This window comes from bacterium SCSIO 12827 (genome assembly GCA_024397995.1).
GTDB lineage: Bacteria > Pseudomonadota > Alphaproteobacteria > Rhodospirillales > Casp-alpha2 > UBA1479.
In genome coordinates, this window is the sequence record CP073746.1 from 685,363 (window position 1) to 915,014 (window position 229,652).

The 229,652-nt window shown below is 62.0% G+C and carries 222 protein-coding genes, 1 tRNA gene and 1 pseudogene (2 of these 224 only partly in view); 141 read left to right on the forward strand and 83 right to left on the reverse strand.

All coding sequences use genetic code 11. The annotated features are described in order from the left end of the window. The 4 genes from KFF05_03225 to KFF05_03240 all read right to left on the reverse strand — a co-directional run. A protein-coding gene (locus KFF05_03225; protein ID UTW52402.1) for a carboxymuconolactone decarboxylase family protein crosses the window boundary here: on the reverse strand, positions 1-258 show its start. Its footprint begins 330 nt before the window's first position; the window shows 258 of its 588 coding nt (coding positions 1-258); its start codon is at positions 256-258; its stop codon lies beyond the left edge, outside the window. 26 nt (positions 259-284) lie between these two features. Continuing rightward, positions 285-974: a 2-hydroxychromene-2-carboxylate isomerase gene (locus KFF05_03230; GenBank protein ID UTW52403.1), complete on the reverse strand. Its 690-nt coding sequence runs from the start codon at positions 972-974 to the stop codon at positions 285-287. 7 nt (positions 975-981) lie between these two features. After that, the gene (locus KFF05_03235; GenBank protein ID UTW52404.1) at positions 982-2,703 is read right to left on the reverse strand and encodes a glutamine--tRNA ligase/YqeY domain fusion protein; all 1,722 of its coding nucleotides are present in this window, start codon (positions 2,701-2,703) and stop codon (positions 982-984) included. 87 nt (positions 2,704-2,790) lie between these two features. Beyond that, positions 2,791-5,070 carry a PAS-domain containing protein gene (locus tag KFF05_03240; GenBank protein UTW52405.1) on the reverse strand — a complete coding sequence of 760 codons (2,280 nt, stop codon included), beginning with the start codon at positions 5,068-5,070 and terminating at the stop codon, positions 2,791-2,793. A 102-nt stretch (positions 5,071-5,172) separates the two neighbouring features. On the opposite strand from KFF05_03240, the gene KFF05_03245 reads away from it, so the two are divergent. Then, on the forward strand, positions 5,173-5,607 hold the full coding sequence (locus KFF05_03245) for a YbaN family protein (protein ID UTW52406.1): 435 nt from the start codon (positions 5,173-5,175) through the stop codon (positions 5,605-5,607). 58 nt (positions 5,608-5,665) lie between these two features. On the opposite strand, the gene KFF05_03250 is transcribed toward KFF05_03245, so the two are convergent. Continuing rightward, complete coding sequence (locus tag KFF05_03250; protein UTW52407.1) at positions 5,666-6,448, reverse strand: ATP-binding cassette domain-containing protein; 783 nt, start codon at positions 6,446-6,448, stop codon at positions 5,666-5,668. A 65-nt stretch (positions 6,449-6,513) separates the two neighbouring features. Here KFF05_03250 and KFF05_03255 point away from each other — a divergent pair, with 65 nt between their 5' ends. Further along, the gene (locus KFF05_03255; GenBank protein ID UTW52408.1) at positions 6,514-6,852 is read left to right on the forward strand and encodes a DUF1491 family protein; all 339 of its coding nucleotides are present in this window, start codon (positions 6,514-6,516) and stop codon (positions 6,850-6,852) included. On the opposite strand, the gene KFF05_03260 is transcribed toward KFF05_03255, so the two are convergent. The 5 genes from KFF05_03260 to KFF05_03280 all read right to left on the reverse strand — a co-directional run bounded on the left by KFF05_03260 (position 6,849) and on the right by KFF05_03280 (position 13,725). Continuing rightward, the gene (locus KFF05_03260; GenBank protein UTW52409.1) at positions 6,849-8,426 is read right to left on the reverse strand and encodes a PAS-domain containing protein; all 1,578 of its coding nucleotides are present in this window, start codon (positions 8,424-8,426) and stop codon (positions 6,849-6,851) included. The genes KFF05_03255 and KFF05_03260 overlap by 4 nt on opposite strands. 371 nt (positions 8,427-8,797) lie before the next feature. Then, positions 8,798-9,976 (reverse strand): galactonate dehydratase, encoded by a 1,179-nt coding sequence (gene dgoD / locus KFF05_03265; GenBank protein UTW52410.1) that lies wholly within the window; start codon positions 9,974-9,976, stop codon positions 8,798-8,800. A gap of 85 nt (positions 9,977-10,061) precedes the next feature. Then, entirely contained in the window at positions 10,062-12,422 is a 2,361-nt protein-coding gene (locus KFF05_03270; protein ID UTW52411.1) for a xanthine dehydrogenase family protein molybdopterin-binding subunit, read from the reverse strand. 17 nt (positions 12,423-12,439) lie between these two features. Then, positions 12,440-13,246: a xanthine dehydrogenase family protein subunit M gene (locus KFF05_03275; GenBank protein ID UTW52412.1), complete on the reverse strand. Its 807-nt coding sequence runs from the start codon at positions 13,244-13,246 to the stop codon at positions 12,440-12,442. A gap of 11 nt (positions 13,247-13,257) precedes the next feature. After that, positions 13,258-13,725, reverse strand: a complete 468-nt coding sequence (locus tag KFF05_03280; protein ID UTW52413.1) for a (2Fe-2S)-binding protein — start codon at positions 13,723-13,725, stop codon at positions 13,258-13,260. 132 nt (positions 13,726-13,857) lie between these two features. On the opposite strand from KFF05_03280, the gene KFF05_03285 reads away from it, so the two are divergent. The 6 genes from KFF05_03285 to KFF05_03310 all read left to right on the forward strand — a co-directional run bounded on the left by KFF05_03285 (position 13,858) and on the right by KFF05_03310 (position 18,904). Next, on the forward strand, positions 13,858-14,478 hold the full coding sequence (locus KFF05_03285; GenBank protein UTW52414.1) for a nucleotidyltransferase family protein: 621 nt from the start codon (positions 13,858-13,860) through the stop codon (positions 14,476-14,478). Between the two features lie 87 nt (positions 14,479-14,565). Then, positions 14,566-15,183, forward strand: coding sequence for a carbon monoxide dehydrogenase subunit G (locus KFF05_03290; GenBank protein ID UTW52415.1), 618 nt, complete (start codon positions 14,566-14,568; stop codon positions 15,181-15,183). Between the two features lie 39 nt (positions 15,184-15,222). Beyond that, a complete protein-coding gene (locus tag KFF05_03295; protein ID UTW53562.1) occupies positions 15,223-16,221 on the forward strand; it encodes an XdhC family protein in 999 nt (332 codons plus the stop codon). A 14-nt stretch (positions 16,222-16,235) separates the two neighbouring features. After that, entirely contained in the window at positions 16,236-17,438 is a 1,203-nt protein-coding gene (locus KFF05_03300; GenBank protein ID UTW52416.1) for a cysteine desulfurase, read from the forward strand. After that, positions 17,435-17,872, forward strand: coding sequence for an iron-sulfur cluster assembly scaffold protein (locus tag KFF05_03305; protein ID UTW52417.1), 438 nt, complete (start codon positions 17,435-17,437; stop codon positions 17,870-17,872). The genes KFF05_03300 and KFF05_03305 overlap by 4 nt, the downstream gene beginning before the upstream one ends. A 6-nt stretch (positions 17,873-17,878) precedes the next feature. Further along, a complete protein-coding gene (locus KFF05_03310) occupies positions 17,879-18,904 on the forward strand; it encodes a metal-dependent hydrolase (GenBank protein ID UTW52418.1) in 1,026 nt (341 codons plus the stop codon). Positions 18,905-18,927: 23 nt separating this feature from the next. Here KFF05_03310 and KFF05_03315 read toward each other — a convergent pair whose 3' ends face one another. From KFF05_03315 to KFF05_03360, 10 genes are all read right to left on the reverse strand, one after another. After that, positions 18,928-19,644 (reverse strand): Crp/Fnr family transcriptional regulator, encoded by a 717-nt coding sequence (locus KFF05_03315; protein ID UTW52419.1) that lies wholly within the window; start codon positions 19,642-19,644, stop codon positions 18,928-18,930. 125 nt (positions 19,645-19,769) lie between these two features. Next, the gene (gene ccoS, locus KFF05_03320; GenBank protein ID UTW52420.1) at positions 19,770-19,952 is read right to left on the reverse strand and encodes a cbb3-type cytochrome oxidase assembly protein CcoS; all 183 of its coding nucleotides are present in this window, start codon (positions 19,950-19,952) and stop codon (positions 19,770-19,772) included. Between the two features lie 10 nt (positions 19,953-19,962). Continuing rightward, entirely contained in the window at positions 19,963-22,158 is a 2,196-nt protein-coding gene (cadA, locus tag KFF05_03325; protein ID UTW52421.1) for a cadmium-translocating P-type ATPase, read from the reverse strand. Beyond that, the gene (locus tag KFF05_03330) at positions 22,155-22,667 is read right to left on the reverse strand and encodes a FixH family protein (GenBank protein UTW52422.1); all 513 of its coding nucleotides are present in this window, start codon (positions 22,665-22,667) and stop codon (positions 22,155-22,157) included. The genes cadA and KFF05_03330 overlap by 4 nt, the downstream gene beginning before the upstream one ends. Then, positions 22,667-24,157 carry a cytochrome c oxidase accessory protein CcoG gene (ccoG, locus tag KFF05_03335; protein ID UTW53563.1) on the reverse strand — a complete coding sequence of 497 codons (1,491 nt, stop codon included), beginning with the start codon at positions 24,155-24,157 and terminating at the stop codon, positions 22,667-22,669. Before ccoG ends, KFF05_03330 begins: the two co-directional genes overlap by 1 nt. 87 nt (positions 24,158-24,244) lie before the next feature. After that, positions 24,245-25,117, reverse strand: coding sequence for a cytochrome-c oxidase, cbb3-type subunit III (gene ccoP, locus KFF05_03340; GenBank protein UTW52423.1), 873 nt, complete (start codon positions 25,115-25,117; stop codon positions 24,245-24,247). Positions 25,118-25,119: 2 nt separating this feature from the next. Continuing rightward, positions 25,120-25,284, reverse strand: coding sequence for a cbb3-type cytochrome c oxidase subunit 3 (locus KFF05_03345; protein ID UTW52424.1), 165 nt, complete (start codon positions 25,282-25,284; stop codon positions 25,120-25,122). A 12-nt stretch (positions 25,285-25,296) separates the two neighbouring features. Beyond that, positions 25,297-26,022 (reverse strand): cytochrome-c oxidase, cbb3-type subunit II, encoded by a 726-nt coding sequence (gene ccoO, locus KFF05_03350; protein UTW52425.1) that lies wholly within the window; start codon positions 26,020-26,022, stop codon positions 25,297-25,299. 21 nt (positions 26,023-26,043) lie between these two features. Beyond that, a complete protein-coding gene (gene ccoN / locus KFF05_03355; protein ID UTW52426.1) occupies positions 26,044-27,669 on the reverse strand; it encodes a cytochrome-c oxidase, cbb3-type subunit I in 1,626 nt (541 codons plus the stop codon). 208 nt (positions 27,670-27,877) lie between these two features. Beyond that, positions 27,878-28,375, reverse strand: coding sequence for a phasin family protein (locus KFF05_03360; protein ID UTW52427.1), 498 nt, complete (start codon positions 28,373-28,375; stop codon positions 27,878-27,880). Positions 28,376-28,676: 301 nt separating this feature from the next. On the opposite strand from KFF05_03360, the gene KFF05_03365 reads away from it, so the two are divergent. Beyond that, positions 28,677-29,675 carry a hydroxyacid dehydrogenase gene (locus tag KFF05_03365; GenBank protein UTW52428.1) on the forward strand — a complete coding sequence of 333 codons (999 nt, stop codon included), beginning with the start codon at positions 28,677-28,679 and terminating at the stop codon, positions 29,673-29,675. A gap of 10 nt (positions 29,676-29,685) precedes the next feature. Here KFF05_03365 and KFF05_03370 read toward each other — a convergent pair whose 3' ends face one another. From KFF05_03370 to groES, 6 genes are all read right to left on the reverse strand, one after another. Continuing rightward, on the reverse strand, positions 29,686-30,558 hold the full coding sequence (locus tag KFF05_03370; GenBank protein UTW52429.1) for an alpha/beta hydrolase: 873 nt from the start codon (positions 30,556-30,558) through the stop codon (positions 29,686-29,688). A 29-nt stretch (positions 30,559-30,587) separates the two neighbouring features. Beyond that, on the reverse strand, positions 30,588-31,895 hold the full coding sequence (locus tag KFF05_03375) for a magnesium transporter (GenBank protein ID UTW52430.1): 1,308 nt from the start codon (positions 31,893-31,895) through the stop codon (positions 30,588-30,590). Then, positions 31,892-32,749: a CBS domain-containing protein gene (locus KFF05_03380; protein ID UTW52431.1), complete on the reverse strand. Its 858-nt coding sequence runs from the start codon at positions 32,747-32,749 to the stop codon at positions 31,892-31,894. Before KFF05_03380 ends, KFF05_03375 begins: the two co-directional genes overlap by 4 nt. Continuing rightward, a complete protein-coding gene (locus tag KFF05_03385; protein UTW52432.1) occupies positions 32,742-33,581 on the reverse strand; it encodes a mechanosensitive ion channel in 840 nt (279 codons plus the stop codon). The genes KFF05_03380 and KFF05_03385 overlap by 8 nt, the downstream gene beginning before the upstream one ends. Before the next feature lie 173 nt (positions 33,582-33,754). Next, complete coding sequence (gene groL / locus KFF05_03390) at positions 33,755-35,395, reverse strand: chaperonin GroEL (GenBank protein UTW52433.1); 1,641 nt, start codon at positions 35,393-35,395, stop codon at positions 33,755-33,757. Between the two features lie 69 nt (positions 35,396-35,464). After that, positions 35,465-35,782: a co-chaperone GroES gene (groES, locus tag KFF05_03395; GenBank protein ID UTW52434.1), complete on the reverse strand. Its 318-nt coding sequence runs from the start codon at positions 35,780-35,782 to the stop codon at positions 35,465-35,467. Positions 35,783-36,078: 296 nt separating this feature from the next. Here groES and KFF05_03400 point away from each other — a divergent pair, with 296 nt between their 5' ends. Continuing rightward, positions 36,079-36,339: an usg protein gene (locus tag KFF05_03400; GenBank protein UTW52435.1), complete on the forward strand. Its 261-nt coding sequence runs from the start codon at positions 36,079-36,081 to the stop codon at positions 36,337-36,339. Here the strand turns inward: KFF05_03400 and KFF05_03405 are convergent. Continuing rightward, on the reverse strand, positions 36,336-38,054 hold the full coding sequence (locus KFF05_03405) for an OPT/YSL family transporter (protein ID UTW52436.1): 1,719 nt from the start codon (positions 38,052-38,054) through the stop codon (positions 36,336-36,338). The two genes, KFF05_03400 and KFF05_03405, sit on opposite strands and share 4 nt — an antisense overlap. A 162-nt stretch (positions 38,055-38,216) precedes the next feature. Here KFF05_03405 and KFF05_03410 point away from each other — a divergent pair, with 162 nt between their 5' ends. From KFF05_03410 to KFF05_03445, 8 genes are all read left to right on the forward strand, one after another. Continuing rightward, entirely contained in the window at positions 38,217-38,594 is a 378-nt protein-coding gene (locus tag KFF05_03410; GenBank protein ID UTW52437.1) for a response regulator, read from the forward strand. Further along, positions 38,594-38,863: a hypothetical protein gene (locus KFF05_03415; GenBank protein UTW53794.1), complete on the forward strand. Its 270-nt coding sequence runs from the start codon at positions 38,594-38,596 to the stop codon at positions 38,861-38,863. Before KFF05_03410 ends, KFF05_03415 begins: the two co-directional genes overlap by 1 nt. A gap of 1 nt (position 38,864) precedes the next feature. Further along, positions 38,865-41,612: a GHKL domain-containing protein gene (locus KFF05_03420; protein ID UTW52438.1), complete on the forward strand. Its 2,748-nt coding sequence runs from the start codon at positions 38,865-38,867 to the stop codon at positions 41,610-41,612. A 134-nt stretch (positions 41,613-41,746) separates the two neighbouring features. Continuing rightward, the gene (locus tag KFF05_03425) at positions 41,747-42,184 is read left to right on the forward strand and encodes an Hpt domain-containing protein (protein UTW52439.1); all 438 of its coding nucleotides are present in this window, start codon (positions 41,747-41,749) and stop codon (positions 42,182-42,184) included. 222 nt (positions 42,185-42,406) lie between these two features. Next, positions 42,407-44,071: a DUF2083 domain-containing protein gene (locus KFF05_03430; GenBank protein UTW52440.1), complete on the forward strand. Its 1,665-nt coding sequence runs from the start codon at positions 42,407-42,409 to the stop codon at positions 44,069-44,071. 725 nt (positions 44,072-44,796) lie between these two features. Beyond that, positions 44,797-45,504 (forward strand): ABC transporter permease, encoded by a 708-nt coding sequence (locus KFF05_03435; protein ID UTW52441.1) that lies wholly within the window; start codon positions 44,797-44,799, stop codon positions 45,502-45,504. Next, entirely contained in the window at positions 45,497-46,267 is a 771-nt protein-coding gene (locus KFF05_03440; GenBank protein ID UTW52442.1) for an ATP-binding cassette domain-containing protein, read from the forward strand. Before KFF05_03435 ends, KFF05_03440 begins: the two co-directional genes overlap by 8 nt. 68 nt (positions 46,268-46,335) lie before the next feature. Next, positions 46,336-47,175, forward strand: a complete 840-nt coding sequence (locus tag KFF05_03445) for an extracellular solute-binding protein (protein ID UTW52443.1) — start codon at positions 46,336-46,338, stop codon at positions 47,173-47,175. A gap of 81 nt (positions 47,176-47,256) precedes the next feature. Here KFF05_03445 and KFF05_03450 read toward each other — a convergent pair whose 3' ends face one another. Beyond that, positions 47,257-48,177 (reverse strand): helix-turn-helix transcriptional regulator, encoded by a 921-nt coding sequence (locus tag KFF05_03450; GenBank protein UTW52444.1) that lies wholly within the window; start codon positions 48,175-48,177, stop codon positions 47,257-47,259. A gap of 117 nt (positions 48,178-48,294) precedes the next feature. After that, the gene (locus KFF05_03455) at positions 48,295-48,918 is read right to left on the reverse strand and encodes a trimeric intracellular cation channel family protein (protein UTW52445.1); all 624 of its coding nucleotides are present in this window, start codon (positions 48,916-48,918) and stop codon (positions 48,295-48,297) included. Between the two features lie 224 nt (positions 48,919-49,142). Here KFF05_03455 and KFF05_03460 point away from each other — a divergent pair, with 224 nt between their 5' ends. Continuing rightward, complete coding sequence (locus tag KFF05_03460; protein UTW52446.1) at positions 49,143-49,475, forward strand: hypothetical protein; 333 nt, start codon at positions 49,143-49,145, stop codon at positions 49,473-49,475. 12 nt (positions 49,476-49,487) lie between these two features. Here KFF05_03460 and KFF05_03465 read toward each other — a convergent pair whose 3' ends face one another. The 7 genes from KFF05_03465 to KFF05_03495 all read right to left on the reverse strand — a co-directional run bounded on the left by KFF05_03465 (position 49,488) and on the right by KFF05_03495 (position 57,975). Then, positions 49,488-50,189 (reverse strand): glutathione S-transferase family protein, encoded by a 702-nt coding sequence (locus tag KFF05_03465; protein ID UTW52447.1) that lies wholly within the window; start codon positions 50,187-50,189, stop codon positions 49,488-49,490. A gap of 43 nt (positions 50,190-50,232) precedes the next feature. Continuing rightward, positions 50,233-51,123, reverse strand: a complete 891-nt coding sequence (locus KFF05_03470) for an ABC transporter substrate-binding protein (protein ID UTW52448.1) — start codon at positions 51,121-51,123, stop codon at positions 50,233-50,235. A 101-nt stretch (positions 51,124-51,224) separates the two neighbouring features. Then, positions 51,225-52,721, reverse strand: coding sequence for a PAS domain S-box protein (locus KFF05_03475; protein ID UTW52449.1), 1,497 nt, complete (start codon positions 52,719-52,721; stop codon positions 51,225-51,227). Positions 52,722-52,824: 103 nt separating this feature from the next. After that, a complete protein-coding gene (locus tag KFF05_03480) occupies positions 52,825-54,189 on the reverse strand; it encodes a PAS domain-containing sensor histidine kinase (GenBank protein UTW52450.1) in 1,365 nt (454 codons plus the stop codon). A 122-nt stretch (positions 54,190-54,311) separates the two neighbouring features. Beyond that, positions 54,312-55,181 (reverse strand): hydroxymethylglutaryl-CoA lyase, encoded by an 870-nt coding sequence (locus KFF05_03485; protein UTW52451.1) that lies wholly within the window; start codon positions 55,179-55,181, stop codon positions 54,312-54,314. A 20-nt stretch (positions 55,182-55,201) separates the two neighbouring features. Then, positions 55,202-56,812 carry a methylcrotonoyl-CoA carboxylase gene (locus KFF05_03490; protein ID UTW52452.1) on the reverse strand — a complete coding sequence of 537 codons (1,611 nt, stop codon included), beginning with the start codon at positions 56,810-56,812 and terminating at the stop codon, positions 55,202-55,204. Further along, the gene (locus KFF05_03495; protein UTW52453.1) at positions 56,812-57,975 is read right to left on the reverse strand and encodes an isovaleryl-CoA dehydrogenase; all 1,164 of its coding nucleotides are present in this window, start codon (positions 57,973-57,975) and stop codon (positions 56,812-56,814) included. Before KFF05_03495 ends, KFF05_03490 begins: the two co-directional genes overlap by 1 nt. A gap of 170 nt (positions 57,976-58,145) precedes the next feature. On the opposite strand from KFF05_03495, the gene KFF05_03500 reads away from it, so the two are divergent. Beyond that, the gene (locus KFF05_03500) at positions 58,146-58,490 is read left to right on the forward strand and encodes a RidA family protein (protein ID UTW52454.1); all 345 of its coding nucleotides are present in this window, start codon (positions 58,146-58,148) and stop codon (positions 58,488-58,490) included. 13 nt (positions 58,491-58,503) lie between these two features. Here the strand turns inward: KFF05_03500 and KFF05_03505 are convergent, their stop codons facing one another. Then, the gene (locus KFF05_03505) at positions 58,504-58,710 is read right to left on the reverse strand and encodes a hypothetical protein (GenBank protein ID UTW52455.1); all 207 of its coding nucleotides are present in this window, start codon (positions 58,708-58,710) and stop codon (positions 58,504-58,506) included. 167 nt (positions 58,711-58,877) lie between these two features. On the opposite strand from KFF05_03505, the gene KFF05_03510 reads away from it, so the two are divergent. Next, positions 58,878-59,582 (forward strand): Crp/Fnr family transcriptional regulator, encoded by a 705-nt coding sequence (locus tag KFF05_03510; GenBank protein UTW52456.1) that lies wholly within the window; start codon positions 58,878-58,880, stop codon positions 59,580-59,582. Positions 59,583-59,588: 6 nt separating this feature from the next. Here the strand turns inward: KFF05_03510 and KFF05_03515 are convergent, their stop codons facing one another. Further along, on the reverse strand, positions 59,589-60,695 hold the full coding sequence (locus KFF05_03515) for an isocitrate/isopropylmalate dehydrogenase family protein (GenBank protein ID UTW52457.1): 1,107 nt from the start codon (positions 60,693-60,695) through the stop codon (positions 59,589-59,591). A gap of 354 nt (positions 60,696-61,049) precedes the next feature. Here KFF05_03515 and KFF05_03520 point away from each other — a divergent pair, with 354 nt between their 5' ends. Continuing rightward, entirely contained in the window at positions 61,050-63,485 is a 2,436-nt protein-coding gene (locus tag KFF05_03520) for a hypothetical protein (protein UTW52458.1), read from the forward strand. A gap of 93 nt (positions 63,486-63,578) precedes the next feature. Here the strand turns inward: KFF05_03520 and KFF05_03525 are convergent, their stop codons facing one another. Continuing rightward, positions 63,579-64,133 carry a carboxymuconolactone decarboxylase family protein gene (locus KFF05_03525; GenBank protein ID UTW52459.1) on the reverse strand — a complete coding sequence of 185 codons (555 nt, stop codon included), beginning with the start codon at positions 64,131-64,133 and terminating at the stop codon, positions 63,579-63,581. 193 nt (positions 64,134-64,326) lie between these two features. Between KFF05_03525 and KFF05_03530 the strand changes: the two genes are divergently transcribed. The 5 genes from KFF05_03530 (at position 64,327) to KFF05_03550 (ending at position 68,693) form a co-directional block, all read left to right on the forward strand. Then, positions 64,327-64,935, forward strand: coding sequence for a TetR/AcrR family transcriptional regulator (locus KFF05_03530; GenBank protein ID UTW52460.1), 609 nt, complete (start codon positions 64,327-64,329; stop codon positions 64,933-64,935). A 57-nt stretch (positions 64,936-64,992) separates the two neighbouring features. Further along, positions 64,993-65,676 carry a haloacid dehalogenase type II gene (locus tag KFF05_03535; GenBank protein ID UTW52461.1) on the forward strand — a complete coding sequence of 228 codons (684 nt, stop codon included), beginning with the start codon at positions 64,993-64,995 and terminating at the stop codon, positions 65,674-65,676. A gap of 212 nt (positions 65,677-65,888) precedes the next feature. Next, positions 65,889-67,061 (forward strand): nitrite reductase, copper-containing, encoded by a 1,173-nt coding sequence (nirK, locus tag KFF05_03540; GenBank protein ID UTW52462.1) that lies wholly within the window; start codon positions 65,889-65,891, stop codon positions 67,059-67,061. Between the two features lie 58 nt (positions 67,062-67,119). After that, complete coding sequence (locus tag KFF05_03545; GenBank protein ID UTW52463.1) at positions 67,120-67,833, forward strand: c-type cytochrome; 714 nt, start codon at positions 67,120-67,122, stop codon at positions 67,831-67,833. Between the two features lie 23 nt (positions 67,834-67,856). Continuing rightward, entirely contained in the window at positions 67,857-68,693 is an 837-nt protein-coding gene (locus tag KFF05_03550; protein ID UTW52464.1) for an SUMF1/EgtB/PvdO family nonheme iron enzyme, read from the forward strand. 4 nt (positions 68,694-68,697) lie between these two features. Here the strand turns inward: KFF05_03550 and KFF05_03555 are convergent, their stop codons facing one another. Further along, a complete protein-coding gene (locus tag KFF05_03555) occupies positions 68,698-70,191 on the reverse strand; it encodes a M81 family metallopeptidase (protein UTW52465.1) in 1,494 nt (497 codons plus the stop codon). 127 nt (positions 70,192-70,318) lie between these two features. Between KFF05_03555 and KFF05_03560 the strand changes: the two genes are divergently transcribed. Beyond that, positions 70,319-71,161 carry a TauD/TfdA family dioxygenase gene (locus KFF05_03560; GenBank protein ID UTW52466.1) on the forward strand — a complete coding sequence of 281 codons (843 nt, stop codon included), beginning with the start codon at positions 70,319-70,321 and terminating at the stop codon, positions 71,159-71,161. A gap of 26 nt (positions 71,162-71,187) precedes the next feature. Here the strand turns inward: KFF05_03560 and KFF05_03565 are convergent, their stop codons facing one another. The 3 genes from KFF05_03565 to KFF05_03575 all read right to left on the reverse strand — a co-directional run bounded on the left by KFF05_03565 (position 71,188) and on the right by KFF05_03575 (position 75,896). Beyond that, complete coding sequence (locus KFF05_03565; protein ID UTW52467.1) at positions 71,188-73,731, reverse strand: S8 family peptidase; 2,544 nt, start codon at positions 73,729-73,731, stop codon at positions 71,188-71,190. 15 nt (positions 73,732-73,746) lie between these two features. Continuing rightward, complete coding sequence (locus KFF05_03570) at positions 73,747-74,724, reverse strand: ATP-binding protein (GenBank protein UTW52468.1); 978 nt, start codon at positions 74,722-74,724, stop codon at positions 73,747-73,749. 149 nt (positions 74,725-74,873) lie between these two features. Beyond that, entirely contained in the window at positions 74,874-75,896 is a 1,023-nt protein-coding gene (locus KFF05_03575) for a class I SAM-dependent methyltransferase (protein UTW52469.1), read from the reverse strand. A gap of 254 nt (positions 75,897-76,150) precedes the next feature. Between KFF05_03575 and KFF05_03580 the strand changes: the two genes are divergently transcribed. Continuing rightward, complete coding sequence (locus KFF05_03580; protein ID UTW53564.1) at positions 76,151-77,665, forward strand: BCCT family transporter; 1,515 nt, start codon at positions 76,151-76,153, stop codon at positions 77,663-77,665. A gap of 1 nt (position 77,666) precedes the next feature. Here the strand turns inward: KFF05_03580 and aepY are convergent, their stop codons facing one another. Together aepY and aepX are read right to left on the reverse strand one after the other, a co-directional pair. Continuing rightward, positions 77,667-78,839, reverse strand: a complete 1,173-nt coding sequence (aepY, locus tag KFF05_03585) for a phosphonopyruvate decarboxylase (protein UTW52470.1) — start codon at positions 78,837-78,839, stop codon at positions 77,667-77,669. A gap of 186 nt (positions 78,840-79,025) precedes the next feature. Next, positions 79,026-80,702, reverse strand: coding sequence for a phosphoenolpyruvate mutase (gene aepX, locus KFF05_03590; protein ID UTW52471.1), 1,677 nt, complete (start codon positions 80,700-80,702; stop codon positions 79,026-79,028). Between the two features lie 422 nt (positions 80,703-81,124). Between aepX and urtA the strand changes: the two genes are divergently transcribed. The 12 genes and pseudogenes from urtA to ureG all read left to right on the forward strand — a co-directional run bounded on the left by urtA (position 81,125) and on the right by ureG (position 91,917). After that, positions 81,125-82,414, forward strand: coding sequence for an urea ABC transporter substrate-binding protein (urtA, locus tag KFF05_03595; protein UTW52472.1), 1,290 nt, complete (start codon positions 81,125-81,127; stop codon positions 82,412-82,414). Positions 82,415-82,533: 119 nt separating this feature from the next. Beyond that, positions 82,534-84,153, forward strand: a complete 1,620-nt coding sequence (gene urtB, locus KFF05_03600) for an urea ABC transporter permease subunit UrtB (GenBank protein UTW53565.1) — start codon at positions 82,534-82,536, stop codon at positions 84,151-84,153. Next, positions 84,150-85,292, forward strand: a complete 1,143-nt coding sequence (urtC, locus tag KFF05_03605) for an urea ABC transporter permease subunit UrtC (GenBank protein UTW52473.1) — start codon at positions 84,150-84,152, stop codon at positions 85,290-85,292. The genes urtB and urtC overlap by 4 nt, the downstream gene beginning before the upstream one ends. Positions 85,293-85,296: 4 nt before the next feature. Beyond that, positions 85,297-86,043, forward strand: coding sequence for an urea ABC transporter ATP-binding protein UrtD (urtD, locus tag KFF05_03610; protein UTW52474.1), 747 nt, complete (start codon positions 85,297-85,299; stop codon positions 86,041-86,043). Between the two features lie 17 nt (positions 86,044-86,060). Then, positions 86,061-86,603: pseudogene (locus KFF05_03615) on the forward strand (ATP-binding cassette domain-containing protein). A gap of 241 nt (positions 86,604-86,844) precedes the next feature. After that, the gene (locus tag KFF05_03620; GenBank protein ID UTW52475.1) at positions 86,845-87,705 is read left to right on the forward strand and encodes an urease accessory protein UreD; all 861 of its coding nucleotides are present in this window, start codon (positions 86,845-86,847) and stop codon (positions 87,703-87,705) included. Between the two features lie 27 nt (positions 87,706-87,732). Beyond that, positions 87,733-88,035 (forward strand): urease subunit gamma, encoded by a 303-nt coding sequence (locus KFF05_03625; protein ID UTW52476.1) that lies wholly within the window; start codon positions 87,733-87,735, stop codon positions 88,033-88,035. Positions 88,036-88,046: 11 nt separating this feature from the next. Beyond that, positions 88,047-88,367, forward strand: coding sequence for an urease subunit beta (locus KFF05_03630; protein UTW52477.1), 321 nt, complete (start codon positions 88,047-88,049; stop codon positions 88,365-88,367). Continuing rightward, positions 88,367-90,079, forward strand: a complete 1,713-nt coding sequence (gene ureC / locus KFF05_03635; protein ID UTW52478.1) for an urease subunit alpha — start codon at positions 88,367-88,369, stop codon at positions 90,077-90,079. The genes KFF05_03630 and ureC overlap by 1 nt, the downstream gene beginning before the upstream one ends. Before the next feature lie 11 nt (positions 90,080-90,090). Next, positions 90,091-90,594: an urease accessory protein UreE gene (ureE, locus tag KFF05_03640; protein ID UTW52479.1), complete on the forward strand. Its 504-nt coding sequence runs from the start codon at positions 90,091-90,093 to the stop codon at positions 90,592-90,594. Next, on the forward strand, positions 90,587-91,276 hold the full coding sequence (locus KFF05_03645; GenBank protein ID UTW53566.1) for an urease accessory protein UreF: 690 nt from the start codon (positions 90,587-90,589) through the stop codon (positions 91,274-91,276). Before ureE ends, KFF05_03645 begins: the two co-directional genes overlap by 8 nt. Then, positions 91,273-91,917: an urease accessory protein UreG gene (ureG, locus tag KFF05_03650; protein ID UTW52480.1), complete on the forward strand. Its 645-nt coding sequence runs from the start codon at positions 91,273-91,275 to the stop codon at positions 91,915-91,917. The genes KFF05_03645 and ureG overlap by 4 nt, the downstream gene beginning before the upstream one ends. 110 nt (positions 91,918-92,027) lie before the next feature. Here ureG and KFF05_03655 read toward each other — a convergent pair whose 3' ends face one another. The 3 genes from KFF05_03655 to KFF05_03665 form a co-directional block, all read right to left on the reverse strand. After that, the gene (locus KFF05_03655) at positions 92,028-92,432 is read right to left on the reverse strand and encodes a cupin domain-containing protein (GenBank protein ID UTW52481.1); all 405 of its coding nucleotides are present in this window, start codon (positions 92,430-92,432) and stop codon (positions 92,028-92,030) included. Between the two features lie 237 nt (positions 92,433-92,669). Next, the gene (locus KFF05_03660) at positions 92,670-93,251 is read right to left on the reverse strand and encodes a helix-turn-helix transcriptional regulator (GenBank protein UTW52482.1); all 582 of its coding nucleotides are present in this window, start codon (positions 93,249-93,251) and stop codon (positions 92,670-92,672) included. Continuing rightward, the gene (locus KFF05_03665; protein UTW52483.1) at positions 93,235-93,888 is read right to left on the reverse strand and encodes a DJ-1/PfpI family protein; all 654 of its coding nucleotides are present in this window, start codon (positions 93,886-93,888) and stop codon (positions 93,235-93,237) included. The genes KFF05_03660 and KFF05_03665 overlap by 17 nt, the downstream gene beginning before the upstream one ends. Positions 93,889-94,550: 662 nt before the next feature. Here KFF05_03665 and KFF05_03670 point away from each other — a divergent pair. The 10 genes from KFF05_03670 (at position 94,551) to KFF05_03715 (ending at position 106,328) form a co-directional block, all read left to right on the forward strand. Next, on the forward strand, positions 94,551-95,618 hold the full coding sequence (locus KFF05_03670) for a TRAP transporter substrate-binding protein (GenBank protein ID UTW52484.1): 1,068 nt from the start codon (positions 94,551-94,553) through the stop codon (positions 95,616-95,618). 95 nt (positions 95,619-95,713) lie between these two features. Continuing rightward, a complete protein-coding gene (locus KFF05_03675; GenBank protein ID UTW52485.1) occupies positions 95,714-96,265 on the forward strand; it encodes a TRAP transporter small permease subunit in 552 nt (183 codons plus the stop codon). Between the two features lie 58 nt (positions 96,266-96,323). Then, positions 96,324-97,691, forward strand: a complete 1,368-nt coding sequence (locus KFF05_03680; protein ID UTW52486.1) for a TRAP transporter large permease subunit — start codon at positions 96,324-96,326, stop codon at positions 97,689-97,691. Positions 97,692-97,776: 85 nt separating this feature from the next. Beyond that, on the forward strand, positions 97,777-98,175 hold the full coding sequence (locus tag KFF05_03685; protein UTW52487.1) for an SET domain-containing protein: 399 nt from the start codon (positions 97,777-97,779) through the stop codon (positions 98,173-98,175). 164 nt (positions 98,176-98,339) lie between these two features. Then, positions 98,340-98,840 (forward strand): sigma-70 family RNA polymerase sigma factor, encoded by a 501-nt coding sequence (locus KFF05_03690; protein UTW52488.1) that lies wholly within the window; start codon positions 98,340-98,342, stop codon positions 98,838-98,840. A gap of 102 nt (positions 98,841-98,942) precedes the next feature. After that, the gene (locus KFF05_03695; protein ID UTW52489.1) at positions 98,943-99,920 is read left to right on the forward strand and encodes a FecR domain-containing protein; all 978 of its coding nucleotides are present in this window, start codon (positions 98,943-98,945) and stop codon (positions 99,918-99,920) included. A 144-nt stretch (positions 99,921-100,064) separates the two neighbouring features. Further along, the gene (locus KFF05_03700; protein ID UTW52490.1) at positions 100,065-102,611 is read left to right on the forward strand and encodes a TonB-dependent siderophore receptor; all 2,547 of its coding nucleotides are present in this window, start codon (positions 100,065-100,067) and stop codon (positions 102,609-102,611) included. Positions 102,612-102,767: 156 nt separating this feature from the next. Beyond that, entirely contained in the window at positions 102,768-103,976 is a 1,209-nt protein-coding gene (locus KFF05_03705; protein ID UTW52491.1) for a pyridoxal phosphate-dependent aminotransferase, read from the forward strand. 27 nt (positions 103,977-104,003) lie between these two features. Then, complete coding sequence (locus tag KFF05_03710) at positions 104,004-104,663, forward strand: polysaccharide deacetylase family protein (GenBank protein UTW52492.1); 660 nt, start codon at positions 104,004-104,006, stop codon at positions 104,661-104,663. A gap of 96 nt (positions 104,664-104,759) precedes the next feature. Next, positions 104,760-106,328 carry a GNAT family N-acetyltransferase gene (locus tag KFF05_03715; GenBank protein ID UTW52493.1) on the forward strand — a complete coding sequence of 523 codons (1,569 nt, stop codon included), beginning with the start codon at positions 104,760-104,762 and terminating at the stop codon, positions 106,326-106,328. An 18-nt stretch (positions 106,329-106,346) separates the two neighbouring features. Here KFF05_03715 and KFF05_03720 read toward each other — a convergent pair whose 3' ends face one another. The 4 genes from KFF05_03720 to KFF05_03735 form a co-directional block, all read right to left on the reverse strand. Continuing rightward, positions 106,347-107,051: a Sua5/YciO/YrdC/YwlC family protein gene (locus tag KFF05_03720; GenBank protein UTW52494.1), complete on the reverse strand. Its 705-nt coding sequence runs from the start codon at positions 107,049-107,051 to the stop codon at positions 106,347-106,349. 132 nt (positions 107,052-107,183) lie between these two features. Continuing rightward, positions 107,184-107,870 carry an HNH endonuclease gene (locus KFF05_03725; protein ID UTW52495.1) on the reverse strand — a complete coding sequence of 229 codons (687 nt, stop codon included), beginning with the start codon at positions 107,868-107,870 and terminating at the stop codon, positions 107,184-107,186. A gap of 254 nt (positions 107,871-108,124) precedes the next feature. Continuing rightward, a complete protein-coding gene (locus KFF05_03730) occupies positions 108,125-108,703 on the reverse strand; it encodes a hypothetical protein (GenBank protein UTW52496.1) in 579 nt (192 codons plus the stop codon). A 66-nt stretch (positions 108,704-108,769) separates the two neighbouring features. Further along, the gene (locus KFF05_03735; protein ID UTW52497.1) at positions 108,770-109,954 is read right to left on the reverse strand and encodes a peptidoglycan-binding protein; all 1,185 of its coding nucleotides are present in this window, start codon (positions 109,952-109,954) and stop codon (positions 108,770-108,772) included. 459 nt (positions 109,955-110,413) lie between these two features. Between KFF05_03735 and recQ the strand changes: the two genes are divergently transcribed. After that, positions 110,414-112,237, forward strand: coding sequence for a DNA helicase RecQ (recQ, locus tag KFF05_03740; protein UTW52498.1), 1,824 nt, complete (start codon positions 110,414-110,416; stop codon positions 112,235-112,237). A gap of 40 nt (positions 112,238-112,277) precedes the next feature. Here recQ and KFF05_03745 read toward each other — a convergent pair whose 3' ends face one another. Further along, a complete protein-coding gene (locus KFF05_03745; protein ID UTW52499.1) occupies positions 112,278-113,171 on the reverse strand; it encodes a GntR family transcriptional regulator in 894 nt (297 codons plus the stop codon). Positions 113,172-113,371: 200 nt separating this feature from the next. Here KFF05_03745 and KFF05_03750 point away from each other — a divergent pair, with 200 nt between their 5' ends. The 4 genes from KFF05_03750 to KFF05_03765 all read left to right on the forward strand — a co-directional run bounded on the left by KFF05_03750 (position 113,372) and on the right by KFF05_03765 (position 118,555). After that, a complete protein-coding gene (locus KFF05_03750) occupies positions 113,372-114,499 on the forward strand; it encodes an Ldh family oxidoreductase (GenBank protein UTW52500.1) in 1,128 nt (375 codons plus the stop codon). Between the two features lie 40 nt (positions 114,500-114,539). Next, a complete protein-coding gene (locus tag KFF05_03755; protein UTW52501.1) occupies positions 114,540-115,463 on the forward strand; it encodes an SMP-30/gluconolactonase/LRE family protein in 924 nt (307 codons plus the stop codon). Between the two features lie 113 nt (positions 115,464-115,576). Next, positions 115,577-116,584, forward strand: coding sequence for a TAXI family TRAP transporter solute-binding subunit (locus tag KFF05_03760; protein UTW52502.1), 1,008 nt, complete (start codon positions 115,577-115,579; stop codon positions 116,582-116,584). Positions 116,585-116,620: 36 nt separating this feature from the next. After that, the gene (locus KFF05_03765) at positions 116,621-118,555 is read left to right on the forward strand and encodes a TRAP transporter fused permease subunit (GenBank protein UTW52503.1); all 1,935 of its coding nucleotides are present in this window, start codon (positions 116,621-116,623) and stop codon (positions 118,553-118,555) included. Positions 118,556-119,172: 617 nt separating this feature from the next. Here the strand turns inward: KFF05_03765 and KFF05_03770 are convergent. The 6 genes from KFF05_03770 to KFF05_03795 form a co-directional block, all read right to left on the reverse strand. Continuing rightward, positions 119,173-122,295, reverse strand: coding sequence for an efflux RND transporter permease subunit (locus tag KFF05_03770; protein UTW52504.1), 3,123 nt, complete (start codon positions 122,293-122,295; stop codon positions 119,173-119,175). Beyond that, on the reverse strand, positions 122,292-123,620 hold the full coding sequence (locus tag KFF05_03775) for an efflux RND transporter periplasmic adaptor subunit (GenBank protein ID UTW52505.1): 1,329 nt from the start codon (positions 123,618-123,620) through the stop codon (positions 122,292-122,294). Before KFF05_03775 ends, KFF05_03770 begins: the two co-directional genes overlap by 4 nt. A gap of 145 nt (positions 123,621-123,765) precedes the next feature. Continuing rightward, a complete protein-coding gene (locus KFF05_03780; GenBank protein UTW52506.1) occupies positions 123,766-124,164 on the reverse strand; it encodes a FixH family protein in 399 nt (132 codons plus the stop codon). A gap of 555 nt (positions 124,165-124,719) precedes the next feature. Further along, on the reverse strand, positions 124,720-124,983 hold the full coding sequence (locus tag KFF05_03785; GenBank protein ID UTW52507.1) for a thioredoxin family protein: 264 nt from the start codon (positions 124,981-124,983) through the stop codon (positions 124,720-124,722). A 37-nt stretch (positions 124,984-125,020) separates the two neighbouring features. Then, positions 125,021-125,758, reverse strand: coding sequence for a MerC domain-containing protein (locus tag KFF05_03790; protein UTW52508.1), 738 nt, complete (start codon positions 125,756-125,758; stop codon positions 125,021-125,023). 1 nt (position 125,759) lies between these two features. Continuing rightward, positions 125,760-126,170 (reverse strand): heavy metal-responsive transcriptional regulator, encoded by a 411-nt coding sequence (locus KFF05_03795; GenBank protein UTW53567.1) that lies wholly within the window; start codon positions 126,168-126,170, stop codon positions 125,760-125,762. A 102-nt stretch (positions 126,171-126,272) separates the two neighbouring features. Between KFF05_03795 and KFF05_03800 the strand changes: the two genes are divergently transcribed. The 10 genes from KFF05_03800 (at position 126,273) to KFF05_03845 (ending at position 131,878) form a co-directional block, all read left to right on the forward strand. Then, entirely contained in the window at positions 126,273-126,626 is a 354-nt protein-coding gene (locus KFF05_03800; protein ID UTW52509.1) for a hypothetical protein, read from the forward strand. 134 nt (positions 126,627-126,760) lie between these two features. After that, positions 126,761-128,203, forward strand: a complete 1,443-nt coding sequence (locus KFF05_03805; GenBank protein ID UTW52510.1) for a multicopper oxidase family protein — start codon at positions 126,761-126,763, stop codon at positions 128,201-128,203. 79 nt (positions 128,204-128,282) lie between these two features. After that, positions 128,283-128,732, forward strand: a complete 450-nt coding sequence (locus tag KFF05_03810; GenBank protein ID UTW52511.1) for a DUF411 domain-containing protein — start codon at positions 128,283-128,285, stop codon at positions 128,730-128,732. Continuing rightward, entirely contained in the window at positions 128,729-129,178 is a 450-nt protein-coding gene (locus KFF05_03815) for a cytochrome c (GenBank protein ID UTW52512.1), read from the forward strand. Before KFF05_03810 ends, KFF05_03815 begins: the two co-directional genes overlap by 4 nt. Beyond that, positions 129,175-129,318, forward strand: coding sequence for a hypothetical protein (locus KFF05_03820; protein UTW52513.1), 144 nt, complete (start codon positions 129,175-129,177; stop codon positions 129,316-129,318). The genes KFF05_03815 and KFF05_03820 overlap by 4 nt, the downstream gene beginning before the upstream one ends. After that, positions 129,311-129,898: a DsbE family thiol:disulfide interchange protein gene (locus KFF05_03825; GenBank protein ID UTW52514.1), complete on the forward strand. Its 588-nt coding sequence runs from the start codon at positions 129,311-129,313 to the stop codon at positions 129,896-129,898. The genes KFF05_03820 and KFF05_03825 overlap by 8 nt, the downstream gene beginning before the upstream one ends. A gap of 5 nt (positions 129,899-129,903) precedes the next feature. Continuing rightward, positions 129,904-130,455 carry a TlpA family protein disulfide reductase gene (locus KFF05_03830; GenBank protein ID UTW53568.1) on the forward strand — a complete coding sequence of 184 codons (552 nt, stop codon included), beginning with the start codon at positions 129,904-129,906 and terminating at the stop codon, positions 130,453-130,455. Positions 130,456-130,519: 64 nt separating this feature from the next. Beyond that, a complete protein-coding gene (locus tag KFF05_03835) occupies positions 130,520-130,750 on the forward strand; it encodes a hypothetical protein (protein ID UTW53569.1) in 231 nt (76 codons plus the stop codon). A 118-nt stretch (positions 130,751-130,868) separates the two neighbouring features. Beyond that, positions 130,869-131,417 carry an SCO family protein gene (locus KFF05_03840; protein ID UTW53570.1) on the forward strand — a complete coding sequence of 183 codons (549 nt, stop codon included), beginning with the start codon at positions 130,869-130,871 and terminating at the stop codon, positions 131,415-131,417. Then, the gene (locus tag KFF05_03845) at positions 131,414-131,878 is read left to right on the forward strand and encodes a copper chaperone PCu(A)C (GenBank protein UTW52515.1); all 465 of its coding nucleotides are present in this window, start codon (positions 131,414-131,416) and stop codon (positions 131,876-131,878) included. Before KFF05_03840 ends, KFF05_03845 begins: the two co-directional genes overlap by 4 nt. 139 nt (positions 131,879-132,017) lie before the next feature. On the opposite strand, the gene KFF05_03850 is transcribed toward KFF05_03845, so the two are convergent. Continuing rightward, positions 132,018-132,644 carry a cation transporter gene (locus KFF05_03850; GenBank protein UTW52516.1) on the reverse strand — a complete coding sequence of 209 codons (627 nt, stop codon included), beginning with the start codon at positions 132,642-132,644 and terminating at the stop codon, positions 132,018-132,020. Between the two features lie 114 nt (positions 132,645-132,758). On the opposite strand from KFF05_03850, the gene KFF05_03855 reads away from it, so the two are divergent. Beyond that, on the forward strand, positions 132,759-133,196 hold the full coding sequence (locus tag KFF05_03855; GenBank protein UTW52517.1) for a helix-turn-helix domain-containing protein: 438 nt from the start codon (positions 132,759-132,761) through the stop codon (positions 133,194-133,196). Between the two features lie 219 nt (positions 133,197-133,415). On the opposite strand, the gene KFF05_03860 is transcribed toward KFF05_03855, so the two are convergent. Further along, positions 133,416-134,801 (reverse strand): HAMP domain-containing protein, encoded by a 1,386-nt coding sequence (locus tag KFF05_03860; protein UTW52518.1) that lies wholly within the window; start codon positions 134,799-134,801, stop codon positions 133,416-133,418. A gap of 4 nt (positions 134,802-134,805) precedes the next feature. Then, complete coding sequence (locus KFF05_03865) at positions 134,806-135,525, reverse strand: response regulator (protein ID UTW53571.1); 720 nt, start codon at positions 135,523-135,525, stop codon at positions 134,806-134,808. A 279-nt stretch (positions 135,526-135,804) separates the two neighbouring features. On the opposite strand from KFF05_03865, the gene KFF05_03870 reads away from it, so the two are divergent. From KFF05_03870 to KFF05_03900, 7 genes are all read left to right on the forward strand, one after another. Further along, positions 135,805-136,938 (forward strand): porin, encoded by a 1,134-nt coding sequence (locus KFF05_03870; GenBank protein ID UTW52519.1) that lies wholly within the window; start codon positions 135,805-135,807, stop codon positions 136,936-136,938. 241 nt (positions 136,939-137,179) lie between these two features. Then, positions 137,180-137,479, forward strand: a complete 300-nt coding sequence (locus KFF05_03875; GenBank protein ID UTW52520.1) for a hypothetical protein — start codon at positions 137,180-137,182, stop codon at positions 137,477-137,479. 256 nt (positions 137,480-137,735) lie between these two features. After that, entirely contained in the window at positions 137,736-138,083 is a 348-nt protein-coding gene (locus tag KFF05_03880; protein UTW52521.1) for a hypothetical protein, read from the forward strand. An 81-nt stretch (positions 138,084-138,164) separates the two neighbouring features. After that, a complete protein-coding gene (locus tag KFF05_03885; protein UTW52522.1) occupies positions 138,165-139,385 on the forward strand; it encodes a TolC family protein in 1,221 nt (406 codons plus the stop codon). Continuing rightward, entirely contained in the window at positions 139,382-140,662 is a 1,281-nt protein-coding gene (locus KFF05_03890; GenBank protein UTW52523.1) for an efflux RND transporter periplasmic adaptor subunit, read from the forward strand. The genes KFF05_03885 and KFF05_03890 overlap by 4 nt, the downstream gene beginning before the upstream one ends. A gap of 19 nt (positions 140,663-140,681) precedes the next feature. Further along, entirely contained in the window at positions 140,682-143,879 is a 3,198-nt protein-coding gene (locus tag KFF05_03895) for an efflux RND transporter permease subunit (protein ID UTW52524.1), read from the forward strand. After that, positions 143,879-144,316, forward strand: coding sequence for a hypothetical protein (locus tag KFF05_03900; protein UTW52525.1), 438 nt, complete (start codon positions 143,879-143,881; stop codon positions 144,314-144,316). Before KFF05_03895 ends, KFF05_03900 begins: the two co-directional genes overlap by 1 nt. Before the next feature lie 454 nt (positions 144,317-144,770). On the opposite strand, the gene KFF05_03905 is transcribed toward KFF05_03900, so the two are convergent. The 3 genes from KFF05_03905 to KFF05_03915 form a co-directional block, all read right to left on the reverse strand. Next, positions 144,771-145,343, reverse strand: a complete 573-nt coding sequence (locus KFF05_03905) for a hypothetical protein (protein UTW52526.1) — start codon at positions 145,341-145,343, stop codon at positions 144,771-144,773. A 512-nt stretch (positions 145,344-145,855) separates the two neighbouring features. Then, entirely contained in the window at positions 145,856-150,451 is a 4,596-nt protein-coding gene (locus KFF05_03910; GenBank protein ID UTW52527.1) for an ATP-binding protein, read from the reverse strand. 414 nt (positions 150,452-150,865) lie between these two features. Continuing rightward, positions 150,866-151,102, reverse strand: coding sequence for a helix-turn-helix transcriptional regulator (locus KFF05_03915; GenBank protein UTW52528.1), 237 nt, complete (start codon positions 151,100-151,102; stop codon positions 150,866-150,868). 105 nt (positions 151,103-151,207) lie between these two features. Here KFF05_03915 and KFF05_03920 point away from each other — a divergent pair, with 105 nt between their 5' ends. The 7 genes from KFF05_03920 (at position 151,208) to KFF05_03950 (ending at position 157,710) form a co-directional block, all read left to right on the forward strand. Continuing rightward, the gene (locus KFF05_03920) at positions 151,208-151,684 is read left to right on the forward strand and encodes a hypothetical protein (GenBank protein ID UTW52529.1); all 477 of its coding nucleotides are present in this window, start codon (positions 151,208-151,210) and stop codon (positions 151,682-151,684) included. A gap of 288 nt (positions 151,685-151,972) precedes the next feature. Continuing rightward, the gene (locus KFF05_03925) at positions 151,973-153,280 is read left to right on the forward strand and encodes a ParB N-terminal domain-containing protein (protein UTW52530.1); all 1,308 of its coding nucleotides are present in this window, start codon (positions 151,973-151,975) and stop codon (positions 153,278-153,280) included. Further along, a complete protein-coding gene (locus KFF05_03930; GenBank protein UTW52531.1) occupies positions 153,273-153,659 on the forward strand; it encodes a hypothetical protein in 387 nt (128 codons plus the stop codon). Before KFF05_03925 ends, KFF05_03930 begins: the two co-directional genes overlap by 8 nt. 4 nt (positions 153,660-153,663) lie before the next feature. Then, positions 153,664-155,208, forward strand: coding sequence for a phage terminase large subunit (gene terL, locus KFF05_03935; protein ID UTW52532.1), 1,545 nt, complete (start codon positions 153,664-153,666; stop codon positions 155,206-155,208). 258 nt (positions 155,209-155,466) lie between these two features. Then, a complete protein-coding gene (locus KFF05_03940) occupies positions 155,467-155,721 on the forward strand; it encodes a DUF3489 domain-containing protein (GenBank protein ID UTW52533.1) in 255 nt (84 codons plus the stop codon). Then, positions 155,715-156,149, forward strand: coding sequence for a DUF2924 domain-containing protein (locus KFF05_03945; GenBank protein UTW52534.1), 435 nt, complete (start codon positions 155,715-155,717; stop codon positions 156,147-156,149). The genes KFF05_03940 and KFF05_03945 overlap by 7 nt, the downstream gene beginning before the upstream one ends. Then, positions 156,139-157,710 carry a recombinase family protein gene (locus KFF05_03950; protein ID UTW52535.1) on the forward strand — a complete coding sequence of 524 codons (1,572 nt, stop codon included), beginning with the start codon at positions 156,139-156,141 and terminating at the stop codon, positions 157,708-157,710. Before KFF05_03945 ends, KFF05_03950 begins: the two co-directional genes overlap by 11 nt. A 187-nt stretch (positions 157,711-157,897) precedes the next feature. Here the strand turns inward: KFF05_03950 and KFF05_03955 are convergent, their stop codons facing one another. Both KFF05_03955 and KFF05_03960 read right to left on the reverse strand, forming a co-directional pair. Further along, positions 157,898-158,932, reverse strand: coding sequence for a hypothetical protein (locus KFF05_03955; protein ID UTW52536.1), 1,035 nt, complete (start codon positions 158,930-158,932; stop codon positions 157,898-157,900). A 212-nt stretch (positions 158,933-159,144) separates the two neighbouring features. Further along, positions 159,145-159,234, reverse strand: a tRNA-Ser gene (locus KFF05_03960). Positions 159,235-159,576: 342 nt separating this feature from the next. On the opposite strand from KFF05_03960, the gene rplU reads away from it, so the two are divergent. From rplU to KFF05_04085, 25 genes are all read left to right on the forward strand, one after another. Next, positions 159,577-160,083, forward strand: coding sequence for a 50S ribosomal protein L21 (gene rplU / locus KFF05_03965; GenBank protein ID UTW52537.1), 507 nt, complete (start codon positions 159,577-159,579; stop codon positions 160,081-160,083). A gap of 13 nt (positions 160,084-160,096) precedes the next feature. Next, positions 160,097-160,354, forward strand: a complete 258-nt coding sequence (gene rpmA, locus KFF05_03970) for a 50S ribosomal protein L27 (GenBank protein UTW52538.1) — start codon at positions 160,097-160,099, stop codon at positions 160,352-160,354. Between the two features lie 94 nt (positions 160,355-160,448). Then, positions 160,449-161,504 carry a GTPase ObgE gene (obgE, locus tag KFF05_03975; GenBank protein UTW52539.1) on the forward strand — a complete coding sequence of 352 codons (1,056 nt, stop codon included), beginning with the start codon at positions 160,449-160,451 and terminating at the stop codon, positions 161,502-161,504. After that, positions 161,501-162,628 carry a glutamate 5-kinase gene (locus KFF05_03980; GenBank protein UTW52540.1) on the forward strand — a complete coding sequence of 376 codons (1,128 nt, stop codon included), beginning with the start codon at positions 161,501-161,503 and terminating at the stop codon, positions 162,626-162,628. The genes obgE and KFF05_03980 overlap by 4 nt, the downstream gene beginning before the upstream one ends. A 41-nt stretch (positions 162,629-162,669) precedes the next feature. Further along, positions 162,670-163,941, forward strand: a complete 1,272-nt coding sequence (locus KFF05_03985; protein ID UTW52541.1) for a glutamate-5-semialdehyde dehydrogenase — start codon at positions 162,670-162,672, stop codon at positions 163,939-163,941. Positions 163,942-163,965: 24 nt separating this feature from the next. Further along, positions 163,966-164,583 (forward strand): nicotinate-nucleotide adenylyltransferase, encoded by a 618-nt coding sequence (locus KFF05_03990; protein UTW53572.1) that lies wholly within the window; start codon positions 163,966-163,968, stop codon positions 164,581-164,583. A gap of 75 nt (positions 164,584-164,658) precedes the next feature. Further along, positions 164,659-165,018 carry a ribosome silencing factor gene (rsfS, locus tag KFF05_03995; GenBank protein UTW52542.1) on the forward strand — a complete coding sequence of 120 codons (360 nt, stop codon included), beginning with the start codon at positions 164,659-164,661 and terminating at the stop codon, positions 165,016-165,018. A 165-nt stretch (positions 165,019-165,183) separates the two neighbouring features. Continuing rightward, on the forward strand, positions 165,184-165,642 hold the full coding sequence (gene rlmH, locus KFF05_04000; protein UTW52543.1) for a 23S rRNA (pseudouridine(1915)-N(3))-methyltransferase RlmH: 459 nt from the start codon (positions 165,184-165,186) through the stop codon (positions 165,640-165,642). A 154-nt stretch (positions 165,643-165,796) separates the two neighbouring features. Further along, on the forward strand, positions 165,797-167,374 hold the full coding sequence (gene gpmI, locus KFF05_04005; GenBank protein UTW52544.1) for a 2,3-bisphosphoglycerate-independent phosphoglycerate mutase: 1,578 nt from the start codon (positions 165,797-165,799) through the stop codon (positions 167,372-167,374). Positions 167,375-167,443: 69 nt separating this feature from the next. Continuing rightward, entirely contained in the window at positions 167,444-168,661 is a 1,218-nt protein-coding gene (locus tag KFF05_04010; GenBank protein ID UTW52545.1) for a peptidoglycan DD-metalloendopeptidase family protein, read from the forward strand. Between the two features lie 8 nt (positions 168,662-168,669). Continuing rightward, complete coding sequence (locus tag KFF05_04015; GenBank protein ID UTW52546.1) at positions 168,670-170,049, forward strand: S41 family peptidase; 1,380 nt, start codon at positions 168,670-168,672, stop codon at positions 170,047-170,049. A 136-nt stretch (positions 170,050-170,185) separates the two neighbouring features. Next, complete coding sequence (locus KFF05_04020; protein UTW52547.1) at positions 170,186-171,643, forward strand: divergent polysaccharide deacetylase family protein; 1,458 nt, start codon at positions 170,186-170,188, stop codon at positions 171,641-171,643. Positions 171,644-171,687: 44 nt separating this feature from the next. Beyond that, positions 171,688-172,203 carry an RNA pyrophosphohydrolase gene (locus KFF05_04025; protein ID UTW52548.1) on the forward strand — a complete coding sequence of 172 codons (516 nt, stop codon included), beginning with the start codon at positions 171,688-171,690 and terminating at the stop codon, positions 172,201-172,203. Beyond that, positions 172,200-173,177 (forward strand): calcium/sodium antiporter, encoded by a 978-nt coding sequence (locus tag KFF05_04030; protein ID UTW52549.1) that lies wholly within the window; start codon positions 172,200-172,202, stop codon positions 173,175-173,177. The genes KFF05_04025 and KFF05_04030 overlap by 4 nt, the downstream gene beginning before the upstream one ends. A 7-nt stretch (positions 173,178-173,184) precedes the next feature. Beyond that, positions 173,185-173,961: an SDR family oxidoreductase gene (locus KFF05_04035; protein ID UTW52550.1), complete on the forward strand. Its 777-nt coding sequence runs from the start codon at positions 173,185-173,187 to the stop codon at positions 173,959-173,961. A 30-nt stretch (positions 173,962-173,991) separates the two neighbouring features. Beyond that, positions 173,992-174,411 carry a dihydroneopterin aldolase gene (locus tag KFF05_04040; protein UTW52551.1) on the forward strand — a complete coding sequence of 140 codons (420 nt, stop codon included), beginning with the start codon at positions 173,992-173,994 and terminating at the stop codon, positions 174,409-174,411. Positions 174,412-174,844: 433 nt separating this feature from the next. Further along, positions 174,845-176,740 (forward strand): excinuclease ABC subunit UvrC, encoded by a 1,896-nt coding sequence (gene uvrC / locus KFF05_04045; protein ID UTW53573.1) that lies wholly within the window; start codon positions 174,845-174,847, stop codon positions 176,738-176,740. A gap of 105 nt (positions 176,741-176,845) precedes the next feature. Next, entirely contained in the window at positions 176,846-177,463 is a 618-nt protein-coding gene (gene pgsA / locus KFF05_04050) for a CDP-diacylglycerol--glycerol-3-phosphate 3-phosphatidyltransferase (protein ID UTW52552.1), read from the forward strand. An 85-nt stretch (positions 177,464-177,548) separates the two neighbouring features. Next, complete coding sequence (gene mobB / locus KFF05_04055) at positions 177,549-178,094, forward strand: molybdopterin-guanine dinucleotide biosynthesis protein B (protein ID UTW52553.1); 546 nt, start codon at positions 177,549-177,551, stop codon at positions 178,092-178,094. After that, positions 178,081-179,346, forward strand: a complete 1,266-nt coding sequence (locus KFF05_04060; protein UTW52554.1) for a molybdopterin molybdotransferase MoeA — start codon at positions 178,081-178,083, stop codon at positions 179,344-179,346. The genes mobB and KFF05_04060 overlap by 14 nt, the downstream gene beginning before the upstream one ends. Further along, positions 179,347-179,610 carry a molybdopterin converting factor subunit 1 gene (moaD, locus tag KFF05_04065; protein UTW52555.1) on the forward strand — a complete coding sequence of 88 codons (264 nt, stop codon included), beginning with the start codon at positions 179,347-179,349 and terminating at the stop codon, positions 179,608-179,610. Positions 179,611-179,627: 17 nt separating this feature from the next. Beyond that, complete coding sequence (locus KFF05_04070; protein ID UTW52556.1) at positions 179,628-180,098, forward strand: molybdenum cofactor biosynthesis protein MoaE; 471 nt, start codon at positions 179,628-179,630, stop codon at positions 180,096-180,098. Beyond that, positions 180,095-180,802: an HAD family hydrolase gene (locus KFF05_04075; GenBank protein ID UTW52557.1), complete on the forward strand. Its 708-nt coding sequence runs from the start codon at positions 180,095-180,097 to the stop codon at positions 180,800-180,802. The genes KFF05_04070 and KFF05_04075 overlap by 4 nt, the downstream gene beginning before the upstream one ends. After that, positions 180,799-181,629 carry a TIGR00730 family Rossman fold protein gene (locus KFF05_04080; GenBank protein ID UTW52558.1) on the forward strand — a complete coding sequence of 277 codons (831 nt, stop codon included), beginning with the start codon at positions 180,799-180,801 and terminating at the stop codon, positions 181,627-181,629. Before KFF05_04075 ends, KFF05_04080 begins: the two co-directional genes overlap by 4 nt. Positions 181,630-181,767: 138 nt before the next feature. Then, positions 181,768-183,516, forward strand: a complete 1,749-nt coding sequence (locus tag KFF05_04085) for a DUF3365 domain-containing protein (protein ID UTW52559.1) — start codon at positions 181,768-181,770, stop codon at positions 183,514-183,516. 110 nt (positions 183,517-183,626) lie between these two features. Here KFF05_04085 and KFF05_04090 read toward each other — a convergent pair whose 3' ends face one another. Beyond that, a complete protein-coding gene (locus KFF05_04090; GenBank protein ID UTW52560.1) occupies positions 183,627-184,526 on the reverse strand; it encodes a branched-chain amino acid aminotransferase in 900 nt (299 codons plus the stop codon). A 143-nt stretch (positions 184,527-184,669) separates the two neighbouring features. Here KFF05_04090 and KFF05_04095 point away from each other — a divergent pair, with 143 nt between their 5' ends. From KFF05_04095 to KFF05_04115, 5 genes are all read left to right on the forward strand, one after another. Further along, positions 184,670-185,182, forward strand: a complete 513-nt coding sequence (locus KFF05_04095; protein ID UTW52561.1) for a MarR family transcriptional regulator — start codon at positions 184,670-184,672, stop codon at positions 185,180-185,182. 71 nt (positions 185,183-185,253) lie between these two features. Continuing rightward, a complete protein-coding gene (locus KFF05_04100) occupies positions 185,254-185,958 on the forward strand; it encodes a response regulator transcription factor (GenBank protein ID UTW52562.1) in 705 nt (234 codons plus the stop codon). 10 nt (positions 185,959-185,968) lie between these two features. Continuing rightward, entirely contained in the window at positions 185,969-187,288 is a 1,320-nt protein-coding gene (locus KFF05_04105) for a HAMP domain-containing protein (protein UTW52563.1), read from the forward strand. A 140-nt stretch (positions 187,289-187,428) separates the two neighbouring features. After that, positions 187,429-188,088: a response regulator transcription factor gene (locus tag KFF05_04110; protein ID UTW52564.1), complete on the forward strand. Its 660-nt coding sequence runs from the start codon at positions 187,429-187,431 to the stop codon at positions 188,086-188,088. A 199-nt stretch (positions 188,089-188,287) separates the two neighbouring features. Next, complete coding sequence (locus KFF05_04115) at positions 188,288-190,765, forward strand: PAS domain S-box protein (GenBank protein UTW52565.1); 2,478 nt, start codon at positions 188,288-188,290, stop codon at positions 190,763-190,765. A gap of 16 nt (positions 190,766-190,781) precedes the next feature. Here KFF05_04115 and KFF05_04120 read toward each other — a convergent pair whose 3' ends face one another. From KFF05_04120 to KFF05_04145, 6 genes are all read right to left on the reverse strand, one after another. Beyond that, complete coding sequence (locus KFF05_04120; protein ID UTW52566.1) at positions 190,782-191,135, reverse strand: tRNA-binding protein; 354 nt, start codon at positions 191,133-191,135, stop codon at positions 190,782-190,784. Positions 191,136-191,253: 118 nt separating this feature from the next. Continuing rightward, entirely contained in the window at positions 191,254-191,751 is a 498-nt protein-coding gene (locus KFF05_04125; protein ID UTW52567.1) for a phasin family protein, read from the reverse strand. A gap of 142 nt (positions 191,752-191,893) precedes the next feature. Further along, a complete protein-coding gene (locus KFF05_04130; GenBank protein ID UTW52568.1) occupies positions 191,894-192,574 on the reverse strand; it encodes a hypothetical protein in 681 nt (226 codons plus the stop codon). Positions 192,575-192,646: 72 nt separating this feature from the next. Next, positions 192,647-193,498 (reverse strand): pyrroline-5-carboxylate reductase, encoded by an 852-nt coding sequence (locus tag KFF05_04135; protein UTW52569.1) that lies wholly within the window; start codon positions 193,496-193,498, stop codon positions 192,647-192,649. Between the two features lie 31 nt (positions 193,499-193,529). After that, positions 193,530-194,033 carry a YbjN domain-containing protein gene (locus KFF05_04140; GenBank protein ID UTW52570.1) on the reverse strand — a complete coding sequence of 168 codons (504 nt, stop codon included), beginning with the start codon at positions 194,031-194,033 and terminating at the stop codon, positions 193,530-193,532. Positions 194,034-194,320: 287 nt separating this feature from the next. Next, on the reverse strand, positions 194,321-194,656 hold the full coding sequence (locus tag KFF05_04145) for an accessory factor UbiK family protein (GenBank protein UTW52571.1): 336 nt from the start codon (positions 194,654-194,656) through the stop codon (positions 194,321-194,323). A gap of 128 nt (positions 194,657-194,784) precedes the next feature. Between KFF05_04145 and rfaD the strand changes: the two genes are divergently transcribed. From rfaD to KFF05_04260, 23 genes are all read left to right on the forward strand, one after another. Beyond that, positions 194,785-195,771 (forward strand): ADP-glyceromanno-heptose 6-epimerase, encoded by a 987-nt coding sequence (rfaD, locus tag KFF05_04150; GenBank protein ID UTW52572.1) that lies wholly within the window; start codon positions 194,785-194,787, stop codon positions 195,769-195,771. Positions 195,772-195,799: 28 nt separating this feature from the next. After that, positions 195,800-196,660 carry a prolipoprotein diacylglyceryl transferase gene (locus tag KFF05_04155; protein UTW53574.1) on the forward strand — a complete coding sequence of 287 codons (861 nt, stop codon included), beginning with the start codon at positions 195,800-195,802 and terminating at the stop codon, positions 196,658-196,660. Continuing rightward, entirely contained in the window at positions 196,657-197,748 is a 1,092-nt protein-coding gene (locus KFF05_04160) for an SAM-dependent methyltransferase (GenBank protein UTW52573.1), read from the forward strand. The genes KFF05_04155 and KFF05_04160 overlap by 4 nt, the downstream gene beginning before the upstream one ends. Before the next feature lie 55 nt (positions 197,749-197,803). Further along, positions 197,804-198,592: a peptidoglycan editing factor PgeF gene (pgeF, locus tag KFF05_04165; protein ID UTW52574.1), complete on the forward strand. Its 789-nt coding sequence runs from the start codon at positions 197,804-197,806 to the stop codon at positions 198,590-198,592. A gap of 95 nt (positions 198,593-198,687) precedes the next feature. After that, on the forward strand, positions 198,688-200,373 hold the full coding sequence (locus KFF05_04170; GenBank protein ID UTW52575.1) for a hypothetical protein: 1,686 nt from the start codon (positions 198,688-198,690) through the stop codon (positions 200,371-200,373). Positions 200,374-200,543: 170 nt separating this feature from the next. Continuing rightward, positions 200,544-201,476: a ribose-phosphate pyrophosphokinase gene (locus tag KFF05_04175; protein UTW52576.1), complete on the forward strand. Its 933-nt coding sequence runs from the start codon at positions 200,544-200,546 to the stop codon at positions 201,474-201,476. A gap of 117 nt (positions 201,477-201,593) precedes the next feature. Beyond that, positions 201,594-202,358: an SDR family oxidoreductase gene (locus KFF05_04180; GenBank protein UTW52577.1), complete on the forward strand. Its 765-nt coding sequence runs from the start codon at positions 201,594-201,596 to the stop codon at positions 202,356-202,358. Positions 202,359-202,372: 14 nt separating this feature from the next. Further along, positions 202,373-202,954 (forward strand): manganese efflux pump, encoded by a 582-nt coding sequence (locus KFF05_04185; GenBank protein UTW52578.1) that lies wholly within the window; start codon positions 202,373-202,375, stop codon positions 202,952-202,954. 123 nt (positions 202,955-203,077) lie between these two features. Beyond that, entirely contained in the window at positions 203,078-204,166 is a 1,089-nt protein-coding gene (locus KFF05_04190; GenBank protein UTW52579.1) for a putative zinc-binding metallopeptidase, read from the forward strand. A gap of 74 nt (positions 204,167-204,240) precedes the next feature. Next, positions 204,241-205,092, forward strand: coding sequence for a hypothetical protein (locus tag KFF05_04195; GenBank protein UTW52580.1), 852 nt, complete (start codon positions 204,241-204,243; stop codon positions 205,090-205,092). Between the two features lie 156 nt (positions 205,093-205,248). After that, positions 205,249-205,908 carry a 50S ribosomal protein L25/general stress protein Ctc gene (locus KFF05_04200; GenBank protein UTW52581.1) on the forward strand — a complete coding sequence of 220 codons (660 nt, stop codon included), beginning with the start codon at positions 205,249-205,251 and terminating at the stop codon, positions 205,906-205,908. A 36-nt stretch (positions 205,909-205,944) separates the two neighbouring features. Beyond that, entirely contained in the window at positions 205,945-206,574 is a 630-nt protein-coding gene (gene pth / locus KFF05_04205) for an aminoacyl-tRNA hydrolase (protein UTW52582.1), read from the forward strand. A gap of 1 nt (position 206,575) precedes the next feature. Next, on the forward strand, positions 206,576-207,676 hold the full coding sequence (gene ychF, locus KFF05_04210) for a redox-regulated ATPase YchF (protein UTW52583.1): 1,101 nt from the start codon (positions 206,576-206,578) through the stop codon (positions 207,674-207,676). 99 nt (positions 207,677-207,775) lie between these two features. Next, positions 207,776-209,101, forward strand: a complete 1,326-nt coding sequence (locus tag KFF05_04215) for a serine protease (GenBank protein UTW52584.1) — start codon at positions 207,776-207,778, stop codon at positions 209,099-209,101. A gap of 88 nt (positions 209,102-209,189) precedes the next feature. After that, positions 209,190-209,864 carry a dienelactone hydrolase family protein gene (locus KFF05_04220; GenBank protein UTW52585.1) on the forward strand — a complete coding sequence of 225 codons (675 nt, stop codon included), beginning with the start codon at positions 209,190-209,192 and terminating at the stop codon, positions 209,862-209,864. A 6-nt stretch (positions 209,865-209,870) separates the two neighbouring features. Next, positions 209,871-210,752 carry an S-methyl-5'-thioadenosine phosphorylase gene (locus KFF05_04225; protein UTW52586.1) on the forward strand — a complete coding sequence of 294 codons (882 nt, stop codon included), beginning with the start codon at positions 209,871-209,873 and terminating at the stop codon, positions 210,750-210,752. Between the two features lie 23 nt (positions 210,753-210,775). Continuing rightward, positions 210,776-211,390, forward strand: coding sequence for a DUF1330 domain-containing protein (locus tag KFF05_04230; protein UTW52587.1), 615 nt, complete (start codon positions 210,776-210,778; stop codon positions 211,388-211,390). A 12-nt stretch (positions 211,391-211,402) separates the two neighbouring features. Next, on the forward strand, positions 211,403-212,497 hold the full coding sequence (gene mtnA, locus KFF05_04235; GenBank protein UTW52588.1) for an S-methyl-5-thioribose-1-phosphate isomerase: 1,095 nt from the start codon (positions 211,403-211,405) through the stop codon (positions 212,495-212,497). Between the two features lie 4 nt (positions 212,498-212,501). Continuing rightward, entirely contained in the window at positions 212,502-213,041 is a 540-nt protein-coding gene (locus KFF05_04240) for a hypothetical protein (protein ID UTW52589.1), read from the forward strand. Positions 213,042-213,059: 18 nt separating this feature from the next. Further along, positions 213,060-213,683 (forward strand): glutathione S-transferase family protein, encoded by a 624-nt coding sequence (locus KFF05_04245; protein ID UTW52590.1) that lies wholly within the window; start codon positions 213,060-213,062, stop codon positions 213,681-213,683. Positions 213,684-213,709: 26 nt separating this feature from the next. Then, positions 213,710-214,699, forward strand: a complete 990-nt coding sequence (locus KFF05_04250) for an NAD-dependent epimerase/dehydratase family protein (protein UTW52591.1) — start codon at positions 213,710-213,712, stop codon at positions 214,697-214,699. Positions 214,700-214,741: 42 nt separating this feature from the next. Beyond that, positions 214,742-215,230 (forward strand): hypothetical protein, encoded by a 489-nt coding sequence (locus KFF05_04255; protein UTW52592.1) that lies wholly within the window; start codon positions 214,742-214,744, stop codon positions 215,228-215,230. Positions 215,231-215,356: 126 nt separating this feature from the next. Continuing rightward, on the forward strand, positions 215,357-215,527 hold the full coding sequence (locus KFF05_04260; GenBank protein UTW52593.1) for a hypothetical protein: 171 nt from the start codon (positions 215,357-215,359) through the stop codon (positions 215,525-215,527). A 12-nt stretch (positions 215,528-215,539) separates the two neighbouring features. Here KFF05_04260 and KFF05_04265 read toward each other — a convergent pair whose 3' ends face one another. The 3 genes from KFF05_04265 to petA are packed head-to-tail and all read right to left on the reverse strand — an operon-like array spanning position 215,540 to position 218,231. Then, a complete protein-coding gene (locus tag KFF05_04265; GenBank protein ID UTW53575.1) occupies positions 215,540-216,379 on the reverse strand; it encodes a cytochrome c1 in 840 nt (279 codons plus the stop codon). 8 nt (positions 216,380-216,387) lie between these two features. Continuing rightward, entirely contained in the window at positions 216,388-217,665 is a 1,278-nt protein-coding gene (locus tag KFF05_04270; protein UTW52594.1) for a cytochrome b/b6, read from the reverse strand. Between the two features lie 11 nt (positions 217,666-217,676). After that, entirely contained in the window at positions 217,677-218,231 is a 555-nt protein-coding gene (gene petA / locus KFF05_04275; GenBank protein ID UTW52595.1) for a ubiquinol-cytochrome c reductase iron-sulfur subunit, read from the reverse strand. Positions 218,232-218,507: 276 nt separating this feature from the next. Here petA and KFF05_04280 point away from each other — a divergent pair, with 276 nt between their 5' ends. The 4 genes from KFF05_04280 (at position 218,508) to KFF05_04295 (ending at position 221,288) form a co-directional block, all read left to right on the forward strand. After that, on the forward strand, positions 218,508-218,987 hold the full coding sequence (locus KFF05_04280) for a tRNA (cytidine(34)-2'-O)-methyltransferase (GenBank protein UTW52596.1): 480 nt from the start codon (positions 218,508-218,510) through the stop codon (positions 218,985-218,987). Continuing rightward, positions 218,984-219,895, forward strand: a complete 912-nt coding sequence (gene hemF / locus KFF05_04285) for an oxygen-dependent coproporphyrinogen oxidase (GenBank protein ID UTW52597.1) — start codon at positions 218,984-218,986, stop codon at positions 219,893-219,895. Before KFF05_04280 ends, hemF begins: the two co-directional genes overlap by 4 nt. 165 nt (positions 219,896-220,060) lie before the next feature. Continuing rightward, on the forward strand, positions 220,061-220,873 hold the full coding sequence (locus tag KFF05_04290; GenBank protein UTW52598.1) for a hypothetical protein: 813 nt from the start codon (positions 220,061-220,063) through the stop codon (positions 220,871-220,873). Between the two features lie 61 nt (positions 220,874-220,934). Continuing rightward, on the forward strand, positions 220,935-221,288 hold the full coding sequence (locus KFF05_04295; GenBank protein UTW52599.1) for a DMT family protein: 354 nt from the start codon (positions 220,935-220,937) through the stop codon (positions 221,286-221,288). Between the two features lie 205 nt (positions 221,289-221,493). Here KFF05_04295 and flgG read toward each other — a convergent pair whose 3' ends face one another. Beyond that, a complete protein-coding gene (gene flgG / locus KFF05_04300) occupies positions 221,494-222,273 on the reverse strand; it encodes a flagellar basal-body rod protein FlgG (GenBank protein ID UTW52600.1) in 780 nt (259 codons plus the stop codon). A 310-nt stretch (positions 222,274-222,583) separates the two neighbouring features. Here flgG and KFF05_04305 point away from each other — a divergent pair, with 310 nt between their 5' ends. Then, positions 222,584-223,582: an NADPH:quinone reductase gene (locus KFF05_04305; GenBank protein ID UTW52601.1), complete on the forward strand. Its 999-nt coding sequence runs from the start codon at positions 222,584-222,586 to the stop codon at positions 223,580-223,582. Continuing rightward, complete coding sequence (locus tag KFF05_04310; protein UTW52602.1) at positions 223,582-223,968, forward strand: RidA family protein; 387 nt, start codon at positions 223,582-223,584, stop codon at positions 223,966-223,968. Before KFF05_04305 ends, KFF05_04310 begins: the two co-directional genes overlap by 1 nt. A gap of 26 nt (positions 223,969-223,994) precedes the next feature. Here KFF05_04310 and KFF05_04315 read toward each other — a convergent pair whose 3' ends face one another. From KFF05_04315 to KFF05_04325, 3 genes are read right to left on the reverse strand one after another with little or no spacing between them, the layout of a single operon-like run. Then, complete coding sequence (locus KFF05_04315) at positions 223,995-224,699, reverse strand: pirin family protein (GenBank protein ID UTW52603.1); 705 nt, start codon at positions 224,697-224,699, stop codon at positions 223,995-223,997. 20 nt (positions 224,700-224,719) lie between these two features. Beyond that, positions 224,720-225,694 (reverse strand): glutathione S-transferase family protein, encoded by a 975-nt coding sequence (locus KFF05_04320; GenBank protein UTW52604.1) that lies wholly within the window; start codon positions 225,692-225,694, stop codon positions 224,720-224,722. Positions 225,695-225,727: 33 nt separating this feature from the next. Then, positions 225,728-226,324: an NAD(P)H-dependent oxidoreductase gene (locus KFF05_04325; protein ID UTW52605.1), complete on the reverse strand. Its 597-nt coding sequence runs from the start codon at positions 226,322-226,324 to the stop codon at positions 225,728-225,730. 153 nt (positions 226,325-226,477) lie between these two features. On the opposite strand from KFF05_04325, the gene KFF05_04330 reads away from it, so the two are divergent. Next, the gene (locus KFF05_04330) at positions 226,478-227,389 is read left to right on the forward strand and encodes a LysR family transcriptional regulator (GenBank protein UTW52606.1); all 912 of its coding nucleotides are present in this window, start codon (positions 226,478-226,480) and stop codon (positions 227,387-227,389) included. 15 nt (positions 227,390-227,404) lie between these two features. Here KFF05_04330 and KFF05_04335 read toward each other — a convergent pair whose 3' ends face one another. Both KFF05_04335 and KFF05_04340 read right to left on the reverse strand, forming a co-directional pair. After that, entirely contained in the window at positions 227,405-229,018 is a 1,614-nt protein-coding gene (locus tag KFF05_04335; protein UTW52607.1) for a thiamine pyrophosphate-binding protein, read from the reverse strand. 107 nt (positions 229,019-229,125) lie between these two features. Next, a protein-coding gene (locus KFF05_04340) for a TauD/TfdA family dioxygenase (protein UTW52608.1) crosses the window boundary here: on the reverse strand, positions 229,126-229,652 show its 3' portion. It continues 310 nt past the right edge of the window; 527 of the gene's 837 nt are visible here — the last part of the coding sequence; its start codon lies off the right edge, out of view; it ends in the stop codon at positions 229,126-229,128.

Genomic DNA, 229,652 nt, shown 5'->3' on the forward strand with positions numbered 1-229,652 from the left:
CACGGCGCAGATGGCGAGTTCGCGCAGGTCGCCCGGCAATACCGATTCAAAGCGCAGCAGCCCGGCCAGGGTCTGCGCCGCGTCGCCGATCTTGGGCGTGTACAGATAAGCGTTGAACGGGCCGATCAGGCCGCCGTCCTGGTCCATGAAATCCATGGCGTTGCGGCCCTTGGACCGGGGGCCGGAGGTGATCTTGCCGAACAGGTCGAGCTGTTCCGGTTTCATGGAGTCCTTGGTGACGGCGGGCAGGCGGCGCATGGCGGATGTTCCTTGTGGTTGGTGGTCTATGCTTGTTTGATTTTTTCTTCGGGCCGGCGGCGGCGCGCCCCGACCTGGCAATCATCGGCGGCCTGCATGACGGGCTCGGCGAACATGTCCGGATTGTCCAGCCAGTCGAGCATCCAGTCCCCGGCGTCGAAGCCCCAGAACAGGCGCCAGCCGTTCTCGGCGGTGGCGTCCTCGATGGCGAAGGTCGGCACGCCGTAAACGCCCTTGGCCACGGCGGCGTCCGTATTTTTCTTCAATGCCTGCTTGGCGGCCTGGTCGTCCAGCTCCGGGCCCGGCGCAGGGCCGAGTGAGGCCTTCAGGTCGGCGAACACCTCGGGGTCGGCGACGTCGAGGCCCTGTCCCCAGATGGTATCGAAGATTTTTTCAACGTCCGGGGCGTTGCCCCCCCGCGCCAGGGTCAGGCGCAGGGTCGCCAGCGGATTGTAAGGATGGGTCGGCGGGGTGCGGAACGGCAGCCCCATGCGCCCGGCCTGCCAGGTGCAGAATTTGTAGGTCGCGATGCGCTTTTGCGGGATTTCCGCCGGGCCCAACTGGCCCCAAGCGTTCAGAAGGCCCGCGAACAGCACCGGCTCCAGGGTGATGTCCAGACGCTCCGTAAAGCGGTCCATCTGATGGAACTGCAGATAGGCGTAAGGCGAGATGTAATCGAAATACCAATGGGCCTTCGGCTTCGCGGGCGTGTTCATCGGTGGTCTATCCCTGTTTCTTTACCTTGGCCCAGGTGTCGCGCAGCGTCATCGTGCGGTTGAACACGGGCGCATCCGCCGTGCCGTCCTTGTCGGCGCAGAAATAGCCCAGGCGTTCGAACTGCAATGTCTTGCCGACCGGCCAGCCGGCCAGTGACGGCTCCAGCATGGCGTCCTCGATCACCTCAAGGGAGTCGGGGTTGAGGTCGTCCAGATAATCGCGGCCGCCGGAACCGGGGGCTTCTTCCCGGAACAGGTGATCGTAGAGCCGGACCTGGGCCTTCACCGCATGGGTTGCGGACACCCAATGCAGGGTGCCCTTGACCTTTCGCCCGTCCGGCGCGTCGCCGCCTCGGGTCGCGGGATCGTAGGTCGCGCGGATTTCGACGATGTTGCCCTGGGCGTCCTTGATGACGTCCGTGCAGGTGATGAAAAAGGCATAGCGCAGGCGCACTTCGCGGCCGGGCCCTAAGCGGAAGAACTTCTTGGGCGGGTCCTCCATGAAGTCGTCTTGTTCGATATAGATTTCCCGGGTGAACGGCACGGTATGGCCGCCGCCGTCCGGGTCTTCCGGGTTGTTGATGGCGTCCAGGTTGTCGACCTCACCCTCGGGGAAGTTCTCGATCACCACCTTGAGGGGGCGCAGCACCGCCATCCGGCGTTCCGCCGACTTGTTCAGATGCTCGCGCACGCAATGTTCCAGCAGCGAGAATTCGACTTGGCTGTCCTGCTTGGTGATGCCCAGGCGGGAAATGAAATCACGGATGGTTTCCGGCGGGATGCCGCGCCGGCGCAGGCCGGTCAGGGTCGGCATGCGGGGGTCGTCCCATCCCGATACGTGGCCGTCGGCGACCAGTTGCGTCAGGCGCCGCTTGGACAGCACGGTGTAACCCAGGTTGAGGCGCGCGAATTCGTACTGGCGCGGGCGCGACGGCACCGGCAGGTTCTCGATCAGCCAGTCGTAGAGCGGGCGGTGATCCTCGAACTCCAACGTACAAAGCGAATGAGTCACCTGTTCCAGGGCGTCCGACTGGCCATGGGCATAGTCATAGGTCGGATAGATGCACCAGGCATCGCCCGTGCGCGGATGGGGTTTCTTGACGATGCGATAGATGACCGGATCACGCATGTTCATGTTGCCGTGGCCCATGTCGATCTTGGCGCGCAGCACCTTGGCGCCGTCGGCGAATTCGCCCGCCCGCATGCGGCGGAACTGATCCAGGCTTTCATCCACGGGCCGGTCGCGCCAGGGGCTTGGTTTGCCCGGCTGGGTCAGGGTGCCGCGGTATTCGCGGATTTCGTCGGCCGACAGTTCATCCACATAGGCCCGGCCGTTTTCGATCAGATGTTCGGCCCATTGGTAGAGCTGTTCAAAATAGTCCGAGGCATGGAACAGGTTGTCGCCCCAATCAAAGCCGAGCCAGCGCACGTCAGCCATGATGGCGTCGATGAATTCCTGTTCTTCCTTGGCCGGGTTGGTGTCGTCGAAGCGCAGATTGCACACGCCGCCGAATTCCTGGGCGACGCCGAAATTCAGGCAGATTGACTTGGCATGGCCGATGTGCAGATAACCGTTGGGTTCCGGCGGAAACCGCGTGACCACGCCTTGGGCCCGCCCCTCCGCCAGGTCGTCGCGGATGATGTCACGGATGAAATCGCGGGGGCCGTCCGCGTCCGGTTCGGCGGAAGTTTTGCCGTCAACGGCCGCAGGGGGCGTGGGGTCGGTCATGGATGGAATTGCTCCGGTTCAGAAAAATGGGCAGCCCCGTGTTCTGCCAAAAAAACGCCGCCGCGCCAAGGAGTATACGTCCGCAGCCTAGGCCGGGTCCGGGATGGAAAACGCGACCTCGGTGCCCTTTCCGACCTCGCTGTCGATGGTCAATTCGCCCCCGTGCAGTTCGACCAGGGAGCGCGCGATGGCCAGGCCCAGGCCCGTGCCGTCGGCGGTGGCATAGGCGCTCGATTGGCCCCGTTCGAAGGCGCGGGTGATGTTTTTCAGGTTTTCCTTGGGAATGCCCTTGCCCGTGTCGGCGACGCTGAAGGTGGTCCGGTCCCCGGTCCGGCGGGCGCTCAGGACGATTTTTCCTTCCGGCGGTGTGAACTTCAAGGCATTGGACAACAGGTTCAGGATCACCTGTTTCAAGGCCCGGCGGTCGGCCTTGATGGGGCGCATCTCCGGGTCCAGGTTTACGCCGACGGTCGCGCCGTTGGCGACCCGCGCAGTTGCCGCCTTGGTACATTCGGCAAAGAAAGGCGCAAGGCGGATTGATTCGCGGCGGATCGCGCGCTGGCCGGCCTCGATGGTGGAAATGTCCAGCAGGTCATTGACCAGATCCAGCAGATACGTGCCGCTGTCGCGGATGTCCTTGGCGTATTCGACGTATTTGGGATGGCCGACGGGGCCCAGAAGCTGCTGCTTGATGATCTCGGAGAACCCCAGGACCGCGTTCAAGGGGGTGCGCAGGTCATGGCTGACGTTGGCAAGAAAGGCGGATTTCGCCCGGTTGGCGTCCTCGGCCACCTCCAGGGCTTCCAGGCGTTCGGTCTCCGCCTTGATACGGGCGCCGACGTCGCGGATGACGGCGATGAACCCGATGATGTCGTCGTTTTGGGCGCGCAGGGATGAGGCCACGGTCTCGCCGGGAAAGACCTCTCCGTTCTTGTGCCTGTAGGGGATGATACAGGGGTCCAGAATGGTATCCCCCGCCGCCTCGATGCGGGCGCAGCCGTCCCGTTTGTACACGTCTTCGTTTTCATAAAGAAATTCCGCCGTGCGGCCGATGACGTCGTCGACCTCGAAGCCGAACATCCGGGTAAACGCCGGATTGCACATGCTGATACGACGGTCCGCATCGACCAGGATCATGGCGTCGGGAACATCGCGGAACACGGTTTCCAGCAATGCCTTCTGCGAGTGAAGTTCCTCGGCCGTGCGAATCTGTTCGGTCGTGTCGCGGAAACTGATGACGCGGCCGATGATGGTGTCGCCCAGGTACTGCGGGCGGGTGTAGCGCTCGATGATCCGGCCATCCTTTAGTTCCAGGATAGAGTGGAACTCATGGCTCGGGTCCGCATAAAGCCGCTCCACATCGGCAATGAAGGCCTCTGGCTGTTCCGCAAGGTCGGCGACCCAGTCGCGCACCTTCCAGGCGTCTCGTGAGGCGATCAAGTCGTCGGGCACGGCGAACATTTCAACGAAACGCTGGTTGAATGCCTGAATGCGGCGGTCCATGGCCGTCACCAGAATGCCGTCGGCGGTCGCGTCCAGGGTCGCCTGCAGCAACGAGACGTTGGCCTTTAATGCCGTTTCGGCGGCATTCTCGCTGGTGACGTCACGCCCGACGCCACGGTAGCCAAGGAAATCCCCTTCAGGCCCGAACACCGGCTTTCCGCTGATCGAAATGTGGCGAATGTCGGCGCCGGGCGGGCGGATGTCATAGCGGAAGTCCTGGAACGGGCGGTGCGCTTCCAGATCGTCCAGGTGGTCACGCCATTTCCGGGCATTGATGTTCTCGGGCGTGACGTCGGTGCGCCGTTTGCCGATGATGGAGGCCATGTCGAACCCCAGCATTTCCCGATTGCGGTCCGAGAAGTAGGAAAACCGCAGGTCCGTGTCCATTTCCCAGAACCAGTCCGAGGCGATCTCGGCGATGTCGCGGAACCGTTGTTCGCTCTGGCGGAGCGCTTCCGCCGCTTGGTGGCGGTCTGTCACGTCGGTGGTGACGGCGATCATACCGCCGTCGGGCAGGGGCGAGCGGCGGATTTCGACGAACCGCCCAGTGCTCAGCTGGCTTTCAGTATTGAAGCGCCGGCCCTGGCGGATCAGATCCAGCATGTTTTCGGTGATTTCGTCCGGGTCGCCGGGTCCGTAATCGCCCCGCAGGGCAAGGAAGCGAAATACATCGGCCATGGGCATGCCGATGCGGATGAAGCCCTCGGGAAATTCGTAGATGTCGTAAAGAATGCGGTTTCCGGCGCGGACCATCAGGTCGGCGCCAATGACCAACACCCCCTGGTCCAGATGGTCCAGACCGGAGAGCAGGGCCGTGTCAGGCGCATCCACGGGGTGCGCTGATTTTTTATCCCTTCCCGTCATCCGAATTCTTCTCCGTCCGGAATTATGTAACAGTACTACGCCAGCGGTGGGAAATCATCTAAGCCATCGGTAGTATAACGGCGACGCGATGTTGCCGCGAAGATGAACCGCCGCCGCTTAACGGGCGCAAAGGAAATCCGCGTGACCAGGGCTGCCAGGAACGCCGTGCTGATCGTTCTCGGCTGGGGCTTCGTCGCCCTGGGCGTGGTCGGCGTCATCCTTCCGGTATTGCCGACGACGCCGTTCATGCTGATCGCGCTGTGGTGTTTCGCGCGCTCCAGCAAACGATTTCACGACTGGCTCTATCATCACCGCCTGTTCGGCCCACCACTGCGCAAGTGGGACCGTTACGGGGTCATTCCGGTTTCGGCCAAGGTTTTCGCCTGCACGGCAATGTCGGCGAGCCTTATCTACATCGTCTTTTTCCGTGATCTGCCGGTTTATCTGGTCGCCCTTACCGCCGCGGTCATGGCCTATGGTGCCTGGTTCATCCTGACCAAGCCGTCGCACGTGCCGACGGACGGGGAATCGGCCTGAGGGGCATTACGCCGCCGGGCGGTTGTTGATCAGGCGACCGCTGCCGGGTGGTTGTTGATCAAGCGACCGCTGCCGGGTCGACGATGGTCGGAATCGGGCCCTCGGCGCGGCTGTGGACGAACTGATCGACGTAAGCATTATCGCTGTCGCGCATGTCCGCTGTCGGCCCGTGCCAGATGATGCGCCCGTCATAGATCATGGTGGCATTCTGGGCCGTGCGCGCCGCACCCCGCATGTCCGAATTGACGGAAATCACCGTCGCCCCGGTCTTGTCCATGACCTCCAGGATCAGGTCGTTGATGACGTTGGACATGATGGGGTCGAGGCCCGCCGTGGGCTCATCAAGCAGCAGCACGTCCGGATCCGCCGCCATGGCGCGCGCGATGCCGACGCGTTTTTGCATGCCGCCGGACAATTCCGACGGAAACAAATCCGCCTCGCCCGGGGGCAGGCCGACCAAGCCCAGTTTCTCGATGGCGCGGTCGCGGGCGTCACGGCGGGTCATGCCGTCCTTCTGCAGCAGGCGGAAGGCGACGTTTTCCCAAACAGGTAATGAATCGAACAATCCCGATTTCTGGAACAGCATCCCGAACCGGCCGTAAAGCGCGCGTTTGTCGGCGCCGTCGAGGGATGACACATCCGTGCCGTCGATGGTGATGCGCCCGCCGTCGGGGGCGTGGACGCCGATCAGCGTCTTCAGCAAGACCGTCTTGCCCGTGCCCGATGGTCCGATGACGACCAGCGACCCGCCCGCCGGCACGCCGAGGTCGATGCCCCGCAGCACCTTGTTGTCGGCGAAGCTTTTGCTGACGTTTTCCAGATTGATGGCCGGACCGGCCATGGGCGCTCTCCCATTTCTAACCTGGGGCGGATAGTATCAACCGCGTTAGGACCAGGGAACGCTAAATGGTCGACGATCGACTTTCATCCGATATCTGGATCATGGCCCATGTGCGCCGCTGCAACGCCGACGGTGTGCCGGCCATGGTGGTGCGCCGAGGCGACGACCGGGCAGGGGCGCTGATCCTGAAGCTGAACCGCCTCGACGGCACCTGCCGGCTGCTGACCCAAGCCACGGACATGGAGGGTAAACGCGGCTGGCTCGAGGCCTTCAAGGGTGAAACCGTGCCGGAGGCCGAGGCCGACGACTACATCCAGCGCGCGATCAAGCGCGACCCGGACCTATGGGTGGTCGAGATCGAGCACAAGGACGGCTGGCATCCGTTCGAAGGAAAAAAGCTTTAGTCCTTGGGTTGTGGTGCGACCGCCCCCGTAATGGACACGGTCGTTCCATGCCCCGGTCGGCTGTTGAACGTAAGGTCGACACCGTTCAAGTCGCACAGGATATTGACGATATGGAGCCCGAGACCAAGGCCGTCATGAGCAATCTGGTGTCCCTCGCGGATTTGAAAGAACGGGCGCTGGATGTTTTCGATATGTTGCGGCTCGATGCCGGGACCATTGTCGGACACGGCAATCCGGAACGTATCTTCATCGGTGTCGATCTTGATCATGACTTTTTCGTCTGAAGGCGAGAACTTGAGGGCATTGCTGGCGATGTTTGTGACGATGCGTCGAAAGTGTTCGGGGTCGAAGCAGATCGCAGACGGTGCCGCCGAGAAGTCGATGAGGATACGGCTTTTGTCGTTGGGGTCGACGAAAACGACCTCGAAGGTTGCGACGATGCCTGCAATGACCGTTCGAGGATCGAATACTTCTTGCGACGCGACGATTTGACCGTTTTCGATGCTGCTGAGGTCGAGAATTTCTTCGATCATGAATTTTAGGCTGTCCGACGCCTTGAGAATATCATCGATATATTCCTTATACTTGTCCTGCTTCACCTCACCGAAAACACCCATCTGCATGATCTCGGCGTAACCTGAGATAGCGTTCAGGGGGGTTCGGAATTCGTGACTGATGCACGCCAAGAATTCAGACTTTGCCTTGCTGGCCTTTTCGGCGGTGTGCGTCGCGGTTTGTAGTTTCCGGGTGCGTTCGAGGACTTCAAGTTCCAGGCGATTGTTTAGCTCGCGCATCTGCGTTTCCGCTTTCTTGATTGGCGTTACGTCCTGATGCCAGACCACGCGTGCGGGCTCCCCCTTGAAGACGAGATGCCGGGAAGTCAGCATCAACCACATCTCCGTGCCGTCGAACTTTCGGCGGAGAGAGGGGTAATCCCGCACGTCCACATCGCCTTTCTGCAATTCGCGAAATGCAGCAAGGGCATCCGGATCGACCCAAGTCGGGTCGACCGTGTGGGACAGCATGTCGGACTTATCCTTGGCGCCGAACATCTTGACCAGGGCATGGTTTACGAACAGTCGCCGGTCCGTTGACGTCGAAATGATGCCGATGCCCACGGGACTGCGGTCCATGAAATCCTGAAAGATGCGTTCACCTTCCAGGTGGTCCGTAATGTCCGATTGAATGGTGACGTAACCGTAGCCGGGCAACGACTTATGGCGGACGCGGAGCGTCCGTCCGTCGGCCCTGGTGTAGACTTCGTGGCCGACCTTTCGGGCACGGTGAATGGCGGCGATGCGTTGCGTAGTGAGGTCGGCGGGGTCGCCGGGACCGTACCTGCCCGCCTCGGAAAGGAAACGGAGAATGTGAGCCATCGGTCGCCCGGCCCACGTGTACCCACGCGGGAAGCCCCAAAGGTCAAGATAGGCATCGCTGCAGTACAACAGATGATCGTCTTTGCTCCAGATGACGATGGCGTCATCCATGCCGTCGAATACGGCTTCGAGCACCCAAATCGGGACGGGATCGCGCGTTCGCCTTTCATCGATCCCTGTTACGTTGCTGACTTCCATAACGACATCCCTGTCATTGAAAATGAAATGGCGTTGTTTTTTTGTGGGAGGAATTTGCAAGAAACCTTCCGCCTCGAAACCTTGGACGCAATTTCCAGGCCAAAACACTAATGTTTCCGCGCGGCCGGTTGGGGGCGGAAATAAACCATTCAATTTCAGTTTATTAAAAGCGGGGGACACGTCTGAAAAATGTGGGGCGACGGGCCGCCCGTGCTTTCAGGCCGCCTCGCGCAGGGGGATGCGGGGCGGAGTCGTAAATTGAAAAATTCGCTTTTCAGGTTTCGCATTTACGGGACGCGCACCCCGCGGGCGCAGGGGCGGCTGGTCACGCGATGGCGTTTCTGGGCGTCTTGACGGGATCGCCCCGGCGTTTACTGGTCGACGATAAAGCCGTCCGCATGGGGGCGCATGCGCACCTTGCGCGGGAACGGCGGGAACTTCTCGGCCGCCCCGGGGGCAAGCTTCACGCCCAGGCCCGGCGCGGTCGGGATGTCGACGAAGCCGTCCTTGAAGGTCGGCACGTTGGTGACGACGCCCTTGTCGGCCAGTTCGGTGCCCGGCTCGTTGGACGTGCCCTTGTCTTCGAAGCCGACGCCGACCGTGGGATATTCCTGAATGGCGAAGTTGGGGATGGCGGCATCCAGTTGAAGTTCCGCGAACAGGCACACGGGCGACAGCGGGTTGTGCGGGATGACCTGCACGTCGTGGGCCTCGGCCAGGGCGGCGATCTTGCGCGCCCCGGTGATGCCGCCGCACAGACAGGCGGAAATGCGCACGTAATCGACGCCCTCGCGGGTCAACAGCGCTTGAAAATCATAGATCGAATTGAACCGTTCGCCGGTCGCCAGCGGAATGCTGATGCGGTCCTTGACCCGCGCCATGGCGTCGTGGCTGTCGGGGCGGATCGGGTCCTCGTAGAACATGGGGCGCAGGGGGGCGAGTTCCTGGGCGAACACCACGGCTTCGGCCGGGGTCAGGCGGCGGTGGATTTCGATGCACAGGTCAAGGTCCGGGCCGCAGGCCTCGCGCACGGCGGCGACCACGGCGACGGCGTCTTCGATCTTGCGTGCGTGGCTTTTGTAATAGGGCTTGTCGCGGTCTTCATCCAGGAACGGATTGAAATGGCCGATGGCGGTGAAACCCAGTTCCTGCATCTTCTTGCAGTTGGCGACCATCTCGTCCTTGGTTTCAGCCTTCACATGGCCGTAGACGCGGGCCTTGGTGCGGGTCGGCCCGCCCAAAAGCGCATGGATGGGTTGGCCCAGGGCCTGGCCCTTGATGTCCCACAAGGCGATGTCGATGGCGGAAATCGCGCCGCAGATGGCGGCCCCCCGGAAATGGCTGAACCGATGCATGACGTTCCAGTGATGCTCGATCGGCCCGGGATCCTTGCCGATCAGGTAATCGGCGAATTTCTCGACCGCTGTCTGGGCGGCTTCCAGCTGTCCCCAGCTGCCGCATTCTCCCAGGCCGGTGATACCGGCGTCGGTTTCGATCTCGACGAACAGGTACTTGCTGATCAGCTTCGGCGTGATTTTAGTGATCTTCATGGTCGGGTCTTTCAACAGATGATATCGGGCCGCCCCTTGGGGGCGGCCCGACAATCAGGTCAAGGTGCCAATTCAGGCAGGCGGATCAGGCCGCGCCGCCCAGAAGTTTCTTGGGGTCGAACGCGCCCTTGGCCTGGATCGCTTTCCACACTTTCTGCGGCGTCAGCGGCATGTCGATATGGGTGACGCCGTAATCGTTCAGCGCGTCCAGCACCGCATTGACCACCGCAGGGCAGGCGCCGACGCAGCCGGCTTCACCGGCCCCCTTGACGCCGAGCGGGTTCTTCTTGGTCGGCGCACCCTCGTAATAGCCGATCTCCATGTTGGGGATTTCGTCGGCATGGGGCAGGCCGTAATCCATCAGCGAGCCGGTCACCAACTGGCCATTGTCCGGATCGTAGACGATGTCTTCCAGCAGAGCCTGGCCGATGCCCTGGGCGACGCCGCCCATGACCTGGCCGTCGGCCAGCATGGGATTGATGATGGTGCCGAAGTCGTCCATCACCCAATAGCCCAGGAATTCGACCATGCCTGTGTCCGGATCAACCGCCACGGCCGCTGCATGGACGCCGTTGGGGATCGAAATCACGCCCCGTTCGAACACCGACGAATGGTCCAGACAGCCTTCATCCATGCCTTCGGGCAGCTTGTCCTTGTCCATGGAGGCGTCGATCACGTCGTTCATGGACACGGACGATGCGCCCGCCTTGAAGGTGCCGTCCTCGAATTCGACCTCGTTCGTTTCCGACTGCAACAGACGGGCGGCAACGGGCTTGGCCAGTTCGATGATTTCCTGCGCGGCCTGCTGGACGGCGTTGCCGCCGACCTCCATCCCGCGCGATCCGCCATGACCGCCGCCCAAGGGTGTGGCCGTGGTATCGGATTGGCGGAACTTGATGCGATCCATATCGACGCCCAGGTTGGCGGCGAGAATTTGGGCCAGGGAGGTTTCATGCCCCATGCCCGTGGAGGACGTGCCGACGGCAAGGTCGATGGAGCCGTCCTTGTTGAAGGTTACGCCCGCGTGCTCCTTCGGTCCGCCGCCCGTGCATTCCAGATAGGGGGCGACGGCGAAGCCGAATTTCTTGCCGGCCGATTCCGCCTTGGCCCGAAGCGCACCCAGGTCTGCCTTTTCCGCCATCTTGAGGGTTTCCTCGAACAGCAGCGGGAAATCGCCGGAATCCACATCCAGGCCCATGGGGGTCTTGTGCGGCAGCATTTCCTTGGGCATCAAATTCTTGCGCCGCAGTTCGATGGGGTCGAAGCCCAGCGTCCGGGCCGCGTATTCGACGATGCGTTCGGTCTGGAAGGTCGCTTCCGGCCGCCCTGCCCCCCGGTAGGGGTCCATGGGCGCGGTGTTGGTCAGCACGGCCTTGCCCGAATAAAACATGGCCGGGAAGTTGTAGGGCCCACCCTGGGTCCGGGCCGAGCCACCCGTGGGCGTGAACGGCCCCACGGTCCAGGCATAGGCGCCGATGCCGCCGACGGTGGTCGTGCGCAATCCTAAGAACGTGCCGTCCTTGGTCAGCGCCAGTTCCACGCGGGACGACTGGCCCCGGCCGTGGGTATCCGACAGGAAGCTTTCCGAACGCGAATTGATCCACTTCACCGGCCGGCCCAGGCGCTTGGCAGCATAGAGGCACAAGGACGGTTCCGGATAGCCCGAGTTCTTGGCCCCGAAACCGCCGCCCACGTCGGGCGCGATATGGTCAAGCTGGCTTTTGTCGATGTTCAAAACCTCGGCGAAGGTGTCGCGGTTGGCGTGCACGTTCTGCGAGGCGTTCCACAAGGTGTACTTGTCCGCCGCCGCGTCATAGGCGGCGACGCAGCCGCGCGTTTCGATCGGCACGGCGGTGACGCGGTTGTTCAACACGTCGAGGGAGACCACATGGTCGGCCTCGGCAAAGGCCTTGTCCGTACCGGCCTTATCGCCCAGTTCGAAATTCAGGCACAGGTTATTGGGGATGTCGTCCCACAATTGGGGTGCTCCGGGCTTCAGGGCTTCGACCGGATCGATCACGGCGGGCAGTTCCTCGTAATCGACCTCGACCGCGTCCGCCGCCGCCTGGGCCTGGCCCAGGGTTTCGGCGACCACCAGGGCAACCGGCTCACCCACATAGCGTACCCTGTCGATGGCCAGCGCGTGGCGCGGCGGCTCCTTCAGTGGCGTGCCGTCGGCATTGTTTTTCACGCCCGATTTGGTCGGCATGGGCTTGAAGCCCTCGCGCAGCCAGTCGTCGCGGGTGACGACCAGAAGCACGCCGTCCATGGCCATGGCGGCCGAGGTGTCGATGGCGTTGATGACGGCATGGGCATAGGCCGCACGCACTACGACGGCGCGGGTCTGACCATCCAGGTTGATGTCGTCGATATAGCGGCCGTGGCCGGTCAAGAAGCGCTGATCCTCGAACCGCTTGAGGGATTCGCCGATTTTTACGTTGCTCATGTTTCCGTACTCCCCCTTCAGCCTTGCCCGTTGGCTTGATTGACGGCCCGTTTGGCCATGACGCCGATCAGATTGGCGCGGTACTCCGCGTCGGCATGCATGTCGGTCATCAGGTCGTCGGCCGGTACGGTGACGCCGCTCAGGGCGTCGGCTGAGAAATTATTGTTCAAGGCGTCTTCGATTTCCGCAGCACGGAACACGCCGTCCTGGCCTGCCCCCGTAACCGCGACGCGGACACCCGATGCGGTCTTGGCGACGAACACGCCGACCAGGGCATAGCGCGAGGCCGGGTTGGGGAATTTGCCGTAACCGGCCTTTTCCGGAACCGGAAACTTGACCGCCTTGATGATCTCGCCGGGTTCCAGGTTGGTTGCGAACATGCCGTCGAAATAGTCCTCGGCGGACAATTCGCGCTGATCGGTGACCACCGTGGCCCCCAGCCCCATGACGGCGGCGGGGTAGTCGGCGGAAGGATCGTTGTTGGCGAGTGAGCCGCCGATGGTGCCCCGGTTGCGGACCTGGGCGTCGCCGATGCCGCCGGCCAGGACCGTCAGCGCGGGCAGCACGTTCTTGATCTCGGCCGATGCGGCGACGACCGCGTGGCGGGTCATGGCGCCGATGGTCACGAAGCCGCCGGCGACCTCGATCCCCGCAAGGCCGTCGACCTTGTTCAGATCAACCACGTCCGTCGGCATGGCCAGGCCCTGCTTGAGGACCGGGATCAGCGTCTGACCGCCGGCCATATACATGGCGTCGTCGGCATTCGAATGGGTGGCGGCGGCATCGGAAAGCGACGCGGGCCGGGTGTCATTGAAATCTTCCATGTCGTTTCCCCTCAGCCCCGAAGTGCCTTGGCGCCGTCAAGGACGGCGGCGACGATGTTCTGATAACCCGTGCAGCGGCAAATGTTGCCTTCCAGTCCATGGCGCACATCGGCCTCGGTCGGGGTCGGGTTGTCTTTGACCAAGGTCATGGCGCGCATGACCATGCCGGGAGTGCAGAACCCGCACTGCAGACCGTGATGGTCGTTGAAGGCTTTCTGCATGGGGTTCAGCTGACCTTCCGGGGCAAGGCCCTCGATGGTCGTGATTTCGGCGCCGTCGGCCTGGGCCGCCAGCATGGTGCAGCTTTTCACGGCCTGGCCGTTCAGATGCACGGTGCAGGCGCCGCATTGGCTGGTGTCGCAGCCGATGTGGGTGCCCGTCAGTTTCAGGGTTTCGCGGATGAACTCGACAAGCAACGTACGGCCCTCGACGGACTTGGTAACCTGCTCGCCATTTACGGTTAGGGATATTTCTGGCATGGCCCTTTCAAACCCTTGTTCAGGGCTTGTCCTGGATGATTTTTGGATGAATGGCGTCTACGCGCCTGGAATAATTGTATACAAATCATATAACAGGACTCCACCATCAGGAAAACCCGCTAACAGGCCCAGATGCAAGTTACAGATCGAAAAAACGGTGCCGATCCGGCCCCTTCGCGGGTCACGGCCGTCGTGTTGGCGGCGGGGCGGTCGACGCGCATGGCGCCGGTCAACAAGTTGACCGCCGACTATCAGGGGGCGGCACTGGTGCGGCACGCGGCCGCGGCGGCCCTGGCATCCCGCGTGGCGGAGGTGATCGTCGTCGTCGGCCATGAAGCCGAGGCCGTGCGGGAAGTACTTTCCGGAATGGACATACGCATCGTTGCCAATTCGGATTACGCCACGGGCCTTGCGTCTTCGGTCAAGGCCGGGATCGCCGCCGTGGGGCCGGATGCCGCGGGCGCGATCATCCTGCTGGGCGACATGCCGGGGGTTACCGCCGGCGTCGTCAATGCCCTGATCGACGCGTTCGAAAAGACCGGTGGGGGAAAAATCTGCCAACCGCGATATGATGGGCGGCCCGGCAATCCGGTGCTCTGGCCGCGTGCCCTGTTCCCCGAATTCGATGCGCTGTCCGGCGATATCGGCGCCAAGCCACTGTTGGCCCGCCATAAATCCGACGTGTTGGGGGTGGACGTGGCTACCGATGCTATCCATATGGACATCGACGCGCCCGCCGATCTCGGTATCTGATCATTCCCGACATGACTTTTCGAACATATCGAGGCATAAAGAGCCCTCGATATCCCGCAGACAACCCAAGAAGGACGTGAAAGACCCATGGATCTGAAGGACCAACGCCGCATCGCCGCCCCGAGAGAAGCCGTGTTCGCCGCCCTCAATGACCCGGAAATTCTGGCCAAGGCGATCCCGGGCTGTGAAAGCCTGGACAAGGTTTCGGACACGGAATTCGCCGCGGTCGTGACCGCCAAGGTCGGGCCCGTGCGCGCCAAGTTCAACGGCCAAGTCACCCTGTCGGACCTTAACCCGCCGGAAAGCTACACCATCACCGGTGAGGGCAAGGGCGGCGCTGCCGGCTTCGCCAAGGGGGGTGCGGTCATCACCCTGGTCGAGGACGGCGACGGCACCCTGTTGAATTACGAGGTCAAGGCCGACGTCGGCGGCAAGCTGGCGCAACTCGGCGGCCGTCTGATCGAAGGCACCTCCAAGAAGTTGGCCGGCGAGTTCTTTTCGACCTTCGAACAACTGGTCGTCGAAAGCGTCGGCGCTGCGCCCGCCGACGATGCGGCCGCGCAACCAGCCCCCGCCGTGGGTGAGCCGATTGCAGCCCCGTCGGCGTCCGGCCCCGGCAAACGGGTGTGGATCTGGATCGCCGTCGCCGCGGCCGCTGCGGCCGCCGCGGCCTTTGCGCTGTCGTCCACGAATTCGGCCGGCTAAGGATAGAGGTCTCCGGCCATGTCCCTGCCTACGGATCAAATGCTGCCCGCCGATGACGTGTTCGACGCCGCCTTTGCCTGGCGCGACGCCGGCAAGCCCGTGGCGTTGGCGACCGTGGTCTCGACCTGGGGGTCGTCGCCGCGCCCGCCGGGAAGCCATCTTGGTGTCTCGGTCGATGGTGAGATGACGGGATCCGTCTCCGGCGGCTGCATTGAGGGCGCGGTGGTCAAGGAAGCCCTCGACATTCTCAAGGGGGCTCCGGCCCAGGTCCTCGACTTTGGCGTCACCGACCAGCAGGCCTGGGACGTGGGCCTGGCCTGCGGCGGGGCGGTCAAGGTTTTGGTCCGCGATTTCGTGCCCTTGATTCCATTGTACACACAGGCCCGCGCGGCCCTCGCGTCCGGTGAGCCCTCGGCCCTGGTCACCCGCCTGGACAGCGGCGAAACGGTGACGTTGGACGCGGGCGCCCTTCCCGATGCGGTCGCCGAGGCCGCGCGCAAGGCGCTCAAGGACGATAAGTCCCGTGCCTATTCCGGCGACGATGGCGACTGGTTCATCGAGATCGTGGCCCCGCCGCGGCGGCTGATCGTGGTCGGCGCGGTGCATATCGCCCAGGCCCTGGTGCCCATGGCGGCCATGGCCGGGTTCCGGGTTTCGGTTGTCGACCCACGCCGGGCCTATGCCTCCGACGCCCGGTTTCCCGGCGTCGACGTGCGCACGGACTGGCCGGACGAGGCCTTGGAAGACCTGAAGCCCGACAGCCGCACGGCCATCGTCACCCTGACCCATGATCCCAAGTTGGACGATCCGGCCCTGGACAGGGCGCTGCGCTCACCGGCGTTCTATATCGGTTCTCTCGGCAGTTCGCGGACCCAGGCCAAACGGGTTGAGCGTCTGGCCGAAGTCGGGTTCGATGAGGCCGCCATCGCGCGCATCCACGGCCCCGTCGGGCTGCGCATCGGGGCGCAGTCGCCTGCGGAAATCGCCGTCAGCATCCTGGCCGAGATCATCGCCCGGATGCGCAGCACCCCGGATTAGGGCAGGGGCGGCCCATGTTGTCCCTGCGCGATCAGTTTCCCTCTCTGGCCTCGGGTCTGGCCGGGACGTATCTGGATAATGCGGCGATGACCCAGATCGCGACCCCCGTGCTGGCCCGCATGACGTCGTTCGAAACCGGTGGCCGAGCCAACGTGAAGCGCGGTATCTATCCTCTGGCGACGCAGGCGACGGCGGCTTTCGAGGGCGCGCGGGCGGCCCTGGCGCGCTATCTGGGGGCAGAAAACCCGAACGAGGTGGTGTTCACATCCGGGGCCACGGGGGCGATCAATCTTGTCGCCCATGGTTTCGGTGCCGGTTTGACGGCGGGTGATGAAATCATCATCGGCGAGGCCGAACACCATGCCAACATCGTGCCCTGGCAGATGCTGCGTGACCGCGCGGGCGTGATCCTCAAGGTGCTGCCGGTCGACGATGCGGGCTATCCCCGGCTGGATGCCCTGGACGATCTGATGACGGCGCGCACCCGACTGATCACCATCACCCATGCCTCCAACGTGACGGGGGCAGTGACCGATATCGCGGCGATCTGCGACCGGGCCCGCGCCCGGGGTGTGCGGGTGCTGGTCGACGGCGCGCAGATGGCGGCCCATGGACCCGTCGACGTGACCACCCTGGGCTGCGACTTCTATGTCGTCACCGGGCATAAGATGTTCGGGCCGACGGGTGTCGGCGTATTGTGGGCGCGGGCGGAGGTTCAGGAAACCATGACGCCGTTCATGGGGGGCGGCGAAATGATCCGCCGCGTCACCTTCGGCGAAACCACCTACGCCCCGCCGCCCCACCGGTTCGAGGCCGGAACCCCGCCGGTGACCCAGGCCGTTGGCTTGGGCGCGGCGGCGGACATGCTGTTGGGGCTCGACTGGCCGGAAATTCGCGCCCATGAACAGATCCTTTTCGGCATCCTGATGGAACGGCTTGCTGCCCTGGATCGCGTCACGGTCATCGGCCCGGGTGGCAACGCCAGGCGGTTGCCGATCCTGTCCTTCACCGTGGCCGGTGCCCATCCCCACGACATTTGCGAGTTGATGGGGGCCAGGGGGGTCGCCCTGCGCGGCGGCCATCATTGCGCCCAGCCGTTGATGGATCGCTTTGGCGTCGAGGCGACGACCCGGGCCAGCCTGGCGCTGTACAACGTGCAGGGCGATATCGACGCCTTCACGGACGCCCTGGACGAAACATTGAAGGTATTGGCATGAGCGGCGCCGACGGCATCTACGACACGCGGATCAAGGAATTGGCGGCCACGGCCCGGGATCTGGGGCCGGTCGAGCACGCCGATTGCCGGCACGAGGCCGATAATTTCCTCTGCGGCGACCGGGTCGCGGTCGAGGTCGCGCGGGATGGTGAGCGGATCAAGGCGGTCGGCGGCAAGGTGCGCGGCTGTCTTTTGACCCAGGCAGCCGCCGCCCTGGTCGCCCAGGCGGCGCCGGGGCTGAAGGTGGCGGACCTCCGGGGCGGCATCAAACAGGCCGAAGCCCTGATGGCCGACGGCACGCCGGCCACGGGAGCATGGGAAGGACTCAACGCCTTTACGCCGGTCCATGATGCGAAGCACCGCCACGACTGCGTGCTGCTGCCGTTCCAGGCGCTCGCCGCCTGTCTTGACCAGACCGAACCTCGGGACGGCTGATCCCTCATGGACCCGCTCAGTCAGGGCGCCCTCGGCGCGGTCCTTCCGCTTGCCACGCGTCGGCGCACCCAGGCCGCCGTGGCCGGGGGCCTCGGCTTCATCGCCGGGATGATGGCGGACCTGGATGTGCTGATCCGGTCACAGACCGATACCCTGCTGTTCCTGGAATATCACCGCCAGTTCTCCCACTCCCTGATCTTCATCCCCGTGGGCGGGCTGATCGCCGCCCTTCTTCTGTATCGGCCGTTTCGACGATGGCACGGCCTGACGTTCCTTCGGACGTGGATGTACTGCGCCCTGGGATACGGCACCCATGGGTTGCTCGACACGGCAACCTCTTACGGTACCGTGTTGCTGTGGCCATTCAGTGATGAGCGGTTTTCCTGGAGCATCATCTCCATCGTTGATCCCGTGTTCACACTGCCGGTCCTGGCGTTGGCCATCATCGGCGTGGTTCGGCGGAACGGCGTCTGGGGCCGGGCGGCGCTTGTCTGGGCGCTGCTTTATCTGGGGTTTGGCGCGGTTCAGCACCGCAATGCCTTGGCCATGGGGCATGCCCTTGCGGCCGAACGGGGGCATGCGCCGCTGCGGCTTGAGGTCAAACCCAGCTTCGCCAACATCCTGGTGTGGAAGGTGATCTACGAGACCACCGGCCGCTTCCACGTGGATGCCGTGCGCGCCGGCATCGGCCCCACGGTGATGCCGGGCACGTCCGTTCCGCGGCTTGATCCGGCACGAGATTTCCCCTGGCTGCGGGCGGAGTCACGGCAGGCGCGCGATATCGCGCGGTTCGCCCGGTACAGCGACGGTTACGTGGCCCGCGACCCGGTCCGCCCCGACCGCGTGATCGACGTGCGCTATTCCTTCGTGCCGAACGAGATCGCGCCCCTGTGGTCGATCGGCCTTAGGCGCGATGCCGCGCCGAATGCCCATGTCACCTTCGACACACATCGGGAGTCGGTGCGCGCGCGGCTTCCCGACCTGTGGCGGATGATTGCCCAGCCGACGGCAAGGCATGACGCGGCCGATTGATTTTCAATACGTCGACGCGTGGCCTACATCAACGCCCGTTGTTCCAGGCGGCCCCGGTCGGGGATCGCCAGGCCCTTGTCCGTGCGCTGGACGATGTCGTCGTCGCGCAGGCGGCCCAGGATACGAGATACGGTTTCCCTGGACGCGCCGATCATGTTGGCGAAGTTGGTTTGCGTCGGCACCGGGAACACCAAGTAGCGTTCGGGGTCGTTCGGGTCCGGTTCGGCCATGCGGATCAGTTCCATGCAGACCCGCTGTTCGGCACCCAACAGGCTGACGTCGGCCAGCCGTTCGTCGCCCAGGCGGATCACGGCGGCCAATCGTTTGAGCAACGCCATGGCCATGTCCCGGTTGCTGGTGACGAGATCGAGGAACGCCGGGCCGGGCACGGCGCCGACGATGCAGCGTGTAATGGTGCAGACCCAGGCGGAGCGCGGCAGACCGTCGATGGCGGCCAGTTCGCCGAACACGTCGCCGTTCTTCAGCGCGGCATAGGACACGGCGCGCCCGGATTCCGAATAGTTCAGGACATGGGCGGTGCCGGTGATCAGAAAATAGACGCTGGTATATTCCTCGCCCCGCTCGATGATCTTTTCACCGGGCCCGAAGTCCATCCATCGGCATTGCCGTTCCAGGCCGGCCCGCTCCTTCGCGCTTAGACAGTCCAGCAGCGACACGCCGTCCAGGCTTTGCGGCGTCTTGGCAAGATTGCCGGATTTGCTTGGATCACTGCGGCCCATGCGTCCATTCCCCTTTGTTGGGCTGCACGCGGTGACGGTGCCGCCGAAACCTAAGATACGGCGCAAAAGCAAACGGGTTCAACGCAGAAATGGCGGAAACGGGCCTGGTCCGGCGGGATGTCTCGTCAATGGCAGGGCGGATGGATGCCGAACCAGGTGCCGGGTTTGTCCTCGTCATCCATCAGGATGCGCTCGGCAGCGCCGTCCAGATCGTCGAACTGGCCCGACTTCAGCGCCCAGAAAAACGCCCCCAGGCCCAACAGGCCAAGGAACAGGGCGGCGGGGATCAGGTAGATCAGGACATCCATGAGACGGTTCCTACTTTACAAGTTTCAGGCGCAGCGCATTGAGCGTCACCAGGATCGAGGAGGATGACATGGCGACGGCGGCGACCAGGGGCGTCGCGAAACCGGCCACGGCGATCGGCACGGCGATGACGTTGTAGAGCAGGGCCAGGGCGAAGTTCTGCTTCACATGCCGGGTCGCGGCGCGGGCCACGGCGACGGCCTCGGCCACGGGGGCGAGGGAGCGGCCCTGAAACACCATGTCGGCGGCGGTCTGGCTGATGTCGGCGGCGGTTGCGGGTGACAGGGAGGCATGGCCCGCCGCCAGGGCAGGGGCATCGTTCAGGCCGTCGCCGACCATCACCACATGGCGGCCCCCGGCGGCCAGATCCTTGAGGCGCTGGACCTTGGCGGCGGGGGGACACTGGGCCCGCCAATCCTTGATGCCAAACTCACCCGCGACGGTGCGCACGACGTCTTCGCGGTCGCCGGACAGAAGTTCGATGCCCAGCCCCATGGCCCGCAGCCGCGCGATGGTGTCGCGGGCATCGTCACGCAGCCGGTCGGCGAAGACGAAGCGCACGGGCGTGTCGTCGCCGTCGGCCAGCCAGAATTCCGGCCCGGTTGCAGCGCCGGTATCGGACGCCGTGATGTCCGCATGGCACCAGGCCGCGCTGCCCAGGCGGAGCAGGCGGCCGCCGTGATGGGCGGACAAACCGCAGCCCGGCGTTTCCGCGATGTCGGCAAGGTCGATCCGGGCGTTATCGTCCTGGGGGGCGGCCTTGACCAGGGCGCGGGCCAGGGGATGGCGGCTGTGGGCGGCCAGGGCGGCGGCCAGGCGCAGGCTGTGCGGCGGAATATCATCGGCGTTGACCAAAGCCGGTTCGCCCAGGGTCAGGGTGCCGGTCTTGTCGAACACCACATGGTCCACCTGGGCCAGGCGTTCCAGCCCGTCGGCGGCCTTGAGCAGCACGCCGCGCTGGAGAAGGCGGCCGGAAGCGACGACCTGCACCGCCGGCACGGCAAGCCCGAGCGCGCAGGGACAGGTGATGATCAGCACGGCCACGGCGGTCAGCAATGAGCGTTCCCAGTCGCCGGTCGCCAGCCACCATCCGGCGAGGGTGCCGGCGGCCAGGATATGCACGGCCGGGGCATAGATGTGGGCGGCCCGGTCGGCAAGCTTCACGTATTTGGCGCGGCCCTGTTCGGCGGCCTCCATCAGGCGCACGATCTCGGCCAGCAAGGTATCCTCGCCGGCGGCGGTGATACGGACCTCGACCGGGGCGGTCAGGTTCAGCGTTCCGGCATAGACGGCGTCGCCGGGGGCGGCGGCCTGCGGCAGGCTTTCGCCGGTGACCAGGGAGGTATCCATGTCCGTGCGGCCGGTGGCGATCTCGCCGTCGGCGGCCAGCCGCTCACCGGCGGCGACGGCCAGCACCATGCCGGGGACCAGGCTTGTGGTCGCGACGGCGCGTTGCTTGCCGTCCGCGCCGATGACCATGGCTGTCGCGGCACGCAGGCCGAGCAGACGGGTCGCCGCCGACCGTGCCTTGGTCCGCGCCCGGCGGTCCAGGTAACGTCCGATCAGCAGGAAGAACAGCAGCGTCACGGAGGCGTCGAAATAGGCGTGCTCGGCCCCCTTCATGGTCTGCTGCAGGCTCATGCCCGCGGCCAGGATCACCGCCAGCGAGATCGGCACGTCCATGTTCAGCGCCCGGTTGGCAAGTGCGCGCGCGGCGGAGGCGAAGAACGGCATGCCCGCATAGACCACGGCAGGCAAGGCGATCAGCGCCGAGACCCAGTGGAACAGGTCGCGGGTCGCGCCGCCCATGCCGGAGAAATGCCCTGACCACACGGACACCGACAGCAGCATCACGTTGGCGGCGGCGAACCCGGCCACGGCCATGGCCTTCAAAAGGCGCCTGTCCTCGGCCTCGCCGCCGTCTTCCAGGGCGGCAGGATCGAAGGCGCGGGCGGGAAAGCCCAGGTCGGTGACCGTCTCGGCGATGGCGTCGGGGGTGGTCTGGCCGGGCAGCCAGTCAACCCGCAGGCGCTTGGTCGATAGGTTGACGCGCGACGCGGCGACGCCCGGCATGTTCGCCAGCGTGTTCTCGATCCGCTTGATGCAGCCCGCGCAATGGACGTTCTCGACCATCAGGTGCAGGGTCTCGGGCGAGGCGGATGTGGACTCTGCGGCGGGGACCGGGGTGGCGGCGGTGACCTGGTTCATTTCGTGTCCCCGGCCTGAATCTCGTGGACCATGCGGAAGTTACGGCCATCCGGGGCCCGGGCGGTGACCTCGACCTGCCAACGGCCCAGGGCCGGAAGACGCAACAAGGCGGCGTAGAGGCCCGGGCGGTCCTCGGCCAGTCTGGCGTCCACGGTCAGGCCTTCGCCCAACGGGCGGGTGAGGCGGGCCTGGGCGGCAAGCCCGGCAAGGGGGCCGTCGGGCCCGGCCATGGTCAGGGTCAGCATGCGGGTTCCCTTGGGCGTCGACGGGCCCAAGGCAACGTGGGAACGCCAGCCCATGGCATCCTGGCGGGCGGCGCTTTCCAGGGTCTTGTTGTAGGCGATGCCTTCTTCATAGGCTTTCTGGGTGGTCAGTCCCGGCCAACTGTCGAGCGCGAAATAGACGAAGGTCAGGTTGACGGCGATGATCACGGCGAAAAAGGCGACGATCCAGATCAGCACCATCTTGCCGGTGATCGGCCGCGCGGCGGACGGCAGGGTAATGCTCATTACTGGGGCCCTCGGAACAGGCTGTTGTAGGACGCGGTCTGGCCCGTGTTGATTTCCTTCAATACGAAGCGCAGGTCGGCGGCGTCACCTTTCAGGATACCCGGCGGCACGGTGACCAGCAGGCGGAACGACTGCAGGCGGTCGGGCTTCACGGTGAAGTAGGGGTCGGGGCTGTCGCCCATGTCTTCGGAGCCGACAACCTTCAGCTTGATCCCCGGCAGGCCCGAGGCATGCAGGGTCAGGGTGCGCTGCTCACGCGCCTTGTTGAGAATTTTGAAGGTATAGCCGTTGCGGATGCTGCCGTCCGAAAGCGTCGTGTACAGCGGGTTGCGGTCATGGATCACGTTGATGTCCAGGTCGGACCGGGTCAGCAGCACATAGACCATGCCGAGCCCGATCAGCGCCCAGAGCGCGAAATAGAACAGAGTGCGCGGGCGGAACAGGCGCAGCTTGGTTTCCTTGCCTTCGCGGCGGCGTTCGTCGTTGGCGATGGAATCATAATCGATCAGCCCGCGCGGCCGGCCGATCTTACCCATGACGTCATCACAGGCGTCGATGCATAGCGCGCAGGTGATGCATTCCAACTGCTGGCCGTCGCGGATGTCGATGCCCATGGGGCAGACGACGACGCAGGCCTTGCAATCGATGCAGTCGCCGCGTTTGTCCCAGTCGGCGTTCTTTTCGAACGGTTTGCGCGGTTCGCCCCGGTCCGTGCGGTAGGTGACGGTCAGGCTTTCCTCGTCCATCATCGCCGCCTGGATGCGCGGCCACGGGCACATGTAGGTGCAGACCTGTTCACGCATGAAGCCACCCAGGGTGAAGGTGGTGAAGGTCAGCACCCCGACGGTGGCATAAGCGACCGTGGCGGCCTGGCCGGTGAACAGATCGACCAGCAGCGTCGGCGCGTCGGCGAAATAGAACACCCAGGCGCCGCCGGTACCCATGGCGATGATCAGCCAGATCACGTATTTGGTCAGCCGCTTCGTGGCCTTGGCCGCCGACATCGGCTCCTTATCCAGGCGGATGCGCGCCCCGCGATCCCCTTCGACCAGGCGTTCGACCCAGATGAACAGGTCCGTCCACACGGTCTGCGGGCAGGCATAACCGCACCATGCCCGGCCGACCACGGAGGTAACCAGAAACAGGCCGAGACCCGCCATGATCAGCAGGCCCGCGATGTAATAGAATTCCTGGGGCCAGATCTCGATGAAGAAGAAATAGAACCGCCGGCCCGGAATATCGACCAGTACGGCCTGATCGGGCGCCCCCGGTCCCCGGTCCCAGCGCAGCCAGGGGGTGACGTAATAGATGCCCAGGGTCACGGCCATGACCCACCACTTGAAAGTGCGGAAAAAGCCGTGGGTGCGGCGCGGATGGATCTTCTTGCGCGGCACGTAAAGTGGTGGCCGCGTTTCCTTGCGGTTGACGGCTTCGACGTCGTACTCCCGAATTTCCGGGGCGTCGATGACCGAGTCCAACAGGCTGCCCATGCTGCGCATTTATTTTACCCCAAGGTGTTCCCGTTTCAGGAACCGGCGGCCCCCTCCCCGGGCCGGTGGTGTTTCCTGAAACGCGGTCTACTTGCCGCCTCCCAGCGAGTGGACATAGATGGCCAGTTGCTTGACCGTGGCTTCGTCTAGGTGGCGGCCCCAGGCCGGCATGACGCCGCGGCGGCTGTTGGTGACGGTCTCGACGATGGATTGCTTGTCACCGCCGTAGAGCCAGATGTTGTTGTTCAGCGCGGGGGCGCCGAATTCGGTGCTGCCCTGGCCGTTGTCACCGTGACAGGCGGCGCAGTTGTCGGTGAACAGGGGTTTGCCGCGGGCGGCCGCGGTGGCGTCCGCCGCCTGCCCGGACAGGGACAGAACGTATTCGGCCACGTCGGAAACCTGTGCCTTGGTCAGGATGCCGTCGCGCCCGAAGGCCGGCATCTCCGACTGATGGGCGTTTTCGTCCTCGGTGTTGCGGATGCCGTGGGTGATGGTGCGGAAGATGGCGTCGATGGTGCCGCCCCAGATCCATTCGTCGTCGTTCAGGTTGGGAAAGCCCTTGAACCCCTGGGCGCCCGAACCATGGCACTGCGAACAGTTGACGTTGAACGCCGACCGGCCGCCGGCCAGCGCGAATTCACGCAGGCCCGTGTCGGTGCGGATCTGTTCGAGCGGCGCCTTGCGGATGCGCTCCAGCTGCCCGGCCATGCCCGCCGTCGCCGTCTTGATCTCCTGGGCGACCTCGGCCCGCGAGGAATACCCGATCATGCCCTTGGTATGGCTGGAGACCAGCGGCCAGGCGGGATAAACCACCCAATAGCCGACCGACCACACCACGCAGGCCCAGAACACCCATTGCCACCAGCGCGGCAGGGGATTGTCCAGTTCGCGGATGCCGTCCCATTCGTGGCCGGTCGTCTCGACGCCGGTAAATTCGTCAACATGACGGTGATCAGACATGATCAGTCCTCCTTGAACGGAATCTGGGCGGCGTCCTGGAATTTCTTCTTGGCGCTGGGCCGCAGGGCATAGATCAGAACCCCGGCGAACAGGACCGCGAGGTACACGAGGCCCCAGGTCTGGGCGAACATGGCGACCTGTTCGAAGGCCGTACCGGTGGTTTGCATGGCAACGTCCTCCTAACGGTAGTTGTCTTCGGCCTTGTAGGCCTTGAAGTCGACCATGGTGCCAAGCACCTGGAGATAGGCGATCAGGGCGTCCATTTCCGTGGCCGGTCCCGGCTGTGCGTCGAAGTTGCGGGCCTGGGCGCCGGGATAGCGCTGTTGAAGGGCCTCGACACCGTCACTGTCCGGGTTGACCTGGGCTTCCAGGTCGGCCTTGGCGGCGGCGATCATGGCATCGTCATAGGGCACGCCGACCATCTTGTTGGCGGTCAGGTGGTCTTTGATGTCCTTGTACTTGAGCGCCGTGGTGGCCAGGAACGGATATCCGGGCATCACCGATTCCGGCACCAGAGCGCGCGGGTCGATCAGGTGCGTCATGTGCCATTCGTCGGAATACTTGGCGCCGACCCGCGCCAGATCCGGGCCCGTGCGTTTGGAGCCCCATTGGAACGGGTGGTCGTACATGCTTTCCGCGGCCAGGGAATAATGGCCGTAGCGTTCCACTTCGTCGCGGAACGGACGAACCATCTGGCTGTGGCAGTTATAGCAGCCTTCGCGGATGTAGATGTTGCGCCCGGCCAGTTCCAGCGGGGTGTAGGGGCGCATGCCCTTGACCTTCTCGATGGTGCTTTCCAGGTAGAACAGGGGGGCGATTTCCACCAGCCCGCCGATGGACACGACGATCAGGATCCCGATCAGCATCAGGATCGAGTTCTTTTCGAGCTTTGAATGATCGAACATGAATGTCTCCTTGCCCGGACGTTATTCAGCAGGCGCCGTCGCGGGCGCGGCCGGCGTGGTTTCATAGGGGCGTTCGTCGCGGATGCGCCCCTGCGCGGTCTGGTAGACGTTCCACGCCATGACCAGCCCGCCGATGACGTAAAGCAGTCCGCCCAGGGACCGGATGACGTAGAAGGGATGCATGGCCTCGACCGTTTCCGCGAAGGAGTATTCGAGGAAGCCGAGCGAGTCGTAAGCCCGCCACATCAACCCCTGCATGATCCCCGAGACCCACATGGCGGAGGCGTAGAGCACGATGCCCACGGTCGCGAGCCAGAAATGGGCGGACACGAGACGCAGGGAATAGAGCTTGTCCGCCGCGAACATGCGCGGTGCGAGGAAGTAGATCGCGCCGAACGACACCATGCCGACCCAGCCGAGCGCCCCCGAGTGCACATGACCGATGGTCCAGTCGGTGAAGTGGCTGAGGCCGTTGACGGCCTTGATCGACATCAGTGGGCCTTCGAAGGTCGACATGCCGTAGAACGCGATGGAGATCGCGAGCAGACGCAGGACCGGGTCCGTGCGCAGCTTGTCCCAGGCACCGGACAAGGTCATCAGGCCGTTGATCATGCCGCCCCAGCTGGGCATCCACAGCATGATCGAGAAGGTCATGCCCAGCGTCTGTGCCCAGTCGGGCAGGGCCGTGTAATGCAGGTGGTGCGGGCCGGCCCAGATATAGAGGAAGATCAGTGACCAGAAGTGCACGATCGACAGGCGGTAGGAATAAACCGGCCGTTCGGCCTGTTTCGGCACGTAGTAATACATGATGCCGAGGAAGCCGGCGGTCAGGAAGAAGCCGACGGCGTTATGGCCGTACCACCACTGGGTCAGGGCATCTTGCACGCCGGCGAACAGCACGTAGCTTTTGGTCGACGTCAGGCTGATCGGCACCGCCAGGTTGTTGATGATGTGCAGCATCGCGATGGTCACGATGAACGCCAGATAGAACCAGTTGGCGACGTAGATGTGCGGTTCCTTGCGGCGCCACAGGGTGCCCATGAAGACCAGCAGGTAGACGACCCAGACGATGGTCAGCCACAGATCGACGTACCATTCCGGTTCGGCGTATTCCTTGGATTGGGTGACGCCCAGGATATAGCCCGACGCGGCCATCAGCAGGAACAGCTGATATCCCCAGAATACGAACCACGGCGCCCAACCGCCGGCGAGGCGGGCCTGGCAGGTGCGCTGCACGACATGGAACGAGGTCATCATCAGGACGTTGCCGCCGAAGGCGAAGATCACCGCCGAGGTATGCAGCGGGCGCAGGCGGCCGAAATTGGTCCAGGGCAGATCGAAGTTGAGCACCGGAAAGGCGAGCTGCAACGCGATCACGAGGCCGACCGAGAACCCGACGACGCCCCAGAAGGTCGAGGCGACGACGCCGGCGCGGATCACCCCGTCGTTGTAGTTGACCCCGCCGGGGACGGCCTTGGCCGGGCCACCCATGTCGCCGTCGCGGGCGATGACCCAGAAGATGCCGAGAAACCCGAACACGGCCATCAGCAGGCCGTGGCCGTACATGACGGTGTCGTCGGCACCGGCGGCAAGGGACAGTCCCAGCAGGCCGATCAGGCCCAAGGGCAGGAAAATGAGGAAAGACATGGTTCCGCCTCTATCGGTTGCGCATAACCCGTGCGCGCCGAGCCGAGCCCGGCGGCGCTGTCGCTTCTTCCTCTTTCCTATAGAAATCGCCGGCCCGGCGTCTTGACCTAGGTCAACCGGGGGGGCTGCTGCGCGGATTTTCGGCAAAAAAAGGGCCCCGCGTCGCCGCGGGGCCAATTTTCAGCAAGTGGATTTGGGCGAACTCAGCTTAGACAGGCTTGAACTTGGAAGCCGCTTCGAAGGCCTTGGTCATCTGCGTCTGGATCGGCGCGAACAGATCCTTGGCGACGCCCTGGTAAAGCGCGACCGCTTCCTTGGCCATGGCCTGGGCTTTCTTCTGCTCGGCGGCGATCAGGTCGGCCTGCAGCTTCATCAGCTCGGACGGGTCAGTGATCGACATCGCCTTGAAGATCACGGCGACGCGGTCTTCGGCGAGTTCGGTCGCCTGGGAGCGGGTCAGCTCTTCGATCTTGCTCAGGTTGCCGGCCGCGGCCTTGGTGGCGGCGACGGCGGCTTCGAAATTCTCGCGGTAGGCCGTAACGGCCTGTTCGAACCCTTCGGTGGCCGCGGTACGGGCCTTGTCGGTTTCAGCCTGGGCGGCGGAAGCAATCTTTTCCTGCTGCGCTTTGGCGGTGTTCACCGCTTCCAGGATGGTTTCCCGGACGGGGGCGAAGGGGTCAGTGGTGGTCGTTTTCTTGGTAGCCATTGTCTTAAATCTCCTGTTTCCCGATATGGCGAAAAGGGCTGAAGCGGGCGGCCCGATCATCGGCACCGCCATTCATGTTGCGATGCAACAATGCTAATATGCCCAAGGTTTACAGCATCGTCAAGGGATTTATTGTGCAGTGCACAATTCACCTAAAAAGGCCGCCGCGCATTGCATTCCGCCGCTTTCGCGGCCGTCAGGGGCGAACGTGCCGCTTGATTATCGGCCGCCGCTGGCTCCTAAATGGCGGCCGATGGGGGCATCACAAGAAACGACGATCCTTGGGAGGGATAGATCCGCCATGACCATGAAAGCCGTGCTTTGGCGCCCGATGTACGATCCGGGCGGCCATGATCTTTTACGCGCCGCCGGGATTGAGCTGGTGGTCGTCGACAGCCCCGACGCCGATCAGGTGAAGGCCGCTCTCGGCAATGCCAATGCGCTCTGGGTGCGTACGCCCGAACGGGTGACCGCCGAGATCATGGACGCCGCACCCGGCCTGATCGTGATTTCGACCTCGGGCTTCGGCACCGACAACATCGACATTCCCGCCGCGACCGAGCGCGGCATTCTGGTGGTCAACCATCTGGGCTTCGGGCGCACGCCCGTGGCCGAACATACGGTGATGTTGCTGCTGGCCTGTCTCAAGCAACTGACCTGGGGCGACCGCGCGGCCCGCGACGGCACCGCCTGGTCGCAGCGCCAGGGCTTGCAGGTTTATGAGCTCGAGGGGCGCACGGTCGGCATCGTCGGCCTCGGCTATATCGGCTCGGAACTGGCGAAGAAGCTGCGCCTTGCCTTCAACTGCCGGGTGCTCGCCTACGATCCCTATGTCAACGCGCGGCTGGCCCTGGTCACCGGCGCGGAAATGTGCCCGGACCTGCACGCCATGCTCGGGCAATGCGATGCGCTTGCCATGGCGGCGGAATTGACGGACGAAACCCGCAACATGATCAGCACGGCCGAACTGGCGGCCCTGCCCGAAGGGGCGGTGGTGGTCAACGCGGCGCGGGGGCAATTGATCGATCTCAACGCCTTGGATGGGGCCCTCAAATCCGGGCATATCCGGGCGGCCGGGCTCGACGTCGTGTTCCCCGAACCGCTGCCCGCCGACCATGCGCTGCTCAAAAATCCCAAGGTCATCTTCACGCCGCACACGGCGGGGGTGACCCAGGAAGCCTCGAAGGCGCTGGCCATCTCGGCGGCGGAGCAGATCACCACGGCCCTCAAGGGCGAGATGCCGCCGTTCCCCCTGAATCCGGAGGTCTGGGACAGCCCGCAGTCGCGCCGACCGTCTTAACCAAGCCGGGCTAAAGCCCCATCAGCTTAAGCGCCGCCTTGTGGACGGGGCCGTCCGCATCGGCGAGACGGCGGCCCATCTCGAAATGGTTGAGGCCGGGCAGGTCCTGTTCGGTGACCGTCACGCCCGCCGCCCGCAGGGTGTCGGCGAAGGCGTGGCCTTGGCGGCGGAATTCGGCCAGTTCATTGCCGCCGTAAAACAGGGCGACGGGGGGCAGCCCGGGGCGAATTTGTTTGATCGGGCTGAGGGCCTCGACGGCGGCATCGTCCAGATTCAGGTACTTGTTGCGGTAGGTCAGACGCACCGGCGTCAGATCATAGATACCGCTGGTGATGACGCAGCCTTTGACAAGGTCGCCGGGCATGCGGGGCGAGGCCCAATCGGTCACCAGCATCATCGACGCCAGATGTGATCCCGACGAATGGCCGGCGATGACGATGCGGTCCGCGTCGCCGTTGATGTCGTCGGCATGGGTGTGGGCCCAGGCAACGGCGCGGCGGCATTGCTGGACCATGCCTGCCAGCGTGCCCGCCGGGCAGAGCGTGAATTCGACGAGCACCACGGCGGCCCCGGCAGCGACCAGGGGCGGTGCGATGAAGCTTTCGCTGGATTTGCTGCCCCGGGTCCAGGCGCCGCCGTGGAAAAACACCAGGATCGGCGAACCCGGATTGTTGGCCGGAAAAACGTCCAGGGTTTCGTCGGACGTGACACTGTAGGGAATGTCGAGCCGACAGGCGATTTCCGACCGTGCCTGCGCGCTGGCCTTGGCATCGGCGGCCTTGTAATCGTCGCCGTCGGGCACGACGGAGCGCTGATCGTACTGGCGATCCAGTTCGTCCTGATCATAGTCCAGCCATACCTTGGCGGCGGCGGTCGCGGTCATGAAGATCTCCGGTCTTTTTGAAGTGGTCTTTACAGAAGTCCGGACAGAATAGTCGCGATGCCGAGGAAGGAAAAGAACCCGGCGATGTCGGTGACCGTGGTCAGGATGATCGACGACGCGACCGCCGGGTCCTGGCCCAGCTTGGTCAGCACCACGGGCACGATGGCGCCCGCCAGCCCGGCGGCGACCATGGCCAGCACCATGGACACGGTGATGACCAGAACAAGGCCGAGGGAGCCCGACCAGAAATACACCCCGATGCCGCAGGTCGCGGCGACGGCGATGCCGTTGACCAGGCCCACGTTGGCTTCCTTGAAGGTCACGGCGAACCATTGGCGCGGCGTGATTTCGCGCAGCGCCAATCCGCGCATGGTCACCGCCAGGGCCTGCGCCCCCGCGTTGCCCGATTGTCCGGCGACCACCGGCAGCAGCACGGCCAGGGCCGTGAACTTGGCGATGGTGCCTTCGAACAGGCCGACCACGGCGGCGGCCATGAAGGCGGTCAGCAGGTTGATCTGCAGCCAGGGCAGGCGCTTTCTGACCGCGAACAGGGGTTTGGACAGGGCGCGTTCGTCCTTGGACGCACCGACCATGGTCTGAATGTCGACGGAGGCATCAGCCTGCAGGGCGCCGATCAGGGTGGTGTGCTGGACCACGCCCATCAGTTGGCCGTCGTGGTCGACCACAGGCAGGTCGACCAGGCGATGCTGTTCCAGAAGGTCGGCGACCTCTTCCTGAGGGGTCAGCGGGCTGACATAGGCCAAAACCGGCGTCGCGATATCGGCCAGCTTGGCGGCCGGGTCGGCGACGGCAAGGTCCTGGATGCCGACCTTGCCGGTCAACCGGTTGTCCTCATCGACGAGAAACAAAGAACGCGCCGTCTTGGCCCGCGCGCGGCGCAAGGCGGCCAACGCCTGCTTGGCGGTCATGGTGCTGCGGAACTGCGCGATGTCGGTGATCATCAGGCGCCCGGCGCTGCCTTCGGGAAAGTCGCCCAGGCGTTTCAGGTCGTCGGCGATGGCCGGGTCGAGGGCGGCCAGATAGTGCTCGCGGTCGGCCGGTTTCAGGGCGTTGAACACGCGCAGCGCCTCGCCGGGCCGCAGTTCGCCCAACAAGGCGCAGGCCAGGTCGTCGGGCAGGCGCTTCAACAGCCGCGCCGCCGTTTCCGGCAGCAGCATGCGCCACAAGGGGGCCAGAACGTTGGCCGGCTGCCGGGTCAGGGTGGGGGCGGTTTCCGCCGCCGGCAGGGTCTCGATGCGGCGCGCCGCCTCCCACGGGAAATCCAGCAGGAACCGGCGTTCCAGCTTGACCGTCGCGGCATCCAGATTGCCGCTCATTCCGGTTCTCCGATCGTGCCGGGGGCCGGGTCGCCGATATGCGCCACCGTGCGCAGCATGCCGGCGCAGGCCAGCAGATAGGCGGATATAAGATTGCCCATCAGGGTGTCGGCGCCGTCATGGCTTCGCGTGTGGCGGCCGCGCCGCAGTTCCGCCAGCCCGGCGCCCAGCGCGGCGCGGCTGAGGGCGCCCAGGAAGTTCCCCGTGCGCCCGATCACCGGCAGCGCCAGATAGCTGTTCCACTGCGGATTGCCGAGCACTGAGGCCAGGGTCGCGCGGTTCGACAGCGCCGCCACCGTGCCGTCCATCAGGTCGGCGACCGAAGTCTTGCCGTCGGCGCGCAAAAGGTCGCCGGCCCGAACCGTGCCCAGGAACCGGCCGTCGTCGTCGACCACGAACAGATGGTCCGTGGTCTTGCGTCGGCGGCGCTTCACCAGCTTGGCGATGTCATCCACCGTGCGCGTCGCGGCGACGGAGACGGCGGTCTGATCCATGACCGCGCCGACCGTGCCCACGGGATAGGTCACGGCGATGCGCAGGTCGCGGGCCAGATTGGCCGGCAGGGCGTCGGCGATGGTGCCGCGCACGCCCGGCGCCAGGTTGCGAAAAAAGGTCACCGCATCGACGAAGGGCAGTTCCCGCAGCAGCCCGGCCCCCCGTTCGGCGGGCAGAATTTCCAGGCAGCGCGCGGCGCTGAAGGCCGCCATCTGGCGCAACACCTCGGCGCCGACGCGGGCCGGTACCTGGGCGAACAGGGCCGCCGCGTCCTCGGCCGGCATGTCTTCCAGAACCCGGGCCGCGGCATCGGGCCGGGTATCCATGAAGGCCAGGGTGAGGGGGATCTGGTCAGCCATCGGCGTCCTCGGGGATGGTCAGGACGATGGCGTCGGTCAGAAAGGTGCGCGCGGGGATCAGGGTCCGCCCGCCCTCGGTCGCGATGATGATGGCGGTTGCTGAAATCTCCAGAATTTCGCCGTCGTTGCCGTTCCAGGCGATGCGCTGTCCGGGCAGCAGGTGGCGCCGCGCATGATGGGCGGCGACCAGGTTGGCGACCAGATCGCGGGCCCCCAGGCCGAAGGCCAGGGCCATGGCGCCGAGCACCCCGGCGATCACCGTGGCGGCAATGATCACCAGGATCGTCACGTCGACGCCCAGCTGTTCGACGCCGATGATCACGGCCGCCAGCAGCACCGCCCATTGGGTCAGCGCGCCGATCAGATTGCTTTGCGCGATGTTGGCCGATGCCAGGGCGGCGGCCACGACGTCGCGGATGACCAGGGAAACCAGATAGCCGACCAGGATGATGACGCCGCCGGCCACCAGATGCGGCACGTAGACGACGATGCGGTCCAGCCAGACAGAAAAGGCATCAAGCCCGGCAACCCGTGTCGCCGCCGTGATGAACAGCAGCATGGTGACCCAGAACACCATGCTGGCGGCGATGCGAACGACGCCGGTGGACACCTGGAAACTGGTGAGAAAGCCGGTGCTGGCGACCCGGGTCAAAAGCCGGTTGGCCGTATCGCCCAGGCGGCGCGTGCCAGCGCGCAGCAGACGGGCCACGAACCAGCCCAGGACAACGATCAGGATCGCGCCCAGCAGGGACGGCAGATAGGCGGCCATGGTTTCGAAAAACTCGCTCGACACCTTGCGGATGTCGATGACCCAGGCGGACACTTCTTCCAACGACGCCTCCTTTGCAAAGGGGACTTCTTGGGCCAGGGTGGCTTGTGGTGACTCTAGCAAACCCGCACCTTGTTGTATTCAGCTAGTTTCCCTGAACCGGCGGCGGCGCGCATAAAAAAGGCCGCCGGTCGTTATGACCGGCGGCCAGGGGGCACTTGGGTGTTGACGGAGACTTAGAAGTCCATGCCGCCCATGTCCGGCATGCCGGCGCCCGCACTCGCGTCTTTCTTGGGTTCGGGCTTTTCGGCGACCATGGCTTCCGTGGTGATCAGCAGGCCGGCGACGGAGGACGCGTCCTGCAGCGCCGTGCGCACCACCTTGGTTGGATCGACGATGCCGTTCTTGACCAGGTTCTGGTATTCACCGGTCTGGGCGTTGAAGCCCCAGTTGGTGTCCTTCTGATCCATCAGCTTGCCGGCAACCACGGCGCCGTCGAAGCCGGCGTTTTCCGCGATCTGCCGCACCGGGGCCTGCAGGGCGCGGCGGACGATGTCGATGCCGACCTGCTGGTCGTTGTTTTCCGGTTCCAGCTTCTTGAGTGCGTTGACGGCATAAAGCAGGGCCGTGCCGCCGCCAGCGATGATGCCTTCCTCGACGGCCGCGCGGGTCGCGTGAAGGGCGTCGTCGACGCGGTCCTTCTTCTCCTTCACCTCGACCTCGGTGGCGCCGCCGACCTTGATCACCGCGACACCGCCGGCCAACTTGGCCAGACGTTCCTGCAGCTTCTCGCGGTCGTAGTCCGAGGTGGTGTCCTCGATCTGCGCCCGGATCTGATCGCAGCGGGCTTCGATCTCCTTCTTCGACCCGGCGCCGTCGACGACGGTGGTGTCGTCCTTGGTGATGGACACCTTCTTGGCCGTGCCCAGCATGTCGAGGGTCACGTTCTCCAGCTTGATGCCCAAGTCTTCGGAGATCACCTGGCCCTTGGTCAGGATGGCGATGTCTTCCAGCATGGCCTTGCGGCGGTCACCGAAGCCCGGCGCCTTGACGGCGGCGACCTTCAGGCCACCACGCAGCTTGTTGACGACCAGGGTCGCCAGCGCTTCGCCTTCGATGTCCTCGGCGATGATCAGAAGCGGCTTGCCCGCCTGCACCACCGCCTCCAGGACCGGCAGCATGGCCTGCAGGTTGGACAGTTTCTTCTCGTGGATCAGGATGTAGGGGTTTTCCAACTCGCACGCCATCTTGTCCGTGTTGGTCACGAAATAGGGCGAGGAATAGCCCCGGTCGAACTGCATGCCTTCGACCACGTCCAGTTCCGTTTCCAGGCTCTTGGCCTCTTCCACGGTGATGACGCCTTCGTTGCCGACCCGCTGCATGGCTTCGGCGATGATGTCGCCGATGGACCGGTCGCCGTTGGCGGAAATGGTGCCGACCTGGGCGACTTCCTCGTTGGTCTTGACGGCGTGGGACCGCTTCTTGACGTCGGCGACGACGGCCTCGACGGCCATGTCGACGCCGCGCTTCAGATCCATCGGGTTCATGCCGGCGGCCACGGCCTTCGCACCCTCACGGACGATGGCCTGGGCCAGAACGGTCGCGGTGGTGGTCCCGTCACCGGCCAGGTCGTTGGTCTTGGACGCCACTTCCTTGATCATCTGGGCGCCCATGTTCTCGAACTTGTCGGTCAGTTCGATTTCCTTGGCGACGGTGACGCCGTCCTTGGTGATGCGCGGCGCACCGAAGGACTTGTCGATGACGACGTTACGGCCCTTGGGGCCGAGGGTCACCTTGACGGCGTTGGCCAGGGTATCGACACCCTTGAGAAGACGCGCCCGCGCGTCACCATGAAACTTCACTTCTTTCGCAGCCATTTTCGATCACTCCTTTGAAGAGAGGCAGCTTTCTAATTGCTGATAGATAGATGTCCGGTCAGAACGCCCTTAGGCGGCCTTCTTGGTCTTCGCGGTCTGGGCGCCGTCGATGATGCCCAGGATGTCCGATTCCTTCATGATCAGAAGTTCCTCGCCGTCGAGGGTTACTTCCGTGCCCGACCACTTGCCGAACAGGACCCGGTCACCGGCTTGGACGTCCAGCGGCGTGACCGTGCCGTCCTCGGCCTTGTGGCCCGAGCCGACGGCGATGATCTCGCCCTCCATGGGCTTTTCCTTGGCCGTATCGGGGATGATGATCCCGCCCTTGGTTTTTTCGTCCTGTTCGATGCGGCGGACGAGAACCCGGTCGTGAAGAGGTTTGAACATGCGATGGCTCCTCTTGAACATTCCTTGATTGAGCAAGCAAATGACGGGAGAAAACCCACGGGAATCCGGCATTTTCCCCCGTTTCCGCGAAAAAATTTAGTCGCCGATCCGGGGCCTTCAACCCCTTGCCGGCAAAAAAAATTCACGCCTGCCGCGAATTGGCAGCACTCTCGTACATCGGCTGCTAATGCATTGATTTAACGCATTAATTCTTGACGGCAGGGGATTTCAGAGGAAACAATTCAGACCGTCCAGGGAGGATATGCAAGCCACGCAACCAAGACGGAGGGTCTGACATGTCTTTGGAAGTGCAGCTTTCGGGGTATCGGCTGACCACGGCCGAAATCACCTATCGGCGGCCGGATCATCTTCACCTTCTTCAGGACTACATCTGGCAGGACATGGACATGGCGCCGGACTTTCCCGTGCTGCGCCGGTTCCTGGAATTCTGGGAAAACAATCTGGAGGGCCCGCTGCATTCCGTGCGCGTCGCCTCGGTGGCTTTGGTCAAGCCGGCGGAATTTCGTCTTGTCGGGGGGATGATGCGCCTGCATTAGCCCGCCATGCGGGGAATCGCCAGGCCGACCCCGATCAGGCTTTCCCCGGCGACCAGCCCGGCGGCGACGGCCGTGCCGTAGCGTTCCGTCCACCGGGGGTTGAGGTGTGCGGCAACGGCCGCGACCATAGCCCCCAGGCAGAGCGAGATCGAATTCCACGCCGGAATGACGAAGGCGACACCGGCGGCGGGTGCGCTCGGCAGCCAGCGCGCGATGCGTTCCGGCAGCACACGGTCCGCCACGCCCAGAATCACGCCCAGCACCGCCGCGATGGCCATGGCGGGGGCCGCCCCTTCCGGGATCGCGCCCAGGCCGGCGGCCATGACCTCGGCCACGGCCTTCCAAGTCGCCACGGCGGGGGCCGGCCATTCGGGGGTCATCAGCATGGCGGCGGGGTCGGGGATCAGGATCAGATAGACCGCCGCCCCGGCCAGCGATCCCGTCAGCACGCCCAGCGCCTGCGCGTAGATCTGTAATCGCGGTGCGGCACCGATCAGGGACCCGGTTTTCAAATCATGCATCATGTCGGCGCATTGCCCGGCAGCACCCCCGGTGACGTTGGCGGTCATCAGGTTGGCCGCCATGTCGCCGGGCGTGATGGCGCCATAGGTCAGCTGCGTCACCTTGCCCAGTGCCCCCACGGGCGTGACCCCCGTTTCCCCGGACACGCGGGCGGCGATCACGGCCAGCACGTAGCTGAGCGCCACCGCCAGCACCGAAACCCAGACGGGCAAACCGAACAGGGTCCATCCGGCGATGCAGATCAACGCCGTGACCACGGCCAGCGCCAGGGCGTAACCCCGACCGGTCCGCCCACCCAGGCCGCCCGAGGCTTTCAGCCGTCGGCGCAGACGCAGGACCGAGATCGCGAAGGACGTCAGAGCCGCGACGACCGTGAGCGTCACCCCCGGCCACAGCAGCCAGGCGACCAGTTCGGAAAACCACACCGTGCCGGGCGCCCCCGCCTGGGCCCAGCCCTGATCCAGCACCCAGGGAGCGAGCAGGCCCCAGGATGCGACCGCACCGAGCAGCAGCGACAGCCCCGCGCGCGGGCCGATCAGCGCCCCGAAACCGATCATCAACAGCGACGGGTCGAACGCCAGGCCCAGATTTTTGAAAGTCACGCCCCCGGGCAACGACCCCGGCAGGGCCAGGCGGGGCACCGCCGCCGCCAGATCGACCGCCAGTTTGGCCGCCGCCGACACCCCTGCCGCCGCCAAAAGGGCGCGCAGGCGGGCGCCTTGTTCACGGCCCTTGCCATGGATGCGCTTCAAGGTTTCCGCCGTGGCCAGGCCGGCGGGAAAAGCCAGATTTTCGTGTTCGATCATCTGGCGGCGCAGACCGGCGGCGACAACAACGCCCAGGATCGACACGCAGAATACCCAGAAGGCCAGCACGGGCCATTGCAGGGTTTGCCCGGTCAACAGTGTCAGCGCCGGAATCGGCGCCACCAGCCCGCCCGATACAATGGAGGCCGAGGCAGAGGCTGCCGTTTGGTTGATGTTGTTTTCCTTGATGCCCAAGGGGGCGGTGCCCAGGCTGCGTTCGGCCAGGCGCCAAGCCCCCACGGCCAGCAGCCCGGCAGCGATCGACATGTTGAAGGACCAGCCGATCTTCAGTCCTGAATAGACATTGCAGGGAGTCAGCGCCGCACCCAGGATCAGGCCGGTCAGGACCGCGCGGCGGGTGAATTCGGCGGGGCTTTCCTGTTCCATGCCGTCCAGAATTTGCAGACGGGGTCTTGTCTGTCAAACCGGGCGCAACCGGGATGGCGTCAGAAACCTTGCAGCGACGGCGGATCTACGGGGTATAATCGTACAAAAGCCGGCAACGGCACGCGTGCGTGGATCATGCACCGAAAATAATGGGAGACATTCATGGATCACTCCGTCCTGGTGGTCGAAGACGATGACAACATCGTTCTGTCGCTGAAATTTCTGCTCGAAAAATCGGGGTTCACGACGCGGGTCGTCGGCGACGGAAATGCGGCGCTCGGCGAAATGCGCGCGGCCAAACCGGATGTCGTGCTGCTGGACGTCATGCTGCCGGAACGGGACGGTTTTTCCGTATGCGAGGAAATTCGCGGCAACAGCGCCTGGTCCGATGTTCACGTCATCATGCTGACGGCCAAGGGGCGCGAGGCGGACCGCGAAAAGGGCCTGTCCGCCGGGGCCGACGACTTCATCACCAAACCGTTTTCCACCCGTGACCTGGTCGCCAGGGTCAAGGCCGCGGTCGGGTTGGCCGTGGACTGATGGTGGACGGTCCGGCACGCGATCCCGAGCGGCGCCGGGCGGGTGCTCCGGAGCGGGGAGCAAGCCGGGTCGGCGCCTTTTCCGTCTCCTTATTCCTGATTGCCACGCTGCTGTTTCTGCCGCCCCTGGTGACCCTGGGCGAGGGGCCGGCCGACCTATTCGGGCTGCCGCGGATTTTCGTGATTCTGTTCGCCGTATGGATCGGCGTCGTCGCCATGATCTACCTGATCGCCGAACACGTCGACCGGCCTGCCCCGCGGGACGACTGACGTGCTCGAAGGCTGGGTCATCTTCATCGCGTCGGTGGCTTATCTCGGGCTGCTGTTTGCGATCGCCTTCTGGGGCGACAAGCGGGCGGATGCCGGGCGCTCGATCCTCAACAATCCCTATATCTACGCGCTGTCCATGGCGGTCTATTGCACAAGCTGGACCTTCTACGGCAGCGTCGGCCGGGCCGCGACCTCGGGCCTGGATTTTCTGCCCATCTACCTGGGGCCGACTCTGGTGCTGGTGCTTTGGCCCTTCGTGCTGGAAAAAATGGTCCGCATCTCGGCGGAAAACCGCATCACCTCGATCGCCGATTTCATCGCCTCCCGCTACGGCAAAAGCATCTATCTCGGCGGTCTGGTCACGGTGATCGTGGTGGTCGGCATCCTGCCTTACATCGCCTTGCAGCTTAAGGCCGTGTCGACCAGCTTTACCGTGCTGATTCAATATCCGGAAATCGTCATGCCGCGGCATCTCGGGCGTGTGCCGCTGTTCCAGGACACGGCCTTTTTCGTGGCCCTGATCATGGCCCTGTTCGCCATCCTGTTCGGCACCCGCCACATCGACGCTTCGGAACATCACGAAGGCATGGTGATCGCCGTCGCCTTCGAATCGATCATCAAGTTGCTGGCGTTCCTTGCCGTCGGGTTTTACGTCACCTACGGCGTTTTTGACGGGTTCGGCGACCTGTTCGCCAAGGGCAACGCGGTTCCGGAAATTTCCCATCTGTTCCATCAGGTCGGGGCCGGGGGTTATGCGCAATGGTCGACCCTGCTGGTGCTGTCCATGTTCGCCATTGTCTGCTTGCCGCGTCAGTTCCAGGTGGGGGTGGTCGAAAACGTCAATCCGGACCATGTGCGCAAGGCGGCCTGGCTGTTCCCGCTGTATCTGAACCTGATCAACGTGTTCGTGCTGCCGATCGCCATCGGTGGTTTGCTGCAGTTCCCCGACGGCGGTGTCGATGCGGATACCTTCGTTTTGACGGTGGCCATGGCCAATCAGAACGAGGGCATGGCCCTGTTCGCCTATATCGGTGGGCTGTCTGCGGCGACGGGGATGCTGATCGTCGCGACCATCGCGCTGTCGACCATGGTGTGCAACGACCTGGTGGTGCCGGTGCTGTTGCGCATGCGGTGGTTCCAGACCCGGTTTACCGGCGACCTGTCCGCGTTCCTGCTGTTCGTTCGGCGCAGTGCGATCCTGTTCGTGTTGTTGCTGGCCTATACCTACATGCGGCTGATCGGGGAATCCTATGCCCTGGTGACCATCGGTCTGGTGTCCTTCGCCGCGGCGGCGCAGTTTGCGCCGTCGTTGTTGGGCGGCATTTTCTGGAAGGGCGGCACGCGGGCCGGCGCCATGACTGGCCTTTTGCTGGGCACGGCCATGTGGTTCTACACCCTGGTGCTGCCCTCCTTCGCGCGCTCGGGTTGGGTCGACATAAGCCTGATCGAACTGGGCCCCTTCGGGATCGAATATCTCAAACCTTATGCTCTGTTCGGGCTCAGCGGGATCGATCATCTGTCGCATTCCCTGTTCTGGTCGATGCTGGTCAATATCGGTGGCTTTGTCTGGGTGTCGTTGCTCAGCCGGCCCAGCGACCTGGAACAATTGCAGGCCGGCGAGTTCGTGCAGAAGCTGGACAGCCCAGGTGCGAAACCGGTCACCGTATGGCGCGGCTCGGCCGCGGTCGGTGAACTGAAGGCCGTGCTGCGGCGCTTTTTGGGTGATGACCGGGCGGGGGCGGCACTCGCCGATTTCGCCGCACGTCAGGGCCTCAATCTGGACCCCCGGGCGGAAGCGGCACCGGCGCTCGTGTCCTTCGCCGAACGGCAGTTGGCCGGGGTCATCGGCGCGGCCTCGGCTCAGGCCGTGGTCGCCAGCGTGACCAAGGGCGAGGTCGTCAGCACCGAGGACCTGATGCGTATTCTCGACGAAACGTCACAGGTCATCGAGTATTCCCACGAGCTTGAGGAAAAATCCAAGGCGCTTGAGGAAACAACGGCCGAATTGCGGGCCGCCAACGAGCGGCTCAAGGAACTGGACCGCATGAAGGACAACTTCATCACCACCGTGGGCCACGAGTTCCGCACGCCGTTGACATCAATCCGCGCGGCGGGGGAAATCCTGTCCGACAACCCGGCCCTGCGCGGGCCTGAACGCGACCGTTTCTACAGCGTCGTGGTCGCCGAAACGCAACGGCTGACGCGCCTGATCGACCAGCTTCTTGACCTTTCGAAGATGGAAGCCGGCAATCTAAAATGGAATATGATCGCGCTTGATCTGGGTGCGGTCATGGAGGCCGCCGTGGCCGCGGCATCACCCCTGGCCCAGGCCGAGGGCGTGCGCCTGGAATTGGACCTTTCCGGCGGCCTGCCCCGGGTTCGTGCCGACCGCGACCGGTTGATCCAGGTTCTGGTCAATCTGATTTCCAATGCCGTGAAATTCTGTGATCCGAACGATGGACATATCCGTGTTACCGCCACGGTGGATGGTGGCATGGTTACCGTCGATGTGATCGACAACGGCCCCGGTGTGGCGCCCGGCGAACGGGACCGCATTTTCGAACGTTTCCAGCAGGGCGGGTCGGGCGAAACCCTGACCAACAAGCCGAAGGGAACGGGGTTGGGTCTCGCCATCTGCCGCGAGATCGTGGAACGTTTCGGCGGTAAGGTATGGGTCGAGGCGGCGCCGGGGCAGGGGTCCGTGTTTCGCTTCACGGTGCCGGCATCAAGCACGGACGCGACAGGCTGATCGGTGCCCATGCCGACAACCGCCTAAAGTCCGACTCGATATTGCCAGCGCAACAATTTAACCTGTCAGGCATCGCAAGGACTTACAAACCATCGGATGCTCAGATATCGCCGGTGCAATGCCGGAGTTTACCCATGACAGAAACAGCACCTCCGGATAACGCATATCAGCAGCCTGCAATGCCTGGGTCTTCCAGCCGCCTGCCTGACAATCTGCCGGGGATTGATATCGACGGGTTTCGTGTGATGGTGCGGGGCAACGACGACATAATCCGCAAGCTGCTGAACAAATTTGCCGATACCTATGGCGGCAAGGCGACGGAGATTGCGGCCGATGTGGCGGCGGGCAATTTTCAGCAGGCCATCAGTACCGCACATACATTGAAGGGCGTCAGCGGCAATATTCGGGCGACAGCGGTGTTCGAGGCGGCGAAAGCCCTTGAAGCCGCCTTGAAGGCGGCGCCCGAGGGCCCGGCGATCGAGTCGCTGCTGAACGACCTCGCTGACGCATTGGACCTGGTCATGGCCGGGTTGGAACATGCGCTTGGGCGTTCGCCGAATTCGCCGGCTTAGCCTGTCCGGCCGGTCTTCTCCCCTGGCCCGGCGGATCGTTTGGGGAAAGTGAACAATTCACCAAAATATCCCGGTTTCTCTTGCCATGTCTTGATTCTGGCATCTGAAATCCCGAAGACAGATAGGTGAACATCGGTTAATATGTCGCCAAACCTATACCCGGGCGCCACATCAGACCTGGGACAGGGCAATGATTCGTGGAATCCCATGGGGGGAAACATAATGTCGCGATCGCCAATGTTGGGCGCGCGCCTTCGGCGGCTCCGCAAGGACCGTGGACTGACGCAGGTTAAGCTTGCTGAAATTCTTGGCATCTCGCCCAGCTACCTGAACATGATCGAGCACAACGACCGGCCCTTGACCGTGTCGCTGCTGCTCAAGCTTTCCGAAGCGCTTGGCGTTGATCTGCGGGACTTTTCCGCGGGCGACGAGGTGCGCATCAAAAGCGACCTGGAAGAGGCCCTGTCCGACCCCATGTTCGGCGGCACCCGTCCCTCGGCGGCGGAACTGGACGAATTCGTGACCTCCGTGCCCGACATCTGCCGCTCGTTCCTGCGCCTTTACAGGTCCTACCGCAACAGCCGCGAGGATGTGGAGGCACTGACGGACAAGTTGGCGTCCAGCCCTTATCTGGTGGCCTCCAGCCATTCCGTGCGCACGCTGCTGACCTCGGTCCGCAGCTTCTCGGAAATCCTGCTCGACAACATCGATCTGGCGGCGGCCGAGCGTCAGCAGTTCCTCGGCATCGTGGTCGATGGCACGGAAAAGCTCACCCTTCAGGTCGATGAACTGCTGCGTTTCATCACCGGCGAAAATCTCGACAACCTGCTCGACAGCCGTACGCCGGCGGAAGAGGTCGGCGACTTCACCGAACGTAACGATAATTTCTTCGACGACCTGGACCGTCGGGCGGAGTCGCTCCGCGCCGAAATCGGAATGGAGACCGTGGGCCTGTTCTCGCGTCTGTCCGAGGTGCTGCGGGACCGCTTTGGGATCGAGGTCGAAACCTCGGGCGCCGGTGATGGAAATCGGGGCGGGGCGGTGATGCCCGCCGTGCGCCTGGAACCCGGGCCGGGCGGGACGGGTGGCCGGCTGATCGTGCGCGATGATTTGGCCTTGCCCAGTCTGCGCTTCCACCTGGCGCGCGAAACCGGCCGCCGGGCCGCCGCCGACCTGATCGATACCTGGGTCGGGGAAGCGGAGTTGTCTCCCGCTTCCGAAGATCTTTGCCGGGATTATCTGGCGGAATATTTCGCCGCCGCGGTGCTGATGCCCTATGACGCCTTTCTCGACCGCGCCCGGGCCTATCGCTACGACGTGGAGCGCCTGAGCCAGGCCTTCGGCGTCAGCCTGGAGCAGGCCTGTCGGCGTCTCGCGACCCTGCGCCGCCCGGGCGAAGAAGGCGTGCGTTTCCACTTCCTGCGCATCGACGGTGCGGGCAACGTGTTCCGGCGGGTGCCTGGCTCGGGTCTGCCGATCCCCCGGTTCGCGGGAATCTGCCCGCGCTGGAATGTGCATGCGGCCAGCGGTCGGCCGGGAACTGTCGATGCCCAGGTTCTGCAACTGGCAGACGGCAGTGCCTATCTTTCCGTTGCCTTCGGCCAGCGCCGGCCCGGGTCCGGCTATAACGCGCCAGACGGCAGCTATGCGTTGGCGCTGGGCTGCCGGTTGGAGGATGCGGGTGAGCTGGTCTATTCGGGCGGCCTGGATTTGACGCGCTCGGAAACCTTCCTGCCCGTCGGGGTGACCTGCCGGCTGTGCGAACGGACCGACTGCGCCCAGCGCGCCCATCCGACCCTTATCCATGCGGTCGAGCACGGGCCGTCTGCGTCGGACAAGCCGGCCCTTAAGACGGCCCGCAAGCAGGCCGCGTCGCTTTCCGACTAGACGGCCTGCACCGAACGCCAGATAAAAAAAGCGCGGGCCTTGCGGGCCCGCGCTCGATCACCAGTCTTTGGGACGATATGACCTAGCTTGTCAGGATGCCGATCGCGATCAGAATTGCGAAGACAACCGGCAAGATCAGGAATGCTTTGTTGATTTTGCCCATGACTGCTTCTCCCATTGTGAAATTCATAAATCCGCGCTTATCCGGAAACCGGTAGAACCGTCTTCGGAAAACGCCCGGCAGGTGCCGGATTTCGTGTTGTTAAGTTTACACTCATAATTTAGTTCGGCAATTTAAATACTGATTTTATTATAAAAATCACGTTAATAGATGTGTATAATATTATGTGTTTAAGTGAATTGTGTGAATATAAGAAAGCTTTGTGGATTGTCTGCTGGGCGGGCTCAGTCCATTTTTCGCCGACTGCGACTGTCCTGCGCGCTGTTCCCCAGTGGGCCCGAGGCGCCGCCCTGATCACGCAACGGGTAGTCAACAGCCTGATGCGGCGCTGGGCCGAGAGTAGCTGACTGCGGCCCGTCCTTTTCTTCTCTCAACAACGGTAAAGCAGGCTTACAGGCGGGCCGTTCGGTCCGTCGGGGATGCTTGCGCGCTTTCGGAATTTATGCAAAATTACGTCAAATACGTATAATTATGCATAATTTACGGAATCGCGGGGAAGTCGTCCCACGCGTCCTGGGAATGGGAACGGGCGGACAGCCAGACGATGCAGGATTTCGGCGAGGCCTTCTTCACGGCTTTCTCTTTGCTGTTCAGTTTCGACGCGGACCTGATGGAGGTCATCGGGCTGTCGCTGCGCGTCAGTTTGACGGCGCTGCTGGTGGCGGGACTGATCGGCCTCAGCATCGGCGCTCTGTTGGCCGTAACGCGGTTCCCCGGCCGCGGTGTGGCGCTGGTCGTCGTCAATTCCATGATGGGTCTGCCGCCGGTGGTGGTCGGCTTGATCGTCTACATGCTGCTGTCCAACGCGGGGCCGCTCGGGTTCTTAGGGCTGCTTTATACACCGACGGCCATGATCATCGCCCAGGCGGTGTTGATCCTGCCGATCATCGCCGCCTTGTCGCGCCAAGTGATCGAAGACCTGCACAATGAATACGCCGACCAGTTCCGTTCGTTCTGCGTGCCCACGGGGCGGATGATGGCGGAACTGTTGTGGGATGCGCGCTATTCCCTGCTGACGGTCATGCTGGCCGGGCTTGGCCGCGCCATGGCCGAGGTCGGCGCCGTCATCATCGTCGGCGGCAACATCAACCACCTGACCCGCGTCATGACGACGACCATTGCGCTGGAGACGTCGAAGGGCGATCTCGCCCTGGCGCTCGGCCTGGGCGTCGTGCTGCTGACCATCGCGTTGACCATCAACGCGGCGGTCATGGGGCTGAACGCGACGGCGAAAAGGCAGGCCTATGCGTGATCTGCGCCCCGCCAACGTGGTCGACCTGCGGGGGAAGCAGGACAGCGCCGCCGGCGCGGACCTGTTTCCCGTGACGGTCGAGGACCTGACCTATCAGGCCGGCGGCACGGTGCTGATCAAGGGCGTCGACCTGACCCTGGACGGTGGCGGCGTGACCGTCATTATGGGGCCCAACGGGGCGGGGAAAAGCTTGTTGCTGCGCCTTCTGCACGGGCTGTTGGAACCGTCCGGCGGATGGATTGCCTGGGGCGGCCAGCCGCTCGACGATGCCATCCGCCGTCGTCAGGCCATGGTGTTTCAGCGCGCGGTGATGCTGCGCCGCTCGGTCGCCGCCAACATCGATTTCGTATTGCGCCTGCGCGGCCGGGCCGACCCGGCCCGGCGGCGGGAAATTCTCGAACACGCAGGCTTGGCCGCCCATGCGGATCAGCCGGCGCGGCTGTTGTCCGGCGGCGAACAGCAGCGCCTGGCGCTCGCCCGGGCGCTGGCCACCGAACCGGACGTGCTGTTCATGGACGAGCCGACGTCCAACCTGGACCCGGCGTCGACCCTGGTGATCGAGGACATCACCAAGGCGGCCCGCGACCGGGGCACCAAGATCGTCTTCATCACCCATGACATGGGCCAGGCCCGGCGCCTGGCCGACGACGTGGTGTTCATGCACCGGGGCAAGGTGCTGGAGCACAGCCCGGCGGCGGCGTTTTTCAATCAACCGGCCTCGGCCGAGGCCGGCGACTACATGGCGGGCAAGATCATCCTGTGATCGGACAATCTCAAGGGACACCTAACCCCAATAAACCTCAACCGGAACCAGCAATCAGGGAGTTATCCATGAAAACAATCAAGCGGATCACCTTCGGCGCGGCCGCCCTGGCCCTTGCCGTTGCAGCCTTCCACACGGCCCCGGCCCAGGCCGACGGCAAGTCGATCATCGTGCAGTCGACGACTTCGACCCAGAATTCGGGCCTGTATGACTACATGCTGCCGATCTTCGAAAAGAAGACGGGCATCAAGGTCAACGTGGTTGCCGTCGGCACCGGCCAGGCGATCAAGAACGCCCAGAACTGCGACGGCGACGTGCTGCTGGTCCACGCCAAGCCGGCCGAGGAAAAGTTCGTCAACGCGGGCTTTGGCGTGAAGCGCTCCGACGTCATGTACAACGACTTCATCGTCGTCGGCCCGGCCAACGATCCGGCCAAGGTCGGCGGCATGAAGGATGCGCCCAAGGCCTTCAAGATGATCGCCGACGCCAATGCGATCTTTGCGTCGCGCGGCGATAACTCGGGCACGCATAAGAAAGAGGTTCGCCTGTGGAAGGCGGCCGAGGTTGACATCAAGAAGGCGTCCGGCGAGTGGTACCGCGAAACCGGCAGCGGTATGGGGGCCACCCTCAACGCCGCCGTCGGCATGGGCGCCTATGCCCTGACCGACCGTGCCACCTGGATCAGCTTCAAGAACAAGGGCACCTACAAGATCCAGGTCGAAGGCGACAAGCAGCTGTTCAACCAGTACGGCATCATCCTGGTCAATCCGAAGAAATGCCCCAAGGTGAAACAGGCCGAAGCCCAGGCTTTCATCGATTGGGTGCTGTCCAAGGACGGCCAGGATACCATCGCATCCTACAAGCTGAACGGCCTGCAGCTGTTCTTCCCGAACGGCAAGTCGTCGTAACAGGGCGGACGTTCATATGATTTGGAAAGGGCGGGCCTTCGGGTCCGCCTTTTTCTTTTGGCGGCGCCGAAGTAGGGGCCGTCACGCCCCGACGAAATGCACCTTGCCCAGGCCGGTGATGTCGTATCCGCCCATGGTGTCGGCCTTGAAGCGGAAAGCTTCGGAGCGGCAGAAATCCAGGAAGGCCTGCATCGGCGGCTCGAACCAGGCCTTGCGGTCGACCAGAAGGTCGAAGCGTTCGCGCAGCACCGGCACGAATTCCAGCTTCAGCGGCGCGGCCGAGGCGCGCAGGCCCAGCGTAACTTCGCCCATATGGTCGGCGACGACCTGAGCCGCGTCTGTTTCCGTGCGCGCGGGCTCGGTCATCGTGCAGTCGCCGGGGGCGATCCCGGCCTCAGCCATAAGGTGTTCCAAAAGCGCCTGGGTGCCGGCCTCGGCCTGGCGCGGCACGATCAGGCGGCCGCGCAGGTCGGCGATGGATTTGAACTCGGGGGCGGATGCGGGGTCGACGATCAAGCCCCGTTCGCGCCAGGCGAATTCCACCAGCACACAGGGGGCCGTCGCCGCATGGCGCCGGACCCAGCCGACGTTCCAGGCCGCGTCGTCGTCGCTGCCCCCGGATTCGGGATCGAACATATGCAGGCCGGCGGCCATGCCCTCGGCATTGGCGAACCGTTCCAGCCCGTCGGCGGAACCGTCGAAAAAGGTCGCGAGCCCGCAGCGCGATTGGCGCAGGGCCCAATCCAACAGCGGATCGTGGGAGCCCAGGAACACGCCGGGCCGCACCTTGGCCGGTTGCGGGGCCGCCCCCGTCGCGGCCATGCCCCCGCCGTCGCCGGCCATGCCCCGGGCGACCCAGGCTTCGATCTGGGCGCGGGGAAACAACAGCTTGCCCATGGCGCGGGAACAGGGAATGCGCCCGGTGGCGGCCAGGTCATAGACCTTGCGCTGCTTGATACGCAGAAAATCCGCCAGTTCCTTGGTGGTCATATATTCGGTCATGGAACGGCAGTTTTGCGGAATAAGCCGTTATTTACAAGATGACATAACGGGCAAAAGACGGCGGCGGTCATGACTCAAGCGCGATGGGGCGGGCCGGGTCGGCGATCGTGCGCCCTCCTAATACTCCCGCCCCCGCCGTGGCCGGTAGGTGGGCAGGGACAGCCCCCGGACGATGCCCAGGGCGCGCAGGGCGAAGCCGGCCGTGAAGCCCAGGGCGATGGCCGCATCACGCGGCACGTCGAGCCCGGCAAGGACGACATAGACCGTGGCGGCCAGCGCCGCGCAGGTGGCGTAGACCTCCTTGCGCAGGATCAAGGGCGTTTCCTGGCAGACCACGTCGCGGATCAGGCCGCCGAAGGTCGCGGTCATCATGCCCATGATGATGGCGATCAGTGGGCTGACCCCGGTCTGAAGCGCCAGTTCGGCCCCCATGACGCCATACAGCGCGATGCCCAGGCCGTCTGCCCAGAGCAGCAGGGCATGGCGGCGCTGAATCACATGGGCGGTGAAGAACAGGACCGCCGCGACGGTAAGGCAAATGATGACCGGCTTGGGGTCGGCGATCCAGAACACGTCGCGGCCCAGCAGCAGGTCGCGCAGGGTGCCGCCGCCCACGCCGGTCAGGCAGGCCATCAGGCCGAAGCCGACAAGGTCCATTTCCTTGCGGCTGGCGACCAGCGCGCCCGACGCGGCGAACACGCAAACACCAAGAAGGTCGAGAAGGGGGAGGACGGATTGCATGGCGTGACTGTCGCGGAATTTGCCCGGTCCGGCAAGGGGGGGCGGGAACGGGAGGGCGCGGGTGAGACGTCTTGATTATGTAAAATTGGTGCCACCCAAAACCCGCAACATGCCGTATAGTGATATTTGTCTTATTGACTGCCATGCATCCAAGGATCGTATGTCTCGGTGACAGCCGCTGGACGGATGGATGTTCCGGCAAGGGTGGCGAAAAGGGCCCGACGATGATCGATCCCCTGCTGTACACCTCTCCCCGCCTGTTCACCTTCGAACACGACCGCCATCTGACCAACGCCAGCCACGGCGCCGGATGGGAGTGTGAACGGGGATATCGCGAGTCCGAGGGTGTGTGCGTCGCCGTCAAGGTTCCGGAAAACGCCTACTTCGTCGATTCATCCTATGGCGAGGGCTGGAAATGCGAGCGCGGTTATCGCCTTGAAAACGGCGCCTGCGCCGTCGTGCAGATGCCGCAAAACGCGCACCTCGACCGCACCGGAAACGACTGGGAATGCAACCCGCCCCTGATGCGACAGATGAACATCTGCCTGCAGCCCTGAGAAGGCGGCTTCTTACTCCGCAGCCTGGGCCCCGGTCTTTAATGCCCAGGCGAGCGCCCCCCGGCGTTCCAGGTTCTCATTGAAGGCTTCTGGAAATTCGGGCGGGACGGAGCCGGTCACCGCGTCCGTCGCGAGCAAGGCATCGACCCAGGACGCGACCAGCGGGAAATCGTCCAGCAGCCCCGTCTTCAGGTGTTCCTCGCACAGCATGAAACGCTGGAAGAAGGGGGCGTAGGCGGCGTCGACCAGGCACATGTCGGGGCCGTTGAAGTAGGGGCCGTCGTTGCCCCGTTCCTTGGCGATGGCGGCTTCGAGGCGGCTGACGCGCTGGCGCGCCGTTTCCAGTGCTCCGGCCAGGGCATCCTTGGAATCACAATAGGACAGATTGTTCAGGCCCGGGCCCCAGGCGAAGGTTGGCAGGAAATCGGTCCAGGCCCGGTTCTTGGCCCGCTTGATGGGATCGGCCGGGTGCAGGCGGGGTTCGAACACTTCGTCCAGGTATTCGGCGATGGCGTTGGATTCGAACAGGACCTCTCCGTCGACCTTCAGCACCGGCACCTTGCCGTGAGGCGAGAGGGCCAGGAACCAATCGGGCTTTTCCCGAAGGTTTACGTAGGTGACGTCGAAATCCACGCCCTTGGCGCGCAGCATGATGACGGCCCGCTGCACCCAGGGGCAGGTGACGGCGCTGATCAGGTGGAATGTCTCCGGCATGGCGTCGTCTCCCGGCCCTGGTTGCGTGGTTCGTCGGCTATCCTCAATCGGTCTCGGGCGGCAGGCAGCACACCGCCTCGTAGGGATAGCGTTCCTTCAGCGTGCCGAAGTGTTCGAACACGTCCTGAGTCACTGCATAGGCTTCCTTGGTGATCTCGACATGGGGCGTCCAGCAGCCGAGTTTTTGATAGGTCGCGATGCAGTCGGCCAGCACGTCCTCGTCGATTTCGGGGAAATAGGAGCTTTCCGCCTTGGCGATCTCGATGGCCGGGGTTTCGTTCATGTAGATGCGGGTTTTCTTGTAGGCGCGCATGAAGGCCTTGGCCGTGTCCGTCGCCAGCCATTCCGGCGTGGCGCACAGGCTGGAGAATCCGTTGGGGCCGATCTGCGGGCCGACCTGGGCGACGACATGGCCGATGCCGTCTTTTTCCAGCTGCTGCGGGAACGGGCCTTGCTGCTGCACATAGTCGCCAAGGCCGTCGCGGAAGGCCTTGTCGATATCGGCGGCGCCGCCCGGGGTGATCAGATTGATTTTCGAGAAATCGATGCCCGCCTTGTGACAGGCGTACATGAACATGGCGCGCGGCTGCCCGCCGCCGAAACAGACAAGATCGGCTCCTTCGAGCTTTTTCCAGGTGAAATCTGGGTCTGCTTCGCGCCCGGTGACGAAGAAGCCGTCCATTTCGTTGATCTGGGCAAAATGCTTGACCTTGGGCGTCTCGCCCTTCCCAAGCGTGGTGAAACCCTGGGACAGGGCCGATTGCACCACATCGGCAGAGCCGTCGAGCAGGGCGTCGATTGCCGACTTGCCCGGCGGTGATACGGACCAGTTCGGCTCAAGGCCCTCGGCCTTGAGGAAGCCGCCGGACATGGTGGAAATGAGCGGCGAATAGAACGCCGAGAACAGGGTGAACTGGATGTTGATCTTGGTCATGGTTTCCCCCTTAGGGACTGGAATTCGGTTGGTTGATCTCGTTGGCCAAGCAGCCTAACGGTTCACGCCCGGACGTCAAGGATGGGGGGGGAGGCCGGCGTTCAGGCGGAAACGACGCGCAGCGGCGGCTGATCGCCGCCGTCCGGATTCAGCGGAAACCGCGCCGTGACCAACGTGCCTTCGCCCGGTGTGCTGTCGATGATCAGCGTGCCGCCATGGGCCTCGGTCAGGGATTTGACGATGGACAGGCCCAGCCCTGTGCCGGTCTGCGACAGATGCGGGTTGGAATGGCTGCGGGTGAAGGGTTCGGTGACGGTCGCAAGTGCGCTTTCAGGAATGCCGACGCCCGTATCCTCGACCATGAGTGACAGGGTATCGCCGGTCTGCGTCACGCTGACGCTGACGCGGCCGCTGGGATTCGTGAACTTGATGGCGTTGGACAAGAGATTGAGGGCGACCTGCACCACCGCGCGGCGGTCGGCGGTCAGCGTCGGGATGTCCTGCGCGACATTGACCTCGACGGTGATGGCCTTGTCTTCGGCCATTGTCGCGAAGGTTCCCACGCAGTCCTCGATTACGACGCGCAGATTGACCGGCTCCATGATCAGCAACCGCTTGCCTGCCTCGATGGTCGAGATATCGAGCACATCGTTGACCAGCGCCAGCATCAGTTCGCCGGAATCGCGGATGTTGTCGGCATACCCCTTGTACCGCTTGTCACCCAGCGGCCCGAAGATCTCGTTGCCGAGAAGCTGGCTGAACCCCAGGATCGCGTTGAGTGGGGTGCGGAATTCGTGGCTCATGGTCGCCAGGAACTGGGACTTGGCCCGGTTGGCCTCAATGGCGCTTTCCGTTGCCTCGCGCAGGGACTGCTCGGCCGCCTTGCGCGCCGATATGTCCTGAATGAACGAGACATAGTTGAGAACCTCGCCGTCGTCGCCGCGGATGATCGACGACGACACGCTGCCCCAGACCACATGGCCGTCCTTGTGCAGATAGCGCTTTTCCATGGAGATGACCTCGACCTCGCCGTCTGCCAGACGCTGGCGAAGTTCAAGGCTATGCAGCAGGTCGTCGGGATGGGTCAGAATCTCGTAGGGATTGTCGAGCAGGTCGGCCTGCGAATACCCGACAAGGTCGCAGAAGGCGTCGTTGACGCGCACGCGGGTCGATCCGTCGGGCGCGTGCAGGACCATGCCCACGGCGGCGTTGTCGAACACGCTGCGCAACACGGCGTCTTTGCGCCGGATCTCGTCGACCTCGCGCAGTTCCCGGGGCAGCCAGTGGCGGATCAAAAGAACCAGGACCAAGACCCCGGCGGCGATGTTAACGCCCTTGGGGAACAGCAATAACGATGGATCGCCAAGGACTTCGGCCCAGCTCTCCGGGAACACGCCCAATCGTGAATTGTGGTACGCGCCGAAATAGACGTTTTCAAGCACCGTGCGGAAGGCATCGATCGACAGGATGACCAGCAGCACCGCGATGCCGCCGCCCGCCAGTTTGGACTGACGCAGCTTGACCACATATAGAACGAGGATGACCAGCCATAAAGCGGTCACCACCCAATAGGAAATTGGTGCGAAATACTCCAGCATCAGGTGGTCCGGCTTGATTCTCCCCTAGACGAAGACTCCCACATTTGTCGCCAGGGTTGCAACCTTTGCGGCTGACTCGCGAATTTCAAGGATGATTGCGGGATCATGCGCGGACCGCGCGGTCGGCCGGAAAGCGGACGGTCACGGTCGTGCCCTCGCCCGGTGCGCTGATCAGGGTCAGGCTGCCGCCGTGCAGTTCGACCAGCTGTTTGGAGACGGACAGGCCCAGACCGGTGCCGATATGGCTGCGGTCCGACGATATGCCGGCCTGCCCGAACGGTTCCAGAACCAGGGGGATGTCTTCGGCCGCGATGCCGATGCCCGTATCGGTGAAACTGATGGCGATACGGCCGTCATCCTCGACCCTTGCGGCGACCTCGACCCGTCCGCCCGGAATATTGAATTTCACGGCGTTCGACAACAGGTTCAGGACCACCTGCATGACATATCGGGTGTCGGCGAATAGCCTCGGGGTTCCGGTTTCGCAGGTGCAGGTCAGGGCCAAGGCCTTGGCTTCGGCCTCGGTCTTGAGCATGTGGCAGGCCTGTTCGAGGGTCTCCGGCAGGTCGATTTCGCTTTCATTCAGGGTGACCTGACCGGCTTCGATCTTGGACAGGTCCAACAGATCGTTGATGAGCTGCAACAGGTGTTCGGCCGAGCGTTGGATGTCGCGGGCATATTCCAGATGTTTGTCCGCAGAAATACCGAAATCCTTGCCCAACGACATGACTTGCGAAAACCCGATGATGGAATTCAGCGGCGTGCGCAATTCGTGGCTCATGTTGGCGAGGAATTCCGACTTTGCCCGATTGGCCTGCTCGGCGTCCATCAGCGCATCATTGATGCGCCGTTCCGTCGCCTTCTGTTCCGTGATGTCCGTGGAAAAGGTGCCGATGCCGACGATTGCGCCGTCTTCGCCGATGACCGGAAACTTGGTGCAGAGATGAACATGGTCGCCGTCCTCATGGGGGATGACATGTTCTTCGCTCACCTCCTGCCGTGTTTCCACGGCCCGGCATTCCTGGTCCCGGAATATCTTGGCGAGGTCTTTCGGGAACACGTTGCTGGCATCCAGGCCTTCGGCCTTGGCGGGGTCTAGGCCAAACTGGGTCGTGTATTGTTTGTTCATCAGAAGATAACGGCCGTCCGCATGCTTGAGCGCGACCAGCGCCGGAGCATGGTCGATGAAGGCGCGCAAGGTGCCTTCGCTGCGGCGGTAGGCTTCTTCGGCGGCCTGTTGTTTTTTAAGGATCCAGCCGATGACCCCGGCCGGCACGAACATGGCGACGGCGGCGAAGACGGTGGCCGTCAGTACATGTTCCCAGCGGTCGATGCGTTCCGGATGCGGCGATCCATGGGCGAAGGTCTCGGCGGCATCACCCGCAACCGTGAACTCCCATAGGTATGCGAGCCCGAACACGGCGGCCAGGGTTGCTCCGTACAACGCGAACAGTTGGCGGTTGTTCAACAGCGCCATCCTTCAAGAGCGCCCGCGTTCTTCTGCGCGGGTCGGCGGCCCGTTCCGGGCCAGTTATTAATCGCATATACCGGGATCCGGCTTGGGTCCAGCATATCCGCATGTTCGGGAGGTTACCCGCGATTTTCTTCCCCCAACGCAAGACCCGCGACAAAGGCTTCGGCGGCGGCCAGGCCGGCCCGGTCGATGCCGGTGGCGAAACCGGCGCGGTCCAGGTAATCGACCACGCGGCCCGTCGCCACGTTGCCCTTGGCCCCCGGCGCGTAGGGACAGCCGCCCAACCCGCCGACGGAGGAATCGAAGGTCCTGAGGCCATTTTCCAGGCTGACCGCGATGTTGTCGAGCGCGCGGCCGCCGGTGTCGTGGAAATGACCGGCAAGGTTGGCGGCTTCGGAAATGTTCAGAACCGCGTCTAGCATGGCGGCGACGGCCTCGGGTGCGGCCTTGCCGATGCTGTCGCCGAGGGAGACCTCATAACAGCCAAGGGCGAACAACGCCTCGGTCACGCGGGCGGCGGCCTCCGGCGGCACGGAGCCGGAATAGGGGCAGTCGGTGACGCAGGACACGTATCCCCGCACGGGAATGCCGTCGGCCTTGGCCGCCTCGACCACGGGGCGAAATCGTTCCAGGCTTTCCGCGATGGAACAGTTGATGTTCTTCTGGCTGAAGGCTTCGGACGCGGCGGCGAACACGGCAACCTCGTCGACCCGGGCCGTCTTGGCGGCTTCATAGCCCTTCATATTGGGGGTCAGGGCGGCATAGGTCACGCCGGGCTTGCGGGTGATGGCGGCCATGACTTCGGCGGCGTCGGCCATCTGCGGCACCCATTTGGGAGAGACGAAACTGGTCGCCTCGATCTTCTGGAATCCGGCCGCGGCCAAAAGGTCGATCAGGCGTACCTTGTCGGTTGCCGGGATCAGGCGTTTTTCGTTCTGCAGGCCGTCGCGGGGCCCGACCTCGTAAATGGTGACGGTATCGGCCATGGCGCTCAATCCTCTCGGGCCTACATCCGGAAGATGCCGAAGCCACCCTGCGGCGTCGGGCGATTGAGGGCGATTTTCAGGGAGTGGGCCAGCACCCGGCGGGTTTCCGCCGGGGTGATGATGCCGTCGTCCCACAGCCGCGCGCTGGCGTAGAGGGGATCGGCCTGTTCGTTGAACTGGGCGATGATGGGGGCCTTGAACGCCTGTTCGTCCTCAGCTGACCATTCGCCGCCGTCGCGCTCGATGCCGTCACGCTTGACCGTCGCCAGAACGCCCGCGGCCTGTTCGCCACCCATCACGGCGATGCGCGAGTTGGGCCAGGTCCACAGGAAGCGGGGCGAATAGGCGCGCCCGCACATGCCGTAATTGCCGCCGCCGTAGGATGCGCCGATGAACAGCGTCACCTTGGGCACGCGCGCCGTGGCCACGGCGGTCACCATCTTGGCGCCGTCCTTGGTGATGCCCTCGGCCTCGAACTGGCGGCCGACGATGAAGCCCGAGATGTTCTGCAGGAACACCAGCGGGATGCCCCGCTGGTCGCACAACTCGATGAAATGGGTCGCCTTCAGGGCCGAGGCGGAAAACAAAATGCCGTTATTGGCGACGATGCCCACGGGCACGCCGTCGATATGCGCGAAGGCGCAGACCACGGTTTCGCCGTACAGGCGCTTGAACTCGTCAAACCGTGATCCATCGACGATGCGGGCGATGACCTCGCGCACGTTGTAGGGCAGGCGCGGGTCGGCCGGGATGATGCCGTTGATTTCCTCGGGGTCGTAGGCCGGGTCTTCCGGTGCCGCCAGGGTCACGCCGTGGGTGGCGGGGGCGCGGTTCAGGTGCGACACGGCAGCGCGCGCGATCTCCAACGCATGGCCGTCGTTTTCGGCGTAATGGTCGGCGACGCCCGACTTGCGGCAATGGACGTCGGCGCCGCCCAGGTCTTCCGCCGTTACTTCCTCGCCCGTGGCGGCCTTCACCAACGGCGGGCCGCCCAGGAAGATGGTGCCCTGGCCCTTGACGATGACGCTTTCGTCGCACATGGCGGGCACATAGGCGCCGCCCGCCGTGCAGGACCCCATGACCACGGCGATCTGTGGGATGTTGGCCGCCGACATGTTGGCCTGATTGAAGAAGATGCGCCCGAAATGGTCGCGGTCGGGGAACACTTGATCCTGATTGGGCAGGTTGGCGCCGCCGGAATCCACTAGATAGACGCAGGGCAGGCCGTTCTCCATGGCGATTTCCTGGGCCCGCAGGTGCTTCTTCACGGTCACCGGGTAATAGGTGCCCCCCTTCACCGTGGCGTCGTTGCAGACGATCATGCAGTCGGTGCCCGACACGCGGCCGATCCCGGCGATCATCCCGGCCCCGGGCACCCCGCCGTCGTACATGTTCCAGGCCGCAAGCTGGCCGACCTCCAGGAACGAGGACCCCGGGTCGAGCAGGCCCTTCACCCGGTCGCGGGGCAGCAGCTTGCCACGGGCCAAGTGGCGATCACGGGCCTGGTCGCTGCCGCCTTTTTCCACGGTGGCGCGGGTATCCTCCAGCGCGCGGACCAGAGCGTCCATGCGTTCCTTGTTCTTCTTGAACGCCGGGGTGTTGGTGGCGACCTGGGATTCGAACTTGGGCATTACGCCGTCTCCTGGAACAGTTCGCGGCCGATCAGCATGCGCCGGATTTCCGACGTGCCGGCGCCGATTTCATACAGCTTGGCGTCGCGCAGCAGCCGCCCCGTGGGGCTTTCGTTGATGTAGCCCATGCCGCCCAGCGCCTGCACGGCCTGCAGCGCGACCTGGGTCGCCTTTTCGGCAGCATACAGGATGCAGCCGGCGGCATCTTTTCGCGTTGTGCGGCCCTGGTCGGCGGCCTGGGCCACGGCATAGACATAGGCGCGGCAGGCATTCATGTCCGTGTACATGTCGGCGAGCTTCCCCTGCATCAACTGGAACTCGCCGATGGCCTGGCCGAACTGTTTGCGGTCGTGGACATAGGGCACGACGATATCCAAACAGGCCTGCATGATGCCGACGGGCCCGGCGGCCAGCACCAGGCGTTCATAATCCAGCCCCGACATCAGCACCTTCACGCCGCCGTCGACCGCGCCCAGCACGTTTTCCGCCGGGATTTCACAATCCTCGAACACCAGTTCGCAGGTGTCTGATCCGCGCATGCCCAGCTTGTCCAGTTTCTGCGCGGTCGAGAACCCGACCATGTCCTTTTCAACCAGAAAGGCGGTGATGCCTTTCGACCCCGCATCCGGTTGGGTCGTGGCATAGACGACCAGCACGTCGGCCTGGGGGCCGTTGGTGATCCACATCTTGTTACCGTTGAGGATATATCGGTCGTTGCGCCGCTCCGCCCGAAGCTTCATGCCGACCACGTCGGACCCGGCCCCGGGCTCGCTCATGGCGAGCGCCCCCAGGTGCTCGCCGGTGATCAGCTTGGGCAGGTAACACGCCTTTTGCTCGGGCGTGCCGTTGCGGTTGATCTGGTTGACGCAGAGGTTGGAATGGGCGCCGTAGGACAAGGCGACGGCGGCCGAGGCGCGGGAGATTTCCTCCATCGCAACGCAGTGCGCCAGGTATCCCATGGCCGCCCCGCCGTGGTCTTCATCGGCGGTAATGCCGAGCAGACCCAGCTTGCCAAGTTCAGGCCACAGGTCGCGGGGGAATTCGTTGGTTTCGTCGATCTCGGCCGCGCGCGGCGCGATCTTTTCCTGCGCGAAGCGGAAAACCGTGTGGCGCAGGGCTTCGACCTCGTCGCCCAAGGCAAAGGTCATGCCGGTGGTGAACATTCCGATGTCTCCCAAGAACCTGGGCGCGATTATCCCGGTCCCGGGGGCAGGGCACAAGGGCCGCCGGTTGACGCAAGGGAAGGGGGCATCACTGGAATTTCAATTGCCCCGGGGCGTCTCACGCTCCAAGAATGGGGGACAAAAACAATCCATCGGAGGAGACATCCCACATGACCATCGAATATCTGAACTCGGGCGAAATTCTCAGCCAGGGCACGGCGACGGACACGACCGTCTATCTGTGCGGCCTGACGGGCGGCGACACGTCCAAGGACGTCGCCGGGCAGACCCGCGACGTGCTGGCCAAGATCGACAAATGCCTGGCCCATTACGGCACGGACAAGTCGAAGTTGCTGTCCGCAGTGATCTATCTGGACGACCTGCGCCGCAAACCGGCGATGAACGAGGTGTGGAAGGAATGGCTGGGCGACCTCAAGCGGCCGGCCCGGGCCTGCATCGGGGTGCAGCTTGAAATGGGCACCGAGGTCGAGATCATGGTGACGGCAGCCCGCTGACCGCTCATTTCAATTAATGCAACTGCCTGCCTGCGCGGGAGGCGCTTTGTGCGGCGATGGCGGCGGCAACCTGACGCCAGGTTTCCGCGCCGTCGCTGTCGCCTTCGGATTCCAGTTCGTGGGCGCGGCGGTTGGCTTCCGTCAGGGCGGCCTCACCATAACGCAGGATGAACCGGCGCACGGTTTCGTCGAAGTTTGCGGTACGGGCCCTGTCGGGCATGTTTCCAGTTCCCCCAGAATAGACGCCCCGGCTGGCGGGTGGACTCGATCACCCTATCCGGTTGTGCCGGTCGGGGTGTTGATTCAGATCAATTCCAAGAAACAGAATATGAGCGACACTTCCCCCATTGAGGCGCCGATTTCGGTGTCGAACCTTGGGGAAGTATCATGGATAAGTCGTGTTCCAACTGCGCACACCGTCAGGCCGCCGAATGGTCGGTCCTGGAAGGGGCGAACGTCGCCCAGATGGATGATGCCCGCCGGTCACGCAGCTTTCTGGCCGGCGAAGCCATCTACCACGAAGGCGACGAGGCGACGGGCGTTTATTGCGTATCCTCGGGCTTGGTCGGCATCCGCAAGGTCGATGCGGATGGGGAATCGGTGCTGCTGCGCCTGGTCCGCCCGGGCGAGACCTTCGGTTATCGGTCGCTATTGACCGGCACGCCCCACGGCGTCAGCGCCGAAGTCTTGAAAGAAGGCCGCATCTGCCACGTGCCGGCGGCCACGGTGCACCGCATGGCAGCCGACAGCCCGGCCCTGGTCATGGCCTTTTTCCGCCACCTTGCGCGCGATATGGCCGAGGCCGAGAACAAGGTCATGGAAACGGTCACGGCATCCTGCCGGGTGCGCTTCCTGCGCCTTCTGGTGGCGTTCGGCGGCGAGGCCGATTCCGATGAAGGAACGCGGGTCCGTCTGGAACTTCCCGTGTCGCGTCAGGACATCGCATCCCTGATCGGCGTACGCTCGGAAACCATGTCGCGGGTGATCCGCGCCATCGAGAACGAAGGCCTGGCCCACTTCAAGGGCCGCCATGTGGACATTCCCGACGCCCGCCGTCTGGCTGACGAAAGTTTCGGTTCGCTCGCGGCCTGACGCGGCTTAATCCCCGGAAATCGACGCCATGACCTCGCGGGTCACGGCCTGGGTGCCCATATCGCCGCCGAATTCCATGGGGCGCAGGCGGTTCTGCTCGAACCCTTTCTGCACGGCATCTTCGATCACCGTGGCCGCGTCGGCCAGCCCGTCGTGGCCGCCCATGCGGTCGGCGAGGTAATCCAGCATCAAGGCCCCGGACAGGATCGCCGCCAGGGGATTGGCCTTGTCCTGGCCCATGATGTCGGGCGCCGAGCCGTGGGCCGGTTGGAACAGGGCGTGTTCATCGCCGACCTCGGCGCAGGACGCCATGCCCATGCCGCCGACCAGCCCGCCGGCAAGGTCCGACAGGATGTCGCCGAACATGTTTTCCATGACCAGAACGTCGAAATCCCAGGGCCGGCGGATCAGATCCAGGGCCTGGGCATCGACATAGTTGTAGGAGGTTTCGACGCCGGGAAAGGCGCCCTTACGTTCGTCGAAAATTTTGCGGAAGAAGGCCATGGATCGGAACACATTGGCCTTGTCGACGCAGGTCACCATGCCCTTGCCGCCTTTTGATTTGCGTTTTTCGGCCAGGCGGAAGGCGAAATCGAACAGCTTTTCCGAGGTATGGCGCGTGATGCGCAGAATGTCCTGGACCTCGCTGTCGTTGGCCACGGTCTCGCGCTTGTTGGCGGCGGCGGAATAGAACAGGCCTTCCGTCGATTCCCTGAGGATGATCAGGTCGATCCCCGCTGCGCGCGGGTCGGCCAGGCGCTGCGGCGCGTTGGGATAGGCCTTGACCGGGCGTACGCCTGCGTACAGCTGGAAGCGTTCGCGCAGGCGCAGATGGGGCGAGATTTCCGTACCGTCCGCATGGCGCACCGCCGGTAATCCAATCGCACCCAACAGGATCGCATCGGCCTCGGCCGCGGCGTCTTCGTGCCCGGGTGCGATATCCTGGCCCGTTTCCTTGAAATACCCGGCCCCGGCCTGAAGGTCATTGCAGGCAAGGCGGAAACCGCCCGTGCGCGCCTTGGCCGCGTCGATTACGGCAAGTGTCGCGTCGGTCACGTCGACGCCGATGCCGTCGCCGCGGATCACGGCGATGGTGCAGGTGGTTTCATTCATAATGGTGTTTCCTTCCGTCTTTCCTTGGCCGTATCGCAAAGCCATGCGCCGCGCAACCGCCTATCGCCCTGCCAGGGACATGATCGACCCACAGCACCGGTGCGGTTCGCGACTTGTCGTCACTGAAATCGGGGGGCGTGGCGGTGTTTCCGAGGGCAGGCGACCGGGTATCCGCAAGGGCTTCGCACTGACGGCTTCCAGGAATTGTCTATGACTTTAGGGGGAATTGATTGAGTCGTGAAACTGTAACAATGTGTTCGCAGGTGCCTACAGGAATACACGGCGTGGAGTCATCGCCGGAATGAGGGGAGAGAGGTGCCGCCGGTGATGTCTTGGAAACCACGGTCGATAACCGTGCCTCATCAGAACGCCGAAACATCGGTTTCCATCCCACAGAAGATGTTTGTATCCCACGGTTCCCGCCCATTCGGACCAAGGTTTGTCTCATTGAATGAACTAGGCTTTCTTGCTTCTGCGAGGTTGACCCGTTTGACCCGGCATTTTGCCGCGATCGTCTTGTGGTTAATCTGTGTTTGGATGCCAAGCCCGGCGGTAGGCGACCTCGGACAGGACGTCAGGGCGTTTCGCGTTCTGGCTGTCCATTCCTACAGCCAGCAATACCCTTGGACCGCGCGCCAGCACGAGGGGTTCGTCGCCGCCCTGACCACGGGATTGGATGCCCCGGTCGAGATCAAGACGGAATACCTGGATACCAAGCGCCGGGCGCTGAGTACGGTATACGCCGATGCCTTTGCCGAACATCTGAAAATCAAGTACGGCAACTATGACCCGGATGCGATCTATGTGACCGATGACAGCGGACTGAATTTCGCATTGCGCCACCTGCGCCATGTGTTTCCCGATGCGCCCGTGTTCTTTTCCGGGGTCAATGATTTCTCTCATTTGGAACGGTTGGATGCGGGGAGCGTCACCGGGGTTTTCGAAAAGAAGGAAATCCGCCCGAACCTTGATCTGCTGCACCAGCTTCAGGGCGATGCGGAACAGGTTGTGATCATCGGCGACGGGTCGGCAACCTACCAGGCCATCGAAGTCGAACTGAAAAGGGAACTGCATGGGGCCGCCAGGCCTGCGGTGACGTTCTTGGTGAGCGAGCGGCTTGAGGATATCCTGGACAGTCTGCGAAAGGTGCCCGACCAGCCGGTCATCCTGACGACCTTGGGGGCGATCCGGAATCAGACCGGCGATGTCGCCACGCTGGCGCAGATTGTCGGGGGGATCGTCAATGCCGGCCGCAGGATCGTGATCAGCATGGAGGACGCCTATCTGTTCGACGGCGTCCTCGGCGGCTATGTGACCAGCGGCATTGCTCAGGGACGGATGGCAGCGGGGTTGATGGCGGCCCATCTGGAGGGCGTGCCGATGCGCGAACTCGCCCCGGTAAAGGACAGCCCGAACGAGTATCTGTTCAATGACCAGGTGTTGGACGCGTTGGGCCTGGCACTACCGCGGGAGATTGCACTGCAGGCGCGCCTGATCAATCCGCGCCGGAACTGGGTCGAGAAATACCGCAGCATCATTGTGGTGATCATTGTCGGCCTGACGGTCGCGCTCGTGCTCAGCCTGCTCACCTATCTGTCGATCATGTCCGCGAAGAACCGGCAGTTGGTGGACCGGGACCAGAAGCTGCGCCACAGCGAACAGTTCCGGGCTCGGCAAAGCCGACTTCTTGAGGATGTGGAACGGTTGAGCAGGACCGGCGGCTGGCAATTGGACCTGAGAACCCGACAATTGACCTGGAGCCAGGGAACATACCGCATTCTTGAAGCGCCGATGGACTACAACCCGACGTTCGCAGAAGCGATCGAGTTTTTTGTCCCGGAACATCGCCCCATGCTGGCGGCTGCGGTTGCCGCCGGACGCCGGAGTGGTACCCCGTGGGATCTGGAATTGTCGATCCTGACCGGCAAGGGGACGGCCAAGAACGTTCGTATCGTCGGTGAGGCGGTTTCAGAAGACGGCGTTCCAATCCTGCTGCGGGGGTCGTTTCAGGACATCACGGAACGGAAATTGTTCGAGCAAGCATTGAGAACGGCGCGGGAAGACGCAGAAAAGGCCAATCTTGCCAAATCTCAGTTCCTGGCCGCCATGAGCCATGAATTGCGCACACCCTTGAATGCGATCATCGGCTTCTCCGAACTCATCGCCTTTCAGGATTTTGGCGAGTCCTCCGCGAGCAAGTTCAGGGAATATGCCAAGGATATCCGATTCAGTGGCGAACATCTGCTGTCCCTGATCAACAGCATTCTCGATATCTCGGCCATTGAATCGGGGGGGCGCGGCCTGGACCGGGAAACGTTCAATGCCCTGGAGGCTCTTAACGAATGCATCCACATCTTCTCGGCGGACGCGGCGCGAAAGGACATATCTCTGTCGGTCGACGCGGATGCGGGGTCCGTGGAGATCAATGCCGACCGCCAGGCGATCCGGCAGGTCATCCTGAACCTTCTGTCGAATGCCCTGAAATTCACCCCGTCCGGCGGTAAGATTGACGCCGCTGCGTACGAAGTTGTGGACGCAGTCATTATAAAGATGGTGGATACCGGCTGCGGCATCGCCCAAGGGCACCTTCCCGGCATTACGGAACCCTTCGCGCGGGGCGACCTTGATCCCTACAAGGCGGTCGAGGGATGGGGACTTGGGCTGGCGATCTGTAAGACGTTGATCGAAAAACACGGCGGCCGGATCGAAATCGAGAGCACCGTGGGCCAGGGAACAACCGTTTCGGTGATCCTGCCTAAGCTGGAATGGGAAAAGAAGCTGCGCGCATAAAGGCCGTGCGGACAAAAGCGGTCAGCCGGGGCGTGCCGTCGGAACAGGACGGTCGGGACGGCGGGAAAGCCGCCGCCCCGGGTGTCCAAGGTATCAGGCGGCCTTATGCCATTCGAATGTCTTGAATGCGTCATCAATGGGCGTGTCGGCCAGGTGGTTGGTGTAGTTGGACATCACCTTTTGCGCGACGCCCAGGACGACCTCGAGGATTTGGCGTTTGGTGAACCCGGCATCAAGAAATGTCTGCATCGCGTCGTCGTCAACGACACCGCGGTTGCGGACGACGCTGAGGGTAAACGTGCGCAAGGCTTCCAGGCGCGGATCGGGCAGCGGCGTGTTGTTACGCAGGGCGTCCGTGATGTCGTCGGCGACGCCCATCTTTTTGGCGATGCCGGTATGGGCGGGCACACAATAATGGCACTCGTGTTCCACGTTGATCGCCTGCCAGACGACGGTCAGTTCGTCGTTGTTGAAACTGGAGGCCTGAAACAGGTTGTGGGTCACCTGATAGGCTTCAAGCAGACCGGGAGCTTCGGCCATCACGGCGTGCAGGCCCGGCACCATCCCGAAGGATTTCCGGGATTTGGCGAGTAGCGGCTTGCTTTCCTCGGGAGCAGTGGTTTCGTCATGCAGGTCGAACGTGGCCATTGGGGGGCTCCTGTTATCTGGTTTGGGTGGGCACCAACAAGCGGGTGCGATAAGACGGAACTCATTTGAGTGATTGCTATATATATGCTATTGAGTGATTGCTCAATGAGCAACTTGAGCAATCACTCAAACGTGATCGGCCGTTACGGCCGATCACGCCGGCAAACTTGAAACATCGATTATCTTGAACGTCATGAAACGCGCCCGCCCCTATGATCGTGAGACCGCCCTGGCCGCAGCTGAGACGCTGTTCTGGACAAAGGGTTATCACGCCACCTCGCTCAAGGATCTGGAGGCGGCGTTGCAGATGAAGCCCGGCAGCATCTATGCGGCTTTTTCAAGCAAGGAAGCGCTGTTCTGCCTGGCTTTGGACCGATACTTCGCGCGAATGTCAGAGGAATTCCGCAACGAGATCGACCAGGCCGAGTCCCCGCTCACGGCCCTGTCCGAATATCTGCGGAAGCTCGGTCGATACCCGGCCAGCGACCCGCGCCACCGCGCCTGCATGTTGGTCAAAACGGTTCTTGATGCGACGCCCGAGGAAACGGCGATCGCAGCACATGCCGGGCGCTATCTTGACCAGATCAGGGAGGAGTTCACCCGGATGTTCGAGCGCGCCAAGGCCATGGGCGAACTTCCGGTGGATGCAGATTGCGCACGTCTGGCCCACCGCTATCAAACCTGGATTACGGCGATCAAGATCGAGATGCACCGCGGTGCGGCCCCGGCCGATCTAGTATCCCTCGCCGAAGAGATGGCGGTGGAGCTGGACAATCTGAACCCGTCGCGGTCCGCCGCCTGACCTGTGGCGTCCGACGCGGGGCGCGGTGTGTGACACTGTAAAATAAAGGAGAAAGCCATGTCCCGGGACACGGTATTGTTCGACATCAATGAAACGGTTCTCGACCTGTCGTCGCTGAAACCGGGGTTCGAGGCGGTCTTTCAGGATGCCGGCGTCATTTCCACCTGGTTCGCGATGCTGCTGCAGACGTCGACCGTCTGTGCCCTGACCGGTGTGGAAACGGGCTTTGCCCGTCTTGCGGCGATCACCCTGGATGCCGTCGCCGCGCGCCGCGGGGTCGTGCTTTCCGAGGACCGGCGCACGGACATTCTCAAGGGCTTCGCCGGCCTGAATCCACATCCCGACATCAAGCCGGCATTGGCGCGTCTGCGCGCCGCCGGCTACCGGACCGTCGCGTTCTCCAATTCCTCCCTCGACCTGGTGAGCAGCCAGATTACCAACGCCGGTTTGAACGAGAGTTTCGACGATGTCGTCTCCGTCGAGAAAACGGGCAGCTTCAAGCCCGATCCCAAGGTCTACCGTTACGTGGCGGATCACCTTGGAGGGCCGATACAGGACCTGCGCCTTGTCGCGACCCATGACTGGGATACCCACGGCGCCATGTCCGCCGGCATGCAGGCGGCCTATATCGACCGTTGCGGCGCGCCCTATCATCCGCTGTATCGGCGGCCCGAGGTCTTCGGGACGGACATGAACGATGTCGTGGAGCAGATTATCCGTGCCGACAAGGCGGATGGCTAGGCACCGGGCGCCTTTGCGAAAGGCCGCGTCCACACTATCCGATCGGCCGGCCCGTTGATTTTCCTGTTCCCCTGATTTCCAGGCGTTTGTGTCATCGCGTTATTGACCCAAATCAAGGCGGGGCCTGTTGCGGTGTCCTACCGTCAGGTTGCGACGCAGAAAATTCCATGTCGCGGTCGATGAACAAGTAAATTCCAACGTCGGAGTTGAAAATGGAAAAGACCCCTGGAATTCGGTCCACCGTCTCCCGAAGAAACTTTCTCTCAGGCACTGCGGCTGTCGGCGGTGGGCTGTTGGCCATGGAAATGGCCGGCAATCCCGCCCATGCGGCGGCGCCTAAACCCCCCCAGGCATCCGCCCCCTTGTCGGAGAAACAAATTGCTGCCCTGCCGCGGGTAAAACAGGAAATGGTCGCACCACCGTTTCTGCCCAAGCACGAACAGGTGGCGACCGGCGGCCCGAAGGTTGTCGAGGTTCGGCTGGACATTGAAGAAAAGAAGATGGTGCTGGACGACGAAGGGGCTGAGATCTGGGCGTTGACCTTCAACGGATCCGTTCCCGGCCCGATGATCGTCGTCCATCAGGACGACTATGTGGAGCTGACCCTGGTCAATCCCGAGACCAGCGCCATGGAACACAACATTGATTTCCATGCCTCGACGGGGGCGCTCGGCGGTGGCGGGTTGACCCATGTGTCGCCCGGCGAAGAAGCCGTGCTACGGTTCCGGGCGACGAAGCCCGGGGTGTTCGTCTACCACTGCGCGCCGGGCGGGGCGATGATCCCCTACCACGTTTGCCACGGCATGAACGGCGCGATCATGGTTCTGCCGCGCGACGGCCTCAAGGCCGCTGACGGCACGCCCATCCGCTATGACCGTGCCTACTACATCGGCGAACAGGACTACTACCTGGCCAAGGATGAGCACGACGAATACATAAAATACGAAACGGCCGGCGAAGATTACGCCGATTCATTGCGGGTCATGGCGACCTTGACCCCCAGCCACGTCGTGTTCAACGGCGCCGTCGGCGCCCTGCTCGGCGAAGGCACTCTCAAGGCCAGCGTCGGCGAAACGGTATTGATGGTTCATTCCCAGGCCAACCGGGACACCCGGCCGCACCTGATCGGCGGCCATGGGGATTATGTCTGGTCCACGGGATCGTTCACGGACCCGCCCCAGACGGGCCTGGAAACCTGGTTCATCGCCGGGGGCGCCGCCGGTTGTGCGATCTATACGTTCCGGCAGCCGGGCATCTATGCCTATGTGAACCACAATTTGATCGAGGCCGTTCTCAAAGGCGCGTCGGCGCATTTCGAGGTCGATGGCGAATGGAACGACGACCTGATGAAGCAGGTCCGCAAACCCAGTCAGATCAAATCATAGCGCGTGAACCACACCCCTAACCCCACCTTAATCGGGGGCGCAGGATCAGGAGAGTGTCGTGAAGATTGCACATGCGTTTTCCATCTGGATGGCCTTGGCCATCGGTTTGGCGGCATCGGGCGCCTCGGCGGCGGATGATGTCGAAAACGGCAAGAAGATCGCCAAGAAATGTACGGCCTGCCATACCCTGAACAAGGGCGGTAAAAACCGGCTTGGCCCCAACCTGTTCGGCGTGCTGGGCAAGCCGGCCGGTCACGTCAAGGATTACAAGTATTCCAAGGCGCTGTTGGACTCGGGCATCGTTTGGGACGAAGCCAACTTCATGGCGTTCATCGACAATCCGAAGAAGACGATCAAGGGCACCAAGATGAGCTTTGCCGGGATCAAGAAACCGGCCCAGCGGGCGGAGCTTCTCGCCTATTTCAAGACCCTGACGGACGCATCTGCGCCCAAGGAAACGGCCGGCAACGCCGAGGACGGCTTGGTCGCGGCGAAAAAGCACTGCATCGTCTGTCATTCCTTCGAGAAAGGCGGCCGGGTGGTGTTCGGCCCGACCCTGTTCGACATCTACGGCAAGCCCGCCGCCGCCATCCCGGGGTACGACTATTCGACCGCGATGAAGAATTCCGGGCTGACGTGGAACGATAAGAACCTTCTGGAATTCCTGTCCAACCCCGGGCGGTTCCTGCCCGGGACCACGGCACGGTTCCCCGGTCTCAAAAGCGCTCAGGAAAAGGCCGACATTCTCGCCTATCTGAAAACCCTGAAATAGGGGAGAAGGGTCAAGAGGGCGGCATGCGCAACCGAACGCTCTTCGCTGTCCTCCTGGCCGGGATCGCCGCGGTCGCGTTGATCGTCGCCTGGCCCGCCGTCGGCCCGAAGGCGCCCAAGCGGACCCTGACCCTGGCCGGATTGGAGATGACCAAGGTCGTTCCGGGCCGCTACAACCTGACGATCCTGGTCCCCAATTCCTTCGGCCGGAAGTACCATTCCAAACCGGTGACGATCCGCCGCCCGTTCGAGATCAGCCGGCACGAGATCACCATCGATCAGTGGAACCTGTGCCATGCCGAGGGCGGCTGCCCACGCGAAGCCAAACGGCGTCCCTATCAGACCGGCAGCCATCCGGTGACGCGGGTTTCCTGGCTCGATGCCGTGTTGTTCACGCGCTGGTTGTCGGTCATCACCGGGGAAACCTATCGCCTGCCGACCGAAGAAGAATGGGCCTATGCCGCCTTCGCCGGGAAGGACGTGTCCAAGGACACCATCGAAGATCTGATAACCCAGCGGCAGATGATCCGCACGGCCACGTTCACCACCTTCCGGCCGACCCGCGCGGTCGGCGGCAACGGGGAAAACCCCTGGTCGATCGCCGATATGACGGGGTCCGTCTGGGAATGGACCCTGACCTGCTGGTTTTCCTCGGACGCGGAAAACCGCCGGCCGTGGACGATCGACCAACTCAGCGATCCGGACCTATGCGCCAACCGCGTGGTCCAGGGCGACGAGCGGGCCCATGTGCCGTTCTTCGTCGACAAGGTGTATTCGGGCGGCTGCGGCACCGGCAGCCCGGTCGACCATATCGGCTTCCGCGTCGTCAAAGACACAGGCACGGGCAAGGCGTTGTTCTGATGCCCTAGGGCGTCGGGTCGTTGAGGTTGTCCAGCGGATAGATCGGCCGCCGCACGTTCTTGAAATTCAGCTTGGAATAGTCGGAACCGCAGACCCCCGAGCCCGCGCATTCGATGACCTGTTTCGCCAGGCGCCCGAACCCGGCGCGGTAATGGATGCGGCTTTTCAGCATCAGGAAGGTCTTTTCCTCGGGATCGATGCCGAGCGACGTAAAGCAGGCCGTGTCGTTGGGTTCCTGCTGGCGCGAGATCACGCAGATCTGCACGCGGCCCGTGTCGAGCACGCCCGAGGGGCCCATGTCCATGGTCACGCCGCGCGACGCCGGGCCCTTGTTCTTGTAGATGCCGTCGGTCAGCACCTTGACCCGCCCGGTCACGGTCAGCGGCTTGCCCGTCTCGCCGATGGCCGGCATGTCGACCTTGCCGCCGAGGTCCAGGGTGACCTCGGCCCCGATGCCAGCCTGGGTCATTTTCTGCACGGCGGCCGGATCACAGATCGCGAAGGCCGCGACATCGTCCAGCCCGGCCTCCAAAATCGCGCCCAGTACGGTCATGGTGTCCTGCGTGCCGCCGGAGGACGCGTTGTCGTAATGGTCCAGCAGGACCACGGGGCCCTCGCCCTTTTTGATTTCCTTGGCGCGGGCGATGGAACTTTCCAGGGGTTCGATTTCGTAGACGAAGGCCTTGCGCTCGTTCCAGGCGAAATCCAACAGTTCGTCCCGAAACTTTTCGGCCAGGGCCTTATCCCCGTCCGTGACCACCACGGCGGAAACCCCGGCGTTATGGATATCCGCATGGGGAAAGCCCGTGAACAGGGTCGCGGCCAAGGCCCCTTCCTTTTCGATGCGCCGGGTCATTTCCTGCAGGTCCTTGTTGGGGAAATTGTCCGAGCCCTGGCGCATGACATGCGGCAGCATGGGCCGGTTGCCCCAGGCGACCGTCGGCTGAGCCTCCCCCCGTAGCAGGGCGTAGACGGGCCGCCCGGCGCGCTGCGCGGTCTCATAAAGGTCCGTATGGGGATAGGTCTGATAGCCCGCAAGGCTGGTCACGTTTTCCGCCAGTTCGGGATAAAGATTGGTGTGCATGTCCAGCGCCGCGGCGATGGGCAGGTCGGGGGCGATGGCGCGGATTTGCTTGATCAGGCTGCCCTCGCCGTCTTCCCGGCTGTCGGTGACCATGGCGCCGTGCAGGTCGAGGAACAGGGCGTCACATCCCGCCTTCACGGCGCTCAGGATCCGGTCGGCCATATAGTCGAAGGCATCGTCGGCCACGGGGCCGGACGGCCAGGCGTTGGCGGCAATGGGGATGACGATCTCGGCCCCGGCTTCTTCCGCCAGGTCAATGAAGCCGCCCGTGCCGCTGCCGGTCCCCTTGAAGGCCTTATAGGCCGCGTCGCCTTCATAGGGCATGGGGGTGGAGCGGGCGAAGCGTTCGATCGGCGTCGGCACCGGCGAAAAGGTGTTGGTTTCGTGCTTCATCATGGCAATGACGACGCGCATGGGGTGGTCCTCCGGTGGGGTCGATGGGATGGCTAGCTTAGTTCGGCCCGGCGGATTTTCAATGACGCGTGGCCGAACTCCGCGCTAGCCTTCGGTCAAAGACCTCTTAAGAAACGGAACCATCCAGATGACATACCAACATATTGACGTTCGCCCCATCGCCGGCGCCCTGGGCGCCGAAATCCACGGCGTTGATTTTTCCCAGGACCTGGCCGACGACGTGGTGGCGGAAATTCGCCGCGCCTGGCTCGACCACCTCGTGGTCTTTTTTCGCGGGCAAACCCTCACCCCGGCGCAGCAGCTCGCCGCCGCCATACGGTTCGGCGAGCCCGTGGAATACCCCTTCGTTCAGGGTCTGCCCGACTTCCCGGTCATCACGCCGATCATCAAGTTGCCCCATGAAAAGGTGAATTTCGGCGGTCTGTGGCACACGGACACGACCTATCAGCCGCGCCCGCCCATGGCGACCATGCTCTATGCGCTGGAACTGCCGCCCTATGGCGGCGACACCATGTTCGCCAGCATGTACATGGCCTATGAGACGCTGTCGGATGGGATGAAGGACTTACTGGCGCCGCTGACCGGGGTGTTCCGCTCCGACAAGAAGCGGGTTTCGGACACCCGCGCCGCGCGGGTCGCCGACGCGCCGAAGGAAGACGTCTCCAAGCCCAAGATCGCCGAACATCCGATCATCTGCGTCCATCCGGAAACCGGGCGCAAGGCACTTTATGTCAGCCTCGCCCATACGACCAATTTCAAGGGCTGGACCGAGGCGGAAAGCGCGCCCCTGCTGAACTACCTGTTCGAACACCAGACACAGCCCGAATTCACCTGCCGCTTCCGCTGGGAGCCGGGCTCGATCGCGCTGTGGGACAACCGCTGCGCTCTGCACAACCCGATCAACGACTACCACGGCCACAAACGCGTCCTCCACCGCATCACCTTCGCCGGCGACGCGCCGAAGGGGTAGGCAATTTAATCTCTAAACGTTGCCGATCATGTCTCGACATCAATCTCAATACCAACAGCGTTAGCAATCTCCGTATAGAGATCAATCTCCTCGCTGGCTCGAAGGCTCACGATCAGAGCGTATCGCACTCGACGATCAGCACGTTCCAACTGTGGTTTTTCACGCCACCATCCCCCGACGGGGAAAATGCCTATCGCGTGGCGATTAGCGAGATCAACTGCCGTCCCACGCCAAACGTCAGAATGAATAGACCCTCTATCACGAAGCCGTGGTCCAAGTACCCAGCCTTCATCGTTGCCAGCCCCGGCGATGCGCTCATCTTCTTCCCGCGCAGCAGCATTAACCCTCCGCCGGAATCGAGCGACGCTCTCTTCCGGGCGTTTGACTGAGAAACGCAGGCCATGCCCACTATAGCGATGCCGTTTCGTCCAACCGCGTTCGCCAGGGTTAGGTTCCACGAAATAGCTCAGCGTAATGCGCATCTCCACCGGCGTTTCGCCCCACGCGTTCAGTGTGTCTGTAGGCCAAGGTAAATCGTGGAGCATCATATCGCGGCTGCGTGTCCGCGAACCTTCAAGCTGGTAAGGCTGCAAATCAGATTCTACGACCAGTGTCACGTCACTGTTAAAGCTGCGCAGCGCTCTATAATAGCTTGGCACACCATACCCATACCGACGTAAAACAAGACGCTGATCGGTCTGTTTCGGGTTTGCGGGCAAATGCCCAAGCATCGCCGGCGTCCATTCAGCAGAATGGACAATCAATGCACGGACGGTTTCAGGCCATAAATCCGGCCGCTCGGAAAGAATCTGTGCTGCCAGCCGGGCTACCTGCGCAGTTGCAGCACTGGTATCTCCAGTTGCGGTGAATGCCCGCTCTTCGGGCCGATTGAATGTCGTTAGAAGTGCCAGGTCGCCAACATGGTCACCGTTGCCGGTCGCTGGATCAACGCCGTAATTACCGCCTTCAAAAACGATATCGGGCTTAATCGGCCAATCGTACTCCCAGTTTACCGATGTCCGGCTGGATGGAGAAAGGTCTCCCGCAGGTGCCATTGCCTGCCATCCCGCAAAATCAGGGTGGGTGATAGTAATTTTTTCTGTGACAGCGCCGACAGTAAGCGCATTCCATGATTGCGCTGGGCTCTCTATGGGAGCGGTATCGTTCTGTTGGAGATATTCTGCCGACGGATAGTAAGTAAGTATGTTACCCGCCGAGACGACAATTAGGCGCTCATCCTCGCCATCCCCGTATGCGAGATCATCGAGCTTCGCTGACCAAGAAGAAGGACGACCGCGCCAATGATCCCCTTCACAGGTAACAGCAAGGCAGTAGGCACGCGCTCGTTCCGGCGCTTCGATTTCCGCACGTCCCATGGCGGCAGCCGTGATATATCCATAAAGGTCGGGATCGTTGGCACCGCGATCAGGTAGAATTTTCACGGACTCAAGCCTGTGTCGCAACTCAACGGGATCGTTCCCAAGCAGCATGTCGGTCAGGTCGCCGTAGAGTGCCGTGCCACTCAGCTGCGTGCCGTGGCCGCGCCACTGGACGCCAACGTCTTCTCCATGCCAATCGATATGCCATGCCTGCTGATCCTCTTCCGCCAGGGCAGGTGCAATCAGCGGGTGCCGACGTGTGCTACCACTATCAAGTACACAAACAGCCGGAGCATTATTGCTGGGCGCAATGATCCGGTCAGCTAGTTCTTGCGACCATTCAATCTGCTGCGCGCCGTCCATTTCCATGAAGAAGGAAGGGGTGTCCCGTGCGATTCGCAACTCAGCTATCGCATCGGTATTGGCGATGATGAGACCAACCGTCTCAGGTGTAGCACGCGCTAGAATTACCTCGCGCTCGGGGAAAGTAACAGAATGCTCTTTCGTAGCCACATTAAGCTGATGCGCAGCATGTTCGAAGATAGGTCGGCCATCATGCCGTAGCCATACTTCCCACCAAATTTCCTGGCCCGGTGCCGGGAACATTCCAAGATCATCTGTAAAAAGTGATTCAGCTTCGGCAATCTTTGCTGTTTCCAACGAAGCAACCAGCGCGTCGTTCTTGGGTCGCCGAGATTTTTCGATACGATTTCCGGTTTCATCCAGAATAAAATTTCCTTCTTCATCCTTTTGATATTGAACGCTGTCCTCTTCGCCATAGGCGCGAACCTTGCGTAAATAATGCTCACGCTTTGACTCGGGAACGAAGACGGTTGCTTTGACAATGGTTGGGTCTTCGACGGACGGATGTGCGGCCACCAACTCGATGTGTTCCCGTCCTTGCTTGTTCTCAAGTTTGTCCAATACCGACTGCTGAGATTGCGGAAGTTCAAATTCAAGATAGAAGCCGGGTGTGCCGCCACTAATATCGGGGTCACGATTGGCGATCCGTTGCTCTGCAGCTTCCACAGCCGCCGTGAGCATTTCTTCCAGTTGCCGGGCGTGTTGTTCACGATTCCGCTGAGGAACGGCGCCGCTACCACCGCCACTTTGGGGAGACGTGAAGTCCTCCCGCTCGCCGTTGGCGGGAAGATATATATGTGGCAAACTACGCCGTTCGTCTTCAGCCATTCGCAGCGCTTCCGCTTAACAGTCAGTGGGGCCTTTACGCTCGGCTATCGTTTCCAATAAGTCGGCACGCGTAATTCGGGTGCGGTCGGCGAGGATTGCCCGCTTTGCCGCTTCGTCAGCTGCCCGTGAAATCTCTGCCTGGCTTAATCCAGAGGTTTCTTTGACTGCATCTTTCCAACGCATCCCCCTAGTATCAAAACCAGACAACCTTGTTTTCAAAATGCCTTCGGCAATAGAGGGATTAGGTAGATCGTAATGGATCACGTCATCAAACCGGCGGAACAAAGCCGGATCAAGTAACTCTGGATGGTTAGTTGCGGCGATAATCAGACTTTCGCTGTCATCATTCTCTAGAAACTGAAGGAATGAGTTCAACACCCGTCGGATTTCTCCAACATCGTTGCGTTCAGCCCTGCGGGCTCCGATCGCATCAAACTCGTCGAAGAAATATACCCCCCGTGTCTGGAGCATTGCGTCAAAGACAAGCCTCAACTTGGCGGCAGTTTCACCCATGAACCGGGTAATCAGGGAGTCGAACACGACTGTGAAAAGGGGCAGCGTCAGTTCACCTGCCAGTGCGGCAGCCGTCATGGTCTTTCCTGAGCCGGGCGGGCCAATGAGAAGTATCTTCCTTCTCGGGTGAAGGCCGTGCTCGACAAGCCGATGATGCTGTCGCTGCTCCGTGATGATACGCTTCAGACGACCTTCTAGCGCTGTTGGCAGCACCATGCTGGCGAGACGTGTATCTGAATAGCTGGCTGAGATGAGTGAAGCGAGATCACCCTTCGGCTGGGCAAGCGGCACTGGTCTGCGTGCCCGGCTTTGCTTAAGTGAGCGCGCCTCATCGACTAAGTCTCGGAGCTGTTGGGCAAGATTGCCATGCCCCTGACGAGCCTCATGGGCCGCGACCTGCATAGCCACAGACAAGAACTGCTCATTGTCGCCATCGATATGGCTCCGCAATAGCGCTAGGAGATGTTTTGAGGCCGTCATGATTCCAACCCTCCCTCCCCCGGAGAGACTCTCGCGAGTCATACGTATCTTATATCTATGGGGCTTGAGTGCTGCAAAGTCTACTTACCTACCATTCAGCTAAGGCAATGTCCCCTCAGTGTCATTAGCATAAACGCCGCCCCCGGTGATTACCCCGGCTTGGTGCCGACGATCAGCCGGGTCAGGCCCGGGACCATTTCGTGTTCCTGGATGTCGGTGAAGCCGACCTCTGCCATGCGGGCGGTCAGCCAGCCCGGGGTGACCGAGCGGGCATCGGGCGTGAAGGCCATGTGCTGAAGCTGCCACAGGGCCGCCATGGGCGGGCCCTGGCGGTCGTCGTCGACCATGAAATCATGGACCATGAAGCGGCCGCCGGGGGCCAGGCTGTCGAAGGCGTCGGACACCATGCGCGGCAGCTCGCCGCCCGGAATGCCGGAAAACAGATAGGACATGAGGATCGCGTCCTGCTCCGTCGGCCAGGCGATCTGCAGGGCGTTGCCGGGGATGTAGCGCACCCGGTCGACCATCCCGGCCTCGGTAATGAAGCGCCAGCCCAGTTCGGACACGTTGGGGAAATCGATGATGGTGGCGGTCATCTCCGGATTGGCTTCGAGCAGGCGGATGGTCATGGCCCCCGTGCCGCCGGCGATGTCCAACAATGACTTGGCGCCCTTGAGGTCGACCAGTCGGGCGAGTGTCTTGCCCGGGCCGAGGGAGCCCGCGTGCTGGGCTTCGGAATAAATCGCCGCCTGTTTCGGGTCGGCCATCCAATGCTGATAACTGTCGACCGCGTCCGGATCGAGGGAGCCGTCCATGACCTCGTTCAACTGCTGCAGGAACGGATACATCTGGCGGTCGATCTGATAGCGCAGATAGTCGCCGAAATCGTACTTGGCCCCGCGCGACAGAAACGCCGCCGCCCCCGGCGAGTTGGTATAGATCTCGTCGTCGGAGCGGTCGACCAGGCCGACGCTGGTCAAGGCCGTCATCAAGGTGGTGATGCGGTTGGTGGGAATGCCGGTTTTCTTGGAAATCTCGGCCGAGGTTTTCGGCCCGTCGGCCAGCACCGTGAACACATCCACATGGAGGGCCGCGAACAGCGCCTTCGACGCCATGAAGCCGAAGGCAAGTTGCGATACGTCCTCAGCCGTTTCCACTAGGCGTCCATCCATGGGGTGCCGTCTCCAGTCCTGATTTTGCGTTGATCGTTCCGGGCCAACCTAACACGCGTTTCCGCAATGTCCAAAAAGGGCCCTGGTTTGCCCGCAAAACATAAACTTTCGGCTGGGGGTTCACGAAGGAGGGGTGAATTCGTTAGTCTGCGCAGGTTGGGGGGGTAATTATTTTATTTTTGAAGGAAGTATAATTGGAAGATATTTACGAAACAAAATACGAAACAGGGCAGGATAATATTCAAAAATTCGGCATGGATATTCATCATCCCGTTTTTTGGGTTTCAACTATTTTAGTATTTTTATTTGTTATTGGTACCTTAATCGCACCGGAGCCTGCGAAAATTCTATTCGACGGCGCCAAGGCCTGGATCATTAATTATTTCGACTGGCTGTTCATGGCCGGGGCCAATGTGTTCGTCCTGTTCTGTCTGGCGCTGATTGTGCTGCCGGTTGGGAAAATTCGCCTGGGCGGGCCGGACGCGACGCCGGAATTTTCCTTGATGTCCTGGTTCGCCATGCTGTTTGCCGCGGGCATGGGGATCGGCCTGATGTTCTGGTCCGTGGCGGAACCCACGGCCTATTACACCAATTGGTTCGGCACGCCCTTGGGGGTGGAGCCACGCACGCCTGGCGGCGCCGATGCGGCGCTGAGTGCGACCATGTTCCATTGGGGGCTGCACCCCTGGGCAATCTATGCGGTGGTCGGCCTGTCGCTGGCGTTCTTTACCTATAACAAGGGCCTGCCACTGACGATCCGCTCCGGCTTCTATCCGCTGATCCAGGACCGAACCTGGGGCTGGTTCGGCCATGTGATCGATACCGTCGCCGTGCTGGCGACCCTGTTCGGTTTGGCAACGTCGCTTGGCTTCGGGGCACAGCAGGCGGCGAGCGGGCTGCACTTTCTGTTCGACATCCCGAACACCATCAATGTCCAAATCGCCATCATCTTCGGTGTTACCGCCGTGGCCGTGTTGTCCGTGGTGCGCGGCCTCGACGGCGGGGTGAAGGTTCTGTCGCAGATCAACATGGCCATGGCGGCCTTGCTGCTGGCCTTCGTATTCGTGGTCGGGCCCACGGGCACCATCGTGGGCAATGTCGTTGATACGGGGGTCAGCTACGTCACCACCATCGTGCCGCTCAGCAATTGGATCGGGCGCGAGGACGAAAAATTCTTTCACGGCTGGACCGTGTTCTATTGGGCCTGGTGGATTTCCTGGTCGCCCTTTGTCGGCATGTTCATCGCCCGGGTGTCGCGCGGCCGCACGGTGCGTCAGTTCATCATCGCCGTGCTGCTGGTGCCGACCCTGGTGACGCTGGTGTGGATGGCCGTGTTCGGCGGATCCGCCCTGTATCAGGTCGAAGCTGACATGGGAGAACTGGCCGACGGCCTTGAAGACGTGTCGCTGGCCATGTTCCAGATGCTCGATAACCTGCCGCTGGCATCGGTTACGTCCTTTGTCGCCATCTGTCTGGTGCTGGTGTTCTTCGTCACCTCGTCGGATTCGGGCTCATTGGTGATCGACAGCATCACCGCCGGCGGCAAGCTCGACGTTCCCGTGGTTCAGCGCATTTTCTGGGCCGTGATCGAAGGCGTCGTCGCGGCGGTTCTGCTGTTCGGCGGCGGGGTGGATGCCCTGGGCGCGCTGCAGGCGGCGGCGATCTGTGTCGGGCTGCCGTTCACGGTGATCCTGCTGGCGATGTGCCTGAGCCTCTATCTTGGTCTCCGCCATGAGTTGGCGGGCGAACGGGCGGCGGCGGCGGGTTGAATTAGTCCGCCGTCTTGCGATAGGGGGCGAGGAAATCGCGGAACCGGCGCGCGACCTCAGGCGGGGTCACGGTCGGGCGGCCCAGTTCCTTCATGGACCCGGGTGCGATCTTCACATGGATCAGATGCGGGCCGGGGGTCTTGAGGGCTGCTGTGACCGCCTGCTTAAAGCCGTCCAGGCTGTCGGCTTCCCAGCCGGCGGCATAACCGCAGGCCTGGGCGACACGGGCGAAGCGCACGGCGGGGGCCGTGGTCGGCTGACCACCCGTGGAATCGTAGGTGCCGTTGTCGAACACCATATGGATCAGGTTCGTGGGCGCCATCGACCCGATGGTCGCCATCGACCCCAGCTTCATCAGGGCAGCTCCGTCGCCGTCGAACACGACGATGGGCGAGGTGACGTTGAGCGCCGCGCCCAGGCCCATACCGGCGGCCCCGCCCATGGAGCCGACTTGGTACAGGTGCTGCTTGCGATCTTCGATGGTGAACAGTTCGCGTCCGCATTTACCCGTGGTGGCGATGATGCCGGCGTCGTCCGGCAGGACCTCCAGAACGGCCTCCATGGACCGCATGCGCCCCGGCAGGTCGCCGCCGGTGAACAGATCCGTAACCGGGCCCATGTCGGGGGCGGGCAGGGGCGTGGCGTCCAGGCCGTCGTCCGCCACGCTGCCCTTTTCCATGATGAAGGCGAAGGGCAGGTTTTCGGCGTCCATGTAGCTCTGGGCCACTTTCAGGGCGGGCTCGACGCTTCCTGCCTCCGTCGGGAAGGGCAGATGGGGGATGCGGATGACATCCAGCAGGTCCGGCGTGATCTCGCCCATGACTTCGTGCTGGGGTTCGTCCTTCAATCCCGGTGCCCCTCGCCAGGTGGTCACCACAAGCGACGGGATGCGGAACGGATGGTTGAGCGACGTCAGCGGATTGACCGCGTTGCCCAGCCCTGAGTTCTGGAACATCACCACCGTGCCGCGCCCGGCCAGCCAAGCGCCGGAGGCAATGGCCACGGCCTCGCCCTCGCTGGCGGCCGGCACGTAGTCGAGCCGCACGTTGCCGCCCCCCGCCGTCCCACCGACCAACTTGTTGATCAGGGGGGTGAGGAACGGGCAGGGCACGCCTGTGAAGAAATCGAAGCCCCGCGCGCGCAGCGGGGTCAGGAAGTCGTCGGCGTCGATCATGGCGGGGCTCCGGGGTCAAAAGTCTGAAACCAGTTCCCTCTCCCTTAAGGGAGAGGGCAACGAGGCTCAAGCCCGGAAGGGCTTTAGCCGCAGTGGGTGAGGGGGATTTTGACTAGGGCGCCCCCTCACCCCGGCCCTCTCCCCCGGACCGGGGGAGAGGGGGGATGGATGGTTGTCCTTGATTGTTTAGAGGAACAATTTCGCCTGGTTGAGATCGGCAGCCTGGTCGATGTCCATCCATTGTCCGGCCACGTAGGCGACGGAAATTTCGTGCCCCTTGGCGACCAGGCGGGAAAACAGCGCGGGCAGGCCCGCCTTGGTCTGGCCCTCGGCCAGCATGGCGTCGATTTCCGCGCGCAGGGTTTCTGCTCCCTTTTCCGTGACGCGGGCCAGGCCGACCCATTCGCCCGCGATGCGGTCCTCGGCGATGTCCGGGCCCATGGCGGTCAAGGTTACGGGCGCGTCTTCGTCCATGAAGTCGGCGGCGAAGGGCAGGGAGCATTCGGCGAAATCGCGCACCCAGACCGCTTCGGCATCGTCGCCCTGGTGTTCTTCGCTGCGCACCCGCCATTGGCCGTCGATGACGACGACGATGTCGCCCGTCGTTTCCATCAGCTTGTCGACAAGGTGATGGCGGAACAGGATGTCACCATAGGCGATGACGCAGTCTCCCTGGATCGCGTCCTTGGCGCAGGCCAGGCTGCCGACCTCGCCGGTTTTTTCGTAGAAGTCGTTGTCCACCGTCCGGATGCCCGGCAGGTTGATCATCTGCTTGGCGTAGCCGCGCACCACCGTGATGTCGCGCACACCCGACTGTTTCAAGGCATCGGTCATGCGGGCCAGCAGCGGCCGGCCGCGCACGTCGATCATGCATTTCGGCCGGTCGGCGGTCAGCGCACCCAGGGCCTTGCCGCGGGAGGCCGCCAGGATCACGGCCCCCGGCGCCTTCTTGGCCGGCAGATAGCGGCCTTCAGCCTGGCGCAGTTCGTCGTTGCCCTGCAGTTGGAAAATTTCCGACACGGTCGTGATATGCGGCTCGATCCCGGCAAGGCTTTCCTCGCGTAGGATACGGGCCGTGGTATCGCGCATGGCGGTGATCGCGGCGCGCAGGTTGTGGTTGGCCCAGATGGCCAGCGACACGCCGGCCTTGCGGAACTCATCGGTTGGTGTCGCGTAGTACTTGGTCGGCACGATCACGACCGGCACGCGGTTGTCCCATTGGCGCATGAATTCCATGATTTCGTCCGCCGTCGCCAGCTTGGAGTGGCACAGCACGGCATCGGCCCCGGCTTCGGCATAGGCATGGGCACGGTCGAGCGCCTCGTTCAGCCCGCGCCCGGCGATGAAGGCCTCCAGCCGTGCGACGATGGAGAAGTCAGGGTCGGTCTGGCTGTCCTTGCCCGCCTTGATCTTGCCCGCGAACTCGGCCATGTCGGCCAGCGGCTGGCCCTCGCCGATGAAGGAATTGGTTTTCGGGAACAGCTTGTCCTCGATACAGATGCCGGCGATGCCGCGCTGGCAGAACTTGGTCACCGCGCGGCGCATGTTGTTGAAGTTGCCCCAGCCCGTGTCGCCATCGACCAGGATCGGGATCGACGTGGCGTCGGACATGAATTCCAGAACTTCCAGGACCTGGGTCCAGGAGGCCTCGTTGTTGTCGCGCACGCCCAGCGCCGCCGACATGGACAGGCCGGACGCCCAGATGCCCTTGAACCCGGCTTCCTCGACGATCTTCGCCGACAGGCCGTTATGGGCCTCCATGATGAATTCCAGATCGGGAGAGGTCAGCATCTGGCGCAGCTTGCCGGCCTTGGTCAGGGGTTCGGAATGGGTGGTGCGGGCGTCGCGGTTGGACGTGATCATGATGTCTCCGATGGCAGATAGGGCAATGGCATTTGGAATGGCGTGGAGTACGACCCGATAATTGGGCAAATCTATGGCAGGTATTGATAGAGTCGATACTGAGGCCGGGTTATAACCCGGCCGCCACGAATTTGTCACTCAACAGTTTGTGAAGGCGATCCGGTTTCGGGCATGTGCAAAGGGTGGGGTGGGCCGTTTGGCGGCACGCACTTGTATGGTTATTAATTGTGCAAAATTGCTTTATTGCATAATTAATAAACAATATATGCGCCTTCTTGAGGACGCCCAAGGCAAGGAGATGTTATCTAATCCATTGATATATAATAAATAATTTTATCTTCAGAGGCCTTGTGCGAATTGGCACGGCGCTTGCCATTACCTTGCCGCAACGCAGCAACAATTCCTTATTTGGAGGCCATATAATGAAAACGTATTTCCGGGCGGCAGTGGCGGGCATCGCCCTGGCCGCGGCCGCGATGACGAGCACCGTCGCGCAGGCCGCCGACACCATCAAGGTCGGTATCCTTCATTCTCTGTCTGGCACCATGGCGATCAGCGAAACCACGCTGAAGGACGTCATGCTGATGCTGATCGAGGAGCAGAACAAGAAAGGCGGCCTGCTGGGCAAGAAGCTCGAAGCCGTCGTCGTGGACCCTGCGTCCAACTGGCCGCTGTTCGCCGAAAAGGCGCGCGAGCTGATCGAGGTCAAGAAGGTCGACGTGGTGTTCGGCTGCTGGACCTCCGTGTCGCGCAAGTCCGTTTTGCCGGTGTTCGAGGAACTGAATTCGGTGCTGTTCTATCCGGTCCAGTACGAAGGCGAGGAAAGCCAGAAGAACGTATTCTACACGGGCGCCGCGCCGAACCAGCAGGCGATCCCCGCCGTCGATTACCTGGCCAAGCAGGAAGGCGTGAAGCGCTGGGTCCTGGCCGGGACCGACTATGTCTATCCGCGCACCACCAACAAGATTCTTGAGACCTATCTCAAGGACAAGGGCGTGCCCGCCGAAGACATCATGATCAACTACACGCCGTTCGGTCATTCCGATTGGCAGACGATCGTCGCCGACATCAAGAAGTTCGGTTCCGCCGGCAAGAAGACCGCCGTGGTGTCGACCATCAACGGTGACGCCAACGTGCCGTTCTACAAGGAACTGGCCAACCAGGGCATCAAGGCCGAAGACATTCCGGTCGTCGCATTCTCCGTCGGCGAAGAGGAACTGGCCGGTCTGGATACCGCCCCGCTGGTCGGTCATCTGGCGGCCTGGAACTACTTCATGTCCGCCAACACGCCGGAAAACGCTGCGTTCATCAAGAAGTGGAAGACCTTCATCAAGAACGACAAGCGCGTGACCAACGACCCCATGGAAGCCCATTACATCGGCTTCAACATGTGGGTGAAGGCGGTCGAGATCGCCGGTACGACCAAGTCGGACGAAGTGATCGACAGCATCGTCGGCGTCACCGTGCCGAACCTGACGGGCGGCGTGTCGGCCATGATGCCGAACCACCACATCACCAAGCCGGTGCTGATCGGCGAGATTCAGGCCAACGGCCAGTTCGAAACCGTGTCCTCGACGCCGGGCCTGGTGCCGGGCGACGCCTGGTCCGACTTCCTGCCGGGTTCCAAGGACCTGATCTCCGATTGGCGCAAGCCGATGTCCTGCGGCAACTTCAACGTCAAGACCGGCAAGTGCAGCGGCAAGGGGTCCTGAGTTAGGGCCCGGTCACAGCCGTGACGGATACAGACCACACGGGTGGGCGGGGCAAACGCCCCGCCCCCCACGCCACCAATAATTTCCGCAACCACCACCCTGGCAACGGCGGCAGGTCCATGGCGCGAATACTTCCTTCATTATTGCTTTTCCTGGCCCTGGCCGGGCTGATTCCGGCAGGGCCGGCCCAGGCGGCGGATGAGGCCCTCCAGGCGCAGATCGATGCCCTGGGCACGGGCGGGTTCTCCGACACGGGCAAGCAAATTCAGGCCCTTGCGGCTTCCAGCGACGACCGCGTCGTCCAGGCGCTCGAGGCTCTTCTGGCCGGCGACCTTTATGTCCGGCCCTCCGACAAGAAAGTCTTCATCACCAAAAAGACCGACGGCGGTTTCGCCCTGATCGACCCGCTTTCGGGTCAGGATGCCGGTGCGTCCGACAGCTTCTCGGTCAAGAAGATCCGCGTGAACAACCGCCTGCGGCGCGAACTGAAAGCGGCTCTCGGCGGCCTGACGTTGCTGTCCAAGGACCCCGCGGCGCGCCTCAAGGCGGCGGGTGCGGTATTCAAATCCCAGGACCCGGACATGCTCGCCCCCCTCGAGGCCGCGATCCTCAAGGAGACCGAAGACAAGGTGAGGAAGGCGCTGCAGGGGGCCCGCGCCGCCGTGCAGCTGAAATCCGACGTGCCAGAGGCCGACAAGATCGCGGCCCTCAAGCTGATCGAAGAACGCGGCGACCGTGACGCGCTTTCCGTTGCCCTTGCCGCCGCCGCGCAATCGGAGGGCGCCGTGAAGGCCGCCGCCGAGGCCACGGCAAAATCCATCCGCCAGACCCTGGAACTGTGGGGCGCGGCGCAGAACGTCTGGTACGGCCTGTCGCTGGGCTCGGTCCTGCTGCTGGCCGCCATCGGCCTTGCCATCACCTTCGGCGTCATGGGGGTCATCAACATGGCCCACGGTGAAATGGTGATGATCGGCGCTTACGTGACCTTCATGGTGCAGGAAGTCATCCGCACCTCGATGCCGGAAATGTTCGCCTACTCCCTTTTGATATCGGTGCCGCTCGCCTTTCTGGTCGCGGGCGCCATCGGCATGGCGGTGGAACGCTGCATCATCCGCTTCCTATACGGCCGCCCGCTGGAAACCCTGCTCGCGACCTGGGGCCTTTCGCTGGTCCTGCAGCAGGCCGTGCGCACCATCTTCGGGCCCTCCAACCGCGAGGTCGGCACCCCCGACTACATGGCCGGCGCCTTCGAGATCGGCCACCTGACCATCACCTACAATCGGCTGTGGATCATTGTGTTTTCCCTGGTCGTGCTGTTCGCCCTGATGGCGGTTTTGAAAAAGACCTCCCTCGGCCTGCAGATGCGCGCCGTCACCCAGAACCGCCGCATGGCCGGCGCCATGGGCATCCGCACCAGCTGGGTCGATGCCGTGACCTTCGGGTTGGGTTCCGGGATTGCCGGGATCGCCGGTGTGGCGCTCAGCCAGATCGACAACGTCAGCCCCAACCTGGGCCAGTCCTACATCATCGACAGCTTCATGGTCGTGGTGTTCGGCGGGGTCGGCAACCTGTGGGGCACCCTGGTCGGGGCCATGACGCTGGGCGTCGCAAACAAGTTCCTTGAACCCTATGCGGGGGCGGTGCTGGGCAAGGTCCTGGTCCTCGTGTTCATCATCCTGTTCATCCAGAAACGTCCACGGGGGCTGTTCGCCCTCAAGGGCCGGGCGATCGAGACATGATGACTCTCAAGCTCATTCAAGGCGGCTTCGACCGCCGCACGGCAATCTTCCTGGGGCTGTTGTTCCTGATCGTCATCGGGGTGTCCGTGCTCAGCCTCGGCACCGACGCGGACAGTCCGCTGCATGTCTCGTCCTATTCGGTGGCGCTGCTCGGCAAGTATCTTTGCTATGCCTTGCTGGCGCTCTCGGTGGATCTCGTCTGGGGGTTCTGCGGCGTGCTGTCGCTGGGCCATGCGGCGTTCTTCGCCCTCGGCGGCTACGCCATGGGCATGTACCTGATGCGCCAGATCGGCACCCGCGGTGTTTATGGCGACCCGATCCTGCCCGACTTCATGGTGTTCCTGAACTACAAGGAACTGCCCTGGTTCTGGTACGGCTTCGACCAGTTTTGGTTCGCGGCCTTGATGGTCATCGTGGTGCCCGGGGTGCTGGCCTTCGTATTCGGCTGGTTCGCCTTCCGCTCGCGGGTCACGGGGGTCTATCTCTCGATCATCACCCAGGCCCTGACCTTCGCCCTGATGCTTGCCTTCTTCCGCAACGACATGGGTTTCGGCGGCAACAACGGCCTGACCGATTTCAAGGAAATCCTGGGCTTCGACGTGCAGGCGGATTCAACCCGCGTCGGCCTGCTGGTGGCGTCGGCGGTGGCATTGGCGCTCGGCTTCATCATCTGCAAGGCGCTGGTCAATTCCAAGTTCGGCAAAGTCCTGATCGCCGTGCGCGACGCGGAAAGCCGGACCCGGTTTTTGGGGTATCGGCCCGAGAACTACAAGCTTCTGGTCTGGACCCTGTCGGCCTGCATGGCGGGGGTCGCGGGCGCGCTTTACGTGCCCCAGGTCGGCATCATCAACCCGTCGGAATTCACGCCCGCCAATTCCATCGAGGTCGTGATCTGGGTCGCCGTCGGCGGCCGGGGGACCCTGGTGGGGGCGACGGTGGGGGCGATCATCGTCAACTTCGGCAAGACCCTGTTCACGGGCATCCTGCCGGAATTCTGGCTGTTCGCGCTGGGCGGGCTGTTCATCGCCGTGACCCTGTTCCTGCCCAAGGGCATCGTCGGCACCTATGACGACTGGAAGGCCAAGCGCCGCGCGTCCAAGGATGCCGCCGCCGCACCCCAGCCGCAGGAAGGGGATTGAGCGCATGTCGTTGAAAAGCTCGATCCTTTATCTGGAAAACGTCAACGTCTCGTTCGATGGCTTCCGGGCGCTGCGTGACCTGTCGCTGACGGTAAAGCCCGGCGAAATGCGCGCCATCATCGGCCCCAACGGGGCCGGCAAGACCACGATGATGGACGTCATCACCGGCAAGACGAAGCCCGACAACGGCCGCGTGCTGTTCGACGAGACCGTGAACCTGACCCGCATGGACGAGGCCGAGATTGCGTCCCTCGGCATCGGTCGCAAGTTCCAGAAACCGACCGTGTTCGAGAACCACACGGTCTGGGACAACCTTGTCCTGGCGCTGAAATCCGGGCGGCGGGCCTGGGACACCCTGTTCCACATCACGGGCGCCAAGGATAGGAAAGAGATCGAGGATATCCTCGAAATCATCCGCCTGACCCGTGTGAAGGACGAGATTTCCGCCAACCTGTCCCACGGCCAGAAACAGTGGCTGGAGATCGGCATGCTGCTGGCCCAGGACCCCAAGCTTCTTTTGGTGGACGAACCGGTCGCCGGCATGACCGACGCGGAAACGGAAGAAACGGCGCGGCTCTTGCGCGACATCGCCCAGCGCCATTCCGTGGTCGTCGTCGAACACGACATGACTTTCGTGCGCGACCTGGACGTGCAGGTCACCGTGCTGCACGAAGGCTCGGCCATCGCTGAGGGGACGCTCGATTACGTCAGCGCCGACGAGCGCGTCATCGAAGTTTATCTGGGACGCTAGGAAGAGGAAGACGAGAGATGCTTGAAGTCCAAAACGTCGACCTGTTCTACGGCGCCGCCCAAGCCCTTCGCGGCGTCAGCATGAAAGCCGAGGTCGGCAAGGTGACCTGTGTCCTGGGCCGCAACGGCGTCGGCAAGACCAGCCTGCTGCGTGCCATCGTCGGCCACCATCCCATCGCGAACGGCGACATTCTGTGGGACGGGGACTCGGTCAATTCACTGGCGACCTTCGACCGGGCCCGGCGCGGCATCGCCTATGTGCCCCAAGGGCGGGAAATCTTCCCCCTGCTGACCGTGCAGGAAAACCTGGAAACGGGCTATGCCGGCCTGCCGGCCAAGCTGCGGTTCATCCCCGACGAGGTGTTCGAGCTGTTCCCCGTGCTGAAAGACATGCTGAAGCGCCGGGGTGGCGACCTGTCCGGCGGCCAGCAGCAGCAATTGGCGATCGGCCGGGCGCTGGTCACGCGGCCGCGCCTGCTGGTGCTGGACGAGCCGACGGAAGGCATTCAGCCTTCCATCATCAAGGACATCGGCGGCGCCATCAAATTCCTGCGCGACCGGTCGAACAAGCAGGACGAGGCGTCGTCCTTCCGGGTCTACGACACGCCGCCCCGGGAAACCAACGGCGCGACCAACAGGACGGTGAAGGACGCGGTTTCCTACTTGCGCGAGAAGGGGGAAATGGCGATCCTGCTGGTCGAACAGTATTTTGATTTCGCCCACGAATTGGCCGACGCCATCACCGTCATGGACCGGGGCGAGGTCATTGTCGCCGGTGACAAGAGCGAGTTGGACGCGGACGATGTACGACGGCACCTCACCGTCTGACCGGCCCGGCGAGATCATTCCCCTTCAGCGCGCCCGCGGTCGGGCCCGGATCGCGGTCCGGGCCGAAGACGGCATCACGCGCCTGGCGGACCTGTATCAGGACGGCTGCGCCAAAATCCGCCTGCCCAAGGTTTATGGCCCGTTAGCCACTGATCCGGGGGTGGAGGCGGTGCTGCTCAACACGGCGGGCGGCCTCACGGGCGGCGACGTCTATGCGACCGAGGCCCTGGCCGGGCCGGGCACGTCCCTGGTCCTGACCTCCCAGGCCTGCGAGCGGGTCTACCGCGCCACGGGGGATCAGCCGGCGCGGGTCGATACGCGGCTTTCCGCCGATGCCGGGGCGTGCCTGCACTGGCTGCCCCAGGAAACCATTCTGTTCGATGGCGGGCGGCTGGAGCGGACCCTGGATGTAGACCTTAGCGGCGACGCGGCGTTCCTCGCGGTCGAGGCCCTGGTGCTGGGGCGGGTCGCTTCGGGCGAGACGGTTGCCGGCGGGGCGTTCGCCGATTCCTGGCGCATCCGCCGCGACGGAAAATTGATCTTTGCCGACGCGGCGCGGATCGGCGGCGATATCGACGCCGTGGCCGCCGGCCCCGCCGTTCTGGCGGGCAACAAGGCGATGGCGACGGTGGTCCTGGCCGCCCCCGGGGCGGAAGAAAAATTGGTGGACGCGCGGGCGGTGCTGGATGCGCTGGCGACAGCGGGGGCGAGTGCGATGCCGGGCCTGCTGATCTGCCGTCTGGTCGCCGCCGACGACCGGGCGCTTCGGGCCATTCTGGTCCCGCTGCTCAATCTGCTGGCCGGGCGGGCGCTGCCCCGTGTCTGGCACCTCTAGACGTCAAAGAAGATAAAGGGAGGATCCATGAACCTGACACCCAGAGAAAAGGACAAGCTGCTGATTTCCATGGCGGCGATGGTCGCGCGCAAGCGGCTGGAGCGGGGGGTCAAGCTGAACCATCCGGAAGCCATCGCGCTGATTTCCGACTTCGTGGTCGAGGGGGCTCGCGACGGGCGATCCGTCGCCGACCTGATGGAGGCGGGGGCCCATGTCATCACCCGTGATCAGGTCATGGAAGGGATTCCTGAGATGATCCACGACGTGCAGGTTGAAGCGACCTTTCCCGACGGGACCAAGCTGGTCACCGTCCACAACCCGATCCGTTAAGGGAGGATGCCATGATCCCAGGTGAAATCATCGCGGCCCCCGGCAAGATCGAATTGAATGCGGGCCAGCCGACCGTGACCTTGACCGTCGCCAACACGGGCGACCGCCCGGTTCAGGTCGGCAGCCACTATCATTTCTATGAAACCAACAGCGCCTTGGACTTCGATCGGGAGAAGGCGCGCGGCATGCGCCTCGACATCGCATCGGGCACGGCCGTGCGGTTCGAGCCGGGCCAGTCCCGCGACGTGACCCTGGTGCCGCTTCTTGGCGCGCGCAAGGTCTACGGTTTCAATCAAAAGGTCATGGGTGATCTCGACGGGGGAGCGAACTGATGCCGGCAAAGATTAATCGGGCGGCCTATGCGGACATGTTCGGCCCGACCGTGGGCGACCGTGTGCGGCTGGCCGATACGGAGTTGTTCATCGAAGTCGAAAAGGACTTCACCACCTATGGGGAGGAGGTCAAGTTCGGCGGCGGCAAGGTCATCCGCGACGGCATGGGCCAATCCCAGGCGACCCACGCCGAGGGGGCGGTAGACACGGTCATCACCAATGCGCTGATCGTCGACCATTGGGGCATCGTCAAGGCTGATGTGGGGCTCAAGGACGGGCGCATCGTCGCCGTCGGCAAGGCGGGCAATCCGGATACCCAGCCGGGCGTCGACATCGTCATCGGCCCGGGCACGGAAGCCATCGCCGGCGAGGGCAAGATCCTGACCGCAGGCGCCCTCGACGTGCATATCCATTTCATCTGCCCGCAGCAGGTGGACGAGGCCCTGATGTCGGGCGTCACCACCATGCTGGGTGGTGGCACGGGCCCGGCCACGGGCACCAACGCCACGACCTGCACCCCCGGCCCCTGGCACATCGGGCGCATGATCCAGGCGGCGGACGGCCTGCCCATGAACCTTGCCTTCGCGGGCAAGGGCAACGCGGCGCAGCCGGCGGCCCTGATCGAACAGGTCCGGGCCGGGGTCTGTTCCCTGAAACTGCATGAGGACTGGGGCACCACCCCGGGGGCGATCGACTGCTGCCTGTCCGTCGCCGACGACATGGACGTGCAGGTGATGATCCACACGGATACGCTGAACGAGTCCGGCTTTGTCGAGAACACCATCAATGCCTTCAAGGGCCGGACGATCCATGCCTTCCACACGGAAGGGGCGGGCGGCGGCCATGCGCCGGACATCATCAAGGTCTGCGGCGAGATGAACGTGATCCCGTCCTCGACCAACCCGACCCGGCCCTACACGGTGAACACGCTCGAAGAACATCTGGACATGCTGATGGTCTGCCATCACCTGGACAGCAATATCCCCGAAGACGTCGCCTTCGCCGAAAGCCGCATCCGCAAGGAAACCATCGCGGCGGAAGACATCCTGCACGATCTGGGGGCGTTCTCGATCATCGCCTCGGACAGCCAGGCCATGGGCCGGGTGGGTGAGGTGTTGATCCGCACCTGGCAGACCGCCGACAAGATGAAGCGCCAGCGCGGCCGGCTTGCGGGGGAGACGGGAGACAACGACAACCTGCGCGTCAAACGCTACATCGCCAAGTACACGATCAACCCAGCCATCGCCCACGGCCTGTCCAAGCATGTCGGCTCGGTCGAGGTCGGCAAGCGCGCCGACCTGGTGCTGTGGTCGCCCGCCTTCTTCGGCGTGAAGCCGGACATGATCCTGATCGGCGGCACCATCGCGGCGGCGGCCATGGGTGATCCCAACGCCTCCATCCCGACCCCGCAGCCGGTCCACTACCGCCCCATGTTCGGCGCCTTCGGGCGGTCCATGGCGGCGTCCGGCGTGACCTTCGTGTCCAAGGCGGCGCTTGACGACGGCATCGCCCATAACCTGGGCGCAGCCAAGGAACTGCTGGCGGTCGAGAACACGCGCGGCGGCATTTCCAAGAAATCCATGGTCCTGAACGATGCCACGCCCAAGGTCGAGGTCGATCCGGAAACCTATGAGGTGCGGGCCGACGGCGAATTGCTGACCTGCGAGCCGGCGGACGTGCTGCCCATGGCGCAGCGCTACTTCTTATTCTAAGGGAGACGGACATGCTTCGAGCAACGGCGCTCAAGCGGAAAGGGGACTGGTCGGGGGCGGCCGCCGATACGGTGGTGCTGGATTTTGACCATCGCCATCGGCGGCGGCTCGCCATGACGGGCACGGGCGGTCTGGCGTTCCTGCTCGACCTGGCCGAGGCCGAAGCCCTGGCCGACGGTGACGCCCTGATGCTCGACGACGGCCGTCTGGTCGTCGTGACGGCGGCGGCGGAACCCCTGGTCGAGGTCACCTGTGACGATGCCGATCATCTGGTCCGCGTCGCCTGGCATCTGGGCAATCGTCACCTGCCGACGGAATTGCTGGGCGACCGTTTGCGCATCCGCCGCGATCACGTGATTGAGGACATGCTGATTAAGCTGGGAGCGACGGTTACCCATGTGTCGGCGCCCTTCAATCCGGAAGGCGGGGCCTACGGTCATGGCCGCACCCATGGCCATGATCACGGCGATGACCACGACCATCATCACGGGCACGGAAGCCATTCCCATGGATAAGTCCTTGATGAGTTCGGGGGCGCTTTACCGGCTGCTGGCCTGGCTGTCGCCGGGCTATCCCGTGGGCGCCTTCGCCTACAGCCACGGCCTGGAATGGGCGGTGGAAACGGGGACGGTGGCCGACCGGTCGGGGCTGGAACGCTGGCTCCGCGACCTCTTGGCCCATGGCGGGGCCTGGTCCGACGCCGTGCTGTTCGCCCGCGCCCATGACGCCACCACCGCCGGGGATCGGGCCGGGCTGGCGGAGGTCAACGATCTTGCCGTTGCGCTGTGTCCCTCGTCGGAACGGCGGCTGGAAACCACGGCTCAAGGCAACGCCTTTCTGCTTGCCACGCGGGCGAGCTGGCCCTGGGACGACGACGATGCGGCGGTCATCCCCGGCGACTGCGCCTATCCCGTGGCCGTCGCCTGGGCGGCAGCGGGGCATGGGGTGCCACTGGAGGCGGCTCTACACGCCTATGTCCATGCCGTGGCGGCCAATCTGATTTCCGCGGGCGTGCGGTTGATCCCGCTTGGCCAGACCGACGGCCAGCGCGTGCTGGCGGCGTTGGAAGACGCCGTCGCCCGCACAGCCGAGGCCGCCTGGGCGGCGGACCTGTCCGCCCTCGGCGGCTGCGCCTTTCTTTCCGACGTGGCCGCCATGCGCCACGAAACCCAGTACACGAGGCTTTTCAGATCATGACCACATCCCCCCATGGACCCCTCCGCGTCGGCATCGGCGGGCCCGTCGGTTCCGGCAAGACGGCGCTGATGGAACAATTGTGCCGGGCCTTCCGCGACACCCACGACATCTGCGCCATCACCAACGACATCTATACCAAGGAAGACGCCGAGGCCTTGACCCGGCGGGGTGCTCTGGCGCCGGAGCGTATCATGGGCGTGGAAACGGGGGGCTGCCCGCACACGGCGATCCGCGAGGACGCGTCCATCAATCTGGCCGCCGTGGCGGAAATGCGGAAAACCTTTCCGGGCCTGGACCTGATCCTGATTGAATCGGGCGGCGACAACCTGGCGGCCACCTTCTCGCCCGAACTGGCCGACATCACCATCTACGTGATCGACGTCTCGGCCGGCGAGGAAATCCCCCGCAAGGGTGGGCCGGGCATCACCCGTTCGGACCTTCTGGTCATCAACAAGACCGATCTGGCCCCCCATGTCGGCGCCGACTTGGCCGTCATGGACCGCGACGCCAAACGCATGCGGGGTGACCGCCCCTTCGTTTTCACGAACATGAAGGCGGGGGCAGGCGTGACCGAGATCGTGGCGCTTGTGCGGGGGCTGGGCGGCCTGGCCGGCATCGAGGACCGGCAAGCCCAATCATAGGTATCCGCGTTTCAACGCGGCCGGTGGGGTGCGGATGCCTCGAGGAGGCATCCGCCGCCGAACCAGGGGGCGGGCTCGGCATTGCCCCGGGGGGACGATTGACTTGAGCGTCAGTCGAAGCCCTTGGCGTCGTCGTTTTTGTAGAATCCGGCGGTGTTCTGAAACACGTTCGGCTTGCGGTAGACAGCAAGAAGCACGGCGCCTTCATCGCTGTGGGTTTCGTGAAAGGATCCGGGCGTGCGCCAAACGTACTGGCCCGCGCGGCAGATGCCGTCGTGATCGTAAAACGATCCCTCGAGAACGAAGGACTGCTCGATTTCCGGGTGCTTGTGCATGGGCAGGGTCGCGCCCGGCTCCCACTTCAGCAGGCAGGTCATCTCACCCTTCTCACGGTCCTCGTACAGAACCTTGATCTGGATGCCTTCGAACTGGCTGGGGCTCCACTCAATTTTTCCCGGATCGACATAGACGGATCCGCCGGGCGTCGGCTCAACCTTCGATTTTCTTGTGGCCATGATGGGGTCTCCAATTAAAAAGTTTCCAATAAGGAAACATAATAGGTTGAAGGTTTCCCGGTGTAAAGTTGGTATATTTCTAGTTAATATATTGAAATTAAAAGATAATTCATAAAATTAACAAAATTAATCAGATTGCGTGGCCGAAAAAGTTTCCCTATTTTTGGTAATTGTTTCCCCGCCCGAAAGGGCGTGCGTGATGATGCCATCTGGCTCTGGTGACGCGCTAGGGGAGGATTAATCGCTGCGTTTGGGGGAGTAGACGACGACAAGGGCCTTGGCCTCGCCGTTGATCGCCTCGCCGCGATGGCGCAGCGTGGAATCGAAATAGATGCTGTCGCCTGGCTCCAGCACCGTCTGTTCCTGGTCGATGAAGAACCGGACGCGGCCGCTGATGATGAAAATGAATTCCTCGCCCTCGTGCTCGAAACTGATTTCGGCGCCTAATCGTTCGGGGAAGGTGAACAGGAACGGGTCCATGTGTTTGCTGGGCAGGCGATGGGCGAGAGCCTTGTAGTCGTAGCCGAAGGACGTGCCGCCGCGGATCACCGTGTGGCGTTCATTGGCGCGGACAATGCAGTGACGCGGGGACGGGGTGTCTTCGATGGGGCCGTTTCCGAACAGATCGGCGAGATCCGTTCCCAGGGACTGGCAAATCTTGGCCAAGGATCCGATGGGTGGGATCTTCTTCGAGTTCTCGATCTTGGAGAGGTAGCTTTTTGTGAAGCCGGTATGCGCCGCCAATGCCTCAAGGGTCATCTTGCGCGACTTCCTGAGGCTGCGCAGTTTCCCGCCGATTTGATTACTGAGTGACGGCATGGCTTGGATAATATGTCGGTCGTTGCGCTTTGTTCTGCTTCCAGGATTCGCTGTATTCCAGGATGCGCGCGGTTTCATCCGCGACTTCCGGCCCTAGACTGCGTGACAGCAGATGTAGTGTGGCGTCGATGGCCAAGACAACCCCCCCTCCCGTTAGGATCGCGCCGTTATCGACGATCAGCGCGTCTACAACCTTAACGGCCGGGTGTGCGGTCGCCAATAGATTGATCGGCGGTGTCTCGTTGCCCGATATCTCTTTTTTCGTCGTGGCCTGCAGGTTGTCGAGCAGCCCGGTCTTGGCCAGGATCATGGCGCCGGTGCAGACGGAGGCGACGGCTTCCGTGGCGGCGCGCTTTCGGATGAAGTCCGCAACCTCGGGAATCTTGCATTGTTCCGGCCATCCGGGGCCGCCGGAAACAATCAGATAATCCGCCGGCGGGCAGTCGGAAAACCCATAATTGGCCTGAACGACCATGCCGTTGGTCAGGGGAACGGGACCGGCTTCCTGCGCCACCAGGTAGATTTCGATTTCCGGGACGATCCGGCGCGCCATGGACAGTGTCCCGAAAGTGGCGCCCAGGTCGATGGGCTCGACACCGTCATAGATGAAGATTGCAAAGCGTGGAGCGGCGGTCATGGGGCTTCTGTCTTCCGTTTCCTGTTTGGCCTGATGCAAGGCGGCTGCCGGGCTTGATTCGGAGGTGCGAAAAAAGGGTATCCGCCGGAGCGCCCGTGTTGCCGACTGTATTGATTAAATTGCCCTATATGTCAACTTTTTGAGTAGTGAGAGATTTTTAGGAAACTTTTTTCAAGAAGGAGAATTTCAAAAAAGCAACGTAAAATCAATATATTGTATGAATTTAAACAAAAATAAACCCCATTTTTTGGCTTGATTCTTTATGCCTTAGGGTTTCCTGAAAATAAAAAAGTTGACCAACAGGATACTATCAATCAACATTTTCAAAACCAAGAGGACAGAGACGTAAAGACGTTAACTGTGCCGCCGGGAGGCCTAACGAAGGGAGAATAAGATTTGCGCCGAAGGCGCATCGGATGCGGGGATCAACTGTCCACTTCGTCCCGCAGACCAATCATATGCATACTGTGGGGGCGGCATCGCACCGGCACGTTGAAGGCCCATAACGTCTTGGGCTGACACCGGCGGCATTTCAGGGACAGCCCTGCCACCGGTTCTGCTGCTTGCCCCGCAAGTACATACCCACGTGATAACGCCGTCCGGGGGTCGCGCAATGTGGCGCTAGATACCATTGCCAACAACCAGGATAGGATTTCAGAAAAATGAGTCGCTTTCTCAGAACTCTAAAACGTACTGCCGTTGCCGCCGCTGTTGGAGCGCTTGTCGTTTCCGTCAGCACGGCCGGGTTTGCGGATGACAAAAAAGTCCGCCTTAAGGTTCAAAGCTGGTTCCCGACCAAGGTTCCGCACGTCGGCAGCCAAATCAAGGATATCGCCGCCAGCGTCAAGGCGGTCACCGGCGGCAGCGTCAGCATGCAATTGTTCGAGCCGGGCGCGCTCATTCCGCCGGCCGAATGCTTCGATTCCGTATCCAACGGCGCGGTTGACGCGTGCTGGGGAATTTCCGGCTACTACTACGGCAAGAACCCGGCCCTGGCCGTATTCTCGGCCCTACCCTTCGGTCCCCGCTGGCCCGAACTGCTGGCTTATTTCTTTGAAGGCGGCGGCAAGCAGCAGTACGACGAGATCTATGCCCGCAATAATATCAAGGGGCTGATCTGCGGCGGCACCGTGGCCGAGGCGTCCGGCTGGTTCCGCAACGAAATCAAATCCGTCGAGGACTTCAAGGGCATCAAGATGCGGATCTTCGGCCTGGGCGGAAAGGTCATCGAAAAGCTCGGTGGGTCGGCCCAGTTGCTGGCGGCCGGCGATATTTTCCCGGCCCTTGAATTGGGCACCATCGACGCCACGGAGTTCGCCATGCCGGCGGTCGACCTGAAGCTCGGCTTCTATCAGGTCGCCAAGCATTACTATTTCCCCGGCTGGCATCAGCCGGCGACGCTATATGAGGTGATCTTCAACATGGACAAGTGGAAATCCATGTCGAAGACCCAACAGGCGCAGATCGAGGCGACCTGCGGCAACAATATCGGCCGCGCCATCGCGTTCGGCGAAGCAAATCAGTTCGAGGCCATGAAGATCCTGAAATCGAAGGGGGTGACGATCCATCAGTGGTCACCTGAAATCCTCGCCGCCTTCAAGAAGGCCTGGGAAGAAGTGGTCGCCGAGGAATCCGCGAAGTCGCCCGAATTCAAGCAGGCCTATGACACCTATATGGCGTTCCGCAAGGAATACCGGCTGTGGGCGGATAACGGCTACATCAAGGAATAGCCGCCGGTCTCATTTGGGTTTTGCCAACCAGGCGAAACGGGGCGGAGGGATGCACTAATCCCTCCGCTCCGGAACCCGCCTGAAAAGGGGGCGTCGTGCGTCATCTGTTAACTGTCTCGAACATCCTTAAAAGGATCGTCACCGCCATCGGGAACGTCGCGGCCTGGTCCGCGGTCCTGCTGATGGCCGTCATTCTGTTCGATGTCGTGTCCCGGCGGTTCTTTTCCGTCGGGTCCTCCGAATTGCAGGAGCTCGAATGGCACCTGCACACGGTGTTGTTCATGTTCTGCCTGGGCCTGGGTTATGTACGAAACGCCCATGTGCGGATTGACATGGTTTGGGAGAACCTGGGGCCACGAACGAAATGCTGGATCGAGATCATCGGCATTCTGACGTTCATGATGCCGTTCTGCCTGGTCGTCATCTATTACGGCGGTGAACTGACGCATCGTTCCTTCATCAAGGGCGAAGTATCATCCTCGACCACCGGCCTGCCGTACCGCTGGCTCATCAAATCAGCGATCCCGATCGGCATGTCCGTGCTGCTGATGGCCGGGGTCGCGGTGCTGCTGGAAAAGATCCACACACTCTGGACATTTTCTCAAGGCGACGACGACGGCGCCGGACCGGATCTGGCGGAAACCTGATGTTGTCCGCTCTTACCCATACAAATCCCGCACTCATGAAAAACGAACCGAGGGGCCGATGACGTTCGTCGCCGAATACCTGCCTGCGATCATGTTCCTGACCCTGGCGTTGCTGTTGTTCACGGGGTTTCCCGTCGCCTTCATCCGGGGGGGGATATCCCTGGTGTTCGGGTTCATCGGCCATGAACTGGATGTGTTCAATCTGGTCGAGTTCTACAACATCACGGCGCGCATCTGGGGCAGCGTGGCCGAAAAACCGATCCTGGTCGCCATTCCCATGTTCATCTTCATGGGCACGATGCTGGAAAAAAGCGGCGTGGCGACGGAATTGCTTGAATGCTTGCAGGTTTTGCTGCGGCGGGTGCCGGGGGGGCTGGCGATTTCCGTCACGGTCATGGGCACGGTCATGGCGGCGACCACGGGCATCGTCGGTGCCTCGGTGATCATGATGAGCCTTCTCGCTCTGCCGGTGATGTTGGACCGTGGCTACGACAAACGCCTGGCGACGGCGACCATCGCGTCGTCGGGCACGCTCGGCATTCTGATTCCGCCCAGCATCATGCTGGTCATCCTGGCCAACATGCTGGCCGTTTCCGTGGGCACGCTGTTCATCGCGGCCCTGTTGCCGGGGCTGATGCTGGCCGGTCTCTACGTTCTGTTCATCCTGGTCTTGTGTTGGTTCAAGCCCGAACTCGCCCCGTCGATCGGGAGCGACGAAGGGCCCGGGGGGGCCGTGAACCTGACGGTCATGGTCATCAAAAGCTTCCTGCCGCCGGTATTCCTGATGTTCATCGTGCTGGGATCGATCTTCCTGGGCTGGGCGACGCCGACGGAAGCCAGTGGCGTCGGTGCCTTCGGGGCGGTCCTGCTGGCGGCCATGAAAGGCAAGCTGACCTGGGCCACCATGCGCGAGGTGGTCGCCGAATTCTCCATGACCAACGTCATGATCTTCATGATCTTCCTGGGGGCCACGGCGTTCTCTTATGTTTTCCGTTCCCTGGGCGGCGACGACTTGATCGAAAGCGTCTTTACAGCCCTGGATATCGGACCCCATGGCGTCATCTTCATCATGTTGGCGGTGATCTTCCTGCTCGGCTTCTTCTTCGACTGGATCGAGATCATCCTGATCGTCCTGCCCGTGTTCACGCCGATCGTCGAGGGCCTGGATCTGGCGGGGCATGTCAGCGCCGAAGACCTGTTGCCCTGGTTCGCGATCGCCGTCGCGGTCAACCTGCAGACCTCGTACCTGACGCCGCCCTTCGGGATCACGCTGTTTTACATGAAAGGCATCGCCCCGCCGGGGGTGCGTATGGGGCATATCTATGCCGGGATCATCCCCTTTGTCGGATTGCAGTTGATCGGCCTGGCGCTGGTGGTGCTGTTCCCGCAGATCGCCATGTGGCTGCCGCATCTGGTTTATGACTGAGCCGGGGCGGGAAACGCCTGATTGGGTCCACGGCGGGCGATATTCCTGATAAAAGAAGGCGCATCGTTCACCATCGGAAACCGGCATGAAGAAACAATCTAAGAAGTTCAAGGTATTCCGCGCGTCCGCCGGACTTGGGCTGCGCGCCCTTCGGGATTTCAAGAAGTCCGAGGAACTCATCGAGTACACGGGCCCCCGCCTCAGCACCAAGAACGCCGACGCCAAGCCGAACCGTTATCTGTTTCAGCTGAACGACAAGTATTACATCGACGGTTCGCCGCGCTCCAACCTGGCGCGCTACATCAATCATTCCTGCCGGCCGAACGCCAAGGCGTTTGTCAGCCATGATGAAAAGCGCATCACCATCGAGGCGATCCGGCCGATCAGGGAAGGTGAGGAAATCACCTACGATTACGGCAAGGAGTACTTCGAGGAATACATCAAGCCGGTCGGCTGCCGATGTGTGAAATGCGCCGGCTCGTGAAGCCGTCCTGTAAATAGGGCCGTGTCGCAGGGCGTCGTTCCGCCTGAACCGTCAACACGGTTGCGGTGCGGGATCGCATCGCTGTATGTTTATTGCGAATCATTATCATTTAACCGTGGCGGCGCATCGTTGAGCTGGCCGCGAAAGGGACAAGGGTCCCCACCGTGTCGAACGAACAAGCCCTCGCGCTTTACATCGCCCATCGGCAGCGTCTGGTGACCGTCGCCAGCGGCATCGTCGGCGATGCCTGGCGGGCCGAAGACGTGGTGCAGGAGGCCTTCTTGCGGTTCCGCAAGGTGGCGGCCGATCAGATTCCGGATGAACCAGTGGGCTATCTCTATCGCGTGGTGCGGAATCTGGCCCTCGACCGGCGTCGCCGTCAGACGCTAGAGGACCGATACGTCGCGGCCACCGGCATGGACGAGATGTTGCAGGCCGTGCCGGGCAGTGCGCCCACGCCAGAGGACGAGGCGATCGCCCGCGAAGGGTTGCGCAATGTTATGGCGGCCATGGACGAACTGCCGGACCGGGCGCGGCTGATCCTGGAAATGCACCGCATTGGAGGGTTCACGATGAAGGAAATTGCCCAGCACGTGGGAATTTCGGTCTCCATGACCCAAGTGCTGCTGAAGCAGGCCATCGTGCATCTTCAGCGTCGCCTTTGACCGTTCCTTCGTGATCCTGTTGGAAAACTTGTCCGCTCGTGCGTTTACTATATATGGGGGCGGCCTGCCGGACCCCGTTTTGATCCCCATTGCCGGAGCGTCATGACCACGCCAGCCGACACCGACCAAGCGGAGCTTGAGGCCGCTGAATGGCTGATCGTTCTGGCTGAGAGGCCTGACGATGCGGATCTGCGCCGCCGGTTCGAGACTTGGCTCGGCGCCAACGATCTCAACGCGGAAATCTGGGCCCGCACGCGCCGCGCCTATGATTTCGCTGGCCGGGGCGCGGCGCGGACGGCGGATCAGTGGATCGCGCCGGCAGCGGCCGAATTTCCCCATTCCCGGCACATTGCGCGGAAGAAGACAGCCATCGCGGCCGTCGGCCTGGCGCTTGCCGCCTGCCTTGCGATCGCGGTGGTCCCGGATGTTCTGCTGCGGATACAGGCCGATCAGGTCACCGCGACTGGCGAGACGGGAGCCATGCGGCTGGCCGACGGTTCGCACCTGCGCCTGGGGCCCGAAAGCGCCGTCGCGGTGGATTTTTCCCCGGGCGCACGCCGGGTGAAGCTGATCAAGGGGCGGGCGTTCTTCGAGGTCCAGCCCGACCCGGACCGTCCGTTCCGGGTCAGCGCCGGGAAAACCACGGCGACGGTTCTGGGCACGGCTTTCGGTGTCAGCATGGCATCGGGCGGCGCCCGCGTCGCCGTCAGCGAGGGCAGGGTGCGGGTTGAAGATGCGTCGACCGCGCCGCCGACCCACGTGGACCTGACGCCGGGCGACTGGCTCGACGTGACCTGGAACGGCGGTACTCGGCACGGCCGGGCCCATGTCGACGAGATCGCGGCTTGGCGCGGCGGCGAGGTCGTCGCCCGCGACCGCCCGGCGGGCGAGGTGGTGGATGCGCTTCGGCCTTATTTTCGGGGCGCCATCGTCGTGCAAAGCGGCCGCTTCGCCGAACGGCGGGTGTCGGGCATCTATAATCTGACCGACCCGGCGGCGACCCTGGGCGGCTTGGCGTCGTCCCATGGGGCGGTCATGCGCCGAGTTTCGCCCTGGCTTCTGGTCGTCACGGACTGGTAGCCGCCGTCGCAAGCCGGGAGTGCCGGGCGCAGCCGCGCCGTTAGTGCAGGCGGGCGATTTTTTTTCATCCTTTTATTGGAATTCCCGAACGCCCGTCCGTTGGTTCAATAAGGGCGCGAATGCGTTGCATTCGCAAACATGCCCATGCGACCAGCTCTAATGGGGGACCAGCAGATGGACTACCGAGGCATTCCGACGGACCGTTTCACCATAATCCCGCGCAAAAGCGGCCGGCTCACGGGCGTCTGCGCCTGGGCGCTGATGGTCGTGGCGCTGTCCGGCCACGGGGCGGCGGCCCAGCCCGATCCGGCTGTCCAACCGTCTCCCAAGCCGGTGCAATCAGGACAGGTCCGCGCGGAACAGGCCCCTGAAAAAGCCCAGGCGGATGTCCGCGACTTCGACATCCCGGCCCAGCCGCTGGCCGAGGCGTTGATCCTGTTCGGCCGTCAGGCGGGATTGCAGGCGACCGCCGACGCGCCCCTGGTCGCGGGCCTGACCAGTCGTTCGGTTAAGGGAGAAATGACCTGGCGTCAGGCATTGAACGCCATGCTCCAGGGCACGGGCATCACCTTCCGCATGAACGGCGATATGGTGGCGTTGGAGAAACCGGATGCCGGCGGTAGCCGTATAATCTTGGGCACGGTTTCGGTGGAGGGCCGGGGTGGGGCTGTCTCGCCCACGCAAGATCCGGCACAGGGATACAAGGCGGATTTCGCATCGACTGCAACGCGCGTGTCCGTGCCTATCCAGGAAACGCCGTCGTCGATCAATGTCATCACTGAAGATTTGATGAAAGATACGTTTTCACGGTCGCAAGGCGATGCCTTGGAGAGCGTCAGTGGCGTGACGCGAGGCAATCGGCGGTTGGGGAGATCTGAAGACATCGTCATGCGCGGCTTCCGGTATCAATCGGGCGAGACCGTGGGGGCGGTCAAAAGCAACGGCCTGTCCGGGACCAGCCGGTTCGCGCCAGACCCGGCACTCGTCGTACGTTATGAAGTCCTCAAGGGCCCGGCGTCGATCGCCGGTGGAGCGTCGCAGCCGGGCGGCGTCATCAATCGCATCACCAAACGGCCGACGGCCGACGATCTGGCCGAGTTGAGCTTCGAAGGCGGCGCGTTCGATCTGAAGCGTGGCGTCGCTGATCTGGGTGGCACCTTGATAGACGACGACACTCTGCGGGCCCGCATAATCATGGCGGCCGAAGAAGGCGGCGAATACATCGACGAGGTCGATGCCCGTCAGTTCACGTTCTCTCCCTCGCTTGAGGTCGATACTTTCGATGGGTCCGGAAAACTGTTCCTGACGTCCTATTATCAGCGGTTCGACGGCTCCAGTTATTCGGGCGGACCGCTTCTTGCCGACGGTGGCATTCCGGGCAACGCGCCGAGCGTGAACCTCGGCTGTCTGGACAAGGACACCTGCGGGGCGTTCACCGACGTTGTCGAAAAGAACGCCGAGTTCCACTACGACCATGCCTTTCGGGACGATCTCAGCGTATCGGTGAAAGGCCGCTATCTGAAATCAAACATCACTAGTCTGAACCTGACGCCTTTCGGCAACACCAACAATTCGACGACGATCTGGGCCGGTTATTCCAGGCAGAATGCCGAAACGATGGCCACCGAGGCCACCGTGAAAAAGGCCGTCCGAGCGTTCGGACGGACCCATGAATTCGTCGGCGGTTTCGACCTGCTGTCGACGCGAACGACCAACGGCACCAACTGGAAATCTCTCGGCGCGCAAAGCATCCTCAACCCGACGACGTTCTATTCGGCGTCGCGCGCCGATTTCGGCGACCTGACGAACAACGAGACGGAACTCGAACAACAAGCGATCTTCGGCCAAGCCGTGCTCCGCCCTCTCGACCGGGTGACGGTCGTTCTCGGTGGACGACACGACTGGGCGGACGTCAGCCACATCACGTCGACGGCGCATAACGGGGACGACCTCGCGGAATGGACGATGCGCGCCGGAACTTCGGTCAAGGTCATGGACGGGGTGAACGTTTATGGCGGTTATCAGCAATCCTTCGTGCCTAATGCGACGGATGTGGACCTGAGCGAAAACCTGTTGCCGTCGGAAACTGCGCAAAACTACGAAATCGGCGCGAAGTTCGACTTTATGGACGGTCGGATGTCGCTGACGTCGGCGCTGTTCCGGACATACCGACAGAATGTCTCGACTCCAGATCCCGACGCGCCAACCGGGTCCAGCGCCAAGATCGCCACCGGTGAGCAGCGCCACCAAGGGGTCGAATTCGACCTGACAGGCGAAGTCACCCCGGGCTTGCGCCTGAATGCGAACTTCTCCTGGGCGGACATCGAGATCACGAAGAGCAACACGGCCGGTGAGAAAGGTAACGCGCCGTTTCGCACACCGCTTAGTTATTACGGCCGTGTCTTCGCCACATATCAGTTCCAATCGGGCCCCATGGAAGGTTTTGGGTTCGGTGGCGGGGTTTACTTCCATAGCGGCTATAACCTGGATGCGCTGGGAGGTGCCGAGAGCGCCGCCTACCAACGTTTCGACCTTGTTGGGTTTTATCGCGGGTTGGAAAACGTTGAATTCCAAGTCAATGTACGAAACCTGACGAACAATACCTATCTGGAGGCGCCGGGGAACGCCAGTTCCTACAACCAGTTCGGGGCACCTTTAGGGGTCTTTGTCGGCTTGAACGTCCGGCTTTGAGGTCGCGGAGGGCAGAGATTTCTCAACAACACTGCGTCCTGGATGGCTTGGTGTGCCGATAAGTCGCGTGCAGGCTCTTGACGGCATTCTGAAAACGGGGACGATGGGGCCGGGCAAAATCAAGCCCGCAAGAAACGCCAGCCCGCAGGAAACACCATGACCGATCTGGAATTCGCGGCCCGCATGGACCGCATCGAAACCTCGCCCTCCGCCGTGATGACGCAGCGCGCCCGCGAAATGAAGGAAGCGGGGCGGGACATCATCTCTCTGTCCTCGGGCCAGCCCGATTTTCCGACCCCCGACCACGTGATGGAAGCGGCGATCCGGGCCATGCGCGAGGGGCAGACGACCTATACCCCCATCGCCGGGACCAACGCGCTGAAGGACGCCATCATCGCCAAGTTCAAGCGCGAGAACGGCCTGGACTACACGCGCGACCACATCATCGTCGGCAACGGCGCCAAGCAGGTGATCTTCAACGCCTTTACCGCCGGGACCGACGACGGGGACGAGGTCATCCTGCCGGCGCCCTACTACGTGGCCTATATCGACATGATCAAGTTCGTGGGCGGTGTGCCGGTCATCGTGCCCTGCGCGGAAGACCAGGATTTCAAGCTGACGCCGGACCAGTTGCGGGGGGCGATCACGCCGAAGACGCGCTGGCTGCTCCTCAACTCGCCCAACAACCCGACGGGGGCGGTCTATGAAGAGGCCGATCTGCGCGCCCTTGCCGATGTGCTGCTGGAATATCCCCGCGTCGGCATCATCGCCGACGACATCTACGAGCATATCGCCTTCGACGGGTTGAAGTTCGCGACCATCGCCAAGGTGGAGCCCAAGTTGTTCGACCGCACGGTGACCGTCAACGGCGTGTCCAAGGCCTTTGCCATGACCGGCTGGCGCATCGGCTATGCCGGGGCCCATCCGTCCCTGGTCAAGCAGATGATCAAGCTGCAGTCCCTGGTCACCGTGGGCGCGGCCTCGGTCAGTCAGGCTGCCGCCGTGGAAGCCCTCAACGGGCCGCAGGACTATGTCGCCGAACGCTCCAAATCCTTCGAGGAGCGCCGCGATCTGGTCGTTTCCATGCTTAACCAGGCGTCGGGCATTTCCTGCCCCGTGCCCAAGGGCGCGTTCTACGTCTATCCCAACTGCGCCGGGGTGATCGGCAAGACCACGCCGTCGGGTCAGGTCATCGAAAACGATCGGGATTTCGTCATGTATCTGCTGGAATCGGAAGGGGTTGCCACGGTCCACGGCGGGGCCTACGGGGTGTCGCCTTATTTCCGCATTTCCTACGCGGCGGCGATCGAGGAACTGACCCAGGCCTGCGAGCGCATCCAGCGCGCCTGCGCGGCGTTGCGGTAGGGGGGCTTCGTCCGTTAGGCTCTGCCCATGCGCGACGTAACCCTGACCTTCGACAATGGGCCCGAACCCGACGTGACGCCGGGGGTGCTCGATGTGCTGGCGCGGACCGGTGTGCCCGCCAGTTTCTTCGTTCTGGGCCACAAGATCGCCGACCCGGCCCGGCGCAAGCTGGCCGAGCGCGCGGCGGCCGAGGGGCACTGGATCGCCAATCATACCTATAGCCACGAAACCCCTTTGGGGAAGCTGCCGGGCCTCGACGTGCCCGAGGCCGAGATCGGCCGCACCCAAGCCCTGATCGGCGACCTTGCCCATCCCGACAAGTTCTTCCGACCGTTCGGCGGCGGCGGGGCGCTCGGCCCGCATCTGTTGAGCCGCCCGGTCGCGGACTATCTGATCGACGGCCGCTATACCTGCGTGCTGTGGAACGTCATCCCCCGCGACTGGGCGGAGCCGGAAATATGGGTCGAAACGGCGCTGGAGATCATTTCTCCACTTGACCACGCATTGATTGTGGTTCACGACCTGCCCACGGGCGCCATGGCGCATCTGGAGCGCTTCATCGGCCGCGTTCGGGACGCGGGCGGCGCCTTCCGCCAGGACTTTCCAGAGAATTGCGTGCCGCTCCGCCGGGGGCGGATTACGGGCGATTTCGGCGCCTGCGTCACCGAGACGGCCGGTGCCGCCTGAGCCGCAGACCCGGTCGACACGGGACCAGCACACAAAATTGAACCCCGGCGGCATCCCCAAGGAATGCCGCCCATTTGCAAAGTGAAAGAGACGGACATGCCGACCAAAAGTGCGACGAATGAAGCCAAGGCGAAACTTGTCGTGCGCCATGCACGGGCAGCCGACGTGTCGGCGGTCCAGAAGCTGTATAAGAAGGTCTATCCCGGCATGTCCGCCTATTCGACGGACCAGCTGCGCGGCCAGATCAACAATTTCCCGCAAGGCCAGTTCGTCGCCACCTACGAGGACGAGATCGTCGGCTATTGCGCCACCTTCCGCATTGCCGAGGCGATCGCCTTCGCTGCCCATACCTGGTGGCAGATCACCGGCAACGGCTTCGCCTCGCGCCACGATCCGGCCGGGGATTGGCTGTACGGCATGGAGGTCTTCGTCGATCCCGAGTTCCGGGGGCTGCGCATCGGGCAGCGGCTGTATGCGGCGCGCAAGGCGCTGGCGACGGAACTGCATCTGAAGGGAATCGTGTTCGGCGGCCGTATCCCGGGCTATGCCCGGCGGTCCAAGAAGATCGGCTCGCCCCGCGCCTATGTGGACGCGGTGGCGGCCAAGAACCTTCGGGATTCCGTGCTCGGATTCCAGCTTCGCAACGGGTTCGAAATTTATGGTGTGCTGGAAAACTATCTGCCGTCGGATAAGGAATCCGGCGGCCATGCGGCGCATCTGGTGTGGCGCGACCCGAAATACATCGCGCCCGAACCGGTATCGTCGCGCCCAAGCAACCGTTCCGTCGACACGGTCCGCGTCAGCCTGGTTCAGTATCAGCAGCGGCGGGTCAAATCGTTCGAGGAATTCGCCGCCCAGGTGGAATACTTCGTCGATGTGGTCGCCGACTATAAATCCGATTTCGTGGTGTTCCCCGAACTGTTCACCCTGCAATTGCTGTCGATCGAGAACGAACAGATTCCGGCGTCGGAAGCCATTGCCCATCTGACCCGCTATACCGAGCCCCTGAAGGAGCTCTTGAGCGGCCTCGCCGTCAGCTACAACATCAACATCATCGGCGGGTCGCACCCCTCGCGCGAAGAAAACGGCGATATTCGGAACACCTGTTACGTCTGCCTGCGCGACGGCTCCATCCATCGTCAGGACAAGATCCACCCGACGCCCAACGAACGCTACTGGTGGCATATCCAGGGCGGGACGGAGGTCTCGACCATCATGACCGACTGCGGGCCGATCGGCGTCAACATCTGCTACGATTCAGAATTTCCGGAACTGTCCCGCCATCTGGTCGACCAGGGGGCGCAGATTCTGTTCGTGCCGTTCTGCACGGACGAGCGGCAAAGCTACATGCGCGTGCGCTACTGTGGGCAGGCGCGGGCCGTGGAAAACCAGATGTTCGTGGTGCTGGCCGGCAACGTCGGCAACCTGCCCAATGTCGACAACATGGACATCCAATACGCACAAAGCTGCATCCTGACGCCCTGCGACGTCGCCTTCGCCCGTGACGGCATCGCCGCCGACACGACGCCCAACGTGGAAATGGTCGCCTTCGCCGATTTGCGGCTGGACAACCTGAAGACCGCGCGCCATTCCGGCACGGTGCAGAATTTGAAGGACCGGCGTTTTGATCTTTACCGCATCGATTGGCGGGGCGATCACGACTAGGGGCGGTGGCGTTCCGCCTCAGGCGGCGATGCGGCGCCCGAAGCGGTCTTGCACAAAGGCCGTGATTTCGTCGAACCGGCAGCCGGCGCGGACCACCGTGTAATCACGGAAATCGATGATGGTCGACGACAACCCCTGGTCGTTGGCGTCGCGGCAGCGTCCGTGGTCGATCACGATGTCGGCGGCGGCCACCACCTCGGGCTCGATCTCGGCGACCGTGTATTTGGAGCCCGACAGCGACTGATTCGCGCTGGAGCCGAACACCGGTGTGCTGCGGCTGTGGCTCAGTGCGGCCAGGGCGTTGTGCAGCGGCCCCGCGTTCAGCAGCATGTCCATGGTCGGCCCCTTGGTCGAGGTTTCCAGCACAAAGGGTTCGACGCTGTTCAGCAGCGGATGATCCCGCCGGTAGTCCGCGACGATGGAAAACGGCAGGTCGGCGTCTTCGATCAGGGCCTGGCGGATGGCCTGGGCCTCGTCGTCCAGCACGTGCAGATCGGCCGAGGCCGCCGCCCCCCCGAACATCCCCGACGGCTTCTCGAAACTGCGGCGCTTGACCTCGAAGATGCGGCGGATGGCGTCCTCCGTCCGGCCCAGGATGGCATAGGCGACGTTCAGCGGAATGATCGCGATGCCGCCGCGGTCAAGCACATCCATGACGTCGCGGGCTTCCTGTTCGACATCATGGCCGATGGGGTTGTCGGTGGTGGGGGTGGTCGTGGGCATGATCAGGGGCTCGCATGGTCTGGGGTGGACGGGGCGCCAGTCGATCATGCCGGGGATGATGGGACAAATAGAAATATGTGAACGATATATCGGGAAATGAGATCGGGAGGGGAGGTGATCCTAAATGATGGTTCAGGCCTTAAAGCAATTTTCGCGGTGCCAGCTAAGAAAGCGAGGATGCGGCCTATCTGCGGGCCGTAGCGGCGGAGTGGCTTGACCTGTTTTGTTAATGAAGGACTTCACACTGTCGATATCGTTGACCTGTCGGGAAATAAGAATTTCTAAGTCGTCCGTTAGACTGATCAACCCACGGTCAAACATCCAATGCGCGGTGCCTGACAGGGCGATTCCATTGTTGATGATGTCGGGGCCGTCATACTGCACTGGCCGAATGTGCGCCGCGTCGACCTCGGCCCGTCCCCCACCGTTGATGAACTTAAAACCTGTGATCGCACAGCGCGCATCGTAGGCGCGCAGTACGATCTGCCGGAATGTTCTGTCGCGCACAATGCGGCTTGTTAGTTGTTGGAAGCGCTCCCTTTCCGATTCGCCAGTGTAGAGTGTTTGCGCTTCAGCTAATCCGGGTGCGGTCTGTTCTGTCCCAAGGCGTGGCAGGATTTGATCGTTCTGATCTAACCCGTATTCAATGATGCGTAAAAAATCTGCCGGTGAGATCGGCCTGACAGCGGATTGGGTTCGGCCCGATAAGCGGCCATGTTCGTTGAGCAAACCGCGTTCGATTGGGCCGCTGTTATCGCTAAACGGAACCGGGCGGGCGAAGTCGAGGTAGCTTCCCGGCTCGATCACAGCGAGGAACATGTCAGGGGCTTTTGGGTCTGGAATGATCTCTTGAAGGCGTGCAATCGCGAAATAGCCGCGCGTATTGCTCAGCCGGACTGTCGTCGTAGATAGAATCCGGACGCAACATGAAGACGCAATAGCCCATTCCTTGAACCTAGCTGACGTCCGCAATTCTGCCAATGGATGGTCTACAGGCCGTCGGGTTGTTATTTTGCGGGGGTCAAATTTATATTCCTGACAGGGAATTTCCGTAGGGAGTTCAGGGAGGCATCCTACACGCGGATGCCCGTCGGTTCGTCCGGCAGCCGGTCGTTCCACAGCGTATCGTCGTAATACTTGTTGAGTTTGATTGTTGTATTCGGATCAATGAGGACGCCGGGGCCGAGCCCCCGTCGCTTGCTTCCTCCTGCCTGCGACCAGCGGCAGGCATCCAGGCCGAAACGCCGTTTCCCAAGAGCTGTGACCTTGCTCAGGCTGCGGACGATCTGCTCGGCAAGGCGTTTCAGATCGTCGTTCAGGCAGGGGAAGCAGACGGAAATATTACCTTCCGCCATCAGCGGCGGATCGAACGCCCATTTCTTGGTCGGATCGGGCCATTCCCAGGCGGATCGATGAAAATATCCATAGATTGCCGAACCGATGATGGGATAGTCGAAATCGAAATTTCGTGCCCATTCCGCCAACTGGTGCGGCTCGGGGATCGTGAGATACACCTGCCATTCATTTGACGCCGGAATGTTGGGTATCCGGTGCATTTGCGAATTGGCGCGCCCGCCATACTCATAGAATATGATGTCGGGGATGAGCTCGGTTAGCACACGGCTGTAGGCGAGCTCATCCCGCTCCGTCATCACGAAATCCAGCCTTCGAAAGCAAGTGTCGCCGTGTCTCCTGCTCATGCGGCGAGGATACAGGCGTTAGTTGCCTTTGGAACGCTTATTGTACTTTCCCATTTGTACACCTTTGGGAATTAGGATGACGTTAACGTTCTTGCCTGACCGGCGAATTCGGTCGGCGGCATCCAATTCCTTTTGCGTTACCTTCCCTGTCTTTGGGTCCACGTCGACAGTTTGGAAGTGAACCCATTTACCGGATGGGGTCTTAAAGGAGAGGTCAACGAACGTCCCGCCTGACCGACCATCGCCGCCAAACGTTTTGGTGACGCTAGGAATCCAATATTCGGGGCTAAGTCCGCCTTTTTTTCGGTCGGCCCCACCCCCTTCGTGTGTCCAATCGGGGTGAGTCTTTTCGATCCAGGTCTGGATCCTCTCGATCTCAGCTTTCGTTTGGAAATTGCCGCGGCGATCTTCCACGATCATCCCAGATGTCTGCAGGTCTTCGTCCGGCACGGGAAGGATGAAGATCGTCGACTTGGATGTTTCAGGGATCGGCTGAGAAAGATCGGATAGTTCAATGGGCTTGCTCGGGCTTTCTGTCCGGTCCGGAAGTGGCGTGTCGGGCGGCTCATATCTCGGTGGCGGCGGAAATGCCGGGGCGATATCGGTCCGCTCGGGGGCGGTCTGATTCTGACCCTCTTTCGACACTCGTCCCATCAGCGCGCCGGCCGCGCCTGCGGTCGCGGCGCCGGTTGCCGTTCGGGCCGTTTGTCCAAGCAGCGTCCTTGCCGCGAGGCCAATCAGTGGAGGGATCAAGGTGACCGCCGGTGCCATGGTGACTTGGACGCCCTCAGGGGCGGGACGCCTTGGCCTCACCGAGGCTTCGGCACCCGGGCGTGCCGAGAGACTCGTCAGATGACGGTCCAAGGGAGAAGTGGGGTCGGGGGCGGGGCCGAGCAGGGACGTCGTGCTCGTGTCCTGTCGGTTGCTTGGGAACGCGGGTACCGACGCGTTTTCCAGGGCACTGTTCAAGCGTGCCAGCGTCGGCCCGTCCGGCTTCATGACGCCGTCCTCCGTTAGGCCTTCGGCGCGTTGGAACGATTTCACGGCCTCGATCATGGGCCGGTCCGGGTATGGGTCGAAACCGCCGTCGGGTGTCTCCAGATGGCCCAGGCTGGCCAGGGTCTGCTTGGTGATGAGGGTGTCGGCCAGGTCCATGTCATAGGCCTCGCCGATGGTCTTGTTCAGGCGGAAAGGGGGGCGCATGGGCGTCTCCTCGCGCGCCGACGTCGCGGAGGACCGGCGCGGCGATGCTGAGGCCGCGGCGGCGCTCCGGTGCGACAATCGTCATGCGGGACGGGGAGGGCCGACCGGCGGGCCGGTTGCTGGAATTGTGTGGTTGGGAGTCGGGGCGTTGTCCGCTTGAGGGGTTGCCCCACCATCACGGCGGGACCCGGCGGGCGCTCTATGTTGCGACAATGGCGCGGCCTGCGGTCGATGTCAAGTATTTATTCCTATTCCAAGATGGAAAGTGGGCTCACCATTCCTGCCGATGCCGGTCCGGTGAGCCGATTTCCCGAAAAACTCCGACCAATCGCGCGTGCCCCAGGAAAAACACCTGACTTCCCCTGCCCGGGGCGGTATCCCGGGGTGGTGGCGCCGGTTCGCCTGCATCGGGCGGGCCGCCTGCGGACATTTTACGGAACAGCCTTAACGCATATGAACATGGACGCGATCCCCCACCAGGCCCAGGCCGAAGACCTGCTGCATGCCGTGTTCGGGCTGCAGGCGTTCCGCCCGGGGCAGGCGGAGATCGTCGGGCGGTTGTTGGCGCGGCGGAATGCGCTGGTCGTCATGCCGACGGGGGCGGGCAAGTCGCTGTGCTATCAGATCCCGGCCCTGGTGTTCGATGGCCTGACGGTGGTGATCTCGCCCCTGGTCGCCCTCATGGACGATCAGGTCGCGGCCCTGCGCGCCCTTGGCGTCGATGCCGCCTGCATCCATTCCGGGCGCGAGCGCGACGCCAACGTGGCCGATTGGAAACGGGTGCAGGGCGGGGCCTGCAAGCTGCTCTATCTGTCGCCGGAGCGGCTGATGACCGAGCGCATGATCCGCGCCCTGCAGAAGATCGGCCCCGACATGTTCGTGGTCGACGAGGCCCATTGCATTTCCAAATGGGGCATGAACTTCCGCCCGGAATACGAGGCCTTGTCGCACCTCAAGGACGCCTTTCCCGATGCCGTGTTTTCGGCCTTCACCGCCACCGCCGACGAGGCGACCCGCCGCGACATCGCGGCCAAGCTGTTCGCCGGCCGGGGCGAGATCATCGTCCACGGCTTCGACCGGCCCAACCTGCACCTTGCGGTCGAACCGAAGGCCGATTGGCGGCGTCAGCTGTTGGATTTCATCGGCGCGCGGGCGGGGCAATCGGGCATCGTCTATTGCCTGTCCCGCCGCCTGACGGAAGAGGTCAGTGAATTCCTCAACGACAGCGGCCACCGGGCCCTGCCCTATCACGCGGGCCTGTCGGCCGAGGTGCGCCGCGACAACCAGGAAGTCTTCATGGCCGAGGACGGCGTGGTCATGGTCGCCACCATCGCTTTCGGCATGGGCATCGACAAGCCGGATATCCGCTATGTCTTTCACCTCAACCTGCCGGGCAGCATGGAAGCCTATTACCAGGAAATCGGCCGCGCCGGGCGCGACGGCGCGGCGGCGGACGTGAAGCTGATCTACGGTCTGGACGATATCCGCATGCGCCGCCAGTTCATCGACCAGGACGGCGAGGACGACGATCATCGGCGGCGCGAACACAAGCGCCTGGATGCCCTGCTCGCCTATTGCGAGGCGACGACCTGCCGGCGGGTGACGCTGCTGTCCTATTTCGACGAGGCAACGGAACCTTGCGGCAATTGCGACATCTGCCTGGACCCGCCGAAACTGATCGACGCGACGCCCCAGGCGCAGATGCTGTTTTCCGCCGCGCTGCGCACGGGCCAGGCCTTCGGGGCGGCCCATCTGATCGACATTCTAAGGGGGGCGGCGACCCAGAAGATCAAGGACCGCGGCCATGACCAATTGCCGACCTACGGCGTCGGCGCGGCCCATGCCAAGGGCTATTGGCAGAGCTTCATCCGCCAGGCCCTGGCGGGGGGGTATCTCTCGGTCGATATCGACGGCTACGGCAGCCTGAAGCTGACCGAACGGGCCGAGGCGGTGGTGAAAGGCGAGGGCGAGTTCCTGATCCGCGAGCCCGCCCCCGGCAAGGCCGCGACGGCGCGCAGTCGCACCGGGCGCGGGGCCGTGCCTGACCTGCCGGCGGAGCTTGCCGGTCTGCTCGCCAATCTGAAGAAGCTGCGCCAGGAACTGGCCAAAGCGCGCGGCGTGCCGGCCTATGTCGTGTTTTCCGACGCGACGCTCCGTGAAATGTGCCTGAGCCGCCCCGCCACCCTGGAACAGATGGCCGACATCAACGGCGTCGGCCCGAAGAAGCTGGAAGAATACGGCCTGATGTTCCTGGAACGCCTGTCCGCCGGGGCGGAAGCCTAGCGCCGAACCATTATAAGGGGCGGCGGGTGCCGGTGGTGGCTTATGTACTGCCGTAGGTCCGCTGTAGGGGGCCTTTCCGCGCCGCGGCTTCGGTGAGGTGCTGGCGCATGTAGTAGGATGCCGCGACGGGGTCGCCCTGACGCAGTAGGCCGATGAGCTCCAGATGGCCGGAAAACTGATCGTAGACCCGTTTGCGGTCGACGCTGGAGCGGATTTCCAGAAGACGGCGCAGGCGGTTTACCCGGACAAGGGCCTGATGGAAGAAGATGTTTCCCGAAAGCTTGATGATCGCCTCGTGGAAATGCAGGCCGACAAGGACCAGACGGTCGGCCGTTTCGGTTTCGACCAGGCCGTCGAGGTAGCGTTCCTGAATGCGCTGCAATTCGTCCAGAACCTTGAAGTCGAGTTCGAAGGTGGGCTCCAGGAGGGCGGCCGGTTCGATCGCCGCGCGGAAGCGGTAGACCTGCTCAAAGGCTTCCGGCGTGTTGACCACGGGCAGGAGGGTCCAGCCGTAGCCCGGTTTGCGTTCGGCCCAGCCTTCATTGGTCGCGCGGAACAGGGTGCTGGTGATTTCCGACCGTTTGACGTCGTAGTGCTGCAACAGGAATTGTTCCGTCACATCCTGGGATATCCGCCCGGCGACCCAGTCGTCGGCCAGGCGGAAATAGAAATCCGATGCGGATGAGGGTTCCTTGAGATCCTTGATCTTGGCCGGAGGCGGGGTGTCCGCGACGGTGTAGCCGCGGTTCGGCCGGTGTTCGGCGATGCCGCTGTCGGCAAGGATCTTCAAGGCCTTCAGAACGGGCGTGCGCGAGACCCGCAAATCGCTGGCCAGCCATTGGGCGTTCAGCTTGTCCCCCGGCATGAATTCGCCGCCGCGAATTTTGCCCAGAATGTCACGGGCAAGCCGGCCGCTGAGTGTTCGTTCGGCCATGCTGTCGGTTCTCCCCCGGTTGTGCGAATGGCGGTTTCAAATACCCGAAATCATCCTGGGTGAACATAAGGGCCGGTCATCAGCACTTTACAAAATGTTTTTCTTGTGATGAATATGCAAAATAACCCTTGGCAGCGCAGGCTGCCAGTGAAAAAGACCAACAAGCCGGGCGACGCAAGACCCGGTTCGGAGGAGCAGACTTGTCCCATCCCAAAGGTGACGGACCGCGCGGTCCGGCGGAGAAAGAGGGCGCGCAGCGGTTCGCCTGCGATCCCCTGCATGCATTCGTAACGGATGTATTCGTTCATCACGGTCTGGACCGTGAGGATGCCGGTTATTGCGCCGACGTTCTGATCGCCGCCGACGCCCGCGGGGTTTGGTCCCACGGCGTCGCCCGCGTCGGCATGTATTGTGGTCGGCTTAAGGCCGGTGTCGCCAAGGCCCATCCGGACATCAAGATCGATCATGTCGCCGACGCCGCGGCCCTGGTCGATGGCGACGACGGCCTGGGACTTGTCGTCGCCCGCCGCGCCATGGAAGAGGCCATCGAAATTTCCGGCCGCACCGGCATCGCCATGGTCGGGGTCAAGAACAGCGGCCATTTCGGCATGGCCGCCCATTACACGCAGATGGGCACCGATGCCGGCCGGCTGACGTGGCTGTACACCAACGCGTCACCGGCTCTGCCGCCGTGGGGTGGGCGCAGCCAGTTGTTCGGCACCAACCCGTTTTCCTTCGGCGCGCCGACCAAGGCGGGCGAGGCGCCGTTCCTGATCGATATGGCGATGTCCGTGGTCGCGCGCGGCAAGCTGAAATTCGCGGCCCAGCGCGGCGATCCCATCCCCGAGGGCCTGGCGCTGGATAGAGACGGCCGCCCGACAACCGACGGCATGGCGGCGTTCAACGGCGTCGTGCTGCCGTTCGGCGGGGTCAAGGGGGCGGCGATGTCGTGGATGATGGACGTGGTCGGCGGCGTCTTCACCGGGGCCGGTCATGCGGGCTCCATCGCCAATCCGTTCAAGGAATTGGACCGGCCGCAGAACGTGGGTCATCTGATCGTCGTCGCCCGGGCGGACCTGTTCCAGCCGCTGGAGAATTTCTTCGAGGCCATGACGAAAACCACGAACACGGCCAAGAATTCGCCCCGCGCGGAAGGGGTCAACGAGATCTATGCCCCCGGCGAGATCGAGGCCAACAAGGTTGCGGAATCCGCCCGGCAGGGCGTGCCCCTGTCGCCGGACGTGATCGCCGATCTTCAGGACCTGGGCCGCGCGGCGGACGTCGCCTGGCCGTTCGATGATGCCGGACGGACGGTGGCCGCGGAATGACGCGGCCGACCCGAATGGAACAGGGCTAGGAGACCCCACGATGTTCGCAGCGCCACCAGAGCTCAAAACCGAGGTGTTTGCCCGCCTGCCCGAGAAGTATCGGGTCAAGGATCGGATTTCCGAATGGGCTTTCGGCAAGGAAAACCCCAACCTGCATTCGTTTTTCGAAGGGCCCAGCTTCGATCGTGACGGCAACTTGCTGGTCACCGATATCCCGTTCGGGCGGGTGTTCCGCATCACGCCGGACGGTGAATTCGACCTGGTCGCGGAATACGACGGCGAACCGAATGGCATGGCCATCGACGCCGAAGGACAATTGTTCCTGGCCGACCACAAGAACGGCATCGTCAAGGTCGACCCGCGTACGGGCGACGTCACCTACGTGCTCAAGCGTCTGCGCCGCGAGGGCTTCAAGGGGTTGAATGATCTGGTGTTCGACGCCAAGGGCAACCTGTACTTCAACGACCAGGGGCAGACCGGGATGCAGGATCCGACCGGCAAGGTCTATCGCCTGAACCGGGATGACACGGTCGACTGCCTGATCGATACGGTGCCCAGCCCCAACGGCATGACCTTCAGCCCCGACGGCAAGATCCTCTATGTCGCCGTCACCCGGGCCAATCAGGTCTGGCGCCTGCCGATCCACGGCGACGGCAGTTCGACCAAGGCCAGCATCTTCCTGCATATGCAAGGGGGGCACACGGGCCCCGACGGTATCGCCGCGGACGTCGACGGCAACGTTGTCGTCTGTCAGTGCGGCACGGATTCCGTCTGGTTGTTCAGCAAGTTCGGCGAACCCCTTTACCGGATCCGGTCCTGCGCCGGGCATGACCTGACCAATGCCGCCTATGGCGGGCCGGACAACAAGCGCCTTTACATCACCGAAGCCTCGACGGGCCAGATTTTGGTCGCTGACCTGGACGTTCCCGGCCTGCCGACCTACGCGCAGCAGACGGCGGGGTAAGGCCTTCCGGTCTCCACGACAGCCCGCGGCGGAGCCTTCCCGAGTGCCGCCGCGTGCAGCAAACCAAGTCTCGGGGTTCATTCAGGCATCAAATCTTCAAAGGGAGGATAAGCATGCGTTTCCATAAAACTCTGATCGCCGGTGCCGCGGCCCTGGCGGTCACCGCGAGCGGTCTGGCCACGCCGGTCAAGGCCGACGAAATCGTCATCAGCGCCGTTTCCCCGACCAGTGACGACTACGCCTTCGCCGTGGTCTGGTCGAACCTGCTGATCAAGGCCGGCAGCAAGCACAAGATGACCGTGGTCGACAACGGCACGGCCGGCGGCGTGCGCAAGCTGGCCCAAGGCAAGGTCGACATCGCCATGATCGGCGCGCCGCATTTCAAGGATGCGACCCAGAAGGCCGGCAAATTCAAGAAGGACCCGGACGCCCTGGTCGCCAAGTACAAGAAGATGAAGGCCCTGTTCGCCCTTCAGACGGCGGCCGCGCAATATGTCTTCAAGGCCGATCAGAACGTGAAGACCTTCTCTGACTTCAAGGGCAAGAAATTCTCCATCGGCCGTCCCGGCGGCAACGGCGGCCGCGTGACCCAGACCATGCTGAAGGTCCACGGCATCGACATGGAAAAGGAAACGGGCGGCGTCTACATGAAGTACGCACCGGCGCTCGACCAGATGGCCAACGGCTCCATGGACGGCGCCTTCGTGTTCGGCGGCATTCCGCACGCCGCCATCGACAACGCGTCCCGCAAGATGGAACTGAAATTCGCCTCGCCCGAACCGGAGAAGATGGCCGAGTTCCGTAAATCCATCACCAACGGCGAATTCTATGTGCTGAAGCATATCCCCGCCGAAACCATCGAGAAGGCCTATGAGGGCCGGGTCAAGGCGAACGGCGACCAGTATTTCTGGGCTTTTCCCTTCATGTGGGTGGTCCACGACACCATGCCGGAAGAGGTCGCCTACGATCTGACCAAGACCGTTTGGGAAAACGTCGCCGAGGTCAACAAGACCAGCCTGGCGCTGTCACTGATCAAGCGTGAAGTGGCGATCGAAGGCCTGTCGGTGGACCTGCACCCCGGTGCGGCGAAATACTTCAAGGAAATCGGTCTTCTGAAGTAAGACCGACGCGTAATTGGTAGGGCGGGCGAGAGTTTCATGGACAAATCGGTGAACCTGAAAAACCTATTCACGAATGCCTTGGGCGTGCCGGCGGATGCCGGCCCCGTCAAACGCCTGATGCATGTCCTTGGCGCTCTCGCCTGTTCGGCCATTACGGTCTTCATTCTCTACACCACGGCTTTCGGCCAACTGCCGGGGCCGGCGCAATACGCCGTCGTCCTGACCCTGGGGATGACCGCGATCTATTGTTTCTACCCCGGCCCGTCGCAGCAAGTGAACGCGGGATTGGACAGCCTGTTGTCCGTCCTGCTGGTCATCCTGACCGTGGCCAGCGGTCTTTATTACCTGGACCAGTACCAGGAGATCGCTTCTCTGCGGGAAGGCATCCCGACACCCTGGGATCTGACCTGCTACGCCGTCGGCGTGTTTTGCGTGCTCGAAGCGGCGCGCCGGGTCGAAGGCTGGATTTTGATCGGTGTCGTCGCCGCCGCGTTCATCTACATGACCCACGGCGAATACATGCCGGGGCTTCTGCAGCACCGGCCGTTCTGGATTTCCGAGGTCCTGGAATATTCCTACAGTTATCAGGGCATTTTCGGCATCGCGCTCGGCGCCGTCGTCGACGTGGTTTTCGTCTTCGTCATTCTGGGCGTTGCGCTGCGGGTGTCCGGGGCCGGAGACTTCTTCAATTTCATGGCCATGCGCCTGACGCGCGGGCGCAAGTCCGGCCCGGCGCAATGCGCGATCATCGCCTCGGCGATGTTCGGCTCGATCAACGGCTCGGCCCCGGCCAACGTGTCAGCGACGGGGGTGCTGACGATCCCGATGATGCGGCGTGCCGGGTACCGCATGGAATTCGCCGGCGGGGTCGAGGCCAGCGCCTCCTGCGTCGGCCAGATCATGCCGCCGATCATGGGCGTCGGCGCCTTCATCATGTCGGAAATCACCGGCATTCCTTATTCCAAGATCATGCTGGCGGCGCTGGTGCCCGCCTTCCTGTTCATCATCTCGCTGATGATCGCCGTCGCTCTGCAGGCGGAAAAGCACGGCATCGAAAGCCAGGACGAAGAAACCGACACGGCAATGACGCCCGCGCGAAGGGCGCAGGCGGTGACTCTGGTGGCCGGGTTCGCGACCTTGATCGCCCTTTTGTTTCTCGGGTTCTCGCCGACCTTCTGTGGCCTTGCCGCGACCGGCGTGGTGCTGGCCGTGGCGCAGTTGTTCGCGGATACGCGTCTGGACCTTGGTAAGGCCGTTACCTTCATCGTCGACGGCGGGCGCGACGGCATCGCGGTGATGATCGCCTGCGCCGCCATCGGCATCGTCATCGCATCGTTCACTAGCACCGGTTTGGGGATCAAGCTGAACCAGATGATCGTCGCGGTGGGGGGGGACAGCCTGCTGGTCGCGTTGGTCCTGGCGGCGACCTGCTCGATCATCCTGGGGATGGGGTTGCCGACAGCGGCATCCTACCTGATGGTCGTGTTCGTTGCCGGGCCGGCGATCATGAACCTGGGCGTCGAGACGCTGCAGACCCATCTGTTCGTGTTCTACTACGCGGTGTTGTCGGCGATCACGCCGCCGGTGGCGTTGGCCGTGTTCGCCGCCGCAGCGATTGCGAAAGTCAGTCCGTTGAAGTTGGCGGCGCGGGCACTTCGCCTTTCCCTGGTCGCCTTCGTGCTGCCCATCGTCTGGGTCTACCATCCGGAAATCAACCTGCAGGACCTGAACGCGGAAACCTGGCTGCCGACGACCGCCTATATTCTGGCGCTGTTACTGGCGGTGATTGCCGCGACGGCGGGGCAGATCGGGTATTTCAAGGTTAGGCTCGGCTATATCGAGCGTGGGTTGATGTTGGCGGGGGCGGCGGCCATCGTCGCGCACGAAACCCCGGTGATTCTCACGGGTGTCGTGGCTGTCACGGCGTTGCTGGGATTCGCCTGGTTGCGTGGCGCCCGGGCGGCGTCCTGAAGCGCCCTGCCTTACCGGGGATTTAAACCCGCAAACATCAGCGCTGTTGACGTCATCGCGGCGTCTGGGCGCTAGCGCCACACGGCGGCAAATCCGGCAAGGCCCGTCTAGGTCGCCGTTCAGCCCCTTTGAAGTCGATTTCCAGTTCGCCTTGGCGCTGCGTGCCGGCCAGCATCGCGTTTCCAGCACAATCCAGCCACCTCTTGAGGCTTTGGCCTTTGCAATGCTGGGCGGGCGTGTGTGGGCAGATCAGATAACCAAGTGCCCCTTTGTAATTAAAAGGGGGCTTTGGCGGTGGAAACAGTCCCAAGCGAACTGGTCTCGGGCCGCTCCTTAGTTTGATATCCCTGATCTATAGGGAAAATACAGGGAATTTTTCTGGAGATCGCCCATTGCGGTCAAACTGGCTCCCCAGAGATGGCAGGAGACCTGCGGTAGCAAGAGAAATTCCCTAAAAACGATAACAGTGAAAATTCCTGTTTCACCAGGGAAGCCGCCAGCAGGATCAGGTGTCCAATTTCATCAGTCAATGTCGGTAAAATAACTGAAAGCTGACGAACCAAATTTCGAATTTGATTATCCGCTTTTGACCCGGAGCGGACATCGCATTCTTGCGTCTAGATCCTCTCCTTGGCCAACCGAACGCCTTTCACCGCCGCATAGACGGCTGGAATGACCACCAGGGTAAGGAGCGTCGAGGACACCATGCCGCCGATCATCGGCACGGCGATGCGCTGCATGACCTCGGAGCCGGTGCCGTCGCTCCACAGGATCGGCAGCAGGCCGGCCATGATGGCAACCACGGTCATCATCTTGGGCCGGACCCTCTCGACAGCACCTTCCATGATGGCGTCATAGAGGTCGGCCCTCGTCAGCGGCCGACCCTCGACTTCTGCAACCTTGCGGTGGGCCGCTAGCGCGTGATCCAGGTAGATCAGCATGATGACGCCTGTTTCCGCCGCGACACCGGCCAATGCGATAAAGCCGACGGCTACGGCGACGGACAGGTTGAAACCCATCCACCACATGAGCCATAGCCCACCCACAAGGGCAAAGGGCAACGACAGCATGACGATCAAGGTCTCCGTCATGCGCCGGAAGTTCATGTAGAGCAGTAGCACGATGATGAGCAGGGTCAGCGGCACGACGATGGCGAGGCGCTTCTTGGCCCGCTCGTAGTATTCGAACTGGCCGCTCCACACGGCGTAGTACCCGGCCGGGAAGCTGACCCTCTCGGCCACTGCTTTCCGGGCGTCGGCAACATAGCCGCCTAGATCACGTTCACGGGCATCGACGTAGATGTACGCGGCCAGTTGAGCGTTCTCCGTGCGGATCGAGCCGGGCCCCCGGTTGAGCTTTACTTGGGCAACCTGGCCGAGCGGCACGGAGGCACCATTTTTCAACGGCACCAGAACTTCCCGCGCGATGGCCTGCGGGTCGGAACGCAGGTCACGGGGATAGCGGACGGACACGGCGTATCGCTCCCGGCCTTCAACCGTCGTGGTCACCGTCTGGGCGCCCAGCGCAGAGGCGACGACCTGCTGCACGTCACCGATCATCAGGCCATAGCGCGCCAGCTCGCCTCGGTCCGGCACGATATCCATGTAGTATCCGCCGATGATGCGCTCGGCAAAGGCGCTCGACGTGCCGGGAACCGTCTTGATCGCCGCCTCGATCTCCCGCGCCAGGCGCTCGATCACCGCCAAGTCCTGGCCGATCACCTTGACTCCGACGGGCGTGCGAATGCCGGTCGCCAACATGTCGATGCGTGCCTTGATGGGCATGGTCCAGGCGTTGGACACGCCGGGGAACTGTAGAGCCTGGTCCATTTCCTGGATCAGCTTGTCGGAAGTCATGCCGGACCGCCATTCCGACTTTGGCTTCAGGTTGATGACCGTCTCGAACATCTCCGTCGGCGCCGGGTCGGTAGCCGTCGCGGCGCGGCCGGCCTTGCCGAACACGCTGGCGACCTCCGGGAAGGTTTTGATGATGCGATTCTGGAGTTGGAGAAGCTCCGCCGACTTGGTGATCGACAGGCCCGGGAGGGTCGTCGGCATGTACATGATGGTGCCTTCGTCCAGGTTGGGCATGAACTCGGTTCCCAGCTTGGCAGCCGGCCAGTAACTTGCAGCGAGCGCGGCGACCGCGACGGCGATGGTCAGCGTCTTGGCCCTCAGGACAAGGCGGATGACCGGCCGATAAAGCCAGATCAGCAGGCGGTTCAACGGGTTCTTCTTTTCCGGAATGATCCGGCCACGAATGAACAGGATCATCAGTGCGGGCACCACGGTGACCGACAACAGCGCCCCCGCTGCCATGGCGAAGGTCTTGGTCCAGGCCAGCGGTTTGAACAACAGGCCTTCCTGCGCCTCGAGCGCGAAAATGGGCAAGAACGACACGGTGATGATGAGGAGGGAGAAGAACAGCGACGGCCCGACTTCCGATGCCGCCTCGATCATAATCTCCCGTCTGGGTTTGTCCGGTGCGGCGCGCTCCAGATGCTTGTGGGCGTTGTCGATCATCACGATGGCGGCGTCGACCATGGCGCCGATGGCGATGGCGATACCGCCCAGGCTCATGATGTTCGACGAGATGCCCAGCAACCACATGCATATGTAGGCGATCAGGATGCCGAGGGGCAGGGTGACGATGGCGACCAGGGCACTGCGGACATGCAACAGAAAGACGATGCAGACCAGGGCGACGATGATGCTCTCCTCGATCAATGTCGTCTTCAGGGTCTCGATGGCGCTATGGATCAGGTTGGACCGGTCGTAGACCGGCACGATCTCCGTACCTTCGGGTAGGCTGCCGGCGATCTCGGCCAGGCGGTCCTTGACGCTGGCGATGACCGACAGCGCGTTCTGGCCATACCGCTGAACGGCGATACCGGAGACCACCTCGCCCTCGCCGTTCAGTTCCGTGATCCCGCGCCGCTCATCGGGCGCCAGTTCCACACGGGCAATGTCGCGTAGCAGGACCGGCGCACCGGCCTCGGCCTTGAGGACGATCATCTCCAGGTCATCGATGCCGCGCAGATACCCCCGGCCCCGGACCATGAACTCCGTCTCCGCCATCTCGACCACACGGCCACCCACGTCCATGTTCGATTGCCGAATGGCCTCGCGCACGGTATCCAGCGACAGGTTAAAGGCCCGCAGGCGGCGGGGATTAACCACGACGGAGTACTGCTTGACGAAGCCGCCGACGCTCGCCACCTCGGCGATGCCTTCGGCTTTGGCAACCGCGAAGCGGACCTGCCAGTCTTGCGTCGTGCGCAGTTCCGCCAGACTGCGTTTGGCCGCCATCACCGCGTACTGGTAGACCCAGCCAACGCCCGTGGCATCTGGTCCCAGTGTCGGCACGACTCCCGCCGGCAAAGTGCGGGTGGCCGCAGACAGGTACTCCAGCACGCGGGATCGGGCCCAGTAGATGTCGGTCCCTTCCTCGAATATGACGTAGACGAAGGACACGCCAAAGAAGGAGAAGCCGCGGACCACACGGGACTTTGGAACAGAGAGAAGTGCGGTAGACAGCGGGTAGGTGACTTGGTCCTCGATCACCTGAGGCGCCTGGCCGGTGTACTCGGTGTAAACGATGACCTGCGTGTCGGACAGGTCGGGAATGGCGTCCAACGGCACCTTGGTCACGGCGTACAGGCCGACACCGGTCGCCAGAACGGCCGCCATTAGCATCAGAACCAGGTTGTTGGCCGACCATCGGATCAACTTGGCGATCATGGCTTGTTCTCCGCCGGACTCGCAGGTTCGGTTGCTTTGTCGGGAGCCGGTGCGTCCGCCGTGAAACCTGAGAGCGCCGCCTTCAGGTTGCTTTCGGCATCGATTAAGAAAGTAGCCGCGACGACGACCTGGTCACCCGCAGCGACACCCTCGGTGATCTCGACATAATCATCGGCGCGCAAGCCGATCTTAACCGGGCGCGGCTCGAACCGGCCTTCGCCCAAGTCCAGGATGACGACCTGTCGGTTGCCGCTGTCAATCAAAGCGGAACGGGGCACGGTCAGACGTTCATGCCTATCGCCTCCCGTCTCGATCTCGGCCTCGGCAAACATCTCGTGAAGGATGCGATGCTCGGGGTTGGCGACCTCGATCCGCACCTTGCCGGTCCGCGTGGCCATGTCCAGTTCATGCAAGATGAACGTGACGCGGCCCTCGTACACTTGACCGGGAAGGGCACGGAAGGTGACGCGCGCCCGATCGCCCTCGCGCACATGTCCGATGTCTTGTTCTGCTATGTCGGCAATAACCCATACCGGGTCCAGTCCCGCAATACGCATCGCCTCGTCGCCAGCCTTCATCATCATACCGTTGACGGCCTTCTTCGCCATGGCCACACCGGATACCGGCGACGGCCAGTCGATGGACATGACCGGGTCGCCGGACTTGCGCAAGGCTGCTATGACCTTGGGCGGGATCTGTAGGTTCTCCAGGCGTTGCAGGGCGCCTTTCTCATCGCGCCGCCCCGATGACAGGGCGGACGAGCGATAGTCCACCTGCACCCGCACCATTTCGGGGCTGTAGACGCGAAACAGCGGCTCGCCTTTCTTGATGTGGCGGCCGGTCTCATTGACGTAGAGCGCCTCGATGAAGCTGTCGGCCCGCAGCACGACGGAGTAGAGCGTCCGTTCATCGTGTTTGGCGACGGCAGGGGCACGCACGGGACGGACGAGCCGCCGCAGTTCCACAGGCGCCGAGCGCACACCCGAGGTCTGCACCTTGGCCAAGCTGACCTTGACGGTAGCGCCGCTATCCTCCTCACCCTCGTAGACAGGAATGTAGTCCATGCCCATCCAGTCCTTCTTGGGAACCGGCGAAGTGTCGGGCAACCCCATAGGGTTGCGGTAATAGAGGATCTTCTTCGGCCCACCCTCGGCCGCCATCGGTGGCGCCTTCGGCCCGGCTTCGACGAAGTCCGGCTCCTCGTCGTCGTGGACTGGGATGAAGTCGCGGCCGTCGGCGGACTTCTTGGGCTCGGCCGAATACTCCGGCTGACCATCAGGATGCTTCCAATAAAGCACCCTTCCCGCGGTCACGCCCTCAGCCATGGCAGGCGTCGAGACACTCGGGCTGACAGCCAATTGGCGTGGGTCGGGCCATTCTCCTGCACCTAGGCGATATCCCAACACAAGAACCGCGGGCACAGTCCCAAGCAGAACTAAACATACGAGCGACTTTTTCATCTTTAATTCCTCAATTCCTGGCTTGGAACACAACGACGCCCTGCACGGTCTCGGCTTCGCCCTGGACCTTGGCCATCAATCGCAGCGCCCAGCCGCCGGCCATGGTCAGGTCGGCGGTGAAACGATAGACACCCGGCTCGTCACCGGGCACCGCCCGGTGTTCGGCGGTCATCGCCGCCATTTTGTCGGGCCCCATGTCGAGCCGTGTGCGGAATACCACTGCTCCCGGCACCGGCTTGTTGGTTGGTTTGTGGATCAGGCGTACGGCCAGCGCGCTGCCAGCGCCATTCTTCACGTCGACGGCAACGGGTTGGAACTCGTAGTCCGCAGCGCCAGCCAGGGCAGAAGACACCGTCAGAAGGGCGACGTAGCAGGCAAGCGCCGTGCGCCTCAAAAGCGTAGGAATCATGGAACAATCCTTATCGATGAGGGGAAAACCCACCCGCGCGATAACGCGGGCGGTCCGTCATTCGATCAGGATCGTGGAGGAGGAGATGGCAAGCCCATCGATAAATCCGACGGCGGTCCTTGCATCGTCATTGCTTGAATCAGCGGTTCGTTGTCCGGAACGGATTCAACCGTCAGCATCGGGGGATTGAAGGGGGACAGCCAATTAACGGCGCAGGCCTCAGGTTCACAGCCTGCATCAGGCCCACAACAATCCGAAACGGGTCCGTTTTCGGAGGCTTTTACACCGGCACAATGCTCCAAAATCTTAGATGCAGGACCAGCATCCGTATAAGCCGCCTGCTTGTCTTGCATAGCCTGTGCAATGCTCAGCGGCGCCAATGCAATCGCAAGCATAGTCAACACAACAAGCGTGAAACGACATCGGCGCAAGTGGGCTATCTCCTTGCCGGCATATTGCCGCATCGCAAACAACCGTCAAGCATCAAATGGAGATCGCGAATTCACGATTGGGTGTTGCCGACACAATCTTGGGACGGCGGATGAAGCAAATGGATCAACCTGCGCCCACACCTGCTGCCCGCAACGCGGCCTCATCCGGACCGCGCCCAGCGCAACAAGAGGCCAGAACGCCATTCACCACCACGGCGGGAAGTGAGCGCACGCCAAGCTCCTTGGCCTTGGCCGCCACGCCTGCGTCCTTCATGTCGAGGATGGACACCTCGCAATTCGAGCAGGCCATCTTGTTGACCATTTCGATGGTTTCTTCGCACAGGCCGCAGCCGGCGCTGAAGACTTCGATCTTGCGTTTATCAGCCATTGTTTGATCTCCTTTGCTGATTTTCCAAATGACCAGTTCAGCCGGGAGCGCCCACACAAGCAGGACACTCGGCCGCTTGGCCGGATTGATGACTGCGTCGCATCGGCCAGGTGTTCCACAAGGACGCGGCGACAAGCACGCCAAGGCCAGCCCACATGACCGGGTCGCTGTCGAAGCCGAACTTGCCGATCAAGACAATCCCTGCAGCGATAAGACCCAAACCAAATGGCAGGTAGCCGCGCCGGGTCCGCGCGCGGTAGGCCAATGCAAAAACCGCAATGGCAAGGAACGCCCCGGTCAGGGGCAACAGATACGGCGTATAGTCGATGAACCCGATGCCGAAGCTGCTGAACAAACCGGCATACGCCGGCCAGCAGGCGGGGCAGGCAAGTTTCGGCAGCAAAGCGGCACCAATGGATGGGACCATCGCCGCGTTCAAGCGAAAGGCCCCGACGGCCTCACCGGTTTCAGAACCCGGCGTCAGTGCCGCCACAATCTGATCGAGCGGCGGTACGCCGCGCGCTTCGCCTTCCAGCGCATAGATGCGGCAACATGAACCGGCTTCTTCAAGAGGAATGCCTGATACGTCCTCGCCATCGACCAAGATCGTCGGCGAGCCATAGGAACGGACATGATCCGGTGCGCCTGGATCATCGACCTCCCACTCCGACCAGGTAGGGGGCACGCCGGCCGCACCGAACGCCGCGATCAATTGTTTCCGCGCGCCTTCGATATTCGGACAGGTCTTTTCATAGACGAGTTCAACAGCCGGCATGTCAAAGTCCTTTCTCGGCCTCCAGAGCATCGAGGATCGGGCACTCGCTCACCGGTCCTGTGCTGGGGCAAGCCTGTGTCCACGTCGCAAGGATGTCCCGCATCCTCGACAGGACGTCGATTTTGTCCTCGATCTCACTGAGTTTCCCCAGCGCCCGGTCGCGAACATCGCCGCACGATGCCCCCGGATCGGCCTTGAGCGAGAGAAGGTCACCGATATCCCGCAAAGTGAACCCAACATCCTGAGCGCGTTTGATGAACTGGATATGACGGACCACCTCAGGTTCGTATTTCCGGTAGCCGTTCGCATCCCGCTCGGGCGTCTCGATCAGTCCCTGTGTTTCGTAGTAACGCAGGGTTTCGACACTGACACCGCCTTGCCGGGCGACATCTCCGATGTTCAGCATTTCAATATCTCCATCGATTCCTGGCATCCTACCCCCTGTAGTATACTTCAGGGTCAAGGTGGAATTTTGCCTTGATCCGGCCATGATTGATGGCAACACTCCCTACCCATGAGACGCCTGTTGCGATCCCGTCTTTTGATTTTTGCCCTGCTGCTCGCGGTGGGCGTGGGATCCGTCGTTTCCGTTGTCCAGGCTGGGCAAATGCGTGTCGACATGGCCATGGCAGGGGATACCCAAGGGGCCAGCGGCGACAGTTGCACTGCCTGCGGCACCGGTGATGACAGCACAAAGATGTCGGTGGATTGTGCATCAGCCTGTCATCTGTCGGCTGTCGATATGGCCGATGCACTTACGGCCGTTAGCGTGATCGAAAACGGGACTTATCATCTGGATCGCAGGCAATTTGTTCGGTCTTCTGGACCACTTCTCGACCCGTCTCCCCCTAAATCCATTCTCGGTTAGAGCGCTGCCGGCGGAAGCTTCCGTTTCCGCTGAACACCGCTCCTAGGTCCACTTCCTCGATCTGAGGCAGGTGGCATTACGTCGGAACAGGCATCCGCCTGTCCACGCTCATACCCGAGAATGGAAACCACATAATGCAAAACATGTTCTTCGACGGCCTGTCGCGCCGCTCCTTCCTGGCCGCTGCCGGCTCCGTAGCAGGCATGGCCGCCATGCCCGCCTGGGTTGTGTCTGCGTCCCCCGTTCGTCAATTCGATCTGACCGCAGCCCCCGGCGACACCCACTTAATTGACAGTGGCGGGGCCAAAACCAAGGTCTGGTCGTACAACGGCCGCGTGCCCGGCCCGGAAATCCGGGTGCGCCAGGGCGAACGCCTGCGCGTTGCCATGCGCAACGACTTGGCAGAAGAGACGACGGTCCATTGGCATGGACTGCGCGTGCCCCATGCCATGGACGGCGTACCGCACCTGACACAGAAGCCCATCGGGCCCGGCGAAACCTTCGTCTATGAATTCGACGCGCCGGATGCCGGAACCTATTGGTACCACCCCCATCAGCGCAGTTTCGAGCAGGTCGGGCGGGGGCTTTACGGCCCCTTGATCATCGGAGAGCCGAACCCGCCGCAGGTTGATCGTGACGTGACCTGGGTGCTCGACGATTGGCGTCTGCTGAAGGACGCTCAGATCAGCGAAGATTTCGGAAACCGCCATGACATGAGTCATGCCGGCCGTATCGGCAACACGGTCACCGTCAATGGCCGAATCACGGACGTGTTCGAAGCGCACGCGGGTGAGCGCATTCGCCTGCGCCTGATCAATGCGGCCAACGCCCGCATCTTCGGCCTGGAGTTCGAAGGTCATACTCCTTGGATCATCGCCTATGACGGCCAACCCGTCGAACCCCACCAAGTCAGCGGGCGGCTCGACATCGGGCCGGCCATGCGGATCGACCTCATCCTGGATCTTCCCGGCAGTCCGGGTGATGCCTTCGCCGTCAGGGACACCTTCTACCGGCGCCTGCAATACCGATTACTGGACATCGTCTACGGTCCAAGCCGCCTGCGGGAGAAGCCGATGGGCGAGGGCGAGGAGGGCGGCGTCATGGCGTTACCGGCGAACACCATGCCGGAGCCTGACCTGGCAACGGCTCAGCGCCACGAAATCTCCTTCGGTGGCGGCATGATGGGCGGGATGTCCATGGCCAGGATGGGCGGCCGCGAGGTCGGCATGATGGAGATGATGCGGAGCGGCAAGGCCTGGACGGTCAACGGCGTCGTCGCCACGGGCCACATTATGGACCCAATCCTGACGTTGGAGCGGAACCGCTCCTACGTCCTCGCTCTCGACAACCAGACCGCCTGGCATCATCCCATCCATCTGCACGGTCATTCCTTCCGGGTGATCAGCCGAAACGGTCGGCCGACCCGCCACAAGGAATGGCAGGACACGGTGCTGATGGCGCCGCGCGAACAGGTCGAGATCGCCTTCGTCGCCGACAACCCCGGCGGCTGGATGTTCCACTGCCACATCCTGGAACATCAGGCCGGCGGCATGATGGCCGTTATTCAGGTGACCTGAAGCAACCCCATTACCCATACGAGATGACTCCACTTGGACGGACACTCGATCCGATCAATCCCAGGAAAGAAACAAAACCATGATTTCACGAACCTCCTTACCCGGCGCTGTTATGGCAGCTCTAATCACCGCATCCGTTCCTCTATTCGCACAGGCAGCCGACCGGCCTGATGCCACCATCATCAAGAACCCGCAATGCGGATGCTGCGAAAGCTATGCCGACTATCTGCGCCAGAACGGCTTCAAGGTGACGGTCAAGGAATCCCATGACCTGCCCTTGATGAAACGTGAGATGAGCGTGCCTGATGACTTTGCAAGCTGCCACACCATGGTACTCGACAAATACGTGGTCGAGGGCCATGTGCCTGTTTCCGCCATCGACAAGCTGCTGGCCGAACGCCCAGACATTAAGGGGATTTCCTTGCCGGGCATGCCGCAAGGATCACCCGGCATGTCGGGCACCAAGGCCGCTCCTTTCATCGTCTACCAGTTCGGCAAAGGGCCGGCAAAGGTCTTCACGGTCGAATGATGGCGGGTTTGAAAACAGCGACATTCATGCTGGTCGCGGCAGCCGTCGGGGCGGTCTCTCTGCCGGTTGCCGCGCAAGCCCCCGAGGGTCAAAGGTTGGCCCAGGGGCACGAGATCTATCAGACCCATTGCGCCAGTTGTCACGGCAAGAACCTGGAAGGGCAGCCCGAGTGGCAGATCCGCCGGCCGGATGGCCGATTGCCGGCCCCACCGCATGACCGAACGGGCCATACCTGGCATCACCCGGATGACCAGCTCTTTCGAATGACCAAGTTCGGCATCGTCCCGCCCTTGGCACCCAAGGGTTACGAAAGCGACATGCCTGCATTCGGCGACATCCTTACGGACGATGAGATTTGGTCAATCCTCGACTTCATCAAAAGCACCTGGCCGGACCGCTTTCAGCGCCGGCAAAAGGACGTCACCAAGAGGGCGAGACAGCAATGAGCAATATGATGGGAACCGACTGCGTCATGGGTTGGGGAATGATCCTGGTAGGCGCACTGGCGGCCGGACTGGCCTTGTTGGCTGCTGCGGCGTTGATCAAATACCTGTTCACACACGGCGGGAAAAACCGTCATGAGTGAGATATTCCTTGAGGAGAGACGTCCGCGCCGTCCGGTGCTTTGGTTCTGGGCGCCTGTGGTGGTGTTCACGGGGCTGGCGATGGCATTGGGCTGGGGATTGACCCGCGACCCGAAAGTCTTGCCCTCGGCCTTGATCGACAAACCCGTGCCGGAATTCAACCTGCCGCCAGTCAAGGGCCGAACCCTGGGGCTGGCCTCGTCGGACCTAGTTGGCGAGGTGTCGATCGTCAACGTGTTCGCGTCCTGGTGCCTTCCGTGCAAGGCCGAGCATCCGGTTTGGATGGAGCTGCAGGCGCGGAACGCTGTTCCGATCCACGGGCTGAATTACAAGGATACTCCCGACGACGCGTCGGCCTGGCTCAACCGGCTGGGTGATCCATACGCACGAACAGGTGCAGATTTGGATGGTCGTGTCGCCATCGATTGGGGAGTCTACGGCGTGCCGGAAACGTTCATCGTCTCCGCCGATGGACGCGTCGCCTACAAGCACGTGGGCGCCGTAACGCGGGAAATCGTGGGCGAAACGCTCTTGCCGATCATCGACCACCTTCGTCGAAAAACCGAAGGAGAGAAACCATGACCGGGATGACACGCCGCCATACCATCGCCCTGATGGCGGCAGCGCCCTTGGTGTTGCCTTCTTTCGACGCGGGTGCCGCGGGAACGGCGAAGGCCTTTACCTTGCACGATACACCATTGCCAATGCCGGAGGTCGCGTTCGTGTATGAAGACGGCCGGCCCGGGTCTCTCGCGGACTTCCGGGGGAAACATGTGCTGTTGAATGTCTGGGCAACGTGGTGTCCACCTTGCCGCGAGGAGATGCCGACGCTTGACCGCCTGCAGGATCTTCTCGGCGGCGAGGACTTTCATGTCTTGCCGCTTTCGATCGATCGGGCAGGCGTGAAGGTCGTACAGGATTTCTATGCCAAGACCGGCATCAAGCACCTGGAAATCTACATGGATGAGAAAGCGCAGGTCATGCACAGGCTGAAGCTGGGCGGCCTGCCGACGACCTTCCTGATCGGCCCAAATGGAGAGCAATTGGGTGTGCTGGTCGGTCCCGCGGAATGGGATGCGCCGGCGTTGATCGCCCTGTTTCGGGACCAGATAGCAATATCAAAGAGAGAACGGAGATAGAGAAATGAAGGAAGGTCAACAAACATCCCCCGCGGTTTCAACCGCACAACATGCCGTCAACAAGATCTGGCCATTCGTCACAGGGCGCCGTGGCTGGATTTTACTCGGCCTCGCCGCTATTGGCGGCGGCCTGACGATGAACTGGGAAACGGTGGTCGCGCTGGGCCTGGCGCCGCTGCTGCTTGGTGTTCTTCCCTGCGTCGTCATGTGTGCGCTTGGCATGTGCATGAGCGGGGGAGGTGGCGGAAAATGCTCGTCGACGGCTGACGACAAGGGAAAGCCAGACGATGTCTGACGCTTCGACCGATGTGCCGAAAAGAGGCCAACATCTCAGGATCGTGCGGCGAGTGGCATGGGGAGTTGTCGTAGTCGCGGCGATATCGGTGGCAGGTGTTGCCGGTTGGCGAACGTTCATGCCGGAACCGTCTTTGCCCACGGCGCGGCAACTCGGCCAGGCCATGATCAAAAGCAAGTTCACGCTGACCGACCATCGCGGCCGTATAGTCACAGAAAAGAACTTCAAGGGACAATGGCAGCTCGTGTTCTTTGGTTTCACATTTTGTCCTGACGTATGTCCGACCACTCTTTCGGTTATGGCCCAGGTTCTGGATCTCCTGGAAGATGACGCGAAAAGTTTGGCCCCGCTGTTCATCACCGTCGATCCGGAACGCGATACGCCCGAGGTGATGGCTGAATACGTAGAGGCTTTTCATCCAAGGATCGTTGGTCTTACCGGCACGCCTGAACAGATCAAGCAGGCGGCGAAGTCATTCCGGGTCTTCTACGGGAAAACCGAGAAAGCGGACGCGCCGGGCGGTTATGTCATGGGACATTCGGGATACATGTACCTGATGACACCGGAGGGCACATATGACGCCGTATTCTCGGAAAATCTTCATCCGCCGGAGAAAATCTCAGAAGAAATCCGGCAGCGTCTCAGGAATGAAAGAACCCAGCAATGAACCCGTTGAAATTGAGCCTCGTGACCTTTATCGCCGCCGTCATGCTGGTATCGCCGATACGCGCGTTAAATGCGGGAGACGCACAGATCATCATCGAGAAATCCTGGGCGCGGGCATCTATCCTGCAATCGCGGCCGGGCGCCGCCTATTTGACGATCCGCAATACCGGCACGAAACCGGACCGGCTTTTGAAAGTCACTTCACCAGCTGCAGGCATGGTGATGATCCATGAATCCAAACTCGCGGGCGGCGTTGCGCAAATGCAGGAACGCAACGAGGTGATCATTCAACCAGAAGCCGAAGTGATCTTCCGCCCGGGCGGGCTGCACCTCATGCTCATGGATTTGCACGAGAAGCTACGGAAGGGAGAAACGCTGGCTCTGGCTTTGGAGTTCGAGCACGCCGGAATAATCAACGTCACCATGCCGATCCTCGGGCTCGGGGCATCTGGTCCGGAATGATGCAAGTCGCAAACTATTCCGCGAAGGTTCATGCAATGCGATTTACTGACGGATGTTTTCATGGAGTGCAAAACGCTTTGATGCAAAATGGCCAAGCTGTAGTAGGTTTATCGGACTCTCTCCTCTCTCCAATCTGCCTCTACCACGACGAGTATTTCACGGACCATTCAGACCGGGCCTGCAGAATGATCTGCGCGGCCGACCAAAGGAACAGCCCCGCCATGATCGCCGCAACGATTAAGTCGGGCCAGGCTGTATCTGTGAACCAAACGCCTGCCGCCGCCAGCATGACAGCCACGTTGCCGATGGCATCGTTGCGACTGCAGAGCCAGACGGAGCGGACATTCGCATCCCCGTCTTTAAATCGCCTCAACAAGAGGACACTGATAATATTGGCGGCCAGCGCCATGAAACCGATTGCGCCCATGATTGTCGCCGAAGGCATACCCAGAATTAGGACCTGGTAGGCTGTGGAGGCGAATATCCAAAACCCCATAGCCGCAAGGCTGAGCCCTTTCGCGAGCGCTGCCATTGCCCGAATTCTGAGAGACATGCCAATCACGTATAGGCTGATGGCGTAGGTCGCTGTGTCGCCCAGGAAATCCAGCGCATCCGCCTGCAATGCCTTGGACCCGGCAAATGCCCCCGCAGCCATTTCAACGATGAACATCACGCCGTTAATGGCGATGACTGCCCACAGGGCGCGCTTGAAGGCCTTCGATGCACCGTCAAACTTGGCATCCTGGCCGCAACAACTAGCACTCATGTTTCTACTCCGATCAACCGGCAATGGGCGGCGTTTATGGCCATCCGGGGTTTTGATTTCTCCGTTGTCATAATGCTACGATCTACAATGATTGTAGGAGCAAGGTAAAATCGAATGGCGACTGAAAGACTCTCTATTGGAGATTTAGCGAGGCGTGCCGGATGCACGGTCCAGATTATCCGGCACTATGAAAAAGTTGGTCTGTTGCCTGAAGCACGGCGTACCGACGGCAACCGTCGCATTTACTCCGAAGATCAAGCATCTCGGCTGGTTTTCATTCGCCATAGTAGGGAGCTGGGCTTCAGTCTGGACGATATTAGGCAATTGTTGTCGTTCTCTGACCGACCGGACCAATCGTGCGAACAGGTGGACGCTCTGGCTAGAAAGCATCTGGGCAACGTTCAGGAACGGCTTGCACGCCTACGATCAATGGAACGGGAGCTCAAACGCATGATCAGTCAGTGCGGCGGTGGAAATGTGGCAGAATGTCGAATTATCGAGGTTTTGGCCGACCATTCGAAATGTTTGAGTAACAATCATCTAACCCATTAAACGCAAACTTCACGTTTCCTGACCCTTATAACACCGGTCATGTCTGACGCGCATGACACCCTTGCTTGCATAGTTCGTGATCCGCGATAACCAAACTTCGAAACCGTATGTGTTAGGTTTTAAATGATACCGAGCCTTGCGCTAGATACCTATGTCCGCAAGGGGCTTTCGACCGTAGACCGAGTAGAATTGGCTCGAGCAATTGACGGTATTAAGTGATCAGCAGGGGAGGGTTACCGTTGCAGCCAACCCAGAGGGTTCTCGGTTGCACAATGTTACAGTGCCGCCATGATTTTCGATGATCGTTTTAGCCAGGCTTAGGCCAAGTCCCGTGCCTTCTGAGTTTTCGGAACGTGACCGGTCGCAGCGATAAAAAGGTTCGAACACGCGCTCCATTTCTGCATCGGGTATGCCAGGGCCATTGTCCTCAATATGGACGAATATCCGAGTATCGACACGCTCAAGAAACACCCTAACTCTATGCCCATAGCGCAGGCCGTTGTCGATCAAATTACTAAATGCTCGGCGCAGGGCCACCGGTTGCCCATGGACGACGGTTTGTCCTGAAAGCTGCGTGGCTGTTATGTCGTTGCTCATGTCAGACGCGTCGTCGCAAATGGCGTGTATCAAAGCGCCGAGATCGATATCCTGCCGCTCCTCCAAATCAAAAGCCTGCCTTGCCAAGCCCAGAGTTGTTGAGATGATCGTTTCCATCTCGGATACCGAAGACAGCAGCCGCGTCTTCTCTTCGGATGAAGGCAGCGCCTCGCCCCGGAGTTTAATCAGCGACAAAGGCGTCCGGAGATCGTGGGATAATGCACCCATCATTTCCGTTCGGCTCTGGATCATTTTCCTGATCTGATTCTGCATCTCATTGAACGCGGCGGCGACTTCGCGAACTTCTGCAGCACCCTTGTCCGGCATCGGTGGTGCATGAATGTCAGATGCAAATCTCCGAGCAGCGCGGGCAAATACATCCAAGGGCGAGAGCATGCGCCGTACAACCCACATTGAAATTAGAATAATCGAAAAGGTCATAACCCCGACGGTGGTTAATGATGGGCTCCAAAGTTCCGTCGGAAATTCGGGAATCACATATGCGATGTTTAGCCACCCACCACTGTTCAAGGGTACGGACATTCTTACGTTCAGATGGACAGGTAAGCGGTAAACAGTTCGAAGAACATGCAGGAACCATTCGCTGATCGTGTCTCTGTGGAGAGAGGCGGACACCGGTGGTCTTTCGACCATGTTGATTCGTACATTCGCCATTTCATTTGAATGGGCTTCGCGTTTTATGTGCTCCCGAAAAACTTGATCGTAAGGGGAGCGATAAGGTTCATCCGAAAAAATCGGGTCGCCACTCAACGATGCGCGCAGATGGGGTTCATTCAAGGTGTTTACGATATCAAACCGCCAAGCGGTATTTGATGAGGCGACAGTATGTGTGACATGCGCAAAGGTCTGCGCTGTCGTGCGCAAGCTTAGATGAATGAGTGCGTCGAGCCGGTCTCTCGAGTAATGGAACAGCCCGATAAGGTAGGCTGTCGTGAGACCGAGGATAACCATGATGATGGTCTGTGTTGTCAGAGAGCGGATACGCATGCTTTTACTCTCGCGTCACTTCGGATGAGAGAACGTATCCTCCTCCCCAGACGGTTTTGATGATGGTCGGATTTTTTGGATCTTGTTCAATCTTGCGTCTGAGCCTGCTGACTTGTGTGTCGATGCTGCGGTCGAAAGCAACAGAATCACGACCGCGGGCGAGATCCAACAACTGTTCGCGGGAGAGTACGCGGTTCGGACGTTGAACCAACACTTGAAGCAGGCTGAATTCGCCGGTGCTCAACGGTACAATGACGTTGTCAGCCGCGATCAGTTCGCGGCGTTCTACATCCAGGCGCCAGCCGTTGAACTCATAGACCTTACTTGGCTCGTTAGGAGTAGAGGCCGGCTCTCGGTCTAACCTTCTGAGTACGGCTTGTACGCGAGCTATGAGTTCAAGTGTACTGAACGGCTTGGGCAGATAGTCATCCGCACCCATCTTGAGGCCTAAAACGCGGTCGAGTTCCTCGCCTTTAGCGCTGATGATGATTACAGGCGTTGTGGCTTTCGAGCGAAGATCGCGGCAAAGAGTCAATCCATCGTCACCAGGTAACATGACATCGAGAATGATTAAATCTACGCGCTCGTTATCGAGCGCCTTGTTCATTTCTTTGCCATCACCTGCGACGGATACACGGTAGCCTTCTTTTCTCAAGGCCTTGCCCACGAGTTCTCGCATTTCTCGGTTGTCTTCGACGACGAGAATTTTCGGTGTCATTTCCATATTCGTTTCTTCTGCCATCAGGGAAAATTTGTGACTTCAGTGAATGTCTAGATAGAACTGTCAGGCTTCCAGTAACTGGAGGGTCAACAGAATTAGACCCGTCTGTGGAAATATTGTGCGCTTGCGATCTGATGGTCGAAGGAAAGAATGTGACAAAAAGTTTCAGTCCCGGTTTCTGAAACGTTTTGTCACAAAAAATCACAGGCTCGAAAAACTTCAGTGGCATTTCCAAGGCGTACTCCTCCTCTGTTCAACATCTCGAATGAGGAGGCTGTTAAATTGAAGAACTTTACCAAGACTGCTTTGAAATCCTGCACATCGCTCTCCCTTGCGGGTGCTGCTTTGTTTGCGTTTTCTGCTCCAGCAGAAGCAGGGTCGATCAAGAACGGAAATGCGACCGATCTCATCGTTTACGGCCAAGTGAACCGCACTTTTATGGTTTACAATGACGGTGAGGAGACCGGTTATCGCAATATGGATGGCGATGCGGGCTCAACCCGTTTCGGCCTAAAGGCGACGGGCAAGGTCAATGAGTCGGTTTCCGTCGGCGCCCGGTTGGAAGCGGAACTGCAATCCAACGACCCAGCTACAATCAGCCAGGCAACCGAAAGTGACAGCACCAGTGGCTTCACGGAACGCCTTGCCTTCATTTATGTCGACCACAAACAATTCGGCAAACTAACCATGGGGCAGGCTTCCGCGGTATCCGATGGAATGTCCGATGGGTTGGACCTTGGTTATGTGGCTGGTGCGTTTGACGGGGTGGAGACCGGAAGACGAAGCGTCAATGCAGTTTTGTTCCGCGAAGACAACGCTGGTGCCGCTCTTAGCAGCAGAAAGATCGGCAATTTTTTCGGAACGTTCGACCGTGGCCGTCAAGACCAGATCAACTATGTCAGCCCGAACATCAACGGCCTCAAGCTCGAAGCGGGTTTATATGACGCGGGTGATTGGGGAGCGGGTGTTCTCTATGACAACAAATTCGGTGCGTTCAAAGTCCGTGGCCGGGCGTTTTTTGAAAGCCTGACAGGATCGAGCACGAATGAAGGTGCCTGGCAAATTGGCGGTTCCGTGAAGCATGACAGCGGGATTTCATTGACCGGTGTTTATGGTCAGAGTCTTGCAGTGGAAGGAGCGGAGGAGGATACCCGTTGGGCGGCCACCGTCGGCTATACCGCCAATTTGAATGCACTCGGGGCCACCGGGGTTGGTGTGAACGTTTCGGGCAGCCAAGACCGTACGGTTGTCGGCAGTGAAGCAATTGCTGTTGGATTTGGGGTTAATCAACAGATCAAGGCTGCAGGTGCCAACATATATGGCAACGTTGCTTTTTGGGACGTTGATCTGCCTTCGAGTGAAACCCAACTCGACCAGGTCGTGACAATGCTGGTTGGTATGCAGGTCAAATTCTGAATGCCGTACGGCGGGGTGTTCCAATTCTCCGCGATTCACGACAAGCAAATCCAGGAAGCGGTCGTCCTTCGGGGCGGCCGTTTTTCTTTATATCTACTTGCTTCACGATTCTTGTGACGAAATTTGTCAATGCGCGGATCAGAAAACTTCCGTCACAAGAATCCTAGTTTCCGGCAAAGTTGTGAAACAGGTGTGTGGTTTGTTGTGGGTATCAACCAACCACACACAAGGAGACTTTGACATGAACAACTTGACTGACACGATCTTGAAAACCCGCACTCCGTTCTATGCCATGGCGTTCGTGGCCTTGCTTGGTTTTTCCGGTGCCAATGGCGCACAAGCAGCCGAGTATCAGGAAGATTCCTCGATCATCACTGAACCGGCACATGCCCATGGCGAGAGCCATATCCATGACGCCCAGCCGTTGAAGAAGGCGGCAGAGTATCAGGAAGGATCTTCGGTTGTTACTGAGACGGCAAGTTCAGATGGGATGTCCCACATCCATGAAAACGAGTCGTTGGACCAACGTGCAGGAGACTGAGCGTTTATCAAAGCTTTGTGCGAGAGCGGGGGCTGTTACAGGCCCCCGTTTCTGCTGGAAAACCGTTGAAGCAGCCTATGTATGACATCTGGCTGCATGATGCCCTGGGATCTAAATTATCTACCTACCGCAGTAACAAATCTGTGCTGTTTCGATTTTATTGTCTGCGAACGGTTCGGAAGTAGTTTGCATAATCTATCTACTTTGTAGTCGGTTCACGGAAAAATCTTGACCTACCATTGAGGCCGAGCCTTATATGCTCCAGATGATGCAAGTAATTTCCAATTTGCCAGCCAAAAGACTCCTTTTGGTGCTCGTCCTGGTCAGCATTACGGTGCTGAACGCAACAGCCTTTATTGGTGTGTCGGATGAGGGGAATGCTGGCGAATTGGTATTCGCAGCCCACTTAGGTCATCCAGAAACTGAAAACCAGCATGCGGACGAGCATGATGATTCGTGTCATTTTTTGACCCATCACCTTACGTGGTGTGACGGCGATAAAGGCTATGCCACATGGCTGGACAGCGAGGACGCCCCGGAAACCATCTTGGTGAGTAAGGCCGGGTTGGCTTCATTCGGATTTTATCGCCCACCCATAATTTGAGTTTCCATGCATTGCAATTAACTGCGCAGGCCCCAGGGCCGTGCGTTGTCGTTCATTCGTGCCCACATTGGAATCTCAAACATGCTCAATATCAATCGGGTGGCCACAGCGCTTGTGCTTGTGGTTGCAGCCCTGGTGCCAATGCCGTTGACTGCTCAGCAGCCTCAGCCATTAGGCGCCTTCATCGATCAAACGATTAATCTCCACCCGGCAATTCGCGCGGCGGAAAAGAACCTGGCCAAAGCCAAAGCGTCGGCAAATGCTGCGGGGCAATATCCGTACAATCCAGAATTTGAAGCCGGCTACGAAGAAACTGCAGAAAAATCCAGAGAATTTGGCCTGTCTCAGACGATCGACGCCTGGGGCAGACGTGGCGCTGCAGAGGCGCAGGCAATAGCGGAAATCGAGATCGCACGCGCGGAATTTGATCTGGTGCGGACGGATCTGCTCGAAGCCTTGCTCCGAGCATTGGGCGCTAATCGGGAGCAGATCGCCCTCCGGCAGTTGGCGGAAAAGCGACTCAACTTAAGTGATCGGTTTCTTACCTTGATTCGAAAGTTTGCGGCTGCCGGTGATATTGGCAGCGCAGATGTTCTGACGGCTGAAGTCGGGCGTTCTAGTGCCGAACTTCAGGTCGCCGCCGCAAAAGCTGCCGTTGCGAACGCTCAGTCCGAGCTCATTGCCTTGGTGGGTGAGCAAAGAAACGTTTGGCCGGGACCCGTCGAAATTATTGGAAGAGCATTGGATGAGCTTTCCGCTGACGTTGAAAAAACACCCGAGATGATTATGACCCGCGCGACGTTGAACGCGAGTAAAGCGGGTATCCAAGTTGCCGAGAAACTCTGGATGCCGGATCCGACAATTGGCGTGCGGGTTGGAAAGGACGGAGACTCCGATCTTTTCGGGGTTTCCTTTTCCGTTCCCCTTCCTGTCTGGAATCGCGGGTCAGCCGAAAAAATTGCTGCCTCCGAAGACGCGGCAAGCAAAGAGTTCTTGGTGGCGGAAACACGAAGAAGGCTCAACGCACGTCTTGCCACAGCGGTTGTGAATTTGCGTTCCGCAAGTGATGCGGTGGCACATTGGCGGTCAGTTGCTCGGCCGACGATCGCCCGTCAGGAGGCGCTTCTCAAACGTCTTTCGGAGGCGCGTGAAATTGGTGCTCTGGAATACCTGCAACAACTCGACCGCCTCCTGGAGACCGAGGCATTGGGTATCGAACTGGAACAATCTCTTTGGAGCGCATGGATCGATCGCCTGCGCGCCGGCGCCAATCTTCTGGCCTGGATGGAGGAATTGAAATGAAGAACAAGAATTTAATGATCTCGGCCTGTCTTGCTGGGTTGATTTTTTTCACTCCGGCGATGGTCCTCGGCGCTGGTTCCCATGATCACAGTTCTGAAGAGAGCAAGGTGGAGCACCGGAAGCCCGAAAATGCTGCGCCTCCCCCTGCCGCGCAGAAACCGGAAAGGGGGGATCATTCGGGCAAGGAGCCTGATGGAGATCATGCGGAAGGAGAAAAACCGCATGGAAGCAGTGGGCATGAAGAAGAAAAAGAGGAGAAAGGTGTCTCCCTATCAAAGGTCCAACTCCGAGAGGCCGGTGTGGTCGTTCTCCCGCTTCGGCCAGTGCAACTGCCTTCCCAGATCAAAGTCCCTGGCGAGGTGCGTCTAAACCAGTACAAAACCCGTATTGTTACACCGCGGATCACGGCGATGGCACTGAAGCGGGAAGCGGTCATGGGGCAACAGGTCCGAAAAGGCGACGTCCTCGCGACTCTGTTCAGCGTCGAGATGGCCCAGGCCCAAGGCGAATACATTGTCGCTTATGCCGAATGGAAACGGGTCCGTAGCATTGGAGAAAAAATCGTCTCTGAGAAACGCGCGACCGAGGCGCGCGTGACCTTGCAACAAGCAAGGGCCCGTTTGATTGCTTATGGCTTGACGACAGGTCAAATAGCGGCGCTGTCAGACCAAGGCTCTTTGAAAACGCCGGGGCAATTTGACATTCTCGCTGATCAAGATGGCTTGATCGTGGTGGATGACTTTCTGGCCGGACAGGTCATCGAACCAGGTACGCCCATGTACAAGCTAACCGATCCGGAATCGAGATGGGTCGAAGCCAGGATCAGCCCTTCCGAGGCGCGGTTTGTTGAAATAGGTGGTCGGGTCCGCATCGAGACAGGTTCAGCAGATGCCCAAGTGTATGAGGGGCAAATCCTGCAGGTCGAACAACAAGTGGATGAGAAAACCCGAACCTTGGGAGTGCGGATCGAAGTCGTTGACCTGCAGCGACAATTGCGTCCGGGGCAATTTGTCAGGGTTTCTCTAAACGGCGGTGGGCACGAGAGTGTTTTGGCATTGCCGAAAAGGGCCGTGCTGCGCGGTCCCGATGGAGATTGGACGGTATTTCAACAGGTGTCGGCCGAGAGATTCGAGCCGGTGGAGATACGAGTCGTCCGCGAAACTGCCGGAATGGTGGTCTTTGAAGGCGTCCCGGCCGGTGCCAAGGTGGTGACTGAAGGTGCTTTCTTCGTTCAGTCGGAACTCGCGAAGAGCGGGTTCAGCGTTCACAACCACTGATCAGCAGGAAGCCAGAAATATGTTGAATAAGATCATCGACCTTGGGATTCAGGGGCGGCTGCTCGTCGTCCTGGCCCTGTTTGGAATTATGGCCGGAGCTGCAATCCTGCTGCCCCGCCTGAACCTTGATGCATTCCCGGATGTTACAAACGTCCAAGTCTCGATCAATACAGAAGCACGCGGGCTTGCCGCCGAAGAAGTCGAGCAACTCATTACCTACCCGATCGAGGCAGTGATGTACTCGATGCCGGATGTCTCGGAAGTCCGCTCAATCTCGAAATCCGGGCTTTCGGTTGTCACCGTTGTCTTCGCTGAAGGGACCGACATCTATTTTGCGCGCCAGCTTACGTTTGAACGCTTGCAGGCGGCAAAGGAACAAATCCCGGAAGGTATAGGATCGCCTGAAATGGGGCCGAACACGAGCGGCTTGGGGCAGGTGTTTCAATATGTCCTTCGTTCTGAGGCGGAAGACGCTTTCGACGTCACGGCATTGCGTAGTCTGAATGACTGGGTCGTGAAGCTGTTACTCATGCCCGTGGATGGCATCACGGAAGTTTTGTCTTTCGGCGGAGAGGTTCGCCAGTACCAAGTGCAGGTCAATCCCGAAAGGTTGCTGTCCTACGGCCTGCATGTCCGCGAAGTTCAAGAAGCGATTGAAAACAACAATCGTAACGCGGGTGGATGGTTCATGGACCGGGGGCAGGAGCAGCTTGTCATCCGGGGTGTTGGCTGGGTGCGAAGCGAACAAGATGGTCTGCGGGATATCGGCAACATACCACTCAAGGAGGAAGACGGTGTCGTTGTCCGGGTGAAGGACATCGCAAACGTCGCCTTTGGGAATGAGATTCGGCAAGGTGCTGTATCGATGACCGCACGATCCACCGAAGGGGCGCCAGTCCAATACGGGGAAGTTGTCACCGGTATCGTCCTGAAGCGGACGGGGGCGAACACAAAGGCAACCATCGACGGTGTGAAGACGCGGTTGCCGATCATTCAGAATGCCCTTCCCAAGGGCGTTCTGCTGGAACCCATCTATGATCAATCCGATCTGATCACAAAAGCAGTGGAGACGGTTACGCGTGCCTTGGTCGAGGCCTTTGCATTGATCGTCGTGATCTTACTTTTGTTTTTGATGAACCTGCGGGCCTCGCTTTTGGTTCTGGTCTCCGTTCCGGTGTCAATCGGCTTGGCCTTGATGGCCATGGCTTATTGGGGGGTGTCCGCCAATCTGATGTCGCTCGGCGGATTGACGATCGCGATCGGCATGATGGTCGACGGCTCCGTCGTGATGATGGAAAACATCTTCAAGCATCTGACCTCCCATGGCGAGGGGAGTGAACCCCGAACGTTGGGGCAGGAGCCTCATGCCTTGCGCTTAAGGGTTCAAGAGGCCGCCAAAGAAGTCGGCCGGCCGGTTTTCTTCGCCGTCCTCATCATTATCGTGGTGTTCGCGCCGTTGTTCAGCCTTGAAGGGGTAGAAGGAAAACTCTTTCAGCCTATGGCGACTTCAATCGTTTTGGCCATGATGGCATCGCTTGTCGTCGCGCTGATTGTCATTCCTGCTTTGGCGACTTATGCCTTCAGTAAACCGGTCAAACATCGCGACAGCCCTATTTTCAAGCCGATTGAGTCAACTTACAGGTGGGGCCTTGCCAGAGCACTGAACAATCGTATTGCCGTGACTTTGGTGGCGCTTGCGATCTTCCTTGGGTCTCTTGCCACGGTTCCATACTTGGGAACGGAGTTCGTGCCGGAGCTAGAGGAGGGCACTCTCAACGTTCGCGTAACTCTGGGGCCGTCCGTGAGTCTCGATACGTCTCTCGAGGTCGCAAAAAAACTTGAACGAAAACTCATCGACTTCCCGGAAGTTACTTACGTTTCCGCACGCGTCGGTCGGCCGGAACTTGGGGGGGATCCGGAACCCGTTTCCAACATTGAGTTATTGGTCGGGCTCTTGCCTGTAGATCAATGGACGTCCGCCAGTGACCGCAAGGGATTGCAGGCCCTGATGGAGGACAAGATGTCTGTTCACCCTGGTCTCCTGTTTTCTTTCTCACAACCCATCGCAACCCGCGTAGATGAATTGCTTTCGGGCGTAAAAGCCCAGCTGGCGGTGAAACTGTTCGGCCCGGACCTGGATGTCCTGGCCAGAAAGGGACAGGAGATCGAGGCATTCATGAAGACCGTGAACGGCACGCGTGACGTCGCGATGGAACAGGTCGTCGGGGAAGCCCAACTGGTGGTTAGCCCGGATCGGGATCAACTGGCGCGTTACGGTATTCCTGTTAGTCAGGTGATGGACTTGGTTGCCGACGCCATTGGTGGCGTTTCGGCGGGGCAGGTGATCAGCGGGAACGAACGCTACGACATCTACATCCGGTTAGCGCAGGAATTTAGGGACAGTACGGAGGCAATATCTGGTCTTGTCCTCCAAGCGCCCAGTGGCGGGTGGGTTCGCCTTCGGGATGTTGCATCCGTGGAAATCATTAGCGGCCCTCCACAGATTCGAAGGGACGATGTGCAAAGGCGCGTTGTGATCCAGGCGAATGTCGAAGGCCGTGATATGGGGGGGCTTGTCGCCGAACTTGAGAAACGGATCCCGGAGTCCGTCGAACTTCCACCGGGGTATTCTGTGGTGTTCGGTGGACAGTTCGAGAACCAACGCCGCGCACAAGAACGCCTGACTATCGTCGTTCCACTATCTTTGTGCCTGATCTTCTTGTTGCTGTTCTTCGCCTTCGGATCCGTTGGCCAGTCTTTCCTGATCATGGTGAACGTGCCTTTGGCGTTGATCGGTGGAATCTTCTCGTTGTTCCTGACAGGACAATTCCTGTCGGTCCCAGGATCAATTGGGTTTATCGCATTGTTTGGCGTGGCTGTCCTGAATGGTGTGGTGATGGTCAACGCCATCAATCAGAACATCCTTGGGGGTATGAAACCTGACGAGGCCGTGTATCAGGGCGCCTTGTCGCGCCTCCGCCCTGTTCTGATGACGGCATTGATCGCTGCGTTGGGCCTGATCCCGATGTTGCTTTCAACCGGAGTTGGTTCCGAAGTTCAACGGCCCTTGGCGACCGTGGTGGTCGGAGGGCTGCTCAGCTCAACACTCCTGACCTTACTTCTCCTTCCTGCGCTCTACATGTGGTTCTCGCGCGGCATGCTCCGTTATTGGCGGCGCACTCATCAGTCCAACTTTCAAACCTCGGAGGTAATGTGATGCGTAAATTTTATCCTGTGACAGCTGCTGTAATTGGAGCCGTTCTTTTGAGCGGATGTGCCTCCAATAGCCAAGAGATCACAATGAAGGGGGGGCTCTCAATCAAGGTTGAGAATACTGCCAAGACCGAAATCGACATGGTCAAAGTATGGAAAACAGAGGATGGCGACGTCATCCTCACTGGCCGAGTTGTACAGCGTGGGTACGGGCGCTTGATCAGAGGCCATGTCGATGTCGAATTCGTTGGGAGAGGCAAGCAAGTGCCACGAAAATATATCGGCGAAATTGAACGCGCTATTTCGATCACTAAGCACTTCAAGCGAGCAAACTTTGATTCCAATTTAGGAGTCTTGGAATTGGCAGAAGGGAAATTGAACGTGCGTTACCATGAAGAAGCTCACCAACTCGAGCCGATGGAACTGAAGAAGAATACGTGATCGATTTTGAAAACTGAATCTTTTGAAATATCGAGAGGCCTGCATTTCACGGGCCTCTTTTTCTTCTAATGTATTCTAACGTACGTTATGCGATTGCAAGTAACAGAAGGGGAACAAAGAAAGTATATGATAGAATAATTATGTTCTGCAGGGGTTCAGATTTCCGGGCTGATTCCAGTCTAAGTAAAATCACGACCTTTATTTCTTAATCCGGGCGCATTTCTGCGTTGATTTTGCAGCCGCGTCTGTTTTCATAAGTAAACCGTCTGTATTCTGTTGAATATTATTAAAAATGTATCCGCAGGCGAAATCTCCGTCTCGTCTGTCGCGACTAGTGTTATCAAAAACTAGGAGTAAAGTCAGACGTCTGGGCAGTAGGAAGTGGGGCATTGATAGTTGGCGTACCGCAGCGATACCGCGGCCTGGCTGAAGTACGGCCCGTCTAGAAAAGAATTTACAAAAGGTGGTTGCTAACTCCGAACCCGAGCAGTTCCAGGCCAGCGATCAATGAGATTAAATAAGGCAACAAGTATTCAGTGAAATTTGATGTCTGTAGGCTGACTGGAATGAACGCTACGGCGCGATAAAACCAATACCAACCGCGAACCAGGATCTTCTCATCGGATGGGGTGCCTCTTTGCCTAAGCCGCAGTTTGAAGATCAGGCCGTTCGAATCGCGTTGAATGAGGTCTGCGCTTTCATAAACTTCCCGCTGGGGATCGACATATTTCCGATTGACGTACGCATGGCAGCGTTCATTCGCCCACATTTCACAGGCCATCAGGTAGCGCGATATGCCTTCGATTTCGCGGCAGGCGGTATAGTAACGCCAGAGAAGATAGACAAAGGCGATAGAAATTGCCGTGGTGACTATCTCAGGATTTTTTATCTCAATGTGGTTGCCGAAGAGGTTGACATTCTTGATCTCAAGTCCCGCAGCCTCATAGAACGTCGTGATGATCGACACACCGATCAGGTTTCGCCTTTGCCTCCTGAAGAAATCCTGCTTGCCGGTGTCGTTATTCATCTATCGGCACTGGCTCCTAACCTGGAAGTCTTCCCGCGTAGAACGTCCTGACTCGCTCAAGTTGCTTGGGTTTATCCGTTGGCCAACCAGGGGCCTGGTCGAGATACGCACTGGCGTGGTCAAGTGCGTCAGCCAGACTCAGTCCTGCGTTTTGTGCTGCGTCCAGGTATTCGTTGGCTCGTTTCTCATCGAAAGCATGTACGGCAAAGGGGGCGGTCTGGTGAGCGAAACCACCGCCTATGAGTCGAATCCACTCGCTCCTTTCCATCGGGGCGGGTCTCCTATCTAAAATTTCCATTGAACGTCTTTTACGTGTGCGGCGATAAACATTCCATAAATAATAAGGCCGGCGCATTTCACCCCTGATACTCTAGCGTAGGGCAGGATAGCAAAGGTAAGAAGGCTCCGGACTAAGGCCCCCTTTGGGAGACGTTTAGATGTCTCGTTCAGCGCGAGGGCAGCGCCCTTAGAATTCGTGTGAGGGATCAAAGCCGAAGGACACGCCAATGCGCCTAAGTTGTTCTGTCATGTGCATTGAGAATGCTGTCCGTGCCATGAATGCCGTGTTCAAGACTTCGGTCGATGACATCAAGCAACCTGCGCCGTAAATCAGGATTGTTTTCTGATGCTGCGTACTCGGCTTGGATTAGTTCATGGAGATGGTGAAAGTCTCGATATGCCCATTGCGAACTGTCTTTCTCGACTTTTCCACTCATAAGCTTTTCCGCGGCGGCAATCAGATGGTTGGCAATTGGCTTGTCCGTTTTCTTCAGAAACGAAAAAAACCAGAAATCTTCACCATCAAAAGCAGGTGATTCGAGATATGCAGATAAGAGGGTATCTGCGTTTGCGGTTTCTGTCGGGTCGGCATGAGAGAAAACCGAGGATGCTCGCTTTCTTACATCTTCGTCATCATCGCTGAAAAACCGGATCAACAACGCGCATACACGGTCTTGGCATTCGGCGACAGAAATCAGGTGTGCTGCAATCTCAGATGCCATCACACGGTACTGACCGCCCTGTTCGATAAGCGCGTCAGCTTCCTCGCAAAATTCTTCAACTGAAAAACTGGAACGCAAGACATGAAAGGCCGAAACGGCCTGCATCATTTCACTATCAGCTTTGCGAAGTCGGTCGAGCAGGCGCCGCGCTGGTGCCGGAGCGCCATAAAGCAGGTACGGCAGTAACTCAATGCCGTCCCGAGTGATAAGCGGCGTCAATTCGCACGTACTCGGCGGAGGGAGAGAAAAAGCAGATTTCGAATAGGCAGACACAAGCCGCTCGACGAGTTGGCCGCAGTCTTCTCTGTCGTGATTGTAGAGAGGTTTGAGGGGCCCCATTAGGGCGCAGCGAACACTAACGAGCGGTTCATGATCGACTCTTTTATCGATGAAATCTCTGATTTCCTCAGTGCGATCCGGAACATTCCAAAGTACATACTCCAACGCTTCTGTTGCTTCTCCGCGTGCTCCGTTGACGCCGCGAATATGTAACGATTGCCCGTATTCGAGCAGTTCGCGGATCGAAGAAGTCTCTCGCTCAATGCGCTGTTCCTCGGTCTCAGGGTGCTCTTCCGCGTCACCATGTTCGGCATAGAACATAAGAATGGCAAAGATTTCATCTTCTTCCGCCAAAGTGGGATTTCGGGAGATTATCCTGGCGATATCTTCGCCGAATGGACGATCAGTTCGGTCATGAGCGTTTAGAACGGCGGCTCGTGCTAGTTCATTCGTAGTATCTTCGTGCTCAATGACCGCCCACAGAATATTTGACACATAAGTATGGGGAGCAGTTTCTGGAATCCGCTCCATCAACGCTACAAAACGAGGCAAATCCTCCTTTGCGCATTTCTTAAGTACCTGCCCAAGCTCGTGTGGCCCTCCTCCGTCCGGGCCACGGGGGAAATCGCGTTCCTTGTCGTGCTTTTTCATGGCCTTGAGCCAATGGTCATCCGACATACGTTCCGCACTCTCGGTCTTGATAGGAGACCCGACGGAGTAGGCTTCGTTATGCCAGGGCTTTTCCAATGTTGCGTTCGGAAATTTCCGGTCAAGCTGCTGGAACTCGCGGCGCCCTTGCTGCGTCAGGTGTTCTTCCCCAATGGTCTTGAGAACGCACCATTGCTCATAACCCGAATGGTTAAGGAAGTAGATTGCATGGGCGCGGGTATAGTAGCCGTCGTCTTCTCCCTCTTCCCGCAACTTCTTGGAGATTTTAAGAGCGCGCTTATATTCCGGTGCCTGTTTGAAAACTGCGGCTTCGACAAGCGATTTTTCGTCCGCCGATAGGATTGGGTACATGGCGGCGGCGGCATCGGCAAACGACTTCCATTCAGCACTACGCCACCCGGCACGAAAAAGCGCGTCCTCCGCTAATAGGCTCAAGAAGTGATTTTTCAATGCGGGTGGATTGCCAAGGATCGTATGCAAATGGAGGTGTAGATTTACAGTATGGAGGTGGGTGGGCAACCGACCGAGGAACATCGAGGCAAGGTCAGGATCGATCTCCGCGACGGCTCGCAATGCTGTTCTGTACTGGTGCAGAAACTCATCATCTCCGACTAAATGCCCCGAGTAGATAAGAGACTCAAATGTCGAGTCCCACTCTCCGATTTCTTTGCGCTTACGGATTACGTGCAAGGAGTGGACAAATGCGTCTGTTACCGCCTCAAGAAAATCGGCAGGTAATTTTTCGCAGAGCTTTTTGATCGAATGGAGGTCGATCATTTTAATATTGTCGTGTCGGAATGGATGATCGTCGGGGTGTATTTCAAACCAGGTTTCGAAATACGCTTTTAGGAGCGGCGCACCTCTCCCCGAATTCTCCTCAACCCATGTTACCAGGATCATTTCTCTGCGGTGTTCAGATTCCTCAGAGAACATGCCGGGAGGCTTGGATCGTATGAGGTCGACACAGAGCTGTTCGAGATCGGCGTTAGGCTGGGCACGGCGAAAGCTTCCCAACCAACTGAACAGAATTCTTGCGCGTTCAGAATCTCCTCCCCACCAGTCCCGCAACAGTCGCGCGACTTCGGACGGTCGGTCTGACGATACGTTCAGGATAGACCAGAATGCTGAGTTCTTGCGCTGCTCGTTCGAATCATTCAATAGCCCCTGCAACCACCCGTTCATAACATTCAGATCAAACCACCCAGCAGAGCCGAGCACGGCTTTTTCTACCAAATTCGGGAAGGGCGCATCGGGGGTATCGAGTTTGAGGATGATGTCGCGTTCTGCCGGAGTGGGGTCGGAAAGCGTCCCAAGCCATTGAGCAATAGCGAGCTTCACATGGTAGCGAACCTGATTGTCCAACAGAACTTTGGACAGTGTGTCGAGATACCGCTGCGTGTCGTGCTGGCGCATGACTTCTAATATCTGACGACACTGTGTGCGGCGGAAAAGATGCTGCTCAGAAGAAACCAACATCTCGTACAGCGATTTTGACGACCGCGCGAACGCCTGCGCATATGCATAGTCAAAGAAACTCTCGTGAAAGAAGTTGACGTGCTGACGGCTAACGACAATGAGCCCTTCGGAAGAAAGGATGTCTCGTGCTTCGGGAAACGGATCCAGCACGTTCACGGGAGCCTCTAAACGCTGCCGATCACTCATCCATTCCGCAAGCGCTTCCATCACCTGCATCAAAGACCATGGCACATTGCGGTCACGCCGCAGCATTCGTTCCTTCTTTTGAACTAAAGCGCGAAATAGATCGTCGCGGGAAGTGAATGACAGGGATTCTTCCGCCACTTCCAAATATACCGCGAGATTAAGAGGAAGTCGGAGCAGTTCCTTCTGCGCAGGGGTGAAGTGTTCGGGTTTGAAACCCTTCGCCACAACGACTGGAGAAATCTCCGTTTCCCAGTCGAGCAATGGAACGTCAATGCGGTTCTCATGCTGACTGTCACGAAGGCTTTTGATGCGAGGGTCGTTGTCAAAGTCGTAATTTCGGCAAACCAGAACCACTCGGACAGTTCGTAGCGCGTAGAGGCCGTCAAGAAGCTGCAAAAGTGCGTTTCTCACGACGCCGTTTCGACCTGATACTTCGCTTACAGCGTCAACCTGATCGACAATCAAGACAGTGGTTTGATCGGGGGCAATGCCTTTGAGGGTGATTGTTGGCCGTTCGTGTCGATCCAGAATGGCTGCTCCGAAATCCTCGGGCCTCTGACTTGTCAAATGGTGATCGGCACGGAAAGCCAAATGAAGCACATTCGCCTCTGCCAGAAGGTTGATTAGCCGCCGGATCACTCCGGACTTGCCGCTCCCCGCTACGCCGGTGACCAAGGCGACTTTGGGGGCGGCGGAGTCCATAAGCGTTTCGAAGACTTGCTGCGCCTCCTTTCGATCAATGACTTCGCCTCCGGCACCGAAGGGGCTGTAAGTTGCAAGATAGGATTCAGTTTCTTGCCGAAGTTTCTCTTTCAGAGTCGGATCGAGCGTCCAGTCTTTGAATCTGAGATGAGGAATTTCACGCAAATCTTGCCGAAGGCTCTCGGTCGAGAGCTGAACATTGAAGTGCTGTTCCATATAGTCGCGCAAGGCCTCGAAAGCGCTCTGGCCAGTTGCGTCTTCAAAGGCGTATTGAGCCAGCACGCCGATGTGAGACTCAAGCTCGGACATTGATTCCACTTGGAAGAATGAACGCCGGAGCCATTGCCAAGCGGTTGTGCGATCAGTTTCCCATGCGGAGCTGAGATCGGTGAAAGCTCGTGATTGGTCTTGTGATAACCCGCCCTCGAACTCTTCTTGATCGTTGGCAACTTTGGCTTTCTGAGCCAGGATTCGGGCGTCCTTCGCGGGGTCTTCTGACACGAAGTAACAGGTATCCGCTTCTGATGTGGATAGCCTGTCACGAAAGGCATCCAGCACGCCTTCTCGTTCCAATGCGCGGATAGTCCAGTTTCCGTTGGGAGATGTTTTTTTTGTTTGGTGCCATTCAACTGCAGGACCAATGCCAATGGCGAATTCAAAGCCGTCAAATTTATTCGTTATGCCCTCAAAGCGGAGCGAGTCTCGCTCGCCATACAAGACACGGATAAGTTGACGAATTAGCCATTTCGCCTCGTATCTGTTTCCAAGCTTATCCGCTATGCCACCAGCAAACATCGTTCCGTCATCTAATATTGTTTTGGCAGAATGCGTGCAAAATATGCACGAATCGGGCGATTCTACCATGAACGGGACGTAAGGAACTTATGTGATTGAACGCTGGAAGCAGGAAGGGCAGAGGGGGCGCTCCCTTTGGTTGTGTTCCTGAGAGATGGCATCCATCGCTCTGTTCTGCCATGCGCGCTTGACCGATATGCGAGGGTGTAAGGGCGTTGAACTTGGCGGCGGGAGCTTTGACTTCTTTGATGTGCTTCGGAATGGCATTGCCTAGGCATACTTCAGCCCAAAAACCTTTCAGCTTCATGTTCTCTGGTTGATTCGGTTCGCGTAGTGAGAACATTCGGGTGTTGCTCTAGAACTCCCGCTTCCAAAAGGTGGCATCATCACCCCAGAGAAGAATAGAGGCAGATATCAAACGCGTTTAATTAGGTCGATGATAAATGCCTCGCTGGAGGACAAAGACTCCACTACCGCCAAAAACTCGATTACATCCAACCTCCGCTCGCCGTTTTCATATTTGGCGACGAACGACTGAGGTTTTCCGAGTTTGTCTGCAACAGCCTGCTGGGTCAGGCCCGCAGCTTCACGCGCCTCTTTGAGGGCATTGATCAGAGCCTTGTGCCTCTTTGTGTAGAGAGATTTTTCCATTTGCGCCAATCGACTTGAAAGAGGGCGCAAACAGAGCTAATCCCAATGCAGGATTATCCCAAAATCGGATAATATTTGTTTGGAACGGATAGAGGAGAAGCATCGATGTTGAAAGTTTGCGGACTAGCGAGTGTTTGTGCCGCCCTGTCGCTTCAGGCGATTGCCGGAACGAATGTGCAGGGAGAACTCCCCGCATGCACAGATGGAGCGATCAAAGCGAAAGCAGATGAAGCGTTGAACGCTTGGTTTCGAGGGACGGGGATAGAATGGGAGGGAAGTGGCTACAAGGCCCAAATGATGCCAGCCTTGCAGGCGTTCAAAGAAAAGCACCTCGAAAAGAGTGCGGTGCTGTCGGTCAAGGTTGCGGTTTCCAAAGAAATTTCGGCTAAGTTACGGCCCGTTTCAGCTTCCGACGTCAATATCAAATTCTGTGATGCCACTGTTGATGGCATCTGGGTTCAGACAATGTTGATCCAGGATCCTGTCGACCAGAAAAACTGGGGCTTGGTTGTCCAATCGAACGTTAGAAACTTGAAGTTCGTACCGGCTCCCGGGTTTGCTTCCTTAATCTTTTTGAAATAGCCAAAGAGAGTGTTTGTAAGCCTAATGCCTGCCGTGTGGCATAAGATCCAAAGTTAGAAAATGCTTGCGCATCAGGGTGAAATTTTGTCAGTTGGTGGTGGATGGCTTCAAGCTGCCGTTCATTGCTAGCTCATGTTAGCAAGAAGAGAGAGCACTCTCTTCGAATGTTAGATTAAGTCGCTGCACAGCTTCGTGCCTAATACGTCCAGCGTCTCTGAGTTCTCAAAAAGCTAGTCGTTTCAACTCCGCTCACCAAAGCGGTGAGCGCTATTGCTTTGGAGAAATCAGATGAAAACTATTTCTATAGAGTACGCACAAGCTGCAGACTTAATCGCTTTCCAAAACAACAGCCGTGCCCATTCGGATGCGCAAATTGCTCAAGTCGCGGCGAGCATTTCGCAGTTCGGCTTCATAAACCCCATCGTTGTCGACCACGCGAGCGTCGTCGTCGCCGGGCATGCTCGGCTGAGCGCTGCGAAAAAACTTGGGTTGATATCCGTTCCGACGGTTCGGGTGGACCATTTATCGGAGGCGGAAGTTCGCCTTTATCGGATCGCCGATAACAAACTTGCGGAGAACGCGACCTGGGACGAGCGTGCCTTGCGGCTTGAACTTGAATATCTCAGTGAGATCGATATCGATATTTCCCTGTCGGGGTTCGAACTTCCAGAGATCGACGCCCTTCTCGCCGATACAAGCCTTGATGAGGAACGCCCGCCGGAGGCTCTGCCGGCACCTCCGGAAAATCCCGTCGTCCAAGAAGGCGATATCTTTCTGCTGGGGCGTCATCGGATTGTCTGCGGCGATTGCCGCAATTCGGAAACGATGTCGCGTCTGATGGAGGGGGCCACAGCCAGTGTCGTGGTGACGGACCCGCCATTTAATGTGCGCGTGAACGGCCATGTGCTCACAGGGAAAAGCAGCCATGCGGAGTTCGCCATGGCGAGTGGGGAGATGTCGCCGGACGAATTTACGGCCTTTCTTATCGACGGTTTTGCACAGTTCCGAGAGCACAGCGTCGATGGCTCTCTCCATTACTTGTTCATGGATTGGCGGCATGCGGGGGAGATGCTCCAAGCCGGCGATCACGTCTATGACGGCCTTCTCAACATATGTGTTTGGGCAAAGACGAATGCGGGGATGGGGAGTCTCTATCGCAGCCAGCATGAGTTCATTTTCGTCTTCAAGAACGGCAAAGCCTCACACCTGAACAACGTGCAGCTCGGGAAGTTCGGGCGAAACCGAAGTAACGTCTGGGCCTATGCGGGCATGAACACCTTTGGGAAAGAGCGGGACGAAGCGCTGGCGCTGCACCCCACGGTCAAACCGACGGCGATGATCGCCGACGCGATCCTGGATGCCAGCAATCGCGGGGATGTGGTTCTGGACGGCTTTCTTGGGTCCGGCACAACGCTCCTTGCCGCCGAACAAACGGGCCGCGTCGCCTACGGCTGCGAGATCGACCCCCGCTACGTTGAGGTCGCGATTGAGCGCTTTCGGAAGGTTTCAGGCGCACCCGTAAATCACGAGGAAAGCGGAATGGATTTCGACGACCTGAAAGCCGAACGATCTGTCGGGGTTCCCCGCGATGAGTAAGAGCGACTATGTGGTCGGCTACAAGAAACCCCCGACGCATTCGCAATTCAAGCCGCGCCAGTCGGGAAACCCGAAAGGGCGTCCCAAGGGCACCAAGAACCTGGCAACGGATCTGCAGGAGGAACTGACCGCCAAGATTGTCGTCCGGGAGGGGGCGCGGGAGCAGAAAATTTCCAAGCAGCGGGCCCTCGTGAAGACGCTCTTCAACAATGCCCTGAAGGGCGACATCAGGGCGATCAATGCGTTCTTACGGCTAATCGAACGCACGCATTTTGAGGAAGTGACGGAACTGAACAGTCCTGAAATTTCACAGGACGACGAGGCGATTATCGATGCCTTCATTATGCGCCATCAGGCGCGAAATTTGGTTAAGGATTAAAACAATGAGTGATTATTCAAAACAGGAACTTCTGGCTCTATTACGCCTGGACCTTTTGGCTTTCGCACAAAAGGCGTTCCAGACCCTAAATCCAAGTGAGTCCTTCAAGCCAAATTGGCACCACCAGGCCATCGTTTATCAATTGGAGCGATGCCTTCGAGGCGAGTGCAAGCGTTTGCTTATCACGCTGCCGCCCAGAAGTTTGAAGTCGCACCTAGTTTCCGTATGCCTGCCGGCTTTCCTCATGGGCCATAACCCGTCGGTGAAGATAATCACTGCGAGTTATGCGCAGGGCCTGGCAGAAGATTTTTCCGGCAAGACCCGGACCTTGATGCAGGAAGACTGGTATCGGGAGGTATTCCCGGATACGCAGCTCTCATCGACCAAAAACAGCGTAGGGGAGTTTGCGACCGCAAAGATGGGCCTCCGGCTCGCGACATCCGTTCACGGTTCGCTGACCGGGCGCGGCGCGGATTGCATCATCGTGGATGATCCGCATAAAGCGGAAGAGGCGCTGTCGGACGCCTATCGGGAGAGCGCGGTGAGCTGGTTCGAAAACACGCTGCTCTCTCGCCTCAACAATATGAAAGACGGATGCATCATCGTCGTTCAACAGCGCATCCACGAGCATGATTTGGCGGGGCACTTGCTGGCGAAAGGGGGATGGGAACACCTGCGCCTTCAGGCGATTGCGGAGGAGGACCGGAGCGTGCCGTTGGCCGATGGCGTGGAGCATGTCCTCAAAGCCGGCGACGTGCTGCATGAAGCGATTTATGGACTGGAAGCACTCAATGAGCGGCGAGACGCGGTCGGCAGTCACATCTTCTCGGCGCAGTATCAACAAGAGCCGGTCCCCGCGGGTGGACACCTGATCCAAGTATCGCAGTTCAAACGGTATCCCGTCGCCCCATCCAGGCGACCCGGCGATCTGATCGTGCAAAGCTGGGATCTCGCGCAGGGCCGCAAAGAGACGAACGACTATTCCGTCGGGACGACCTGGTTGGTGAGGGAGGCGACCTACTATCTCCTCGACGTAGTGCGGGAGAAAGTCGGATACCGCGATCTGCGAATGCGCATCCTATGGTCCGCGCATAATTTCGATGCCGATTACATTCTCGTTGAAAACGCCAGTGTCGGCGTTTCGATGATCGAGGACGTCAGAGCGTCCGGTCCGTTCAGCGTCATCTCATGTAATCCGCAGGGCGATAAAGTCGCGCGGATGACGCCGGGTACAGCCGAAATCGAGGGTGGGCGTGTGATCTTGCCGCAAGACGCTCTTTGGTTGGCCGATTTCGAGAGAGAGTGCAGCGCCTTTCCATATGGCGTTCACGATGATCAGGTCGATAGTCTTTCGCAGTTTCTGGATTGGGCGAGAGCGCACTCACGCGACCATGTCAGTTTTAACACCCTCGAAAGGGCAATTCGGGAGCTTACTCCGCCGCCTTCGGGGAATATCGGTGGAAAGACGAATGCGGCGTTCTATAGGTCGTTGCAAGGGCCAAACTCCAGAAATCTGGGGCATATCGTCGATATCCCGAAGTTCAGATAGCGGCATTCTCCCAAAGCGGAATTGATCATGAGGGCGCACGATGACGGGTGCCCCCTTCTTGTTTGTCTGAGCGTGAAGCCCTAATCAATGACTGGACTTCCGCTGCCAACAGAGCGGTACTGAGACTTAAGCAGTGAGGGCCGCCAGGGCCCCTGAAACGCCTCCTAACCACCGCCCGCCCGGACCGGTCCTGCGACCGGCCGGGGTCTGGGCGGTGGAAGCCCCCGCATCCCGCGGGGCCCGACAAAGGAGGCGCACATGACCGCCAAGACCAAATCGAAAACTACCAAACCCCAACCGACCAAGCCCGAAACCATCCTGAAGCTCATCAGCCGACCCGCAGGCGCCAGCCTGGGCGCCCTGGAGAAGGCCACGGGATGGCAGCCGCACAGCGTCCGCGCGGCGCTCACCGGCCTGCGCAAGGCAGGCCTTGCCGTTGAGCGCGGCAAGGACGCCAAGGGCGTCACCGTCTACCGCGTCGCCAAGGCGGCGCCGGTGGCGGACGCATGCTGAGCCTGGATGACCTGGACGGCATGACGACGGCGGAACTGCGGGCGGCCTGGGAGGAAGACCTGGGTCGCTCGCCGCCTGCCCGGGCGAGCGCCGGCTGGATGCGGTCGGTGCTCGCCTACCGCATCCAGGAACGGGCGGGCCCGCGCTTGTCAAACGCCACCAAGCGGGAGTTGGAGCGCATCGCCCGGGCCCTCGAGAAGGACCGGGGCCACCAGCCGAAGCCGACGCGCCAGTTGAAGCCGGGCACCAAGCTGCTGAGGGAATGGAACGGCGTCGTCCACGAGGTGCTGGTGCTCGACGACGGCGCCGAATATCGGGGCATCCGGTTCCCCAGCCTCACTGCCGTCGCCCGGGAGATCACGGGGGCCCACTGGTCGGGCCCCCGCTTCTTCGGCCTGAAGACGAGGGGAAAAGCCCATGGCGGGTGAGCGAAAGCTGAACTGCGCCGTCTACACGCGCAAGTCGTCGGAGGAGGGGCTGGAGCAGGAATTTAATTCGTTGGACGCCCAGCGAGAGGCCTGCGAGGCCTACGTCGCCAGCCAGAAGCACGAGGGCTGGCGGCTGCTGAAGGACCGCTACGACGACGGCGGCATCTCTGGCGGCACCATGGAGCGACCGGGCCTGAAACGCCTTCTCGCCGACGTGGCGGCTGGCAAGGTGCAGATCGTCGTTGTCTACAAGGTGGACCGGCTGACCCGCGCGCTCGCCGACTTCGCCAAGATTATCGAGGTCTTCGATGCCCAAGGCGCCTCCTTCGTCTCCGTCACCCAGCAGTTCAACACGACCACTTCCATGGGCCGGCTCACCCTTAACGTGCTGCTCTCCTTCGCCCAGTTCGAGCGCGAGGTCACGGGCGAGCGCATCCGCGACAAGATCGCGGCCTCGAAGCGAAAGGGCATGTGGATGGGCGGCAACCCGCCCCTCGGCTACGACTGCCGGGACCGCAAGCTGGTGATGGTCGAGGCGGAGGCTGAAACGGTCCGCCACATCTTCCGGCGCTATATCGCCCTCGGCAACGTGCGGGCGCTGAAGGCCGACCTGGACGCCGCCGGGATCGTTAGCAAGCTTTGGACATCGGCCGGCGGCCGCCGCGTCGGCGGCCGACCCTTCGCCCGCGGCGCCCTCTATCACCTGCTGCAGAACCGCCTCTACCTGGGCGAGATCGTCCACAAGGGCCAGACCTACCCGGGCCAGCACGCGGCCATCGTTGACCAAGCGCTGTGGGAGGAGGTGCAGGCGAAGCTAGAAGCCAACCGGGTCGAGCGCAAACGTGGCACCAATGCCAGGGACCCCAGCCTGCTTGCCGGCATCCTGTTCGACGAACACGGACGTCGCCTGACGCCGAGCCACGCCAACAAGGGCGGGCGGCGCTATCGCTACTACGTCACCGATCCGCGAGACGACAGCAGCATGCCGGCGATTCGCCTGCCGGCCAAAGAGTTGGAGAACGCCGTGCTTGCCGAACTAAGGCGGCACTTGGGGCAGGAGCGTGAATTGTCAGGCCGTGCTTCCGATGCGGAAGTCGATGCCGTCGAGTTCCTGCGAACGGGCGTCACAAAGGTTGTCCTTGGGAAGGCTGAAATTGAAATCCATCTTCCGGTAGTTGATCAGACGAAGGCGCCTATTCTGACTGTTGAGTACAGTCTGAGACGGCGGGGGGGCGAGGCGAAGTTGGTACTGAGCCCCGATCTTCATCGGCGACAGCCGACGCTGGACCAGGCCCTGATCAAGGTCGTCGCGCGCGCAAATTATTGGAACAAACAGTTGATTGAAGGTCATATGCCTTCGGTATCCGCCATCGCTAAATCGGAAGGTCTGGCGCATACATATGTTCTTCGAATTCTGAAACTTTCCGTCCTGGCGCCGGATATCGTCAGAGCGGTTCTAAGCGGAGTGCATCCGATAAACGTCACCGCCGAGAAGCTGACTCGATTGGCGCATCTTCCAGATTCTTGGGGCGAGCAGAGGCAAATTCTTGAACGCCTCTAATGCCGGTTATTCCCAGCCTGGACGGATATCCGTGCGATTACATTCAGGACAATGAATCGCGTAAGTTCTTTTGCCTTCTTTGCGGCGTTCGCGCGACTCTTCAGGAGAGAGCGTTTCTTCCTCAAATCGATGTCCGCAATTCAGGCAACGATAGCGGACCATTTCTGGCATCGGTGCACTCCGCCTTTCAGTGTTCCAGCCGTTCGATAAACATCTCCCACAAGAATTCGGCTGCCTCTTCCGGGGAGAAACGTTTGTCGTGGTTCCCATACATCCGCATTCCCAGCGGGTTCAGGAACAACTCATGGCCATCATCCTCGACGCGGATCGTTTCGTTGTAGGAGTTGTCCGCGTCGATGCTGAAACTCCCTTCCGCATAACCGATCCCCTCTGAGTACGAACCTTGGGATAACCAAATCTTGCACCGATTCTTGCTCTCGCCGTTCACATATACGTCGCAGGTGAATTTCAACGAGTGGATCGTTTGGATTGTCGCGGCCACTTCCGGATACTGATTGCTGACACTGTTGGCAGCCGTTTCGAAGTAGCGTTTGACGGTGACAAAAGCGTCTCGGAGGAAGTCGTCTCGGTCGCGATCGGTGATCCTCCCTTTTATCTTTGGCACACGTGGGGCCTTGCCGGTCGGCCCGGCTGTTGCCGGGCGAGCGGAATCTGGCGGAGGGTCATCGGCTCGGGAGAGATCGAACAACTCCATGCTTCCGGCGCCTTTCGGTAACTCCTGTAAGCCAGTGGAAACGAACCGGATATTCGAACCACCCATTCCCGAGAGGGTGTGTTTGAAGGATGGCGAGCACCAGATGCGATTTGCCTCGACGATTTGTTCGATGCGGGCGGCGGGGACCATGCCTTGACCGGAAACGCCGGTAACCAGGCCGCCCTCAATCTCAAGCACGACGCTGTTCATATCCAAGCCAATTCGGATATGAACAGGTGAGGGAAAGCCTTCGTTCTCCCAGTCTTCGTTGCGGAAACGGTCGCGGAATCTCAGGGCTTCCTCGGCTATGATCGCCGGCGTGTTGCCGACCACGACAATTCCGTCGCCCCAAGTATTCGCGTAGAGAATTCCATCTATGGAACTCGCCTGCTTGGCCAGCATTTTGACGATGCTGGCAACCTGCGTCTTAAGCATGTCGCCTTTGATTGCGGAGGATCCGACAATGTCGCCATATAAAATGGCGCAGGTTCTCGATTCAGTGGCCATAGCGAGCGGTCCAGAACGGGGTTTGTGCGTCCGTACTGCATCCCGAATGTAACCGTCAAATCGGCCGACAGAGATTTTCGGGCCAGAACTAACCGTCTTATAGGTCGAGAGCACGCCACAACGCGAATCGTAGGGGGATCCTGCTAATAAACCTTTGAATTATAAATATGAATGCGGGAGACGGAAAAACCGGAGGTTTGTCCGGGACTAAATGGCGGAGAGGGAGGGATTCGAACCCTCGGTAGGCTTGCGCCCACAACGGTTTTCGAGACCGCCCCGTTCGACCACTCCGGCACCTCTCCTAAAGCCCTGAAAAGGGATATCTTTTCAGAAGCCCGGCGGCGTCCGCCAAGACGCCACCCGATATGTCGAAACCAAATATGGTCCGGGAACGCCCCTTTATAGCCGCGAATTTTTCCCTGTCCACTGGTTCGTCGCGGGGGATAGGTTGCGCGCCTCGTGGCGGGCGTCGCCGAGACGGCTGCCGGAGGCCGTCGGGGGCGCCGGAATGCCTGCGTTTCCGGGCGTTACGGCCATTGACTTATGGGATTTCACGGCTATAGTGCCGCCCTTCTGCCGATCCATAAGGGGCGGTGGAATTAAAATAACCAAACAAGATCAACAATTAATAGGGTTCTGAAACGATGTACGCGGTTATCAAAACCGGCGGTAAGCAGTATCGAGTGACGTCGGGTGACGTCATTATCGTGGAAAAGCTGCTTGGCGAACCGGGTGAAACGATTGAAGTTGGCCAGGTGATGATGCTGGGCGAAGAGGGCAAGGCCCCCACGTTCGGCACCCCCGTGGTCGAGAAGGCTGCCGTGTTCGCCGAAGTGCTGGAACAGCAGAAGGGCGACAAGGTTCTGATCTTCAAAAAGAAGCGGCGCCACAACTACCGCCGCCTCAAGGGTCATCGGCAGTTCGAGACGGTGTTGCGCATCCTTGACGTGAGCGCCACCGGCACCAAGCCGGCCGCGGCCAAGAAGGCGGCGCCGAAGAAGGCTGACGCCGAACCCGCAGCCGACGCCAAGCCGGCGAAAAAGGAATCCAAGGCGGCCGCCGACAAGGCTGACGCCAAACCGGCCGCGAAAAAGCCCGCGGCCAAGAAGGCCCCCGCCAAGAAAGCCGCCCCCAAAAAGGGCGAGGAATAAGGAGTAGTCACCGATGGCACATAAGAAATCCGGTGGTAGTTCGCGCAACGGCCGCGACTCAGAAGGCCGCCGCCTGGGCTTGAAGAAGTCCGGCGGACAGGCTGTCGAACCCGGCAACATCATCGTGCGTCAGCGCGGCACCAAGTATCACCCCGGCGAAAACGTCGGCATCGGCAAGGATCACACGATCTTCGCCATGGCCGAAGGCCGGGTGAAGTTCGCGACCAAGGCCAAGGGCCGCACCTACATTTCGGTGGAGCCGTCGGTCTGACGGACTGAACGGCCATTCGCGACTTGAAATGCGCGGGGGAATGGCCAGCCATTCCCCCGTTTTTCGTGTCGGATGCAAGGTGTAGGTTCTCGCAATGAAATTCCTCGACGAAGCGAAGGTGTTCGTGAAAAGCGGCGACGGCGGCAGCGGCTGCATGTCGTTCCGGCGCGAGAAATACATCGAATTCGGCGGTCCCGACGGCGGCGACGGCGGGCGTGGCGGCGACGTCATCATCGAATGCGCCGACGGCCTGAACACACTGATCGATTTCCGCTATCAGCAGCATTTCAAGGCCGGGCGCGGCAACCATGGCATGGGCAAGAACCGCACCGGCGCCGGCGGCAAGGATATCACCCTCAAGGTGCCCGTCGGCACGCAGATCCTGGACGACGACAAGGAAACCGTTCTGGCCGACATGACGCGTGTGGGCCAACGCATCGTCCTGCTGAAGGGCGGCGACGGCGGGCTTGGCAACGCGCGGTTCAAGATATCGACCAACCAGGCCCCGCGCAAGACCATTCCCGGCTTTCCCGGAGAGGAACGCTGGATCTGGCTGCGCCTGAAGCTGATCGCCGACGCCGGCCTGGTCGGCCTGCCCAACGCGGGCAAGTCGACCTTCCTGGCGGCATCGTCGCGGGCCAAGCCGAAGATCGCCGATTATCCCTTCACCACCCTGCACCCGAACCTGGGCGTGGTCATGGTCGACCAATGGTCCTTCGTGCTGGCCGACATCCCCGGCCTGATCGAAGGTGCGAGCGAGGGGGCGGGTCTGGGCACGCGCTTCCTCGGCCATGTCGAACGCTGCCGCGTGCTGCTGCATCTGGTCGACGGCACCCAGGAAGATGTCGCGGGGGCCTACAGGCAGGTACGCCACGAAATGAAGGCCTACGGCGGCGGTCTGGCCGACAAGACCGAAATCGTGGCCCTCAACAAATGCGATGCCCTGACCGACGACGAGATCAAGGAACAGCGCAAAAAGCTGGCCCGGGCGGCCAAGTGCAAGATGGCCGACGTGATGCTGGTGTCCGGCGTGTCCGGCAAGGGTGTGCCCGAGGTGCTACGCGCCTTGGTCGCCGAGATCGGCGGCGCACAGGATGCCGAGAAAGCCGCCGAAGCAGGCCCGGCGGAGGAGGAGGCCTGGCGGCCATGACCGGGACTCCCGCCCTGACCGACGGCAAGCGGATCATCATCAAGATCGGCTCGGCCCTGCTGGTCGACAAGGAACGCGGCACCGTCAAGCGCGGCTGGCTGGAAACACTGGCGACGGACATGATGACCCTGCGCGCGCGCGGGCACGAGGTCCTGATCGTATCCTCCGGGGCCATCGCTGTCGGCCGCCGCCATTTGGGCCTGCCCGCACGCGGCAAGTTGAAGTTGGAAGAAAGCCAGGCCGCCGCCGCCGCCGGCATGGTGCGTCTGGCCCATGCCTATCAAGAGGTCCTGGGCGATTACGATGTCACGGTGGCGCAGGTGCTGCTGACCCTGGACGATAGCGAAAACCGCCGCCGGTATCTCAACGCCCGCAACACCATCGACCAGATCATCCGCTTAGGAGCGGTCCCTCTGATCAACGAGAACGATACCGTGGCGACGGACGAAATTCGCTTCGGCGACAACGACCGCCTGGCCGCGCGCGTGGCCGCCATGGTGTCCGCCGACACGCTGGTGCTGCTGTCGTCGTCGGACGGGCTTTATGAAAGCGACCCGACCCAGAACCCCGACGCCGTCCATGTGCCCTTGGTCACCGACGGCATTACACCCGAGATCGAGGCCATGGCCGGCATCAATAAGACCGACGATGGGTCGGGCGGCATGGTGACCAAGCTGGTCGCCGCGCGCATGGCCATGGCCGCCGGCTGTCGCATGGTGATCGCCAACGGCATGGAAGATCATCCGCTCGCCCGCATGGAAGCGGGCGGCCGGGTCACCTGGTTCCTGCCCGACGCCACGCCGTTGACGGCACGCAAGCAATGGATTTCAGGTTCGCTGAAGCCCGGTGGCGCCGTGGTGGTCGATAATGGGGCGGCCCGCGCCCTGGCCCGGGGCAAGAGCCTGCTGCCGGCCGGCGTGGTCAAGGTCGAAGGCCGGTTCGAGCGCGGCGACGCGGTGACCGTGAAAAATCAGGCTGGCGATCCCCTGGGGCGCGGGCTGGTCGCCTATTCGGCGGCCGATGCGCGGCGCATCGCGGGCGCAAAATCGAAGGAAATCGAGACCATCCTGGGCTATCGTGGCCGTGACGAGATGATCCACCGCGACGATCTGGTGTTGGACTGATGCCCGCCAGCCCCCATATCGCTGCTGGTGAGGAGAGGACGATGACGAACGAAACCGACGATATTCCCCGGATGATGGCCGAGATCGGCCGCCGCGCCCGCGCTGCCCAGGCGAAGTTGGCCGTGGCGTCGCGTGCCGCCAAGGACAAGGCCTTGACCGAGGCCGCCGCCAGTCTGCGCCGGCGCCAGAACCACATCCTGTCGGAAAACGCCAAGGACATGGCGGGGGGTGAAGCGAAGGGGCTGACCAAGGCCCTGCTCGATCGTCTGCTGTTGAACGAGGACCGGGTCGAGGCCATGGCCAAGGGCTTGGAAGACATCGCCAAGCTCGACGATCCCGTGGGCACGACGCTCGCCGAATGGGACCGGCCCAACGGTCTGCATATCGAACGCCGGCGCGTGCCGCTGGGTGTGATCGGTGTGATCTATGAATCCCGGCCCAACGTGACGGCGGATGCAGGCGGGCTCTGCCTCAAGGCGGGCAATGCCTCGATCCTGCGCGGCGGCTCGGAAAGCTTTCATTCATCCTCGGCGATCCTGGACAGCCTGCGCGAAGGCCTGAAGGCGGCAGACCTGCCCGAGGACGCGATCCAGACCGTGCCGACCCGCGACCGCGCCGCCGTCGGCGAAATGCTGCGGATGACCGACTATATCGACGTCATCGTGCCGCGCGGCGGCAAGTCCCTGATCGAACGGGTCATCCAGGAAAGCAAGGTGCCCCTGTTCCAGCATCTGGAAGGGCTCTGCCATTCCTACGTGAACAAGGCCGCCGACCCGGCCATGGCCCGCGACGTGGTGGTCAACGCCAAGATGCGCCGCACGGGAATCTGCGGGGCGACGGAAAATATCCTGGTCGACCGTGACGCGGCGGCCGCCCTGCTGCCCGGCATTCTTGACGGCCTGGTTCAGGCCGGCTGTGAAGTGCGCGGTGACGCAGACGTGCAGAAGATGGACGCCCGCGTGGTGCCGGCGACGGATGAAGACTGGGACACGGAATACCTGGACAGCATCGTCGCGGTGAAGCTGGTCGACGATATCGACGATGCTATCCGTTTCATCGGGACCCACGGCTCCGACCATACGGACGCCATCATCACCGGCGATGCGGCGGCGGCGGAAAAATTCATCAACGAGGTCGACAGCGCCATCGTTCTGGTCAATGCCTCGACCCAGTTCGCCGACGGCGGCGAATTCGGCATGGGGGCGGAGATCGGCATTTCCACCGGCAAGCTGCATGCCCGCGGGCCGGTCGGGGTCGAACAGTTGACCAGTTTCAAATACATCGTCCGCGGCGTCGGCCAAGTCCGGCCGTAGCGCCTTCGGGCATCCTCCTCACCCCTGACCCCAGGCGGGCCCTCCTTGAAACGGCATCTTCGGCGCATCGGCATTCTGGGCGGATCTTTCAACCCCGCCCACCAGGGTCACCGGCACATCAGCCTGCAGGCGCTGAAGCGTTTGCGGCTGGACGAGGTGTGGTGGCTGGTCTCGCCGCAGAACCCGTTGAAGCCCCAGGCGGGCATGGCGCCCTTCGAGGCGCGAATCGAAAGTGCGCAAAAAGTCGCTGATCACCCCCGCATCCGGGTCACCGACGTGGAAAAGGGCCTGGGCACCACCTATACGGCGGAAACCCTGGCCAGACTGGTCCGGCGATTCCCAAATCACCGGTTTGTCTGGCTTATGGGGGCCGACAACCTGGCGCAGATCTCCCGCTGGAACCACTGGACACGAATCTTTCAAACCGTGCCCGTTGCGGTTTTCGACCGTCCTACCTATTCTTTAGGGGCGTTGTCGGGCAGGGCAGCGCGCCGGTTCCACCGGGAACGGATCAAGGAATCCCGGGCGGGTCGGCTGGCCGACATGCGTCCTCCGGCGTGGGTCTTCCTTCATACGCCCCTGAACGCGACCTCGGCCACGGCGCTCCGGGCGCGGGGCCTGTTCCGGCGTCCAGGCGGTTAACAAGACCGCCGGCAAGGTTGCCGACGGTTCGTGCAACGAACGAAAAGGAAAAAGGCCATACCAAAAGCGAAACCGATGCCCCTCACCGGCGATGACGTCTTGAAGCTGGTGACCGCATCCCTGGATGACGACAAGGCACTGGACCTTTCCGTCATCGACCTTCACGGCAAGACCGACATCGCGGACCATATGGTCATTGCCAGCGGCACATCCGAGCGCCAGGTGGGCGCCATGGCCGACCACCTTCGGGAAAAACTCAAACAGAACGGGTTGAAGGGCATCAATGTCGAGGGCCTGACGCAGTGCGACTGGGTCCTGATCGACGCCGGTGATGTCATCGTGCACCTGTTCCGCCCCGAAGTGCGGCAGTTCTACGGCCTGGAAAAGCTGTGGTCCGGCGCTCCGGTCCAGGAAGCCAGCGCCGCACCGGCCTGATGTCCTGATGTAAGGTCAGCCGCCAAGACCCGGTTCCCCGGCATAACGCCGGCGGGACCTAGGGAACGACGTATACCCGACGGCAGCCCCGCTTTCGTCACAGGAAAGCGGGCTGTATCAGACGGCCTTGTTCGCACTGCCGTCAAATCACGCTAATCTCTCGCCATGCGCATCACCATCATCGCCGTGGGCCGCCGCAAGAAAGGCCCCGAACAGGACCTGTTCGACCAGTACAAGGCGCGCCTGCCCTGGCCGCTGGATCTCAAGCTGGTCGAGGAGAAAAAGCCGCTTTCCGGCGACGCCCTGAAGGCAAGGGAGGCGGAATTGCTGCTGGCCGCATCCCCCGAAGGCGCCACCTTGGTGGCCCTCGACGAGCGCGGCACCTCGGATTCCAGCCCGAAATTCGCCGAACGCCTAGGTGCCTGGCGCGACGACAGCGTGCGCGATCTGGTGTTCCTGATCGGCGGCGCCGACGGCCTGGCCGCTGACCTGCGCAAACGGGCCGATTTCGTGATGTCGCTTGGCAAGCAGACCTGGCCGCACCAACTGGTCCCGGCCTTGCTGGCCGAACAGCTTTACCGCGGCCATGCGATCCTCACCGGGCATCCCTATCACCGGGTCTGAGGGCCGGTTCCCCCGTGGGGCGGGCCGCGCGCCAAGGCTACCATCCGGCGCGATCCTCTGGTAAAAGACGGCTTGAGGATCGGCGCCGTTGACGGCAGACCGAGAACACCCCATTTCAGCACCCCAATGCCTGTTTATCGTTAAGAAGAGCGCCATGTCCGAAGCGACCAAATCCCCCCGACCCGTCGTCCTGTGCATCCTGGACGGATGGGGCGACCGCGAAGCGGCCCCCGACAACGCCATTTCCCTGGCCAAGACGCCGACCTGGGACCGGCTTGTCGCCGCGTGTCCGCGCGCGCGCCTGGATGCCTCGGCCCAGGAAGTCGGCCTGCCCCAGGGCCAGATGGGTAATTCCGAGGTCGGGCACATGAACCTGGGCGCCGGGCGCGTTGTCATGCAGGATCTGCCGCGCATCGACGCGGCGGTGGCCGACGGCTCGCTGGCGGAAAATCCGGCGCTGACCGCTTTTATCGACAGCCTCAAGAAATCCGGCGGCGCCTGCCATCTGATCGGCCTGCTCAGCCCCGGTGGCGTGCACAGCCATCAGGATCACATGGTCGCCCTGGCCAAGGCCGTGGCCAAGGCGGATGTGCCCGTCGTCGTCCATGCCTTCCTTGATGGCCGCGACACCCAGCCCAAGGGCGCCAAGGGTTATATGGGGCGCTTCCTGACCGACCTTGATACCTGCGACGGCGTGACCGTCGGCACGGTGACCGGGCGTTACTTCGCCATGGACCGGGACAAGCGCTGGGACCGCGTATCCAAGGCCTATGACGTGATGGTCCGGGCCGAAGGCGTGGACACGGCGGACGACCCCGTGCGCGCGATCGAAGAAGCCTATAACATCGGCAAGACCGATGAATTCATGGAACCCTGTGTGATCGGCGATTATGCGGGGATGTCCGACGGTGACGGTCTGCTCTGCGCCAATTTCCGCGCCGACCGGGCGCGGGAAATCCTCGCGGCCCTGGTCGACCCCGGCTTCGACGGGTTCACGCGGGCCAAGACCGTGGATTTCGCGGCGCGCCTGGGCATGGTGGAATATTCCAGTGATCTCAATGCCTTCCTTGCGGCCATGTTTCCTTCGGAAACCCTCTCGGGCATTCTGGGCGAGGTCGTATCGAAGGCCGGGAAGTCCCAATTGCGCATCGCCGAGACGGAAAAATACGCCCATGTGACCTTCTTCCTGAACGGCGGGCGTGAGGACGTGTTCGACGGCGAGGAGCGTATCCTGGTGCCGTCGCCCAAGGTCGCGACCTATGACCTGCAGCCCGAAATGTCGGCGCCCAAGGTGACGGACGAACTGGTCCGGGTGATCGGCGAGGGCAAGTTCGATCTGATCGTGGTCAACTTCGCCAACGGCGACATGGTCGGCCATACGGGTATCCTCGAGGCCGCGATGAAGGCGGCGGAAACCATCGACGCCGCGCTGACCCGCCTGGAAAAGGCGGTGGTCGATGCCGGCGGCGTCATGCTGGTCACCGCCGACCACGGCAATTGCGAGCAGATGGCCGATCCCAAGAACCGCGGCCCCCACACGGCCCATACCCTGAACCTGGTGCCGGCGTTGCTGGTTAACGCCCCCGGCTGGGTCAACGGCCTGCATGACGGACGGCTGGCCGATGTGGCGCCGACGCTGCTGCAACTCATGGGCCTGGAACAGCCGGCGGAAATGACCGGCCGGTCGCTGATCGACGGCAGCGCGGCCGCGGCCCGCGCGGCGGCGGAGTAGGCGGGCCCCTTGGCCCGGCGCCGCCGGTCATCCTTTGGAATAGTGCTGACGGCGGCCTTGGCAGCCCAGATGTCGGCTTCCGCCGTTGTGGCCGACGACAAGCCCGCGGCCGGATCCCTCGACAAGGTCCAGCAGGAAATCAAGAAGGGCCGGGCGGAAAGTGAACGCCTGAAGGGGGCCGCCCAGGCGCTGGAGGCCGACCTCAAGAACTTGCAGCATCGTTTGGTCTCGGCCGCCAAGGTCGTGCAGGACCGGGAACTGCGTGTCATTACCCTGGAGGCCAAGATCGCCGACCTGGTGCGCCAGGAAAAGGAAAAGCTGGCCCAGCTGAGCGCCAACCGCTCACAGCTGGCCGGCGTTCTGGTGGCCTTGCAGAAGATGGTCCAATTCCCGCCCGAGGCCTTGCTGGCCATGCCGTCCAGCCCTGACGACCTGGTCCGCAGCGCCATTCTGCTGCGCGCCGTGGTGCCGGAAATCGACCGCCGCGCGACGCGCATCCGCCTGGATCTGCAATCCCTGGCCGATACCCGGGAAAAAACCGCGGATGAGCGCCTGAACCTGAATTCGGCGGCCCAGGACCTGGACCGTCAACGCGCCGAGATCCGCCAGTTGATGGCCGACCGGCGGCGCCTGCTGGACAAGACCCTGGCCGAGGAACGCCGGGCCGCCGAGCGCGTTGCCCGCCTGGCCGCCAAGGCGGAGAACCTGAAGGACCTGATGGCCCGGCTGGAGGAACAGCGCGCCGCCGACGAACGCCAGGCCGCCCGCGCCGAAGAGGCCGCCAAAAGCGAGGCGACCGCCAAGGAACAAGCCGCCCGTGTGCGTGCCGAAGCCCAGCGCCAAGCCCGTGTTGCCGCCACAGTTTCGCCATCTGTGTCGATCACAAGTCGTCGCGGCCGGTTGCCGTTGCCCGTGATCGGCGACCTGATCGGCCGTTACGGCGAGAGCCTGCCGACAGGGCTTTCGCGCAAGGGCATCGACATCGCGGCCCGCGGCGGCGCCCAGGTGATCGCCACCTATGACGGGAAAATCGCGTTCGCGGGAAAATTCAGAGGTTATGGGCAATTATTGATTATCGATCACGGCGACGGATATCATACCCTGCTGGCCGGGATGGCCCGCATCGACATGGCCGTGGGCCAACACGTTTCCACCGGTGAGCCCGTGGGCCTGATGGGGTCCGAGGGGGGCGACCGGCCCGTTCTCTACGTTGAACTGCGCCGCAAGGGACAACCGATCAATCCCTTGCCGTGGTTGGCGTCACGCAATGACAAGGTAAGCGGATGACACATAGAATGATGAAGGTTGCGGGCATGCGGGCTTTGGCCGGTGCGGCGGTGCTGGGCGGATTGGCGCTTCTCGGCCATCCGGCGGTAGCACAGGAGCCGGCGGCAGCCCCGGCGGCGGACGTCAAGAACTCGGAAGAGACCTACCGCCTGCTCAACCTGTTCGGCGACGTGTTCGAACGCATCCGCTCGCAATACGTGGATCAGCCCACGGACGAGCAGATGATCGAGGCCGCGATCACCGGCATGCTGCAGTCCCTGGACCCCCATTCCAGCTACATGAACGCCCGCACCTTCAAGGAAATGCAGGTCAACACGAGGGGCCAGTTCGGGGGCCTGGGCATCCAGGTGACCATGGAAAACGGCGTGGTGAAGGTGATTTCGCCCATCGACGATACGCCGGCGGCCCGCGCCGGGGTCAAGCCGGGCGACCTGATCACCCATCTCGACAGTGAATCGATCCAGGGTCTGACCCTGTCGCAGGCGGTTGAAAAGATGCGCGGCAAGGTCGGCAGCGACATCAAGCTGACCATCTTCCGTGCCGGTCAGGACCCCTTCGACGTCACGCTGACCCGGGCGATCATCAAGATCACTTCCGTGCGCTCGCGGATGGAAGGCGACGACATCGGCTACATCCGCATCACCTCGTTCAGCGAACAGACCAAGCAAGGCCTGGACAAGGCCATCGAGAAGATCAAGAAGGACTCCGGCGACAAGTTGAAGGGATACGTCCTCGACCTGCGCAACAACCCGGGCGGGCTGTTGGATCAGGCGATTGCCGTGTCCGATACGTTCCTGGACAAGGGCGAGATCGTCTCGACCCGGTCGCGCGATCCTAACGATACGCAACGCTTCAACGCGACCAAGGGTGACCTGACGGAAGGCAAGCCGGTCGTCGTGCTGATCAACGGCGGATCGGCCTCGGCTTCGGAAATCGTCGCCGGCGCGTTGCAGGATCACCGCCGCGCCGTGCTCATGGGTACGCGCTCGTTTGGCAAGGGTTCGGTGCAGACCATCGTGCCGTTGCAGGGCCATCGGGCCATGCGGCTGACCACGGCGCGTTACTATACGCCGTCGGGCGACAGCATCCAGGCCAAGGGCATCCATCCGGATATCGAGGTCAAGCCGTCGCGAATCGAAGAGATCGATAGCCGCCCCGGCCGCCGCGAGGAGAATCTGCGCGGTGCTCTCGACAACGGCGAGCATGAAAAGGACGCCAAGGACGCGGTTCCCGAGGCGAAGTCGGACGCCAAGCCGGAAGCCGGGGAAACGGCGGAAAAAGAGGGAGAAAAGAAGGCCGAGCCGGTTGATTACCAGCTTTTGCGGGCGATCGACCTGTTGCGTGGCGTGGCCCTGTTCTCCGGTGCGTTGACCTCGTCAACCAATTGAGTACCCTGGATTTATTGGGGTGGACTTAAAAACGGCGGCCAAGCCATGCCGATCATGGCGGTCGGCCGCGTCTGCCGGACTGATCCATGGGGGGCATTCCGTGGCGCAAGCCGGCCTTGAGTGAACGGGTGATCCGTTGAAATTACCGTCGATCAAACTGCCGTCGATCAAGATGCCGTCGCTGAAACGCAAAAAGCGTGGCGACGATGATGAGGATGACGAAGAGGAATTCGATCTCGACGAAGTCGAGGACGAGGAAGACGACGACGACGCCTACGACGATGACGACGATGATGAGGAAGAGGGAAGTGCGTGGGAGCGCATGGATCCTCAGCGCAAGATTCTCATTATCTCGGCCCTCACCGGCGGCCTTCTCCTGACCTCCATCTTCGGCGGGGCTGCCTGGTTCCTGCTGGGGTCGTCCGAACCGAAACCTGTCGCCGAGCAGCGGCGCCCCGACGGCTCCATCGCCATTCCGACCGCACAGGCGCCCGGCGGCGGCCTGACGCCCCCCGCTGAAACCGGCGCCGCCCCGGTAGGCGAGGCTACCCCTGCTGCCCCCGGCGCCACAGGTGCCGCCGCACCGGGCGCGACGCCGACGTCTGACCAGGTGGTCGGCGGCATTACCGCTTCGCAGCTCGCCCTGCAGAATGAAGGGACGGGCGGGCTGAGCGTCGCCACCGCGCCCAGCGGCATCGCCCAGGATCCGGATCATGGGCGGGTCATCCCCTTCACCACCGCCGAGGCCTATAAGGGCATCGCCTGGATCGAGGGTGTCGAAGCCCTGGCCCGGGTGCCGGATCTGGCCCTGGTGGAAAAGGGTCCTGATGGCCGCGACATGCCCATCGTCGCGCGCAACGGCACCCGCCCCATGGACGCTTATGCCCGGCCGGTGGCCGATGCGGATGCCAGCATCCCCCAGGTTGCGATCCTGATCCGCGGCATCGGCCTGTCGCGGTCCGCGTCCATTACCGCAATCAAGTCCTTGCCGCCCGAGGTCAGCATGGTGATCTCGCCCTATGCCCGTGACCCCGGCGATTGGGTGATCCGCGCGCGTCTGGCCGGGCACGAGGTGTTCATGGGCCTGCCCATGGAAAGTGCTAATTTCCCCTTCGAGGACGCCGGCCCGCTTGCGCTGAATACCACCAAACAGGTCGAGGAGAACATGCGCACACTTAGGACACTCATGGGGATGGTGCCCGGATACGTCGGCTTTTTGGCGCGCTTCGGGTCCAAGTTCGGCGTTGCCGAGGGGCAACTCAAGCCCGTGTTCGAGGAGATTAAGGGGCGCGGTCTGATGTTCGTTGATTCCGGTGAAAGCGGCAGCGGCGCGATGACGCGGATCGCCGCCGAAATGGCCCTGCCCAAGGCAGTTGTCAATATTCACCTGGACCGAACGCCGACCGAGGGCGAGATCGCATCCAAGCTGCTGCGTCTGGGCGCCTTGGCGCGCAGCCAGTCCGTCGCCGTGGGGATGGGCGATCCCTATCCCCATACGATCCGCGAAGTGAAGAATTGGCTGGCGGCCCAATCACCGACGAAGTTGCGCCTGGTGCCCGTCAGCGCCGTCGCCGACCGTCAGATCATCCAATAGACTGAAACCCCTGGGGCCCCCTATTCAACCGGTGACGATATCCCATGACCGATCCTAATGACGACCCGCGCCCGTATCGGCTTGGTGTCGGTGTCCTGTTGCTGAACGGCGCCAACCGTGTCTGGCTCGGCGAGCGTATCCGCCGCACCGGTCAGCAGATGGATTATCCCTGGCAACTGCCCCAAGGCGGCCTGGACGAAGGCGAGGACCCGCGCGATGCCGTGTTCCGCGAACTGGAAGAGGAAACCGGCACGGCCAAGGCGGAGATCATCGCCGAAACGCCGGACTGGCTGGCCTACGACCTGCCCTTAGACGTCCGTGACCGGGTCTGGAAGGGGCGGTTTCGCGGTCAACGTCAGAAATGGTATGCGCTGCGGTTTTTGGGGGAAGATGGGGATTTCGACCTGAATACCCACCATAAGCCGGAATTTTCCCAGTGGCGCTGGGCGCCCATGGCCGACCTGCCGGCCCTGGTGGTGCCGTTCAAGCGCAGTCTCTACCACGATCTGTTGGCCGCCTTCGGGCATCTCGACGGTGACGTTGGACCCAACCGCCGATGATGTACGTGGAACTGCTGGGCGGGCTCATCATTCTGATGGTTGCGGCCGAGGTTATGATCCGGGGAGCCGTCGGCTTGGCCCGCCTGTTCGGCCTGTCGCCGCTCCTGATCGGGATGACCGTCGTGGCGCTGGGAACCTCGGCGCCGGAATTGGTGGTCTCGCTGGATGCGGCGCTGACCGGAAATGCGGGGATCGCCACGGGCAACATCGTCGGCTCCAACATCGCCAACACGCTTCTGATCGTCGGCGCGGCGGCGGTGATTTCCCCCATGGCGCGGCGCGGTGATCGGCTTTACCGCGACGGTGCGTTGCTGGTTCTGTGCACGGCGCTGTTCGTCATGCTGTGCTGGGGCGATACGCTGGATGTGGCCCAGGGGGGGCTGCTGTTGATCATCTTCCTGGGCTTCATGGGCAGCGCCTATTGGCGCGACATCAATAACCCCAAGGCATCGGCCGAGCGCGTCGGCGAGGTCGAGGAGATCGGCGCCGTTCCCCAAAAGTCCTGGATCGCCTGGGCGGCGACCCTGGGTGGTCTGGCCGGGATCGCCGTCGGTGCCGACCTGATGGTCGGCGGCGGGGTTGCGATCGCGCGCTCCTTCGGCCTGGGTGAAGAGGTCATCGGCCTGACCCTGATCGCCATCGGCACGTCTCTGCCGGAACTGGCGGCATCGGCGGTCGCGGCCCGGCGCGGCCATGCCGATGTGGCCATCGGCAACGTCGTCGGGTCCAACATGTTCAACATGCTGGGCATCGCGGGCGTCGTCTCCATGGCCGCCCCTCTGCCGGTGCCATCGTCGATGCTTGCCTTTGATTTGTGGGTCATGCTGGGGGCGGCGGTCCTGATCGTGCCGGCGATGATCGGCTGGACCGGCGTGTCCCGGACGGGCGGCGTGGCGCTTCTCGTGCTCTACGGCGGCTACCTGGCGGCCCAGGTCGTGGGCCTGCCGACAACCGTCGCCGGCATGCTATTCTGAGGCGGTGATGACCGAGAACGATCCCGCAGCCCTTCCCGAAACTGCCCTGATCACCGGGGCGGCGCACCGCATCGGTCGCGCCATGGCGCTAGACCTGGCGGATGCCGGTTGGCGCGTTGCCGTGCATTACAACGGCTCACGCAGCGCGGCAGAGGCCCTTGTTGCCGAGATCACGGCCAAGGGTGGGCGCGCGGCGGCGGTTCAGGCCGACCTCGCGGACGAGGATGCCACGGGAAACCTGATCCCCGCCGCCATCACCGCCCTGGGCCCGGTGACCCTGCTGGTCAACAATGCGTCCCTGTTCGAACTGGACATGCCGGACACGGTGACCCGGGACAGCTGGGACGCCCATATGGAGATCAACCTGCGCGCTCCCTTCGTGCTGACCCAGGCCTTCGCCGGGCATCTGCCGGACGGGGCCGTGGGCAACGTGGTCAACATCGTCGATCAGCGGGTCATGAACCTGCGCGGTGATTTCACGTCCTATACGCTGTCCAAATACGGGCTGTGGGGCCTGACCCAGATGCTGGCGCGGGCCCTTTCCCCGCAGATCCGGGTCAACGCCATCGGCCCCGGCCCGACCCTGCCGAGCCCCCGCCAGACCGACGATCAGTTCGCCGCGCAATGGCAGGCGACGCCGCTTGGGCGGCCTGTCGATCTTCGGGATATTTGCCGCGCCTTGCGCTTCATCCTTGACGCGCCGGCCTTTACAGGCCAAATCATCGCCCTGGACAGCGGTCAGCACATGGGGGCCGCCTGGGACAATGCGCCCGCGCCCGAATAGGGCGGGCCGGCCAAACCAACCGGGGAACGGATGACCGTCGACCAATACAAGGTTTCGGACACGGCCAAGATCGCCGACGCGCGGTCGCTGATCCGCCATGTCTTCGTGCGTAATCTGGTGCTGATGGCCAACGTCGGCATCCATTCCTTCGAGAAGACGGGGACCCAGCGCATCCGCCTGAACGTCGACCTGGCCGTGCGCGAGACGGAACAACCGCCCGCCGACGAGATCAATCAAGTGGTCTGCTACGAAGAGATCACGGACGGTATCAAGGGCATCGTCGGGCGTGGTCACGTCAATCTGGTCGAAACCCTGGCCGAAGATATCGCGGCCATGTGCCTGGAAGACCCCCGCGTCCGTTCGGCCCGGGTGCGTGTCGAGAAACTGGACATTTTCGAAAACGCGGAGAGCGTCGGCGTCGAGATCGAGCGCTTCAACTCCCGGGCCTGACAGCTATCTGAAAGCCTTCCTCTAAGTGCTTGAAATCGCGGCTTTGTGACTGACTCCGATGGGAGTTGTGCACAGGCCCTCCTGTCGTTTCATATTTGTGTCCAGCCTGTTTCCGAAAATTTTCAATACCTCGGGCGTCTCTATCAGGGGGTTGTTTTCTGTTGTATTTCAATAACTTACATTCGTGCCCAAATATTAGGCAAAGCGGAGGAATCCTGGGATTTTCTGGCTCCGGGCCTGTGCGGGCGGGTTTTTCAACAGGTTTATCCACAAGAGTCGTGGATAGTTGTCCGTCGCGAAATTGATCGGTCGGATATATCTTTCGACATAGTATTGATTCACTTCAGGTTTCTCGCCTGAAGGGCGGTTCAAACGAGGATCATCGGTGACGGTGGGCAAACAAAATCACGACGACGACACGGCGGACACGGACATGCCGGCGGCTTCGATCTCCCGGGGGGCGGAGGTCATCGCCCGCCATCTGAAGACCCTGCCCAACACGCCCGGGGTCTACCGCATGATCGCCGTCGACGGCGCCGTGCTCTACGTCGGCAAGGCGAAGGATTTGAAAAAGCGGGTCGCGGCCTATACGGCGCCGGACCGCCAGCCGACCCGCATCCGCCGCATGATCGCGCTGACCATGGACATGGAGTTCGTGACCACGGCGACCGAGGCGGAGGCCCTGCTGCTTGAATCCAATCTGATCAAGCGCTACGCGCCGCGCTACAACATCCTTTTGCGTGACGACAAATCCTTCCCCTACATCCTGGTCACGGGCGACCACGACTATCCCCAGGTGGTGAAATACCGGGGGGCGAAATCGCGGCCGGGCGACTACTTCGGGCCATTCGCTTCCGTTTGGGCGGTCAATGACGCGCTCAACGTGCTGCAACGGGCATTTCTGCTGCGTTCGTGTTCGGACAACGTCTTTTCCGGGCGCACCAGACCTTGCCTGCTGTATCAGATCAAACGCTGTTCGGCGCCTTGCGTCGGGCGCATTTCCAAGGACGATTACGCCGATCTTGTCGGCCAGGCGCGGGATTTCCTGACCGGTGGCTCCAGGGCCGTGCAGGCCAACCTGTCCAAGCGCATGCAGGCGGCGTCGGACGCGTTGGAGTTCGAATTGGCGGCCCAGTACCGCGACCGCATCCAGGCCATGACCCGCATTCAGGCCCATCAGGATATCAATCTCCGCACCGTCGGCGACGCCGACGTGATCGCCGCCCATCGCCAGAGCGGGCAGACCTGCGTGCAGGTGTTCTTCTTCCGCACGGGCGCCAATTTCGGCAATCGGGCCTATTTCCCCAGCCACGGCCCCGACGACGACATGGGCGACGTACTGGAAGCCTTCCTGGGCCAGTTCTATGCCCGCGCACAGCCGCCCAAAACGGTGATCCTCAGCCATGCCCTGCCCAATCGGGCCTTGGTCGAGGACGCGCTTTCCGTGCGTGCCGAGCGGCGGGTGCAGATCACGGTCCCGACCCGGGGTGAGAAGCGCAAGGTGGTCGACCATGCGCAGAACAACGCGAAAGAGGCATTATCGCGCCGCCAGTCGGAAAGTGCCACGCAGCGCAAATTGTTGAACGGGTTGGCCGATGTATTGGGGCTGGAGGCCGCGCCGGATCGTATTGAGGTCTATGACAACAGCCATGTCGGCGGCACCAAGGCCGTGGGCGGCATGATCGTGGCCGGCCCGGACGGGTTCGAAAAGGGCGCCTACCGCAAGTTCAACATCAAGGGGGCGGCCAATGTACCGGACGCCGACGGCAAGACGGGCGAAGGCTTCGCCCCAGGCGACGATTACGCGATGATGCGGGAAGTCCTGACCCGGCGGTTTTCCCGGGCGCTCAAGGAAGATCCCGAGCGCGCCGAGGGCCAATGGCCCGACCTGATCCTGATCGACGGCGGCAAGGGGCAGCTTGGCATCGCCATGGAGGTTTTCCAGGATCTGGGGATCGAAGACGTCGCCCTGGCGGCCATTGCCAAGGGGCCGGACCGTAATGCCGGGCGCGAACACATCTTCATGCCCGACGGGCGTGAACTGTTGCTGAAACCCCAGGATCCGGTGCTGTATTTCCTGCAGCGCCTGCGTGACGAGGCCCACCGCTTCGCCATCGGCGCCCACCGTGGCCGCAGGGCCAAGGCGATCCACACCTCACGCCTGGATGATGTGCCGGGCATCGGTGCCCAGCGCAAACGCGCCCTGTTGCATCATTTCGGCCATGCCAAGGCGGTGGAGGAGGCGCGACCTGAGGATATCGCCGCCGTCGACGGCATTTCCAAGTCGATGGCGCGTAAAATCTATGACTGGTTTCATCCCGACGACTGATGTGGTTGAATGCGTTCCGCTGGTTGTCGCCCGCATTGGGGTGGGATGATCGGTGCGGGGGCGGTGGTGCCGCATGGAATTCAGCGCCTCGCGATGGAGACGTTCTTGCTGACCCAATTACCCAATCTGTTGACCTTGTCACGCATCGCCGCCATTCCGGTGGTGGTTTGTCTGATGCTGTTTATCGAGGCCCCCTTGGGCAATTGGCTGGCCTTTGCCGTCTATTGCTATGCCTCCATCACCGATTTCTTCGACGGCTATCTGGCCCGTGCCTGGGATCTGCAGTCGTCCCTGGGCCGGTTTCTCGATCCCATCGCCGATAAGCTGCTGATTTCTGCGCTTCTGTTGGCGCTGGTCGGGGTTGATCGCTTCAACGGAATCCATATCCTGCCGGCGGCGGTCATCCTGTGCCGTGAAATCCTGGTTTCGGGCCTGCGCGAATTTCTCGCCTCGGCCCGGGTCGGCCTGCCTGTCTCGACCCTGGCGAAATGGAAAACCACGGTACAGATCCTGGCCCTGGGATTCCTCATCGTCGGCCCGGCGGGCCCCGATTTCGGACCGCTTTCGACAACCGAGGTGGGCGTTTACGGCCTGTGGATCGCAGCCCTTTTGACGCTCGTCACCGGGTTCGACTATCTGATCGCGGGACTGCGCCATATCCGCCGCGCCGATAGCGCCCCGCCAGCCGCGCCGGGCGGCACGCAAGGCGCTGAAAACCGTTGAATTTTGTGTCATTCTAACCAATATCAACGGCCTTCCGGTGGCGCTCGGCCCGGTAGGCAGGAAACATCCAAGGGGAAATGGCGGCATGAAGGTATTCGGCCTGGTCGGATGGAGCGGCAGTGGTAAAACGACCCTGCTGGTGCGTCTGATCCCGGAACTGACGTCGCGGGGGCTCACGGTTTCGACCATGAAGCACACCCACCACAATTTCGACATCGACCAGAAGGGCAAGGATTCCTACGAGCACCGCGCGGCGGGGGCCACGGAAGTCATGCTGACATCGGGCAAGCGCTGGGTCCTGCAACGGGAACTGCGCGACGAGGGTGAGCCCGACATGGACAGCCTGATCCGGCGCATGGCACCGGTCGACCTGGTCCTGATCGAGGGCTTCAAGCGCCATCGCCACGACAAGATGGAAGTGTTCCGCGCCGAAGTGGGGAAGGGACTGATCGCCGCCGATGACGACACTATCGTCGCCGTGGCCTCGGACGGGGCGGTCGCGGGCGTGACCTGCCCGGTCCTCGACATCAACGACGTTAGCGCAATCGCCGATTTCATCATCGCCCATTGCGGCCTGACGGCCTCGGCCGCCCAGGGGCAGCCGGGCAAGGTAAGCCATGGCGCAGCTTAAGGACGATTGTTTCGCCTTCGACGGCGGCCTGATGCCCGTCGATGATGCGCTTGCGATCCTGGCCGGGCGCATTGCCTGCGTCCTCGGCACGGAAGAGGTTCCGCTGCGTCAGGCCCTGGGCCGTATCCTGGCCGAGGATGTGGTTGCCCCCCGCAACGTGCCGCCACATGACAATTCGGCCGTCGATGGCTATGCGGTCTATCATGCGGATTTGAACCCCGACGGTGAGACGCGCCTGCCCGTGGCCGGTCGGATCGCCGCCGGCCATCCGCTAAGCGGACCGGCCGAACGCGGCAAGGCTTATCAAATCTTCACCGGCGCCCCCATGCCGGCGGGCGCCGACGGCGGGCCGGACACGGTCTTCATGGCGGAAGATGCAGAAGCCGTGGGCGATGCCGTCGTCCTGCCCCAGGGCCTGAAGAAGGGATCGAACCGGCGGTTCGCCGGCGAGGACGTGAAGCAGGGGGATGTGATTTTGCGCGCCGGGCAGCGCCTGCGCGCCCAGGAAATCGGCCTGGCGGCCTCGGTCGGGCGGGGCAACCTGGCCGTGCGGAAAAACCTGCGTGCGGCCGTGTTCTCGACCGGGGACGAGGTTCGTGACCCGGCCGATGACGCCCCCGAGGGCTGCATCTTCGACGCCAACCGCTACACGATCATGAGCCTGCTGGACGGGCTCGGCTGTGCCGTCACGGACTTGGGCATTCTGCCCGATAATCCAGAGGCCATCGCCAAGGCCCTGACGGCGGCCGAGGCGGGGCATGATCTGCTGATTACCTCGGGCGGCGTGTCGGCCGGCGAGGAAGACCATGTGAAGGCTGCCGTGGAACGCCGGGGCAGCATCCATTTCTGGCGTCTGGCGATCAAGCCGGGGCGACCCGTGGCCCTGGGCCAGGTCGGCGACACCGCCTTTGTCGGCCTGCCGGGCAACCCGGTCGCGGCCATGGTCACCTTCATGCTGATCGCGCGGCCATTGATCATGATGCTGTCGGGCGCGGCGGAGACGGACGCCCCCCGCTTTGCGGTCAAGGCCGGTTTTCCCTACAAGAAAAAGACCGGGCGGCGGGAATGGGCGCGGGCCAAGCTGGTGCGAAACGGCGGCGGCATGCTGGTCGCGGAAAAACACCATTCGTCGGGGGCGGGTATATTGACCTCCATGGTCGATGCCGACGGCCTGGTCGAATTGCCGGAAGAATTGACCGAACTGAAAGAGGGTGCGACCGTGGATTTCCTGCCGTTCCGTGAGGTGACCTGAATGACCGCGCCCGTAAAACTGCTGTATTTCGCTTGGCTGCGTGAAAAAGCCGGGGTCGGGGAGGAAGACGTCCAGCCGCCGGTGACGGTTACGACCGTGGCTCAGCTTATTGACTGGCTGGAAGCACAGGGCGGCGGCCGCGCCGAGGCCTTCGCCGACCGTAAGGTCGTGCGTGTCGCCGTGAACCAGGAATATGTTAGTCTGAATCATCCCGTGACGGCGGGCGACGAGGTCGCGTTCTTTCCGCCGGTGACGGGCGGCTGACAGGGCAAGGCGAACCCATGATCCGCGTGCAGACCGAAGATTTTGACCTGGGTGCTGAACTGAAGGCGTTGACCGCCGGCAATCACGGCATCGGCGGCCTGTGTTCCTTCGTCGGCCTGGTCCGCGACATGGCGGGCGGTGAGGCGATCGGCGCCATGACCCTCGAACACTACCCCGGCATGACGGAAAAGGAGTTGGCGCGCATCGAGGCCGAGGCCCTGACGCGCTGGCCGCTCGACGCAACCCTGATCATCCATCGTTACGGGCGGCTGGAGCCGGGCGATCAGATCGTTCTGGTCGCCGCCGCGTCGGCCCACCGCGAGGCGGCGTTCGAGGCCTGCCATTTCCTGATCGATTTCCTCAAGACCAAGGCGCCGTTCTGGAAGCTGGAAGGCACGCCCGGCGGCGGCCAATGGGTCGATGCCCGCGATTCCGATGATGCGGCGACCCAGCGCTGGATGCAATCTTCCGGGAAGGCGGCCGAGTGACGACCGGGACGCCCGCCGCCAGTGTCGACCCGCGGGACATCGATGCGGTGTTTTTCGATTTCGACGGCGTGCTGGTCGAATCCAACGAGGTCAAGATCGAAGCCTTCCGCCGCCTGTACGAACCCTTCGGAACCGACGTGGTCGATCAGGTTATCGCCGAACATGTCCGCCACGAAGGAGTGTCGCGGGTGGTTAAGCTGGAACGCTTTCACCGGGAATTTCTCGGCATTGTCTTGGACGAAGACGGTCTTGCCGATCTAGCGCAGACCTATTCCGAGATGGTTGAGGACGTCGTGGTCGCCTGCGAGGCCGTGCCGGGCGCGGTCGAGGCATTGGACACCTGGGCCAAACATTGCCCGCTTTACGTGGTGTCAGGTACACCCCAGGACGAACTGCGCCGCATCGCCCAGCGCCGGGGCTTGGATGGATACTTTGCTACCGTGTTCGGATCGCCCCGCGTCAAGCCGGACATTGTCGGGGACGAGCTTTCGCGGATCGGGGTTCAGGCGGATCGTGTTTTGTTCGTCGGCGATTCCCTGACCGATTATAATTGTGCGGTGGCCGTCGGCACCCGCTTTCTTGGGCGTGTGCCGCCCTGGCGACAAAGCCGGTTCCCGGATGATACCGAGGTCACCCCGGATATGTGGTCCCTGGCTTTGGCCGGAGGGTCGTCGGCCCGGTCGCAGGCGGAGGCCGAGGGATGAGCGCCGCCGACGATCCGGATCGGGTCTACCATCCACCCAAGGCTTATAAGAATGAGCGGTTCCTGAATTCCCAGAGCGCCAGGAGTGTGCGCATCCTGTCGGAATATGTCGAGCCCGCGGCACGCTTCAGCGCCCTCGACGTGGCCGATACGGTGGTTTTTTTCGGCTCGGCCCGTATTCTGCCCCGGGACGAAGCCGAACGCCGCCTGCAGGCGGCCCGCGAACACGGCGGCGACGTTGCCCGTGCCGAAATGGCATTGGAAATGTCGCGGTATTACGAGGATGCCCGCGAACTGGCCCGGCGTCTGACCGAATGGTCGAAGGGGTTGGAAGACAAGCACAAGCGTTTCATCGTGTGTTCCGGCGGCGGGCCGGGGATCATGGAGGCCGCCAACCGGGGCGCCTCGGAAGCCAAGGGCATCAATATCGGGCTGGGCATTTCACTGCCCCACGAACAGCACGCCAACCCCTATATCACCCGCGAACTGGCCTTTGAATTCCACTACTTCTTCATGCGTAAGCTGTGGTTCATGTATCTCGCCAAGGCGCTGATCGTGTTTCCCGGCGGCTTCGGGTCTTTGGATGAACTGTTCGAAACCCTGACCTTGATCCAGACTGGCAAGATCAAGAAGCATATGCCGGTCATCCTTTACGGCCGCGATTTCTGGGACGAGGTGCTGAACCTGGATGCATTGGTGAAGTACGGTACGATCAATGCTGAGGATGTCGACCTGTTGCATGTGGTCGATACGGTCGATGATGCCTTCACCTATATTACCGGTGAATTGTCCAAGAGCCTGGAAGCCCCGAAAGGGCCGGAACTCTAGTATTGAGCTGTTGCGCCGCGTTCTATAACCATCGGCTATATATCAATTTTTAGTCCATCTATCTAAGTTAGCTCATTAATTGGCCGCATCGCCGGGGCCGACGCGCAGATAAACGGCGCTCCAGGAGAATTAGACAGAATGTCAGGTGCCAGCCTTTCACGGCTTAGCATTGTATGGAAGATGTTGGCGCCGACACCGCTTGTCGTGCTGATCAGTCTTGTCGTCGTGCTGTTGATCGTGCCACCCATGGTGCGCACCAATGTCGAGGCCGCCGCCCGCGACGCCGCCCTTGAAACCATCCATCAGTACAAAACCGTACGCGGTATCTACAGCCGCAACGTCGTCAGTAAAGTGCTCGCCCATCCGGAATTTTCCGCGACCGTGGAGCACAGCGACAACATCAACGAAATTCCACCACCTGCGACGTTCATCCTCGATATCAGCGAGGCCCTGTCGAAAGAAGGTATCTCGCTGAAATTTTACAGTCCCTTTCCCTTTGCCAACCGCGCCGACCGCGAACTTGATGCCTTCGGCTCCAAGGCTTGGGAGTTATTGTCAGCCAATCCCGAAGCGGTGATTAGCGAAGAGACGAGCATCGACGGCCATCGTGCCTACCGTGTTGCCGTGGGTGATGTCTTTCGCGAGCAAACCTGTGTGGATTGCCACAACTACCATCCCCTATCGATCCAGAAGGGGTGGAAGTTGGGTGACTTGCGCGGCGTGTTCGAGGTGGTTGTCGATGTCGAGCGCCTGTTGGATACGGGCGACAGGGTCAGCCGCTTCGTCATTCTGGCCTTCGTCGCAAGCGGCTTATTGATTGTTCTGGTCGGCGTGATGATCGGCCGTCCTATCGCACAGCGCCTGAGCGAGATGCGGGGTGCGGTGCAGGCGGTCGCCGATGGGCGATGGGATGTGGATATCCCGGCATCCGGTTCCAACGACGAGATCGGCGCCTTGGGCGGGGCCTTGAAAGTATTTCGCGAGAACGCCAAGCGGCGCGTCGAGTTGGAAGAAGAGCAGCTGGATCTGTACAATCAAATCAAATCGCAGATCGTTCTGTTGACGGATACAAACAAATCCATCGAACGGTTCGTGCCGAACACCTTCCTCAAACTGTTGAATAAAGAAAACGTCATTGACGTCGAACTGGGCGATTACGCGCTGCGTGACATGTCAGTTCTGTTCACGGATATCCGTGATTTCACGACGCTGTCCGAAACGATGACGCCCAACGACAATTTCAGCTTCATCAACAATTACCTCGGCCGCATGGGGCCGATCATCCGCGACCACAAGGGATTCATCGATAAGTACATCGGTGATGCGATCATGGCGTTGTTCGATGAACCGGACAATGCGCTGTCGGCGGCCGTGGACATGCTGCAGCGCCTGGAACGCTATAACCAGGAAGAACGTATCCGCTACGGCCGTGATGCCATCCGTATCGGCATCGGCATCAATACGGGCTCCCTGATGCTCGGCACCATCGGCGAGGAACACCGCATGGACGGCACCGTGATCAGTGATGCGGTCAACCTGGCGGCCCGGGTCGAGGGGTTGACGAAAGAATATGGCGTGCCTTTGATCATCACCGACAACACCCTGAATTCCCTATCGGACCCGGGGCAGTATTTGATCCGACCGTTGGATTCCGTGACGGTCAAAGGCAAGACCAAGCAGGTGGCCGTGTTCGAAGTCCTGGATGGTCTTTCCGATCATGATCGTGCGGCCAAGGAAGCAACCCTTGAAACCTATCTGGCAGCGATCGCGGCGCTAAAGTCGGGGCATCCGGTTCGCGCCCGGAGATTGTTCGAGGAATGCCTCGCCGCCAACCCGAACGATACGCCCGTGCGCCTTCATCTGAGCCGGCTGACGGTCGAGGCCTAGGCGCGCTTTTTTGCTCGATGCCGGGGGCGTGCCTGAACTTTGGCCGCGCGCCGCCGCCGGGGAGGATGATCGGAAGGCATCTTTTCTGTGTCTTCCGCCGTCCCGATGGCCTATTCCGCCGCGGCGCTTTCCGTCTTCTTGCCGACGGTTTTTTCATAGTCCTCGATCAGCCAATGAGTGATCTGGCCCGGCGTGAAGGTCATGTCGTCGATCTGGCCGACGGGTGTTACTTCGGCGGCGGAGCCGGTGAGGAAGATTTCCGTCGCCTTTTTCAGCTCGTCCGGGAAGATCGCCCGCTCAATGACCTCAATCCCCCGGGCCTTGGCCAGGGCGATCACGGTTTGACGGGTGATGCCGTTGAGGAAGCAATCCGGCGTCGGCGTGTGCAGTTTGCCGTCGCCGAAGGAAATGAAGATGTTCGCCCCCGTGGCCTCGGCCACTTGGCCGCGGTAGTCCAGCATCAGGGCATCCTGGCAGCCGTGCGATTCCGCCGTATGCTTGGATAGGGTGCAGATCATATACAGGCCCGCGGCCTTGGCGTGAACCGGCGCACATTCAGGTGCCGGACGACGCCAGGTCGAGGTTTCCAGCTTGATGCCTTTTTCGCGCAATTCCGGCGAAAAGTAGCTGGGCCAATCCCAGGCGGCGATGGCGACGTTGATGCGGTTCTGTTGGGCCGACACACCCATCATTTCCGATCCGCGCCAGGCGACCGGGCGGATGTAGCCGTCGACGATGCCGTTTTTGGTGCAGGCGTCGATGCAGGCCTGGTCGATCTCTTCCACCGTGTAGGGGATTTTGAAGCCCAGGGTTTGCGCGGAATAGAACAACCGTTCCGTATGTTCGCGCAGCTTGAAGATTTGCCCCGAGTACATGCGTTCGCCTTCGAACACACAAGAGCCGTAATGCAGGCCGTGGGTCAGGACATGGACGCGGGCGTCCCGCCAATCGACCCATTCCCCATTGAACCAGATCAGACCGTCGCGGTCGTCGAAGGTAGCAGTTGCCATTGTAATATTCTTTCGTCCATCCGTTTTTCCCAAGAACGATGTTGCGTTTATTATCATTCTCAGGCATATAAGTCAATAACACTGACTTATTTTTGCGGGGTCTTCGATCATATTTTCCGGCGGCCCCGGTGAAGGAAACCGTCATGGATGAACAGGTCCCCTGGGTCCAGCAGCAGGCCGATCCCCTGGCGCCGCGCGATGACGACCTGCGCCACGCCATGGAACTTCTGTTCTTCGCCTACCGTGACTTCACGGGCGAAGCCGACGCCGTTCTGGCCGATTACGACATGGGCCGCGCCCATCACCGGGCGGTCTATTTCATCGGCGCCAACACGGGCATCAGCGTGTCGGAATTGCTGGCGATCCTGAAGATCACCAAACAGTCCCTCAACCGTGTGCTGTCGACCCTGATCGACGAAGGTTATGTCGTGCAGGAAACCGACGACGGCGACCGTCGCCGGAGGCTCATGCATTTGACGCCCAAGGGCCGTGATCTGGAGCAGCTTTTGACCCGCCGCCAGTCGGCGCATATCGCGCGCGCCTACCGCGACGCGGGCCCCGATGCGGTCGAAGGCTTTCGCCGCGTGCTGTTCGGCCTGATCAACGAGGCGGACCGCCATCGCGTGCCTCCCCCTGGGCCCGCGGCCCACGGCTGACGGGCTGCCGCGTCCGGCTTGATCATGATAGGATTTACACCGGCCTTGCGGCGGCTTGAACGCTTGACCGCATGGCACGAGGGAGTGATGCCGTGAATGCCGACCTGCCGCATCTTCTTGTCGTTGACGACGACGGCCGTCTGCGCGACCTGCTGAGCCGCTTTCTGACGGAGAACGGCTTCGTCGTGGTCACCGCCGCCGATGCGGCCCAGGCGCGCAGCCGGCTCAGCCATTTCGATTTCGACGCGGTGATCCTGGACCTCATGATGCCGGGGGAAACGGGTCTGGAATTCGCGCGCGACCTGCGCACCCGGTCGACCATTCCCATCCTGATGCTGACCGCCATGGCGGAGACCGAGGACCGAATCTCGGGCCTGGAGGGCGGCGCCGACGATTATGTGGTTAAGCCGTTCGAACCGCGTGAACTGCTTTTGCGCATTCGCAACATCATGAAGCGCACCCCTCAGGCCCAGGCCCCCGGGGATGATCTTCATCTCGGCGATTTTCTGTTCCGCCGTGACCGGGGCGAGCTGTTGCGGGGGGGGCAGCCGGTGCGCCTGACCGATCTGGAGGCCGGATTGCTGAGCGCGCTTGCCGCGCGTCCGGGCGACGTGCTGACCCGCGACGACCTGATCGCCCGCACGGGGGCGGCCGGCGGCGGGCGTGCCGTCGATGTACAGGTCACCCGTCTTCGCCGTAAGATCGAGCCCGATCCCCGCGATCCCCGCTATCTACAGACTGTGCGGGGCAAGGGCTACGTTCTACGTCCTGATTGAAGACCCGGCCATGCCCCTTCAGACAACCATCAAGAACGCCCTGCCGAAAAGCCTGCTCGGCCGCGCCCTGCTAATCATCGTCACGCCGCTGATCCTGTTGCAGGTGGTGTCGGGGCTGATTTTCTACGAAACCCATTGGGACAAGGTGTCCTACCGTCTGGCGCGCAGCGTCGCCGGCGACGTGGCGGCCATCGTGCAACTGGTGACTGACGACCCCAGTGAGGAAGGCCGCGAGCGCGCCGCCGCCCTGGCCGGCCGCAACATGGACATGTTCGTGACCTTTCTGCCGGGCGCGATCCTGTCCAATAAAGCCGTGCCGCCGACCAACGACCTGGAAGAGGTGCTTGACCGTTCCATGCAGAGTTTCATCGTCAAGCCCTACCGCCTGGATTCGGAAAGTTCCGACCGCAACGTGAGCATCGACGTACAGCTTGCCGACGGCGTGCTGCGCATCACCACCACACGCAAGCGGCTGTTTTCGACCACGGTCTATGTCTTTGTCATCTGGATGATCGGCACGTCGCTGATTCTGTTCGGGGTCGCCACCATCTTCATGCGCAATCAGGTGAAGCCGATCCGCCGCCTGGCCCGTGCCGCCGATAATTTCGGCAAGGGCCGCGACGTATCAAACTTCAAACCCGAAGGCGCGACCGAGGTCCGCCAGGCGGCCCAGGCCTTCATGGCCATGCGTGAACGCATCCAGCGCCAGATCACCCAGCGCACGGACATGCTGTCTGGTGTGTCCCATGACCTGCGCACGCCGTTGACGCGGATGAAGCTGCAATTGGCGATGTTCAAGAACGTCGATGGGGTGGACGACCTATCCGCCGATGTTTCGGAAATGGAACACATGCTGGAAGGCTATCTTGCCTTCGCCCGCGGCGAGGGCACGGAAAAACCGACGCCGACGGATCTGGGCATGCTGTTGGAGGACGTGGTCAGTCAGGTCCGACGCCGTGGCCGGCCCATCGACCTGCACCTGGAAGATCAGTTGAACCTGCCGTTGCGACCCAATGCCTTCAAGCGCTGCGTCACCAATCTGGTGGAGAATGCCGCGCGCTATGGCCAACATGTGTCGGTGCGGGCAGGGCACCGGGGCGACACCATCGAGATCACCGTGGATGACGACGGGCCCGGCATTCCCGAAGACAAACGTGCCGAGGTGTTCCGGCCGTTTTTTCGGCTCGACGATTCCCGAAACCCGGAAACGGGTGGGGTCGGGCTGGGTCTGACCATCGCCCGCGACGTGGTGCGCAGCCACGGCGGCGAAATCCTGTTGTCGGAATCGCCGGCCGGTGGTCTGCGCGGCCGTATCCGCCTGCCCCTATAGGCATATCCGGCGGGACGTCCCCAGCGGATTTCATGGCAATTCCGCCGATGACATCTATAATGGAAAAAGATCACGTAATGGTCCGATAATAGAGGCACCGCGGCCCTGGGAGGGGTCGGCTTGGTGTCTGGGGGGTGTAGGTGACTGATTCCCTTCCGTCAAAAGTTCTGATTGCCGACGATCATGCCCTGTTCCGCAAGGGGCTGGGCTCGCTGTTGGAAATCATCGATCCCGACATCACGGTGGTCGAAGCCGCGAGTTATCCGGAAGCCCTGCGCACGGCCAACGAAACCGACGACCTGGACCTCGCGCTTGTCGATCTGGGCATGCCGGGGATGGAACGGTTCGCGGGCCTGAACGCCCTGATCCGTTCCCTGGACGGCGTGCCGGTGGTGGTCGTGTCCGCCGCCGAAACGTCAGAGGAAATGAGTCTGGCGATGGATTGTGGTGCCCATGGCTACATCCCCAAGACCCTGGACAGTTCCGTGGTGGTCAATGCCGTGCGTCAGGTGATCGCCGGGGAAATCTATCTGCCGCCGACACTGCTCGACTGGGCTCCCGGCGGGGCCAAGACCGAAGGCCCCGGCGGATTGCACCTGACGCCGCGTCAACGTGACGTACTCAACCTCATGGCCGGCGGCAAGTCGAACAAAGAGATCGCCCGCATCCTGGGGCTCGCCGAAGGCACCATCAAGCTGCATGTCACGGGCCTGCTGAAGGTGCTCGACGCGAACAACCGGACCCAGGCGGTTATCAAGGCGGCATCGCTGGGGTTGACACAGGGCCTGGAACAGGACTGACCGCGCCGACAAGGAGGGCGCCATGACGTCCCGCTGTCCCCATACGGGCCTTGGCACCAGAGGCCGGGAAAACAATCATTCTCCGTTGAATGTTCGCCGCCAATCAGGCGCGGCGGCCGTTGCCGTCCCGATATTGATTTCGGCGGCGCCGGCATGGGCGCAATCCGATGCGGTGATGGCCTATCCGGGACCGGCGGTCATGGCCGGGCTGGCGGTCGCAGCAGCGGCGTTCCTTGTCGGGTTGTGGTGGGGGCGCCGACGGCGCGATCCGGCGACCGTGGAAAATCCCGCGGCACGGGTGGAGGAAGCCCCCCCCCGACGCGCGATGACGGCCGCCGAACGTGATGCCGAAACGGATGCCCACTACCGCATCATTTCAGAACTGACCTCGGACGTCGTCTATGCCTATGACGTTGCCCCCGATGGGCGCGTGACGTCGAAATGGCAGGTCGGCGGGATCGACGGCCTAGCCGGGCAGTCCGGGCAAAGCGACGCGCCCCTTGCCTGGCTGACGCAGATTCATCCCGATGATGTGCCGATCCTGGAATCCCGCGATCAGCGCCTGCGCCTTGGCATTCCGTCGACCGACGAATTCCGCTTGCTGTCGGCCGACGGCCGGGTGCGTTGGCTGCGCGTTTATTCACGCCCGGAACGGGGGACTAGCGGCGAGGTCGTGCGCGTGGTCGGCGCCGCCAAGGAGATCACCCAGGACAAGCGCTGGGAAGAGGCGCTGGCCGATTCCGAAAGCAAGCTGCAGGCGACGTCGCGCACGGCCCGCGTCGGTTATTGGGAACATTTCCCGGATGATAACCGCACCGTCTGTTCGCCCGTCCTGTGGCGGATCTGGGGCCTGCGTCCCGGTCGCGCGGGGCCCACGGGGAAGGTCTTTCTGGACATGATCCATCCCGACGACCGCCCGCGCATCGCCGCCGCCTATGAAGATCCCGTGCCCAATTGCCGGCATGAGTACCGGGTTCTTCGGCCCGACGGCTCGGTGCGCTACGTCTTTGAGGATCTTAGCGCCGATTTCGACGAACACGGCCGCGCGCGCCGGCTGTTCGGGGTGACCCAGGACATTACCGAGCGCAAGCGGGCCGAACAGGCGCTGCGCGATTCCGAGCTGCGCTACCACGCCATCGTCGAGGACCAGACGGAGTTGATCCGGCGCTGCACCCCTGACGGGGTTCGGACCTTCGTCAACGAAGCCTATTGCCAATATTACGGCGTGCCCCGTGAACAGCTGATCGGCCGGCCCGTCGGCTCGGAACTGAGCGACAGTGAAGCCGCCTTGCGTCAGGCCATCATTCGCCGGATCGGCCCGAAAAACCCGATCGAGGAGAATCTCCACCGGGTGATCGGGCACGACGGCAAGGTCAGCTGGCAGCAATGGACCGAACGCGCGGTGTTCGACGACGACGGGCGCATGGTGGAAATCCAGGGCGTCGGCCGCGATGTCACGGCCACGAAAGAGGCCGAGGAAATGTTGGCCGAGGCCAAGGACGCCGCCGAACTGGCAAGCGCCGCCAAGTCACGTTTCCTGGCCGCCGCAAGCCATGATCTGCGTCAGCCCCTGCAGGCGCTGGCGATGTTCGTCAACGTGTTGTCGGAACGGGACCTGGACGACAAGGCGAAGCAGCTTATCAACCGCATCAGCGACTGTTCGGACGCCCTGGAACGCCTGCTTGGCTCGTTGCTCGATATTTCCAAACTGGATGCCGGACTGTTCGTGCCGCAGCGGCGCGATTTCAACCTCGGCGCGGTGCTGGAACGCCTGTGTTCGGAAATCCGCCCGTTGGCCGAGGAAAAGGGCCTGCGGCTCAACATGGTGCCGTGCGCGCTTCTGGTCGACAGCGATCCGGGCTTGCTCGACCGTCTGTTGCGCAATCTTTTGACCAATGCGGTGCGACATACGGAAACCGGCAAGATCCTCGTCGGCTGCCGGCGTGCCGGGTCCAATGTGCGTGTCGAAATCTGGGATACGGGCGTCGGCATTCCGGACGATCAACTGGACATGATCTTCGAGGAGTTCCACCAAGTCGGTAATCCGGCGCGCGACCGGCGCGAAGGGCTGGGCCTGGGGCTTGCCATCGTGCAGCGGCTGTCCAATCTGCTCGACCATCCCGTGGATGTGCGGTCGTGGGTGGGCCGGGGGTCGGGGTTCTCCGTCAGCCTACCCTTGGCGGGCGATCATGCGCCTGCGGAAATGACCCTGCCGGCGGATGAGCATCCCGATGTGACGGGGGCCGTGGTGGTCGGCATCGACGATGAGGCCGATATTCGCGACGCGTTGGGGTTGCTGTTAACGGGCTGGGGTTATGACGCCGTGGTCGCCGGCTCGGCGGTCGAGGCGATCGCCAAGCTGGAGCAGGAACGCAAGCAGCCGGAATTGGTCGTCGCCGATTATCGGCTCAAGCTTGGCCATACGGGGGCCGATGCGATTTTAGCCATCCGCCATGTCTGGGGTGGGGATGTGCCGGGGTTCCTTTTGACCGGGGACACGGGCCCGGACCGCCTGCGCGAGGCGGCGGCCAGCGGATTCGAGGTCATGCACAAGCCGATTCAGCCCGAGAAACTGCGCCTGATGGTCGCGGAATCGATCGCCTATGCCCGCCGGATGGCCGCGATCGAGGCGCGTGCCCGGGCGCAGGAAAAGGACGAGATGGAACGCCAGGTCTGACGGGCGGCCGGGAAGATCAGAAAAGCCGTCCGCCGTTGGGAACCTTCAGGTCCGGGTGGATCAGCACGACCTCGCCGTCCGTGTCGGGAAACCCCAGGACCAACACTTCCGACATGAACTTGCCGATCTGCTTTGACGGAAAATTGACGACGCCCGCGACCTGACGCCCGACTAGGCTGTCCGGCGTGTAGTGGCGGGTGATCTGGGCCGAGGTCTTGCGCTCGCCGATGTCCGGGCCGAAATCGACCCACAGTTTGATGGCGGGGCGGCGGGCTTCGGGAAAGGGTTCGGCGCGGACGATCGTCCCGACGCGGATATCCACGGCCAGGAAATCGTCGAAAGTGATCTGCGGGGGCGGGCTTTTGGACATGGAGTGTCTCCTTCGGCCCGGAAATTTATCGCGCTTACCCCGTCATGCAATCAAAAAGGCGGACAACAAAAAAGGCCGCCCTCAGGGGGCGGCCTTCTTCGAAAGACGGAAAAGCCGATTACTTGGCTTTGCTCATCTGACCCTTCATTTCGTCGAAGGCTTCGGCGATGCGGGTGTTGATCACCTTAACGGCGGTGTCGTTGGCTTTGGTGACAACGTCCGTAACCTTCTTGGAATTGGCCAGTGAGGATTCGAAAGCGGCCTTGCACAGGTCCAATTCCTTGGTCACCAGATCCTGCGGGGAAGAAACCTTGCCCAGGGATTCAGCGGCGGTGCTGGCCTGATCGAACGCGGCCTTGAACAGTTCGGCCTGCTTCTGGGCAGCGGCCTGGACGCCTTCGAAGGCGGCCTGGCTGGCCTTGTTCAGGGCTTCAAGGTTCTTGCGCTGGATATCCATAACGGCGTTGACGTCGATGGCTTCCATGGAGCCGCCCTTCATCGCCTTCATGACCTGGTCGGACATCTTGGCGGGGTCGAAATCGGCATAGATCTTGGTGAAGTCGGCAGCCCAGGCGGGGAAGCCATTTTTGTCGAGCTTGAACATATCGGCGTACATTTGGTCGGTCCTCCATTGGAGCGCGAAAGGGAATATGCTTTGTGCGAGTGCGAGGGTTATGCTGCACTGCAACAGTGATGCCTATATGCGGTCGAATGGGGATGTGAGTCAAGACTTATATTGCAGTGCAATAAAATAAAACTCAGGCCGGGGCAGCCTCGGGCCCGTCCCGGCGGGGAGCCCGTTTCGGGCGGACCCGGCCGAGAAACCGCATCGCCGCCTCGGCCCGGCGCAGCCCCTTGTCGAGCGCCGCCATGGTCTTCGCCTGATCGGCGCCGTCATCGCCAAGCCAAACCCGAAAGGCATCGGCATAGACCAAGGCCAAGCCCTTGGCATGCAGCAGTCCGCAGGGGCCGGCAGCGTTGATCCCCGCGGCCGCAAGCACCCGGGTCATGGTCCGCGCCATGCGCGGCAGAAACCGCAGTGCCACCGGGTCACAGAGCGAATCCTTGGCGATCTCGGCCATGGCGGCCCGGTGCGGGGCCAGAGCATCGAATCGTTCCATCAACAGGTCGAACAGGCGGTCGCGGATGCCGACGCCCGCGTCGCCCGAGGCTGCATGCGTGTCGGCGGCGGCCAACATCTGCGCGTCGATGCGGTCCTGGAATGCGTTGACGATGTCGTATTTGGTGGGAAAGGGGATCAGGACATCGGCCAGCGACACCCCGGCGTCGGCGGCGACATCGGCGAGGGACAGGCACCGCCAACCATCGCACGCGATCCGGGCCATGGCGGCGTCGATCACGGCGTCCCGTGGATCGCCGGGGGCGGCGGTCTTCGCCTTTCCTTTGCCGGTTGTCTTGCCTTGGGGCCGTTTGGCCATGGCGGTGCCTCCTTACCTGCGCTTTTTATTATGTAGGAAGGATCGGCGGAAATGCCAGTCGGATCGCCGGGATTACTCCGCCAGTTCGCGGGACCGCCTGGCGGCGGCGGCGACGCAGCCGGTCACCAGATCACCCAGGGGACCATGGGCCGGGTCGTCCTTGTTGGGATCGCCGCCCATCAGGACCGTCAATCCGGCCGCGGTGGTGCCGCCGGGGCTGGTCACGTTGCGGCGCAGGGTATCGGGCGTGTCCGTGGCTGATCGGTGCAGCAGTTCGCCCGCCCCCTCGACCGTTGCCCGAGCCAGGGAATTCGCAAGGTCTTCCGGCAGGCCGGCCTCACGGCCCGCCCGGGCCAGGCATTCGACCAAGTGGAAGACATAGGCCGGGCCGCTGCCGGACAGGCCGGTGACGGCATGCAGCAGGTCTTCGTCCTCGACCCAATGAACTTGGCCGACGGCGGTCAGAAGATCATGGCACAATTTCTGCTGGGCGTCGGTGACGCGGGCATTGGCGCAGGCGACGCTGGCGCCCCGGCCCACAGCGGCCGGAGTATTGGGCATGACGCGGACGATCGCCGCGACCTCGCCCAGGCAATCCTCGAACAAGGCGATCGGCGTGCCGGCGGCGATGGATAGGAACACGGTCGATGGCCCGGCGAACGGAAGGTAGGCCGGGACGACGTCGGCCATGACCTGCGGCTTGACGGCGAACATCACCAGTTCGGGAAGCAAATCCGGGGGCAGGTCGTCCGCCGCGGCGGCGACGGTGACTCCGAGATCGCGGGCCAGGGCCGAGGCGTTGTCGGGATTGGGTTCGACGACGAAGATGTCCGCCGCCGGAATGCCCCGGCTGATCCAGCCGGCCATCAAGGCACCGCCCATCTTGCCGCCGCCGACAACCAACAAGGGACGGGCGGCCGTCATGGCAGGGTTCCTTCGATCCTGTAGGGCGGGATCAGGCTTCGCCGACCGTGTCCACCATGGCGGCGGCCACGGCGTCGTCGGCGGTCCGCCCACCCCAGATCACGTATTGGAAGGCGGGGTAAAAGCGTTCGCATTCGTACAGCGCCGTTTCGACGATGTCTTCCATCTGGCTCATGGTCGGGCCGTTGGCCGCGCGCATGGGCAAGACATGGCGGAACATGGGCAGGCCTTCGTCATCCCACATGCCGAAATGGCCGAGCCAGAGCTTCTCGTTGACCCGGGCCAGAAGCTCGTAGACCGGCGTGCGCCGCTCCTGGGGCACGCGCATGTCGAAGGCACAGGTGAAGTGCATGGCCTCGATCTCGTCGTTCCAGGCGAAATAGAGGCTGTAATCGCACCAGGTTCCCGGCACTTGAACGGCCAGTTCCTGGTCGCTTCGGCGGTCGAAGGTCCAGTCGTTTCCTTCCACGATCTGTTCGATCAGGTCCAAAGGATTGTGTTTATGGGTGTCTACGGCGAATTCGAGTGCAGGCATGGCCGCTGCTCCTTCGTGGCTGGACCGGCGGCGCCCGGGCGGGCGCCTCCAGGCATGTCGCCAAAGGGATCGCCCACAACATCTCGGAGGTTACCGAAATATGGTATCTGTGGCCCCCTTGGATACAAGAGGTAGCCTGCCTTATGGGCGAAAGCCGTGCAAGGGCGGATTGGGACGGTTCTGTGAATATTTGTGGAAGAATCGGGAATCAGAACGGCTTAGACGCAAATGGGCGAAAAAGCGGCTGGCCGCAAGACCCTGAAACGACTCCATATATGGACGGTGCGTCAGGCCTTGGGTTTGCCGGCCGGGGCCTTGCGTGGGGCGGGCTTGGCCGCCGTTTTTTTCGCGGCCGTCCGCGGTTTGGCGGCCCCCTTGCCGGCCATCTGGGCCTCCAGTTTAGCGACTCGGGCTTCCAATTTTTCCTGCGCCGCGCGGGCGTTCTTGGCGACTTCGGCCATGGCGTCGAACTCGTCGCGGGGAACCAGATTGCCGTCGACCAGGAATCGTTCGACCTGCTGGCGGATCATGGCTTCCATTTCGTCCTTCACGCCGGCGAGCGTCGCCACGGCGCCGTTGGCCACCTTGGCCAGGTCGTCGAGGATTCGGTTGGACGTCTGCATGGCGGAACTCCTTGGCTTATGGCGCGTAATCTATAGGTGATATATGGCCCTGTTGGGGGGCTTTCGCAAGCGTGGGCCCGGCCGCGCGCCCGGTTGCTCCCCGGCCCGGCCCGGCCTATAAGCAGCCCATGTATGTGGTCACCGGCGGCGCCGGGTTCATCGGATCGAATATCGTTCACGGGCTGGAGGCCAGGGGCCTGGGCCCGGTGGCAGTCGTCGACCACATCGATTCGAATGAAAAAGCCCGTAACATCGCCAAGCGCCGGGATGTTGAGACAGTCACGCCTGAAGATCTGTCCCGATTCCTCGATGCCAACGCGGGCCGGATTCGCGGCATCATCCATATGGGCGCCATCTCGGCGACCACGGAAACGCGGCTGGTCCGCATCATCAAGAACAACATTATCCTGTCCCGCCGCCTGTGGGATTGGTGCACGGCACAAGGTGTTCCCTACATCTATGCGTCCTCGGCGGCGACCTACGGCGACGGCAACCAAGGGTTCGACGACGATGGCGCGGTTGAGGCGCTCAAGGCGCTTAAGCCGCTCAACATGTATGGCTGGTCCAAGAACCAGTTCGACATCTGGGTCGCCGAACAGATCGCGGCCGGCGCGCCCAGGCCGCCGGGCTGGGCCGGGCTTAAGTTCTTCAACGTGTTCGGGCCCAACGAATACCACAAGGGCCGCATGCAGTCCGTCGCCCGTCAGGTTTACGAGAAGGCGGCCCGGGACGAGGCCTGCACCCTGTTCAAATCCCATAACCCGGATTACCCCGACGGCGGCCAGTTGCGTGATTTCGTCTGGGTCGGCGATTGCGTCGACATGGTGCTGTGGCTGCTTGACCATCCCGAGGCATCGGGTCTGTTCAACTGCGGGGCGGGCAAGGCGCGCAGCTTCGCCGACTTGGCGGCGGCCGTATATCGGGCGCTGGGCAAAGAGCCGATGATCAATTTCGTGCCGACGCCCGAGGACATCCGCGACAAGTATCAATATTTCACGGAAGCCCGCATGGACCGCATCCGCGCCGCCGGCTACGCCCATCCGCAAACGCCGCTGGAGGAAGGGGTGCGCCGCTACGTGCAGGACTTCCTCGCCGCCGGCGACCCTTATCTGTGACGGGCGGCCTGAAATGACCTTTGCGCTTATTCTCCCCGTCCTGGCCTTTCCCGCCATCGATCCGATCATCGTCGAGATCGGCCCCTTCGCCATCCGCTGGTACGCTCTGGCCTATATCTGCGGGCTGATCCTGGGGTGGCGCTACATGCTGCGCATGACCGGGGACCTGCCGACGCGGACCGTTCAGATCACGGATGAACGCGGCAAGACCACGACCGCCCAGGAGCCTGTCGTCAGCCGTCTCGCCGTCGATGACTTTCTGGTCTGGGCAACCATCGGCGTGGTCCTGGGCGGGCGGCTCGGCTACGTGCTGTTCTACAAGCCCGGGTTCTATTTCGATAACCCCCTGAACATCCTGACCGTATGGCAAGGCGGCATGTCGTTCCACGGCGGGCTACTGGGGGTCTGTGTCGCGACCCTTCTGTTCTGCCGCAAGCGGGACATTCCGCTGTTCACCTTCGCCGACATGCTGGGCTGTACGGCGCCCATCGGCTTGTTCTTCGGGCGGATCGCCAATTTCATCAATGGGGAGCTGTTCGGCCGCGCGGCCGACGTGCCCTGGGCCATGGTATTCCCCCACGGTGGCCCCCTGGCCCGCCATCCCAGCCAGATCTACGAAGCCCTGCTTGAAGGCCTTGTGTTGTTCGTCGTGATGGCGGTCCTGTGGCGGCGACCGGGCCTGCGTGCCAAACCCGGTTTTCTCGCCGGCGTGTTCTTCATCGGCTACGGTGCAGCGCGGATCACCGCCGAATTCTTCCGCGAACCGGATGCCTACCTTGGTTTCCTGTTCCAGGGGGCGACCATGGGCCAGCTTTTGTCCCTGCCCATGATCGCCTTCGGCCTGTGGCTGATCTGGCGTGCCAACCGGGCCGGCAAAGCGGACGCATGACGGCCCTGCTGGCGCATCTCCGCCGCCGAATCGCCCTGGAAGGGCCGCTGACCGTCGCCCGTTATATGGAGGAATGCCTGGGCAACCCGGCCCATGGATATTACATGACCCGCGACCCCTTAGGCGTGGCCGGCGATTTCACCACGGCGCCTGAAATCTCCCAGATGTTCGGCGAACTGATCGGCCTGTGGGCCGCCGTGCAATGGCAGGCCATGGGGACACCCGATTCCGTGCATCTGGTGGAACTCGGCCCCGGGCGCGGCACCTTGATGGCGGACGCGCTGCGTGCGGTGGCGACCGTCGCACCTTTTCAGGCAGCCGTGCAGGTGCATTTGGTCGAAACCAGCCCGGTGTTGCGTGAGCGGCAGCGGGAAACCCTGGCCGCGGTCCATCCCGGCGTGACGCCGCAATGGTGGAACGACCTTTCCCAGGTGCCAGCGGGCCCCGCCCTGATCATCGCCAACGAATTTTTCGACGCCTTGCCGATCCGCCAGTTCCTGCGCGGGCCCGACGGGTGGCGCGAACGTCTGGTTACCTGGGATGCGGACGCGGCGGCCCTTGCCTTCGTCCTGTCGGGTGCCCAGGCGACAAGCCCGTTGATCCCGCCGCCCCTCAACCAAGCGCCCGAGGGCAGCCTGATCGAAATCTGCCCCGTCGGTTTGCGCAAGGCGCATACACTGGCGGCGCGGCTGGCGGCCCAGGGCGGGGCGGCGCTGATCGTCGATTACGGCCATGACCGCAGTGCCCCCGGCGACACCCTTCAGGCGGTGAAGGATCATCAATACGCGGATGTATTGATTGATCCGGGCAAGGCGGACCTGACCGCCCACGTTGATTTTCAGCAGCTTGCCCAGACCTGCATTCAGGCAGGCTCCGTGACCTTCGGCCCCGTCGGGCAGGGGGATTTCCTCATTGCCCTCGGCATCGGTGCGCGGGCAGAGGCATTGACCGCCCAAGCCGACGCCCGCCAGAAGGCGGCGATCGACGCAGCCTTCACCCGCCTGACCGGTGCCGACCAAATGGGCCGCCTGTTCCGGGTCCTGGCCGTGCAGCACCCGGGCTTGCCGGCGCCGCCCGGATTTGAATAGGCAGGGTGGGAATCCGTGATTTGAACTGGCCCGTGCGAACAAGGTAAAAGTCCCCATGACCGATTCCCTCGACATCGTCCGCGCGCCCAACCTGGCCGAACAGGCCGGGGTCGCGCATGGCTTCTTCACCCGCCGGGGCGGGGTCTCGAGCGGCATTTACGCCGGGCTGAATTGCGGCCAGGGGTCGAAGGACACCCCGGACCACGTCCAGGAAAACAAACGCCGGGTGATGGCGGCGATGGGGCTGGGGGCGGATGATCTGGCCCTGGTCCATCAGGTGCATTCGCCCGATGTATGGACCGCCGATGCCCCCCGTGACCGCGCCGCCATGGAAAAGGCTGATGCCTTGATCAGCCGTCGCAAGGGCTTGGCGCTGGGCATCCTGACCGCCGATTGCGCGCCCGTGCTGTTCGCCGATGGTGCATCGGGCGTGGTTGCCGCCGCCCATGCGGGCTGGCGCGGGGCAATGTCCGGGGTGCTGGAAAACACGGTCGCGCGGATGGAGGCAGAGGGCGCGCAGCGGGCCGGCATCCATGCTGCCCTCGGTCCCTGCATCCGTCAGGAATCCTACGAGGTCGGCCAGGACATGAAGGATGCTTTCGCCGCTCATCACGCCGACCACGACCGGTATTTCGCCGGCGGCGACCGGCCCGGCCATTACCAGTTCGATCTGGCGGGTTTCATCATGGACCGGCTGGCCGCCCTGGGTCTGGCCAGTACCCATGACGTGGGTCTCGACACTTATGTCGATGCCGACCGGTTCTTCAGCTACCGCCGCGCCACTCACCAGGGCGAGGCCGACTACGGGCGCGAACTCGCCGTGGTCGCGCTGGCCACGGGCTGAGGGCCGGGACCATGCCTTATCTGGCGGTCTTGACCTTGGCGGCGCTCGCGGTGATTCTCGTCACCTGCGTTATTGTTTAGGGGCGCCATCGCCTGATGGCGCGTGAAGCCGAAGGACGGACGGCCTTGCGGGCAACGGTCCAATTCGCAATCTGGGTTCTTGCAGCGGTGGCGCTGACCGTGGCCGCCTGCGCGCCCGTGCCACGCGCCTTCGCCCCGGGCGAGGTGGACAGTGTCGGTACCGCCATCGTGCACGGCACCTTCACCAATGGCATTCAGGTCAATCCGATCGAGGGCACGGCGCCGATCATGTCCAAGATATTGGCGCGGACCACGGTCGATTCCTTCGAACCCTACGGCCTGCCTGCCGGGGTCGCCCCTTTTGATGCCTCGGAATACATTCTTCACGGTCGCGCCCATCACGACAAAAACCCCAACGCCATTCCCTACGTCACCATCCATTGGCAGTTGTCCAACAAGGACGGCCTGCTGCTGGCCGATCTGGAACAGCCCGTCGACGCGACAAGCGGGGAATGGGAATTCGGCACGCCCGAGGTCATCATCCGTGTCGCAGAGGACGTTGCCCATCGGGTCGCCGCCATCCTGGCCGGGATCGCCCCGGCGCAGCCGGAACCGGCCCCGGACAAGGGCATTTTCGTGATGCCGGTCGAAGGAGCCCCCGGTGACGGCGATTTTTCCCTGACCCGTGCCATTGCCGAAGCCCTGAAGGCACGGGGTACACGCCTGACCCGCTACCGTGAGCAGGCGAAATACGTGCTGACTGGATTGATGGAGGTCTCCCCCTCGGTCCAGGGCCGTCAGGGGGTGCGCATCACTTGGCGGCTGTCCCGTCCCGACGGCAAGGAGGTCGGTAAGGCGGAACAGGACAACACCGTGCCGTCGGGCACCTTCGATGAGCAATGGATGCCGACCGCGCGGCTGATCGCCGCCGCCGCCGTCGACGGTATTCACGAGGTCATCGGCGGCTGGGAAGAGCGCGAACGCACCTTGGCCGAGGGGCGCGGCCTGGGCGTGCCGGACAATCTCGACAACCCCGACCTGCCCACCCCCGGCGGTCCCAGACGGGTGATCGCCAAGTTGCAGGACCATCTGGTGCCGCCCGACGCCCCCATCACCCAGGGCGTGCCCCCCGAGCTGACCGCCCAGGAAGAGTTGGAGGCCTCCCGCGCCAGGGTGGCGGCCGAAGACACCCCGCCGGCCCCCGAGGAAAAAAGCGTCCTCGGCCCCGAGGATGCGGCCGGCGAACAGGTCGTCGAGGATACGTTCACACCGCCGACCCTGCGGGCCCATGACCAGGGAGCGGCCAATTCCTTCCTGATCGCCGAGGTCACGGGAGCCCCCGGCAACGGCAACCGCCTGCTGAGCGAGGCGCTGAAGCGCGTATTGCGCGCGCGTGACCAGAACGTCACCGACGACCCGCGCCAGGCGCGGTTCCTGGTGCGGGGCCTGGTTGTCATGTCCGAGCCCAAGGACGGTAAGCAGGACGCCCGCATCGTGTGGTCGGTCGAGACCACGGAGGGCAAGGCGCTGGGAAGTGCAGAGCAGAACAACACGGTTTCGGCGGGCCTGCTCGACGAGAACTGGGGAGAAACGGCGCTTAACGTCGCCATGGGGGCGGTCGTGGGCATTCAGCGGGTTCTTGGGGATAAGGCCCGCCCGTTCGCCCGGCGATTATCCGCCGATGCAGTGCCGCCGCCAGCGCCAAGCGGAGAGACTCTTCCATGGGACCCCGGCGAAGCCATCCCGCCACCCCGTCGATAATGCGATAAGCTGCTGAAATAAAAGGGTTATGAAAGATCGTTTACAGGCAGGGCCGGCGTTGTTAGAGTCCGCGCGCCGAACAGGGGAATAGGCCCTATCGGCGCTCGGCACCGGGCATCTCCAGGGGTGGTTTTGCTCCGCCTTCGGACGCAAAACGAAAGTGCGCAGCCATGAAAATCATTGCCTGCAATTCCAATCGGCCGCTTGCAGAGGCGATTTCCGCCTATCTCAATCTGCCGCTGACCAAAGCTTCGATCCGACGATTCTCCGACATGGAGGTGTTCGTCGAGATCCAGGAAAACGTACGTGGCGAGGATGTCTTCGTCATCCAGTCGACCTCGTTCCCGGCCAACGATAACCTGATGGAGCTGCTGGTCACGCTGGACGCGCTCCGCCGCGGTTCCGCCCGCCGGGTCACCGCCGTCATTCCCTACTTCGGCTACGCCCGTCAGGATCGCAAATCCGGCCCGCGCACGCCGATCTCGGCCAAGCTGGTCGCCAACCTGATTACCGAAGCCGGTGCCGACCGGGTCCTGACCATGGACCTGCACGCCGGGCAGATTCAGGGCTTTTTCGACATCCCGACGGATAACCTTTACGCCGAACCGGTGCTGGCCAAGGACATCCAGGATCGCGAGGACGGTGCCGACCTGGTCATCGTGTCGCCGGACGTGGGCGGCGTGGTGCGCGCCCGCGCCCTCGCCAAACGCCTGGACGGCGACCTTGCGATCATCGACAAGCGCCGCGAACGGGCCGGTGTCAGCGAAGTCATGAACATCATCGGCGACGTCAAGGGCCGCCGCTGCATCCTGGTCGACGACATCGTCGACAGTGCGGGTACGCTCTGCAACGCCGCCGTGGCGCTGATGGAAGAGGGGGCCGAGGCCGTTTCCGCCTATGTCACCCACGGGGTTCTGTCCGGCGGTGCCGTGGCACGCGTGTCGTCCTCGCCCATGGACCGCTTGTGCGTCACCGACAGCATCATGGCGACCGAGGCTGTGCGCGTCGCCCACAACATCGAGCAGTTGACGGTGGCTCCGCTGATCGCCGAGGCCATGCGCCGCATTTCCGAGGAAAGCTCGGTTTCATCCCTGTTTAATTGAGTTAAGGCCCCGACGGGTCTTTTCTCGCCTTCCAATCTCTGACCTAATCGTGGCGGCGCCTCTGACCGGGGTCGTCGCCATTGCCTATGAGACGCATTACGTTAAGGACGACCGATCATGGACCTGCCGAACACCCCCTCGTTTCGTCTTGATGGCCGTACGGCCCTGGTGACCGGGGCTGGCCGGGGCATCGGCCTGGCCGCCGCCGCGGCCCTGGCCGAGGCAGGGGCCCACGTGACCCTTTGCGCGCGCTCCGGCGGTGAGGTCGAGGCCGTCGCCGAAGCCATCCGTGCCCGCGGCCAACAGGCTGAGGCCCTGACCTTGGACGTCACCGACACAGGGCGCATGCAGGCCGAAATCGCGGCGGGGGGGCCGTTCCAGGTTTTGTTCAACAACGCTGGCGGCAACCGCCCGCAGGAGTTGTTGGAGATCACGGAAGAAGATTATGACGCGGTCACGAACCTGAACGTGCGGGCGGCCATCTTCGTCGCTCAGGCGGTGGTGAAGGGATTGGTTGATGCCGGCCTGCCCGGCTCCGTTATCAACGTGTCGTCGCAGATGGGGCTGGTCGGCGGGCCCAAGCGCACGGTCTATTGCGCGACCAAGCATGCCATCGAAGGGGCGACCAAGGCCATGGCCTGGGAACTGGGCGGCCAGGGTATTCGCGTCAACACGATCTGCCCGACCTTCATCGAAACGCCGATGACGGAAGGCTTTCTGGCCGATGCCGACTTCGTCACCTTCGTGAAATCCAAGATCGCCCTGGGCCGTCTGGGGCAGGTCGAAGATCTGATGGGCGCCGTGGTGTTCCTGGCTTCCGACGCATCCAGTCTGATGACCGGGGCGTCCCTGGTCGTCGACGGCGGCTGGACGGCGCAGTAAGCCCGGATAAGATTATGTCTTTTCTTGCCGTCATGACCATCGCCTTCGGGCTGTCGGCCGACGCCGTTGCCGGGTCCCTGGGCCGGGGGGCGTCCGGGCGCTTCCGCACCTTCATACCGGCCGCGCGCATGGGCTTGATGTTCGGCGCCAGTGAGGCGGCGATGACCCTGCTGGGCTTCCTGCTGGCGGCCCGCTTCGCCGACTACGTGACCGAGGCCGATCATTGGATCGCCCTGATCCTGTTGGGCGGGGTCGGCGGGCATATGCTCTACGAGGGCCTGTTCGGGGATGGTGAGAGCGACGACGGGGGCGAGGCATCGTCCCCGCGTGGCAAGCGCAGTATCCTGGGCAACATCGCCACCGTGATCGGCACCAGCATCGACGCCGCCGCTGTCGGGGTCGCGTTGTCGGTCATCGCCGTCGACATCTGGCGGACGGTCGCGGTGATCGGTGTCGTGTCCTTCGCCATGAGCACCCTGGGTCTGCTGATCGGCCCTCGTGTCGGGCGTATGCTGGGCCGTCGCGCGGAAATCGCGGGGGGCGTGATCCTGATCGCTATCGGGGGCTATATTTTCTACACTCATATGACGGGTTAGGCCTCCACAGGTCCTTGTTCCCCATGGCGGGCAGACGTGAACGCTGCTACGCTTGGTGTCGGCGATATGGTGGCGCGGTCGCTTATTTCTTGCGCCAGGGCTTCGGTTGCCGGAGGGCTGGGCATGCAAAAGTTCCAATGTGATTGCGGCAATCGGCTGTTCTTTGAGAATACGCATTGTCTGGCCTGCGGCTGCGAGGTCGGTTGGTGCCCCAGTTGTGCAACGATGACCACCTTGGTGTTCGCCGAACCGGGCCTGCACTGTGGACGTTGCCACACGGACGTGTGGAAATGCGCCAACCGGGTCGAACATGACGTCTGCAACCGCAGCATTCTGGCACCCGCCGATCCCGGCAGCGCCGGCGCGTTGTTGTGTGATTGCTGCCGTTACAATGACACCATTCCGGACCTGGCGGTCGAGGGAAACCTGGAACGCTGGCGTGCTCTGGAACAGGCCAAACGCCGCCTGATCCACGGGCTGGACAGCCTGGGCCTGCTGCACGGTCCCGGCCTGGGCGACCCCGAAGCGGGACTGTCCTTTGATTTCAAGGGAGACAGCGTTGCGTCCGGGAATTTCTGGCGCAAGGTCGGCAAACAGGAAATGGTCTATACGGGCCATGCGGACGGCAAGATCACGATCAACATCCGCGAGGCCGACACCGTCGAGCGGGAGAAGCTTCGGGTCGATCTGGGCGAGGGGCACCGGACCCTGATCGGCCATTTCCGCCATGAAATCGGCCATTACTATTGGGACAAGCTGGTGCAGCCGGATGGCGGGCGGCTGGCCGCGTTCAAGGCGCTGTTCGGCGACCATGAAAACCCGACCTATCAGGACGCCCTCGATCGGCACTACAGCGACGGCCCCCGGCCCGACTGGCAGTCGGCCTTCGTCAGCGCCTATGCGACCATGCATCCCTGGGAGGACTGGGCGGAAACCTTCGCCTTCTACCTGGATATTGTCGACGTCATGGAAACGGCGGCGGCGTCGAACCTGATCGCGGCGCCGGCCCGTGACGATCTCAAGGCCCTGGTTGAAACCTATGTGCGTCTGGGGCTGTTGATGAACGAATTGAACCGCGCTCTCGGCCTGATCGATTTCCTGCCGGAACTGGTGGTGCCCGCCGTCGTCGAAAAGTTGCAGTTCGTGCACGATGTCGTCGTGGCGGCACGGTCTGGGGGCGCGCCTTCCTGTGCGTCTGCATCAGGTGCTTGAGAGAGGGAACTCTCCCATGCCACGGTCAGGCGTTCTGTTATGATTTCGGCCGGTTCATCGGAGGGCCTGCGGCCATGCGGCGCATAGGGCGTATCGGTTTCGGTTTTCTGTGTTTCGTTTCAATTGTTCCCATGGTCGCCGCGACATCGGCGCGGGCGGAGACCTGCGGCACGGTTGTCGCGGTTGCCGCCCACGACGGGACGCAAACCCGTTACAGCCTGGCAGGACCGTCTTCGGGTGCGCGGGCGGCGCTGGTGCTGCTGGCCGGCGGCGGCGGGTTTCTCAACCTTGATGACGACGGCTGCCCGCGGAAGCTGAAGGGCAATTCCCTGATCCGTTCCCGGCCGCTGTTTCACGACGGCGGGATGGTGACGGCTCTGGTCGATGCCCCGGACGACCATCAGGGAAATGAGGAATTGGGCGGTTTCCGCATCGATCCTGCCCATGCGGGGGACATCGGCCGCGTGATCACCGACCTACGCACAAGGACAGGCCTGCCCGTGTGGATCGTCGGCACCAGCCGGGGCGGCATTTCGGCGGCCAATGCGGCGTCGCGGCTTTCGGGCCCGGAAGCCCCCGACGGCGTGGTCATGACCTCGCCCCTGACCTCGGGCAAGATCGGGGCGGCCAAGCCCTGGGTTGCGGACACGGTGTTTTCCGTGCCGCTGGAGAATATCCGCGTGCCGGTCCTGGTGGTGGTTCATGCCGATGACCAATGCGTCCGCACGCCGCCGGGTTTGGCGTCCGACATCACGGACAAGACCAACGGCAGCCGCGAACAGGTGGTGAGGGTGACCGGCGGGCCTGGATCAGATGGGGGCGATAGCCTCGCGGCCTGCAAGGGCCGCTCGCCCCATGGCTTTCTCGATCAGGAGGCCGAGGTTGCCGCCGGGATCGTGCGGTTCGTCCTGGGCGGCGCCTACTAGTGGCCGGCGGGCCGGGAACGGCCTGCTTCCGCCTGTTTACCGCCGGTATTGACCCACGAGACCCGTGGGGCTATGTATGCGCGCCCTCGCGAGAGGGATATTCGCCGCCGGCACCCCTGGAGGCCGGGGCTTTTCAAACTGATACGGAGTTATGCCATGTCTGGTAACACCACCATGACGGCGGAACCCCGCGATCGGGCAGGCAAGGGGGCAGCCCGCGCAACCCGCCGGTCCGGCCGCGTTCCGGCCGTGATCTACGGGGATCACAAGGATCCGATCCTGGTTTCCGTCGAACCCGTCGAACTTATGCGTCATCTGCATAAGCCCGGCTTCTTTTCCATGCTTATGGACCTCAACGTCGCGGGCGATCACCATCGCGTGCTGCCGCGTGACGTGCAGTTCCACCCCGTGACCGACGCGCCGCTGCATGTCGACTTCATGCGCATCGGCAAGGGTACCCGCATTACCGTCATGATCCCGGTCCAAGTTGAAAACGAGGACAAGTGCAAGGGCATCAAGCGCGGCGGCGTGCTGAACCAGGTGCGTCACGAAGTGGAAGTGCGCTGCGATCCGGAAAACATTCCGGACATGATCACCCTGTCCCTGGAAGGTCTGGACATCGGCGATGCGCTGCGCATCTCGGATGCCGGCCTGCCCGCCGACGTCAAGCCGACCATCACCGACCGTGACTTCGTGCTGGTCACCATCGCCGCGCCGACGGTGGTCAAGGATGAAGCCGCCGAAGCCCAGGCCGAGGCCGAAGCCGAAGCCGAAGAGGGCGAGGAAGGCGAAGACGAGGAGGGCGGCGAGGAGTAATCCTCTCGTCCGGATCGGTTCCGGGGAGGGCGTTCCATGCTGCTTCTGGTGGGGCTCGGCAACCCGGGTCCATCCTACCGCGACAACCGGCACAACGTCGGTTTCATGGCCGTGGATGCAATCCATGGCCGCTGGCGGTTGGGCCCATACCGGTCCAAGTTTCACGGAGACCTTGCCGAAGGCACGATTGCCGACGGCAAGGTCCTCGTCCTCAAGCCGCAGACCTATATGAACGAGTCCGGTCGCGCCGTTCAGGCGGTCATGACCTTCTACAAGCTGAAACCCGCTGACCTGGTCGTGTTCCATGACGAACTCGACCTGGCCGCGGGCAAGCTGAGGGTCAAGACCGGCGGCGGCCATGCCGGACACAACGGCCTGCGCAATATTCAGGCCCATATCGGCCCCGATTTCCGCCGCGTGCGCATCGGCGTGGGCCATCCCGGCGACAAGGACAAGGTCGTCGGCCATGTGCTGAAGGATTTCTCGAAAGAGGATCAGGCCTGGCGGGACACGCTGTTGGACGCCGTCGCCGACAATGCGGACCTGCTGCTCTCCGGCGACGACGCCGGGTTCCAGAACCGGGTGGCGCTGGCCCTCAAACCGCCGCGCCCGAAGGCGCCCCGGCAACAGGACGGCGTCGGCCAAGACAAGGAAAAGAAGGACTAACATGGGCTTCAATTGCGGCATCGTCGGCCTGCCCAACGTCGGCAAGTCGACCCTCTTCAACGCCCTGACGGCGACGGCCAAGGCCGAGGCCGCCAATTTCCCGTTCTGCACCATCGAGCCCAATACGGGCCGTGTCGCCGTGCCCGACCCGCGCCTGGACAAGATCGCCGCCATCGGCAAGTCGGCCCAGATCGTGCCGACGCAACTTGAATTCGTCGACATTGCGGGCTTGGTCCGGGGGGCCTCCAAGGGGGAGGGGCTGGGCAACCAGTTCCTCGCCAACATCCGCGAGGTCGAGGCCATCTGCCATGTCCTGCGCTGTTTCGAGGACGGCAACGTGGTGCATGTGGAATCCACCGTCGATCCCGTGCGCGACGCCGAAACCGTGGAAACGGAACTGATGCTGGCCGATTTGGAAAGCCTGGAAAAGCGGGTCGATCCCCTGACCAAGAAGGCGCGCGGCCAGGACAAGGAAGCGGCCAAGCAGCTTGAGATCGTCAACCGCTGCCTGGACCTGCTGCGCGACGGTCAGCCGGCGCGCAAGGTCCAGTTGAAGGACGGCGAGGGCAAGGCCTTCCGCATGCTGCAGCTGTTGACCGCCAAGCCCGTGCTTTACGTGTGCAACGTCGACGAAGGTTCGGCCGCTACGGGCAATGCGTTGTCGGATCGTGTCGCCGAAATGGCGGCGGCCCAGGGGGCGGGCAGTGTGGTGATCTCTGCCGCGATCGAGGCCGAGGTCGCGATGCTCGATGATCCGGCGGACAAGAAGGAATTCCTGGAAAGCCTGGGTTTGGAGGAAACGGGCTTGGCCCGCGTGATCCGCGCCGGTTACGAGCTTTTGGGTCTTCTCACCTATTTCACCGTCGGCCCGAAAGAGGCCCGCGCCTGGACCATCCACAAGGGCACCAAGGCACCGCAGGCGGCGGCGGTGATCCACAAGGATTTCGAACGCGGCTTCATCGCCGCCGAAACCATCGCCTATGACGACTTTGTCGCGCTGGGTGGGGAACAGGCGGCGAAAGACGCCGGCAAGATGCGCCAGGAAGGCCGTGAATACGTCGTCAAGGACGGCGATATCATGTTGTTCCGATTCAACGTGTAATTGTTGTTGGTGGGTTGCTGCACTATTAAATTGTTGAAAATTTAGCCTCGCCCTTTCATTCTGGTCATATCTTGAGGATATGCCGGAGGAGGAAAGGGCATGGTTCCGGAAGCGCCCTCGAAGTTTTCCAAACGTCGCAGTCTGTTATGGGTGGCGATGCTATTGGGGTTGAGCGTGACGGCTTGTGTGCCGGCCCAAAAGAAGGTCGCTCCCGTCCTGTCCGCGATCGATGTGCCGCAGGGTGTGCAGACAAAGCCGGTCGCGTTCACAAGATTGGTCCTCAAGGTTCCGAGAAATGAAGAAATTGGTCGCGTGGGTGTCGGCATGTTCTGCCTTCCCAGTGCGAAGGTACGTGCGCGGCGGGGTCGATATAGCGTCGATTCAGACATGTTCACGGACGTTTTCCGCGATGAATTAGAAGCGGCGAACTATAAGGTTGTCGGTGATCCGGATGCGTTGTTTGCGGACCCGTCACTCGATCAGGCGGAGTATTTCATTGCGGGTTTGATCACGGAGATTGAGGCCAATGCCTGCTTCCCGCTGGCTGGGTTCGGCGATTATGAAAAAGGGACGGCCAGTTCCTACCTGAAGGTCGAATGGCAGCTTTATGAAACCTTGGGGCGCCGGGTTATCTTCAAGACGGAGACCGAGGGGTCCCATGCCCAGGAAGACAGTATCGATGATGCGATGACTGTCTCTCTGGAGGAGTCGTTTGCCGCCGCCCTGCAAAACCTGCTCGCCAACAAGGAATTCCATGGATTGGTCGCCGGATTGGGGGGCGACAAGGAGCGGGAAGGCGTAACGCGGTTTTCAGAATTGGATATCAAGGCGGTACGCATCGGTGAAGAGAAGGCGTTCGATGCTGTCAACATTCGTCCCGGCGTGGTTACGGTCAGAACGCCGACCGGACATGGCAGCGGCTTTTTCATCAGCTCTGATGGATATCTTCTAACCAATCAACACGTCGTCGGCAGCGCGAAGACTGTTCGTGTGATCTTGCACAGTGGGCGCCATGTCCCGGCGGAGGTTTTGCGGACCGACGCGGGGCGTGACATCGCCCTGCTCAAGGTTGGCGAAAAGGGGTTCAGAAGCCTGTCTCTCAGTTTTGTCGAGCCGCCTGTCGGGACGGACGTCCTGGTTTACGGGACGCCCCTTTCCGAAAACCTCGAGGGAACCTTGACCAAGGGCATCCTGAGTGCCTATCGCCAGAAAGAGGACGGGCGCTTCATCCAGAGCGACGTAACCATCCAGCCGGGGAATTCGGGCGGCCCGATGATGGACGGTAAAGGAAACGTCATCGCCATTACGGTTCAGGCGCGCATTCGCGGCCGTGACGGGCTGCCCACGGGGCATAATTTCTTTATTCCGGTCCGCGAAGCTTTTGAAAAGTTGCGGATCAAGGTGCCGACGCGGCCGAACGCCTAACCCCTGAACGATATCCTCTCTTCCTCCCCGGATTTCCCTACGCTAGGTTACCCGCCAAACCTGCAGACCATTCCCCGGGAGGAACATCATGGGACAAGACATCACGCTGACCGCCGGCGACGGCTTCCAATTGCACGGCTACCGTGCCGATCCGGAAGGCACGCCCCGTGGCGGCATCGTCGTTATCATGGAAATTTTCGGCGTCAACGAGCACATCCGCGACCTGTGCGACCGCTTTGCCGAGGTCGGCTATCTGGCCGTCGCGCCCGCCCTTTATGATCGCTTCGAAAAAGGCTTCGAGGTCGGCTACACGCCGGACGACATCGCAAAGGGCCGGGTCATGAAGGACAACGGCAACGCTAATTTCGACAATGTACTGCTGGACGTGGAAGCCGCCCGGAAAGTGGCGGCCGAGGCCGGCAAGGTCGGCATCACCGGCTATTGCTGGGGCGGCGTCGTCACCTGGGCCGCGGCCTGTCGGCTCGATTTCCAGGCCGCCAGCGCCTATTACGGCGGCGGCATCCTGCCCTATGTGGGCGAGCAGCCCAACGGCCCGACCATCCTGCACTTCGGCAAGCTGGATCAGGGTATTCCGCTGACCGACGTCGACCAGATCGCCAAGGCCCATCCCGAATGCCCGGTCTATCTCTATGATGCCGACCACGGCTTCCATTGCGATATGCGGGGCTCGTTCAATCCCCATGCCGCCCAGGTCGCCAGCATCCGTACCTTCCGGCTGTTCGACGAACACCTGGCGGGGTAGGGGCAGATGACGGCACCCGGCACGCCACCGGTCATCGGGGTCATCGGCGGCAGCGGCATCTACGACATCGACGGGCTGGAGAACACCCGCTGGGAGGCCGTCGCCTCGCCCTTCGGCACGCCGTCGGACGCGCTTCTGTTCGGCGACCTGGCGGGACAGAAAATGGTGTTCCTGCCCCGCCACGGGCGCGGCCACCGCATTCCGCCGTCCGAGGTCAACTACCGCGCCAACATCGACGCCCTGAAACGGGCGGGGGTGACGGAAATTCTCTCCGTCTCCGCCTGCGGCTCATTGAAGGAGCACCTTCCGCCCGGCACCTTCGTGATCGCCGATCAGTTCATCGACCGCACCATCGCGCGGGAAAAATCGTTCTTCGGCACGGGCCTGGTCGCCCATGTGGCCTTGGGCCACCCCGTCTGCGGGCGGTTGGGTGACGCGGTCGAGGCCGCCTGCAAGGAAGTGGGTATCGACGCCGTGCGCGGCGGCACCTACCTGGCGATGGAAGGGCCGCAGTTCTCGACCCTGGCCGAAAGCAACCTCTATCGTAGTTGGGGTTGTGACGTGATCGGAATGACCAACATGCCGGAGGCCAAATTGGCCCGCGAGGCGGAGATTTGTTACGCCACCGTCGCCATGGTCACGGATTTCGACTGCTGGCATCCGGACCACGACCACGTGACGGTCGAGGCCATCATCAAGGTGCTGCTGGAAAACGCGGAAAAGGGCCGCACTCTGGTGAAGCAGGTCGCGCCCAAGCTTTCCGGGCGCACGGAGACCTGTTCCCACGGCTGCCACACGGCCCTGGAGCATGCCCTGATCACCGCCCCCGACGCCCGCGATCCTAAGATGATCGAGAAACTGGCCGCCGTCGCTGGCCGGGTTCTTTAATAATACTGAGGAGGAGACGACCCATGCCCAAGGCCTATTGGATGAGCCTGCGGATTCAGATTCACGACGCCGACAAGATGAAGGCCTATGCGGAAAAGGCCGGGCCGGCCATCGCCGCCGGGGGCGGCAAGTTCCTGGCCCGGGGCGGCAAGGTCAAGTCGCTGGAAGGCTATGACCAGGGCCGGGTGGTCATCATCGAGTTCCCCGATTTCGACACCGCGCTCAAGACCTACCATTCCCCGGCCTATGAAGACGCCCATTCCCACATCCTGAATGGTGCTGTGGAACGCGACACCTTCATCGTCGAAGGCATCGAAGACCCGGCCCCCCGGGGCGAGACCGCCGGGCCCGTGGCCTATTGGATCGGCGCCCATATGACCGTCCATGACGCCGACAAGATGGCCGCCTACGTGGCCAAGGCAACCCCGGCGATCCAGGCGGCGGGCGCGCGCGGCCTGGTGCGCGGCGGCCGGGTCCAGACCATGGAAGGCTTTCCGCAGACCCGCATCGCCCTGATCGAACACCTGAACTGGGACGTTGCCGCCGGTTACTACGATTCGCCGCTTTACGTCGAGGCGCGCAAGGCTCTCGACGGCGGCTGCACCCGTGATATCTGCATCACCGAGGCATTGGCTTAAGGCAGGCGCGGCATGAACGTCGACGGCACCCCCTACCGCACGATCTGGCTCGCCGACGACGGCTGGGCGGTCGAAATCATCGACCAGACCCGCCTGCCGTTCGATTTCATCACGCGGCGGCTGGAAAACGTTTCGGACGCGGCGCAATCCATCGCCGATATGTGGGTGCGGGGGGCCCCCCTGATCGGCGCCACGGCGGCCTACGGCATGGCGCTGGCCATGCATGACGACCCGTCGGATGCGGGCCTCGCCAAAGCCTATGACGATCTTCTGGCGACCCGGCCGACGGCGGTCAACCTGCGCTGGGCCTTGGACGAGATGCAGGCCCTGCTGGCCCCGCTTTCGGCCAATCAGCGGGCGGAAGCGGCCTATAAACGTGCCGCCGACATCGCCGACGAGGACGTCGCCATCTGTTCCGCTATCGGTGACCACGGCAAGCCTTTGATCGAGGAAGCCTGGGCGCGCCACGGCAAGTCCAAACCCGTCAACGTGCTGACCCATTGCAACGCGGGCTGGCTCGCCACCGTCGACTGGGGCACGGCGCTCGCTCCCATCTACAAGGCCCATGACGCGGGCGTGGCGGTTCATGTTTGGGTCGATGAAACCCGGCCCCGCAACCAGGGCGCCAGCCTGACGGCCTGGGAATTGGGCCAGCACGGGGTGCCCCATACGGTGATCGCCGACAACGTGGGCGGCCATTTGATGCAGCACGGCCAGGTCGACCTCTGCATCACCGGCACGGACCGCACCACGGCGTCGGGCGACGTGTGCAACAAGATCGGAACCTACCTGAAGGCGCTGGCGGCCCATGACAACGGCGTGCCGTTCTATGTCGCCTTGCCGGGCCCGACCATCGATTGGACGCTCCATGACGGTGTGAAGGACATTCCCATCGAACAGCGCTCCGCCGACGAGGTTACCCGCATGACCGGGCGCACCGACGGCGGTGAGATCGCGACGGTCACCATCACCCCCGACGGCTCTCCCGCCGCCAATTATGCCTTCGACGTGACGCCCCGGCGCCTCGTCACCGGGCTGATCACCGAACGTGGGGTCGCCCGCGCCACGCCCGAGGGGCTGCGGGGCCTTTATCCGGAAAAGGCTTGATCCGGTGCGGGGTCGGGTCATTGCGGCAGCCCTGGTCATCCTGCCCCTGACGGTTCAGATCGGGTACGCGGACCTTGCCGGCGATGCCTACCGTCTGATGCGCTACTGGTACGGAACGATCTGGTCTCAGGATTTCCAGGAAGGTACCGATATTGCCGCCGATCTCACCTGCGACGGCGTTGCAGACCGGGTGTTCGCCTGGCGCGACGGGGTCAATCCGGAAGGGGAGTATTTTCACGTCGCCCTGGTATCCGGTTCCGGCGGCGGTGCCGGGTGGGAACGTCTGCCCGACGTTGTTTCCGGGCTGCTGCCGCTCCGCCTCGACGTCGGCACGGGCGCCCAGTTCGCTCTTTGCGACAATCGCCGGGAACCCTTCGGCGCCGGTTACAGGGCAACCATGGAACCGGTTCCCGAAGGCGCGCGGACCCGGTTCGCCCTGCTGGCTGCCTGCGCCCGTTGGCTGCGTATCGACGACGGCATGTGCGACGCGCTTTGGGTGGGCTATGATCCGGCCCAACAAAAATTCATTCTCGACCGAAACTGACCATATCAAGGAAACATCATGAAGCTCTATTACCGTCCCGGCGCCTGTTCCATGGCCGTTCATCTCCTGCTTGAGGATCTGGGCGTCGACTACGAAGCCATTGCCGTGTCCGACGAGGTTCTGGCGTCCGAGGAATACAAAAAGACCAACCCGCGCAACCAGGTGCCGTCGCTGGCGACGGAGGATGGCCTGCTGACGGAAAGTGTCGCCATCATGCTGTATTTGTCCGACAAGTTCGGCGGCAATCTGACCCCAGCGCGCGGCACGTGGGAGCACGGCCAGATGATGATGATGCTGATGTTCATGGCGTCGCAGGAACACCCGGCCTTCGCCATCAACATGCGGCCCTTCCGCTGGACCGATGATGAAAGCGCCCATGCCGGCATCAAGGCCAAGGCGGAACAGAACTGGCTGGCCTGCCTGACCCGCACCAACGGCTGGGCCGAAGGCCGCCAATGGCTGGTCGGTGACAAGATGACCCTGGCCGATTGCCTGGCCTGGGTGCACGCCCGCTGGGGCCTGCGCTGCACGCCCAAGACGCCGGACGGCTTTCCGGCCCTCTGGGCGCTGGCCAATCGGGTCGACGCCCTTCCCGCCGCCCAGCGGGTGATGGCGCAGGAAGGCATCAAGCCGCTCGCTTAACGCGGGCCGGCGGGGAGGAGACAGACATGAAAGTCGTCATTACCGGGGGGTGCGGCTTCCTCGGCCAGATGATCGCCAAGGCGGTCCTCAAGCGGGGTGAGATGCGCGGCCCCGACGGCAAACCGGCCGAAGTCGATGAAATCCAGCTGTTCGACCAACTGGCGCCCGTGACGCCCTTTTCCTGGGCGGACAAGCGGGTGACCACGGCTGCCGGCGACATTTCCGACAAGGCCACGGTCTCCGCCCTGGTCGACCGCGACGACGTATCCGTGTTCCATCTTGCCTCCGTCGTCTCGGCGGGCGGCGAGAAGGATTTCGACATGGCCATGCGGGTCAACCTCATGGGCGGGCTGAACATCCTGGACGCCGCGCGGGCGAGAGACAGCGCGCCGCGTTTGGTGTTCTCGTCCTCCCTCGCCGTGTTCGGCGGCCCGGACCTGCCGAAAGAGGTCGACGACTGGACCCGACACACTCCGGAAACCACCTACGGCATGACCAAGGCGTTCGGCGAACTGGCGATCAACGATTATACCCGCAAGGGGTTCATCGACGGGCGGACCGTGCGCCTGCCGACCATCGTCATCCGCCCGGGGGTGCCCAACGCGGCGGCCTCGGGCTGGGCGTCCGGCATCTTCCGCGAACCGCTGCAGGGGAAAGAACACGTCCTGCCCGTGCACGACGGCTTCTATATGATGCTGCTGGGCTATCGCTCGGCGGTCGAGGGCTTCCTTGCGGTGCACGAAGCCGACGGGGCGGCTATCGGCACCGACCGCACCGTCTGCCTGCCCAACAAGGCCTATGCCGTGGCGCAGATGATCGACGCCCTGGAACGCGTGGCGACGGAAGAACGCATCAAGCTCGGCCCCATCACCCGCCAGCGCGATGCGGCGGTCGAGGCCATCTGCGGCTCCTGGCCCTTGAAGATGGACAGCGCCAAGGCCAAGGCCCTGGGCTGCCCCGAGGACGCCGACCTGGACAGCGTGATCCGGGGGTTCATTGAGGATTTCTTAAGCTAAGGAAACCACAGAGACGGTGAGGCGGTGAGAAGGTGTTAGAGAATGGCGCGTCGTGAGCCTGCTCCCGTCCGCAGATTTAAGCATCTCTTTGATTTGGAGCCGGATGAACGCATCATCGGGTACCAATGGGCTTATGTTGGCTCGTACATTCGCGGGGTGTTGAGCGGGTTTCGACGCGGATTTTTGCTTCGTTCTGGGGAGCAACTGAGCCATTGCCCAGATAGGTCCGGCCATATCGTTGTCACATCCAAACACATTGGATTTGTCAGTTCCCGTTTGGTCGGGCGAGGCTTGATATTCTTTCCGATTGAGGCGCTGGAGAAAATTGACCTGGAAGGCGGCTTCTTTTCGTGCAGCATGACGTGCTGGGTTTGGAGTCGTGAAATCGAACGGTGGTGGTATCCGAAAGCCGTATTCCCTCCTCATTCCCAGACATTCAGATTTTTTAGCGGCCGGGCTCGGGACAGAACTATTGCAGAGATTGAGCGGATTTCTGGCAAGCCGTTTTCGATCACCGATCAACGAACATGAGCCCACAGAAATGGTCCTGGAAGTTTCTAAGGCCGCAGTACCGGACTGCGTGGTCGGGCGGTTTTTCAAGCTATGGAAACTATAGAGACGGTGAGGCGGTGAGAAGGGGATAATCCCTTATCCGTCATGGCCGGGCTTGACCCGGCCATCCATGCCTTCCTTGGGCCGTTCGTGGATGCCCGGAACAAGTCCGGGCATGACGATCTCTCTCCACAACCTTCTCTCTGCCTCACCGCCTCAGTGGTTCAAAAGAAAAAGGCCCCGGATTTCTCCGGGGCCTTTTTTTATTCGGTTTAGAGCCGGTCGGGCTTAGTGGACGTCCGACCAGATCTTGCGCTTGAGGGCGAACAGCATGCCCGTGAGCACCAGCAGGAACAGCATCACCTTGATGCCGAGGCGCTTGCGCTCCTCCAGCTCCGGTTCCGCCGCCCAGGCCAGGAACGTGGACACGTCATGAGCTTGCTGGGCCACCGTGGCCTTGGTGCCGTCGGAAAACTCGACGCCGTCCTCGACCAGCGGGTTGGCCATGGCGATCACGCCGCCCGGGAAGTACTTGTTGTAGCTTCCGCCATCCGGCACTTCGACGCCCGCGGGGGCCTCGCCGTAGCCGGTCAGCAGCGCATAGACGTAGTCGGCACCGATGGTGAAGCCATCCGGATGCTTCATGGACACCTTGATGATCGAATCGCCGCCCTGCGCACGGGCCTTGGTGATCAGCGACAGGTCCGGCGGTGCCTTGCCGTTGTTGGCAGCGGCGGCGGCCTTGTCGTTGGCGAACGGCGACGGCAGCGGATCGGACGGTGTGCGCTTGCGGGCGAACATGTCCCCGTCGTCGTTGGGGCCGTCCTGGATCTCATACTCGGCGGCAAGAACCTTGGTCTGCGCTTCCGAGAACCCGATGTCCTGCAGATTGCGGAACTTGATCAGGCTCATGGAATGACAGGCCGAGCAGACTTCCTTGTACACCTTGTAGCCGCGTTGAGCCGACGCCCTGTCGTAGGTTCCGAACAGGCCCTTGAAGGACCAGTCCTGGGCCGCCGGCTTGGCAGCGGCACCGGCCGCCTGGGCCGGAGCGGAGGTCAGGGACAGCGCCGCGACGGCACCGGCGGTGAGAACGGCCGCGAAGGCGGTCTTGATGGTTGGTTTCATCATTTTCCTTACTCCGCAGGCTGCGTGACCGAGGCGGAAATGCTTTCCGGCAGGGCCTTGGGCCGTTCGATGACGCCGAGGATGGGCAGGATCACCAGAAGGTGCGCGAAGTAGTAGATCGTCGAGATCTGACCGAGCAGAACCCAGATGCCTTCCGGCGGATGGGCGCCGACCATGCCGAGCACGACCCAGTCGAGCACGAAGATCCAGAAGAACCACTTGTAGATCGGCCGGAACCGGGCCGAACGCACCTTGGAGGTATCCAGCCAGGGCACCAGCGCCAGCAGGATGATCGAGCCGAACATGGCGATGACGCCCGCCAACTTCGCCGTCATCAGCCAGGAAACCGGCCAATACAGGATGAAGTCGTTGGTGAAGGCGCGAAGGATCGCGTAGGACGGCAGGAAGTACCATTCGGGCACGATGTGCGGCGGGGTCGCCAGCGCGTTGGCCGGGATGTAGTTGTCCGCTTCGCCGAAGTAGTTGGGCGCGAAGAACACGAAGAAGCAGAAGATCAGCAGAAACACGCCCATCCCGAACAGGTCTTTGATGGTGAAGTAGGGATGGAAGGGAATGGTGTCCTGCGGGCCCTTTACGTCAACGCCGGTCGGGTTGTTCGACCCGAAGGTATGCAGCGCCCAGATGTGCACGACCACCAGGCCCAGGATCACGAAGGGCAGCAGGTAGTGCAGCGAGAAGAAGCGGTTCAGCGTCGGGTTATCGACCACGAAGCCGCCCCACAGCAGGGTCACGATGCTGTCGCCGACCACCGGAATGGCCGAGAACAGGTTGGTGATGACCGTGGCCCCCCAATAGGACATCTGGCCCCAGGGCAGAACGTAGCCCATGAACGCCGTCGCCATCATGGCGAGCAGGATCAGCACGCCGATGATCCACAGCAGTTCGCGGGGGTTCTTGTAGGACCCGAAGTAGAGGCCGCGGAAGATGTGGATGTAGACGGCGATGAAGAAGAAGCTGGCGCCGTTCATGTGCAGATAACGGATCAGCCAGCCGCCGTTGACGTCGCGCATGACGCGCTCGACGGAATTGAAGGCCAACGTGGTGTGCGGCGTGTAATGCATGGCCAGCACGATGCCCGACACGATCATGATGATCAGCGCCAGACCGGCCAGGGAGCCGAAGTTCCACCAGTAGCTGAGGTTCTTCGGCGCCGGATAGCCGGAGCCCACGGAATGGTCGATGAAGCTGAAGATCGGCATGCGATGCTCGATCCACTTCACGACGCCGTTCTGCATGAATTTGCTTGTCGATTGTTGTTCGCTCATGACGTCCCCCGTTACCCGATCACGACCTGGGTGTCCGACGCGAACGTATAGTTCGGGACAAGCAGGTTTTGCGGCGCCGGGCCCTTGCGGATCCGACCCGAGGTGTCGTAATGCGAGCCGTGGCAGGGGCAGAACCAGCCGCCGAAGTCACCCTTCGGCTCGCCTTCTTTCTGACCCAGCGGAATGCAGCCCAGGTGGGTGCACACGCCGACCATGATCAGCCAGTCGTCCTTTTGGACGCGGTCGGCGTCCTTGGCCGGGTCCGGCAGGGCCGCGGTGTCGTCTTTTTTCGCCTGTTCGATCTCGGCCGCGGTGCGGTTGCGGATGAACACCGGCTTTCCTTGCCAGACGACCGTGATGCTCTGGCCGTCCTTGATGGGCTCCAGATTCACTTCGGTGGTCGCCAGGGCCAGGGTATCGGCCGCCGGGTTGAGGCTGTTAACAAACGGCCACAGGGTCAACGCGGTACCCACCGCGCCGACAGTAGCCGTGGAAACCAGTAGGAAATCGCGGCGCGTCTGCGCGTCGATTTCGGCGGTTGGCGGGGTGCTCGCCGTGTCGCTCATAAGCACTTCCCCTTAAAAGGTGTTTTGATCTTGTGTTCGCCGCCCCGGCTTGATGGGTGTCAAACCTGGACGGCCCCCGAACTCACCGCCAAATCTAAGGGACCGGCGGAAAAGAGGCAACGGCGGGCTGTATATTACCCAACCGTCATGGAATGTGCGGACGCAGGACGCCCGCACGAACCGGCGAGACCTTATGTCCTGAGGGGCCTTCAGGCAAGCGCTAACTGTTGAGAATAGCTTGCAAACCGGGCCTTTCGGGGCCTTCATGGGGCCGTCATGCCCGCACCGGTCGAAATTGCCCTGTATCAACCCGATATCCCGCAGAACACGGGCGCCGTGATGCGCACGGCCGCCTGCCTGGGCACGGCCCTGCATATTATCGAGCCCTGCGGCTTTGTGCTGTCGGATGCCCGCATGCGGCGCTCGGGCATGGACTACCTGGATCACCTGGAAATGCGCCGCCATGCCTCCTGGGCCGCGTTCCGGGAGGCATCGGAAGGCCGCCGCCTGGTGCTGTTGACCACCGCGGCGGCCACGCGGTTGCCGGATTTCCGCTTCCAGGCCGGCGATATGCTGTTGTTCGGGCGCGAAAGCGCGGGCGTGCCGGACGATGTGCATGCCGCGGCCGATGCGCGGGTGCGGATTCCCCTGGTTCCCGGTACACGGTCCTTGAACCTGGCGGCCAGTGCGGCCATGGTTCTGGCGACGGCGCTGGGCCAACTCGGCGCCTATCCCGGAGACCCAGGCACCCCATGAACGACGCAACGCCCCCCGCCCCCGATTACTCGGACGCCCACAAATCCCGCGCCAAGGCCTGGTTCGAGCGCCTGCGTGACGATTTCTGCAAGGCGCTGGAGGATCTCGAGGACGCGGTCACCGGCCCCAACGGCACCAGTGCGCGCCAGCCGGGCCGATTCGCGCGTAAATCCTGGGAACGTCCCGGCGACGTGGCCGGCAGCATGGGCGGCGCCAATGGGGGTGGGGGCGTCATGGCCGTGATGCGGGGCGGGCGGGTGTTCGAAAAGGCGGGGGTCAACGTGTCCACCGTCATGGGCGAATTTTCCGAGGAATTCAGGGCGCGAATCCCGGGTGCTGCCGAAGACCCCCGATTCTGGGCGTCCGGCATTTCCACCGTCATCCATCCCAATTCGCCGCTGGTGCCGGCGGCGCATATGAACACGCGCATGATCGTCACCACCCAGGGCTGGTTCGGCGGCGGCGGCGACCTGACGCCCGTGTTCCCCGATGACGCGGATACGGATCAGTTTCACGGCGCCTTCAAGACGGCCTGTGACGCCCACGATCCGGCCTACTATCCCAAGTTCAAGGAATGGTGCGACCGCTACTTCTTCCTGCCGCACCGGAACGAGGCGCGGGGCGTCGGCGGCATTTTCTACGATCAGCACAACACGGGCGACTGGGACGCCGATTTCGCCTTCACCCAGGACGTCGGCCGGGCCTTCGCCACCGTCTATCCCGAGATCGTGCGCAAGCACATGAACAAGACCTGGACCACGGATGACCGCGAAGCCCAGCGCGTGAAGCGCGGGCGCTATGTGGAATTCAACCTGCTGTACGACCGGGGCACCATCTTCGGCCTGCAGACGGGCGGCAATACCGAGGCGATCCTGATGTCCCTGCCGCCGGACGTCGCCTGGCCGTAGAAGTGATCGGTTGAAAAGCTCTCAAGCCCACAAAGGATGGCGTGGCCGGCTTGCGGGCGTCTTAATACGACCTTTGCTTCGTGTGCTTTCTTTCACGCTACAATTCTTGGTATTGCTTTCGACTGGCTGACCAGAGCCGAGGTCTCTTAATTAGGACTCGTTCAAATGCACCTGTGGATCGGGGGAATCTTAACCGGGGTTGTGCTCGTCGGGTTTATTCATGCCATTTTCCAGAATTTTGAACCGATCAACAGCAGGTGGATGCCCGACGATTGGGAAACCTTATTAGTCGGTATCGTAGCACTGCTGCACTATCAAGCTTATCGCAAAGAACTTGCTGTTAAAGAAAATCGGGCCGCATTAGGAGCCACTGGGCGACTGACAAATGATCTGAGTGACATCACTAAGTATGCAACTAAGGCAATGAAGTTTGCTCAGTTGCTCCATGAGTATATATTGGAAATAAATAATATTCGGGAACTGGAACAAGGGCCTGGAGCATTTAGTTTAGATATTGAGACCTGGGATTTGCGGTTAAGAGAGGCTCGCGTTGCTGCTGACGACATCAGGAAAAAACTTCTCAGAAAAAAAGTGCCACGCCTACCTCAGGAACTAATTGATCGGGTTGCGGACGCGGGGAACCATCTAGGATCAGATAGGGTCATCGACCTGCTGAAAGCATATCAGGTCCAGTATGCAAGGCTCTCAGATTATTTAGAACGAATTAGAAACCCTGAGACTGGCAATACGACGCACATAGTGACGACGCTTAATGCGCTTAGTGCGCTCAGTGATGCCGCGCGGATTCATGTGCTCGCTGAAAAATTATTCGATGAGGCTAGACGTGGTTGGAAGTTTTACAACGATGACGTGACTGCAGAAGAGATCAAAAATTGTCTTCTGATACGTATTGGTTGGGAAGGGACAAATCCCACCACCCAGAAAGACGAAGCTGGGCGCCGTGATTCCCTAGGCTAATAGGGAAACGCAGCCTACTGCGCCCTTCCTTCTTGCCGTCTCTTTCCGCCGAGAGGTCATCATGCCCACCTTCTCCCTCGCCGCCCTCACGCCGATTCTGCTGCTCTGCGTGTCCAACATCTTCATGACGGTCGCCTGGTACGGGCATCTTAAGTTCAAGTCGGAGGCTCTGTGGCTGGTGATCGTCATCAGCTGGGGCATCGCCTTCGTCGAATACTGTTTCGCCGTGCCGGCCAACCGTTATGGCCACGGGATTTATTCGGCGGCGGAATTGAAGACCATCCAAGAGGTCATCAGCCTGACCGTGTTCGCGGGGTTTTCCGTGCTTTATCTGGGGGAAAGCTTTTCCTGGATGCACGCGGCGGGGTTCGCCTGCATCGCCTTCGGCGCGTTCCTCGTGTTCCAGGCAAGCTAGCGCCTTCCGAAACCAATGACGGCGGGAACCCGCTTTCTGGGATTCCCGCCGCCGTTTGGATCGTTCGAAACGAAGCGTTTCGTATATCGGTTTTTTAGGGCCGCCCGAACGGCCTTGTTCTGGTTCCGCGATCTCTGTGTCGCGGTGGTAGTGCCGGCGAGTATGCCGGGGGATGGTTTACCGATGATTAACGCCCTGGCCGGGATTAGCCGGTTTTGGTCGACATCATCTGGTCGGCGGTCTGAATGACCTTGGAGCTCAGCTCATAAGCCCGCATGGCCTTGACCATGTTGGCGATCTCTTCCACCGGGTTGACGTTCGACGATTCCAGGAAGCCCTGCAGGATGGAGCCGAACCCGGCCGTGCCGGGCGTGCCCACCAGAGGGGCGCCAGACGCCGTGGTTTCCTGGAACATGCTGTCGCCGATGGCGTACAGGCCGCCTTCGTTGGGGAAGCGGACCAGGTTGATCTGACCCAGGTTCTGCGGCTGCGGCTGTCCTTCGAAGGAGGCGTAGACCTCGCCGGAATTGTTGATCGTGACCTCGATGGCGCCCGGCGGGATGGCGATGCCGGCACCGACCGTGAGGCCATCATGGGTGACGATCTGCCCGGCCTGATTCAACTGAAAGGCACCGGCGCGGGTATAGGCGGTTTCGCCGTTGGCCAGGGTGACCGGCATGTAGCCGGAACCTTGAATGGCGACATCGAAGGGGTTTCCCGTCTGCGCCAGGTTGCCCTGTTCGACGACCCGGTAGAAGGACGCCGTGTGCACGCCCAGGCCAGCCTTGACGCCGCCCGGCACGATGCCGTTGGCACGCGAATGCTTGGAATTGGGGCGCTTGTTGTCTTCATAAATAAGATCGTTGAACGATGCCCGGCGGCGCTGATAGCCGGTGGTGTTCATGTTCGCCAGGTTGTTGGCGATCACGTCCACGCGCTCCTGCTGCGCCACCATTCCGGTGGCTGCGATATAGAGTGGATTCATTTTTCCCGTTCCTTATACGTTCGCCTTCGCCGGGGTTGACCCCGATCCAGGTGCTGCTGGGGGTGTTTCAATCCCCGTGCCATATGAAGAATTGTTTGTTTTCAACAGATTAAATTAATTTTCCTGGGCCCGGGACGGCAGAAACCGCCCGCAAAGGGGAAATTCTTGCCGGGTCGGGCGGCACTTCAGGGGCGGGAGGGCCGCCGATCGGGCTTGTCATCGCGCGCCCGGCGCGTCACCTTCCGGTCAATCCCTTCCGGCGCCGCAAAGGCCCGGACAATCGATGAGAATTCCCAAGGAGGAGACATCCATGCGCGCCTATTGGTATGACCGCGCCGGCCCGGCGGCGGACGTCCTGCAGTTCGGCGACCTTCCCGACCCGGAACCGGGTCCGGGCGAGGTCCGCGTCCGCATCGCTTATTCCGCCATCAATCCGACGGACGTGAAGCGCCGCGCCTCGGGCCGCGAATTGGCCCAGTTCTCGCCGATCATCCCCAACAACGACGGCTCTGGCGTCATCGACAAGGTCGGCGAAGGGGTCAACAACGCCCGTATCGGCCAGAAGGTCTGGATATTCGGCGCCCAGCATGGCCGCCCCCAAGGCACGGCGGCGGAATACGTGGTCCTGCCGACGCGCCAGGCGATATCGCTTGCGGGCGACGTATCCTTAAGCCAGGGGGCCTGCGCCGGGGTGCCGGTGGTGACGGCCTATCACGCGCTGTTCTGCGACGGCGATCTGTCGCGGAAGACCGTTCTGGTGACCGGCGGCACGGGGCGTGTCGGCGCCTATGCGGTGCAATTGGGCGTGTGGGGCGGGGCCAAGGTGATCACGACCTGCGGGTCCGATGACCATTGCGCCGAGGCGCGCGAATTGGGTGCTGCGGCAGCCCTCAATTACAAGGAGCCGGGCCTGAAGGAGCGCATTCTCGAAGCCGCCGGCGGCCCCGTCGACCGCATTGTCGAGGTCGCTTTCGGGTCCAACACGGACCTGCTGCCGGATATCCTGAAACCCAACGGCACCGTCGCGACCTATGCGTCCGACGCCGTGCCGGAGCCTTCGTTCCCCTTCAACAAGTGGATGGGCGGCAACGTCAACATCCGCATGTTCACGATCTATCAGCTCGACCGCTTGACGCAGGATGAAGTGCTGCAGACGGTCAGCCCGCTGATGTCGCCGGACACCCTGGTCCACCGGATCGGCGAACGCTTCCAGTTCGAGGACATGGTCAAGGCCCATGAAGCGGTAGAGGCAGGCGACGTCCACGGCGTCGCCCAGGTCGTCGTGGCGAAGAATCTGGAGCATCAGTGATGAAGATGATCAACCATCAACCGGCGACCGTGCACAAGCCGTTTTCGGCCTATGCCCTGGCGACCGAGGTTCAGGACGCCACGCGCTGGCTACATATTTCCGGCCAGGTCGGGGCGGACAGCGACGGCAATCCGGTCGAGGGGATCGAAGGCCAGTTGGAAGCGATCTTCTTCAAGCTGGGGGAAATCCTGAAAGAAGCGGAGATGGACCGCACCAACCTGGTCAAGATCACCATCTTCCTGACCCGGGCCGAGGACGCGGGCGTCATGCGCAAGGTGCGTGACCGCTTCATGGCCGGGCATCTTTGCGCGTCGAGCCTGCTGATCGTCGCCGGGCTGTCGTCGCCCAACTGGCTGGCCGAGGTCGAGGCGGTCGCGGCGGCCTAGTTTCCCAGGCCGCCGGACCAAGCTGTTTACGGCACGTCGACGACGACCACTTCGGCGTCGGTATCGGCGCGGATGGTGATGGTATCCACATCCGTCACCGCCGTGCCCGAGCGTTCGGGCGCGGTGACGCCGTTGATGGTGAGGTCGCCCACGGCGGGCACGATATAGGCGCTGCGCCCGGGGGCCAGGGTCAGGGTGGTTTCTTCACCGGCTTTGAGCGTGCCGCCCAGGACGGCGGCGTCCTGATGGATTACCAGGGCGTCCGTCGCTTTGTCCGCTGCGCGGCCCGAGGCCAGAACCTCCAACCTGCCGCCGCGGCTGTCCTTGGGGAACTTGCGGGCGTCCCAACGGGGTGCGATGCCGGTCTTCCGGGGCTCGATCCAGATCTGGAACAGGGTCGTCGGTTCGTCCTCGCGATTGTGCTCCGCATGGCGGATGCCGGTGCCCGCCGACATCACCTGGACGTCGCCCGCTTCGGTGCGGCCGGTGTTGCCCAGGTTGTCCTGATGGGTGATGGCCCCCGTCCGCACATAGGTGATGATTTCCATGTCGCGGTGGCCGTGCGGGTCGAACCCGCGGCCCGGCTGGACCGTGTCGTCGTTCCATACCAGAAGCGGTCCCAGGCCCGTGCGTTTCGGGTCGTAATATCCGGCGAAGGAAAAGTGATAGCGGGCGTTCAGCCAGTCATTGGTGAAACGGCCCAGGTCGTTCAGGGGGGTAACGGATATCATGGCGATGATCCTTTCGTTGATCAGGCGGCCTTCAGGCGGTCGCGCCCATGGGGGGCGTCCAGGTCCTGATCGGGGCCGGCGGGGATGATCCCCGTTGGGTTGATGGTCTTGTGACTGCCGTAGTAGTGGGCCTTGATCGCCGTCATATCGACGGTCCCCTTGATGCCCGGCCATTGGTAAAGCTCGCGCAGGAAGCCGGACAGGTTGGGGTAATCGGCGATGCGGCGGATGTTGCACTTGAAGTGGCCGACATAGACCGGATCGAAGCGCAGCAGGGTGGTGAACAGCCGCCAGTCGGCTTCCGTGATGCGGTCGCCCGTCAGGTAGCGGCTTTCACCCAGCAGGTCCTCGATCCAGTCCAGGCTGTCGAACAGGTCCGTGACGGCTTCGTCGTAAGCGGCCTGTGTCGTCGCGAAACCCGCCCGGTAGACGCCGTTGTTCACCGTCCGGTAGATGCGGTCGTTGACCAGGTCGATCTCGTGCCGCAAGTCATGGGGATAGAAATCCCCCCGCTTGGCGCCGACATCGTCGAAGGCCGAATTGAACATGCGGATGATTTCGGCCGATTCGTTGCTGACGATCGTCTGCGTCTGCTTGTCCCACAGCACGGGCACGGTGACCCGACCGGTAAAGTCCGGTTTGGCCGCGGCATAGACCTGATGCAGGAAACGTGCGCCCAGGATCGGGTCCGCACCGGCGGCGATTTCCCAGCCATTTTCCAGCATCAGGGGCTCGACCACGGTCACCGAGATCATGTCCTCCAGACCCTTGAGGGCGCGGAAGATCATGGTTCGGTGGGCCCAGGGGCAGGCGGCCGCGACATACAGGTGATAGCGCCCGGCTTCCGCCTTGAAGCCGCCGTTGCCGGTCGGCCCGGGGCTACCATCGGCGGTGATCCAGTTGCGGAAGGCCGCGTCCTCGCGCTGGAACCGGCCGCCGGTCGCCTTGGTGTCGTACCATTGGTCGCGCCATTCGCCGTTCACAAGCAATCCCATTGTCTTAACTCCTTGTCCTGCGTCCGCCGGGGCTCAGGCCGCCTGGGCGACCTGGGCGATTTCCGCCTGGGCGGCCTTGATGCCGTCGTCGCCCTTGGCCGTGCCTTCGGCATAGATGAACGAGATGTTCTCAAGCCCGATGAAGTTGAGGGCCCGGCGCAGATAGGGTTCCAGATGGTCCAGATGGTTGAACGGTGTGCCCGGGCCGTAGATCCCGCCGCGCGTGGTTACGACATGGACAGGGCGGTCGGTCACCAGGCCCTTGGGGCCCTGGCCGGTGGGTTCGAACGTGCGGCCGATGCGGGCGACCTGGTCGATCCAGGTCTTCAGCGATGAGGCGATGCCGAAGTTGTGCATGGGAGCCGCGATGACGATGGCGTCGGCGGCGAACAGCTCGTCGATCAGTTCATCCGACAGGGCGAGTTTCTGGTTCTGCTCGGCCGTGCGGTCGGCTTCCGGCGTGTAGAACGCGCCGATGGTCGCCTGGTCCAGGTGCGGCGGCGGGTTGGCGCCCAGATCGCGGACGACGACGTCGGCGTCGCCGGCCAGGGAATGGGCCAATTCCTGCGCCAGGGCGCGGGAGCTGGAACCTTCGAGATTGGGGCTGGAGCTGATGAGAAGAATGCTCATGGATCGGGTCCTTTCGACTGTCTGGTAAGGGCCGGCGGGCCAATGGATTGGGGGGCCGGCGCTGATGACGGGGACCCTACGCCTGAGCGTATTTGTAGACAATTGGCCTAAATGGAATATAATTGTTTCTTAAATTAAACAATAGAGCGGTATATGGATCACCTGACGGGTATGGCCGTTTTCGCCAAGGTGGTGGAAACCGGGACCTTCACCGGCGCGGCGCAGGCCATGGGCCTGTCCAAGGGCGCGGTGAGCAAGCAGATCGCCAAGCTGGAAGACCGTCTGGGTGCGCGTTTGCTCAACCGCACCACCCGGCGGTCCAGCCTGACCGAGGTCGGGGCCGCGTTCTATGAGCGCTGCCGGCGCATCGTCGCCGAGGCGGAGGAGGCGGAATTGGCCGTCACCCGCCTGCATGCGGAACCCCGGGGCACCCTGCGTGTCAATCTGCCCATGTCCTTCGGCATGATCCACATGGCCGATGCCCTGCCGGACTTCATGGCGGCTTATCCGGAAATCAGCCTGGACGTCACCCTCGACGACCGGGTCGTCAACGTGGTCGACGAAGGCTACGACGTGGTCATTCGTATCACCGATCTGCCGGATTCATCCCTGATCGCCCGGCGGATCGCGCCGTTCCGCATCGCGACCTGTGCGTCCTCGGCCTATTGGGATGCCCATGGTCGACCCAAGCATCCGGACGACCTGCGGGGGCACGCCTGTCTGCTCTACAGCTATCTGTCGAACCTGAATGAATGGCGCCACCGGGGGCCGGACGGCCCCTTCGCCGTGCGGGTTGACGGCCCCATGCGCGGTAACAACGGCGACCTGCTGCGCGCCGCCGCCGTGGCCGGCTTGGGGGTCGTGCGCTCGCCGACCTTCATCGTCGGCTGCCATCTGGTGGAAGGGCGGCTGGAACAGGTGCTGGCGGAGTATGAGGACGACGACCGCGGTATCTACGCCGTCTATCCCCATAACCGGCATCTGTCGGCCAAGGTCCGCGCCTTCGTCGATTTCATGGCCAAACGTTTCGCCGACCCGATCTGGCTCGGCATGAACGTCACCTGACCGACGCGACGCCCGTCAGTGCGAGGGGCCGCTGGGGGCCGGCAGGCCTTCAAGTTCCACGTTCACGCAGGCGACCTTGCCGCTGGCCACGGCGCGGTCCAGCGCCGCGTCCAATTCCGCCGGGTCGGTCACGTATTCACCATGTCCGCCAAGCCCGGCCACCGCCAGGTCATAACGGGCATCCGACAGTTCGCAGCCGATCAGGCGGTTGGAGCCGTATTCGCGCAACTGAATCTGATGTTCCGCGTTCCAGCGGTGATCGTTGCCGATCACCACCACATAGGGGGTGCCGGCGCGGGCCGCCGTCTCGAACTCGGCGAAATGAAAACCCACGGTGCCGTCGCCCATCAGCGCGAACACGGTGGCGTCCGGCACGGCCTTCTTGGCCCCGACGCCATAGCCGAGACAACCGCCGATAACGCCGGAAATGCCGTTGATGATGCGTTTGTCGGTCCGCGTCGCGGCCTGAGCCCATTGCCCGAATTCACCGCCGTCGATGATCAGCACGGCATCCTTGGCCTTGTCGATCTGGCGCTGCACGGCGGCGCAGACTTGGGCCGGGGAAATGCCGCCGTTGGCTCCGGGAGCGTCGGGTACGAAGCTGCGCTGGGCGATCTGGTCCTGGGCCTTGGCACGCCAGGCCTGATGGGCCGTGCCGCCGGCCCCTTGGGCGATCAGGGCCTCGGCCGCGTCCCGGGGGTCGGCGGCCAGGGCGGTCACGATACGGTCTTCCAGGTTGCGGTGGGCGCGGTCGCGTTCATCCGCGTCGGCATTGATGCAGATCCACTTGCAGCCAGCATCGAAGATGTTGGTGCCGGCGAAACCCAGGGTGAAATCAATCCGCTTGCCCAGGGTGACGATCAGGTCGGCCTCGGCCATCACGCCCGCGATGCTTCCGAGGGACGGATCCTTCAGGCCGCGCGGGCTTTCCATGACGACCACGGGTGCGTCCAGGGCATCCGCCAGCTTGTCGCGGACACCCGGGCCACGCGCCGTGTTCAAGACCGGCCCGCAGAGGATGATCGGATGCTTGGCGGCGGCGACCGCATCGGCCACGCGCTTGGCGTCTTCGGGCGCAAGCGCCATGGTCTCGCGGGCGAAGGCGTCGGCCGGCGGCACCTTGCCGCCCGTGGCGTCGGCCTCGACCACGTCGAAGGCAAGGGACATGTGGACCGGCCCGGGCCGCCCCGATTTGGCGGTGCGGATCGCCCGGGCGGCGGCGCTGCCCAGGTCGGCAGCCCGCACGGGGCGGATCGACAGCTTGGTCAAGGGGGCCGTCATCGGCACCTGGCGCATTTCCTGAAACGCCCCCCGGCCGTCCTGGGCGACCGGGGAATCGCCGGTCAGCAGCAACACCGGCGTGTCCGATTCCCAAGCCGTGTACAGCCCGCCCATGGCGTTCGCGGCCCCGCCGCCCGCCGTCACCATGGCCACGCCGACGTTACCGGTCAGCTGGGCATAGGCCTCGGCCATGTAGACAGCGGCGGCTTCGTGCCGGGTGTGGATGATCTCGATACCTGCGTCGAAGCAGGCGTCATAGACCGGCATGATCTGGTTGCCGGACAGTGAGAAAATGCGTGTCACGCCGGCGGCCGCCAGCGACTTAACGAGAAGGTCTGCGCCTCGCACGATCGATCCCCTTGAGTGTTAATGCTATGTCACGGCGAGAAGCCGCCTGCGCAGCGGTTGTAGCATTTATGGAAATTTCTGGAACCCCGCCGGTTGGTTGCGGGGCCCTAGACCGGGACTTCGCCTTCCAGGATCACCCGGTGCATGATGCGCCCTTCGGATGCGTCGTAATCCCGATGTGCGATATGCAACGTCGCCCGGTTGTCCCACAGCACAAGGTCGCCTGGCTGCCAGGTATGCCGATAGGTGATGTCGGGAGTGATGGCGCGCGCCAAAAGATCCTGAATGAAGGTACGGCTTTCCGCCGGCTCCATGCCGTCGATGCGTTCCGTCTTGCCGGGGTGGACATAGATCGCTTTTTTCCCGGTTTCCGGATGGGTGCGGATCAGGGGGTGGCGTTGCGGCGCCTTGGCAAGGGCTTGACGGGCGTCTTCTCCGACGCTGCCCGTGTCCTGTTCGATCACGTTGACGGTAATCATCGGGTTCAGTTTGTCGCGTTCTTCCGCCGACAGGCCTTCATAAGCCGCCTGCATGTTGGCGAAGCTGGTGTCGCCGCCCTTGGACGGCAATTTGACCGCGTACAGCATGGTCATCTTGGGCGGGCGGGCGTGGTTGGTGTGGTCCGTGTGCCAGG

Bases quoted from the DNA above. Each gene is read 5' to 3' on its own strand.
- KFF05_03230 (UTW52403.1), bottom strand. From the start codon at position 974: ATGAACACGCCCGCGAAGCCGAAGGCCCATTGGTATTTCGATTACATC.
- KFF05_03235 (UTW52404.1), bottom strand. From the start codon at position 2,703: ATGACCGACCCCACGCCCCCTGCGGCCGTTGACGGCAAAACTTCCGCC.
- KFF05_03240 (UTW52405.1), bottom strand. From the start codon at position 5,070: ATGACGGGAAGGGATAAAAAATCAGCGCACCCCGTGGATGCGCCTGAC.
- KFF05_03245 (UTW52406.1), top strand. From the start codon at position 5,173: ATGAACCGCCGCCGCTTAACGGGCGCAAAGGAAATCCGCGTGACCAGG.
- KFF05_03250 (UTW52407.1), bottom strand. From the start codon at position 6,448: ATGGCCGGTCCGGCCATCAATCTGGAAAACGTCAGCAAAAGCTTCGCC.
- KFF05_03255 (UTW52408.1), top strand. From the start codon at position 6,514: ATGGTCGACGATCGACTTTCATCCGATATCTGGATCATGGCCCATGTG.
- KFF05_03260 (UTW52409.1), bottom strand. From the start codon at position 8,426: ATGGAAGTCAGCAACGTAACAGGGATCGATGAAAGGCGAACGCGCGAT.
- dgoD (UTW52410.1), bottom strand. From the start codon at position 9,976: ATGAAGATCACTAAAATCACGCCGAAGCTGATCAGCAAGTACCTGTTC.
- KFF05_03270 (UTW52411.1), bottom strand. From the start codon at position 12,422: ATGAGCAACGTAAAAATCGGCGAATCCCTCAAGCGGTTCGAGGATCAG.
- KFF05_03275 (UTW52412.1), bottom strand. From the start codon at position 13,246: ATGGAAGATTTCAATGACACCCGGCCCGCGTCGCTTTCCGATGCCGCC.
- KFF05_03280 (UTW52413.1), bottom strand. From the start codon at position 13,725: ATGCCAGAAATATCCCTAACCGTAAATGGCGAGCAGGTTACCAAGTCC.
- KFF05_03285 (UTW52414.1), top strand. From the start codon at position 13,858: ATGCAAGTTACAGATCGAAAAAACGGTGCCGATCCGGCCCCTTCGCGG.
- KFF05_03290 (UTW52415.1), top strand. From the start codon at position 14,566: ATGGATCTGAAGGACCAACGCCGCATCGCCGCCCCGAGAGAAGCCGTG.
- KFF05_03295 (UTW53562.1), top strand. From the start codon at position 15,223: ATGCTGCCCGCCGATGACGTGTTCGACGCCGCCTTTGCCTGGCGCGAC.
- KFF05_03300 (UTW52416.1), top strand. From the start codon at position 16,236: ATGTTGTCCCTGCGCGATCAGTTTCCCTCTCTGGCCTCGGGTCTGGCC.
- KFF05_03305 (UTW52417.1), top strand. From the start codon at position 17,435: ATGAGCGGCGCCGACGGCATCTACGACACGCGGATCAAGGAATTGGCG.
- KFF05_03310 (UTW52418.1), top strand. From the start codon at position 17,879: ATGGACCCGCTCAGTCAGGGCGCCCTCGGCGCGGTCCTTCCGCTTGCC.
- KFF05_03315 (UTW52419.1), bottom strand. From the start codon at position 19,644: ATGGGCCGCAGTGATCCAAGCAAATCCGGCAATCTTGCCAAGACGCCG.
- ccoS (UTW52420.1), bottom strand. From the start codon at position 19,952: ATGGATGTCCTGATCTACCTGATCCCCGCCGCCCTGTTCCTTGGCCTG.
- cadA (UTW52421.1), bottom strand. From the start codon at position 22,158: ATGAACCAGGTCACCGCCGCCACCCCGGTCCCCGCCGCAGAGTCCACA.
- KFF05_03330 (UTW52422.1), bottom strand. From the start codon at position 22,667: ATGAGCATTACCCTGCCGTCCGCCGCGCGGCCGATCACCGGCAAGATG.
- ccoG (UTW53563.1), bottom strand. From the start codon at position 24,157: ATGGGCAGCCTGTTGGACTCGGTCATCGACGCCCCGGAAATTCGGGAG.
- ccoP (UTW52423.1), bottom strand. From the start codon at position 25,117: ATGTCTGATCACCGTCATGTTGACGAATTTACCGGCGTCGAGACGACC.
- KFF05_03345 (UTW52424.1), bottom strand. From the start codon at position 25,284: ATGCAAACCACCGGTACGGCCTTCGAACAGGTCGCCATGTTCGCCCAG.
- ccoO (UTW52425.1), bottom strand. From the start codon at position 26,022: ATGTTCGATCATTCAAAGCTCGAAAAGAACTCGATCCTGATGCTGATC.
- ccoN (UTW52426.1), bottom strand. From the start codon at position 27,669: ATGTCTTTCCTCATTTTCCTGCCCTTGGGCCTGATCGGCCTGCTGGGA.
- KFF05_03360 (UTW52427.1), bottom strand. From the start codon at position 28,375: ATGGCTACCAAGAAAACGACCACCACTGACCCCTTCGCCCCCGTCCGG.
- KFF05_03365 (UTW52428.1), top strand. From the start codon at position 28,677: ATGACCATGAAAGCCGTGCTTTGGCGCCCGATGTACGATCCGGGCGGC.
- KFF05_03370 (UTW52429.1), bottom strand. From the start codon at position 30,558: ATGACCGCGACCGCCGCCGCCAAGGTATGGCTGGACTATGATCAGGAC.
- KFF05_03375 (UTW52430.1), bottom strand. From the start codon at position 31,895: ATGAGCGGCAATCTGGATGCCGCGACGGTCAAGCTGGAACGCCGGTTC.
- KFF05_03380 (UTW52431.1), bottom strand. From the start codon at position 32,749: ATGGCTGACCAGATCCCCCTCACCCTGGCCTTCATGGATACCCGGCCC.
- groL (UTW52433.1), bottom strand. From the start codon at position 35,395: ATGGCTGCGAAAGAAGTGAAGTTTCATGGTGACGCGCGGGCGCGTCTT.
- groES (UTW52434.1), bottom strand. From the start codon at position 35,782: ATGTTCAAACCTCTTCACGACCGGGTTCTCGTCCGCCGCATCGAACAG.
- KFF05_03400 (UTW52435.1), top strand. From the start codon at position 36,079: ATGTCTTTGGAAGTGCAGCTTTCGGGGTATCGGCTGACCACGGCCGAA.
- KFF05_03405 (UTW52436.1), bottom strand. From the start codon at position 38,054: ATGGAACAGGAAAGCCCCGCCGAATTCACCCGCCGCGCGGTCCTGACC.
- KFF05_03410 (UTW52437.1), top strand. From the start codon at position 38,217: ATGGATCACTCCGTCCTGGTGGTCGAAGACGATGACAACATCGTTCTG.
- KFF05_03415 (UTW53794.1), top strand. From the start codon at position 38,594: ATGGTGGACGGTCCGGCACGCGATCCCGAGCGGCGCCGGGCGGGTGCT.
- KFF05_03425 (UTW52439.1), top strand. From the start codon at position 41,747: ATGACAGAAACAGCACCTCCGGATAACGCATATCAGCAGCCTGCAATG.
- KFF05_03430 (UTW52440.1), top strand. From the start codon at position 42,407: ATGTCGCGATCGCCAATGTTGGGCGCGCGCCTTCGGCGGCTCCGCAAG.
- KFF05_03435 (UTW52441.1), top strand. From the start codon at position 44,797: ATGCAGGATTTCGGCGAGGCCTTCTTCACGGCTTTCTCTTTGCTGTTC.
- KFF05_03440 (UTW52442.1), top strand. From the start codon at position 45,497: ATGCGTGATCTGCGCCCCGCCAACGTGGTCGACCTGCGGGGGAAGCAG.
- KFF05_03445 (UTW52443.1), top strand. From the start codon at position 46,336: ATGAAAACAATCAAGCGGATCACCTTCGGCGCGGCCGCCCTGGCCCTT.
- KFF05_03450 (UTW52444.1), bottom strand. From the start codon at position 48,177: ATGACCGAATATATGACCACCAAGGAACTGGCGGATTTTCTGCGTATC.
- KFF05_03455 (UTW52445.1), bottom strand. From the start codon at position 48,918: ATGCAATCCGTCCTCCCCCTTCTCGACCTTCTTGGTGTTTGCGTGTTC.
- KFF05_03460 (UTW52446.1), top strand. From the start codon at position 49,143: ATGATCGATCCCCTGCTGTACACCTCTCCCCGCCTGTTCACCTTCGAA.
- KFF05_03465 (UTW52447.1), bottom strand. From the start codon at position 50,189: ATGCCGGAGACATTCCACCTGATCAGCGCCGTCACCTGCCCCTGGGTG.
- KFF05_03470 (UTW52448.1), bottom strand. From the start codon at position 51,123: ATGACCAAGATCAACATCCAGTTCACCCTGTTCTCGGCGTTCTATTCG.
- KFF05_03475 (UTW52449.1), bottom strand. From the start codon at position 52,721: ATGCTGGAGTATTTCGCACCAATTTCCTATTGGGTGGTGACCGCTTTA.
- KFF05_03485 (UTW52451.1), bottom strand. From the start codon at position 55,181: ATGGCCGATACCGTCACCATTTACGAGGTCGGGCCCCGCGACGGCCTG.
- KFF05_03490 (UTW52452.1), bottom strand. From the start codon at position 56,812: ATGCCCAAGTTCGAATCCCAGGTCGCCACCAACACCCCGGCGTTCAAG.
- KFF05_03495 (UTW52453.1), bottom strand. From the start codon at position 57,975: ATGTTCACCACCGGCATGACCTTTGCCTTGGGCGACGAGGTCGAAGCC.
- KFF05_03500 (UTW52454.1), top strand. From the start codon at position 58,146: ATGACCATCGAATATCTGAACTCGGGCGAAATTCTCAGCCAGGGCACG.
- KFF05_03505 (UTW52455.1), bottom strand. From the start codon at position 58,710: ATGCCCGACAGGGCCCGTACCGCAAACTTCGACGAAACCGTGCGCCGG.
- KFF05_03510 (UTW52456.1), top strand. From the start codon at position 58,878: ATGGATAAGTCGTGTTCCAACTGCGCACACCGTCAGGCCGCCGAATGG.
- KFF05_03515 (UTW52457.1), bottom strand. From the start codon at position 60,695: ATGAATGAAACCACCTGCACCATCGCCGTGATCCGCGGCGACGGCATC.
- KFF05_03525 (UTW52459.1), bottom strand. From the start codon at position 64,133: ATGGCCACGTTCGACCTGCATGACGAAACCACTGCTCCCGAGGAAAGC.
- KFF05_03530 (UTW52460.1), top strand. From the start codon at position 64,327: ATGAAACGCGCCCGCCCCTATGATCGTGAGACCGCCCTGGCCGCAGCT.
- KFF05_03535 (UTW52461.1), top strand. From the start codon at position 64,993: ATGTCCCGGGACACGGTATTGTTCGACATCAATGAAACGGTTCTCGAC.
- nirK (UTW52462.1), top strand. From the start codon at position 65,889: ATGGAAAAGACCCCTGGAATTCGGTCCACCGTCTCCCGAAGAAACTTT.
- KFF05_03550 (UTW52464.1), top strand. From the start codon at position 67,857: ATGCGCAACCGAACGCTCTTCGCTGTCCTCCTGGCCGGGATCGCCGCG.
- KFF05_03555 (UTW52465.1), bottom strand. From the start codon at position 70,191: ATGCGCGTCGTCATTGCCATGATGAAGCACGAAACCAACACCTTTTCG.
- KFF05_03560 (UTW52466.1), top strand. From the start codon at position 70,319: ATGACATACCAACATATTGACGTTCGCCCCATCGCCGGCGCCCTGGGC.
- KFF05_03565 (UTW52467.1), bottom strand. From the start codon at position 73,731: ATGGCTGAAGACGAACGGCGTAGTTTGCCACATATATATCTTCCCGCC.
- KFF05_03570 (UTW52468.1), bottom strand. From the start codon at position 74,724: ATGACGGCCTCAAAACATCTCCTAGCGCTATTGCGGAGCCATATCGAT.
- KFF05_03575 (UTW52469.1), bottom strand. From the start codon at position 75,896: ATGGATGGACGCCTAGTGGAAACGGCTGAGGACGTATCGCAACTTGCC.
- KFF05_03580 (UTW53564.1), top strand. From the start codon at position 76,151: ATGGATATTCATCATCCCGTTTTTTGGGTTTCAACTATTTTAGTATTT.
- aepY (UTW52470.1), bottom strand. From the start codon at position 78,839: ATGATCGACGCCGACGACTTCCTGACCCCGCTGCGCGCGCGGGGCTTC.
- aepX (UTW52471.1), bottom strand. From the start codon at position 80,702: ATGATCACGTCCAACCGCGACGCCCGCACCACCCATTCCGAACCCCTG.
- urtA (UTW52472.1), top strand. From the start codon at position 81,125: ATGAAAACGTATTTCCGGGCGGCAGTGGCGGGCATCGCCCTGGCCGCG.
- urtB (UTW53565.1), top strand. From the start codon at position 82,534: ATGGCGCGAATACTTCCTTCATTATTGCTTTTCCTGGCCCTGGCCGGG.
- urtC (UTW52473.1), top strand. From the start codon at position 84,150: ATGATGACTCTCAAGCTCATTCAAGGCGGCTTCGACCGCCGCACGGCA.
- urtD (UTW52474.1), top strand. From the start codon at position 85,297: ATGTCGTTGAAAAGCTCGATCCTTTATCTGGAAAACGTCAACGTCTCG.
- KFF05_03620 (UTW52475.1), top strand. From the start codon at position 86,845: ATGTACGACGGCACCTCACCGTCTGACCGGCCCGGCGAGATCATTCCC.
- KFF05_03625 (UTW52476.1), top strand. From the start codon at position 87,733: ATGAACCTGACACCCAGAGAAAAGGACAAGCTGCTGATTTCCATGGCG.
- KFF05_03630 (UTW52477.1), top strand. From the start codon at position 88,047: ATGATCCCAGGTGAAATCATCGCGGCCCCCGGCAAGATCGAATTGAAT.
- ureC (UTW52478.1), top strand. From the start codon at position 88,367: ATGCCGGCAAAGATTAATCGGGCGGCCTATGCGGACATGTTCGGCCCG.
- ureE (UTW52479.1), top strand. From the start codon at position 90,091: ATGCTTCGAGCAACGGCGCTCAAGCGGAAAGGGGACTGGTCGGGGGCG.
- KFF05_03645 (UTW53566.1), top strand. From the start codon at position 90,587: ATGGATAAGTCCTTGATGAGTTCGGGGGCGCTTTACCGGCTGCTGGCC.
- ureG (UTW52480.1), top strand. From the start codon at position 91,273: ATGACCACATCCCCCCATGGACCCCTCCGCGTCGGCATCGGCGGGCCC.
- KFF05_03655 (UTW52481.1), bottom strand. From the start codon at position 92,432: ATGGCCACAAGAAAATCGAAGGTTGAGCCGACGCCCGGCGGATCCGTC.
- KFF05_03660 (UTW52482.1), bottom strand. From the start codon at position 93,251: ATGCCGTCACTCAGTAATCAAATCGGCGGGAAACTGCGCAGCCTCAGG.
- KFF05_03665 (UTW52483.1), bottom strand. From the start codon at position 93,888: ATGACCGCCGCTCCACGCTTTGCAATCTTCATCTATGACGGTGTCGAG.
- KFF05_03670 (UTW52484.1), top strand. From the start codon at position 94,551: ATGAGTCGCTTTCTCAGAACTCTAAAACGTACTGCCGTTGCCGCCGCT.
- KFF05_03680 (UTW52486.1), top strand. From the start codon at position 96,324: ATGACGTTCGTCGCCGAATACCTGCCTGCGATCATGTTCCTGACCCTG.
- KFF05_03685 (UTW52487.1), top strand. From the start codon at position 97,777: ATGAAGAAACAATCTAAGAAGTTCAAGGTATTCCGCGCGTCCGCCGGA.
- KFF05_03695 (UTW52489.1), top strand. From the start codon at position 98,943: ATGACCACGCCAGCCGACACCGACCAAGCGGAGCTTGAGGCCGCTGAA.
- KFF05_03700 (UTW52490.1), top strand. From the start codon at position 100,065: ATGCGACCAGCTCTAATGGGGGACCAGCAGATGGACTACCGAGGCATT.
- KFF05_03705 (UTW52491.1), top strand. From the start codon at position 102,768: ATGACCGATCTGGAATTCGCGGCCCGCATGGACCGCATCGAAACCTCG.
- KFF05_03710 (UTW52492.1), top strand. From the start codon at position 104,004: ATGCGCGACGTAACCCTGACCTTCGACAATGGGCCCGAACCCGACGTG.
- KFF05_03715 (UTW52493.1), top strand. From the start codon at position 104,760: ATGCCGACCAAAAGTGCGACGAATGAAGCCAAGGCGAAACTTGTCGTG.
- KFF05_03720 (UTW52494.1), bottom strand. From the start codon at position 107,051: ATGCCCACGACCACCCCCACCACCGACAACCCCATCGGCCATGATGTC.
- KFF05_03725 (UTW52495.1), bottom strand. From the start codon at position 107,870: ATGTTCCTCGCTGTGATCGAGCCGGGAAGCTACCTCGACTTCGCCCGC.
- KFF05_03730 (UTW52496.1), bottom strand. From the start codon at position 108,703: ATGACGGAGCGGGATGAGCTCGCCTACAGCCGTGTGCTAACCGAGCTC.
- KFF05_03735 (UTW52497.1), bottom strand. From the start codon at position 109,954: ATGCGCCCCCCTTTCCGCCTGAACAAGACCATCGGCGAGGCCTATGAC.
- recQ (UTW52498.1), top strand. From the start codon at position 110,414: ATGGACGCGATCCCCCACCAGGCCCAGGCCGAAGACCTGCTGCATGCC.
- KFF05_03745 (UTW52499.1), bottom strand. From the start codon at position 113,171: ATGGCCGAACGAACACTCAGCGGCCGGCTTGCCCGTGACATTCTGGGC.
- KFF05_03755 (UTW52501.1), top strand. From the start codon at position 114,540: ATGTTCGCAGCGCCACCAGAGCTCAAAACCGAGGTGTTTGCCCGCCTG.
- KFF05_03760 (UTW52502.1), top strand. From the start codon at position 115,577: ATGCGTTTCCATAAAACTCTGATCGCCGGTGCCGCGGCCCTGGCGGTC.
- KFF05_03765 (UTW52503.1), top strand. From the start codon at position 116,621: ATGGACAAATCGGTGAACCTGAAAAACCTATTCACGAATGCCTTGGGC.
- KFF05_03770 (UTW52504.1), bottom strand. From the start codon at position 122,295: ATGATCGCCAAGTTGATCCGATGGTCGGCCAACAACCTGGTTCTGATG.
- KFF05_03775 (UTW52505.1), bottom strand. From the start codon at position 123,620: ATGGCTGAGGGCGTGACCGCGGGAAGGGTGCTTTATTGGAAGCATCCT.
- KFF05_03780 (UTW52506.1), bottom strand. From the start codon at position 124,164: ATGATTCCTACGCTTTTGAGGCGCACGGCGCTTGCCTGCTACGTCGCC.
- KFF05_03785 (UTW52507.1), bottom strand. From the start codon at position 124,983: ATGGCTGATAAACGCAAGATCGAAGTCTTCAGCGCCGGCTGCGGCCTG.
- KFF05_03790 (UTW52508.1), bottom strand. From the start codon at position 125,758: ATGCCGGCTGTTGAACTCGTCTATGAAAAGACCTGTCCGAATATCGAA.
- KFF05_03800 (UTW52509.1), top strand. From the start codon at position 126,273: ATGAGACGCCTGTTGCGATCCCGTCTTTTGATTTTTGCCCTGCTGCTC.
- KFF05_03805 (UTW52510.1), top strand. From the start codon at position 126,761: ATGCAAAACATGTTCTTCGACGGCCTGTCGCGCCGCTCCTTCCTGGCC.
- KFF05_03810 (UTW52511.1), top strand. From the start codon at position 128,283: ATGATTTCACGAACCTCCTTACCCGGCGCTGTTATGGCAGCTCTAATC.
- KFF05_03815 (UTW52512.1), top strand. From the start codon at position 128,729: ATGATGGCGGGTTTGAAAACAGCGACATTCATGCTGGTCGCGGCAGCC.
- KFF05_03820 (UTW52513.1), top strand. From the start codon at position 129,175: ATGAGCAATATGATGGGAACCGACTGCGTCATGGGTTGGGGAATGATC.
- KFF05_03825 (UTW52514.1), top strand. From the start codon at position 129,311: ATGAGTGAGATATTCCTTGAGGAGAGACGTCCGCGCCGTCCGGTGCTT.
- KFF05_03830 (UTW53568.1), top strand. From the start codon at position 129,904: ATGACACGCCGCCATACCATCGCCCTGATGGCGGCAGCGCCCTTGGTG.
- KFF05_03840 (UTW53570.1), top strand. From the start codon at position 130,869: ATGCCGGAACCGTCTTTGCCCACGGCGCGGCAACTCGGCCAGGCCATG.
- KFF05_03845 (UTW52515.1), top strand. From the start codon at position 131,414: ATGAACCCGTTGAAATTGAGCCTCGTGACCTTTATCGCCGCCGTCATG.
- KFF05_03850 (UTW52516.1), bottom strand. From the start codon at position 132,644: ATGAGTGCTAGTTGTTGCGGCCAGGATGCCAAGTTTGACGGTGCATCG.
- KFF05_03855 (UTW52517.1), top strand. From the start codon at position 132,759: ATGGCGACTGAAAGACTCTCTATTGGAGATTTAGCGAGGCGTGCCGGA.
- KFF05_03860 (UTW52518.1), bottom strand. From the start codon at position 134,801: ATGCGTATCCGCTCTCTGACAACACAGACCATCATCATGGTTATCCTC.
- KFF05_03865 (UTW53571.1), bottom strand. From the start codon at position 135,525: ATGGAAATGACACCGAAAATTCTCGTCGTCGAAGACAACCGAGAAATG.
- KFF05_03875 (UTW52520.1), top strand. From the start codon at position 137,180: ATGAACAACTTGACTGACACGATCTTGAAAACCCGCACTCCGTTCTAT.
- KFF05_03880 (UTW52521.1), top strand. From the start codon at position 137,736: ATGCTCCAGATGATGCAAGTAATTTCCAATTTGCCAGCCAAAAGACTC.
- KFF05_03885 (UTW52522.1), top strand. From the start codon at position 138,165: ATGCTCAATATCAATCGGGTGGCCACAGCGCTTGTGCTTGTGGTTGCA.
- KFF05_03890 (UTW52523.1), top strand. From the start codon at position 139,382: ATGAAGAACAAGAATTTAATGATCTCGGCCTGTCTTGCTGGGTTGATT.
- KFF05_03895 (UTW52524.1), top strand. From the start codon at position 140,682: ATGTTGAATAAGATCATCGACCTTGGGATTCAGGGGCGGCTGCTCGTC.
- KFF05_03900 (UTW52525.1), top strand. From the start codon at position 143,879: ATGCGTAAATTTTATCCTGTGACAGCTGCTGTAATTGGAGCCGTTCTT.
- KFF05_03905 (UTW52526.1), bottom strand. From the start codon at position 145,343: ATGAATAACGACACCGGCAAGCAGGATTTCTTCAGGAGGCAAAGGCGA.
- KFF05_03910 (UTW52527.1), bottom strand. From the start codon at position 150,451: ATGTTTGCTGGTGGCATAGCGGATAAGCTTGGAAACAGATACGAGGCG.
- KFF05_03915 (UTW52528.1), bottom strand. From the start codon at position 151,102: ATGGAAAAATCTCTCTACACAAAGAGGCACAAGGCTCTGATCAATGCC.
- KFF05_03920 (UTW52529.1), top strand. From the start codon at position 151,208: ATGTTGAAAGTTTGCGGACTAGCGAGTGTTTGTGCCGCCCTGTCGCTT.
- KFF05_03925 (UTW52530.1), top strand. From the start codon at position 151,973: ATGAAAACTATTTCTATAGAGTACGCACAAGCTGCAGACTTAATCGCT.
- KFF05_03930 (UTW52531.1), top strand. From the start codon at position 153,273: ATGAGTAAGAGCGACTATGTGGTCGGCTACAAGAAACCCCCGACGCAT.
- terL (UTW52532.1), top strand. From the start codon at position 153,664: ATGAGTGATTATTCAAAACAGGAACTTCTGGCTCTATTACGCCTGGAC.
- KFF05_03940 (UTW52533.1), top strand. From the start codon at position 155,467: ATGACCGCCAAGACCAAATCGAAAACTACCAAACCCCAACCGACCAAG.
- KFF05_03945 (UTW52534.1), top strand. From the start codon at position 155,715: ATGCTGAGCCTGGATGACCTGGACGGCATGACGACGGCGGAACTGCGG.
- KFF05_03950 (UTW52535.1), top strand. From the start codon at position 156,139: ATGGCGGGTGAGCGAAAGCTGAACTGCGCCGTCTACACGCGCAAGTCG.
- KFF05_03955 (UTW52536.1), bottom strand. From the start codon at position 158,932: ATGGCCACTGAATCGAGAACCTGCGCCATTTTATATGGCGACATTGTC.
- rplU (UTW52537.1), top strand. From the start codon at position 159,577: ATGTACGCGGTTATCAAAACCGGCGGTAAGCAGTATCGAGTGACGTCG.
- rpmA (UTW52538.1), top strand. From the start codon at position 160,097: ATGGCACATAAGAAATCCGGTGGTAGTTCGCGCAACGGCCGCGACTCA.
- obgE (UTW52539.1), top strand. From the start codon at position 160,449: ATGAAATTCCTCGACGAAGCGAAGGTGTTCGTGAAAAGCGGCGACGGC.
- KFF05_03980 (UTW52540.1), top strand. From the start codon at position 161,501: ATGACCGGGACTCCCGCCCTGACCGACGGCAAGCGGATCATCATCAAG.
- KFF05_03985 (UTW52541.1), top strand. From the start codon at position 162,670: ATGACGAACGAAACCGACGATATTCCCCGGATGATGGCCGAGATCGGC.
- rsfS (UTW52542.1), top strand. From the start codon at position 164,659: ATGCCCCTCACCGGCGATGACGTCTTGAAGCTGGTGACCGCATCCCTG.
- rlmH (UTW52543.1), top strand. From the start codon at position 165,184: ATGCGCATCACCATCATCGCCGTGGGCCGCCGCAAGAAAGGCCCCGAA.
- gpmI (UTW52544.1), top strand. From the start codon at position 165,797: ATGTCCGAAGCGACCAAATCCCCCCGACCCGTCGTCCTGTGCATCCTG.
- KFF05_04010 (UTW52545.1), top strand. From the start codon at position 167,444: ATGTCGGCTTCCGCCGTTGTGGCCGACGACAAGCCCGCGGCCGGATCC.
- KFF05_04015 (UTW52546.1), top strand. From the start codon at position 168,670: ATGATGAAGGTTGCGGGCATGCGGGCTTTGGCCGGTGCGGCGGTGCTG.
- KFF05_04025 (UTW52548.1), top strand. From the start codon at position 171,688: ATGACCGATCCTAATGACGACCCGCGCCCGTATCGGCTTGGTGTCGGT.
- KFF05_04030 (UTW52549.1), top strand. From the start codon at position 172,200: ATGATGTACGTGGAACTGCTGGGCGGGCTCATCATTCTGATGGTTGCG.
- KFF05_04035 (UTW52550.1), top strand. From the start codon at position 173,185: ATGACCGAGAACGATCCCGCAGCCCTTCCCGAAACTGCCCTGATCACC.
- KFF05_04040 (UTW52551.1), top strand. From the start codon at position 173,992: ATGACCGTCGACCAATACAAGGTTTCGGACACGGCCAAGATCGCCGAC.
- uvrC (UTW53573.1), top strand. From the start codon at position 174,845: ATGCCGGCGGCTTCGATCTCCCGGGGGGCGGAGGTCATCGCCCGCCAT.
- mobB (UTW52553.1), top strand. From the start codon at position 177,549: ATGAAGGTATTCGGCCTGGTCGGATGGAGCGGCAGTGGTAAAACGACC.
- KFF05_04060 (UTW52554.1), top strand. From the start codon at position 178,081: ATGGCGCAGCTTAAGGACGATTGTTTCGCCTTCGACGGCGGCCTGATG.
- moaD (UTW52555.1), top strand. From the start codon at position 179,347: ATGACCGCGCCCGTAAAACTGCTGTATTTCGCTTGGCTGCGTGAAAAA.
- KFF05_04070 (UTW52556.1), top strand. From the start codon at position 179,628: ATGATCCGCGTGCAGACCGAAGATTTTGACCTGGGTGCTGAACTGAAG.
- KFF05_04080 (UTW52558.1), top strand. From the start codon at position 180,799: ATGAGCGCCGCCGACGATCCGGATCGGGTCTACCATCCACCCAAGGCT.
- KFF05_04085 (UTW52559.1), top strand. From the start codon at position 181,768: ATGTCAGGTGCCAGCCTTTCACGGCTTAGCATTGTATGGAAGATGTTG.
- KFF05_04090 (UTW52560.1), bottom strand. From the start codon at position 184,526: ATGGCAACTGCTACCTTCGACGACCGCGACGGTCTGATCTGGTTCAAT.
- KFF05_04095 (UTW52561.1), top strand. From the start codon at position 184,670: ATGGATGAACAGGTCCCCTGGGTCCAGCAGCAGGCCGATCCCCTGGCG.
- KFF05_04100 (UTW52562.1), top strand. From the start codon at position 185,254: ATGGCACGAGGGAGTGATGCCGTGAATGCCGACCTGCCGCATCTTCTT.
- KFF05_04105 (UTW52563.1), top strand. From the start codon at position 185,969: ATGCCCCTTCAGACAACCATCAAGAACGCCCTGCCGAAAAGCCTGCTC.
- KFF05_04115 (UTW52565.1), top strand. From the start codon at position 188,288: ATGGCCGGGCTGGCGGTCGCAGCAGCGGCGTTCCTTGTCGGGTTGTGG.
- KFF05_04120 (UTW52566.1), bottom strand. From the start codon at position 191,135: ATGTCCAAAAGCCCGCCCCCGCAGATCACTTTCGACGATTTCCTGGCC.
- KFF05_04125 (UTW52567.1), bottom strand. From the start codon at position 191,751: ATGTACGCCGATATGTTCAAGCTCGACAAAAATGGCTTCCCCGCCTGG.
- KFF05_04130 (UTW52568.1), bottom strand. From the start codon at position 192,574: ATGGCCAAACGGCCCCAAGGCAAGACAACCGGCAAAGGAAAGGCGAAG.
- KFF05_04135 (UTW52569.1), bottom strand. From the start codon at position 193,498: ATGACGGCCGCCCGTCCCTTGTTGGTTGTCGGCGGCGGCAAGATGGGC.
- KFF05_04140 (UTW52570.1), bottom strand. From the start codon at position 194,033: ATGCCTGCACTCGAATTCGCCGTAGACACCCATAAACACAATCCTTTG.
- KFF05_04145 (UTW52571.1), bottom strand. From the start codon at position 194,656: ATGCAGACGTCCAACCGAATCCTCGACGACCTGGCCAAGGTGGCCAAC.
- rfaD (UTW52572.1), top strand. From the start codon at position 194,785: ATGTATGTGGTCACCGGCGGCGCCGGGTTCATCGGATCGAATATCGTT.
- KFF05_04160 (UTW52573.1), top strand. From the start codon at position 196,657: ATGACGGCCCTGCTGGCGCATCTCCGCCGCCGAATCGCCCTGGAAGGG.
- pgeF (UTW52574.1), top strand. From the start codon at position 197,804: ATGACCGATTCCCTCGACATCGTCCGCGCGCCCAACCTGGCCGAACAG.
- KFF05_04170 (UTW52575.1), top strand. From the start codon at position 198,688: ATGGCGCGTGAAGCCGAAGGACGGACGGCCTTGCGGGCAACGGTCCAA.
- KFF05_04175 (UTW52576.1), top strand. From the start codon at position 200,544: ATGAAAATCATTGCCTGCAATTCCAATCGGCCGCTTGCAGAGGCGATT.
- KFF05_04180 (UTW52577.1), top strand. From the start codon at position 201,594: ATGGACCTGCCGAACACCCCCTCGTTTCGTCTTGATGGCCGTACGGCC.
- KFF05_04185 (UTW52578.1), top strand. From the start codon at position 202,373: ATGTCTTTTCTTGCCGTCATGACCATCGCCTTCGGGCTGTCGGCCGAC.
- KFF05_04190 (UTW52579.1), top strand. From the start codon at position 203,078: ATGCAAAAGTTCCAATGTGATTGCGGCAATCGGCTGTTCTTTGAGAAT.
- KFF05_04195 (UTW52580.1), top strand. From the start codon at position 204,241: ATGCGGCGCATAGGGCGTATCGGTTTCGGTTTTCTGTGTTTCGTTTCA.
- KFF05_04200 (UTW52581.1), top strand. From the start codon at position 205,249: ATGTCTGGTAACACCACCATGACGGCGGAACCCCGCGATCGGGCAGGC.
- pth (UTW52582.1), top strand. From the start codon at position 205,945: ATGCTGCTTCTGGTGGGGCTCGGCAACCCGGGTCCATCCTACCGCGAC.
- ychF (UTW52583.1), top strand. From the start codon at position 206,576: ATGGGCTTCAATTGCGGCATCGTCGGCCTGCCCAACGTCGGCAAGTCG.
- KFF05_04215 (UTW52584.1), top strand. From the start codon at position 207,776: ATGGTTCCGGAAGCGCCCTCGAAGTTTTCCAAACGTCGCAGTCTGTTA.
- KFF05_04220 (UTW52585.1), top strand. From the start codon at position 209,190: ATGGGACAAGACATCACGCTGACCGCCGGCGACGGCTTCCAATTGCAC.
- KFF05_04225 (UTW52586.1), top strand. From the start codon at position 209,871: ATGACGGCACCCGGCACGCCACCGGTCATCGGGGTCATCGGCGGCAGC.
- KFF05_04230 (UTW52587.1), top strand. From the start codon at position 210,776: ATGCCCAAGGCCTATTGGATGAGCCTGCGGATTCAGATTCACGACGCC.
- mtnA (UTW52588.1), top strand. From the start codon at position 211,403: ATGAACGTCGACGGCACCCCCTACCGCACGATCTGGCTCGCCGACGAC.
- KFF05_04245 (UTW52590.1), top strand. From the start codon at position 213,060: ATGAAGCTCTATTACCGTCCCGGCGCCTGTTCCATGGCCGTTCATCTC.
- KFF05_04250 (UTW52591.1), top strand. From the start codon at position 213,710: ATGAAAGTCGTCATTACCGGGGGGTGCGGCTTCCTCGGCCAGATGATC.
- KFF05_04255 (UTW52592.1), top strand. From the start codon at position 214,742: ATGGCGCGTCGTGAGCCTGCTCCCGTCCGCAGATTTAAGCATCTCTTT.
- KFF05_04260 (UTW52593.1), top strand. From the start codon at position 215,357: ATGGCCGGGCTTGACCCGGCCATCCATGCCTTCCTTGGGCCGTTCGTG.
- KFF05_04265 (UTW53575.1), bottom strand. From the start codon at position 216,379: ATGAAACCAACCATCAAGACCGCCTTCGCGGCCGTTCTCACCGCCGGT.
- KFF05_04270 (UTW52594.1), bottom strand. From the start codon at position 217,665: ATGAGCGAACAACAATCGACAAGCAAATTCATGCAGAACGGCGTCGTG.
- petA (UTW52595.1), bottom strand. From the start codon at position 218,231: ATGAGCGACACGGCGAGCACCCCGCCAACCGCCGAAATCGACGCGCAG.
- KFF05_04280 (UTW52596.1), top strand. From the start codon at position 218,508: ATGCCCGCACCGGTCGAAATTGCCCTGTATCAACCCGATATCCCGCAG.
- hemF (UTW52597.1), top strand. From the start codon at position 218,984: ATGAACGACGCAACGCCCCCCGCCCCCGATTACTCGGACGCCCACAAA.
- KFF05_04290 (UTW52598.1), top strand. From the start codon at position 220,061: ATGCACCTGTGGATCGGGGGAATCTTAACCGGGGTTGTGCTCGTCGGG.
- KFF05_04295 (UTW52599.1), top strand. From the start codon at position 220,935: ATGCCCACCTTCTCCCTCGCCGCCCTCACGCCGATTCTGCTGCTCTGC.
- flgG (UTW52600.1), bottom strand. From the start codon at position 222,273: ATGAATCCACTCTATATCGCAGCCACCGGAATGGTGGCGCAGCAGGAG.
- KFF05_04305 (UTW52601.1), top strand. From the start codon at position 222,584: ATGCGCGCCTATTGGTATGACCGCGCCGGCCCGGCGGCGGACGTCCTG.
- KFF05_04310 (UTW52602.1), top strand. From the start codon at position 223,582: ATGAAGATGATCAACCATCAACCGGCGACCGTGCACAAGCCGTTTTCG.
- KFF05_04315 (UTW52603.1), bottom strand. From the start codon at position 224,699: ATGATATCCGTTACCCCCCTGAACGACCTGGGCCGTTTCACCAATGAC.
- KFF05_04320 (UTW52604.1), bottom strand. From the start codon at position 225,694: ATGGGATTGCTTGTGAACGGCGAATGGCGCGACCAATGGTACGACACC.
- KFF05_04325 (UTW52605.1), bottom strand. From the start codon at position 226,324: ATGAGCATTCTTCTCATCAGCTCCAGCCCCAATCTCGAAGGTTCCAGC.
- KFF05_04330 (UTW52606.1), top strand. From the start codon at position 226,478: ATGGATCACCTGACGGGTATGGCCGTTTTCGCCAAGGTGGTGGAAACC.